General features: G+C 72.9%; 193 protein-coding genes, 6 tRNA genes and 4 pseudogenes (1 of these 203 only partly in view). 88 read left to right on the top strand and 115 right to left on the bottom strand.

Translation table 11 applies throughout. The features are described 5' to 3' along the window. Window positions 1-2,484: the 5' portion of a HEAT repeat domain-containing protein gene (locus JQX11_RS06930; protein ID WP_204924102.1), read on the bottom strand. It extends 1,722 nt beyond the left edge of the window; only the first 2,484 of its 4,206 coding nucleotides appear in the window; the start codon lies at window positions 2,482-2,484; the stop codon falls past the left edge of the window. A gap of 293 nt (window positions 2,485-2,777) precedes the next feature. Here JQX11_RS06930 and JQX11_RS06925 point away from each other — a divergent pair, with 293 nt between their 5' ends. Beyond that, the gene (locus JQX11_RS06925; protein WP_204924101.1) at window positions 2,778-3,749 is read left to right on the top strand and encodes an SCO2521 family protein; all 972 of its coding nucleotides are present in this window, start codon (window positions 2,778-2,780) and stop codon (window positions 3,747-3,749) included. Here JQX11_RS06925 and JQX11_RS06920 read toward each other — a convergent pair. The 7 genes from JQX11_RS06920 to JQX11_RS06890 all read right to left on the bottom strand — a co-directional run bounded on the left by JQX11_RS06920 (window position 3,728) and on the right by JQX11_RS06890 (window position 10,184). Further along, window positions 3,728-4,705 (bottom strand): SCO2522 family protein, encoded by a 978-nt coding sequence (locus tag JQX11_RS06920; RefSeq protein WP_307826090.1) that lies wholly within the window; start codon window positions 4,703-4,705, stop codon window positions 3,728-3,730. The two genes, JQX11_RS06925 and JQX11_RS06920, sit on opposite strands and share 22 nt — an antisense overlap. Beyond that, window positions 4,690-5,619, bottom strand: coding sequence for an SCO2523 family variant P-loop protein (locus JQX11_RS06915; RefSeq protein ID WP_204924100.1), 930 nt, complete (start codon window positions 5,617-5,619; stop codon window positions 4,690-4,692). The genes JQX11_RS06920 and JQX11_RS06915 overlap by 16 nt, the downstream gene beginning before the upstream one ends. Next, the gene (locus JQX11_RS06910) at window positions 5,619-7,460 is read right to left on the bottom strand and encodes an SCO2524 family protein (RefSeq protein ID WP_204924099.1); all 1,842 of its coding nucleotides are present in this window, start codon (window positions 7,458-7,460) and stop codon (window positions 5,619-5,621) included. Before JQX11_RS06910 ends, JQX11_RS06915 begins: the two co-directional genes overlap by 1 nt. Before the next feature lie 224 nt (window positions 7,461-7,684). Next, window positions 7,685-8,473 (bottom strand): SCO2525 family SAM-dependent methyltransferase, encoded by a 789-nt coding sequence (locus JQX11_RS06905; protein WP_204924098.1) that lies wholly within the window; start codon window positions 8,471-8,473, stop codon window positions 7,685-7,687. A 650-nt stretch (window positions 8,474-9,123) separates the two neighbouring features. Beyond that, a complete protein-coding gene (locus JQX11_RS06900) occupies window positions 9,124-9,318 on the bottom strand; it encodes a helix-hairpin-helix domain-containing protein (RefSeq protein ID WP_204924097.1) in 195 nt (64 codons plus the stop codon). Window positions 9,319-9,423: 105 nt separating this feature from the next. After that, window positions 9,424-9,495 (bottom strand) — tRNA-Val (locus JQX11_RS06895). A 56-nt stretch (window positions 9,496-9,551) separates the two neighbouring features. Then, window positions 9,552-10,184: a TIGR02611 family protein gene (locus tag JQX11_RS06890; RefSeq protein ID WP_232377269.1), complete on the bottom strand. Its 633-nt coding sequence runs from the start codon at window positions 10,182-10,184 to the stop codon at window positions 9,552-9,554. Between the two features lie 293 nt (window positions 10,185-10,477). On the opposite strand from JQX11_RS06890, the gene JQX11_RS06885 reads away from it, so the two are divergent. After that, on the top strand, window positions 10,478-10,909 hold the full coding sequence (locus tag JQX11_RS06885; protein WP_053653619.1) for an SsgA family sporulation/cell division regulator: 432 nt from the start codon (window positions 10,478-10,480) through the stop codon (window positions 10,907-10,909). A gap of 128 nt (window positions 10,910-11,037) precedes the next feature. On the opposite strand, the gene JQX11_RS06880 is transcribed toward JQX11_RS06885, so the two are convergent. Continuing rightward, window positions 11,038-11,814 carry a glucose 1-dehydrogenase gene (locus tag JQX11_RS06880; RefSeq protein WP_204924095.1) on the bottom strand — a complete coding sequence of 259 codons (777 nt, stop codon included), beginning with the start codon at window positions 11,812-11,814 and terminating at the stop codon, window positions 11,038-11,040. Window positions 11,815-11,969: 155 nt separating this feature from the next. On the opposite strand from JQX11_RS06880, the gene JQX11_RS06875 reads away from it, so the two are divergent. From JQX11_RS06875 to JQX11_RS06860, 4 genes are all read left to right on the top strand, one after another. After that, window positions 11,970-12,884, top strand: coding sequence for a helix-turn-helix transcriptional regulator (locus tag JQX11_RS06875; RefSeq protein WP_204924094.1), 915 nt, complete (start codon window positions 11,970-11,972; stop codon window positions 12,882-12,884). A 7-nt stretch (window positions 12,885-12,891) separates the two neighbouring features. Next, window positions 12,892-13,347, top strand: coding sequence for an RrF2 family transcriptional regulator (locus JQX11_RS06870; RefSeq protein ID WP_204924179.1), 456 nt, complete (start codon window positions 12,892-12,894; stop codon window positions 13,345-13,347). A gap of 150 nt (window positions 13,348-13,497) precedes the next feature. Beyond that, on the top strand, window positions 13,498-13,677 hold the full coding sequence (locus JQX11_RS06865) for a DUF4236 domain-containing protein (RefSeq protein ID WP_007075522.1): 180 nt from the start codon (window positions 13,498-13,500) through the stop codon (window positions 13,675-13,677). A gap of 127 nt (window positions 13,678-13,804) precedes the next feature. Further along, on the top strand, window positions 13,805-14,335 hold the full coding sequence (locus JQX11_RS06860) for a potassium channel family protein (RefSeq protein WP_204924093.1): 531 nt from the start codon (window positions 13,805-13,807) through the stop codon (window positions 14,333-14,335). Here the strand turns inward: JQX11_RS06860 and JQX11_RS06855 are convergent. After that, window positions 14,295-15,200 carry a MarR family transcriptional regulator gene (locus JQX11_RS06855; RefSeq protein ID WP_232377267.1) on the bottom strand — a complete coding sequence of 302 codons (906 nt, stop codon included), beginning with the start codon at window positions 15,198-15,200 and terminating at the stop codon, window positions 14,295-14,297. The two genes, JQX11_RS06860 and JQX11_RS06855, sit on opposite strands and share 41 nt — an antisense overlap. Before the next feature lie 24 nt (window positions 15,201-15,224). Further along, window positions 15,225-15,746 carry a VOC family protein gene (locus JQX11_RS06850; RefSeq protein ID WP_204924092.1) on the bottom strand — a complete coding sequence of 174 codons (522 nt, stop codon included), beginning with the start codon at window positions 15,744-15,746 and terminating at the stop codon, window positions 15,225-15,227. Between the two features lie 50 nt (window positions 15,747-15,796). Between JQX11_RS06850 and JQX11_RS06845 the strand changes: the two genes are divergently transcribed. Both JQX11_RS06845 and JQX11_RS06840 read left to right on the top strand, forming a co-directional pair. Then, entirely contained in the window at window positions 15,797-16,258 is a 462-nt protein-coding gene (locus JQX11_RS06845) for a MarR family winged helix-turn-helix transcriptional regulator (RefSeq protein WP_204924177.1), read from the top strand. Window positions 16,259-16,315: 57 nt separating this feature from the next. Beyond that, entirely contained in the window at window positions 16,316-18,283 is a 1,968-nt protein-coding gene (locus tag JQX11_RS06840) for a tetratricopeptide repeat protein (protein ID WP_204924091.1), read from the top strand. 398 nt (window positions 18,284-18,681) lie between these two features. Here JQX11_RS06840 and JQX11_RS06835 read toward each other — a convergent pair whose 3' ends face one another. Continuing rightward, window positions 18,682-20,076: a HAMP domain-containing sensor histidine kinase gene (locus JQX11_RS06835; RefSeq protein ID WP_204924176.1), complete on the bottom strand. Its 1,395-nt coding sequence runs from the start codon at window positions 20,074-20,076 to the stop codon at window positions 18,682-18,684. A gap of 41 nt (window positions 20,077-20,117) precedes the next feature. Further along, window positions 20,118-20,774, bottom strand: coding sequence for a response regulator transcription factor (locus JQX11_RS06830; protein ID WP_088642184.1), 657 nt, complete (start codon window positions 20,772-20,774; stop codon window positions 20,118-20,120). A 95-nt stretch (window positions 20,775-20,869) separates the two neighbouring features. Between JQX11_RS06830 and JQX11_RS06825 the strand changes: the two genes are divergently transcribed. Both JQX11_RS06825 and JQX11_RS06820 read left to right on the top strand, forming a co-directional pair. Then, on the top strand, window positions 20,870-22,009 hold the full coding sequence (locus JQX11_RS06825; RefSeq protein ID WP_204924090.1) for a LolA family protein: 1,140 nt from the start codon (window positions 20,870-20,872) through the stop codon (window positions 22,007-22,009). 173 nt (window positions 22,010-22,182) lie between these two features. Next, window positions 22,183-24,543 carry a HelD family protein gene (locus JQX11_RS06820; RefSeq protein WP_204924089.1) on the top strand — a complete coding sequence of 787 codons (2,361 nt, stop codon included), beginning with the start codon at window positions 22,183-22,185 and terminating at the stop codon, window positions 24,541-24,543. A gap of 69 nt (window positions 24,544-24,612) precedes the next feature. On the opposite strand, the gene JQX11_RS06815 is transcribed toward JQX11_RS06820, so the two are convergent. Continuing rightward, window positions 24,613-25,002, bottom strand: coding sequence for a hypothetical protein (locus tag JQX11_RS06815; protein WP_232377442.1), 390 nt, complete (start codon window positions 25,000-25,002; stop codon window positions 24,613-24,615). Window positions 25,003-25,415: 413 nt separating this feature from the next. Between JQX11_RS06815 and JQX11_RS06810 the strand changes: the two genes are divergently transcribed. Then, window positions 25,416-25,700, top strand: a complete 285-nt coding sequence (locus tag JQX11_RS06810) for a hypothetical protein (RefSeq protein ID WP_204924175.1) — start codon at window positions 25,416-25,418, stop codon at window positions 25,698-25,700. Window positions 25,701-25,825: 125 nt separating this feature from the next. Here the strand turns inward: JQX11_RS06810 and JQX11_RS06805 are convergent, their stop codons facing one another. From JQX11_RS06805 to JQX11_RS06790, 4 genes are all read right to left on the bottom strand, one after another. Continuing rightward, window positions 25,826-26,812, bottom strand: coding sequence for a sporulation protein (locus JQX11_RS06805; protein ID WP_204924087.1), 987 nt, complete (start codon window positions 26,810-26,812; stop codon window positions 25,826-25,828). A gap of 63 nt (window positions 26,813-26,875) precedes the next feature. Continuing rightward, window positions 26,876-28,141 (bottom strand): Bcr/CflA family efflux MFS transporter, encoded by a 1,266-nt coding sequence (locus JQX11_RS06800; protein WP_204924086.1) that lies wholly within the window; start codon window positions 28,139-28,141, stop codon window positions 26,876-26,878. A gap of 214 nt (window positions 28,142-28,355) precedes the next feature. Next, the gene (locus tag JQX11_RS06795; RefSeq protein WP_204924085.1) at window positions 28,356-28,952 is read right to left on the bottom strand and encodes an RICIN domain-containing protein; all 597 of its coding nucleotides are present in this window, start codon (window positions 28,950-28,952) and stop codon (window positions 28,356-28,358) included. 262 nt (window positions 28,953-29,214) lie between these two features. Further along, complete coding sequence (locus JQX11_RS06790; protein ID WP_307826089.1) at window positions 29,215-29,787, bottom strand: TetR/AcrR family transcriptional regulator; 573 nt, start codon at window positions 29,785-29,787, stop codon at window positions 29,215-29,217. A 152-nt stretch (window positions 29,788-29,939) separates the two neighbouring features. Between JQX11_RS06790 and JQX11_RS32190 the strand changes: the two are divergent. Next, window positions 29,940-30,281, top strand: a pseudogene (locus tag JQX11_RS32190) (alpha/beta fold hydrolase); the annotation flags it as partial. A 109-nt stretch (window positions 30,282-30,390) separates the two neighbouring features. Beyond that, complete coding sequence (locus JQX11_RS32185) at window positions 30,391-30,795, top strand: alpha/beta fold hydrolase (RefSeq protein WP_232377455.1); 405 nt, start codon at window positions 30,391-30,393, stop codon at window positions 30,793-30,795. Window positions 30,796-30,871: 76 nt separating this feature from the next. Here JQX11_RS32185 and JQX11_RS06780 read toward each other — a convergent pair whose 3' ends face one another. After that, complete coding sequence (locus JQX11_RS06780) at window positions 30,872-31,648, bottom strand: phosphotransferase (protein ID WP_204924083.1); 777 nt, start codon at window positions 31,646-31,648, stop codon at window positions 30,872-30,874. A 132-nt stretch (window positions 31,649-31,780) separates the two neighbouring features. On the opposite strand from JQX11_RS06780, the gene JQX11_RS06775 reads away from it, so the two are divergent. Then, a complete protein-coding gene (locus JQX11_RS06775) occupies window positions 31,781-32,182 on the top strand; it encodes an NUDIX domain-containing protein (protein ID WP_372444564.1) in 402 nt (133 codons plus the stop codon). Here JQX11_RS06775 and JQX11_RS06770 read toward each other — a convergent pair. Further along, window positions 32,156-32,590 (bottom strand): hypothetical protein, encoded by a 435-nt coding sequence (locus JQX11_RS06770; RefSeq protein ID WP_204924081.1) that lies wholly within the window; start codon window positions 32,588-32,590, stop codon window positions 32,156-32,158. The genes JQX11_RS06775 and JQX11_RS06770 overlap by 27 nt on opposite strands. Window positions 32,591-32,648: 58 nt before the next feature. Further along, window positions 32,649-33,014 carry a DoxX family protein gene (locus JQX11_RS06765; protein WP_204924080.1) on the bottom strand — a complete coding sequence of 122 codons (366 nt, stop codon included), beginning with the start codon at window positions 33,012-33,014 and terminating at the stop codon, window positions 32,649-32,651. A 115-nt stretch (window positions 33,015-33,129) separates the two neighbouring features. On the opposite strand from JQX11_RS06765, the gene JQX11_RS06760 reads away from it, so the two are divergent. Beyond that, window positions 33,130-33,507, top strand: coding sequence for a winged helix-turn-helix transcriptional regulator (locus tag JQX11_RS06760; RefSeq protein WP_232377266.1), 378 nt, complete (start codon window positions 33,130-33,132; stop codon window positions 33,505-33,507). Between the two features lie 123 nt (window positions 33,508-33,630). On the opposite strand, the gene JQX11_RS06755 is transcribed toward JQX11_RS06760, so the two are convergent. Further along, window positions 33,631-36,639: a hypothetical protein gene (locus JQX11_RS06755; protein WP_204924079.1), complete on the bottom strand. Its 3,009-nt coding sequence runs from the start codon at window positions 36,637-36,639 to the stop codon at window positions 33,631-33,633. A gap of 66 nt (window positions 36,640-36,705) precedes the next feature. Between JQX11_RS06755 and JQX11_RS06750 the strand changes: the two are divergent. Both JQX11_RS06750 and JQX11_RS06745 read left to right on the top strand, forming a co-directional pair. After that, window positions 36,706-37,522: pseudogene (locus tag JQX11_RS06750) on the top strand (inositol monophosphatase family protein). 67 nt (window positions 37,523-37,589) lie between these two features. After that, a complete protein-coding gene (locus JQX11_RS06745; RefSeq protein ID WP_204924078.1) occupies window positions 37,590-38,174 on the top strand; it encodes a CYTH domain-containing protein in 585 nt (194 codons plus the stop codon). 126 nt (window positions 38,175-38,300) lie between these two features. On the opposite strand, the gene JQX11_RS06740 is transcribed toward JQX11_RS06745, so the two are convergent. Together JQX11_RS06740 and JQX11_RS06735 are read right to left on the bottom strand one after the other, a co-directional pair. Continuing rightward, complete coding sequence (locus JQX11_RS06740) at window positions 38,301-38,522, bottom strand: DUF397 domain-containing protein (RefSeq protein WP_204924077.1); 222 nt, start codon at window positions 38,520-38,522, stop codon at window positions 38,301-38,303. Then, the gene (locus JQX11_RS06735) at window positions 38,519-39,376 is read right to left on the bottom strand and encodes a helix-turn-helix domain-containing protein (protein ID WP_204924076.1); all 858 of its coding nucleotides are present in this window, start codon (window positions 39,374-39,376) and stop codon (window positions 38,519-38,521) included. The genes JQX11_RS06740 and JQX11_RS06735 overlap by 4 nt, the downstream gene beginning before the upstream one ends. 304 nt (window positions 39,377-39,680) lie before the next feature. Between JQX11_RS06735 and JQX11_RS06730 the strand changes: the two genes are divergently transcribed. Further along, the gene (locus JQX11_RS06730; RefSeq protein WP_204924075.1) at window positions 39,681-39,929 is read left to right on the top strand and encodes a DivIVA domain-containing protein; all 249 of its coding nucleotides are present in this window, start codon (window positions 39,681-39,683) and stop codon (window positions 39,927-39,929) included. Continuing rightward, the gene (locus JQX11_RS06725) at window positions 39,923-40,201 is read left to right on the top strand and encodes a hypothetical protein (RefSeq protein WP_372444563.1); all 279 of its coding nucleotides are present in this window, start codon (window positions 39,923-39,925) and stop codon (window positions 40,199-40,201) included. The genes JQX11_RS06730 and JQX11_RS06725 overlap by 7 nt, the downstream gene beginning before the upstream one ends. Before the next feature lie 16 nt (window positions 40,202-40,217). Here the strand turns inward: JQX11_RS06725 and JQX11_RS06720 are convergent, their stop codons facing one another. Both JQX11_RS06720 and JQX11_RS06715 read right to left on the bottom strand, forming a co-directional pair. After that, window positions 40,218-40,994 (bottom strand): DeoR/GlpR family DNA-binding transcription regulator, encoded by a 777-nt coding sequence (locus tag JQX11_RS06720; RefSeq protein WP_204924074.1) that lies wholly within the window; start codon window positions 40,992-40,994, stop codon window positions 40,218-40,220. A 40-nt stretch (window positions 40,995-41,034) separates the two neighbouring features. Then, window positions 41,035-43,083 (bottom strand): beta-galactosidase, encoded by a 2,049-nt coding sequence (locus JQX11_RS06715; RefSeq protein WP_204924073.1) that lies wholly within the window; start codon window positions 43,081-43,083, stop codon window positions 41,035-41,037. A 279-nt stretch (window positions 43,084-43,362) separates the two neighbouring features. Between JQX11_RS06715 and JQX11_RS06710 the strand changes: the two genes are divergently transcribed. The 4 genes from JQX11_RS06710 (at window position 43,363) to JQX11_RS06695 (ending at window position 48,934) form a co-directional block, all read left to right on the top strand. Beyond that, window positions 43,363-44,688 carry an ABC transporter substrate-binding protein gene (locus JQX11_RS06710; protein WP_204924072.1) on the top strand — a complete coding sequence of 442 codons (1,326 nt, stop codon included), beginning with the start codon at window positions 43,363-43,365 and terminating at the stop codon, window positions 44,686-44,688. A 22-nt stretch (window positions 44,689-44,710) separates the two neighbouring features. Beyond that, complete coding sequence (locus tag JQX11_RS06705) at window positions 44,711-45,670, top strand: carbohydrate ABC transporter permease (protein WP_088642202.1); 960 nt, start codon at window positions 44,711-44,713, stop codon at window positions 45,668-45,670. Beyond that, window positions 45,667-46,587: a carbohydrate ABC transporter permease gene (locus JQX11_RS06700; RefSeq protein WP_204924071.1), complete on the top strand. Its 921-nt coding sequence runs from the start codon at window positions 45,667-45,669 to the stop codon at window positions 46,585-46,587. Before JQX11_RS06705 ends, JQX11_RS06700 begins: the two co-directional genes overlap by 4 nt. Window positions 46,588-46,738: 151 nt before the next feature. After that, window positions 46,739-48,934: an alpha-galactosidase gene (locus tag JQX11_RS06695; RefSeq protein WP_204924070.1), complete on the top strand. Its 2,196-nt coding sequence runs from the start codon at window positions 46,739-46,741 to the stop codon at window positions 48,932-48,934. Window positions 48,935-49,101: 167 nt separating this feature from the next. Here the strand turns inward: JQX11_RS06695 and JQX11_RS06690 are convergent, their stop codons facing one another. After that, a complete protein-coding gene (locus tag JQX11_RS06690; protein WP_204924069.1) occupies window positions 49,102-50,493 on the bottom strand; it encodes a cellulase family glycosylhydrolase in 1,392 nt (463 codons plus the stop codon). Between the two features lie 381 nt (window positions 50,494-50,874). Here JQX11_RS06690 and JQX11_RS06685 point away from each other — a divergent pair, with 381 nt between their 5' ends. Next, window positions 50,875-51,837, top strand: a complete 963-nt coding sequence (locus JQX11_RS06685) for a TIGR03557 family F420-dependent LLM class oxidoreductase (protein WP_204924068.1) — start codon at window positions 50,875-50,877, stop codon at window positions 51,835-51,837. 257 nt (window positions 51,838-52,094) lie between these two features. Continuing rightward, on the top strand, window positions 52,095-52,850 hold the full coding sequence (locus JQX11_RS06680; protein ID WP_232377265.1) for an alpha/beta fold hydrolase: 756 nt from the start codon (window positions 52,095-52,097) through the stop codon (window positions 52,848-52,850). A 166-nt stretch (window positions 52,851-53,016) separates the two neighbouring features. Here the strand turns inward: JQX11_RS06680 and JQX11_RS06675 are convergent, their stop codons facing one another. The 8 genes from JQX11_RS06675 to JQX11_RS06640 all read right to left on the bottom strand — a co-directional run bounded on the left by JQX11_RS06675 (window position 53,017) and on the right by JQX11_RS06640 (window position 60,069). Continuing rightward, window positions 53,017-54,129, bottom strand: coding sequence for a hypothetical protein (locus tag JQX11_RS06675; protein WP_204924067.1), 1,113 nt, complete (start codon window positions 54,127-54,129; stop codon window positions 53,017-53,019). Beyond that, complete coding sequence (locus JQX11_RS06670; RefSeq protein ID WP_204924066.1) at window positions 54,126-54,644, bottom strand: SigE family RNA polymerase sigma factor; 519 nt, start codon at window positions 54,642-54,644, stop codon at window positions 54,126-54,128. Before JQX11_RS06670 ends, JQX11_RS06675 begins: the two co-directional genes overlap by 4 nt. Window positions 54,645-54,735: 91 nt before the next feature. Beyond that, window positions 54,736-55,563, bottom strand: coding sequence for an endonuclease/exonuclease/phosphatase family protein (locus tag JQX11_RS06665; protein WP_204924065.1), 828 nt, complete (start codon window positions 55,561-55,563; stop codon window positions 54,736-54,738). Between the two features lie 10 nt (window positions 55,564-55,573). Then, window positions 55,574-57,067, bottom strand: a complete 1,494-nt coding sequence (locus JQX11_RS06660; protein WP_204924064.1) for a phosphatase PAP2 family protein — start codon at window positions 57,065-57,067, stop codon at window positions 55,574-55,576. Between the two features lie 83 nt (window positions 57,068-57,150). Beyond that, on the bottom strand, window positions 57,151-58,152 hold the full coding sequence (locus tag JQX11_RS06655) for a YihY/virulence factor BrkB family protein (RefSeq protein ID WP_204924063.1): 1,002 nt from the start codon (window positions 58,150-58,152) through the stop codon (window positions 57,151-57,153). After that, a complete protein-coding gene (locus JQX11_RS06650) occupies window positions 58,145-59,152 on the bottom strand; it encodes a diacylglycerol/lipid kinase family protein (protein WP_204924062.1) in 1,008 nt (335 codons plus the stop codon). The genes JQX11_RS06655 and JQX11_RS06650 overlap by 8 nt, the downstream gene beginning before the upstream one ends. 102 nt (window positions 59,153-59,254) lie before the next feature. Next, window positions 59,255-59,836, bottom strand: coding sequence for a Clp protease N-terminal domain-containing protein (locus JQX11_RS06645; RefSeq protein ID WP_232377264.1), 582 nt, complete (start codon window positions 59,834-59,836; stop codon window positions 59,255-59,257). After that, on the bottom strand, window positions 59,833-60,069 hold the full coding sequence (locus tag JQX11_RS06640) for an HTH domain-containing protein (RefSeq protein WP_204924061.1): 237 nt from the start codon (window positions 60,067-60,069) through the stop codon (window positions 59,833-59,835). Before JQX11_RS06640 ends, JQX11_RS06645 begins: the two co-directional genes overlap by 4 nt. Before the next feature lie 116 nt (window positions 60,070-60,185). Here JQX11_RS06640 and JQX11_RS06635 point away from each other — a divergent pair, with 116 nt between their 5' ends. From JQX11_RS06635 to JQX11_RS06620, 4 genes are all read left to right on the top strand, one after another. Further along, window positions 60,186-60,992, top strand: a complete 807-nt coding sequence (locus JQX11_RS06635; protein ID WP_204924060.1) for a PP2C family protein-serine/threonine phosphatase — start codon at window positions 60,186-60,188, stop codon at window positions 60,990-60,992. Window positions 60,993-61,076: 84 nt separating this feature from the next. Next, window positions 61,077-61,901, top strand: coding sequence for a universal stress protein (locus tag JQX11_RS06630; protein WP_204924059.1), 825 nt, complete (start codon window positions 61,077-61,079; stop codon window positions 61,899-61,901). A 125-nt stretch (window positions 61,902-62,026) separates the two neighbouring features. Beyond that, the gene (locus JQX11_RS06625; protein WP_204924058.1) at window positions 62,027-64,429 is read left to right on the top strand and encodes a phosphoketolase family protein; all 2,403 of its coding nucleotides are present in this window, start codon (window positions 62,027-62,029) and stop codon (window positions 64,427-64,429) included. A gap of 73 nt (window positions 64,430-64,502) precedes the next feature. Beyond that, window positions 64,503-65,369, top strand: a complete 867-nt coding sequence (locus JQX11_RS06620) for a universal stress protein (protein WP_204924057.1) — start codon at window positions 64,503-64,505, stop codon at window positions 65,367-65,369. 130 nt (window positions 65,370-65,499) lie between these two features. Here the strand turns inward: JQX11_RS06620 and JQX11_RS06615 are convergent, their stop codons facing one another. Next, window positions 65,500-67,833, bottom strand: coding sequence for a heavy metal translocating P-type ATPase (locus JQX11_RS06615; protein ID WP_204924056.1), 2,334 nt, complete (start codon window positions 67,831-67,833; stop codon window positions 65,500-65,502). 187 nt (window positions 67,834-68,020) lie between these two features. Here JQX11_RS06615 and JQX11_RS06610 point away from each other — a divergent pair, with 187 nt between their 5' ends. Both JQX11_RS06610 and JQX11_RS06605 read left to right on the top strand, forming a co-directional pair. Next, entirely contained in the window at window positions 68,021-69,031 is a 1,011-nt protein-coding gene (locus tag JQX11_RS06610; protein ID WP_435822437.1) for an Acg family FMN-binding oxidoreductase, read from the top strand. A 96-nt stretch (window positions 69,032-69,127) separates the two neighbouring features. Then, the gene (locus tag JQX11_RS06605) at window positions 69,128-70,798 is read left to right on the top strand and encodes a sensor histidine kinase (RefSeq protein WP_204924170.1); all 1,671 of its coding nucleotides are present in this window, start codon (window positions 69,128-69,130) and stop codon (window positions 70,796-70,798) included. 121 nt (window positions 70,799-70,919) lie between these two features. Here JQX11_RS06605 and JQX11_RS06600 read toward each other — a convergent pair whose 3' ends face one another. Beyond that, complete coding sequence (locus tag JQX11_RS06600) at window positions 70,920-71,558, bottom strand: response regulator (RefSeq protein WP_067310092.1); 639 nt, start codon at window positions 71,556-71,558, stop codon at window positions 70,920-70,922. 238 nt (window positions 71,559-71,796) lie between these two features. On the opposite strand from JQX11_RS06600, the gene JQX11_RS06595 reads away from it, so the two are divergent. Beyond that, entirely contained in the window at window positions 71,797-72,771 is a 975-nt protein-coding gene (locus tag JQX11_RS06595; protein WP_204924054.1) for an Acg family FMN-binding oxidoreductase, read from the top strand. A gap of 26 nt (window positions 72,772-72,797) precedes the next feature. On the opposite strand, the gene JQX11_RS06590 is transcribed toward JQX11_RS06595, so the two are convergent. The 5 genes from JQX11_RS06590 to JQX11_RS06570 all read right to left on the bottom strand — a co-directional run bounded on the left by JQX11_RS06590 (window position 72,798) and on the right by JQX11_RS06570 (window position 86,449). Further along, window positions 72,798-72,983, bottom strand: coding sequence for a MafI family immunity protein (locus JQX11_RS06590; RefSeq protein WP_307826097.1), 186 nt, complete (start codon window positions 72,981-72,983; stop codon window positions 72,798-72,800). Window positions 72,984-73,727: 744 nt separating this feature from the next. Next, window positions 73,728-74,222, bottom strand: a complete 495-nt coding sequence (locus JQX11_RS06585) for an SUKH-3 domain-containing protein (protein ID WP_204924052.1) — start codon at window positions 74,220-74,222, stop codon at window positions 73,728-73,730. Between the two features lie 5 nt (window positions 74,223-74,227). Further along, window positions 74,228-81,145 (bottom strand): polymorphic toxin-type HINT domain-containing protein, encoded by a 6,918-nt coding sequence (locus JQX11_RS06580; protein WP_204924051.1) that lies wholly within the window; start codon window positions 81,143-81,145, stop codon window positions 74,228-74,230. Between the two features lie 91 nt (window positions 81,146-81,236). After that, the gene (locus JQX11_RS06575) at window positions 81,237-84,899 is read right to left on the bottom strand and encodes a LamG domain-containing protein (protein WP_204924050.1); all 3,663 of its coding nucleotides are present in this window, start codon (window positions 84,897-84,899) and stop codon (window positions 81,237-81,239) included. A gap of 545 nt (window positions 84,900-85,444) precedes the next feature. Continuing rightward, on the bottom strand, window positions 85,445-86,449 hold the full coding sequence (locus JQX11_RS06570; RefSeq protein ID WP_204924049.1) for an NAD-dependent epimerase/dehydratase family protein: 1,005 nt from the start codon (window positions 86,447-86,449) through the stop codon (window positions 85,445-85,447). A 1,175-nt stretch (window positions 86,450-87,624) separates the two neighbouring features. Between JQX11_RS06570 and JQX11_RS06565 the strand changes: the two genes are divergently transcribed. Beyond that, on the top strand, window positions 87,625-88,215 hold the full coding sequence (locus JQX11_RS06565) for a hypothetical protein (RefSeq protein WP_204924169.1): 591 nt from the start codon (window positions 87,625-87,627) through the stop codon (window positions 88,213-88,215). A 70-nt stretch (window positions 88,216-88,285) separates the two neighbouring features. Here JQX11_RS06565 and JQX11_RS06560 read toward each other — a convergent pair. After that, window positions 88,286-88,360 (bottom strand) — tRNA-Val (locus JQX11_RS06560). 9 nt (window positions 88,361-88,369) lie between these two features. Further along, a tRNA-Gly gene (locus tag JQX11_RS06555) sits at window positions 88,370-88,442 on the bottom strand. 157 nt (window positions 88,443-88,599) lie between these two features. Between JQX11_RS06555 and JQX11_RS06550 the strand changes: the two genes are divergently transcribed. Continuing rightward, on the top strand, window positions 88,600-88,836 hold the full coding sequence (locus JQX11_RS06550; RefSeq protein WP_088646915.1) for a DUF6458 family protein: 237 nt from the start codon (window positions 88,600-88,602) through the stop codon (window positions 88,834-88,836). 36 nt (window positions 88,837-88,872) lie between these two features. Here JQX11_RS06550 and JQX11_RS06545 read toward each other — a convergent pair whose 3' ends face one another. The 4 genes from JQX11_RS06545 to JQX11_RS06530 all read right to left on the bottom strand — a co-directional run bounded on the left by JQX11_RS06545 (window position 88,873) and on the right by JQX11_RS06530 (window position 91,750). Further along, on the bottom strand, window positions 88,873-91,293 hold the full coding sequence (locus tag JQX11_RS06545) for an ATP-binding protein (protein ID WP_204924048.1): 2,421 nt from the start codon (window positions 91,291-91,293) through the stop codon (window positions 88,873-88,875). A 194-nt stretch (window positions 91,294-91,487) separates the two neighbouring features. After that, a tRNA-Val gene (locus JQX11_RS06540) sits at window positions 91,488-91,559 on the bottom strand. Window positions 91,560-91,572: 13 nt separating this feature from the next. Further along, window positions 91,573-91,643 (bottom strand) — tRNA-Cys (locus JQX11_RS06535). Between the two features lie 34 nt (window positions 91,644-91,677). Beyond that, a tRNA-Gly gene (locus JQX11_RS06530) sits at window positions 91,678-91,750 on the bottom strand. A 299-nt stretch (window positions 91,751-92,049) separates the two neighbouring features. On the opposite strand from JQX11_RS06530, the gene JQX11_RS06525 reads away from it, so the two are divergent. Continuing rightward, on the top strand, window positions 92,050-92,649 hold the full coding sequence (locus tag JQX11_RS06525; RefSeq protein ID WP_204924047.1) for a TetR/AcrR family transcriptional regulator: 600 nt from the start codon (window positions 92,050-92,052) through the stop codon (window positions 92,647-92,649). Between the two features lie 119 nt (window positions 92,650-92,768). Then, on the top strand, window positions 92,769-95,699 hold the full coding sequence (locus JQX11_RS06520) for a M36 family metallopeptidase (RefSeq protein WP_204924046.1): 2,931 nt from the start codon (window positions 92,769-92,771) through the stop codon (window positions 95,697-95,699). A gap of 49 nt (window positions 95,700-95,748) precedes the next feature. Here the strand turns inward: JQX11_RS06520 and JQX11_RS06515 are convergent, their stop codons facing one another. Further along, the gene (locus tag JQX11_RS06515) at window positions 95,749-96,618 is read right to left on the bottom strand and encodes a hypothetical protein (protein WP_307826088.1); all 870 of its coding nucleotides are present in this window, start codon (window positions 96,616-96,618) and stop codon (window positions 95,749-95,751) included. Window positions 96,619-96,821: 203 nt separating this feature from the next. Here JQX11_RS06515 and JQX11_RS06510 point away from each other — a divergent pair, with 203 nt between their 5' ends. From JQX11_RS06510 to JQX11_RS06500, 3 genes are all read left to right on the top strand, one after another. Beyond that, a complete protein-coding gene (locus tag JQX11_RS06510; RefSeq protein WP_204924045.1) occupies window positions 96,822-97,490 on the top strand; it encodes a class I SAM-dependent methyltransferase in 669 nt (222 codons plus the stop codon). Window positions 97,491-97,499: 9 nt separating this feature from the next. Then, a complete protein-coding gene (locus JQX11_RS06505) occupies window positions 97,500-98,672 on the top strand; it encodes a cytochrome P450 (protein WP_204924044.1) in 1,173 nt (390 codons plus the stop codon). Window positions 98,673-98,944: 272 nt separating this feature from the next. Beyond that, window positions 98,945-100,435 carry a SulP family inorganic anion transporter gene (locus JQX11_RS06500; RefSeq protein ID WP_204924043.1) on the top strand — a complete coding sequence of 497 codons (1,491 nt, stop codon included), beginning with the start codon at window positions 98,945-98,947 and terminating at the stop codon, window positions 100,433-100,435. A gap of 26 nt (window positions 100,436-100,461) precedes the next feature. Here JQX11_RS06500 and bioD read toward each other — a convergent pair whose 3' ends face one another. Beyond that, on the bottom strand, window positions 100,462-101,166 hold the full coding sequence (gene bioD, locus JQX11_RS06495) for a dethiobiotin synthase (RefSeq protein WP_204924168.1): 705 nt from the start codon (window positions 101,164-101,166) through the stop codon (window positions 100,462-100,464). Between the two features lie 79 nt (window positions 101,167-101,245). Continuing rightward, window positions 101,246-102,406, bottom strand: coding sequence for an 8-amino-7-oxononanoate synthase (locus JQX11_RS06490; RefSeq protein ID WP_204924042.1), 1,161 nt, complete (start codon window positions 102,404-102,406; stop codon window positions 101,246-101,248). A 249-nt stretch (window positions 102,407-102,655) separates the two neighbouring features. Between JQX11_RS06490 and bioB the strand changes: the two genes are divergently transcribed. From bioB to JQX11_RS06475, 3 genes are read left to right on the top strand one after another with little or no spacing between them, the layout of a single operon-like run. Next, window positions 102,656-103,651, top strand: a complete 996-nt coding sequence (bioB, locus tag JQX11_RS06485) for a biotin synthase BioB (RefSeq protein ID WP_088645442.1) — start codon at window positions 102,656-102,658, stop codon at window positions 103,649-103,651. Window positions 103,652-103,658: 7 nt separating this feature from the next. Then, on the top strand, window positions 103,659-103,904 hold the full coding sequence (gene bsaP / locus JQX11_RS06480; protein WP_204924167.1) for a biotin synthase auxiliary protein BsaP: 246 nt from the start codon (window positions 103,659-103,661) through the stop codon (window positions 103,902-103,904). Window positions 103,905-103,908: 4 nt separating this feature from the next. Beyond that, entirely contained in the window at window positions 103,909-104,415 is a 507-nt protein-coding gene (locus tag JQX11_RS06475; RefSeq protein ID WP_204924041.1) for a GNAT family N-acetyltransferase, read from the top strand. 71 nt (window positions 104,416-104,486) lie between these two features. Here the strand turns inward: JQX11_RS06475 and JQX11_RS06470 are convergent, their stop codons facing one another. Together JQX11_RS06470 and JQX11_RS06465 are read right to left on the bottom strand one after the other, a co-directional pair. Continuing rightward, window positions 104,487-106,961: a non-reducing end alpha-L-arabinofuranosidase family hydrolase gene (locus tag JQX11_RS06470; protein WP_204924040.1), complete on the bottom strand. Its 2,475-nt coding sequence runs from the start codon at window positions 106,959-106,961 to the stop codon at window positions 104,487-104,489. 210 nt (window positions 106,962-107,171) lie between these two features. Continuing rightward, the gene (locus JQX11_RS06465) at window positions 107,172-110,144 is read right to left on the bottom strand and encodes a glycoside hydrolase family 9 protein (protein ID WP_204924039.1); all 2,973 of its coding nucleotides are present in this window, start codon (window positions 110,142-110,144) and stop codon (window positions 107,172-107,174) included. Window positions 110,145-110,383: 239 nt separating this feature from the next. On the opposite strand from JQX11_RS06465, the gene JQX11_RS06460 reads away from it, so the two are divergent. Beyond that, the gene (locus tag JQX11_RS06460) at window positions 110,384-110,788 is read left to right on the top strand and encodes a VOC family protein (RefSeq protein WP_232377261.1); all 405 of its coding nucleotides are present in this window, start codon (window positions 110,384-110,386) and stop codon (window positions 110,786-110,788) included. A gap of 235 nt (window positions 110,789-111,023) precedes the next feature. Here the strand turns inward: JQX11_RS06460 and JQX11_RS06455 are convergent, their stop codons facing one another. Together JQX11_RS06455 and JQX11_RS06450 are read right to left on the bottom strand one after the other, a co-directional pair. Further along, entirely contained in the window at window positions 111,024-112,148 is a 1,125-nt protein-coding gene (locus JQX11_RS06455) for a GNAT family N-acetyltransferase (protein ID WP_204924038.1), read from the bottom strand. An 89-nt stretch (window positions 112,149-112,237) separates the two neighbouring features. Next, entirely contained in the window at window positions 112,238-112,939 is a 702-nt protein-coding gene (locus tag JQX11_RS06450; RefSeq protein ID WP_204924037.1) for an ACT domain-containing protein, read from the bottom strand. A 152-nt stretch (window positions 112,940-113,091) separates the two neighbouring features. On the opposite strand from JQX11_RS06450, the gene JQX11_RS06445 reads away from it, so the two are divergent. Then, window positions 113,092-114,180, top strand: coding sequence for a phosphotransferase family protein (locus JQX11_RS06445; protein WP_204924036.1), 1,089 nt, complete (start codon window positions 113,092-113,094; stop codon window positions 114,178-114,180). Beyond that, window positions 114,180-115,391: an acyl-CoA dehydrogenase family protein gene (locus JQX11_RS06440; protein WP_204924035.1), complete on the top strand. Its 1,212-nt coding sequence runs from the start codon at window positions 114,180-114,182 to the stop codon at window positions 115,389-115,391. The genes JQX11_RS06445 and JQX11_RS06440 overlap by 1 nt, the downstream gene beginning before the upstream one ends. Before the next feature lie 89 nt (window positions 115,392-115,480). On the opposite strand, the gene JQX11_RS06435 is transcribed toward JQX11_RS06440, so the two are convergent. The 6 genes from JQX11_RS06435 to JQX11_RS06410 form a co-directional block, all read right to left on the bottom strand. After that, entirely contained in the window at window positions 115,481-116,527 is a 1,047-nt protein-coding gene (locus tag JQX11_RS06435; protein ID WP_088645450.1) for a LacI family DNA-binding transcriptional regulator, read from the bottom strand. A 92-nt stretch (window positions 116,528-116,619) separates the two neighbouring features. Next, window positions 116,620-118,053 carry a GH1 family beta-glucosidase gene (locus tag JQX11_RS06430; RefSeq protein ID WP_204924034.1) on the bottom strand — a complete coding sequence of 478 codons (1,434 nt, stop codon included), beginning with the start codon at window positions 118,051-118,053 and terminating at the stop codon, window positions 116,620-116,622. Continuing rightward, on the bottom strand, window positions 118,050-118,892 hold the full coding sequence (locus tag JQX11_RS06425) for a carbohydrate ABC transporter permease (RefSeq protein ID WP_204924033.1): 843 nt from the start codon (window positions 118,890-118,892) through the stop codon (window positions 118,050-118,052). Before JQX11_RS06425 ends, JQX11_RS06430 begins: the two co-directional genes overlap by 4 nt. A gap of 10 nt (window positions 118,893-118,902) precedes the next feature. Next, the gene (locus JQX11_RS06420) at window positions 118,903-119,871 is read right to left on the bottom strand and encodes a carbohydrate ABC transporter permease (protein ID WP_204924032.1); all 969 of its coding nucleotides are present in this window, start codon (window positions 119,869-119,871) and stop codon (window positions 118,903-118,905) included. A gap of 118 nt (window positions 119,872-119,989) precedes the next feature. Then, window positions 119,990-121,282 (bottom strand): ABC transporter substrate-binding protein, encoded by a 1,293-nt coding sequence (locus tag JQX11_RS06415; protein ID WP_204924031.1) that lies wholly within the window; start codon window positions 121,280-121,282, stop codon window positions 119,990-119,992. Between the two features lie 252 nt (window positions 121,283-121,534). Then, window positions 121,535-122,080, bottom strand: a complete 546-nt coding sequence (locus JQX11_RS06410; RefSeq protein WP_204924030.1) for a plasmid pRiA4b ORF-3 family protein — start codon at window positions 122,078-122,080, stop codon at window positions 121,535-121,537. 150 nt (window positions 122,081-122,230) lie between these two features. Here JQX11_RS06410 and JQX11_RS06405 point away from each other — a divergent pair, with 150 nt between their 5' ends. Further along, a complete protein-coding gene (locus JQX11_RS06405) occupies window positions 122,231-123,016 on the top strand; it encodes a pyrimidine reductase family protein (protein WP_204924029.1) in 786 nt (261 codons plus the stop codon). Window positions 123,017-123,124: 108 nt separating this feature from the next. On the opposite strand, the gene JQX11_RS06400 is transcribed toward JQX11_RS06405, so the two are convergent. Next, on the bottom strand, window positions 123,125-124,669 hold the full coding sequence (locus tag JQX11_RS06400; RefSeq protein ID WP_204924028.1) for a M4 family metallopeptidase: 1,545 nt from the start codon (window positions 124,667-124,669) through the stop codon (window positions 123,125-123,127). A 442-nt stretch (window positions 124,670-125,111) separates the two neighbouring features. Between JQX11_RS06400 and JQX11_RS06395 the strand changes: the two genes are divergently transcribed. The 9 genes from JQX11_RS06395 to JQX11_RS06355 all read left to right on the top strand — a co-directional run bounded on the left by JQX11_RS06395 (window position 125,112) and on the right by JQX11_RS06355 (window position 136,257). Next, complete coding sequence (locus tag JQX11_RS06395) at window positions 125,112-126,872, top strand: ATP-binding protein (protein ID WP_204924027.1); 1,761 nt, start codon at window positions 125,112-125,114, stop codon at window positions 126,870-126,872. Window positions 126,873-126,885: 13 nt separating this feature from the next. After that, the gene (locus JQX11_RS06390; RefSeq protein WP_204924026.1) at window positions 126,886-128,034 is read left to right on the top strand and encodes an exonuclease SbcCD subunit D; all 1,149 of its coding nucleotides are present in this window, start codon (window positions 126,886-126,888) and stop codon (window positions 128,032-128,034) included. Next, entirely contained in the window at window positions 128,034-130,508 is a 2,475-nt protein-coding gene (locus JQX11_RS06385; protein WP_204924025.1) for an AAA family ATPase, read from the top strand. Before JQX11_RS06390 ends, JQX11_RS06385 begins: the two co-directional genes overlap by 1 nt. Before the next feature lie 131 nt (window positions 130,509-130,639). Next, window positions 130,640-131,605, top strand: coding sequence for a hypothetical protein (locus JQX11_RS06380; RefSeq protein ID WP_204924024.1), 966 nt, complete (start codon window positions 130,640-130,642; stop codon window positions 131,603-131,605). Between the two features lie 28 nt (window positions 131,606-131,633). Then, a complete protein-coding gene (locus tag JQX11_RS06375; protein ID WP_204924023.1) occupies window positions 131,634-132,491 on the top strand; it encodes a spermidine synthase in 858 nt (285 codons plus the stop codon). 82 nt (window positions 132,492-132,573) lie between these two features. Then, window positions 132,574-133,278, top strand: coding sequence for a sigma-70 family RNA polymerase sigma factor (locus tag JQX11_RS06370; RefSeq protein ID WP_088645463.1), 705 nt, complete (start codon window positions 132,574-132,576; stop codon window positions 133,276-133,278). Continuing rightward, on the top strand, window positions 133,275-134,057 hold the full coding sequence (locus JQX11_RS06365; protein WP_204924022.1) for an anti-sigma factor family protein: 783 nt from the start codon (window positions 133,275-133,277) through the stop codon (window positions 134,055-134,057). The genes JQX11_RS06370 and JQX11_RS06365 overlap by 4 nt, the downstream gene beginning before the upstream one ends. Window positions 134,058-134,264: 207 nt before the next feature. Next, window positions 134,265-134,933, top strand: coding sequence for a COG4315 family predicted lipoprotein (locus tag JQX11_RS06360; protein ID WP_204924021.1), 669 nt, complete (start codon window positions 134,265-134,267; stop codon window positions 134,931-134,933). A 403-nt stretch (window positions 134,934-135,336) separates the two neighbouring features. Beyond that, window positions 135,337-136,257, top strand: coding sequence for a DNA-3-methyladenine glycosylase family protein (locus tag JQX11_RS06355; RefSeq protein WP_204924020.1), 921 nt, complete (start codon window positions 135,337-135,339; stop codon window positions 136,255-136,257). Window positions 136,258-136,384: 127 nt separating this feature from the next. On the opposite strand, the gene JQX11_RS06350 is transcribed toward JQX11_RS06355, so the two are convergent. The 3 genes from JQX11_RS06350 to JQX11_RS06340 form a co-directional block, all read right to left on the bottom strand. Further along, on the bottom strand, window positions 136,385-136,882 hold the full coding sequence (locus JQX11_RS06350) for a DUF1990 domain-containing protein (RefSeq protein ID WP_307826087.1): 498 nt from the start codon (window positions 136,880-136,882) through the stop codon (window positions 136,385-136,387). A gap of 152 nt (window positions 136,883-137,034) precedes the next feature. Beyond that, window positions 137,035-137,457, bottom strand: coding sequence for an SRPBCC family protein (locus tag JQX11_RS06345; protein ID WP_204924019.1), 423 nt, complete (start codon window positions 137,455-137,457; stop codon window positions 137,035-137,037). Between the two features lie 247 nt (window positions 137,458-137,704). Then, window positions 137,705-137,914, bottom strand: a complete 210-nt coding sequence (locus JQX11_RS06340; RefSeq protein ID WP_204924018.1) for a hypothetical protein — start codon at window positions 137,912-137,914, stop codon at window positions 137,705-137,707. A 135-nt stretch (window positions 137,915-138,049) separates the two neighbouring features. Here JQX11_RS06340 and JQX11_RS06335 point away from each other — a divergent pair, with 135 nt between their 5' ends. Next, window positions 138,050-139,165 carry an ATP-dependent DNA ligase gene (locus JQX11_RS06335; RefSeq protein ID WP_204924017.1) on the top strand — a complete coding sequence of 372 codons (1,116 nt, stop codon included), beginning with the start codon at window positions 138,050-138,052 and terminating at the stop codon, window positions 139,163-139,165. A 32-nt stretch (window positions 139,166-139,197) separates the two neighbouring features. Further along, window positions 139,198-140,778: an alpha/beta hydrolase gene (locus JQX11_RS06330; protein WP_372444562.1), complete on the top strand. Its 1,581-nt coding sequence runs from the start codon at window positions 139,198-139,200 to the stop codon at window positions 140,776-140,778. 30 nt (window positions 140,779-140,808) lie between these two features. On the opposite strand, the gene JQX11_RS32950 is transcribed toward JQX11_RS06330, so the two are convergent. Next, window positions 140,809-141,306, bottom strand: coding sequence for a potassium channel family protein (locus JQX11_RS32950; protein WP_088645471.1), 498 nt, complete (start codon window positions 141,304-141,306; stop codon window positions 140,809-140,811). A 74-nt stretch (window positions 141,307-141,380) separates the two neighbouring features. Here JQX11_RS32950 and JQX11_RS06320 point away from each other — a divergent pair, with 74 nt between their 5' ends. Beyond that, entirely contained in the window at window positions 141,381-141,833 is a 453-nt protein-coding gene (locus JQX11_RS06320; protein WP_204924016.1) for a GNAT family N-acetyltransferase, read from the top strand. Window positions 141,834-141,861: 28 nt separating this feature from the next. On the opposite strand, the gene JQX11_RS06315 is transcribed toward JQX11_RS06320, so the two are convergent. Genes JQX11_RS06315 through JQX11_RS06300 form a run of 4 tightly spaced genes read right to left on the bottom strand, consistent with a single transcriptional unit; the run spans window position 141,862 to window position 149,494 of the window. Then, entirely contained in the window at window positions 141,862-142,578 is a 717-nt protein-coding gene (locus JQX11_RS06315) for an ABC transporter ATP-binding protein (RefSeq protein ID WP_204924015.1), read from the bottom strand. Further along, window positions 142,575-143,573 (bottom strand): ABC transporter ATP-binding protein, encoded by a 999-nt coding sequence (locus JQX11_RS06310; protein ID WP_204924014.1) that lies wholly within the window; start codon window positions 143,571-143,573, stop codon window positions 142,575-142,577. Before JQX11_RS06310 ends, JQX11_RS06315 begins: the two co-directional genes overlap by 4 nt. 1 nt (window position 143,574) lies before the next feature. Beyond that, the gene (locus JQX11_RS06305) at window positions 143,575-146,265 is read right to left on the bottom strand and encodes an FtsX-like permease family protein (RefSeq protein WP_204924013.1); all 2,691 of its coding nucleotides are present in this window, start codon (window positions 146,263-146,265) and stop codon (window positions 143,575-143,577) included. Between the two features lie 43 nt (window positions 146,266-146,308). Beyond that, window positions 146,309-149,494: an FtsX-like permease family protein gene (locus tag JQX11_RS06300; protein ID WP_204924012.1), complete on the bottom strand. Its 3,186-nt coding sequence runs from the start codon at window positions 149,492-149,494 to the stop codon at window positions 146,309-146,311. A 140-nt stretch (window positions 149,495-149,634) separates the two neighbouring features. Between JQX11_RS06300 and JQX11_RS06295 the strand changes: the two genes are divergently transcribed. Then, a complete protein-coding gene (locus tag JQX11_RS06295) occupies window positions 149,635-149,928 on the top strand; it encodes a hypothetical protein (protein WP_204924011.1) in 294 nt (97 codons plus the stop codon). A 441-nt stretch (window positions 149,929-150,369) separates the two neighbouring features. Here the strand turns inward: JQX11_RS06295 and JQX11_RS06290 are convergent, their stop codons facing one another. Together JQX11_RS06290 and JQX11_RS06285 are read right to left on the bottom strand one after the other, a co-directional pair. After that, complete coding sequence (locus JQX11_RS06290) at window positions 150,370-150,957, bottom strand: GNAT family N-acetyltransferase (RefSeq protein WP_204924010.1); 588 nt, start codon at window positions 150,955-150,957, stop codon at window positions 150,370-150,372. A 14-nt stretch (window positions 150,958-150,971) separates the two neighbouring features. Further along, a complete protein-coding gene (locus JQX11_RS06285) occupies window positions 150,972-151,160 on the bottom strand; it encodes a hypothetical protein (protein ID WP_088645478.1) in 189 nt (62 codons plus the stop codon). A 67-nt stretch (window positions 151,161-151,227) separates the two neighbouring features. Between JQX11_RS06285 and JQX11_RS06280 the strand changes: the two are divergent. Further along, window positions 151,228-151,521: pseudogene (locus JQX11_RS06280) on the top strand (hypothetical protein); the annotation flags it as partial. Between the two features lie 100 nt (window positions 151,522-151,621). On the opposite strand, the gene JQX11_RS06275 reads toward JQX11_RS06280, so the two are convergent. Both JQX11_RS06275 and ligD read right to left on the bottom strand, forming a co-directional pair. Next, window positions 151,622-151,777: a hypothetical protein gene (locus JQX11_RS06275; protein ID WP_158224222.1), complete on the bottom strand. Its 156-nt coding sequence runs from the start codon at window positions 151,775-151,777 to the stop codon at window positions 151,622-151,624. 343 nt (window positions 151,778-152,120) lie between these two features. After that, the gene (gene ligD / locus JQX11_RS06270; RefSeq protein WP_204924009.1) at window positions 152,121-153,161 is read right to left on the bottom strand and encodes a non-homologous end-joining DNA ligase; all 1,041 of its coding nucleotides are present in this window, start codon (window positions 153,159-153,161) and stop codon (window positions 152,121-152,123) included. A gap of 47 nt (window positions 153,162-153,208) precedes the next feature. On the opposite strand from ligD, the gene msrB reads away from it, so the two are divergent. After that, window positions 153,209-153,619, top strand: coding sequence for a peptide-methionine (R)-S-oxide reductase MsrB (msrB, locus tag JQX11_RS06265; protein WP_204924008.1), 411 nt, complete (start codon window positions 153,209-153,211; stop codon window positions 153,617-153,619). Window positions 153,620-153,650: 31 nt separating this feature from the next. Here msrB and JQX11_RS06260 read toward each other — a convergent pair whose 3' ends face one another. Then, a complete protein-coding gene (locus tag JQX11_RS06260) occupies window positions 153,651-153,926 on the bottom strand; it encodes an isoamylase early set domain-containing protein (RefSeq protein ID WP_204924007.1) in 276 nt (91 codons plus the stop codon). A 155-nt stretch (window positions 153,927-154,081) separates the two neighbouring features. On the opposite strand from JQX11_RS06260, the gene JQX11_RS06255 reads away from it, so the two are divergent. The 3 genes from JQX11_RS06255 (at window position 154,082) to JQX11_RS06245 (ending at window position 156,128) form a co-directional block, all read left to right on the top strand. Next, window positions 154,082-154,339, top strand: coding sequence for a metallothionein (locus tag JQX11_RS06255; RefSeq protein ID WP_204924006.1), 258 nt, complete (start codon window positions 154,082-154,084; stop codon window positions 154,337-154,339). Between the two features lie 82 nt (window positions 154,340-154,421). Then, window positions 154,422-154,886 carry a GNAT family N-acetyltransferase gene (locus JQX11_RS06250; RefSeq protein ID WP_204924005.1) on the top strand — a complete coding sequence of 155 codons (465 nt, stop codon included), beginning with the start codon at window positions 154,422-154,424 and terminating at the stop codon, window positions 154,884-154,886. A 126-nt stretch (window positions 154,887-155,012) separates the two neighbouring features. After that, window positions 155,013-156,128: a lytic polysaccharide monooxygenase auxiliary activity family 9 protein gene (locus JQX11_RS06245; RefSeq protein ID WP_204924004.1), complete on the top strand. Its 1,116-nt coding sequence runs from the start codon at window positions 155,013-155,015 to the stop codon at window positions 156,126-156,128. A 128-nt stretch (window positions 156,129-156,256) separates the two neighbouring features. Here the strand turns inward: JQX11_RS06245 and hemQ are convergent, their stop codons facing one another. From hemQ to hemE, 3 genes are read right to left on the bottom strand one after another with little or no spacing between them, the layout of a single operon-like run. Continuing rightward, entirely contained in the window at window positions 156,257-156,970 is a 714-nt protein-coding gene (hemQ, locus tag JQX11_RS06240) for a hydrogen peroxide-dependent heme synthase (protein WP_204924003.1), read from the bottom strand. Further along, window positions 156,967-158,379 carry a protoporphyrinogen oxidase gene (hemG, locus tag JQX11_RS06235; RefSeq protein ID WP_204924002.1) on the bottom strand — a complete coding sequence of 471 codons (1,413 nt, stop codon included), beginning with the start codon at window positions 158,377-158,379 and terminating at the stop codon, window positions 156,967-156,969. Before hemG ends, hemQ begins: the two co-directional genes overlap by 4 nt. 3 nt (window positions 158,380-158,382) lie before the next feature. Continuing rightward, window positions 158,383-159,480: a uroporphyrinogen decarboxylase gene (gene hemE, locus JQX11_RS06230; RefSeq protein WP_204924001.1), complete on the bottom strand. Its 1,098-nt coding sequence runs from the start codon at window positions 159,478-159,480 to the stop codon at window positions 158,383-158,385. 283 nt (window positions 159,481-159,763) lie between these two features. Here hemE and JQX11_RS06225 point away from each other — a divergent pair, with 283 nt between their 5' ends. The 6 genes from JQX11_RS06225 (at window position 159,764) to JQX11_RS06200 (ending at window position 167,692) form a co-directional block, all read left to right on the top strand. Further along, complete coding sequence (locus JQX11_RS06225) at window positions 159,764-160,336, top strand: DUF3000 domain-containing protein (protein ID WP_204924000.1); 573 nt, start codon at window positions 159,764-159,766, stop codon at window positions 160,334-160,336. 204 nt (window positions 160,337-160,540) lie between these two features. Next, window positions 160,541-161,857, top strand: coding sequence for a ribonuclease D (locus JQX11_RS06220; protein ID WP_204923999.1), 1,317 nt, complete (start codon window positions 160,541-160,543; stop codon window positions 161,855-161,857). 211 nt (window positions 161,858-162,068) lie between these two features. Beyond that, window positions 162,069-163,262: a thiolase family protein gene (locus tag JQX11_RS06215; RefSeq protein ID WP_204923998.1), complete on the top strand. Its 1,194-nt coding sequence runs from the start codon at window positions 162,069-162,071 to the stop codon at window positions 163,260-163,262. Further along, on the top strand, window positions 163,259-165,328 hold the full coding sequence (locus JQX11_RS06210) for a 3-hydroxyacyl-CoA dehydrogenase NAD-binding domain-containing protein (protein ID WP_204923997.1): 2,070 nt from the start codon (window positions 163,259-163,261) through the stop codon (window positions 165,326-165,328). Before JQX11_RS06215 ends, JQX11_RS06210 begins: the two co-directional genes overlap by 4 nt. Before the next feature lie 168 nt (window positions 165,329-165,496). Then, the gene (locus JQX11_RS06205; RefSeq protein ID WP_204923996.1) at window positions 165,497-166,771 is read left to right on the top strand and encodes a hypothetical protein; all 1,275 of its coding nucleotides are present in this window, start codon (window positions 165,497-165,499) and stop codon (window positions 166,769-166,771) included. A gap of 186 nt (window positions 166,772-166,957) precedes the next feature. Further along, window positions 166,958-167,692, top strand: a complete 735-nt coding sequence (locus JQX11_RS06200; RefSeq protein ID WP_204923995.1) for a hypothetical protein — start codon at window positions 166,958-166,960, stop codon at window positions 167,690-167,692. Between the two features lie 116 nt (window positions 167,693-167,808). On the opposite strand, the gene JQX11_RS06195 is transcribed toward JQX11_RS06200, so the two are convergent. The 5 genes from JQX11_RS06195 to JQX11_RS06175 all read right to left on the bottom strand — a co-directional run bounded on the left by JQX11_RS06195 (window position 167,809) and on the right by JQX11_RS06175 (window position 172,917). After that, complete coding sequence (locus JQX11_RS06195) at window positions 167,809-168,195, bottom strand: VOC family protein (protein WP_204923994.1); 387 nt, start codon at window positions 168,193-168,195, stop codon at window positions 167,809-167,811. A gap of 165 nt (window positions 168,196-168,360) precedes the next feature. After that, window positions 168,361-169,512: a sensor histidine kinase gene (locus JQX11_RS06190; protein WP_204923993.1), complete on the bottom strand. Its 1,152-nt coding sequence runs from the start codon at window positions 169,510-169,512 to the stop codon at window positions 168,361-168,363. A 105-nt stretch (window positions 169,513-169,617) separates the two neighbouring features. After that, entirely contained in the window at window positions 169,618-170,280 is a 663-nt protein-coding gene (locus JQX11_RS06185) for a response regulator transcription factor (protein WP_204923992.1), read from the bottom strand. A 79-nt stretch (window positions 170,281-170,359) separates the two neighbouring features. Beyond that, complete coding sequence (locus JQX11_RS06180) at window positions 170,360-171,634, bottom strand: outer membrane protein assembly factor BamB family protein (RefSeq protein WP_204923991.1); 1,275 nt, start codon at window positions 171,632-171,634, stop codon at window positions 170,360-170,362. Next, window positions 171,631-172,917: an outer membrane protein assembly factor BamB family protein gene (locus JQX11_RS06175; RefSeq protein WP_204923990.1), complete on the bottom strand. Its 1,287-nt coding sequence runs from the start codon at window positions 172,915-172,917 to the stop codon at window positions 171,631-171,633. Before JQX11_RS06175 ends, JQX11_RS06180 begins: the two co-directional genes overlap by 4 nt. 136 nt (window positions 172,918-173,053) lie before the next feature. Here JQX11_RS06175 and JQX11_RS06170 point away from each other — a divergent pair, with 136 nt between their 5' ends. Beyond that, on the top strand, window positions 173,054-174,913 hold the full coding sequence (locus JQX11_RS06170) for a hypothetical protein (protein WP_372444566.1): 1,860 nt from the start codon (window positions 173,054-173,056) through the stop codon (window positions 174,911-174,913). A 66-nt stretch (window positions 174,914-174,979) separates the two neighbouring features. Here JQX11_RS06170 and JQX11_RS06165 read toward each other — a convergent pair whose 3' ends face one another. Beyond that, window positions 174,980-176,899 carry a hypothetical protein gene (locus tag JQX11_RS06165; RefSeq protein WP_372444565.1) on the bottom strand — a complete coding sequence of 640 codons (1,920 nt, stop codon included), beginning with the start codon at window positions 176,897-176,899 and terminating at the stop codon, window positions 174,980-174,982. Window positions 176,900-177,198: 299 nt separating this feature from the next. Between JQX11_RS06165 and JQX11_RS06160 the strand changes: the two genes are divergently transcribed. Beyond that, window positions 177,199-178,395, top strand: a complete 1,197-nt coding sequence (locus JQX11_RS06160; protein WP_204923988.1) for a hypothetical protein — start codon at window positions 177,199-177,201, stop codon at window positions 178,393-178,395. A gap of 250 nt (window positions 178,396-178,645) precedes the next feature. Here JQX11_RS06160 and dxs read toward each other — a convergent pair whose 3' ends face one another. The 4 genes from dxs to JQX11_RS06140 all read right to left on the bottom strand — a co-directional run bounded on the left by dxs (window position 178,646) and on the right by JQX11_RS06140 (window position 185,381). Beyond that, the gene (dxs, locus tag JQX11_RS06155) at window positions 178,646-180,601 is read right to left on the bottom strand and encodes a 1-deoxy-D-xylulose-5-phosphate synthase (RefSeq protein ID WP_204923987.1); all 1,956 of its coding nucleotides are present in this window, start codon (window positions 180,599-180,601) and stop codon (window positions 178,646-178,648) included. A 121-nt stretch (window positions 180,602-180,722) separates the two neighbouring features. Next, window positions 180,723-181,913, bottom strand: a complete 1,191-nt coding sequence (locus JQX11_RS06150) for an anhydro-N-acetylmuramic acid kinase (RefSeq protein WP_204923986.1) — start codon at window positions 181,911-181,913, stop codon at window positions 180,723-180,725. A 13-nt stretch (window positions 181,914-181,926) separates the two neighbouring features. Then, window positions 181,927-183,210, bottom strand: a complete 1,284-nt coding sequence (locus JQX11_RS06145; RefSeq protein WP_204924163.1) for a class I SAM-dependent RNA methyltransferase — start codon at window positions 183,208-183,210, stop codon at window positions 181,927-181,929. Window positions 183,211-183,311: 101 nt separating this feature from the next. Beyond that, complete coding sequence (locus tag JQX11_RS06140; RefSeq protein WP_204923985.1) at window positions 183,312-185,381, bottom strand: APC family permease; 2,070 nt, start codon at window positions 185,379-185,381, stop codon at window positions 183,312-183,314. A gap of 161 nt (window positions 185,382-185,542) precedes the next feature. Here JQX11_RS06140 and JQX11_RS06135 point away from each other — a divergent pair, with 161 nt between their 5' ends. Both JQX11_RS06135 and JQX11_RS06130 read left to right on the top strand, forming a co-directional pair. Then, window positions 185,543-186,208, top strand: coding sequence for a potassium channel family protein (locus JQX11_RS06135; protein ID WP_204923984.1), 666 nt, complete (start codon window positions 185,543-185,545; stop codon window positions 186,206-186,208). A gap of 3 nt (window positions 186,209-186,211) precedes the next feature. Beyond that, window positions 186,212-186,901, top strand: a complete 690-nt coding sequence (locus tag JQX11_RS06130) for a potassium channel family protein (RefSeq protein ID WP_204923983.1) — start codon at window positions 186,212-186,214, stop codon at window positions 186,899-186,901. Between the two features lie 82 nt (window positions 186,902-186,983). Here JQX11_RS06130 and JQX11_RS06125 read toward each other — a convergent pair whose 3' ends face one another. The 4 genes from JQX11_RS06125 to dut all read right to left on the bottom strand — a co-directional run bounded on the left by JQX11_RS06125 (window position 186,984) and on the right by dut (window position 189,559). After that, on the bottom strand, window positions 186,984-187,667 hold the full coding sequence (locus JQX11_RS06125; protein WP_204923982.1) for a DUF3159 domain-containing protein: 684 nt from the start codon (window positions 187,665-187,667) through the stop codon (window positions 186,984-186,986). Further along, window positions 187,664-188,044, bottom strand: coding sequence for an OB-fold nucleic acid binding domain-containing protein (locus JQX11_RS06120; RefSeq protein ID WP_088646422.1), 381 nt, complete (start codon window positions 188,042-188,044; stop codon window positions 187,664-187,666). The genes JQX11_RS06125 and JQX11_RS06120 overlap by 4 nt, the downstream gene beginning before the upstream one ends. Window positions 188,045-188,307: 263 nt before the next feature. Then, a complete protein-coding gene (locus JQX11_RS06115; RefSeq protein WP_204923981.1) occupies window positions 188,308-188,961 on the bottom strand; it encodes a DUF3710 domain-containing protein in 654 nt (217 codons plus the stop codon). 25 nt (window positions 188,962-188,986) lie between these two features. Continuing rightward, window positions 188,987-189,559 carry a dUTP diphosphatase gene (gene dut, locus JQX11_RS06110; protein WP_372444558.1) on the bottom strand — a complete coding sequence of 191 codons (573 nt, stop codon included), beginning with the start codon at window positions 189,557-189,559 and terminating at the stop codon, window positions 188,987-188,989. Between the two features lie 42 nt (window positions 189,560-189,601). Between dut and JQX11_RS06105 the strand changes: the two genes are divergently transcribed. Next, window positions 189,602-190,102, top strand: a complete 501-nt coding sequence (locus tag JQX11_RS06105) for a DUF3093 domain-containing protein (protein ID WP_204923980.1) — start codon at window positions 189,602-189,604, stop codon at window positions 190,100-190,102. Window positions 190,103-190,186: 84 nt separating this feature from the next. Here JQX11_RS06105 and JQX11_RS06100 read toward each other — a convergent pair whose 3' ends face one another. After that, window positions 190,187-190,993, bottom strand: a complete 807-nt coding sequence (locus JQX11_RS06100) for a hypothetical protein (RefSeq protein WP_204924162.1) — start codon at window positions 190,991-190,993, stop codon at window positions 190,187-190,189. Between the two features lie 261 nt (window positions 190,994-191,254). Beyond that, on the bottom strand, window positions 191,255-191,551 hold the full coding sequence (locus tag JQX11_RS06095) for a DUF4193 domain-containing protein (RefSeq protein ID WP_067315205.1): 297 nt from the start codon (window positions 191,549-191,551) through the stop codon (window positions 191,255-191,257). Between the two features lie 433 nt (window positions 191,552-191,984). On the opposite strand from JQX11_RS06095, the gene JQX11_RS06090 reads away from it, so the two are divergent. Next, window positions 191,985-192,503 (top strand): LytR C-terminal domain-containing protein, encoded by a 519-nt coding sequence (locus JQX11_RS06090; RefSeq protein ID WP_204923979.1) that lies wholly within the window; start codon window positions 191,985-191,987, stop codon window positions 192,501-192,503. Window positions 192,504-192,612: 109 nt separating this feature from the next. Here the strand turns inward: JQX11_RS06090 and JQX11_RS06085 are convergent, their stop codons facing one another. Next, complete coding sequence (locus JQX11_RS06085) at window positions 192,613-193,425, bottom strand: inositol monophosphatase family protein (RefSeq protein ID WP_204923978.1); 813 nt, start codon at window positions 193,423-193,425, stop codon at window positions 192,613-192,615. Between the two features lie 450 nt (window positions 193,426-193,875). Here JQX11_RS06085 and JQX11_RS06080 point away from each other — a divergent pair, with 450 nt between their 5' ends. Both JQX11_RS06080 and JQX11_RS06075 read left to right on the top strand, forming a co-directional pair. Continuing rightward, window positions 193,876-195,483: an RNA polymerase sigma factor gene (locus JQX11_RS06080; RefSeq protein ID WP_204923977.1), complete on the top strand. Its 1,608-nt coding sequence runs from the start codon at window positions 193,876-193,878 to the stop codon at window positions 195,481-195,483. Between the two features lie 248 nt (window positions 195,484-195,731). Further along, window positions 195,732-195,965, top strand: coding sequence for a DUF7455 domain-containing protein (locus JQX11_RS06075; protein ID WP_088646450.1), 234 nt, complete (start codon window positions 195,732-195,734; stop codon window positions 195,963-195,965). A gap of 254 nt (window positions 195,966-196,219) precedes the next feature. Here JQX11_RS06075 and JQX11_RS06070 read toward each other — a convergent pair whose 3' ends face one another. The 3 genes from JQX11_RS06070 to JQX11_RS06060 form a co-directional block, all read right to left on the bottom strand. Beyond that, window positions 196,220-197,953 (bottom strand): DEAD/DEAH box helicase, encoded by a 1,734-nt coding sequence (locus JQX11_RS06070; RefSeq protein WP_204923976.1) that lies wholly within the window; start codon window positions 197,951-197,953, stop codon window positions 196,220-196,222. 164 nt (window positions 197,954-198,117) lie between these two features. Beyond that, the gene (locus JQX11_RS06065; RefSeq protein WP_204923975.1) at window positions 198,118-198,768 is read right to left on the bottom strand and encodes a trimeric intracellular cation channel family protein; all 651 of its coding nucleotides are present in this window, start codon (window positions 198,766-198,768) and stop codon (window positions 198,118-198,120) included. 41 nt (window positions 198,769-198,809) lie between these two features. Further along, window positions 198,810-199,034, bottom strand: coding sequence for a DUF3039 domain-containing protein (locus JQX11_RS06060; protein ID WP_176739083.1), 225 nt, complete (start codon window positions 199,032-199,034; stop codon window positions 198,810-198,812). Window positions 199,035-199,118: 84 nt separating this feature from the next. On the opposite strand from JQX11_RS06060, the gene JQX11_RS06055 reads away from it, so the two are divergent. Both JQX11_RS06055 and JQX11_RS06050 read left to right on the top strand, forming a co-directional pair. Then, a complete protein-coding gene (locus JQX11_RS06055) occupies window positions 199,119-200,045 on the top strand; it encodes a pseudouridine-5'-phosphate glycosidase (protein WP_204923974.1) in 927 nt (308 codons plus the stop codon). Beyond that, complete coding sequence (locus JQX11_RS06050; RefSeq protein ID WP_204923973.1) at window positions 200,042-200,950, top strand: carbohydrate kinase family protein; 909 nt, start codon at window positions 200,042-200,044, stop codon at window positions 200,948-200,950. Before JQX11_RS06055 ends, JQX11_RS06050 begins: the two co-directional genes overlap by 4 nt. A gap of 33 nt (window positions 200,951-200,983) precedes the next feature. On the opposite strand, the gene JQX11_RS06045 is transcribed toward JQX11_RS06050, so the two are convergent. Continuing rightward, complete coding sequence (locus JQX11_RS06045) at window positions 200,984-201,343, bottom strand: DUF3099 domain-containing protein (protein WP_204923972.1); 360 nt, start codon at window positions 201,341-201,343, stop codon at window positions 200,984-200,986. Window positions 201,344-201,446: 103 nt separating this feature from the next. Here JQX11_RS06045 and JQX11_RS06040 point away from each other — a divergent pair, with 103 nt between their 5' ends. Beyond that, on the top strand, window positions 201,447-201,734 hold the full coding sequence (locus JQX11_RS06040) for a hypothetical protein (RefSeq protein WP_281899565.1): 288 nt from the start codon (window positions 201,447-201,449) through the stop codon (window positions 201,732-201,734). Window positions 201,735-201,748: 14 nt separating this feature from the next. Then, a complete protein-coding gene (locus JQX11_RS06035; protein ID WP_204923970.1) occupies window positions 201,749-202,060 on the top strand; it encodes a YlcI/YnfO family protein in 312 nt (103 codons plus the stop codon). 10 nt (window positions 202,061-202,070) lie between these two features. Here JQX11_RS06035 and JQX11_RS06030 read toward each other — a convergent pair whose 3' ends face one another. The 3 genes from JQX11_RS06030 to JQX11_RS06020 all read right to left on the bottom strand — a co-directional run bounded on the left by JQX11_RS06030 (window position 202,071) and on the right by JQX11_RS06020 (window position 205,275). After that, window positions 202,071-203,270, bottom strand: a complete 1,200-nt coding sequence (locus tag JQX11_RS06030; RefSeq protein WP_204923969.1) for a low temperature requirement protein A — start codon at window positions 203,268-203,270, stop codon at window positions 202,071-202,073. A 56-nt stretch (window positions 203,271-203,326) separates the two neighbouring features. Continuing rightward, window positions 203,327-203,902 carry an HhH-GPD-type base excision DNA repair protein gene (locus JQX11_RS06025; protein WP_204923968.1) on the bottom strand — a complete coding sequence of 192 codons (576 nt, stop codon included), beginning with the start codon at window positions 203,900-203,902 and terminating at the stop codon, window positions 203,327-203,329. Between the two features lie 149 nt (window positions 203,903-204,051). Continuing rightward, window positions 204,052-205,275: a S8 family peptidase gene (locus tag JQX11_RS06020; protein ID WP_204923967.1), complete on the bottom strand. Its 1,224-nt coding sequence runs from the start codon at window positions 205,273-205,275 to the stop codon at window positions 204,052-204,054. Window positions 205,276-205,465: 190 nt separating this feature from the next. Between JQX11_RS06020 and JQX11_RS06015 the strand changes: the two genes are divergently transcribed. Together JQX11_RS06015 and dtd are read left to right on the top strand one after the other, a co-directional pair. Further along, window positions 205,466-206,950: a DUF7782 domain-containing protein gene (locus JQX11_RS06015; protein WP_204923966.1), complete on the top strand. Its 1,485-nt coding sequence runs from the start codon at window positions 205,466-205,468 to the stop codon at window positions 206,948-206,950. Next, window positions 206,950-207,372 (top strand): D-aminoacyl-tRNA deacylase, encoded by a 423-nt coding sequence (dtd, locus tag JQX11_RS06010; protein ID WP_204923965.1) that lies wholly within the window; start codon window positions 206,950-206,952, stop codon window positions 207,370-207,372. The genes JQX11_RS06015 and dtd overlap by 1 nt, the downstream gene beginning before the upstream one ends. 215 nt (window positions 207,373-207,587) lie before the next feature. On the opposite strand, the gene JQX11_RS06005 is transcribed toward dtd, so the two are convergent. Next, window positions 207,588-208,376 carry a sporulation protein gene (locus tag JQX11_RS06005; RefSeq protein ID WP_204924161.1) on the bottom strand — a complete coding sequence of 263 codons (789 nt, stop codon included), beginning with the start codon at window positions 208,374-208,376 and terminating at the stop codon, window positions 207,588-207,590. Window positions 208,377-208,598: 222 nt separating this feature from the next. Between JQX11_RS06005 and sigB the strand changes: the two genes are divergently transcribed. Next, window positions 208,599-209,615 (top strand): RNA polymerase sigma factor SigB, encoded by a 1,017-nt coding sequence (gene sigB / locus JQX11_RS06000; RefSeq protein WP_372444556.1) that lies wholly within the window; start codon window positions 208,599-208,601, stop codon window positions 209,613-209,615. A gap of 94 nt (window positions 209,616-209,709) precedes the next feature. Here sigB and JQX11_RS05995 read toward each other — a convergent pair whose 3' ends face one another. From JQX11_RS05995 to JQX11_RS05985, 3 genes are read right to left on the bottom strand one after another with little or no spacing between them, the layout of a single operon-like run. Continuing rightward, the gene (locus tag JQX11_RS05995; protein ID WP_204923964.1) at window positions 209,710-212,253 is read right to left on the bottom strand and encodes a bifunctional acetate--CoA ligase family protein/GNAT family N-acetyltransferase; all 2,544 of its coding nucleotides are present in this window, start codon (window positions 212,251-212,253) and stop codon (window positions 209,710-209,712) included. 23 nt (window positions 212,254-212,276) lie between these two features. Further along, a complete protein-coding gene (locus tag JQX11_RS05990) occupies window positions 212,277-213,458 on the bottom strand; it encodes an acetoin utilization protein AcuC (protein ID WP_204923963.1) in 1,182 nt (393 codons plus the stop codon). A gap of 48 nt (window positions 213,459-213,506) precedes the next feature. Next, window positions 213,507-214,364, bottom strand: a complete 858-nt coding sequence (locus JQX11_RS05985; protein ID WP_204923962.1) for a sulfurtransferase — start codon at window positions 214,362-214,364, stop codon at window positions 213,507-213,509. A 97-nt stretch (window positions 214,365-214,461) separates the two neighbouring features. On the opposite strand from JQX11_RS05985, the gene JQX11_RS05980 reads away from it, so the two are divergent. Further along, complete coding sequence (locus JQX11_RS05980; protein ID WP_088646456.1) at window positions 214,462-215,148, top strand: iron-dependent transcriptional repressor DtxR; 687 nt, start codon at window positions 214,462-214,464, stop codon at window positions 215,146-215,148. Between the two features lie 39 nt (window positions 215,149-215,187). Here the strand turns inward: JQX11_RS05980 and JQX11_RS05975 are convergent, their stop codons facing one another. The 7 genes from JQX11_RS05975 to nrdR all read right to left on the bottom strand — a co-directional run bounded on the left by JQX11_RS05975 (window position 215,188) and on the right by nrdR (window position 223,653). Then, complete coding sequence (locus JQX11_RS05975; RefSeq protein ID WP_204923961.1) at window positions 215,188-215,739, bottom strand: hypothetical protein; 552 nt, start codon at window positions 215,737-215,739, stop codon at window positions 215,188-215,190. A gap of 105 nt (window positions 215,740-215,844) precedes the next feature. Further along, window positions 215,845-217,101, bottom strand: a complete 1,257-nt coding sequence (locus tag JQX11_RS05970) for an MFS transporter (RefSeq protein ID WP_204923960.1) — start codon at window positions 217,099-217,101, stop codon at window positions 215,845-215,847. Window positions 217,102-217,157: 56 nt separating this feature from the next. Continuing rightward, window positions 217,158-217,400 carry a DUF5522 domain-containing protein gene (locus tag JQX11_RS05965; protein WP_204923959.1) on the bottom strand — a complete coding sequence of 81 codons (243 nt, stop codon included), beginning with the start codon at window positions 217,398-217,400 and terminating at the stop codon, window positions 217,158-217,160. A 27-nt stretch (window positions 217,401-217,427) separates the two neighbouring features. Beyond that, window positions 217,428-218,930, bottom strand: a complete 1,503-nt coding sequence (locus JQX11_RS05960; protein WP_204923958.1) for an alpha/beta fold hydrolase — start codon at window positions 218,928-218,930, stop codon at window positions 217,428-217,430. Window positions 218,931-219,055: 125 nt separating this feature from the next. Beyond that, a complete protein-coding gene (locus JQX11_RS05955; RefSeq protein WP_204923957.1) occupies window positions 219,056-219,997 on the bottom strand; it encodes a DUF2332 domain-containing protein in 942 nt (313 codons plus the stop codon). A gap of 198 nt (window positions 219,998-220,195) precedes the next feature. Continuing rightward, window positions 220,196-223,084 (bottom strand): vitamin B12-dependent ribonucleotide reductase, encoded by a 2,889-nt coding sequence (locus JQX11_RS05950; RefSeq protein WP_204923956.1) that lies wholly within the window; start codon window positions 223,082-223,084, stop codon window positions 220,196-220,198. An 80-nt stretch (window positions 223,085-223,164) separates the two neighbouring features. Beyond that, window positions 223,165-223,653, bottom strand: a complete 489-nt coding sequence (nrdR, locus tag JQX11_RS05945) for a transcriptional regulator NrdR (protein WP_204923955.1) — start codon at window positions 223,651-223,653, stop codon at window positions 223,165-223,167. A gap of 582 nt (window positions 223,654-224,235) precedes the next feature. Here nrdR and lexA point away from each other — a divergent pair. Continuing rightward, window positions 224,236-225,021, top strand: coding sequence for a transcriptional repressor LexA (lexA, locus tag JQX11_RS05940; RefSeq protein ID WP_088646445.1), 786 nt, complete (start codon window positions 224,236-224,238; stop codon window positions 225,019-225,021). Between the two features lie 385 nt (window positions 225,022-225,406). Here lexA and JQX11_RS05935 read toward each other — a convergent pair. Both JQX11_RS05935 and hflX read right to left on the bottom strand, forming a co-directional pair. Continuing rightward, window positions 225,407-227,287: pseudogene (locus tag JQX11_RS05935) on the bottom strand (hypothetical protein); the annotation flags it as partial. A gap of 48 nt (window positions 227,288-227,335) precedes the next feature. After that, window positions 227,336-228,787, bottom strand: a complete 1,452-nt coding sequence (gene hflX / locus JQX11_RS05930) for a GTPase HflX (RefSeq protein ID WP_204923954.1) — start codon at window positions 228,785-228,787, stop codon at window positions 227,336-227,338. 175 nt (window positions 228,788-228,962) lie between these two features. Between hflX and JQX11_RS05925 the strand changes: the two genes are divergently transcribed. Then, the gene (locus JQX11_RS05925) at window positions 228,963-230,435 is read left to right on the top strand and encodes an NAD-dependent malic enzyme (RefSeq protein ID WP_204923953.1); all 1,473 of its coding nucleotides are present in this window, start codon (window positions 228,963-228,965) and stop codon (window positions 230,433-230,435) included. Window positions 230,436-230,686: the final 251 nt, after the last annotated feature.

Below are 230,686 nucleotides of genomic sequence, written 5' to 3'. Positions count from 1 at the left end.
GTACCGTCGGCGACCGGTGGGGTCCATCCGGGCGGCGGCCTCAGCGAGCCCGGCGACCAGGGTGAGGTGGGCGTGCCGCTCGCTACCCTGCCCGAACTCCAGAAGCAGAAGGTCCTCAAGCCGTTCGTCGGCGGTGGAGAGCGCGGCGGCGATCCGGGTGGCGAACGCGGAGCCGGTGCGCCAACTGGTACGTATCCCACGGCGGCGGTACCAGTGCAGGAAGGTCGTCCGGCCGGGCCAGTCCGGCCCCAGCGCCCGGATCGAGGAGAGCAGCTCGTGCTCGGTGAGGTCGACCAGTTGGGGGTCGTCGGCGGAGATGCCGTGCTCGACCAGCAGCACGACCTGGCGCAACACGGTCTCGCCCGCCTCCGCCAGGTCCGCGGGTTGCGGGGCCTCCGCCACGCACTGCGCGGCGAGCACCAGGTTCCAGGGCGGACCGGTCAGGTTCAGCGGCGGCCAGGGCCGGGTTCCCTCGGTGGCGAGCCGGACGATCAGGTCGTTGGCGGTCGGGACGGGCAGTGCGCCGGCCACCAGCCGGAGCACCTCCCGCCAGGACGGATCGGCCCAGTGGTCGCGGAACAGCGAACGCAACCGGTCGGGGCCCCAGTAGCCCGGATCATGCTCGATTCCGTCCACGATCTCCTCGGCGCAGAAGAACTCCAGGAACGCCCGGTGCACGAACCCGAACAGCCGCAGGCCGTAGCGCTCCAGGATGAAACTCCGCTCGCGCAATTTGCCGATCATCGAGTAGGCCATGGCGAGTGCCCGCTCGTTGCCGAAACCGTAGAACGCGACGAGGTGATCCCGGAAGATGAGTGCCAGTTCGTCGGATTCGATGCAGTTCCCCGCCAGCCCGGACTCCCGGAACTGCATGCGGAATGCCAGCTGGCGCAGCAGCCGGTGCTTTGCCTTCAGATCCAGCACCGGCGCCTCGCCGTGGCTCTCCCGCAATTGTTTGGTGACGTCCCACTCGGAGATCAGGACGTCGGTGACGTGTGCGTACAGTCGTCGTCTGTTGCGGGGCAGCGGGTGGCCCCGGCCGACGATGGCCATGAGGATCAGCAGCAGTGGGTTGCCGGCGATCTCGTGCATCGCCCGGGAGTTGCGCACCACGTCGAGTAGCTGTCGCCGCTGCCGTTCCGCCTCCGCTTCGGTGGGCATCACGTAGCGGCACCAGTTGCCGAGGAAGCGGGCGATCTGCCCGTCGTCGAGATCCTCGATCGTGAAATGGTCGAACCCGGCGTTGGCGAAGGGCGGCCGCAGGTGTCCCGCCGACCGGGAGGTGACCACAGTCAGCACCCCCGGGTACTCGTTGGCGAAGGTGGCGATCTGCGCGGCCACCTCCTCCCGCTGCGCGGGGTCGACCACCTCGTCGAGGCCGTCGAACAGGAACAACGCCCGGCCGCCCCGGCGCAGATAGGTCTCCAGCACTCCCCGGTCGAGTCCGGGCAGGCCCATCTGCTGGCTGTGGCCCACGTAGTCCAGCAGGCCGTCGCACCGCCCGTCTCCCCGGTGCGTGGCGTACGACCGCAGTTCGATCAGCACGGGCAGGTGGCCGTCCAGCGCCGCCAGCCGGGGCTCGGCGCAGACCCCGGCCAGCACCAGCGCCAGGTAGCGGGCGACCGCGGACTTTCCGGATCCGGCGTCGCCCAGCAGCACGATCATCCGCCGGGCGGGATCGCACACCACGTCGAACAGCATCGACGCGTCCTTGGCCGCGTACTCCTCCCGCAGGCGCTCCACCTCCTCCGGGTCCACCACCCCGGGCAGCCCCGCGTCGTCACCGTCCGGCGTGGCCCCGGTCGTGCGCCACCAGGCCAGTGGCATCTCCGGGCGGGCTTCCTCGTGCACGCGGGGCTCCACGAACACCTTCGGCAGCCCGACGGTCAGGTAACCGATGGTGGGACGGGGTGAGACGGCGTTCACCGGGACCGCCTCGTACATCAGGGCCAGGTTCCGGTGGTAGCGGGCCCGCATCTCCTCCGGCAGATGGGTGCCCGGATCGGCCGGGCCGCGGACCGGGGACCGGCCGCTGAGCACGTCGGCCAGCGCCGCCGTCACCTTGGCGGTCAGGTCGTCCACGCTGGAGAAGAAGTCACACAGGTGGTGCTCCTGGAGTTCCCGGCGCAGATCGACGATCCGGTCACCGTCGTCGCCCCGGTCCATCATGCGACCCGGCCAGTGCGCGTCCTCGGCGAGCAGGAAGACCAGGCAGGGCTTTCCGGCCGCGAGCGCGGCACGGTATTCCAGCTCGGTGATGGACGACGTCTGGCCGGGCGGCCGGAATCCGTACCGCCAGGCGAAGAGCCCGAGGTAGAGGTCACAGTCCCGGACGTCACTCAGGCAGCGCTCCAGCGGTGGCTGGACGTCCGCGCCGTACGCCTCCATGGCGACGTCCTCGATCTTCAGCCGACGGGCCACGGCGTGTACGGCCAAGCGGTATTTCAGCAGGTCCTTTTGGGTGGCTGAGATGTATACCTTCATGAACGGCGAACTCCGGGGGGAGACTGGTGACCGTTGCTTTGAAAATACCAGCCGTCGTCACCTGCTCATGTTCGACAGAAACTCGATGCGCGTTGCTGCGCGTGGGATTCCCGCGGAGGGGCCTATGATGTCGACGCACGGATTCAGGTCCGAGCGGGCCGAATCTCACTTCCCCGAGGTTTCCTTTCGTCCGGCCCGCATCCGGGTCGGTACGGATCACGGCGGCGCACGTCAATCACCAGGGACGCATTCCGCGAGCCGGCGCGGACGGATGCGGTGATGCGGAGGAAGTCATGCTCACACTCGGTGAGGTGCACACCAACCTGCTGCAGCACAGCACCGCGCTGGCCCAGGAGCAGAGTTCCGAGGTGCTGCACCTGGTCGAGGGCGAGACGGTGCTGACCTCCCGCCGTCCATCGCTCTACGCGGTCTCCCCCGACGTCCGTACCGGGGTGGACTGCTGGCTGCCCAGTGCCCGACGCCGTCAGCTACGCGGGGTCGGTGCGGTGGTCAGCCGGGCGATCGTCACCGGCGGCCGGATCGTGCAGGCGTCATCGGTCATCCGGGTGACGGGCGGCCAACGACGCCGGCCGTGGTCGCACTACCTGGCCAACCCCGGCGTCCTGGAGACGGTCGGCAAACTGGACGCCGTGGATCTGACCGCGGGCTTCCTGCGCGGCGACGACGCCGACGTGCTGAACCTGGAGGCGATCACCGGCCGGGTCCTCGACGGTGTGCAGACGTCCGACCTGCTGGACCGGCGTCCGCCGCTGCGCGCGGCGCGTACCCGGCTGCGCTGGGCCGCGCAGGTGTCGCCGCGCCCGGAGCGGGAGGTCTCGGCGGTGGTCACGGTGGACTCCCCCACCCTGCGTACGGTCGAACTGGTGCTGGATCCCCAGGACATGCCGGACGCCGTGGTCGGCCTCTGCGAGGACCTCGCCCTGCACGACTGGCTGTTGACCACGCTGTCCTCCCTCGTGGAGGCCGCCGTCGCCCGCTCCGCCTCCGGTCAGGAACACGTCGAGCGGCTGCGGCCGGTGCTGGAGCACCTGCTGCACCTGTGGCTGCCCGGTGCCCGGGTCAGCCCCCGGCTGCGGCCGATCTGGGACCGGCTCGAACAGGTGCCGGGGTTCAGCCGGCAGTGGAACGCGTCGGTGACCTGGATCCGGGACCAGATCGCCGTGGCCAACCTGACCCTGCTGCGTGACCTGGCCGGCCAGCCGTGCGGCAGGGCCATGACCGCTCACCCGCCGATGAACACGTAACTCAACCGGTCGACAAGTTCGTCGGGCAACCGCAGGCCCTCGCCGCCCGCCCGGCTGGTGATCTGCTGCGCGACCGCCGGGGGCACCGCGACCTGGCCGAGAACCGTCCGCACCGCCAACTCCACCGGCAGGTACTGGGTGTCCATCAGCGTCAGCGTGCGGTACGCGCAGAACGGCGCGGCGGCCGGATTCAGCTGGACGACGGCGGGTAGCGCATCCCACGAGTCGGGCAGCTCGCCGGTGAGCCGGTGCGGCTGCATCAGCACCTCGCCGCGACGACGCAACACGCCCAGCCGGGCCATCTGCCAGACCGAGGCGAGCAGGGCACAGGCCCACACCCGGCGGCTCGGCTCACCGGACCACAGCTCGACGTCGACGAAGATGGAGTGCCGGGGGTCACCGGACTGCACCGGCGGGGACCACGGCCGGGGCAGCGTCATCGCCGGCGCGTCGACGTGACCGGGTGAGCGCATCCCGTTGGACAGCCAGCCCGACTCGCTCAGCGGGGGGCGGCTACCGGTGGTGTTCCGGGGTGGCTCCACCACCAGGGCGTCGACGACCATCTGGGCCAGCTCGACGCCGTCGTGGCGGGCGAAGCTGGACTCCCGTGCGACGTAGTCGAGCACCAGCCCCTGCGCCGCCGCCGCGCTCTGCACCTGCCCGATCACCTCGCGCGGGGTGCCGAACCGGTGGAAGTAGTCGTCCACCATGAAGCAGGTGCTGATCCGGGGCTGGCGGCCCCCCGTCAGCCCCCGGCTCGCCAGCCCCGGGATGATTGCCGACCACTCGGCGATCCGCGCGAACCTGTCCCGCAGCTCCTGACATCCCGCGCCGAAGTCCTCGGCGTAGAAGTGCCCCAACTCCACCGACAGGTGCGCGTACGCCACGCTCTCCGTACGGGCCACCGCAGCCGCCTCCTGGAATTTCACGTCCACGTCGATCACACGGCTTCCCACGCGGTCTCGTCGAACAGCTTCGCGGTCAGGTCCACGAAGGCGTCCACCGTCCTCATATTCGCGATCTTGGTCTGCACGTCGTGGTCCGAGATGAGCTGCTCGCGCCACTGCAACAGCGGGTCGAGCGGCACCGAGCCGAGCCGGGTGGTACGGCCGACCCCCTTACGTCGGGCCAGCTCCGACAGCTCGTCGTCGCACTTCCGCAGGAACGCCTGTTGGGCGAGGTCGAGATGGCCCACCTCGCTGCCCCGGGCGTCGATCACCGCGGTGCGGACGAACCGCAGGGACTCCCGCAGCCGTTCCGGCTCATGGCCGTACTCCCCGCCCACGGCCAGGATCCCGCCCGCCTCGAAGGCGAGGTCCGCCGCCGCCGTGACGTGTTGCGGGGTCCACCGGTGAAAGACCAGCCAGCGGGCGGCGACCTTGCACAGGGAGGGGGTGGCGGTCGCGGCCAGGGCGATGTGACTGGCGTACGACCGGCCGGCGCTGAGGTCCACCAGGGTCAGGTCGAACTCCTCCTCCAGGCGGAGGAAGAGGTCGACGCAGCGCTTGGCGATGTCGCTGGTGAAGCCGAACTCACTGCCGTTGCGCTGGCCGGGCAGGAGCACCAGGGCCCCCGATCCGACGGGCCGCTGGCGCAGGCTGGCGCGCTCGGAGGTGCCCCAGACGTCCAGCCGCTCGGGCGAGGGAATCTGCCCAAGTAGGTACCGGTGCAGACCGCCGCGGCTGGGCCCCGAGCCCTCCACCCCGTTGACGGCCTGCGGGATCTGGAACGTGATCCCCGCCGTCGGCGAGCCGAAGTCGTAGTCCAGGTAGCAGGTCGACTTGCCGGCCAGCGCGCTGCGGTAGGCGATGTTCGCCGCGGTCACCGACCGACCGGTGCCACCCTTGTGTGACGTGACGAAGACCAGCATCAGATCCCCTCGCCGGCCTTCTGCTGACCGGTGGTGACGTCGTTGATCTGCAGCAACACCGTGTTCGCCAGGGCGGCCGCCGTGCCCGGACGCTCGTCCACCAGCAGTTGGGCCCGACGCAGGCTGGACCGGATGCTGCGCATGTTGCGTTGCATCGCCACCCCGGAGAACGTGCCGCGCATCATCTCCCGGTCGAACAGGTACTCGGCCTCGTCGACGAGATCCTGGGCGTACGCCGCGAGCCCGCCGGCCCGGGGGAAGGGCCGTTCCGAGAGCAGCTGACTGGCGTTGACCATCGCGTGCACCGCCCGCTCGGTCAGGTACCAGGAGGGCGCCTCGGGCATCGGCGCCAGCCCCGGGAACGCGCCGCCGGCATGGTCCCACAGCCCCCGGTGCCGGCCGTCCGGGATACGCCGCTGCAGCAGGTGGTCCCACACCTCGTCCGCCAACTCGAGCAGTTCGCTGCGCCGCCGGGCGTTGTTGAGCAGGCCGGCGACGGTTATCGCCCGCTGGAGCAGCACCGTGGAGAACTCGTTGACGTTCCACGTCATGATCGGCTTCGACTCACGGTCGTTGAGGATCACCTGCTTGCCGGGCGCGTGCACCAGGAGAGCCTGCTCACCGGGGGACGCGCGGCGGGTGATCCGCGCCCGCTGCGCCAACTCCACCAGCACCGAGGCGATCCGGCCGAGTTCCTCGTCGCCGCCGCGCCCCACGGCGAGCAGGCCCTTGACCGCCAACGACGTCGTCTGCAGCGTGTAGTAGTCGGTCCGGTCGCCGTCGGTCGTCCGCCACGGGATGTCCTCGATCGGCCAGCGTCGCCGGTTGCCGAAGGTCGCCACCGTCGCCCAGTAGGTCCGGGTCAGCTCCCAGCGCAGTTGCAGCGCCCGGGACAGCCGCTGCTGTTCCTCGTTGAGCAGGCCGAGCAGGCGGGTGCGTTCGGAGTTCAGGTCCTCGATGGCGTCCATCGCGATGACCGTGAAGTAGAGGTAGGGGGCGTTCTCCGCGGACCCGGGGCGCTGCCGGCCGATCGGTTCGGTGGTCGGGACCTCCTCGGCTCCGGCGATGGTCCCCCAGGACCAGCCGCACTCGAAGAGCATCTCGCTGTTGTCGAGGTCTTCGGTCACCCGGCCCGACCCGAGGAGCACGCTGCGCAGGCTGGCCATCGTGTCCCGCAGCTGTTCGCGCAACGCGTCCACGACTTCCCGGCGCGGCAACTCGTCCTGGTTGACCATGTCGCACAGCCGACGGCCGTACGGGTCGGTGGGGGTGAAGACGGAGGTGCTGAAGCTGCGGAGCAGACCGACCATGGCCGCGGTCAGCCGCACGTTGGCCATCGCCTCCAACTCGTCCAACTGGGCGAGGAGATCACGCCGTTGGGTGGCCTTCCGGTAGACCTTGACGAAACCGATCGTCGCCAGCGTGAGCGTGACGGACACCGCGAAGGAGTCGACGATGTCCCGCGAGTACTGCTCCTCGGTGAGCGGCGGCCCGCCCTCCGTCGGGGTGAGGTAGCTGCCACCGGCGAAGATCGGCGTGCCGGCCTCGTCGGTGTAGCGGCGGAAATAGTCGATCATCACGCCGACCAGCTGACGAGGGATCCTGATCGCGTCGCCGAGCGAGCCGAGCGCCTCGACCACGTCGTCGTCGACCCGGTCCGGATCGTCGAGCGACAGCACGGAAACCTTGGCCGCGGGGAGCAGCAGGGTGAGCAACTGCTCCGCGTCACTGATCGAGTTGCTGCCGCTCCGGCCGCCCCAGCGCCATTCACCATTTTCCCAACAACTGCGCACCGTGGCCCGCCAGATGTCGAGGATCTCCTGGCGCGGCTGTATCCGCATGATCCACCGCCGTCTGTTGTTGTAGTCGCCGACTCGAAACCGCTGATGTTGCCGTACGCGCGAGGATCCACGGGGGCCGACAATGACGTGCACCGTCATGGTAGCGGGCCGGTCGACCACCGTCCGAATCGCTTTGTCGGCGGGGTGTCGGCAAGCCGACCATCGGGTGTGGACCAGGCCCGACTGCCGCCGTCGACGGCGCCGTTCAGGCTCCGGCGTCGACGCTATCCGCGGGTACGACCCGTGGTCAGCAACATACTCACGTAACCGTCGCGCAACGGCGGCCGGGGGCGTTCCTCGTGGACGTCAAGTTCGTACGCGCCCGCGGCGATACCGGCAACGACCTCGGCACGGGCCAGTGACACCGCCGGAAACGACCGTCGACCGACGTGGTAGCCGGCGGAGCCGAGCATGACCGCCAGGGCAAAGGGTGACCCGGGCCGCAACGCACGGAGGAACCGGGCGATCGCCCGTTCGGCCTCCGAGCGATGAGCCGAGATGGAACACGCCACGAAGAACATCGTTCCGGCGTCCCAGGCGTGCACCGGCAGGTTGAAGACACTGGTCCGCGATACCCGGGCCACCCGCGCCAGACGCCGCCGCGGATCGGTCAGGGCAGCGTACGCCGGGTGCTCAGCACACACCTGCCAGTACGGATCCCACATCGGGTCGTAGGAGTCGACCTGCTGACGCAGCCAACACACATTCGACGTCGACCATTCACATAGATCGATAGTTTGAGCGAACGGCAGGAGCGCCAGCGTCGGATAGAGATTCGCTCCCGACCCCACGTCGACGCAGCGCGCCCCGGAAAGTTCAACCCCGGCGAAGAAGTCCCTGGTCCGGCGGAGGAATTCCTGATCATCGGCCCGCAGGTCCGCGTAGTTGTGTCGGACATACGTCTGTGGGTCGAACCCGTCCCACTGGACCTCGGCATTGACCGGTCCCGGTGCCTGAATCGGCAGGGGCGACGTCGAGGAGTCGCCACCACCGGCCGCCGGGGTCAATGCCATGACCGCACCTCCATCGATGTCGGCGGACGACCTTCGGTGAGGTCTCGGACGCGCTCGGTGCACCGCCCTTTGTGTATCGGAAGTGCTGCCGGCCCGCAAGGGTCGCTCTTTCACCGCGCCCGACAACAACCACCCGACGCTGACCAATCCGTGAGTCACGGGCGACACGTAGCTGGTACGCACGTCGCGAATCCGCCACGCCCTCGACGGTGTGCCGCTGGGTAGCTGTCCGCCCAGACGCGGGGGTTCCCCCGGCAAGCAGGCGGGGCCGGGGCGGCGGGTGGATATACGCTCCCAGCGCTCTTTCGACCTGCCGGCGTTGACGAATCGCCGCCGATGCCTGTCTCCGGAAACGGCACGGACAGGGTTTTCCCCCACAGCCGTCGAGTCAGCCGGGGCCGGCCAAGCCCGATCGGGTCGGCCACCGATCGAAACGGCCGCGCCGGACCACTTGGACCTGAATCGCTGATGTCATCAGCTCGAAAGGATGCGCACCCACCATCCCGGCCTCCGTCCGGGCCGGAGGGCGTCCGTGCCGCACCCGGCCGGGGAGCGCAGGGGAAGCGGTGGTCAGGAGCAACATCGGCTAGCAGAAGTCCCCTGGTCGAGCACCGCCCGAGTCGCCCGGCGTAATCGCTGCTGAGGAGTTTCTATCCGAGACTGAGATCGTGCTGCTCCAGTGCGTGCTGAATGATTCCGAGCGCCTTCGGTCCCACCCCGTGCAGCACGGACAGCTCGGCGCGTGACACGCCCACGAGGTCACGCAGCGTCGGATAGCCCGCTTGGGTCAGGGCGCGCACAGCCGGCGCACCGATCTTCGGCAGAGCATCGAGATCGGTAATCACGCCGTCGACCCTACGCGACCACAGCCAACTACCTGTTCATCGCCCGACAGCAGAAAGACCACCTCCCGAACCCGGGAAGCGGCCTCTGACCTGCGGTACTGAGAGTGGGCGATGCTGGTATCGAACCAGCGACCTCTTCGGTGTGAACGAAGCGCTCTCCCACTGAGCTAATCGCCCTCAGCGCCGTTGACTCTACCCGATCGTGCGGCGGAGCCAAAAACCCGGGGTACCGGTCAGGTCGTGGCGAGGTGGTGCAGCAGTTGGGCGACCAGGTCGATGCCGAGGCTGTACTTGAGCGAGAGCCAGAGCACCACGGCGACGAAGACCAGGCCGACGGAGCCGAGCAGGAGCCGTACGGGCAGGGAGCGGGTGGTGGCCCACCGGGTCCAGGCGTGGACGTGGCGGCGGGTGAAGCCGAGCAGCCGGCGGGCCCAGTGGAACTCGACGGCCCAGATGGCGAGGCCGGCGATGACGATCAGCCAGCCGGGACCGGGCAGCGGGATCAGGGCGATGCCGACGGTCACCACGATCGCCCCGGCGACGGCGATGAATATCTTGAGGGCTACGCGGCCGGTGGGGTTGGCCCGGATCAGGTCGAGGGTGGTGCGCAGCCGCCACCGCCAGCCGGTGGGGCGGGCGGCGAGGGCGGTTCGACCGGATCGACCCCCGCCACCGCGGGCGCGTCCGTTGACCGGTCGGGCCCGGCCGCGGGAGTTGCGGGCGGCGCCAGCGACGCGACCGGCACGTCCGGCGTCGGAGGTCGCCCGACCGTCTCGGTCCGGTGGCTTGATCGGCACCCTGTCACCCCGCCTTTTGGCTGCCCGGGCCCCTACTTTCGGTGACTCGGCCCCACTCACCGCATCCATTGAGGAACGCTTCGCGGCCATTTCACCCCCCAGTGTCGTCCCGGCCCGTCACTTGCGCAGACCACTGGACGTTACCGGAGTAAGTCGACGACTGAACCACCCGACTTCGGACGGGCTCCCGACTGGGCAGAACCGGAAATCCTACAAGAATTCTCACATTCTCGCGGCGATTCGGACCCCCTTCCCACCACTGGGTGAAGTCAGCGTATGGCGGAGCGTAGCCAGCAGTAGCACCTGAGTATGGGAAAAGCGGGACACGCGCGTTCCGCAGCGGTGCCGGGGGGAGAACGTCCATGAGTGTCATCCGACCGACGACCGTAGAGGTCGAGACGTCGCTAAGGCTCGTCGCGCCTGACGCCACCGCCTTGCCGGTGCGTGCCAGCCTGCGTTACGACCCTGCTGACCCGTATGCGGTCCATGTCCTGTTCCATGCCGAATCGGCCGGCGGCGAGGCGGTGAGCTGGTCGTTCGCCCGCGAACTGCTGGTGACGGGCCTCGACGAGCCGGCGGGCATCGGCGACGTGCGGGTCTGGCCCTGGGCCACCCCGCGCGGCGACTTCGTCGCGCTGGCCCTGTCGTCGCCGGACGGCAACGCCCTGTTCGAGGTCCCGCGCAGCGTGCTGGTGCGCTTCCTGCGCCGGACCTACGTCGTCGTCCCGCGCGGCCGGGAGGCCGAGCACCTGGACGTCGACACGGCGGTGACCCGGCTGCTCGCCGGTCGCTGACCAGTCTGCCCCGGAGCCGCGCGGATCTGCCGAGTCCGCGCGGCTCCGGCCGTCCACCGCCCGGTTACGCGCCATGCCGCCCGGTCACGCCACCGCCCGGTCAGGCCGCCGCCCGTCGGGCCCGCCGGTCAGCCGTGCGTGGTGATGCCCCCGTCCACCGGGATCACCGCGCCGGTCAGGTACGCCCCGGCCCGCGACGCCAGGAAGATCGCTGCGCCGGCCATGTCGTCGGGGCGGCCGATCCGGCCGAGCGGCACCTGCTGCGTGATCGCCGCCCGGGTCGCGGGGTCGTCCAGGGCGAAGGCCATCATCTTGCTCTCGAACGGGCCGGGGGCGATCGCGTTGACCGTGATCCGCTCGGCGGCGAGCTGGTGGGCGAGGCTACGGGTGAGCATGTGCACGGCGGCCTTGGTGGCCGAGTAGGCGTACACCTCCATCGTCGGCACCCGGAGCCCGTCGATCGAACCGATGTTGATCACGCGGGCCGGGTCGTCGTCGCCGGCCGCCGCCCGTAGGGCCGGCAGCAGCGCGGTGGTGAGCCGGAACACCGCCTTCACGTTGACCGCCCAGAGCTTGTCGAACGCGCTGCCCGGGTACGACTCCAGCGGCGCGCCCCAGGTCGCCCCCGCGTTGTTGACCAGCACGTCGAGCCGGTCGCACCGCTCGCGGACGGCGGCGGCGAGAGCCTCGGCGCCCGCGTCGTCGCCGAGGTCGGCGGGGATCGCCTCGCACCGCCCCTCGGCCGACAACTCCTTGGCCACCGCCTCGCACACGTCGGCCTTGCGCGACGAGATGACGACCGTGGCCCCGGCCCGGACGAAGCCCCGGGCGATCATCAGCCCGATCCCCCGGGAGCCGCCGGTGACCAGAACCGTCTTGCCGTCGACCGAGAACAGATCCGTCATGAGCACCCCATCGCACGTCGCGGTCCTTACCGATCGGTAACGTAGCCCGGCCCCGGCAGCCGGACAACCCCGGCGGGACACCCCTCCACCGCAAGCGCGACAGAGTCCCGTCGCCGGGATGCGACCTCGGCCGTCCCCGGTTACGGTCGACGACGATGGTCCCTTCCGGTCAGCTCTCCCCGGCAACCCGTCCCGACCTGCCCCGCCCCGAGATCGACGTCCTGGAGCTGGGCGACCTCGTCCCCGGCACGGGCGCGCCCCGGCCGGTCCTGCTCGACCACGATCTGCTCGCCCTGGTCACCGGCGGGCACGGCTTCGTCGAGCTGGACTTCCGGGCGCTGCCCTGCCGCCCCGGCACCCTGCTGCGGGCCGTCCCCGGCCAGGTGCTGCGTTGCCCCGCGCGGCTCGACGCGGTCGTGCTCCGCTGGCACGCCGACGCGCTGCGCGGCCTGGACGTCGACCCCGCCGCCGTGCCGCAGCACCACCAGCTCACCGGCCCGGACGAGGACGCCGTCATCAACGAGGTCTCCCAGCTCGTGGTGGACCACCGCCGGCACCGCGCCGACCCGGCCGCGCACGCCCTGCTGCGGCACCAGCTCGCGGTGCTGCTGATCCGGCTCGCCCTGTTGCCCGGCGTCCGCAACTCCGGCGCGACGCCCGAGGACACCGACCCGCAGCGGACCGAGCGGGCCACGTTCCGCCGGTTCTGCCGGGAGGTGGAGGCGGGGTACCCGCACACCAGGCGGGTGGAGGACTATGCGGCCCGGCTGGGGTGCTCGGTGCGTACCCTGACCCGGGCCTGTCTGGCGGTGACCGGGCGCAGCGCCAAACAGGTGGTCGACGAGCGGGTCGCGCTCCAGGCCCGTCGGCTGCTCGCCGCCACCGACGAGCCGGTGGCCCGGATCGGTCGGCAGCTCGGCTTCCCCGAGCCGACGAACTTCGGCCGGTTCTTCACCCGCGAGGTGGGGGTGAGTCCGGGCGCGTTCCGGGCCGCCCGGGACCGCCCGTCGGCGCGGATAGTCCGACCACGGCGACCCGCTGACCCCGCTGACCCTGTCGGACGGGCATGATGGCATGGTGCAGATCTCCGCGCGCGGCGACTATGCGGTTCGAGCGGCCCTGAGCCTGGCCACCGCCTACCCCTCCCTGCTCTCCACCCAGGCGATCGCCAGCGAGCAGGACATGCCGCGCAAGTTTCTCGAAGCGGTCCTGGCTGACCTGCGTCGGGCCGGCGTGGTCCGCGCGCAGCGCGGCGCCGAGGGCGGTTACACCCTGGCCCGACCACCGCGCGAGGTCACCGTCGGGGCGATCCTGCGCGCCGTCGAGGGCCCGTTGGCCGGGGTACGCGGGCTACGTCCCGAGGAGACCCGGTACGAGGGCTCGGCGGAGAACCTCCCCCGGCTCTGGGTGGCGGTGCGTGCCGCCGTCCGGCAGGTACTCGACGAGGTGACTCTCGCCGAGGTGGTCAGCGGACGGCTCCCGACGCACGTCCGCAAGCTGACCACCCTGCCCGATGCGTGGGAGCCGCGCTGACGGTCGCGCCACCGGTTCGGCACGCCAGAATCGTCCCGCCGTGGTCGACACCGTCCAGCCTGGACCGGAGCAGGTTTCGGTTTTCGTGGATGCGGGCATCTAGCGGGCCGAGACGGTAACGATGACAGGGAACGCGAAGGGAGCGCCACGATGGGTCTGATGTTCCGTAAGCGCAAGAAGTACGGGCCGATCATCCTGAACTTCACCGAGAACGGCTTCTCGTCGTGGAGCATCAAGATCGGTCGCTGGTCGTGGAACTCCCGGGCCAAGGCGCACCGCGTCGACCTGCCGGGCCCGCTGTCCTGGAAGCAGGACAAGTCCCGGGCGTGACGCCCTTGTGTCGAACGGGGTGCCGGTGGTCCACCGGCACCCCGTTCGGCGTCCATGCCCCGGCCCGCCGCCGGCCGGGTTCGGCGTTCCCCGGATCGGGGCAGTCCCGACGGCGCAGAATCGCCGCATGGCGAGCGACGACGGAAACTGGGCGCGGGTGCGGCGGCACACCCTGGCGGCCTGCGTCCTGCTGGTGGTCAGCTACTTCCTGATCCCGTTGGAGCCCGATCCGAACGGACTGCGGCTGACCCTGCGCGCGGTCGGCACCCTGCTGCTGATCAGCGTGGTCACCGTCCTGGTCACCCGTCAGGTGGGCCGCCAGCTCGGGAGCCGCGCCCCGGTCGGCGGGGACGAGGTCCGCTCGTTGAGCCGGCTGGTGGTGGCGCTGGTCGCGGGGCTGCTCGCGTTCGCGGTCGCCGACTACGTGGTGGCCGGCAGCGGGCCGGGGCAGTTCTCCGGGCTGCACACCCGGTTGGACGCGCTCTACTTCGCCCTGACCACCCTCACCACGGTCGGCTACGGGGACGTGCACGCCCAGGGGCAGCTCGCCAAGGCGATCGTCTGCGTGCAGATGGTGTTCAGCATCGGGGTGATCGCCACCGGGGCGTCCATCGTGGTCAGGCAGTTGACCGGGCGGCCGGGGCGGGGCCCGCGCTGATCAGCACGTCCCCGCCGAGCCGCCCGTGCTCCGGGTCCCGGGTGACCAAGCCGGCGTCCAGCAGCTCGGCCAGCGCCCGCCCGGCGTCCCCGGCCCGGTAGGCGGTCGCGGTCAGCGCGTGCCGACGCAGCTCGGTCACCGTACGCGGGCCGTGGCGGGTCAGCTCGGCGAGCAGTTCATCGTGCAGCGGTCCGGTCACCGGGTCCGCCCCCACGTCGAGCAGGCCACCGGCCGGGTCCCGGTAGCGGACGGCGATGCCGTCGGCTCCGTCGGCGTCGGTGGCCCAGAGCGCGTCCTTGAACGCCTCCAGGCTCTTGTCCAGGCCGGTGCCGAAGGCGACCAGGCGGGCCGGCGTCCCGTCGGCGGGAACCAGCTCGACCTCGGCGACCAGGGGAAACCCGGCGGCGGTCAGGGCCGGCCGCAGGTCGGTGCCGGTGCCGGTGAGCAGCACCTCGGCCGGGCGGCCGGTGGTCGTGGCGGCCAGCAGCGCCGGTGTCGGTGCCGCGTCGTCGAGCAGGGTGAGCAGTGGTGCGCCGGCCGCTCCGGCCGCCTTGAGCACCACCGGCAGCCGGGCCGGGTCGCCGGGCACCACGTGCACGGCCACGTCGCCGGGCAGGCCGGCCTCGACGATGCCGAGCCGGGCGGGCAGCTCGGGGCCGCCGTCGGCGAGCACCAGCACGGTGAGCCGGCGGCCCCGGAGCCGGTCGGCGAAGCCGGCCACCACCCGCAGGGCCGCCTCGGCGCTGCCGGGATCACCGGCGTACGCCAGCGCGAGGGTGGCCCGCCGGGAGCGGTGCAGGGCCCCCGGCAGCCAGTGGTCGAGCTGACGGACGAGCAGTCCGTCCAGGACGGCGTCGATCGACATCCTGTCGTTCTACCGTACGGCCGTTCAGACCGGGACGGAGATCCCCACCCCGCCCCGGGTCTGCCCGCCGTAGCGGGCCCGTTCGCGGTCGAGGTCGAGCCGGCCGATCCGCTTGCGGGCGGCGAGGGTGTCCTCGTCGAGCTGGTCGGCCGGGACGATCCAGACGATCTCGAACTCCAGCCCGTCGGGGTCACGGCCGTAGAGGCTCTTGGTGGTGCCGTGGTCGGAGGTGCCGACCAGGGCGTCGGCGGCGGCCAGCCGCTGGGCGGTGGCGGCCAGCTCGTCGAGGGTGTCCAGCTCCCAGGCCAGGTGGTAGAGGCCGACGGTGGCCCGGCCGGCCTGCGATCGGCCGGCGTTCGTGCCGATCTCGAACAGGCCGAGGTCGTGGTCGTTGGTCGAGTCGGGGGCCTGGAGGAAGGCCGCGCCCCGGAACCCGTCCGGGGTCATCGGCACCGGGCGGAAGCCCAGCACGTCGCGGTAGAAGTCGATGCTGCGACGCAGGTCGGAGACGTAGAGCACGGCGTGGTTGAGGCGGTGGATTCCCATGTCCACCACGCTAGCGCGATTTTGTTGAGCGTTCAACTATTCCGGCTATGATGGTCGTCATGACCCGCTGGCTGGACCCCGACGAGCAGCAGACCTGGCGTGCCTTCCTGACCGCCACCCGGGCGCTGACCGACACCCTCGACCGCGAGCTGCAACACGACGCCGGGATGCCGCACGCCTACTACGAGATCCTGGTCCGGCTCTCCGAGGTGCCCGACCGGCGGCTGCGGATGAGCGAGCTGGCCGACCTCACCGGCTCCTCGCGCAGCCGGCTCTCGCACGCCGTCGCCCGGCTGGAGACCGCCGGCTGGGTACGCCGCGAGGACTGCCCCACCGACCGGCGCGGGCAGGTCGCCGTGCTCACCGACGCCGGTTTCGCGGCCCTCGCCGCCGCCGCCCCCGGCCACGTCGAGGGGGTACGCCGGCACCTGTTCGACGCGCTCAGCCCCGCCCAGGTCGACCAGTTGCGCCGGATCAGCGAGACGCTGGTCGCCCACCTGACCGGTTCTTGACCAAGTTGCCGACCGGCAAGGGTTGTACTAACCGTTGCCGGCCAAGCACGATGGGGCGTGTCTTCCGGCTTCGGTGAACTGACCCTCCAGGCGCAGCACCTGGTGTCCGCCGGCGACCTGGCCGGTGCCCAGCGACTGCTGGCCGACGCGCTGACCGACGCGGACCCCCGCCCCGACCACGCCTCCCCCGAGCTGGCCGAGGCCGCCGGGCTCCAGGCCCGGCTGCTGGTCACCCTCGGCGAACCGCACTCCGCGCGCGGCTGGGCCGCCTTCGCGTACGCGGCGTCGAGCCGCTTGTACGGCATCTCCGACCAGCGGACGATCTCGGCGGCGGCCACCCTGGCGGCGGTGCTGCACCGGGTCGGCAGCGACGCCCGCGCCGCGCGGCTCTACTCCGAGGTGATCCTGGAGCTGACCGCCCACGACGGCCCCGAGTCGCTGCGAGTGCTCGCCGCGCACGCCGACCTGGCCACCGTGGAGTATGCCCGGGGCCAGTGCTCCGAGGCCCGTGAACGCCTCCAGGACGCCTGGGAGCTGCACCGCGAGGTGTACGGCGACGGCCACGCCAGTGGCATCAAGATGCTCGCCCGACTCGGTGCCATGCAACGCGACTGCGGCCGATTCGACGAGGCGCACGACAACCTCGCCCTCGCCCGCGAGCTGGCCCGTGAGCACCTGGCCGCCGACGACCCGCTCGCCCGTCAGGTGGCCGCCCTGGCCCGCGCCGCCGCCGACCCCGACCACGTCTGCGACGACGAGCCCGCCCCCGAGCGCGGCACGCCCGTGGTGCCGGCCGCCCGCACCCCGCCGCCCGCCGAGGGTCCGCCCGACCTGCCCGCCTGGTCGGCCGGCCCGGTGCCACCCGACGATCCGTACCCGCCGACGGTGCCCGGCCAGCGGATGCCCGCCGACGACACCGGCTACCCACCGGACGCCGACCCCTACGGTGCCCCTGACCGGTTCGGCGCGCCTGACCGGTTCGACGCGCCCGGCCGGTTCGGCGCGGCCGGTACTGCGGCGGGTGGCGGGTATTCCGCCGGCACCGGCCATCCCACCGACAGCGGCTACGGCCCCTGGGACGGCCAGCCCGGCGGGGACGGCTACCGGGCCGGCGACGGTCCGGGCGACGTCGGCTACCGGGGCGACACCGGCTATCCGGGCGGCAGCGGCTACCCGACCTCCGGTCATCCGACCTCAGCTCGTCCGACCTCGGATCACCCGACGCCAGGCCGGCCGGTCGAGTCGGGCTATCCGGCGGGCGCGGGTCATCCGGCCGAGCCGGGTGATTTCGGCAGGCCCGGTCACTCCGGCGGGCCCGGTCACCCCAGCGGGCCGGGGTATCCGGCAGGGTCGGGCCGGATCGACGACGACGGACACTGGCCGCCCGAGCCGGCCACGGCCGGGACGACCGGTTCCACGGCCGGCGGGTGGCGGGACACCCCCTACGCCCCGCCGCTGTCGCAGAGCCGCCGGGACGAGGAGGCGGCCGGGGTACGCCGGGTCACGCCCACCGAGCCACCGGTGGACCCGTCACGGTTGCTGCCCGTGCTGGTGCCGCGCCGGCACGCCCCGCCCCGCCGCCGCCCGGGTGCCGTACCGCTGGTGGCCGCCGGGGTGGCCGTGGTGCTGTTGGGTGCGGTCGCGGTGATCGCCGGGGTGTCCCAGGTGGGCGGCTCCGACGCGCCACCGCCCGCCGCTCCGAGCGAAGCCGCCCCGACCGCCGCCACGCCGAACGCCGGCCCGCCCGCCTCGCCGGGCACCCCACCGGGGCGGGTGACGCTGCGGGACCGACCCGACGGCATCACCCTGACCTGGACGTACCCGGCCGGCAGCGAGGGCCCGGTGGTGCTCTCCGCCGCCCAGGCCGGGCAGGACCCACGTCCCTTCCAGACCCTCCCACCCGGCACCGACAACTTCGTCGTACACGGCCTGGACCGCACCACCAACTACTGCTTCACCGTCGCCGTCGTCTGGTCCACCGACGTGGTGGCCCGAGCCAAACGCGTCTGCACCACCCGCCGCTGACCCACCCCTGCCCACCCGCCCCGTCCCACCCCTCCCCGCCCCGCGCCGCTCACCATGTTGATCAAGAGGTTTGCGTCATCCCCGGCGAAATCCCTGACGCAAACCTCTTGATCACCGCCCCCTCCACCCCACCCGGTCGGGTGATCAAGAGGTTTGCGTCAGCCCGGGTGGGTGGGAGTGACGCGAACCTCTTGATCACCGCGGGCAGGCGGGGCACGCGGACGCACGGGGACAGGGCACGCGGACGCACGGGGGCAGGGCACGCGGGCGCGCGGGCACGTCAGGGTGCCGCGGGTAGGTGGACCGCCGAGGCGGGCGGGACCACCGGGGCGGGCTGCTGCGCTCGGGCGGGGGCCGTTTCGCGCGGGCGGGAGCGGGGCGGTTGGCAGGGGGGTGGGTCAGTCGGGGTCGGGTAGGAGCGGTAGGTGGAGTCGGACGGTCAGGCCGGGGCGCGCATCGTCGAGGGTGATGGTGCCGCCGCCCCGGCGTACCAGCTCGCGCACGATGGCCAGGCCGAGTCCGGCACCGCCCGCGTCCCGGGCCCGGCCCTCGTCCAGCCGGGCGAACCGGCGGAACACCCGCTCCCGGTCCGCGACCGGGATTCCCGGTCCGTCGTCGGTCACCGTCACCAGGTGGTACGCCCCGTCGGCCGCCGGTTCGACCGCCAGTACCACCCGGGTACGGGCGTGCCGGACGGCGTTGTCGACCAGGTTCCCCAGTACCCGCCGCAGTTCGTCGGGCACACCGACGGTCCACACCGCACCCGCCGCCGCGACGACGGTCACCTCCGGTGGCACCGCCGAACCCGCCCCGACCACCGCGGGACCCGTCCCGGCGGTCGGGCCGGGCCAGCGGGCGGCGACCTCGGTGAGCAGTGCGCCAAGCTCCACCGGCTCCGCCGCGCGGAGGTGGTCGACCTGGTGTGCCGGCTCCTCGTCGAGGCGGGCGAGCAGGAGCAGGTCGTCGACGAGCCGGCCCAGCCGTTCGGTGTCGGTGAGCAGGTCGGCGGCGACCGCCGGCCAGTCGGTACGGTCGCCGAGGCGCTGGGCCACCTCCAGTTCGGTACGCATGTTCGTCAACGGGCTGCGCAGTTCGTGTGCCGCGTCGGCGAGGAACGACCGTTGCCGGGCACGGGCCGCCGCCAACCGGTCCAGCATGTCGTTGAGGGTGACCGCCAGCCGGTGGATCTCGTCCTGGGAGGCGGGTACGGGCAGCCGGCCGGCCGCGTCCCGCCCGGTGATCTCGGCGGCCCCGCTGCGTAGCGCCTCGACCGGGCGCAGGGTGGCCCCGACCACCCGCCAGGCGACCACCGCGAGCAGCCCCACCAGCAGCGGGAAGGCGACCAGCAGCACTGTACGGGCGGCCTGGGTGGCGTGCCTGACGTCCACCGTGGAGCGGCCCACCAGCACGGTCACCGGCTCCCCCGCCGACCGGGCGGGTACCGCCACCACGCGTACCGGCCCCTCCCAGCCGAGCCGTTGGCCGGGCACGACGGTGCGCTGCCGGCCGGTGCCGGTGAGCTGGTCGGGGCGGAGCATCGGCACCAGCCGGTCGGCGTCGATGGAGGCGGCCCGGATCCGCCCGGCGGAGTCGACCACCTGGACCCGTAGCTGCCCACCGGCCACCGGCAGCGGATCGGGCAGCGCGTTCTCCCCGGCCAGCCGGGCGACCGCGTCGGCGGTGCGGAACGCCTCCTCGTCGACGGTGCGTTGCAGCGTCCAGCCGAGCGCCACCAGCAGCACCACCCCGCCGAGGGCCAGCCCGACCGACAGGCCGGCCACGCCGAGCACCATCAGCCGGGCCCGCAGCCCGAGCGCCGACCAGCGCAGCCGGCTCACGGGATCAGCCGGTAGCCGGCGCCCCGGACGGTCTCCAACCGGTCCCGGCCGATCTTGCGGCGTAGGTAGCCGACGTACACCTCGACGGCGTTCGGGGCGGTCCGCAGGCTGGCGTCCCAGACGTGGTCGAGCAGTTCGGTCTTGGAGATCACCTCGCCGGGGCGGCGGATCAGGTACTCCAGCAGCGCGAACTCCCGGGCGGTGAGCACCACCTCGGCGTCGGCCTTCGTGACCCGGCGGCGGGCCGGGTCCAGCCGCAGGTCCCCGACGGCGAGCACGGTCGGCCGTTCCGGTGCGCCGCGGCGCAGCAGCGCCCGCAGCCGGGCCACCAGCACCACGTACGAGAAGGGTTTGGTGAGGTAGTCGTCGGCCCCGCAGTCCAGCCCGTCGGCCTGGTCGTACTCGCCGTCCTTGGCGGAGAGCATCAGCACCGGCAGCCAGTGCTCGTCGGCGCGTAGCCGGCGGACCACCTCGTAGCCGGACAGGCCGGGGAGCATCACGTCGAGGATCATCGCGTCGTAGCCGCCGTGCCGGGCGGCGTCCAGCCCGGCCGGGCCGGTGCCGGCCGTGTCCACCACGAATCCCTCGGCTGTGAGCCCACGTTGCAACGCCGCCGCCAGCCGGGCCTCGTCCTCCACCACCAGCACCCGCATCGTCCCAGCGTGCCACCTCGACGCGACGGACCGGCACGCCGTCCTCAGCGGGCTCACAGCAGCGAACCGGCAGGATGGTCGCAGGAGGTGCGCTCATGTCCGTACTGAAGAACCGTTCCACCCTGCGGTGGCTGGTGCCGCTGGCCGCCGCGGTCACCGTCGTCGGTGGAGGTGCCGCGATCGGCACGTTCGCCGCGAACGCCGAGCCGGCCCTGCCGCCGCGCAGCGCCGCCCAGCTCCTCGTCGACCTGCAGACCGCCCGGCTGGACGGGTTGTCCGGCACGGTGGTGCAGCGGGCCGACCTCGGTCTGCCGCCGCTGGCCGGGCTGGCCGGCGGGGACGCCGCGCTGCTCACCGGCACGCACACCCTGCGGGTCTGGTACTCGGGGCCGGACCGGCAGCGGGTCGCGTTGCTCGACACCCTGGGCGAGCGGGACGTCATCCGTTCCGGTCGGGACGTGTGGACCTGGGACAGCAAGGCCAACACGGCGACGCACCGGACGCTGCCGGAGTCGACCGGGCGGGCGGCGGAGGGCGCGTTGCCGGTCACCCCGAAGGACGCCGCCGAGCAGGCGTTGGCCGCCGTCGACCCGAGCACGCTGGTGACCACCGGCCGGTCGGCCACGGTCGCCGGGCGGGACGCGTACGAACTGGTTCTCACCCCGCGTGACGAGGCGTCGCTGGTGCACCAGGTGCGGATCGCCATCGACGCGACGGAGCACGTGCCGCTGCGGTTCGAGGTGCTCGCCGACGGGGCCGACCGGCCGGCGTTCGAGGTGGCCTTCACCCAGGTCGACTACCGTCGCCCCGACGCCGACCAGTTCACGTTCAACCCGCCGCCCGGGGTGAAGGTGTCCGAGGAGACCACCGGCCGGCCGGGGTCGAAGGCCGGCCCCCACCGCAAGGACGGCAAGCCGGGCGCGCAGCGCCCGGGGGCCGAGGACGCGGGTCTGCGTACCGTGGGGACGGGCTGGACCACCGTGCTGGTGGCGCGGACCGGCGCGGCGGACGTGGCGCGGACGCCGGCCGGTGACGCGGCGAAGCCGGGCCCGGCCGACGGCCCCGGCGCGGCGCAGGCCCTCGACCTGCTCAACGGGTTGCCGAAGGTCAGCGGGGACTGGGGCAGCGGCCGGTTGTTCGCCGGGAAGCTGTTCAGCGTGCTGCTCACCGACGACGGGCGGGTGCTCGCCGGCCTGGTGACGCCGGAGCGGCTGTACGAGGCCGCGCGGGGCTGATCCCGCACGTCACGACCCTCGGGGGTCCGGGCCGGCTCGCGCCGGCGCGGGCCCCCGTCGCCGTGTCCGGCGTGGGTTCGGAGTCGTGTCCGGCAGGCTTGGTGGGGGGCCGCCGCAGGCGGTATCTTGAACAGTTCCCGAAATGCAAAAAGGAACGGCTGAAGAGCCATTCCATGCGTGATTCTAAGCGACGAGGAGACGGCTTGTCAACGCACCCGGACGAGCTGCGACAACACGACGACGAGATCGGCCGCGAGCAGGAGTACGTCTCGATGCTCTACGGCCGGCTGGACGCCATGCGTGAGCAGGCCGCCCGGCGGCTCACCGGCGAGCTGCGCGCCGGTGGCGGCGGCACCCAGCAGGACCGCTCCCAACGCGACAGCGCCGTCCAGATGTACGCCGACCAGGTCGAGCAGTTCTCGGCGGTCGAGCAGGGGCTGGCCTTCGGCCGGCTCGACGGGGCCGACGGCAGCCGGCACTACATCGGCCGGATCGGCATCTTCGACACCGACGGCGACTACGACCCGCTGCTGATGGACTGGCGTGCCCCCGCCGCCCGGCCGTTCTATCTCGCCACCGCCGCCAACCCGCAGGGCATCCGGATGCGGCGGCACCTGCGCACCCGCGAGCGGAAGGTCACCGGCCTCAACGACGAGGTGCTGGACATCGAGACCGCCTCCCCCACCGGCCACGAGGAACTGACCGGCGAGGCGTCGCTGCTCGCCGCGCTCAGCGCCGGCCGGACCGGCCGGATGCGGGACATCGTGGAGACCATCCAGGCCGAACAGGACCGGATCATCCGGGCCAACCTGCCCGGCGTGCTGGTCGTGCAGGGCGGCCCCGGCACCGGCAAGACGGCGGTCGCGCTGCACCGCGCCGCGTACCTGCTCTACACCCACCGGCAGCAGCTCTCCACCCGGGGCGTGCTGCTGGTCGGGCCGAACGCGACGTTCCTGCGCTACATCTCGCAGGTGCTGCCGACGCTGGCCGAGACGGGTGTGCTGCTCAGCACCCCCGGTGACCTGTTCCCCGGGGTCACCGCCCGGCGCGCCGAACCGGCCCGGACCGCCGCCCTCAAGGGCCGGGCGGTGCTGGCCGAGGTGCTCGCCGCCGCCGTCCGGGACCGGCAGTGGGTGCCGGACGAGCCGATCGAGATCGAACTGCCCCAGCGGGAGGTGCTGCGGCTGGACCCGGAGACGGTACGCCAGGCCCGCGACCGGGTCCGGCGTACCGACCGACCGCACAACCTGGCCCGCGCCCTGTTCGACATCGAGATCGTGCACGCCCTCGCCGACCAGGTCGCCGAACGGATCGGGGCGGACCCGCTCGGCGGGGACAACCTGCTGGAGGAGGCGGACCGGGCCGAGATCCGTCGGGAGCTGCGCGAGGAACCGGAGATCACCGCCGTCCTGGACGAGCTGTGGCCGGTGCTCACCCCGCAACGGCTGCTCGCCGACCTGTACGCCGCGCCCGAGCGGATCGCGGCTGCCGCGCCGATGCTCACCGACGACGAGCGTGCCCTGCTGCACCGCGCACCCGGCGGTGGCTGGACGCCGGCCGACGTGCCGCTGCTCGACGAGGCCGCCGAGCTGCTCGGCGAGGACGAGCGGGCCGCCGCCGCCCGCCGGGAACGCATCAGGTCTTTCCAACGCGAGTACGCCGAGGGCGTGCTGGAGATCGCCAGGGGTTCCCGTTCGATCGACGTCGAGGACGAGGCCGAAGGCGGTGAGATCCTCGGCGTCACCGACCTGATCGACGCCGACCGGCTGCTGGAACGGCAGGAGGAGACCGACCGGCTGACCACCGCGCAGCGGGCCGCCGCCGACCGGCGGTGGGCGTTCGGGCACGTGATCGTGGACGAGGCGCAGGAGTTGACCCCGATGGCCTGGCGGCTGCTGATGCGCCGCTGCCCGAGCCGGTCGATGACGATCGTCGGGGACGTGGCGCAGACCGGGGCGCTGGCCGGCACCCCGTCCTGGGGCGAGGCGTTGGAGCCGTACGTGGCGCGGCGCTGGCGGTTGGAGGAGCTGACCGTCAGCTACCGCACCCCGGCCGAGATCATGGCGGTGGCCGCCGAGGTGCTCGCCGGGATCGACCCGGAGCTGCGCCCGCCCCGCTCGGTACGCCACAGCGGCGTGAAGCCGTGGGACCGGACGGTCACGGCGGACCGGCTCGGCGCGGAGCTGGTCGCGGCGGCCCGTGCGGAGGCCGCCGACCTGGCCGGTGGCGACGGGGACGGCCACCCCGGCGACGGCGGGGGCCGGCTCGGGGTGATCGTGCCGGCCGGGCGGGCCGACGAGTTGGCGGGCGTCGTGCTGGCCGCGATGCCCGAGGTGGCCGTGGGCGAGCAGCCCGAGTTGGAGAGCCGGGTGGTGCTGCTCACCGTCGGCCAGGCCAAGGGGCTGGAGTTCGACTCGGTGCTGGTGGTGGACCCGGACGGGATCGTCGCCGAGTCGCCCCGGGGCCGCAGCGACCTCTACGTCGCGTTGACCCGCGCCACCCGACGCCTGGGCGTGCTGCGCCCGGCCGGCTGACCGCCGCGCGGCCGGGTCGGGGGGCGGGCCCCTCCGACCCGGCCGCCGGGGCGTCGGCGGCGGCCGGCGTCAGTCGTCGGAGAAGTCGCCGATCTCGACGGCGCTGGCGGACTGGTCGCTGACCGGGCCACCGGTCGGGGTGCTCAGGCCACCGGTGGTGGCGTCGCCGGTGGTGGTCGGGGCGACCGTGCCCGGATGCCGTTCGGGTTGCCGGGCCACCCGCCGGACGCTGGCCGGCCCGGCGGTGCCTCCGGTGGTGGTGACCGCGCCCTGACCCCGGGTGGGGCCGCCGTCGCGCAGCACCTCCGGGTCGACCGGCACGTCGGCCACGTCGTCCGGGTCGTCCTCCTGTAGTGCCCGGGTCACGTCGATCTGGGGCACGGTCACCTCGTCGAGGGCGCCGGGACCGTACGCCCCGGCGGTGAGCCGTTCCTCGGCCTGACGGGTGGACTCCCGCATCCTGTCGTCGCGCACGTTCCTCACCTCACAGGGTGTCGGTGGAACCCACTGCGTGCCCGGGGGCCCGACCACCAAACACCTCCGCCCTTTGCCGGTCGACACCACCGCTCTTTGCCGGCCGGGGCGGCGCGTACCACGGTCGGGGCACCGGGCTGCGGACCCGGCCGGCGGCGGATTTTCGGCCGGAGGCCGGTGTTACCTGCTCCGGGTCGGGGGGTAGACCCAGGGTGCCCCCGCCACAGCAGGTGAACCGTGCCGTGGCCGACCGCGGTAGCGGGGCGAGGGAGTGCAGGTACTCATCAAATCCTGAGGAGGACCAGATGAGCACGCAGGCTGCATCCACCAGGCCCATGAACCGGCCGATGCAGGACACCGCCCAGCGCAACGCCATGATGAACGACCAGACCCGGCAGATGCCGATGATGCACGACGGGCACCGGGAAGCGATGCCGTCTCCGGGTACGGAGACCAAGCAGTCGTTCCTGACCACCGAGTTCTGGGTCTACGCCGCCGCCGTCGCGGTCGTGGTGATCTCCGCCTTCTGGCGTGGCACCACCACGAACGGCCTGAACATCAACAACCCGACGCAGGCGTGGTGGTTCCTGACCGCCCTGACCGGCGCCTACCTGGTGAGCCGGGGCCTGGCGAAGGCGGGTTCGGCGCGGCGTTCCGGCGCGGAGCGCAAGGGTCGTCGCTGACACGGCTGACCCGAGCAGCGTGAGCTGCTGAGCACGATGGCCCCCCGGGACTACTCCCGGGGGGCCATCGCTGGTCCGCGTCGGCCGCCGCACGACGGCCCGCCGACGTCGGGCGCGGTCTCAGCTCACTCGTCGTCGCCGAAGTCGCCGCCGTCGTCGTCGCCCTCGAAGGCGTCGTCGAGCAGTTCACCGGCGACGAGTCCACCGGCGACACCGAGCGCCGCGCCGGCCACCACGCCGCCCATCCCCGGCCCCCGGCCGTGGTGACCGTGGCCGTGGCCGTGCATCGGGTAGCCGTGGGTGGGGGCGCCGAAGCCGGAGGAGGCGCGCAGGTTGCCGTACGTGGCGGTGGTCTCGCGCAGCCAGCTGTCGACGACCCGGACCCAGTCGACGCGGTCGACGTCGCCGTGGGACACGGTGTACCTGCCGAACACGTCGTGCCCGGAGCTGAGGAAACCGCCCCGCTTGTCGCACTCCAGCACCACCTCGACGCCGTGCGGGCTGGTCACGAAGGTCAGCTCCACCTCGGAGATGGCCTGCGCGTACTGGGGTGCGGCGAAGAACTCGATCTCCTGGTAGAACGGCAGCGTCTGCTGCGAACCCCGGATGTGGCCCCGCTCCAGGTCGGCGTGCTTGAACCGGAACCCGAGCTGCTGGAACGCGCCGAGGATGTGCTCGTGCACCGGCAGCGGGTGCACGTTGACCTGGTCGAGGTCGCTCTTGTCGACGGCGCGGGCGATCGCCAGCTCGGTCCGCAGCCCCATGGTCATGCCGTGCAGGCGCTGGCCGTAGACGTCGGTGATCGGGGTCTCCCACGGCACGGGGAACTGGAACGGGATGGCGAGCTGCTGCTTGGGAGCGAGCTGGAGCGGGCCGCTGACCACCATCCGGTGGAACTCCATGACGCCTGCGTACTCGCTGTCGCCGCCCTCGATCTCGACCCGGGTGACCAGGCCGATGCCGATCTGCTCGATGTTGGCGGGGGCGTCCCCGCCGACCAGGTTCACGTTGCCGTCGAGGGTCAGGCCGGGCCGGGTGTTCGGGTTGGCCAGGACGGTGTCGACGCTGGGCCCGCCGACCCCGAACGCGCTCAGCATCTTCTTGAAGACCATCGGAACTCCCGCTTCACGGTCGGCGCACTCCACCGTGGAGCACGCACGGTTACCCGGCGCACCCTAACCGCCAGGACTGTGAAGTGCCTGAAAGGACGCACCGGGGCGGGTCAGCAGCACCAGCACCACGCAGGCCGCCACGAAGAAGACCGCCATGGCCGAGGCCATGGGCAGCAGGGTGGCGTACCCGAGGAGACCGGTGAGTGGCGTGACCAGCGCGCCGGCGAGGAAACCCAGGCCACCCTGGAGCGCCGCGGTGGTGCCGGCGGAACGCCGGCCGGCCTCCTGGGCCAGCGCGGTGCTGGCCGGGAGGGTCAGGCCCATGCCGGCGACCACCACGGCGAGCAGCGTCCACGGCACGGCCAGCGGCCCCCCGGCCCGCCGGTCGACCAGGGCGACGACCAGCAGCACGAGGGTGGCCACCGTGGACGCGGCCAGCCCGGCGGCCCGGAGCCGGCCGGCGCCGAGCCGCCTGACCAGTACCCGGAACAGCAGCCCGGCGGCGGCCATGCCGGCGGCGTTGGTGGCGAAGATGAGGGTGTAGCGGGACTCGTCCACCCGGTAGGCGGTCTGGAAGACGAACGCCGAGCCGCCGATGTAGGTGAAGAAGCCGGCGATGGCCAGGCAGAGCACGATCAGGTTGGTGAGCACCGTCCGGTCCCGCAGCAGGCCGGCCATCCGGGCCAGCGCCGCACGCGGGCCGCCGTCGTGCCGGCGGTGCGTGGGCAGCGTCTCCGGCAGGCCGACCAGCGCGGCGACCGCCATCGCCGCCCCCAGCCCGGTGAGGGCGAGGAAGACGGTACGCCAGGTGCCGTGGTCGAGGATCACCCCGCCGACCGCCGGTGCCAGCACCGGGCCGAGAAACGTCACCGAGGCGATGCTGCCGAACCGGGCGGCGGCCTGGCCGCCCTGCCAGGCGTCGGTCACCATCGCCCGGCCGAGCGCCACCCCGGTGCCGGCCGCGATCCCCTGCCCGAGCCGGGCGAGCACCAGCACCCCGGCGGTCGGGGCGGCGGCGCAGAGCAGCGACAGCAGGGCGAAACTCACGGTGCTCACCAGGACGATGCCGCGCCGGCCCCGGCTGTCGCTGACCGGGCCGAGCAGGAGTTGACCGGCGGCCACACCGATGATGAACGCGGTCAGGGTCAGCTGCGCCATGGTGGCGCTGGTGTCCAGGGAGCGCCGCAGTTCGGGCAGGGCGGCGATGTACGCGTCGGTGGCGAACGGCCCCACCCCGGTCAGCAGCACCAGCGCGGCCATGGACGGCCTACCCGCCACCCGGCCTGGTCGGTGCGACCCGGACGGCGTCTTCACCTGCGCAGGGGTCACCCATGGACCGTAGACGAATCACGGGTGGAGTGCCGGCACCCGAGGACCTCGGCTGCCTGATTGACCACGTTCCGCCGATGTGACGCCATCCCCGCATCTGGGGTATCGCCACATCGGCGGAACGTCGCCAGGTCAGCTCCACGTCGTCCACGTCCACGGCCGGCCCGCCACCCGAGCCACCTGGCCCGGCACCGCGAGCGTTCATGTCACGGCACTAGCTGATAACCCACTTCGCGTAGTCGCCCGCCCCACTCGGAGACGGTGACGAAGAGGGCGAAGGGTGGGGGGAGACAGAAGGAGAGGGAGAGGCGCTTCCGCCCTCGTTCAGACACGACATCAGGACGACGATCGTCCCAGGTGCCGGGTTGTCCCCGTAGATGGACAGACACCACCCGCCCGACAGTCCGCTCAGCAGCCTGCCACCATTGGTGAGGGTCCACTGTTGGTTGGTGGAACCGCAGGTCCAGTCGAGCACGGAGGTTCCGTCGGCGGTCACGCCGTTCAGGACGTCGGCGCATCGACTCGGATCGGCCTGGGTGGAGAGATTGCCGGCGTTCCCAGCACTGAAAGCCCAGCTCATGGTCTTCCCACCCTGGGAGCATGGCATGACGACCAGCGGCGCCCCATCGAATGCGTTGCCATTGTAGAGGGTCAGACACAAACCGGAGTCTGGATTCTTGAGCTGATAGTAGTTGGCGTTGACTCCCATCTGCGTGTCGTTCCGGTCGGGAGTTTCCAGTTGCGCCGTTGCACCGGCGGCCGGCCACACCATAAGGCTCAGCGCGAGAAGGGTGGCTCCGAATCCCGCCACGAGGGCACGGTGATCAAGACGGAGACGACTCATACGTCAGTCCATTCATAGATGTGAATACCTTTCCTAAGTATCCAGATACGGGCGGGAGATTGCAATCATTTTCTCGTCCGGCCGGAGTCCACCGCCCATCGCCGTGCCACTACGGGAAAGGGATTCCCGAAGTTGGGATCTGCCGCACAACCAGTACCGAATTGGCTCGCCAGCACGCCGCTCGAATTGCGTTTCGAGAAAAAGGCTCAGATCACCTTGCGGAGGTGCCTCACCCGGCGTCGTCGACGAGCAGTCCGCGCAGGACGCCGCGTACTGTCGCTTCGAAGAGGTCGCGGGGCGCGGACGGTGACGGGTCGGTCATGGCGGCGACCAGGTTCGGGTAGGCCGCCAGGTCGGTGCCGGCGAAGCCGACCGGCGGCGCGGCGGTCTCCTGCCGGGCGAACAGCGACGTCACCCCGGTCATCATGGCGATCGCCTCGAACTTGGTGGTGGTCGCCGCCGGAACCGGATGCAGGACGGCCAGGCAGTGGTCGAACCAGGCCAGGCTCTGCGGGCCGGGGGCGGTCGGCCGGGGCAGGATCTCTACCAGCCAGGGGTGCCGGCGGTAGAGGTCGAGTTGCCGCCGGGCGAGGCGCAGCATGGTGTCGAGCCAGTCGTCGCCGGATTCCGGGTAGGGGCGCAGCTCCCCCGCGGCCCGGTCGACCATCAGGTCGAGCAGGTCGTCGCGGGAGGACAGGTAGCGGTAGAGCGAGCCGGCGCCGGTGTGCAGCGCGGCGGCGACCGCCCGCATGGAGACCGCGCCGATGCCGTCGGCGTCGGCCACCACGAGCGCGGCGGCCACGATCTCGTCCCGGGAGTGTGAGGGCGCGGGACCGCGCTGCCCCCTTGCGGGCCGGGACCAGATCGGCGGACGCGCTGGCTCGTCGGGTGAGGTCACCGCTACACTCTAAAACTGCAAACGCCGTTCGCGGTTTCGATGTCGGGGAGGACGAGATGGAACAGCACTGGACCGTGCAGCGGGTACCGGCGGCCGACGACGCCGAGATCGTGCTCCACTCCACCGGCAGCGGGCCGGGCATCATCGTGGTGCACGGCGGCGGCGTCACCATCGGCATCTACCGCCGGTTGGCCCTGCGGCTGGCCGACCGGTTCACCGTGCACCTCTACAACCGTCGCGGGCGGGACGATGCGGCGGCCCGCGCCGAGCCCTACGACGGCGAGCAGGACGTCGACGACCTCGCCGCGCTGCTGACCGCCACCGGGGTCGGCAACGTGCTCGGCCACAGCGGCGGCGGCTTCGTGGCCCTGCGCGCCGCCGCCCGGGGGTTGCCGATCGACCGCCTCGCCCTCTATGACCCGGCGGTGCAGGTGAACGGCCTGTTCCCCCTCGGCTGGGTGCCCGCCGCCCGCGCGGCGGCACACGCGGGCGACATCGCCCGCGCCCTTGCGCTCCACCGGGGCCGGCCTCAACACCCAGTCGGCCACGTCGCGTCTGCCACTGGCCGTCCAGGTGGCCATCTGCCGGCTGTTCCTGCGTACGCCGATCGGGCGCGGCATGGGCGAGCTGCTGCCGACCACCCTGGACGAGAGCGCGCTGATCCAGCACCACGACAGCCCGCCGCAGCGGTGGGCCGGGATCACCGCCGAGGTGCTGTTGGCCTGCGGCGGCAGCGGCCCGCCCTACTACCGGCCGATCACCGAGGCGCTGGCCGGTGCGCTGCCGCACGCCCGCACGCTGGTGGTGCCGCGCGCCGGTCACGACGCGCTCAACCGGGCCCCGCAGCACCTGGTCGACGCGCTCGCCGACTTCTTCACCACCCCGGTCACCTCGCAGCGGGCCCGTTCCTGACCAGCCGGCGGACGGGAGGCGGGTCGGCGTCAGCCGTGCGACGCGGCCGACGCCGACCCGCCTCCGAGGAAGCCCGTCAGGATGACGCCCAGAAGCTGGCCGGCAGGGCCTCGACGTCGGTCGCGGACCGTTCGAGGAGAGCCGCGACGGGCAGCAACGCGGTCGCCGCAGCATCCCCGGCGTCGGCCAGGTGACGGATCACGCCCGCCTGCCGCCGGGCCCGCTGCGGCACCGCGGCGGCGAACCCACCCCGGTCGCCCTCGTAGCCGTACGCGTCGAGCAGCAGGCGCAGCCGGCGGGCCCGCTCGCGCAGATCGTCGTCGCCCACCGGGCTGCCGTCGCGCGGTGAGGCGAGCGGCACCCAGGTCAGCGCGGAGAACGCCAGGTCCCAGTCCCGCGACGACGGGCCGGCGGTGTCCCAGTCGCAGAACCCGACCAGCCGGTCACCGTCCACCACCGCGTTGTAGGGGGAGGCGTCCTGGTGCCCGACGACCAGCCCGGCGCCCATCGTGCGGCCGACGAACCAGCACTCGTCCGGCGGCGGGGTGAAGTCGGCGGTCAGGTCGTGGACCCGGCGCAGCCACCGGCCGACCTGGACCAGCATCGCGTCGTCACTCGCCCAGTCGGGCCAGGGCTCCCGGCCGCCGATCGTCTCCCCCGGCAGATAGCTGAGCATCTCGCGGCCCCGGTCGTCGAAGCCGAGGGCGCGGGGAGCGGCGTCGAACCCGGCATCCTCCAGATGCCGCAGCACCGCGTGCACGGTGGTCGTCCACCGCGACGCCCGCTTGTGTACGACACCATCGATCAACACGGCACCCGTGGTGTTACCGCCGGGAAGCACCTCTTCACGCATCTGCCCGGTATACCGGGCGTCACGACGCCGACGACACCGAATTTTCGTACGGCCGGAGCCGACCAGGGCCCGACTGTCCCACCCCGGTGTTCGAATCCCCGCATGCACATAGTCGTCTGCGGAGCGCTCGTGGTGAATGACGCGGTCCTGCTGGTGCACCGCAGTCCGGCCCGCCTGGCGTACCCGAATCTGTGGGATCTGCCCGGGGGTCATGTCGAGGCGGGCGAGTCCGAACGTCAGGCCCTCGCCCGTGAGCTGCGCGAGGAGGTCGGCGTCGAGATCGTCGCGGAGTCCTGCTCCCGGCTGGGCGAGCTGCGGTCCGGCAGCGGCGAGGACGCCGTACGCGTGGGTGTGTGGCACGTCGGAGCCTGGCTCGGCTCCCCCACCAACCGTGCGCCCGACGAGCATGACGACCTCGCCTGGGTCGGGCTCAGCGAGCTGGGTGGGCTCCCCCTCGTGCACAGCGGCCTACCGGCGCTGCTCCGCGCCCTGGACCGGCCGCCCGCCTCACGCCTGATCGAGGAGGTGGCGTGACGGCAGGTAGTCGATCTTCGTGTCGGCGTAGACGCCGAGCGTGCCGTCGTCGAGGCATCGCAGGCCGACGCTAAGCCAGCGCACCTCGCCGTCGGCACCGAGCGCGTAGCCGACCGCGACGGCGAACTCCTCACCCCCGCAGGGGCAGGAGCAGGACTCGTGACCGGCCTCGTCCCAGTAGTCGGCGCTGTCGCCGATGAAGGCGACCGCGCCGCAGGCGAGGCAGGCCCGCCGGGTCGCCTCCTCCTCGTCGATGTCGACGCGGAAGGCACGGCCGTCGCACCCGGCACACCGGGACTCCACCACCGTGGCGACCGGGTAGCCGCCGGCCGCGAAGTAACGGAGGTAGTCGGCGAGGTCGTCGACGTTCTCCCCGCGCCACAGTTTTCCGGACCTGTCAATTGCCATCCCGGCATTCTGCCTGGTGCGGGCGGTGCGTCGGCGGGCCGGACGACCCTCGTACGGCTCAGACCCAGGTGGTGGCCAGCCAGATCGCGACGGCGGCGGTCACCAGCAGGACGATGTTGAGCCCGATCTGGCGGGTCTCACCCCGGGACAGGTGCACCGCGATGCCGCCGACCTGGATCAGGACGAACCCGACGGCCGCCGCGACCGCGAGCCAGGGTGCGATCCCGGTCAGCGGCGGCAGGACCAGGCCGGCCGCGCCGAGCACCTCCAGCACCCCGATGGTCCGGACCAACGGCATGGGTACGCGGTCGACCCAGCCCATCATCGGCCGGAGCTGCTCCCGGCTCTGGGCGACCTTCTTGCCCCCGGCGTAGAGGTAGAAGACGGCCAGCAGGGCGGCGAGGATCCAGTAGGCGAGTGTCATGACGGGCCTCCAACTGTGAACACGATGGTTACGAGAAGGAACTAGCCACATCATGTGTCAGTATCGGAGGGCTTACAAAAGGCACACGGGTGTGCGTAAGGCACAGGGGGTGGTCATGTCGCAGTACGAACACACCTGCATGATCCGAGGCGACGGCGGCCGGACGATCCGGGCGATCCTGGACCGGATCTGCAACAAATGGACGTTGCTGATCGTGGCGACCCTCGACGCGGGCGCACTGCGCTTCACCGAGCTCCACCAGCAGATCCCCGGCATCTCCCAGCGCATGTTGACGCTCACCCTGCGCCATCTGGAGCACGACGGCCTGGTGTCCCGCACGGCGTACGCGGAGGTCCCGCCCCGGGTGGAGTACGCGCTGACCCCCACCGGCAAGAGCCTCATCCCGCCCGCGCTGGCCCTCGCCGGCTGGGCCATCGAACACGTCCCCCACATCGAGGCCAGCCGAGCGCTTCACCAGACCGGGGCCGAATGACTTCGGAAGGCTGTTTCCATGGAGGTAGCGGGGCCCACCACCGTTGCGGCGGTGGGCCCCACGTCACCTGCGATTCAGAGGTTGCCGTTGCCTACACCTCCGAGATCCGTCCTCGTACCGGCGTCAGGTGCCGTTGGAGACGTAGATGCTGTAGCGGGTGACGTCGGTGTGCGTGCCGTCCGCCTTGTGGCCGGTCACCGACAGGGTGTGCGTCTCGAAGTTCTGCGCCGGCGTGTAAGTGATCGACGCCCTCCCTTGGCTGTCAGCCGGCACGTCGGTCGACGGGCCGTCGTCGATCTGCCACGAGAAGGACACGATTCCCGCAGTGCCGCCGCTGAACTCGAAGGTGCCGGGAACACCGGCACCGCCCGACCAGGTGCCGCTCGGATACTGGGCGCTCACGACGTAGGGCGCATCGCCGACCGTGAAGTCGTAGTCCGTCACGGGCGAGAGTTCACCGCCCGCCGTCAGGCTCTGCACGTGCAGCGTGTTCGTACCGTTGCGTTCGAACGGCACCGCGACCCGTGTCGCCGTACCGTCGGCGCTCGCCGGCAGGATCTGCTCCGGACCGTCGTTGACGCGATAGTGGTACTCGGTGACCTCGCCGAACAGTTGGGTGCTGAAATAGAAGTATCCGGTCCAGCCGATCCCCACACGTGACCAGTCGTAGGTGCTGTAAACGGCGACCTTGTTGTCCCGAACGCTGAACGGCGCGATCCGCAGGTCCGATTCGGTGCCGTCCGCGCCGACGCTCGTGACCCGCACGTCGTTGTAGCCCCACGAGCCCGGCGTGTACGTGACCGTCGCGGTGCCGTCGGGACCGGCCTGGATGGTCTCCTCGTCGGCGCTGTTGAACGAGTAGCGGTAGGAGGCGACGTCCGGCAGTCCCGGATGGAAGGTGAACGTCACGGTCCGACCGACGGTGCCGTCGCCCTCCGGCGTCTGCGTGACCACGGGACCGGACCAGATGCCGAACGTGTAGGTGGTGGCGGGCGAGCGCGAACCGTCCGACAGCAACGCCTGAACGACCACGGTGTTGTCGCCGGCGTGCGTCGGCGTGACCGTGATGAGAGCGTACGGATCGCCCCCGGTGGGCACGGTCTGCTCGGCGCCGCCGTCGAACCGGTAGACGAATCCGGTCAGGTTCGGCAGTCGACTCTGCAACTCGACGCTCAGCGGCACGCCGACGCCGTCCCGGCGCGGCCAGATGCTCAACTCGTTGGCGTAGGCGGTCGGGCGGTTGTCGATGATGTTGAACTGATAGTCCGCTTCCATCGACGTGGAACCGTCCGCCCGCACCGACCGGACGACCATCGAGTGCCAGCCCGGCGTCGCCGTCCACGGCAGTACGGCGGTGTCGTCGTCGGCTGCCGGAATAGTCTTCCACTCGTCGTCGAGGTTGTACTCGTAGGCGACGACATCGTTGCTGTGCGGGGTGAACCGGAACGAGCCGACCTTGCCCGCGACCTGATCGGTGTCCAGGTTGAACTCCGCCGACTCGATGCCGGGAGCGTCGGTGACCCAGACCTGCAGGGTCTCCTGCCCGATCAGCTTGTTGTTGGCGTAGCTCCGGACAGCCACCTCGATCATGCCGGTGGTGGTGAACGTGACAGGGCCGGTGGCCTTGCCGTCGACCGCCGGGAGACGGACCTCCGCGCCGTCCTTGAGCTGGTACCCGAACGCGGTGGTCTCGGGCTTCGACGCGATGAACGTGATCGTGCTCGGCAGGCCGACGCCCTGCACGACGACATCGACGCGCGGTGCCGTCTCGGCGACCCGGAACCGGTAGTTCTTCTCGGGCCCCCGGTTACCCGCCGCGTCGACGGACGCGACATAGAGGTCGGTGATCAACCGTAGCTTGGGGGTGTACTTCAGGGTCGCCCTGCCGCCCGGGTGCCGGGCCGGAACCTGGCCGGAATATCCCATGGAGTCACGCCAGGTGAACGCCACCACGTCGCGGTCGCCAGCCCCGTCGAACCGGAACGTTCCCTCGATGCCGGTGCCACCGCCCGGGGAGTCACCCTCGGGATAGGTCCGCGACGACACCTTCGGCGGATCGGCCGGTGCGGTCAGATCCATGACCAGGTAGCAGGTCCTGCTCCATGGGCCCTGGTCGTAGTAGTCGCTGGCCTGTGCCTGCCAGGCGAGGACCGTACCGTCGGCGTACTGGCTCAGGTCGGTGCCGTAGTAGTCGTGGAACTCACGACGCTGGTCGGGGTGGTCGACCGGCCAGATCGCGTACAGCACGGTCGGGTGGTCGCCCTCGTCCGCATCACTGGGGGTGGCTGAGAAGACCGTGTTCCGTGCTGCCGGCGACGGCTTGGCCAGCGTGCCGCACGGCCGGTCCGGGTACTTCAGTTTGAGGTCCGTGACCGTGGGCGGGTGGTTCACCGTCACACTGAGCACCGGCTTGTCGAAGGTACGACCGGTCCACCCGACGCCTTCCTGATCGGCGGCGACCCGGAACTCCAGGGTAATGCTCTTTTCACCCCGGCTGAGCGCCGCGTTGAGCGTGGCAACCATGTCGAAGCCCAGGTAGCCGGGGCAATAGGCAGCGCCGGCACCCCGCTTGGCGGTCAACAGCTTCTCGATCTCGGCCGGCGGACGCAGCCAGGTGGTGTTGCTCTTGACCGGGCGGGTCCGCCACACCTCGATGGTTGCCGGGGCGGAGCAGTCGACGACCGTCTTCTCGTTCGTCCACAGGTATGAGCTGTGGACGACCGTGCCCTTCAGCGTGGTCAGGTCGTAGGTGAAGTAGGAGCGGTAGATGTGCGTCCGGTCGGCCTCGTCGCGGGAGGTTCCGACCGGCGGCGCCACCGCCGCATCGACGACCTTCGCGTCCGGGTTCTGCGAGTCGAGATAGGCCCAACTCTTCAGCGTCACATCGAACGAGTCGGCGGCCGAGGCCGGAGAACCGGTGGTCACCATGGCTGCCACAACCGCAAGAATCGTCAGCGGTATGGCCGCTCTGAAGTGTCTCATGTGGACTTGTACCCTCCCCCGTGGCGGCGTCTCTATCGACGCCGAGGGCGTCATCGTAGCGAGGGGAGCGCAATCCGTAGGGGCGATTTTCGACGCCCTCTGAGGTGCGGGATCAGGCCGCTCGGAGGGTGACCACGGGGCAACCGACACTGTTCCTGACCGACCGTTACCGGCGCGCGGTGCGCGCCCGCAGCTCGGCGACACTACCCTTCAGCCATGTCGATCAGCGACCACGCCCTGGCCATCGAGGCGGCGCAGGCCGGTGCCGCGACCGTACGCTCCCACTACGGTTCGGCCCTGGCGCGTTTCGACAAGGTCGGTGGCGATTTCGCCACCATCGCCGACCTCGAGGCCGAGCGGGCCATCATCGATGTCCTACGCGCGGCGCGCCCGGACGACGTCGTGCTGGGCGAGGAGGGCGGACGCACCGGCCCGGCAGGCAACGACCGCACATGGCTGGTCGATCCCCTGTGCGGAACACTGAACTTCGCCGTACGCAACATGCTGGGTCTCGGTCAACGTGGCCCTGCAGATCGGGACCGCCACCATCGTGGCAGCCTCGGCGGACCCGTTCACCGGCGAGGTGTTCTGGACCGACGGTGATGCCGCGTACCTGCGCACCGGCGGGACGGACGCACAACTCGTCCCGTCGGCGGAGTCCCACCTGGTCGACGTCAATCTCGACCCGCCGTTCCCGAACAGGAACAGCTTCCTGGCAGCCCGGCTGCTGGCCGACGACGACTTCATCCACCGGTTCCGACCCCGGGTGGTATCCACCACCCTGGCGGTGGCCTGGGTCGCCGCCGGACGCCGTGCCGCGTACGTCACGGACGGCCACCTACGCGACAGCGTGCACTTCACCGCCGGAATCGCCCTGTGCCAGGCAGCCGGTTGCGTCGTCACCGGAATCGACGGCGAACCGCTACACACGGGTGCCGGAGGACTCGTCGCGGCTGCCGACAGCCAGACCCACATCGCCCTCCTGGCCCTCATCCGCAAACAACGTCTCCCATCCGAACCGGTATCCGCATGAACGGCGGCCCCGACAGGGCCGTGCGGTGGCAGGATGAGGCGAAGCAATCACCCAGGGAGACAGCGGCATGACGTCGCAGAAAGACGCGATGCCAGAGAAGCCCGCCTGCGGCGGGAAGTACGCACGGGTCGAGCGGGAGAGGCGGTTCCTGCTGGCCGGACCGCCGCCGCCGGCCACGGTTACCGCCGGCCGCCGCATCACCGACCGTTACCTGGATGGCACCCGGCTACGCCTACGGCGGGACGAGAGCCTTGCCAGCGGAGCCTGCGAGTTGAAGCTCACCCAGAAAGTACCCGCCCAGCGGCCGGGTCACGTCCAGGGACTGATCACGAACATGTACCTGTCCCCAGCCGAGTACGAACTGCTCGCCCGCCTGCCGGCCGCGACCCTGGGCAAGACACGCCTGAGCGTCCCACCGCTGGGCATCGACGTCTTCGACCCACCGCTGCACGGTCTGGTCCTCGCTGAGGCCGAATTCACCACCGACGAGGCGGCACACTCCTTCCTCCCACCCCCACAGGTCGTCGCCGAGGTGACCGACGACGTCCGGTTCACCGGCGGCTCGCTCGTCCACGCCCACCGTGACGATCTGCTCAGCTGGCTCGCCGACTACGGCATCAAGCCAGTCACCATCACCCGGCAGACCCGCTGAACTCCACGTCCTCACCTCGGCCTGCCGATCGGTGACGATGCTCTCCAGGAGACTCCGGTCTTGTGTCCACCCGGGATCTTTGGGTTGGTCGAACCCGCCGGCAAGGTCGCCCCACCTGCACCAGGCTCAGGCGTCGGTGAAGTCGAACTCGCCGTCCTTGACTCCGCCGACGAAGGCCGCCCACTCGTCAGCCGTGTAGACGATCGTCGCCGCGTCACGCGCCTTGCTGTGCCGCACGGCCACCCGACCCGAGCCGTCGAGCAACGGCCCCGCCTCCACACAACTCCCGCCATTGTCGTTGCTTTTCGTGCTGATATGCCAGGCCACCGCCGGCAGTCTCTCGCTCATGACAACCCCTCCACGACGCTTGCGATCAGCTGCCCCGACTCGCTGGTGTCCAGCGCAGCATCCCTCAGCCGATCGTATACGTGAACGAACTTCATTGATCTTGGCGCTTCCACGTAGAGTCGCCCGGCGAGGTTCTCCACATAGGCGACTGCGGGGTAGGGCTTCGGCAGGGTGAAGACCGTGAAGGCTCCGTCCATGCCCGCATGGAGAGCCTTTGCAGACGGCAACACCGAAATCTCCACGTTCCGTCGCGCGGCCAGTTCGAGAAGATGTTCGAGCTGTGCGCGCATGGTCGAAGGTCCACCAACCAGCCGGCGTAGGACGCTCTCATCCAGCACCGCACCGACCTTCGTCTTTCCGTCGAGCACCTTCTGTCGCTCGATGCGCAACTCCACCCACCGTGCAACCGTCGCGTCAGGAACACCGGGCTCCTCCGCGTTGCGGATCACCGCTTCGGCGTACTCGCGGGTCTGCATCAGACCGGGCAGCAAAATCGTGTTGTACGAGCCGATGTGCTCCGCGCGGCCCTCCAGCCACGGGTACTCGATGAAGGACGAGTCGACGACGTCGCCGTAGTCCTCGTCCCAGCGGTCGGTGCGCCACACGTCCTCGGCCAGCGCCAGCAGGCGGGCCCGCTCGGCGGCGTGGTGGAAACCGTAGAGGTCGAGCAGTGCGACGACGTCACCCTTGCGGATCGGCCAGTCCGCCCGCTCGTAACGGCCGAGCGCCGACATGTCGCGTTGCAGGTGCTCCGAGACGAGTTTCAAGGTCATTCCGCGTTCTTCCCGGAGGGCGCGGAGTTGTTGGCCGAGCCACTGCGCGCGCAGGGTCCGTATGAACGGCTTGTGCGGCATGATCCACCTCTCGAAAAAGTTGACGAGGCCCGCGAAGGAACCATTGCTCCAGTTCCAGCCCACTGGAAATGTGGCCTTCGGGTGAGGGTGATCACCGGCCCCCGGGGACGCCCGGTGCAAGCGCAGTAACCGCGGCTGTGCCAACAGCCGAGAAGGTGACGAGAGACGGCCTCGCGGATGGCAGCCGCATACCGGATCTCGTCGGGTCTCAACATGAAGCCGAATTCCGGCTCCGACCGACTTGCTGAATATCTATCACGGCGGCGTGGGCTCCCGCGACCCCGTACCCGTCAGGAGGCGACGAATGATCCGCGACGACGGCACCCTGCCGGCCCGGCTGCATCCGCTTCTAGTGCGCGACCACCAGTTCCCCACCGTCGGCTTCGGCCGGCGGGGCCTCGACCCCCGGGAGGTACGCCGGTTCCTGCTCCGGGTCGCCCTGGAGCTGGCCAGCCTGCATCAGGAGGTGTCCCGGCTGACCGGGGAGAACACCAGACTCAAGCGGCTGCTGCGGGACCGCCGCAGCGCCCAGGCCAACCGTCCCCCGTGCTGAGCGATGACCCGGCGTCCGGCCGGGACGACGGTCACCGCCACGTGCTGCACCTGCCCGTCGCGGCCACCGACCAGGATCAAGCGCTGCGTTTCGCGTACGCGCTGGCGCGGTCGTTGGTTTTGGTGCCGGGGCTCGAAGTGGCCGGGGCCACCGTGTCGGCCGAGGACGCCCAGCACGTACGACGGTGGGTGTTCTGTGACCGGATCATGGCTGACCGGCGGCGCTGCCTGGCGCGGGCCGACCACGACGGGCCGTGCGACCCGGACCGGTGAGCGGGACGGACGGCGGTCAGTCGACCTCGACGACGACCAGTTCGCCTACCTGTTCACCGATCTGCCGGCGGCCGTCCGCCGGCAGCCCGGCGTCGGTGATCAGCAGGTCGGCCTCGGCCAGTGGGGCGATGGTGGCGATGCCGATCGTCTCCCACTTGGTGTGGTCGGCCAGCACCACCAGGTGCCGGGCCGCCCCGATCAACCGCTTGTTGACCGCCGCCTCCAGCAGGTTGGGGGTGGTGAACCCGGTGCGCGGGCTCATCCCGTGCACGCCCAGAAATAGCAGATCCACGTTCAGGGTACGGATCGCCGCCTCGGCCACCGGCCCGGTCAGCGCGTCCGACGGGGTACGGATGCCGCCGGTCAGCACCACCGTCTGGTCGACGCGCGGGTTCTGGTAGAGCGCGTCGGCGACCGGGATCGAGTTGGTCACCACGGTCAGCCCGGGTACGTCGCCGAGCAGGGTGGCCAGCGCGGCGGTGGTGGTGCCGGCCGACAACGCGACGGCCATCCCGGGCTCGACCATCCGGGCGGCCCGGCCGGCGATGGCCCGCTTCTCGTCCTGCTGGCGGATCGACTTGGCGGCGAAGCCGGGTTCCTCGGCGGACCCGGGGCCGGCCAGGGTCGCCCCGCCGTGCACCTTGTCGACCAGCCCCCGTTCGGCCAGCACCTCCAGGTCGCGGCGGATCGTCATGTCGGAGACGCCGAACCGGCTGACCAGGTGACTGACCCGCACCCCGCCGCGCTGCCGGATCAGCTCCAGGATGGCGTTCTGCCGTTGCTGAGCGAGCATCGAACCTCCCAACCGCGCGGACGAGGGAACGGTACGCAGGTCAGGCCGCTGCGGCCGGGGACGGTTCACCCGCTGGGACCGCCCCGCTCACGGCCGGCTCCTCCCGCACCACGGCCACCTCGCCGGCGGGCACCCGCAGCGTGCCGCCGCAGGGCTGCCCGGTGAGCAGGTCGGTGCCGGTCACGTCGAGGGTCGCCTCGGCGTCGGTGTGGTTGACCACGAACAGCCAGGACCGGTCGTCGGCCCGGCGACGGACCACCTCGACGCCGGTCGGGGCGGTGGCCGGCGGGCGTACCCCGGCCTCGGTGAGCAGCCGGCCCACCAGGGCGTCGGTGGCCGCCTCGTCGAGCCGGGTGGCCAGGTACCAGGCGGTGCCGTCGCCTACCCGGTGCCGGGTCAGCGCGGGCACGCCCGGCAGCGGACCGTCCTCGTAGGACGCGACGACCTCCGCGCCGGCCGGGTGCAGCCACTCGGTCCACACGTCGGCGGTGGAACCGTCGTCGAGCGCCACCCGCTCGCCTGCCAACAGCGGGAAGAACTCTTCGGTACGCACCCCGAGCAGGTCCCGGAACGCCCCCGGGTAGCCGCCGAGCCGGATGTGGTCGTGCTCGTCGACGATTCCACTGAAGTAGGTCACCAGCGCCGTCCCGCCCCCGGCGACGTACCGGCTCAGCGCCTCGGCGTCGGCGTCGCGGACGAGGTAGAGGGTGGGGACGAGGACCAGCCGGTAGCCGGACAGGTCGGTCGACGGGTGCACCACGTCGGCGGTGACGCCGGCCCGCCACAGCGCGTCGTAGAGCGCCCGCATCCGGTCGGCGTAGGTGACGTCGACGCTGGGGTGGGAGTCGAGTTCGACGCCCCACCACGCCTCCCAGTCGAACAGGATCGCCACCTCGGCGTCGACCCGGCTGCCGCGTACCTCGGCCAGGGCGGTGAGGTCCGCGCCGAGCCGGCGGACCTCGTCGAAGACCTTGGTGTCCGGGCCGGCGTGCGGGACCAGGGCGGAGTGGAACTTCTCCGCACCGGCCCGGGAGGCCCGCCACTGGAAGAACAGCACCCCGTCGGCGCCGCGCGCCACGTGGGTGAGGCTGTTGCGGCGTAGCTGGCCGGGGGTCTTGGCGACGTTGCGCGGCTGCCAGTTGACCGCGCTGGTGGAGTGTTCCATGAGCAGCCACGGGTCGCCGCCGGCCACGCCCCGGGTGTGGTCTGCGGCGAACGCCAGGCCGAGGTGGGCGTTCGGGTCGGTGACGGTCAGGTAGTGGTCGTTGGCGACCATGTCCACGTCGGCGGCCCAGGAGTGGTAGTCCATGTGCTTGATGCCCATGCCGATCATGAAGTTGGTGGTGACCGGCTGGCCGACCCGCCGCTTGAGCACCTCCCGTTCGGCGCGGAGCTGGGCGCGCTGCGCGTCGGAGGAGAAGCGCAGGAAGTCGAGCTGCTGGGTGGGGTTGGCGAAGGTGGGCGCGGCGCGCGGCGGGTTGATCTCGGCCCAGTCGTGGTAGCGCTGGCTCCAGAAGGTGGTGCCCCAGGCGTCGTTGAGCCGGTCGAGGTCGCCGTAGCGCTCCCGCAGCCACTCCCGGAACGCCGCGGCGCTGACGTCGCAGTAGCAGTGCACGTTGTGGCAGCCCAGCTCGTTGGAGACGTGCCACATCACCACGGCGGGGTGCTCGGCGTAGCGGTCGGCGACCGTCTCGACCAGGGCCAGCGAACGCTCGCGGAAGACCGGCGAGCTGGGGCAGTAGCCCTGCCGGCCACCGGGCCACAGCACGGTGCCGTCGACGGTGCGCGGCAGCGTCTCGGGGTGCCGGTGGGCCAACCACGGGGGCGGGCTGGCGGTGGCGGTGGCCAGGTCGACCCGGATGCCTCCGGCGTGCAGCACGTCGAGGGCGCGGTCGAGCCAGCCGAACTCGTACCGGCCGGGGGACGGTTCGAGCAGGGCCCAGGAGAAGATCCCGACCGAGACGAGGTTGACGCCGGCCCGGCGCATGAGCGCGACGTCGTCGGCCCAGACCTGCTCGGGCCACTGCTCGGGGTTGTAGTCGGCGCCGAAGTAGATTCCGTCGCCCTGCCAGCTGCCGTGTTGCCGCATGAGAGCAGAGCGTGCCCCTAGCGGTCGATCAAGTCAACACTTTCCAACACGGACCCGCTTTCCAACGTTTACCACCAGGATCCCGTACGGCTTCGGCGATATCGATCCGGAGCTGCCCTCTTGACAGGCGCGCACGGACGGGTAGCTTCAAGCGCCACCGGGAGTTTGTGTTTGCCAATGTTCGTTCTCGGTGGATCTATGTTGGCATTCTCGAACAGCCGCTCCCCCACCACTGACGGCCCTCGGGCGCAGCGCACCTCTTCTTCCGCAGGAGGCACCATGTCCCGTCCCCGCACCGAAGCCGAGTATCTCGCCCGGCTCGTACCGTCCTCCGTCGCCGGCATCGGACGACGTTCCCTGATCACCGGGGTCGGCGCGGGCGCGCTGCTCGGCACCGGGCTGCTCGCCGGTTGCGGCTCCGACTCCGACTCGGGCAGCGACAGCAAGGAGGTGTCGGTCGGTTCCAACCAGTCCGACCCGCAGCCCAAGGGGGTCATCGCCAAGGTGATGGACGGGTTCAAGACCTCGTCCGGCATCACCGCCAAGATCAACACGGTGGACCACAACACCTACCAGGAGAACATCAACAACTACCTGCAGGGCAAGCCGGACGACGTGTTCATGTGGTTCGCCGGCTACCGGATGCGCTTCTTCGCCGCCAAGGGACTGGCCGGCGACATCAGCGACCTGTGGGGCAAGCTCTCCGGCTACTCCGACGCGTTCAAGAAGGCGTCCACCGGGGACGACGGCAAGCAGTACTTCGTGCCGTCGTCGTACTACCCGTGGGCGATGTTCTACCGCAAGTCGGTCTGGAAGCAGCACGGCTACCAGGTGCCGACCACCCTCGACCAGCTCACCACCCTCAGCGCGCAGATGAAGCGGGACGGCCTCACCCCGATCGCCTTCGCCGACAAGGACGGCTGGCCGGCGATGGGCACCTTCGACATCCTCAACCTGCGGATCAACGGCTACCAGTTCCACATCGACCTGATGGCCGGCAAGGAGGCGTGGACCTCCGACAAGGTGAAGAAGGTCTTCGACACCTGGGCCGGCCTGCTCCCCCTGCACCAGCCGGACAGCCTGGGCCGCACCTGGCAGGAGGCCGCCCAGTCGTTGCAGCAGAAGAAGAGCGGCATGTACCTGCTCGGTCTCTTCGTCGCCCAGCAGTTCGGCAACGACGAGCAGGACGACATCGACTTCTTCACCTTCCCCGAGATCGACCCGGCGATCGGGGCCAAGGCCCTTGACGCGCCGATCGACGGCTACATGCTGGCCCGCAAGCCGAAGGCCGAGGCCAGCGCCAAGAAGCTGCTGGAGTTCGTCGGCTCCAAGGAGGCCGCCGACATCACGGTGAAGAACGACCCGACCACGCTGGTCGCCAACAGCGGCGCGGACACCAGCGGCTACACGGCCCTGCAGAAGAAGGCCGCCGAGCTGGTCGGCTCGGCCACCGAGATCGCCCAGTTCCTCGACCGCGACACCCGGCCGGACTTCGCCTCCACCGTGATCATCCCGGCGCTGCAACAGTTCATCAAGAACCCCAAGGACATCGACGGGCTGGTCAACAGCATCGAGAACCAGAAGAAGTCGATTTTCACCAGCTGACGGCGAGAGGGGGAGGACCGTCGTGTCCGACCTGCCCCTGATCCAGGCGGATCACGCCGTGTCGTCGCCGGCCACGACCACCACCTCCCCGGGTGGTCGCGGCCGGCGGCTACGGCTCCTGTCCCGCACCGACCGCGTGGTGATCACGCTGATGGTGCTCGTACCGCTGCTGCTGGTGGTCGCCCTGGTCTGGCTGCCCGCACTGGCCACCGTGGCGCTCTCCGGCACCGACTGGGACGGCATCGGGCCGCTCAGCGAGATCGACTGGGTCGGCGGCCGGAACTACTCCGACGTGGTCAACATCTACCCGCCGTTCGTGCCCGCGATGCAGAACAACCTGCTCTGGCTGGCCGCGCTGTTCGTGGTGGCCACCCCGTTCGGGATGTTCCTCGCCGTGCTGCTCGACAAGGAGATCCGGGGCAGCCGGTTCTACCAGACCGCGCTCTACCTGCCCGTGGTGCTCTCGCTGGCGCTGATCGGCTTCGTCTGGCAGCTCATCTACTCCCGCGACCAGGGGTTGCTCAACGCCGTCCTGGGCGGCCAGACCGACTGGTACGGCGACCCGAACGTCAACATCTGGGCGGTGCTGGTGGCGGCCGGCTGGCGGCACGTCGGCTACATCATGCTGCTCTACCTGGCCGGGCTCAAGGGCGTCGACCCGTCGCTGCGGGAGGCCGCCTCGGTCGACGGCGCGTCGGAGACCAGCACCTTCTTCCGGGTGATCTTCCCGGTGCTGCGGCCCATCAACATCATCGTGCTGGTGGTGACCGTGATCGAGTCGCTGCGCGCGTTCGACCTGGTCTGGGTGATCAACAAGGGGCGCAACGGGTTGGAGCTGATCTCCGCCCTGGTGACCCAGAACGTCGTCGGCGAGGCCAGCCGGATCGGCTTCGGCTCCGCCCTGGCGACGATCATGCTCGCGGTCTCGCTGGTCTTCATCACCATCTACCTGGCCGTCGTCATGAGGGAGAACCGGCGATGAGCGCGTCGACCGTGACCCGACCGCCGGCATCGACGCCGACGGCCAAGCCGGCACCGCGCCGCCGGCCCCTGCGCCCCGCCCGGGTGGTGCTGCACCTGTTCCTCGGCGCGGTCGCCGTCGGTTGGCTCTTCCCGATCCTCTGGGCGGTGCTGACCTCGCTGCGCTCGTACGCCTACACCGCCGCCAACGGGTACGTCTCGTTCGGCGGGTGGACGTTCGACAACTACGTCACCGCCTGGCAGACCGCCGAGTTCGGCAAGCACTTCCTCAACTCGGTCTACATCACCGTCCCGGCGGTGCTGCTGACCCTGTTCCTCGCCTCGTGCGTGGCGTTCGTGATCGCCCGGTTCAGCTGGAAACTCAACATCGTCCTGCTCGGGCTGTTCACCGCCGCCAACCTGCTGCCCCAGCAGGCGCTGCTGATCCCGCTGTTCCGGATCTTCACCGAGGTGCCGCTGCCGGAGTTCATGAGCGACTCGGAGCTGCTCTACGACAGCTACTGGGGGCTGATCCTGGTCAACGTGGCCTTCCAGTGCGGCTTCTGCGTCTTCGTGCTGAGCAACTACATGAAGGCGCTGCCCCGCGACCTCTACGAGGCGGCAATGGTGGACGGGGCGAGCATCTGGCGGCAGTACTGGCAGGTGACCATGCCGCTGTGCCGGCCCGCGCTGGCGGCCCTGGCCACCCTGGAGGTGACCTGGATCTACAACGAGTTCTTCTGGGCCACCGTGCTCATGCGTACCGGCGACAAGTTCCCGGTCACCAGCTCGCTGAACAACCTGCGCGGCGAGTTCTTCACCGACAACAACCTGGTGTCGGCCGGCTCGGTGCTGGTCGCCATCCCCACCCTGGTGATCTTCTTCCTGTTGCAGAAGCAGTTCGTCAAGGGCCTGACCCTGGGGGCGTCCAAGGGCTGAGCCACCGCCCCACCCACCCATGTGCGCGAGAGCGGTATTCCTGGCAGGCATGAACATGACCCGCAGGCATACCGCTCTCGCGCGGCACTGACACCCCTCGACCTCACCCACCGTGACGAACGCCGGGGTGCCCGCACCGGAGATGAGCGCCATGACCGATCCGACCGTGATCCACCTGCGCCGGGGCCACACCAGCCTGGTGCTCGACGCACGCGGCCCGGGGCTGCCCCGGATCGTGCACTGGGGCACCGACCTCGGCCCGGTGCCCGCCGACGACCTGCCGGCCCTGCTCGACGTCACCGTGCCGCCGGTGGTGCCGAGCAGCTTCGACGCGCCGACCGTGCTGTCCCTGCTGCCCGAGGCGAGCGCCGGCTGGAGCGGCCGACCCGGACTCGCCGGCCACCGCCACGGACGGGACTGGTCCACCGCCTTCCGCCTCGACGCGATCGACGTCGATGATCCGCGTGGCGACGTGGGGGACGCGGTGCGCGTAGCCCATGAGGAGGATGACCGGGGTGGAGTCGGCGCGGCGCGGGTGAGCGTGCGGGCGACGGACCCGGGCGTCGGGTTGACCCTCACCGTCGAGATCGCCCTCGACCCGGTCGGGGTGCTGACCGTGCGGCACCGGCTGCGCAACGACGCCGACCAGCCCTACGAGGTACGCGAGCTGACACCGGTGCTGCCCGTGCCGGCGCTCGCCACCGAACTGCTCGACCTGACCGGCCGCTGGTGCCGCGAACGTGCGCCGCAGCGGCACCCGTGGCCGCACGGCGCCTGGGTGCGCGAGGGTCGGCACGGGCGGACCGGGCACGACGCCACCCTGCTGCTGGTCGCCGGCACCGCCGGATTCGGCTTCGGCCACGGCGAGCTGTGGGCGGTGCACACCGCGTGGAGCGGCGACCACGTGACCGTCGCCGAACGCCGCCCGACCGGTGAATCCACCCTGGGCGGCGGGGAACTGCTCGCCCCCGGCGAGATCGTCCTCGGCCCCGGTGAGGAGTACGCCACCCCGCTGCTCTACGCGGTGCACTCCACCGCCGGGCTGGACGGGCTCAGCGACCTGCTGCACACCCACCTGCGGGCCCGGCCGGAACATCCCCGCACGCCGCGTCCGGTCACCCTCAACGTGTGGGAGGCCGTCTACTTCGACCACGACCTGGACCGGCTGCGGACCCTCGCCGACCGGGCCGCCGAGGTGGGCGTGGAACGGTTCGTCCTCGACGACGGCTGGTTCACCGGCCGCCGGCACGACCGGGCCGGTCTGGGCGACTGGCAGGTCGACGCCGACGTCTGGCCGGCCGGCCTGGGACCACTCATCGAGCATGTTCGCGGGCACGGCATGCAGTTCGGGCTCTGGGTCGAACCGGAGATGGTCAACCCCGACTCCGACCTGTTCCGCGCCCACCCCGACTGGGTGCTCGCCACCCCCGACCGGCTACCCCTGCCGTGGCGGCACCAGCAGGTGCTGGACCTGGCCAACCCGGCGGCGTACGCCCACCTGCTCGACCGGCTCGACGCCCTGCTGACCGGGAACCCCGGGATCAGTTACCTCAAGTGGGACCACAACCGGGACCTCACCGAGGCCGGACACGCCGGCCGGCCCGGGGTGCACGCGCAGACCGTGGCGGCGTACCGGCTCCTCGACGAGCTGCGCGCCCGGCACCCGCACCTGGAGATCGAGAGCTGCTCGTCCGGCGGGGCCCGGGTCGACCTGGAGATCCTGCGGCGTACCGACCGGGTCTGGGCCAGCGACACCAACGACGCCCTGGAACGGCTGTCCATCCAACGCTGGACCGGGCTGCTGCTGCCCCCGGAACTGGTCGGCACGCACATCGGCCCGGGGCGCTCACACACCACCGGCCGGGTGCACACCCTGGGCTTCCGGGCGGTCACCGCGCTCTTCGGCCACCACGGCATCGAGTGGGACATCGTCGCGCTCGATCCCGCCGAGCGGGCCGAGCTGACCGCCTGGGTCGCCCTGCACAAGCGGCTCCGGCCGCTGCTGCACACCGGGCGGGTGGTGCGGTTCGACCACCCGGACCCCGCCGTGCAGGCGCACGGCGTGGTCGCCCACGACCGCTCCCGCGCCGTGTACGCGGTGTCCCGGGTGGCCACCTCCGTCACGCAGACCCCCGGCCCGGTGCGCCTGCCCGGCCTCGACCCGGCCCGCCGGTACGCCGTCCGTCCCGCGCAGGGGGTGCCGGAGCCGGACGTCATGCAGATCACCGGACCGGGCTGGCTGCCCGCCGTGACGCTGCCCGGCTCGGTGCTGGCGACGGTGGGCCTGCACCTGCCGGCCCTGAACCCGGAGCAGGCGCTGCTGCTGGAGGTCGACGCCGTCGACTGACTGTGAGCCCGCGTCCGGGTTCGGGTGGGCGGGCGCAGGGCGCTTGATCGACTCATCGGGGGCGAGGTAGCGGTGTCCCCGACGCTCGATACCGCTACCTCGCCCCCGATGAGGGGATCACGCACGGGTGGTGGCCGGGCCCCGGAGGACCCGGCCACCCGGGGTGGTCAGCTCGCGGTGCAGGTCACCGTGGGGGCCGGGTTGCTGCCGGTCCAGCTGCCGATGAAGCCGAAGGCGGTGCTGGCCCCGGCACCGAGCCGGCCGTTGTAGTCGACGTTGCGGGCGGTCACCGTGCTGCCGCTGCTGCTCAGCGACGCGTTCCAGGACTGGCTGACGGTCTGACCGTTGGCGTAGGTCCACTTCGTCGTCCAGCCGTTGATCGCCGCGCTGCCGGCGGTCACCTTCACCTCACCCTGGAAGCCGCCCTGCCACGACCCGATGACGGTGTACGTAGCGGTGCAGCCCCCGGTCGCCGGCGGGGTCGTCGTCGGCGGGGTGGTGGGGGGCGTGGTCGGCGGGGTGGTCGGCGGGGTCGTGGGCGGGGTGGTCGGCGGCGTCGTCGTCGGGGTGGTGCCGGAGTAGACCGACGCCTCCTTCGCGGTCGACTTGATGCCGTTGACGCCGTTGAAGATCCGCTGCCCCCAGGTGGTCAGGGCGGCCGGGTTGAAGTTGGTGGTCATGTCGAGGTACTCCACGCCACCGCCGTTGCCGCTCCACGACCAGCCGAGGTAGCCGATCCCGTTGGCCTGGGTGTACGACAGGATGGTGTCCTCGTCGGGGTTGCCGTCGGAGTGGTCGAAGCCGAACTCGCCCACCACGATGGGCAGCTTGGCGGTGCGGAACCGACCCAGGTAGTCGCTGATCTCGGCGGCGGTGTCGAAGACGCCGTACATGTGGATCGAGAAGACCGTGTTCTTCTGCGGATCGGCGGCGAACACCCCGGCCGCGTTGTCGCGCATGGTGAACGACCAGTCCTGACCCCAGTTGGGGGCGTCCACCATGATCGTGTGGGTGATGCCGCCGGCCCGCAGCCGCTTGATCGCGTTGGCGTTGTCGGTGGCCCAGGTGGCGTAGCCCTGGTTGCCGTACGGCTCGTTGCCGATGTTGACGATGACGTACCGCTCCTGGCCCTGCAGGGCGCTGGCGATGCTCAGCCAGTAGTCGACCGCCCGGTCCAGGGTGATCGCCCCGGCCTGCTCGCCGTAACCGGTGGTGTCGTGCACCTCCAGCACGCAGATCAGCTTGTTGGCCCGGCACAGCGAGATGACGTTGCTGACGTCGGCGGCGGTGTTCTTGGTCCAGCGGTCACCGCTGGCCAGCACCACCCGCACGGTGTTCGCGCCGAGCGCCTTGATGTTGGCGAAGGAGGTGGTCTGCTGCGGGTACCAGGTGTGGGCGTGGTTGACGCCCCGCATGATGAACTCGTTGCCGTTGGCGTCGTAGAGCTTGCCACCGGAGACCGTGAAACCGGCCGCGGCCTGGGCCGGCTGGCCGAAGGCGAACACGGCGGCGAGGACGGTGAGCAGGGCGACGCCGGCGACGGAAAGTCGCTTCTTCATGGGTTTCCTCAGGAAGGGTCGACCCCGTTGCCCTGGCGGGGTGGCGATGCTGGTGACGGTGGCGCTCGGCTGCAGCCCGACAGCCGCCGCCTGACTCCCTGGCCGCGTGCGGACCAGCGTAGGGCCACCGGGCCGGGAAGGCAACCGGTTAAGTTGGCTGCCTGCCTCCGCCGACCCTGCGGCGACCCACGCCGACCGTGAGCCGCCACAGGGGGCGGTCATCCCCACCACAGGATGTGACACCACCAGCCTGAACCGGTTAAGCCGGACATTAGACGGCCCTCCCGTCACCGTCAAGAGGGACCCGGCCGCACATCCGAGGTTGACCGGCACCGGCCAGGGGTATCCGGTGACGATCGTCGCCCGGAAGGAGAAACCAGTATGGTCCGCGTCGGCTACACCCTGATGTGCGAACAGACCGGCCCGAAGCAGTTGGTCGACCACGCGGTACGGGCGGAGGCGGCCGGCTTCGACCAGCTGGTCATGTCCGACCACTACTATCCGTGGCTCGACGCGCAGGGCCACTCCCCGTACGCCTGGTCGGTGCTGGGCGCGGTCGCCCACGCCACCAGCCGGGCCGAGCTGATGTCCTTCGTGACCTGCCCGATCCGCCGGTACCACCCGGCGGTGGTGGCGCAGAAGGCCAGCACCATCGGGGTGCTCTCCGACGGGCGGTTCACCCTCGGCCTCGGCGCCGGGGAGAACCTCAACGAACACGTGGTCGGCGGGTGGCCGCACGTGCAGCAGCGGCACGAGATGTTCTCCGAGGCGCTCCAGATCATCCGTCCGCTGCTCAACGGCGAGACGCTGACCTTCTCCGGCAACCACTTCGACGTCCCCGACGCCTACGTCTGGGACCGCCCGGATCACCCCGTACCGATGGCCGTCGCCGCGTCCGGGCCGTCGTCGGCCGCCCTCGCCGCCGAGTACGCCGACGGCATCGTCGCCACCGAACCCGACTCCCGGATCATCCAGCTCTACGACGACGCGGGCGGTGCCGGGCAACCCCGCTACGGCCAGGTGGCCATCTGCTACGGCCCCGACGAGGCCGAGTGCCGCAAGATCGTGCACGACCAGTTCCGCTGGTTCGGCAGCGGCTGGAAGGTCAACGCCGACCTGCCCGACCCGGAGGCCTTCGCCGCCGCCACCCAGTTCGTCCGGGAGGAGGACGTCGCCGACGGCATCCCCTGCGGGCCCGACGTCGACCGGCACGTCGAGGCGTTCCGCGCCTTCGTCGACGCCGGCTTCACGCACGTGGCGATCGTGCAGGTCGGCGGAGACAGCCAGCCGATGTTCCTGGACTGGGCGCAGGAGCAGCTACTGCCCCGACTGCGCGAACTGTGACCGCCGTGGCGGGTCGGGCCGGGTCGCGTGCCCGCCCCGGCCCGACCGGGACCGGCCTCGACGCGTTGCGGCGGGCACTGGCCGCACCGCACCCGACGGCCGGGTCCGATCGGCCGCCCGCCCACACTCCGGGCCCGGACCACCCGGTCACCGTGCCGGACCCGGACACCGCCTCCCGGGCCGCGCCGGCTCCGACCCGCACATCGCCGGCCACGCCGCCGGGTCCACAGGCCGTCGCGCGCCGGGTGCGGACGGCGTTGACCAGCGAGTTCCGGCTCGTCGACGGGCTGCGCACGCACACCCGGCGCTCCGCCGACCCGACCGTGCCCGGCGCACCCCCGGTGGTGCTGGTGCACGGGCTGGCCGTGTCGCACCGCTACCTCACCCCGCTGGCCGAGACGCTCGGCACCACCCACCCGGTGTACGTGCCGGACCTGCCCGGCTTCGGGCTGAGCGCCCACCCCGGCCACTCCTACGACCTGCGGCAGCACGTCGCCCACCTGCTGGCCTGGCTCGACGCGTACCGGATGCCCCCGGTCTGCCTGGTCGGGCACTCGTTCGGCGCGGAGGTGGCCGCCGCGCTCGCGGCGGACCACCCCGGGGCGGTCCGGGCGCTGGTGCTGGCCGGGCCGACCAGCGACCCGACCGCCCGGTCCCGGCGGGGGCTGGTCGGCCGGTGGCTGGTGGACAGCCTGCGGGAGACGCCCTGGCAGGCGCCGATCCTGGTCCGCGACGTCCTCGACGCGCGCCCCTGGCGGGTGGCGGCCACCATCGCGCACTCGGTCCACAACGCGGTGGAGGAGGATCTGGTCAGGATCGCCGCGCCCACCCTCGTGCTGGCCGGGGAACGCGACCCGATCGTGCCGCCCCGGTGGCGCGCCCAGGTGACCCGGCTGGTGCCCGACGCCCGGCTGGTCACCGTGCCCGGTGCCGCCCACAACGTGCTCACCACCGCCCCCGGGCCGGTGGCCGGAGCGATCCGTGACCTGCTCGTCCCGACCCTGGCCAGGTGAACCATGCGCTTCGGCAACACGCAGATCCGACCTCTAGGCGGCGGCTTCGGCTGCCTGCTGATGATCCTGTTCTCGGTGCTCGCCTCGATCGCCCTGACCGTCCTGGTCAACCTGCTCCTCTGACGACAGCGGGGAGCGCGGCGTGCACGCTCCCCGCCGGTCGACGTCACAGCGGTCGCCAGGTCGATTCGTCGTCGTGGTCGGCGACCGGCCGGATGGCGGCGGCCAGGTCCCGGGCCCCGTCCTCGCCACCGAGCGCGGCGCTGCCCGCCGGACTCCCCGTTCCCACCATTGCCCGGCAGCTGGCGCAGCCGGGCACGCCCCCGACCGACCAGGTGCCGGGCCCACCATGCTGGAGGAAGGTCCACGCCGGTCGACCGTGCACGACGCCCGTCGGCTCATCCGGCCGGTCGCCGCGCTCCAGGCCGACGCTCAGGTCCCCACGGGCGGCAGCGGAACCGGGGAGCCGGTAGTCGAGGACCACCGTGTCCCACCGGCCGTCCCGCCAGCGCATCCGGGCCTGGTGGAGCCGGGCGTCCGACGGCAGCGCCACCGGCTGGAGCGGCACCCGGACCGGTTGCCGCTCCCACACCATCCCCTCGGCCACCCGCCGCAGCACCTCCGCAGGCCGGTCGATGGTGACCGCGGTGATCGTGACCCAGGCGTCCGGGGCGTACTGCCAGGAGAACACCGTCTCCTTGCCGTTGGGGCTGGTGTGCAGGAACGCCGGGTGCCCCTGCACCGGCTCGACAGGTGAACCGGGCGGGGTGGCCCAGGGGGTCGGGCCGCTGCGCAGCCTGCCCGCGTCCCTGTTGTCCCGGGTCAACTGGTCGGCGAAGAAATCCACCCCCCGCGCGCCCACCGTCACCGCGACGCTGCCGACCAACCGGCGGACCCGGGTCGCCTCGACCGGTGTGAACCGGGACGCCCCGATCGTCTGCCGGTCCGCGGCGGTGGAGAGGTTCCGTTCGGACAGGTCGGCCGGTAGCCAGGTCAACCGGAAGAGCTGCCGGGTCGGATCGAAGGCGGTCGGCGCCACCGTCGGCGGCCAGGTGCGGTCGGCCGGGGTCGGCGACTGTCGTACCCCCAGCAGGGCGGTGACCCCGAGCAGCGCAACGGCGGTGACCACTGCCGTGGCCGCCACGGCCAGCCGGCGGCGACGCCGCACCGCGCGCTCCCCTGCCGTCACCAACGCCGGGGTGTCCGGGCCTCCGGTCGGTAGGTCGTCGGCGGCCCGGGTCAGCATCTCCCGGACCAGGGTCTCGTCGTCATGGATCATCGGGTCACCTCCGTCGGGTCCGCCAGCGGCAACCGCCGGCGCAGCGCGGCCAGCCCTCGCGCGGTCTGGCTCTTGACGTTGCCGGGTGAGCAGCCCAGCACCTCGGCGGTCTGCTCGACGCTGAGGTCGGCGTAGAAGCGCAACACCAGCACCACCCGCTGGCCGGGTGGCACCGCCGCCAACGCGGCCCGCACCGCGACCGTGTCCACCACGGCGTCGGTCGGCCGAACTCCCCCGGGCTCCGGCTCCGGCGGGCGGTCGAGCAGGCGTACCCCGAACCAGCGGGACCGGCGCTCCTGCCGGAACGCGTTGACCAGCATCCGGTGCACGTACGCCCCGATGTCGTCGGCGGACCGTGCCCGGCCCCACTTCACGTAGAGCCGGGTCAGCGTCTGCTGCACGACGTCGTCGGCACGGTGGGCATCTCCCCCGGTAAGCAGGTACGCCGTCCGGCGCAGCTTCGGTGTCGCCGCCGTCACGAAGTCGACGTACTCCTGCCGTTGCATCGCGTGCATCGACCACTCCCCGTCCCGGACGCTGGCACTGTCACCCGTAGCGATGGCGGCGGGAGCGCAAAGGGTTGCACGGGTTTCTGCGGAGGGGCGGTCAGGCCGGGTCGAGGTCCAGCTCGGCGACGACCGGGTAGTGGTCGGAGGCGTACTCGGTGTCGCCGCCGCGTACCACGTGGACGTCGCGCAGCCGGGCGGCGAGCGCCGGGGTGCCGAGCAGGTAGTCCAGCCGCATGCCGGAGAACTCGACGCCACCGCCGTGCCGGGTCGGCGCGGTCAGCCCGGCCTCGACCGACCCGGCCGGATCGACCGACCCGGCGGCGGCGTGGGTCCAGAGGTCGACCAGGCCGGCGGCGAGCAGCCGGGCCACCGCCCGGGTGTCCACCGTCCGCCCGTCGCGGCGCAGGTGCCGCCGCCGGTACGCCACCGGCAGCCGGGCCACCCGCCCGGTGTGATCGGTGCCCGGGTCGAGGGTGTTGAGGTCACCGGCGAGCAGCGCCAGCTCCCCCGGTGCGCGGCGCACGGCTGCGGCGAGCCAGCCGGCCTCGATGCGTCGCCGCAACCCGGTGTACGGGTCGAGGTGGGCGCTGAGCACGGTGAGCGGCCCGGCGGTGGTGGCCAGCTCGACCCGCTGCGCCGCGTGGTGCAACGGCCGACGGACCGGCCCGGCCGAGCGGGTCCGCCACGGCGGGCGGACCAGCACCGCCACCGGCTGACCGAAGCAGGTGCGGGCCAGGTGGGGGTGCATCCCCACCCGGTCGGCGAACCCGGCCAGCACCCCCGGGCGGTCGAAGCCGCGCAGCTCCTGCACGGCCAGCACGTCGGGGGTCTGCGCGGTGACGACCCGGCACACCAGGTCCCGCCGGTCCGGGCCGGTACGGTCCCGGCCGCCGGTCCTGATGTTCCAGGTCATCACCCGCAGCACGGTCGGCGGCTCACCCGGGGCGGCCGGCCTTGGCCAGCTCGTCGTCCAGCTCGTCGACCTGCTCCGACTCGATCTCGGGGCGGTTGCCCTCGTAGACGTCGGCGTTGGGGCGGATAACCCAGTAGAGCAGGCCGATCCACAGGCCGCTGAGGATCAGCGCGCCCATGAAGTCGGTCGGGTGGTGCATGCCCCGGTACATCCGGGAGACCGCCACCCCGATCGGCATGATCACGGCCAGCGCCACGAAGAGCCACCGCCACCAGCGGTCGGTGCGGACGAACACGATGATCGCGATGACCAGCCAGAGGCAGGTGGTCGCGGCGATGTGCCCGGACGGGAAGGACGAGGTGGGCATCTGCCCGTCGAGGTTCTCCACCGCCGGGCGGGGCCGGTCCACCACCCGGGCGGAGGCGAGGAACAGGCTCAGCTCGCCGAAGAGGGCCAGCACCACGAAGAGCACCGGCCGCCACCGCTTCCAGATGGCCAGCACCAGCGGGCAGAAGACCAGCGAGACGATCAGGATGGCGTGGGTGTCGCCGAACTTGCTCCACCACCAGCTCAGCTCGGTGAGGAAGTCGGTGTGCCGGTCGGCGAACCAGCGCGGCACGTCGGTGTCCAGGGTCTCGAAGACGGTGCCCTTGGCGTGGTAGCTGACGTACGTGCCGAAGGCGTACAGGGCGCCGAAGACGATCACCCAGCCGACCAGCAGTTCGGCCACGGCGGACCGGGGGTGCTCCAGCACGTGCTCCTCGGCCGGGGCGGGGGTGATCTTGTCGCCGGCCTCCGGTTCCAGCCCCTCGGTCAGCGGCGGCACCGGTCGGCCCCGCTCGCGTCGCCACAGCCGGAAGGCGTACGCGGTGACGCCGAGCCAGGCCGCGCCGAGCAGCCAGCCGCCGATCACGTCGGAGACGAAGTGCACGCCGAGCGCGATCCGGGTCAGCCCGATCAGTGCCACCAGCACTGCGGCGACGGCGATCGCCGGCTTGCGCCAACGGGGCGACATGGCCGGCAGGAAGACCAGCAGCAGCGCCCCGTACGCGACGAACGAGCCGAGCGCGTGCCCGCTGGGGAAGCTGTTGCCGGGGGCGCTGGCGACCGGCACGTCGACCACCGGGCGGAGCCGGCCGACCAGGGCCTTGAGCGACGGGTCGAGGATCAGCCCGCCCACCCCGGTGACGATCAGGTAGACCGCCAGCCGGGACTGGCGACGGATCAGCAGGGTGACCACGGCGATGGTGACCAGCCAGATCAGCACCGGCCGCCCGCCCAGGTCGGTGACCGCCTGGAGCACGGTGACCAGCGCGTGGTGCGGGGCGACGAGCCCGTTGAACCACTCGGCCGCCTCGTGGTCGGCGTGGTACATGGGGCTCCACCTGAACCGGACGAGCATCAGCAGCAGCCCGAAGGCCACGCCCGCGCCGGCCACGGCCAGCAGGCCGACGACGCTCCGTTCGGCGAAATGGCCGAGCGGCCGTCGGGCCGTTGACTCCTTGACCGCGGTCACCCCGCACCTCCCTTGCGTCGACGTGGCGAGGCGCGCTGTACCCGATTCCGCCGCCGCGTACACGCCCGTCCGGTGTGGCGGGCTCAAAGTGCGGTCATGTCACCGGTGTCGAGCAGTTCGTCCCGCTCGACGTCGGGCTCCCACAGGTCGGGTTGGGCAGGCTCCGGGGCCCCGATCCGCATCGCCTCCAACTGGGCGGCGAAGGACAGCCCGCCGAACAGCGCCATGCCGGTGAGGTTGGCCCACAGCAGCAGCGCCATCATGCCGGTCAACGCCCCGTACGTCTGGCCGAACCCGCCGCCGAACCTGACGTACGCGGCGAGCAGCAGGCTGGCCAGCCACCACAGGACGGTGGCGATGCCGGCGCCGAAGAAGAGCCAGGACAGGCCGGGCTGCTTGCGCCGGGGCGCGTGCCGGAAGATCACCGCCACCGCGACCACGGTCAGCACGAGGCTCAGCGGCCAGCGCACCACCTCCCACACCCCGGCGGCGAAATCCCCCCACCGGTAGTGCCGCTGCACCGACTCGCCCATCGCCCCGCCGCCGACCAGGATCAGGAACCCGGCCAGCGCGGGCAGGCCGGCGACAACGGCCAGCACCGCCGCCCGCAGGTACTTCCACAGCGCGGGACGGTCCCGTTCCACGCCGTAGATCCGGTTGGCGCCGCGTTCGATCTGCGCCATCGTGGTGGTCAACGCGACCAGGCCGGTGATCAGGCCGAGGGTCAACGCCAACTCGCCGGCGCTCTCGGTGCGGTCGCCCTCGCCGAGCAGGTCCTGCACCACCTGTTCGCTCTGCCCCGGGGTCAGCGCCAGCACGGTGTCGGCGACCACCCGGCCACCCTCCTCGACACCGAGGTCGCTGATCAGGCCGGTGAGGGCGATCAGGAACGGCACGACGGCGAGGCAGAGTTGCAGGGCGAAGGCCCGGGAGTGGCTGAACCCGTCGCCGTAGCGGAACCGGATGAACGCGTCCCGCATGAGGTGCCAGCCGCCGTGGCGGCGCAGCGTACGCCAGGCGTCGTCGGCGGCGAGTTCGTCCGACGCCATCAACCGGGTCTCGGGGACGAGCCGGGTGCTACTCACGGCGCGCTTCCCCGACCAGCTTCTCCCCGCGCCGCGCGGCCGCGTCGGCGTCGTGGGCCAGGTCGGGGTCGCCGGCCGGACGTGGCACGCAGAGCCAGAGCGACTCGGGTTTGATCTCGGCGGTCAGGGTCCGCCCCGGCGCGATCAGGTCGCCGTCGAGTTGCCGGGGCTGGGCCCGGTTGCTGGTGATGACGACCTTCCGGGCCCGGTACACCTCCATCCGGGGGACGCTGTCCCGGCGGCGGACCAGGGCCCAGCCCATGGCGAGCCAGTGCCGGACCCGGTTGGGGGTGAGCACGGCGACGTCGAGCCACCCGTCGTCCGGCTCGGCCTCGGTGAGCAGGCGCACCCCGCCCTGCAGCCGCCCGACGTTGGCGACCAGCACGGTGCGGGCCCGGCGACGCATCGGCGGCCGGTCGTCGATGCGGATGCTGAGCCGCATCGGGCGGTCCCGCAGGTGCTTCGCGGCCCCCACCACGTACGCGGGCCAGCCGATGCGGGCCTTGGTGGTCTCGGAGGTGTCCGCCAGCATCTGCGCGTCGAAGCCCATTCCGGCCATCACCGCGAAGCACCGGTCGTCGACGACGCCGACGTCGAGCCGGCGGCGGCCCCGTTCGACGGCCACCTGCAGGCCGGCGGCGAGGTCGTTGGAGAGCCCCAGGTTGGCGGCGAGCAGGTTGCCGGTGCCCTGGGGCAGCACGGCGAGTTCCACGTCGGTGCCGGCCAGCGCGGTGACGCAGGCCATCACCGTGCCGTCGCCGCCGCAGGCGAACACGAGTTCGGCGCCGGCGGCGACGGCCTGCTCGGTCTGCCCCCGGCCCGGGTCCTCGGCGCTGGTCTCGTACCAGGTGGGGGCGGGCCAGCCGGCGGCGGCGAGCGCCTCGTCCACGGTCGCGCGGAACTCGTCGAGATCGGCCACCTTCGTCGGGTTGACCACCACCGCCGAACGCGGGGGGCGGTCGCCGCCGGTCACCGTACGCTTCTGCTCTGCACCGTCCACGGCGTCAGTGTGCAGCACCCCGGCGCGGTCAGCGACCCGGCGACGACCGACGTTGCGTTGACCGCAAACAGGTTTGAGCCGGGCCGGACCCGTGGTGGCTGGTCAGGCCGCCGTACGCAGCGCCGACTCGACCCGGCGGCGCAGGTCGTCGAGGTCCGCGCCGGCCTCGGTGAGCACGGTCGCGCCCAGGCCGCCGCCCTCGCGGAGCACGCCGAGCAGCAGGTGTTCGGTGCCGATGTGCCGGTGGCGCAGCCGCAGGGCCTCGCGTAGCGCCAACTCCAGTGCCGTGCGGGAGCGCGGGGAGAGCGGCCCGCCGAGCGGCCGGCGCAGCCGCCACCGGCGGCGGGGGGCCGGGACCGCCTCGCGCAGGGCGTCGGGGCCGAAGGTGTCCTCGATCCGGGCGACGATGGCCGCGAGGTCGATGCCGATCTCGCGCAGCGCGGCGGCGTCGGCCTCGCCGAGCCCCGTGCCGCCGTCACCGGTGTGCCGCCTGATCCGGGCGCGCAGGTCGTCGGCGTCGAGGCCGGCGGCGGTGAGCACCCGGCGGGCGAGTCCGTCGCCGTCGGCCAGGACGGCGAGCAGCAGGTGCTCGGTGCCGACGGGTCGTCCCCCGTCGGCCTCGGCCTGCTCGACCGCGCAGCGGACGACCGCGCGGGCGCGGTCGGTGAACCGTTCGAACATCATGCCTCCCCGGTGCCGTGGACCGCCGGTCGCCCGGCGTGCTTCTTGTGGACCGCCTGCCGGCTGACCTCGAGCGAGTCGGCGATCTCCTGCCAGGACCAGCCCTGTCGTCGGGCGTTGTCCACCTGGACCACCTCCAGCCGTTCGAGGAGCCGGCGCAGGGCGCGCACGGCGCGCAGACCGACCCGGGGGTCGGTGCTGCCGGCGGCCGCCGCGAGTTCCGTCGCCTGACTCATGCTGTCAATGTACGTTGACAGCTCCCGGGCGTCAACCTGAGTTGACGATGGCGTCGGGTACCCGACACGACGCCGGACGACCCGGTCCGGGCCGACGGCGGTGCTACGGTCCGCTGGTGTTCCGTCGCCGCAGTACCGCTGACCAGCCCGTCGAGGCGGCCCGCCGGCTGCCCGTCGGCCGGGTGGAGTGGGAGATCGCCGGCGGCACCGTGGCCGGCCACCGGTACTCGGCCAACTTCGACGCCCTGCACGTCGACCCGGAACTGCCGTTCGCGGTGGTCGTCGACGGCATGGGCGAGGGCGAGGGCAGCCGCGTCGCCGGCGACACCGCCCGGGACACCCTGCACGAACTGGTCCGCGCCGGCTGGCCCGCCGTCGGCCCGCGCGAGCTGCGCGCCGCGATCACCGAGGCCCAGATCCGGGTACGCCGGGCCGGCGCCGCCATCGACGAGCTGGCCGGCTGCACCCTGACCGCCATGCTCGCCCAGCCCGACGGCGAGCTGGCCTGGATCGTCCAGCTCGGCGACTCCCGGGCCTACCGGCTGCGCGACGGCCTGCTGGAGCTGGTCACCGTGGACCACACGATGGCCTGGCTCGGGGTGCTGCACGGCTGGTGGCCGGCGAACTCCCGGGAGGCCGCCCGCGCCCGCTACCAGCTCCTGCGCTACCTCGGCCACCCCGACCGGCCGGACCCGGACCTGCTCGGGGTGCCGCTGCGCCCCGGCGACACCTGGCTGTTGTGCACCGACGGGGTCAGCGACCAGCTCGACTACCACCGGCTGCGGGACCTGCTCGCCGAGCCGGACCCGACCCGGGCGGTACGCGGCCTGCTCGCCGCCAGCCTGGCCGAGGGCGGCAGCGACAACGCCACCGCCGTCGTGCTGCGCGTCCACCCGGCGACCGGCGGGCACCCGTCCGACTGATCCGGCTCCACCGCCCGCCCGGCGCGACTAGCGTCGGTGGGGACGGCGTGGCCGTGCCGTGCGGACGCCCGGGAGGTGAACCGGATGACCGGGTCCACGGACGGGCCGGTGGTGGTCGGGGTCGGGCCGGCACCGGCCGACCTCGCGGTGGTCCGGCTGGCCGCCCGCGAGGCCGCCGCCCACGGCCGGGGGCTGACCCTGCTGCACGCCTTCAACTGGGAGGCCGCCCTCGCCGGCCCGGCGGTGGCCGGCAGCCGGGACGTCGCCGAGGAACTGGTCGCCCGGGCCGCCACGGCCGCCAACGAGGTCGAACCGGCGGTGCCGGTCAGTGGGGAGATCGTCGAGGGGGCACCCGTCGAGGCCCTGATCCGCCGCTCCGGGACGGCGTTCCTGGCGGCCATCGGGGACGGTGGGATGGCCGGCTGCGGCGGCTGCGTACCGGCCGACGCGCCCGCCGTGCAGCTCGCTGCCCGCGCCGGCTGCCCGGTGCTGGTGGTCCGCCGCGACCCTCCGCCCCCGGGCCCGGTGCTGGTCGGGGTGGACGGTTCACCCAGCTCCCGGGCCGCGCTCGACTTCGCCTTCGACTGCGCCGCCCGCAGGCGGGCCCGGGTCATCGCGGTCCGGGCGGTCGAGCCGGGGCACCCCGACGACGACGTGCTCGGCGCGCTGGTCGCCGAGGCCGGCCGGCAGCATCCACAGGTGCCGGCGGAGTGCCACACCGTACGCGGCGACCCCGGCACCGTCCTGGTGGAGCAGTCCCGCTCGGCGCAGGTGGCGCTGGTCGGGGCGCGGGGCGACCAGCCGGGGCGGGGCCTGCTGGGCGAGGTGAGCCAGACCCTGCTATATCACGCGCCGGCTCCGGTCATCGTCGTCCGTGGACTGGTTTCCGCCGGAGCGGGCGGGGCATGACGTCCCCAACGGCCGGGACCAACGGCCCTGACCGGTGACCGCTCGAACGCGAAGACTGGGTCTGCCCGGGGCGAATCGGCGCTTCCGGGTGCAGAACCCCCCGACCCGCGAGAGGCTTTGGCAGCATGGACACCGCTCTCGACCTGCACAGCCCCCTGACCGACGACGAGCTGCGCCGGCTGGACGCCTACTGGCGGGCGGCGAACTACCTGACCGTCGGGCAGATCTACCTGCTCGACAACCCGCTGCTGCGCGAGCCGCTCGCCCCGGAGCACGTGAAGCCCCGGCTGCTCGGCCACTGGGGCACCAGCCCCGGCCTCAACCTGCTCTACGCCCACCTCAACCGGGTCATCGTCAACCGTGACCTGTCGGCCATCTTCGTCACCGGCCCCGGCCACGGCGGCCCGGCCCTGGTGGCGAACACCTGGCTGGAGGGCACCTACAGCGAGCTGTACCACTCGGTGAGCCGCGACGAGACCGGCATGCAGCGGCTGTTCCGCCAGTTCTCCTTCCCCGGCGGCATCCCGAGCCACGTGGCACCGGAGGTGCCGGGCTCGATCCACGAGGGTGGCGAGCTGGGGTACGCCCTGAGCCACGCCTACGGCGCCGCCTTCGACAACCCGGACCTGCTGGTCGCCTGTGTCATCGGCGACGGGGAGGCGGAGACCGGGCCGCTGGCGGGCAGCTGGCAGTCAAGCGTCTTCCTCAACCCGGCCCGCGACGGCGCGGTGCTGCCGATCCTGCACCTCAACGGCTACAAGATCGCCAACCCGACGGTCATGGACCGGATCCCCACCGAGGACCTGCTCAACCAGATGCGCGGCCACGGCTACCAGCCGTACCTGGTCGCCGGGGACGACCCGGAGCAGGTGCACCAGCTCCTCGCCGCCACCCTGGACCGGGCCTGCGACGAGATCGCCGAGATCCAGCGGGTGGCCCGCTCCGGCGGCCACGTCGAGCGTCCCCGCTGGCCGATGATCATCCTGCGGACCCCGAAGGGCTGGACCGGCCCGGCCCAGGTCGACGGCAAGCAGGTCGAGGGGACCTTCCGCGCCCACCAGGTGCCCATCGCCGAGGTACGCGACAACCCGGCACACCGGGCCGAGCTGGAGCGCTGGCTGCGCAGCTACCGGCCGGAGGAGCTGTTCGACGCCACCGGTGCCCCGGTCCCCGAACTGACCGCGCTGCCGCCGAAGGGCGAGCACCGGATGAGCGCCAACCCGGTCACCAACGGCGGTCGGGTGCTGCGCGACCTGACCCTGCCGGACTTCCGCGACTACGCCGTCGACGTCAAGCGGCCGGGTGAGCCGGTGGTCGGCGCGGCCGGGGTGCTCGGCACCTGGGTCCGCGACGTGATCACCGCCAACCCGCAGACGTTCCGGTTGTTCGGCCCGGACGAGGTCGCCTCCAACCGGCTCGGTGCCGCGTTCGAGGTCACCGACCGGTCCTTCGACGGCCGGATCGAGACCACCGACGACCACCTCTCCCCCGACGGCCGGGTGATGGAGGTGCTCTCCGAACACCTCTGCGAGGGCTGGCTGGAGGGCTACCTGCTGACCGGCCGGCACGGCATCTTCACCAGCTACGAGGCGTTCATCCACATCGTCGACTCGATGGTCAACCAGCACGCCAAGTGGCTGAAGGTGACCCGGGGCATCCCCTGGCGGGAGCCGATCGCCTCGCTGAACTACCTGCTGTCCAGCCACGTGTGGCGGCAGGACCACAACGGCTTCTCGCACCAGGACCCGGGCTTCATCGACCACGTGGTCAACAAGAAGGCCGAGGTGGTCCGGGTCTATCTGCCGCCGGACGGCAACACCCTGCTCTCCACCATGGACCACTGCCTGCGCAGCCGGCACTACATCAACGTGGTGGTCGCCGGCAAGCAGCCCGCCCCGAACTGGCTGACCATGGACGAGGCGGTCCAGCACTGCCGGCGCGGCCTGGGCATCTGGGACTGGGCCAGCACCGACGACGGCCGGGAACCCGACGTGGTGCTCGCCTGCGCCGGTGACGTGCCGACCCTGGAAACCCTCGCCGCCGCCGACCTGCTGCACCAGCACCTGCCCGAGCTGAAGGTGCGGGTCGTCAACGTGGTCGACCTGATGCGGCTGCAGCCGTCGTCGGAGCACCCGCACGGCCTGCCGGACAACGAGTTCGACACCATCTTCACCCGCGACAAGCCGATCATCTTCGCCTACCACGGCTACCCGTGGCTGATCCACCGGCTCACCTACCGGCGGGCCAACCACGACAACCTGCACGTGCGCGGCTACAAGGAGGAGGGCACCACCACCACCCCGTTCGACATGGTCATGCTCAACGACCTGGACCGCTTCCACCTGGTCATCGACGTCATCGACCGGGTGCCCGGCCTGGCCGCCCGCGCCGCCCACCTGCGGCAGGAGATGGTCGACACCCGGCAGGCCTGCCGCGACTACACCCGCCGCCACGGTGAGGACGACCCCCGGGTCGCCGAGTGGCGCTGGATCCGGGAGACCCACCCGCAGCAGCTCGACGGGCAGTGACACCCCCGGGGCCCGTGGTGGGCCGGTCACCGGCCGGCCCACCACCGGCCACCCGCCAGGAAAGGACGAGACGATGAACCCCGACGAGATCCTGGTCGGCTACGACGGTTCCGCCGACGCGAGCGTCGCCGTGGACTGGGCACTGGCCGAGGCGCAGCGCAGCGGACGCCCGGTCCGGCTGGCGTACGTCTTCGAGTGGATGACCGTCGCCGGCTGGGTCGGCCCGGGGGTGGCCCCCGGCGTCTGGCCGGACGACAACGCCCGGCGGCAGGTCGAGGAGCTGGTGCACCAGGCCGCCTCGGACGCCACCGCCGCCTGGCCCGGCGTCACCGTGCACGGTGAGGTCTTCGACGGCCCGCCCGCGCTGGTGCTGGAGGAACGCTCCGCCGAGGCCGGGCTGCTGGTGCTCGGCAGCCGGGGCCACGGCGGCTTCACCGGCCTGCTCGCCGGCTCCACGGCGGTCTCGGTGGCCGCCCACGCGCACTGCCCCGTCGTCGTGGTACGCGAGGCGCAGGCGAAGGTCACCGGCCCGGTGGTGGTCGGCTACGACGGTTCCGAGCAGGCCGGCACGGCACTCGGGTTCGCCGTGGAACGGGCCGCCCAGCGCGCCGCCCCGCTGCGGGTGCTGCGGGCCTTCGAACCGCCGGACGACCGCTGGCGGCCCTCCGACCCGGATGCCGAGGCCCGGCTCGCGGCGGACCGGGCCGAGATCGACCAGGCCCTCGCCGGATGGCGGGAGACCTTCCCCGAGGTCCCGGTGACGGTGGAGATCGCCCCGGCCCGGCCGGCTGCCGCGCTCGTCGAGGCGAGCCGGGAGGCGCAGCTCGTGGTGGTCGGCAGCCGGGGCCGGGGCGGGCTGCGCGGGATGCTCCTCGGCTCGGTCGGCCAGCAGCTCATCCAGCACGCGCACTGCCCGGTCGCCGTCGTCCGGGAACGCTGACCGGGCGGGGCGGGCGGCGCGGGCGAGGCGGGCCCGCAGCTCGGGCGGCTGTTGGGCCGATGTTGCGGTGATCCGACGACCTGACACCGCAACATCGGCCCCAACGCGTGGATCAACACGGGCGGGTGGATCAACGCGGGGCGGGCGGGTCGGGGTCCAGGGCGAGGTAGGTCTCCTCCTCCTGGGCCAGATGCAGACGCAGCACCGCGTCCAGTCCGTACAGGCTGGCGAGCAGGTCGGGCACCTGGTCGGGGCGCAACCGCCCGTCCGCCCGGGCCAGGTGACCGCCGATCGCGTCCACCAGCCGGTGGATCTCCACGTGTTCCCGGCTCATCGTGGACGTCGCCTCCCCGCCGAGCGGTCCGGTCAACGCCGGATAGAGCTGCCGTTCCTCGGCGCTGTCGTGCGGCAGCACCTCGTCGGTGAGCCGGCGGTGCGTGTCGCGCAACGCCGGCAGGCACCCCTCGGCCGTCGGCCGGGTCGCCACCAGGTCGGCGGTGTCCCGTACCCGGGCGAGCACGTCCCGTACGCCGGCGTGCTGGCCCGCGTACCGGTCGAGCAGGGCGCGGGCGGCCGGCGGGACGTCCGGGCGGCGCAGCCCGCCGCGCAGCGCCCGCAACGCGTTGAGGATCACCAGCACGTCGATGCCCTCCTGGAGGAACGCGCCCGCCACCGGCGGTAGCCGGCCGGCGGCGGCGACCAGCATCGCGGCCACCGCCAACCCCATCCCGACGGCGGCGCTCTGCACCGCGATCCGGCGGGCGCGCCGGGCGATCTCGACCGCGTCGGCGAGCCGGTCCAACCGGTCCACGGTGATCACCGCGTCGGCGACGTCCGCCGAGGCGGTCGCCCCGGTCGCCCCCATCGCCACCCCGACGTGCGCCGCCGCCAGCGCCGGCGCGTCGTTCACCCCATCGCCGACCATCACGGTGACGGCCCGCCGCGCCTCCTGCCGGACCCGGTCCACCTTCTCCTCCGGGGAACACCGGGCCAGCGCCTCGTCCACCCCCACCAGCCGGGCCACCTGTTCGGCGGTGCGCGGACGGTCCCCGCTGAGCAGCAGCAGCCGGGACAGCCCGGCGTCCCGCAGCCGCCGTACCGTCCGCCGGGCGTCCGGGCGGACCGGGTCCTCCAGCAGGACCGCCCCGAGCGGGCCGTGGTCGTCGCTCACCCACACCGTCGACCAGCCGGCCAGCTCGGCCCGCTGGCGGGCCTGCTCCGCCCAGTCCGGCAGGTCGCCGGTGAGCTGCCCGACCCGCACCGGCCGGCCGTCGACCCGGCCGCTGACCCCGCGCCCCGGCTCCTCGGTCACCTCCGTCGGCGTGGTCAGCCGCAGCCGCCGCTCGCGGGCCTGCCGCACCAGCGCCACCGCCAGCACGTGCGGGGAGAGCTGCTCCACCGACGCGGCCAGCCGCAGCACCTCGTCCCGGTCGCCGCCGGGGCCGGCCACCGTCTCCGCCGCCCGGGGCCGCCCGGCGGTCAACGTGCCGGTCTTGTCGACCAGCAGGGTCCGGGCCCGGCCGAGCAGCTCCAGCGCACCGCCGTCACGCACCAGGACGCCCCGGCGGGCCGCCCGGGACAGCCCGGAGACGATCGCGATCGGGGTGGCCAGCAGCAGCGGGCACGGCGTCGCCACCACCAGCACGGCGACCGCCCGGACGACCTCCCCCGACCACCACCACGCCACCCCGGCCAGCAGCAGGGTGAACGGCACGAACGCCGCCGCGTACCGGTCGGCGAGCCGGACCGTCGGCGCCCGGTGGGCGGTCGCCTCCCGCGCCAGCCGGACGATCCCCGCGTAGGTGCTGCCCGCCGCGTCCCGGGTGGCCTTCAGGCCCACGGCGGCGCCCGCGTTGACCACCCCGCTGGACACCTGCTCCCCGGCGGCCCGGCCCACCAGCTGCGACTCGCCGGTCACCACCGACTCGTCGAGCGTCGCCGGGGCCGCGAGCACCCCGTCCACGGGCACCACGTCCCCCGGCCCGACCAGCAGGTCGTCCCCCACCGAGACCCGGTCCAGCGAGATCACCTCGATGCCCCCGTCCGGGGTGCGCCGCCGCGCCTGCCGGGGTGCCCGCGCCAACAGCGCCCGCAGGTCGCGGGTCGCCCGCCCCCGGGCGTACGCCTCCAGCGCCCGGCCGGTCGCGACCATCACCGCGATCACCGCCCCGGCCAGGTACTCCCCGACCAGCAGCGCACCGGCCAACGCCAGCACGGCGATGACGTCCACCCCGAACCGCCGCCGCCACCACTGACGCAGCACCGCCCCGACCGCCGGCACCAGCGCCCCCAGGGTCGCCGCCGCCCACACCGCGTCGGCGGGGCCACGCCGCCCGGTCAGCCACAGCGCCGCCCCGACCAGCAACGCCCCGCCGAGCAGGGTCAGGGGCGTCCACTCGCGCCAGCGCACCGGACGCCTGTCGACCGGCCGCTGCGGAACACACTCCTGCGGTGCCGCGTCCACCTGCGGATCGTCCCAGCAGGGGGCCGGCGGGGGCCGGGAACCGGGAAACCGTCGGGCCGAAATGCCCCCGAGGAGGGACCTGCGGGCCGTGCGCAGGGCCGGGTCGGCAGGCCAGGATGGAACGGTATCCCCACCCCGGGGCCGACGGGGTGGGGCACGATGGGAAAGAAACGGAAAGGTCGTGCCGATGAGCCACCAGACACCCGCGACGGACCGCCCGCTGACCACCGCGCTCGCGGAGGCCGCGGCGACGGCAGGTCACGCCCCCTCGGTGCACAACACGCAGCCGTGGCGCTGGCGGGTCCTGCCGGACGCCCTGGAGCTGCGGGTGGTCCGGGAACGGCAGCTCTCCGCCACCGACCCGGAGGGCCGGCTGGTGGCGGTGAGCTGCGGCGCGGCCCTGCACCACGCCCGGGTGGCGTTGGCGGCCGAGGGCTGGACGGCGGTGGTCGAGCGGCTGCCCGACCCGCAGCAGCCGGACCTGCTGGCCCGGTTGACCGGCCTGACCCGGTCCGGGGCCAACCCGGAGGCGATGCGCCTGGTGCAGTGCATGCAGGTGCGGCACACCGACCGTCGTCCGGTCAGCGACGAGCCGGTGCCCGCCGGGGTGCTCGACGACATCGTCCGTGCGGCCGACGCCGAGGGTTCCCGGTTGCAGATCCTCGACGCCGACCAGGTGATGGAGCTGGCCGCCACCGCCTCCCACGCGGGCACGGTCGAGGCGGAGGACCCGCAGACCCGCGAGGAGTTGCAGTACTGGACGCACCGGGCCGGGACCGGCACCGGCCTCCCGCCGGAGGTGCTGCCGCAGGACCAGCCGCAGACCACCGTCCCGGCCCGGGACTTCGGCAGCCCCGGCGACCTGCCGGTCGGCCCGGGGCACGACAAGGCCGCCGTGTACGGGCTGCTCTACGGTGACGAGGACGAACCGGACAGCTGGCTGCGGGCAGGTGAGGCGCTCTCCGCGCTGTGGCTGACCGCCACCCGGCACGGGGCGTCGGTGGTGCCGCTGTCCGGCGTGGTCGAGGTGGCCGGCACCCGGCAGACGCTGCGGCAGCTGCTCAGCGGGCTCGGCTACCCGTACCTGGTGCTGCGGATCGGGATCGCGGACCCGGCGCACGCCGGCCCGCCGCACACCCCGCGACTGCCGGCCGCGCAGGTGGTCGACACCTCCGCCGTACGCGACCAGCGGCCCTGACGATCTCGTGCCCGGCGGTCACCGGACGGTAACATCGCCCGCGTGGCCGCCAGCACCCCTGCTTCCCGCAACGAACACCAGGTCCCCTCGCTCGGGCTGAGCCCGCTGTCCCGGGTCCGCCTCGACGAGCTGCTCCAGGAGATGCTCGACCGGGTCGGCGACGTGGTGACCAGCCGGGAGCGGCTGCGGGCACTGCTCGACGCGGTGGTCGGCATCGGCACCGACCTCGACCTGCGCAGCACCCTGCAACGGATCGTGCAGGCGGCCTGCGAGCTGGTCGGTGCGCGTTACGGCGCGCTCGGCGTGATCGGTCCAGACCGGCTGCTGCACGACTTCATCACCCACGGCATCGACGCCGAACTGCACGCGAAGATCGGTGACCTGCCGCACGGGCGGGGGGTGCTCGGCCTGCTGATCGACGAGCCCCGCCCGGTCCGCATGCCCGACATCACCCAACACCCCCAGTCGTACGGCTTCCCGCCGAACCACCCGCCGATGCACAGCTTCCTCGGCGTGCCGGTCCGCATCCGCGAGCAGGTCTTCGGCAACCTCTACCTGGCCGAGAAGCAGGGCGCCCCGGAGTTCACCGAGGACGACGAGGAGATCGTCGTGGCGCTGGCCGCGGCTGCCGGTGTGGCCATCGAGAACGCCCGGCTCTACGCGCTGGCCCACCGCCGGGAACGCTGGCTGGCCGCCACCGCCGAGATCACCTCGGTGCTGCTCGGCGAGGTACGCCGGACCGACGCGCTGACCCTGGTGGCCCGGCGGGCCCGGGAGGTCGCCGAGGCGGAACTGGCACTGGTGCTGCTCTACGACGAGGACGCCGGCCACTTCACCGTCGAGGTGGTCGACTCCGCCGACGGTGCCGCCGACGGGCTGGTCGGCGCGCTGCTGCCGGCCAGCGAGACCAGCTTCGCCGGCCCGGTCACCGAACGTCGCCGGGAACTGCTCGACAACCTGGCCGAGGCGGCACCCTGGCCGGTGCCGGTGGTCGCCGGCCCGGCCGTGGTCTCCCCGCTCGCCGCCGCCGACACCCTGCACGGGGTGCTGGTGGTGGCCCACCGGCCCGACGCCGGCCGGGCCGCCGACGCCGACGTCACCCTGCTGGCCAGCTTCGCCGGTCAGGCGGCCCTGGCCATGGAGCGGGCCCGGGGGCAGGAGGAACGGGAGCTGCTGGTGGTCCTGGAGGACCGCGAACGCATCGCCCGGGACCTGCACGACGTGGTGATCCAGCGACTGTTCGCCACCGGCCTGCAGCTGCAGAGCGGCGCGATGCACGCCCGCCCCGACGTCGCCAAGCGGATCAACGCGGCCGTCGACGACCTCGACGCCACCATCCGGGACATCCGCCGCACCATCTTCGAGCTGCGTACCCCGATGAGCGCGGCGCTGCGTACCGAGATCCGGGAGGCGGTCGACGTGGCCGCCGGGTCGCTCGGTTTCCGGCCCGCCGTCGAGCTGGACGGCCCGATCGACAGCGCCGTGCCGGAACCGGTCCGCCCCGACCTCACCGCAGTGCTCCGCGAGGCGCTGTCCAACGCAGTACGCCACGCCGAGGCCAGCCGGGTCGCCGTCGCCGTGCGGGTCGACGCCGGCCGGGTCACCGTGACGGTCACCGACGACGGGGTGGGCTGTGATCCGGCCGCCGCCCGGGGCGGCCTGGTGAACCTGCGCGAACGCGCCGAGCGGCACGGCGGCGAGTTCCAGGTACGCCGGGTCGAGCCGCACGGCACCGAAATCTGCTGGTCGGTCCCGCTGCGCGACTGATCCGGGCCGCCTGCCGGTTCGTGCTCAGCCGGCCGATTCCTGCTCGGCCGGCCGGCCAGCGCGGCCGGGCGGTTCCTGCTCGGCCAGCCGGTGGTCCCCGCTCGGTCGGCGGGGCGGTGGGTCAGTGGCGTTGGCCGAGCAGACGGGTGGCGAGCACGGCGGCCTGGGTGCGCCGCTCCAGGCCCAGCTTGGCCAGCACGCTGGAGACGTAGTTCTTCACCGTCTTCTCGGCGAGGAACATCTTGCCGGCGATCTCCCGGTTGGTCAGCCCCTCGGCCACGTACTCCAGGATGCGGCGTTCCTGCTCGGTGAGGGTCTTCAACTCGCGGGGCTGCTCGACGCCGCTGCGGATGCGTTCCAGCACCCGGGTGGTGATGGCCGGGTCGAGCAGCGACTGACCGGCCGCGACCCGACGGACGGCGTCGACCAGGTCCGTGCCCCGGATCTGCTTGAGCACGTACCCCGCCGCACCCGCCATGATCGCGGCGAACAGCGCCTCGTCGTCCTCGTACGAGGTGAGGATCAACCCCTTGATCGACGAGTCGACCGCCCGGACGTCCCGGCACACGTCGATGCCGTTGCCGTCGGGCAGCCGGGCGTCGAGGATCGCCACGTCGGGGCGGAGGGCGGGAATCCGCCGGGCCGCCTCCTGCGCGGAGCCGGACTCGCCGACCACTTCGATGTCGCCGCTGCTCTGCAACAGGTCGGCCAGGCCACGGCGGACGACTTCGTGGTCGTCGAGGAGGAACACCCGGATCATCCCTCGTTTCTACCCGCCCGGACCGGCCCGTGCACGGGCCGAAGGTCCCTAACCTGGCGCGTCACTCCGGGGAGGGCGGCCCGGTGGGTCGGGACGTCCGGCCCTGCCCGGCCTGCCTGCCGGTGGCGGACCGTGGAGGGGAACCACCACCGGGAACCGGGTCGGCGTCGGCCGGCCGGGGCGACGCGTTCCCCGCTCGGGGTGGAGCGGCACCAACCGCCACGGAAGGAGCACGACCATGGGCACCGGATACAGCGAGGCGCAACTACGGGCCGCCGTCACGGACGCCGTCCGGGCGCCCTCCCTGCACAACACCCAGCCGTGGCGGTTCCGCCTGCGCGACGGCGGGATCGAGGTGTCGGTCGACCCGACCCGCCGGCTGCCGGCCACCGACCCGAGCGGCTGGGGCACCCGGATCTCCGGTGGGGCGGCCCTGTTCAACCTGCGGCTGTCCCTGGCGGTGGCGGGTACCCCGGCCACCGTACGGCTGCGACCGTACCCGGCCGACCCGGACGTGCTGGCCCGGTTGGTCCCGGACCTGCCGCGCCGCCCCACCCCCACCGAGCAGAGCCTGTACGCGGCAATCGCGCGCCGGTTCAGCAACCGGGCGCCGTTCTGGCCCGACCCGGTGCCCGCCGACGCCCGCTGGCGGCTCGGTGAGGCGGCCCGCGCCGAACAGTGCTGGTTGGAGCTGGTGATCGGGGTGAGTGCCGTCAACGCCTTCGCCGAGGTCGCCCGCAGCGCCCACCGGGTGCTCGAACGCGACCCCGCCTACCGGGCCGAACGTGCCGACTGGGTGCGTACCGAACCCGCCCCCGACGGGGTGCCGGCCCGCGCCGGTGGCCCGCAGACCGAGCCGCAGGACCTGCTGCCGTCGCGCGGCTTCGGCGGCCTGGACCGCGCCCCCGGCCGCGACTTCGAACCGGAACCGCTGGTGGCGGTGCTCGGCGCGGCCGGCAACACGGTCGTCGACCAGGTGCTCGCCGGGCAGGCGTTGCAGCGGGTCCTGCTGACCGCCACCGATTCGGGGCTCGCGGTGTCGATGCTGTCGCAGCCAATCGAGGTGTCGGGGGCACGGGAGGCGTTGCGGCTGTCGCTGGGACGTTTCGGCACGCCGCAGATGGTGATGCGCATCGGGTACGGCCAGCCGGGGGTGGCCACCCCGAGGCGGAGCGTGGACGAGGTGCTGGACGTGGCGGTGGCACCCGGCTGATCATCGTCGCCCACTCCAAACCGAAGCTAGTCCACGACGAGTTCATCAAGTTTGTCTATAGAGCGCGGATTTCCTAACTCTTGAGCAGCGGACACAAGGCGCTCGAAGTAAGCCAAATCAATAGGAAGGATTTCCTCGTAGATCCACGAACACATCGTGTCGAATGCCAGCCCTTCTTCGCCCGCACTCATCAGGTGGCGCACGTCGGCGATGACCTCCTCCGAAGTCAGGGAGAATCTTCAAGTAAATCCGAGACAAGGTTCCTCAGAGAGAGGTATTGCTCCATATTCTAGATGCCTCCTCTCGGGTGAGCCGCGAGAATACGATCAGTCAATGGGACGGATCGGAATTTAACAGTCACTCCACGCACTTCTCCCGCGACCACTCGAACCGCCGGGTCACCTTTTCTTGAACGGAGAACCTTCCTGGCAAATTTCGCAGATCCAATTCTGCAAGTTCGCGTACTGGCCAGGTGCGTAAGCACATCGGCGACGCCATCAAGAATCTCGTCATGACTCCAGCCTTGGACCCAACCAGAATACCTCCGACACCCCACCACGACGAGCAGGCCGAGCCGCCAGCCAAGCACCAGCGCAGCAATCGCACTGGACACCGAAGCAGCAAAGCCAGCCAAACCAAGGCGCTCGACCAAGATCCGACTGACTTAGAACTGCTCTGCAGAATCAAAAAACGTCCCAGCGAAGCCGGGCCCGACCCATGCGCCGCAGACCTAAAACCTCGCGCACGCCCACCACACCGAGCCGCCCAGCTCAGATGGGCGGCCTTCAGCATCGAAGCCGCACCACCGAACCCCGGGTCACGCACAGCCACAGCGAAACAAATCGGCATTCTTGCATGTCATGATGACCCTGATGGCACCTCAGGAAAACGGTAGCGACTCCCAAAAACTGTGCGTCACGCAATCGCAAGCCTGACCATATCAGTAAACGCAGAGATCACGCGGCCGGCCAAGGGGCTACACCCGGATCAGAGTGCAGACAGACCAAGGGACGGTTTGCGCATACCGCAAACTCCAAAGACTCCTCGAAGCTCGATCCCATCTCCCAGAACCATCCCATGCCAGCAGCGACCACCCTCCCTCCAGATTCCAGGAATACGCTTGAGTAGCTGAGCCATTCGCCGATAGGGAAGTAATGTCCACCGAGAACAGACTCGACCTCCAAAGCCAGTGCGCGCTGACCCGATCCAGCCGCGAGCGGATCGAAATTGTAAGGTTCATCATTAGCGAAATTCGGACCCACCGTATTGATTGGCTCAACCGAAAGCCCCCCCAACGTCGACAGGACAGCCATAGCCAATGGGTGAGCCCGGTAACCTTCACCCTCCAGGGTTTCCACCCATTTCCCAGCATCGACAGCTCGGTTCAGGCTCCATCCAGAGGCGTCAAGAGCTCTAACCACTTCCTGGTCAAGTGAGTCAATTCGAATCATAAGTGTCACCTAATTCCAAGATCTTCCAGAAGTCGACCACAGCGGCCGCAAGGGCGCGCTGGCTCGCCATGTCCAGTCACATTTGACGTCGGCATAGAATTGTTTCTTGTCTGCACCGTGCGCATACTTCCACCCCTAATAGCATCGGGGCCTTCCTCCGCCTGGGCCAGGATCAGACAGTGCACTTCTGCACATCCTCCATGGTGCCCTGCCCGCTCAAGCGCATCCGCTAGTGGCCCCTCCGCCTGCTGTCCGTGCCTATTACGGCCAAGATACTTTGCGCCGGAAGGCGACGTGTACTCCGAAGCGAATTTCACTCCAGGCTCATTGCGCACGCTGTCGGCATAGTTTGCAAGGCCACAGTTGTGCACGAGCACCGGTGTTGTGTCAGCCAACACATAGTACGTGTGGATGTCGGCGACGGTCAGGTCGTGCATGACCTTGGTGGCGGTGTACGAGCGCGAGGCCCGCAGCGTCACCCGCGTGCCGTCGAGCGATCGGAGCCGCTCCCCCACCCGCAGGTCCTTGGCGTCGATCCAGTCGTGACGGGTCTCGCTCCAGAACGGGTGGTGCTGGGTGGTCTCGACGGTGGTCTGTTTGCCGCCCGCCGCGACCCGCAGGTCGGTCAGCTCGGTGTCCTCGTGGCGGTGGGTCCGGGTAACCTCCCGGTCCTCCGTCCGACCCGTCTCGGGGTCCGTGGCGACGACCTCGTCGCCTTCCTTCAGTTCACCGATGGCCTTGGTGCCGCCGGCGGCCATCACCACCTTGGTTGAGGGAGCAAAGCTGTGTCGACCGCCGGGCAGGAGGCAACTCTCGGCCTGCTTGATGACGTCGTCGGCCCACTTCGTCTCATCGGACCACTTGATGAGGGCCTTGGCGGCCCGGCCGATCAGCTTGACCGCCGAACCGGCCTTGCGGGCCAGTTGAATGGCTTTACCGATGGGCAGCATGCCGACGAGTGACCAGGCGCATGCCGCCAGGTCACCCTGGATACAGTTCAGGATGTCGGTGATGCCGAAGAAATCGAGCAGTAGCTTGCCGCCGGCCTGAACGATGATCGAGACCGCGTTCTGCTTCTTGATCTCCTTGGCCCGTTTGATCTGCTCGTCGGTGGGGCCGCCGTGCTTGCCGCCGCCCTTACCACCACCGCCGCCGTTGCCCCCGCCGGCATCGTTGGCAGCCTGAGCCTCGGCCCAGTCGTCGTCGCCGCACTTGCCGTTGCAACCGTCGTTGTCGCCGGGAACATCGTGGTAGTTGCCCCACATGTCCACGTAGTCGGCACCGGGTCCGCAGGCATCGTCGGAGCAGGCCTTGAGGCCGGTCGGGTCGGAGAACGTGATCGGGCTGTTGTTGCTGTAGGCGTAGGCGTTCCACTGTTGCGGGTCGGCCAGGTCCTGCACCGGGTCGACGGAGACGAACCGACCGAGGCCGGCGTCGTACTGCCGGGCGCCGATGTGGGTCAGGCCGGTGGGGTCCTTGTCGCCGCCGACGAAGCCCTTGCTGTTGGTCCAGAGCGGCGGGTTGCCCCGGGGATCGCCGTACGGAGTCTGCCGGCGGATCGTCACCGCCTGGGTGGCGGCGTCGACCGCCGTCTGCTGGGTGCCCTGGTGGTCGGAGAAGAGCCAGGTCAACGCGGTAGGCGTACGGTTGCCGACCAGTTTGCCGGCGAAGCTGTAGTAGCGGGTGCCGGTGACGATGGAGCTGTTGTCCCGCCGGAGCTCCTGGCCGGGCAGGTAGAGGGTGGTGCCGGTGGTGTCCCGCCGGATCAGTCGGGCACCGTCGGCGTCGTAGATGTTGGTCTCGACGGTCTGCCCGCCGACGCTCACCGAGGCGAGCCTGCCCTCGGCGTTCCAGTTCAACGTCTGGGAGTTGGTGCCCGTCGTGCAGTTGTTCGCGGCGCCGCTGACGGGCCGGCAGCGCATGTTGCCGACGTTGTCGTAGCTGTAGTTGGTGGTGACGTCAGCCTGGCCGGGCACCGTGGTCAGGACCGAGGTGACGGCGTGCGGCCGGACGACGTTCGCGCCGCCGGTGGGCGTGGTGTACGTGCGGACGGTGTCCCCGGCCGCCGTGTGCACCTTCTCGGTGCTGCGGTTGCCGACCTCGTCGAGCGCCCACTCGTGCCAGTACTGAGCCGGACCACCGAGATCGGCGACCTTCGGGTCGGCGGCGCAGGCGACGCCGGCCTTCGGGGTCCAGGCGTGCCGCATCCGGCGAAGTTCGTCGTAGCGGAAGCACTGGGTGTCGGCGGCACCGACCTGGGGGGTGTCGGCGATGGACGTGATGTTGCCCGCCGCGTCGTAGCTGTAGCTGGTGTCGTTGACGGTGCCGGTGGCGGTCTCCGGCTTGACCTTCGTACGGGTCACCCGCCGGGTGACGGAGTCGTAGTAGGTGTCGTCCTGGACGTAGACCCCGCCGTCGGTCTTGCGGGTGGTCAGCGTCGGCTCGCCGTACCGGGTGTAGTCCTGCCCGATCACGTAACGGCCGACGTTGGTCAGGGTCGAGGACAGCTGGGTCGGCAGGCCGGTCGTCGCGTCGTATCCGGTCTGTACGGTTTCGGCGGTCAGGCCCCCGGCCGCCGGGTAGCTGATGCTGGTGGGGCTGCCGTCGTACGACGAGTAGCCGTAGCTGTACATCCAGGTGCCCGACAGACCGCTGCCCTCGTTGGCGGGGATGACGTAGTTCGCGCCGGTGGGCTGGTAGCGGGTGTTGAAGGTGCGCGCCTGCCACTTGTAGGCGTTGGTGGAGCCGGCCGACTCGTATCGGATGCTCTCGGTGAGCTGACCACGTAACGTCTGCCCGGTGTAGAGCTTGTCGTACTTCCACTCGGCGAGCTTGTTCGTCGCGGCGATGCTGCCGGAGTAGAGCGCCTTGCGTCGGCCCATCCCGTCGTACTCGTTGACCAGCACGGTGTTGGTGGCGTCGGTGGTCGTCTCCACCTCGTCGTACACCGTGTAGGTCGTCTGGGTGGTGCCCTTGTCCGGGTCCTTCGCGGTGATCTGCCGGCCCTTGACGTCGTAGGTGTTCACCCACTCGTTGCCGTCGGTGTCGGTGACCTTGCCCAGCTGCCCCTTGCGGTTGTAGGCGTAGGTGGTGACGAGGTCGGGGGTGGCCTGGGCGTCGTCGGTCCGCTGGCGCAGCTCGACGGTCCGCCCCTCGATGTCGGTCTTGGTGGTGGTCACCGTGCCGCCCTCCGGCGGGGTCACCGTGACCGTGTCACCCAGGTACGTCGTCGTGGTGCGCCACTTCTCCACCAGGTTGGTGACGCCGTCGGTGCCGAAGAGGATCTGGTCGGTGGCCCGGGAGGCGTTGTCGTACAGCGTCCTGGTGACCGCCGGCACGGACCACTCCGGCTCCCACCAGAGCGCGCCTGCGGGCGTGCCCGGCTCGGCGTGCGCCTGGTAGGTGGTGACCGCGCGGCCGGTCGCGTCGTAGAGGGTGTCGGTGACCACCCGGTCACCGCCCACCCCGGCGGTCTGCGTCTGCCGGGGCCGCAGGAAGGCGTCCTTGATCTCGTACGTAGTCAGGTAGCCGCCACCGGCGTGCAGCTTGCGGGTCGTCGTGTAGGGGTAGGCGTCCCGGTTCGGCGCGTACCAGTAGGTGTGTTCGACCGACGGCGTCGTCGGATGGTCCGCCTTCGCCCAGCCGACCTCCCAGCCCTTGGCGAGTCGACCCATCGGGTCGTACTCCATGTCGGCGAGACGGCCGTTGTAGTCGGTCGTGCGGACGGGTTGCCCCCAGTAGGGGCGGGTGTCGACGGTGTTGACCCAGTCGGTGGTGCCGCCGTTCGGGTCCGGAGTCCTGGTGGTCACCTTGGTCACCGGGCCACCGGTGGCCGGGGTGTACTCGGTGGTCACCGTTCGACCGCGGTTGTCGGTGGCGGTCTTCGGCCGGCCGTACGCGTCGAAGGTGGCCTGGCTGGTGGTCTGCCAGACGGTGCCACCCGCCAACGACCAGTCCTTGAGCTTGTCGACCCGGGTGGCCTCACCCCGGGTGGGCGCGGTGTCCACGCTGGTCGCGCCGTCGTAGAACTTGCGCTCGTCGGCGACGATGTCGGCCTCGGTGGCCGGTGTGGTCGCGCAGGGCACCGCCTTGACGGTGATCTGCTTGACGGTCTGCACGATGTTGGCGGCGACGTTCCGGTTGTAGAGGTAGGTGGTGCACTTCTCGTCGCCGGTGCTGGCGATGTCCCCGTCAGCCTGGATGGTGTCGGTGGTGCCGTAGGTGTCGTTGAAGGTCGACACGGTCCGCGCGGTCCGCCAGCCCCCGGCCCCGTTGACGCCCAGCGCGGTGGCGTTGTAGGCGACCCGGGTGTTGGTGTAGCGGGCGGTCACCTCGTCGTCGTTGATGGTGCGGCTCGCGGTGGCCGGTGAACGCCACGGCACGTTGACAGTCTTGGAGACCGGCTTGGTGTCGACACCGTTGTAGACGACCTGTTCCCGGACCATGCCCGCGAACTGGTCCTCGTCGTACACCGTCTCGGTGCCCAGGGAGGCGGCCACGGTGACGGTGCGCTTGGCGGTGCTCGACTTGCTCACCCGGTCGCCGTGCATGCCGCGCAGGAACGTGGTCCGGGTCAGGGTCTGCGCCGGGGCGTCGCCCTTGCGGACCTCGACCTGGCCGTAGCCACGGAACTGGTTCCAGGTCTTGCGCTTCGGCTTGACCAGGCCGTTGTCGTCGGCGAAGTGCCAGGCCGGGGTGCCGAGGTAGCTGTAGTAGGTGTTCTGCACCGGCTGGCCGTGGTCGGTGCTGCCCACCATGACCTTGATGTCGGATTCGGACACCTGGGTGACGACGTACTTGTGCCAGTACTCGGTGATCTCGAGGTCGGCGTCGTACGGGTCCGGGCCGACCACCGGGTAGCAGCGCCGGGTGTTGGTCTCCGGTGCGGACGGCAGACTGGTGGAGGTGCAGTCGCGCTGGCTGTAGCTGACCTGGATCTTGCCACCGGTCTCGGTGAGGATGTTGCCGATCCGCATCCGGTTGTTGCTGGTGTTGTTCCTGGTGAGCACCCGGTTGGGCATCGACACCGGCTCGAACGTCACCGGTGGCATGGTCACGGTGCCGCCGACCAGGCCCTGCTGCACGAGCGAGGTCAGCCACATGCCGGCGTGGTCGCTGCCGTCACCGACCGCCGGATAGGTGTGTCCCAGCGTCCACGAGTCGACCTGCTGCCACGCGGGAGTGGTCTTCGTGGTGTCCCAGACCTGGGTGGTGATCTTCGACAGCCGTTTCGTGCTCCAGAACGTCGGGCCGTAGTTGTCCCCGCAGTCCGGCGCCCCCGAGGCGCAGTCCTGGTCCCACGGAACGTCCTTCCAGTGCGCGGCGTCGTGGGTCTGGCAGCCCGCCTCGCACCGGTCCTGGGTTTCCAGCACCACCTGTGCCAGCGCGGTCACCGACCGGTCGCCGGAGCCACGGTCCCAGGTGCCGTAGTCGATCCGCTTGAGCGTGCCGCCGCGCACGTATTCGGCCTTGTTGGTGGAGGTCGCGTTCTTGGCGTACCGGTTGAGTTCCTTGTCGTACCAGTACGACACGGTGTTGCCGCGTGGGTCGACGACGTAGTCGAGGTTCCACCGCCACGCCTGGTTGCAGAACGACGACGCGAACGACGACACGTTGCACGGCTCGTTGGCGTGGTTGCCGGCGACCGGCACGGTCCAGGTGGAGTTCGTCGCGCTGCTCTGCCCCGGAAGGTTGTTGCGGCCGAAGAAGTACTGCACGCCGTCCGGCGTGGTCACCTTCCAGTACTCACCGTCGTTGTCGTCGTTGGTGGCGTTCGTGAGCTTCTCGATCTTGGAGCCGTCCTCGCTGCGGCTGTGCCAGCCCTTGCCCGCCTCGTAGACCAGCTCGCCGCCGCGTCCGTTGAGCGACATGGTGGCGTTGTCGGACCGCCAGCACTGGTCACCGGTGCGGTTGGCGCTGTTGTTGCCGCCGGACATGTCGTCGGCACACGGCACGTAGCTGCGCTCGATGTAACCCGACCACAGGTCGAAGCCCTCACCGACCCAGGACGGCTGGCTGTTGGACGCATCCGACTGCCCGTCCACCTTGTCGGAGGTGTAGGAGAGCCCCAGGCTTGGCGCGGGGCCGCCGATCGTCGGCGGCATCCGCATCGGGTACGACCAGGAGAAGCCACCGGTCGAGGTGCCGGCGGACCAGGTCGCGCTCGCCGACATCGGGGTGGCCGCGAAGTCGCCCTCGGGACCGGACGCACCTGCGGCCAGCGCGACCAGCGACGGAGCCGCGGTCCCGGCCCGGCCGGCAACGGCCGCACCCAGGGTCACCTCGGCGCTCACCGACGATCCGTCGTTGCGTGAGGGCAACGGCTGCGCCGCGCATCCGGCCCGGTCCGGAGTCCGCAGGGCGCAGTCCGGCACCTGCCACAACCGCAGACGGGAGGACCAGTTGCCGCCGAAGGCGTTGCGGAAGGCCCGGTAGTCGACCGAGACGGTCACCGCGCCCGGCCGCTTCGCGGTGGTCGCGCCGACGGCACCGCCACCCTCGGCGGTCCCGTCGAGCCGCAGCAGCAGACCGTTGCGCCAGCGTTGCGGTGCGGCGGCCCGGTCCAGTACCTCCACCGAGACCGCTGACGTGTCGGCTCCTGCCGCGCCGGATGCCCGACCCACCGTGACCGGCAGCTTTCCTGCCTTCACCCGGGCCGGTGCCGCCCGGCGCCCGTCGTCGACGGCCGGCAGGGTCACCGACGCCCGGCCCGGAGCGGGCCACACCGGCGGGCTCAGCTTCGCGCTGGTGGCCGGGCTGGCGGCGTTGGCCCTCCCCTGGGCGGTCTGCCCGTCCCGGTCGAGCTTCTCCCGCTGCCGGCTGAGGCTGACCGACCCCGGGGAAGCCTGGGCGGGCACCGTCATGCCGGAGACGACCAGTACGGAGGTGAGCACCGCCGCGACCACCTGGGTGAAGCGGCGCACGGGGGCAGGACGTCCTACGGAGGTTTTCACCAGACTCCCAGCGGAGATCGCGTTCGCGGCTGACGGGGTGTGCGTAGTGCGCGGCAAGCCGTCAGCCCGTGACATCGGCTTCCCTGACAGCTTCGGTCTCGTTGATCCCGCGGACGTCGTTGTCACTCAACGCACCCTGGTAGAGACTCACGTCGTCGATGTCGCCGTCCCAACGGTCGACCAACTGGGTGGCGGCACCGAACGGGGTGAAACGGGCAGCGCCCACGTACAGCGGGCCGGTCGCGTCGAACGCCCCGGTGAAGGAGCCGGTGCCGAACGGGGTCGTCGCCGCGAGTTTGCCGTCCACGTAGAGCCGGACCTCACGGCCGGCAACGTCATGGACGCCGACCAGATGGGTCCAGTGGGACAGATCCGCCTCCTCGGTCATGTTCCGGGACGTCATGAACGCGTCGGCGAACCGACTGCCCAGGGCATCGCTGTCGATGCCGAAGACACTGAACGACCACCAGTTGACGGGGTTCCCGCTGACGATCTTGGTGCGTTGGCCGAGATAGAACGAGGACTGCTTGGTGCCGATCTGGGAGACGGCGGTCTGGATGCCGAGCGACCTCGGCTGGACCCAGGCGGACACCGAGAAGGACTGGTCGGTGCGGAGCACGCGTCCGTCCTGCCAGTTCGGGTTCTGCGGATCGCCGGCCACGTTGTCCTGGCTGCGGCCGTACTCGACTGTCGGTTGGGTGGGGTCGTCGATGGCCTGCGAGTCGAAGGAGAGGAAGCTCGCGCGGCTGCCGTCGCCGACGTCGACGCCCTTGGTGAAGGCGATCCGCCGCCCGAAGGAGGTGTTCTCCGGACTCATGCACAGCGTCCAGTCGGAGGGATTGTCCTCATAGCAGCCGGTGGCCCCGTCGAAGGTCCACTGGCCCACCCGGACGGGCTTCAGCATGCCCGGTTCGTCGAAACCGCCGGAGCCTTCCTCGTCCCGGCGCTGTCCGGTGAAGTCGTGCGGCACCAGGGCCCGGTTGTACACCTGCATCTGGGCGACGGAGCCCTGGAAGAAGTTGTTCGTGAGACCACCGGCGGCGTTGCGTCCCACCTGGAACCCGTTGGTGGCGTTCCAGGCGGTGGTCCACGGTGCAGTGGCGACGGACGCCCCGTTGACGAACAACGTGATCAGCTTCGCGTCCTCGTCGTAGGAGAAGGCCACGTGCTGCCATCGGCCGACGTCCGCATTCGTGATCGTGGCGTTCTGCGGCTGCACGTTGGTGTAGGTGGCCGTCGCCGCGCAGTCGTTGCTTCGGGTGGTGACGTCCCACTTCGGTACGCCCGCTGCGACGTAGACCCCGAAGAAGAAGCCGTACATGCAGTCGCCAGCCTGCGTGGCGATGGCCATGTTCTCGGTGGGAAGGGAGGACAGGCGTACCCATGCCGCGACGCCGTACGACTTCGTGGTGTCGACCACCGGTCCCGTCGTGTGCAGACTCGACGAGGTGCCGTTGAAGGTACTGGTCGCACCCTTGATGATCCGCATGTCCGGGGTCCACCCGACGTTGCTGGCCGTCAGCGGGGTGTTGCCGCCCAGGGCGGGCTGGCCGTCCGCCAGCGCCGCACTCGTGGTGACGCCGGGCAGGGTCTCCAGGCCCCACCGGGCGATCGCCGGCGACGGTCGACCCGCGATGAACTCGGCGGAGGCGTCACCGGGGTTACCCGCGCCGTCGTACGCCCGGACGTGCAGCGTGTTCTGGCCGTACTTCGGCACGGACAGCGACACCGAGCCGATCCGGTAGCAGACGTTGGTGCCCGCCGGCACGCTGGCGCTACAGGCGGTGGTCGCCGGTACCTCGATGGTGCCGGGGAAGGTCCAGCCGTACCGGAACTTCGTCACGCTGGTGTCCGTGGAGGAGAAACCGAAGGTGACCTTCTCGCCGGGCAGCGGCTCGTCGGTGCCGTTACGGGTCACCACCACAGGGGGGATGGTCGTGTCGACCCGGAACTCGCACCAGGCCGACCAGGCACTGGTCTTGCTGTACGGCGCCGGATCGGTGGCCCGGGCCCGGAACGCGTACACCTGCCCCTCGGTCAGCTGGGGTAACGGTGCCGTCGTGGAACGGCCACCGGCCGGAACGGACGCGCCCGAAGGCGCGGGCTTGCGTGGAGTAGCGTCTCCGTAGGTGCCGGAACTGGGCACCTGCAGCCACTCGTAGGCAGTCGTCAACGCCTGGGTGGTGTCGGCGTCGGGGAAGATGCCCGAGAAGGTGGGGGTGAGCGTGCCGATGCTGATCCGCTGGCCCGGAGCGCATGCCACGCCGGAGGTCTGGAGGCTGTACGGCGCGCCGGGTACCGAGTCGTAGTCGACGACCAGCTTCGCGCTGTTGGGCCAGAACTTCTTCCACCTGTCGGTGGTGGATTCGCCCGAGCCGTCGGTGCCGCTACAGGCGCAGAACCCCAGGGTCACGTTCGAGTAGTTGTTCGTGGCATGGGTCTGGATGAGGGACGTCACGGACGACCCGGTGAAGTTGACAGTCATGTCCGGCTGCGGGGAGTCCGAGCAGCCGTAACCCTCGTTGGCGTGGGACTGCGCGGTCGCCTTCTGGCTGTGCAGCTTCGGTGCCCACGCGGTGCGGGGCGTCGAGGCGATGCCGCTGGAGTGGTACATGTACGTCGGGGTGTCCGTGCAGGACCAGGAATGATCCAGCTTCATCTGCACGTACGCGGACTCGATGTGCTTGCCCCTGATGGCCGACAGCGGGAAGTCGAAGTACGAACGGTAGATCTTTCCCGAGTCCGGGTCCTTGCCGACGCGGGCGATGGTGGTGTCGGTGTTGTTCGTGTTGTTCTGCGTGGCGTAGGCCCAGCGGGACCTGGCGGTGGACCACGCCGGGTCGATGAACACCGGGAAGGTGACGTCCCGCCCGGCGAGCAGCCGCGCATCCGGGCGGAGAACCAGGTGTCCGTCGGCCACGGCGGCACCGACGGGCGCTGTCCTGGCCCGGTCGCCGGGTCCGGCCGCCGAGGAACGTACGACGGATGCGGTCCCTGATGCGCCCGACCGCCGGCCGGTCGGGTCGGCATCGCCCGACTGCGTGGACGAGTCCCACATCAACGCGGGCTCGGCGGTGGCGATCTCCTGGCCGTTCACCACAGCGGACAGACGTCCGTCCCCGGTCTTCGTGACCCGCGCACCGCCACCGAACGCGAAGCGCAGTTCCCGCAGGCGGGGGTCGGCCGCAGCCTGCGGCGTCCGCACCACGAGGACATGGGTGAATCCGGTACGCGTCGCGCGCAGCACCAGGTCGGTTCCCGGCAACACGTTCGGGTAGGTGGCCGCGTCACCGGACACGGTCGGCCTGGGCAACCCGCCCGGCCACGACAACGACAACGACCTGCCGCCGCGCGAGAGGACCACCGCCGGACCGCGTCCCCCGGCTGAGAACCGCACCTGCGCCACGGATGCCGCCGGTGCCCAACCGTCCGCCGACCGGCGCAACGACAGATCGATGTCCGCCCAGGAGCCGTTGCTGCGCTTGACGCGTTGTGGCATCACCGCGGTCTCGGCGGTGAAGCCGCCTGACGGGTTGGCGAACACCTGGGTCAACTCCGTACGGGCGGACTCCACCTCGACCCGGCGACCCGACCGCTGCGCTGCGGACACGGCGGATGCCGCGTCCGGTGCCACCGCGACATCGACCGACGGCGGTGCGGGTGGCGGGGCCGCCTGCACCCGCCCCGGTCCGGTCAGCACCGAGCCGGCCAGTACGCAGGTCAACGCGAGAATTGCGGTCGTCCGTGGCCGTTCCGTTGGTCGCTGAGCGCGCCCGTCGGTCGGTCGGTGAGCGGCTGTCACAGTGCCTCCACAGGCAGGAGTCTCGGGGGGCTTGAATGGGGGCGGGCGGCGCACCAACTCCCGAGATCTCCCGGCGGAGACCTCGTGGGCTTTAGTCGAAGGCAACCGATAGATGGTTGGCGGGGGATCAGCCGACGGGAACGCGGGCCACTCCCGTCACGGGTGGCCGCCTCCCGGGCGTCACGACATTGCCCACTAGGCGAGCAGACAGCGAAATGCCCGCGAGACAGCGGTTCCAGAAATGTGGACAGGCAGCAACCAGCCACCAGCCGTCATGGCGATCCCCCGTGAAGATGATTGGCAGTGGCCGAACTCTAAGGGCGCTGACGATAGTTGTCTACGTCGATTACTTTCCGTAAAGGACAAAGAGCTTCAGATATCATTAAAAGGTGCACCCAATGGCCCTGATCGGTCCCATGCACAGGATTTCCGGCGCACCGGCCACCCATCCCCGGACCGGTCGGTGGCTATCGGGGATGCTGCGCGGTGAGCAGGGCGGCTTCCCGGGTCGGGTCGAGGCCGACGGTCGCCCGCGCCGGCCGCCCCGCACGGGGCGGGACCGTGCCCACCCGCTCCAGCCAGCGCCAGGTGTCACCGACCGTCTCGGTCACCGGGCGACAGGTCAGCCCTGCCGCGTACGCCTTCTCGACGCCACACTGCTGCAACCACCGGTACTCGTGGCCCGGCGGAATCCAGATCGGCAGGTCGTTCCACGGTTCGATCCCGGCGGCGAGGATCACCTCGGGGTCGGTCCACCGCAGCCGGGCATCCGCTCCGGTCGCCGCCACCGCCTCGGCCAGCAGTTCACCCATCGTGGTGTGCCCCGGCCGGCTGATCACGTTGAACGCCCCGCCGACCCCCTCGGCGGCCCGGTCGAGCGTGAAGGCCGCCAGGTCCCGGACGTCGACGTACTGCACCGGCAGGTCGGCCGGCCCCGGAGCGAGCACGTCACCACCCCGGGCCACCCGGCGCAGCCACCACGGCAACCGCCCGATGTCCTCCCCCGGCCCGAGGATCAGCCCCGCCCGCACCAGCAGCGCGCGGTCCCCGAACACCCCGGTCGCGGCCAGTTCACCGCCGGCCTTGCACCGGGCGTAGTCGTCGTCGCCGGTGTCGTCGGCCGCCGACGACACCACCGCCGACTCCTCGCCGCCCCCGGGGAGCACGGGCGGGGCGTAGACCGAGCAGCTGGAGACGTAGGCGTAGTGCCCGGCGGAGCGCAGCAGCGTGGCCGCGTCACGTACCGCGCGGGGCGCGCCGTCCCAGGTGTCGACCACGACGTCCCACGCGCCGCCGGCCAGTTCGGCCAACCCGCCCGGCGCGGTCCGATCACCCCGCAACCGGTGTACGCCCGGCGGGGTCGGTCCGTGTATCCCCCGGTTGAACATGGTCACCGTCCAGCCCCGGCGTACGCCCTCGGCCACGATGGCGGAGCCGACGAAACCCGTGCCGCCCAGCATCAGCAGTCTCATACGTCCCACCCTGCCTGCTCGGGACATCAGCGGGGCATCCTGTTCACCGGCAGCGGATCTGCCATCGGCAGAACCCGCTCCCCCGCCACCCCGCCCGGGTCCTGAGGGTGCGGGGCGGCCGCGCCCGAACGGGCCCCCGACCAGATGTGGTTATCGCGCATACTCGCGATACAGCGGTATCCGCTCGGCCTAAAGCCGCTGTTTCGGCCCCGAGGATGGGCAGATGCCGTAGCCGGGAGAGGATGCCCGGGCCTATCGTCGCGGCAAAGGACGGACCGAACATTCGGCGCACATTCCTATCCGTCCACCGATGCGCCAAAATGAGCTCCGAGGGCGGGCAACTTCGCGGGCACTCGTATGCCTGTCAGGCATATTTATGACTCACAGGAATGAAGCTCCGCGCAAGACCAACCACACCGGCCACCACAGGTAACAGGTAGCGGCATGCGCTGACGGCGGCCAGCTGCGCCCGCTGCGGCGGGCGAATCGGGCCGGCACCACCTCGAGGCGCAGGAGCAGAGAGCGCCAGTGGGAACGGCCAGGGGTGACGGCCGGACCCCGCGCACCGTCACCCACCCCGGCCCAGCCCAGCCCAGACCAGCCAGCCCAGCCGGCCCGGACGAGAGCAGACCCAAACCGGACCGGCCAGACCGGCCCAGACGGGACTGGACCGGACAACGGTGACGGCCGAGGCCCATGCGCCGGAATCCAGGCCGACCCGCAGGTGCCGCACCCCGCTGCGGGCCCGGCGGCAGCCCCGCTACCAGGCTCGATGCAGCATCCGCCGACGGAATGACCAGGCACCGTCCGGCGTTACACCCTCTGTACGACCGCAGCAGCACCCCCGGGCCGTCCGATGCCCCGGCCGCCGGCGGAATGACCCGGCACCGACGGTCGTTACACCCTCTGTACGACCGCAGCAGCACCCCGGCCGACCCCGCACCCCCTGCGGGAATGACCCCGGACCCCCGGTCGTTACACCTGACCCCGGCACGAGCGGCCACCGCCCCACGCGGCAGGCCCCGGCCGGAACCCCCACAGACTTCCCCCGTATGAGCGCCCCCGACGTGGTGCCCACGCCCCTACGCTGCCCGACCCCCACGGGCACACCCAGCCCTCCACGGGCCGGACGGGGCGTCTACCCCCGAAGGAGCTTCCCCATGAACACCACCATCATGAACACCACCATCCTGCGTAAGAGCATCCTCGGCATCGCCGGTCTCGCCGTCGCCGGTGGCCTGGCCGCCGGCCCGCTCAACCACGACACCCCCACCATCGACACCCGCCCCGTCGCCACCGTCCAGGCCGACAAGCCCGCCGTGGACACCGACAAGCTGATCCCGCACGGCGTGCAGGGCACCCAGTCCCGCATCGACCTCAACGACGAGCAGACCGGCAACGCCAAGGCGATCATCGCCGCCACCAAGAAGGCCGGCATGGACGAACGCGCCGCGGTGGTGTCGATCGCGACCAGCCTGCAGGAGTCGAAGCTGGAGAACCTCGGCCACCTCGGCGACCGCAACGACCACGACTCGCAGGGCCTGTTCCAGCAGCGCCCGTCGTCCGGCTGGGGCACCGTCGAGCAGATCACCGACCCCGAATACGCCACCCTGGCGTTCCTCAAGGGCCTCAAGCAGGTCGACGGCTGGCAGGACATGCCCCTGACCAAGGCCGCCCAGACCGTCCAGGTCTCCGCCTACCCCGACCACTACGCCCAGTGGGAGACCCAGGCCGCCGACCTCGTCGCCCAGCACTGGAACAGCTGACCCCCCGTACGACACCACGACGAATGCGAAGGCCCCCGGCTCAGCTGAGCCGGGGGCCTTCGTGATGCTCTGGTGGGCGATACTGGGTTTGAACCAGTGACCTCTTCCGTGTCAAGGAAGCGCGCTCCCACTGCGCCAATCGCCCGTGGTCGAGAGCGGACGACGGGATTCGAACCCGCGACCCTCACCTTGGCAAGGTGATGCGCTACCAGCTGCGCTACGTCCGCGTGCCGCCCGGTCTCCCCGGCGACGGGGTAAACTCTACCCCATTCCAAGATCGCCTGCCCGGCCGACCCCACCACGTGGTCCCCTCCCGGCGATTGCCCTGCTCATCGACGGGGTACTGCACCACGACAGCACACCCCCGTCCCCCAAGGAGCTGTCATGGGAATCGGAACGAGCATTTTCCTGCTCGCCGTCGGCGCGATCCTCACCTTCGCAGTGAACGCGAGCGTCGGCGGTGTCGATCTCGACGTCGTCGGCTGGATCCTGATGGCCGCCGGTGTCCTCGGCCTCGTCATGGTCCTGCTGATGCGCGGTCGCCGCCGTACGGTCACCACCGCCGAGCCGGTGGCGTACCAGCGGGTCGAGGAGCGTCGGGACGTCGCCCCGCCACTGTGAGGCGACCCGCCCGGCACCCAGCGACGCGGGTGTGGACTACCGCCCGGACGGCAGCGCGTCGAGCCGGTCGCGCACCAGCGCGGCGTCCGGGTGGCCGAGCTGGTCGAGCACGTCGAGTGCCTGCCCCCAGGCGGCACGGGCCGCGTCGGGTTCGGCGGCGGCCAGGTGGCTGTCACCGACGTGCATCAGCGTGACGGACTCGTAGTAGCGTTCGCCGGTCTCCCGCCACAGCGCGAGCGCCTGCCGAAAGCAGTCGAGAGCGTCGCGGTGCCGGCCGAGGTGGTGGTGGGCGAAGCCCAGGCTGTCCCACGCGTGCGCCTCCCAGTAGCGGTTGCCGGTCTGTTGCTGCCGCACCAGGGCCTGGCCGCAGTAGTCCAGCGCACGGAGGTGGTCGCCGAGCTGGATGTGGTACCAGCCGATGTTGTTGAGGGCGTTGGCCTGCCCCTGCGCGTGCCCGGCTGCCTCGAACAGGCGGTGCGCCCGTTGCGCGTGGTGCAGCGCCCGTCGGTGGTCGTCCTGCCGCTCCGCGAGGATGCCGAGGTTGAGCTCGGTCCGCCCACCACCGACCCGGTCGCCGAGTTCGGCGTACAACTGCCGGGAGCGTTCCAGATGCTCGTGGGCTTCGTCGTACGCGCCGAGGCGCAGGCAGGCGACGGCCCGGTTGCGGTGTGCGCGGGCCTGCCCGTCGCGGTCCCCGGCCGCCGTGGCGGCCCGCAGCGCCAACTCCTGGGCGCGGGACTGGTCCGTCCAGGCGCCCACCCGGTCGAGGTAGGTGTTGACGCTCCACGCCAGCTGCCAGGCGTGGGTGGGCAACCCGTGTTCGACGGCCAGGCCGATCGCGGCGAGCAGCGCCCGGTGCTCGGCGGCCAGCCACGCCCACGCCTCGTCCCGGTCGGCCGGCGTGGGCACCGCCGTCCCGGGGTGCGCCGCCGGCAGGTCGATGTCGTCGCGGTGCTTGTGCAGCAGCAGAGCGGCGGCGTATGCGGTGTGCAGGTAGTGGTCGAGCAGCCGGCACAGCGCCGCCCGCCGCCGGCCGGCGGAGTCGGTGGCGACGGCCAACTCGACGGCGTACGCCCGGAGCAGGTCGTGCAGGACGTACCGGCCGGGGGCGTGCTCGGTGAGCAGGTTCGCCCGGGTCAGCACCGCCAGCGGCCGGCGCACCTCGGCCGGGGCCAGGGCGGCGAGGCTGGCGGCCGCCGCCATGGACACGTCGGGCCCGGGGTGCGTGCCGAGCGCCCGGAACAGGTCGGCCGCCGCCGGATCGAGACCCCGGTACGACCAGGACAGCACCGCCCGGACGTCGACGCCGGCCTCGCCGCCGCTGAACGCGTCGAGGGCGCCCCGGCTGGCGGTCAGCTCGGCGGCGAGGCGGGCCAGCCGGAAATCGGGGTAGGTGGCGGCCCGCGCGGCCACGATCGCCAACGCCAGGGGCAGTCCGGCCGCCGCGCCGACGATCCGGTCCACCGCCTCCGGCTCCGCCGCGACCCGCTCCGCGCCCAGCCGGCGGGACAGCAGCTCGCGCGCCTCCGCCGGGGAGAGCAGACCCAACGGCAGCGGGCGGGCCCCCTCGGCGGTGACCAGCCCCGGAAGCTGGTTACGGCTGGTGACCAGGACCAGGCATCCCGGCGAGCTGGGCAGCAGCGGGCGTACCTGGTCGGCGTCGCGGGCGTTGTCCAGCAGCACCAGCACCCGCCGGTCGGCGAGCAGGCTACGGTAGAGGGCGGCCTGTGCCGCCAGCCCCACCGGGATGCGCTCCGGCGGCACCGCGAGCGCCTCCAGGAACCCGGCCACCGCCTCGGCGGGACTCAGCGCGGGCGACTCGGCGTCGAAGCCGCGCAGGTCGACGTAGAGCTGACCGTCCGGGAAGCGGTCGGCGACCTGGTGCGCCCAGTGCACGGCCAGGGCCGTCTTGCCCACGCCGGCCGTACCGCCGATGGTCGAGACGGGGACGGTGCCCGGCGGGCCGGCCGGCTCGGTGAGCAGGGCGGTCAGGGCGGTCAGCGGTGCGGACCGGCCGGCGAAGTGCCGTACCGCCGCCGGTAGCTGCCGTGGCACGAACGGTGCCGGGGCCGACGGCGCGGTGCCGGCGTGGGCCTGCCGGTCCGGTTCGACACGGGCGGCGGTGGCGAGCCGGTCGTCGGCCCGCGCCGCGTCCGCCGCCGCCAGCAGCCGCCAGTACGCCGCCTCCCAGCGGGCCTGGTCGGTCAGCTCGGCGGGCAACCGGATGCCGGCCTGTCCGGCGTACGCGACGCAGGCGCCCAGGTAACCGGTGACGAAGTCCCAGTCGGGCAGCGACTTGGCGTTGAGCTTGTCGCTGAGGGTGGAGCGGGCCAGCGGCCTGCCCCGGGCGGCGGCGACCGCCACCAGGGAGTTCAACGACGGCCCGCCCGCCTGCTGGCGTAGTCGCCGCAGTTCGTCGGCGAACGCGAGCAGCGCCTCCCGACCCGTCTCCCCCACCCCACACCCACCCGGCGTCGCGATGTTCCCCTGGAAGAACCGGAGCCAGGATAGCCTGACATCGATGTGCGGTGATGCCCCGGAACGGGGGCGGGGACCGGGCCGACGACCGGACAGCAGCAGGGACGGACAGCAGCGGGGGCGGACAGCACTAGGGCCACCTTCCGTGTCGGAAGGTGGCCCTAGTGACCGCGTGGGCGATACTGGGTTTGAACCAGTGACCTCTTCCGTGTCAAGGAAGCGCGCTCCCACTGCGCCAATCGCCCGTGCTTGTTACCGAGGTGGGGACGGGATTTGAACCCGCGTACACGGCTTTGCAGGCCGTTGCCTCGCCTCTCGGCCACCCCACCGAGGTTGCCCCCGTCATGCGTGGCGGCAGCTCCGAGCGGACGACGGGATTCGAACCCGCGACCCTCACCTTGGCAAGGTGATGCGCTACCAGCTGCGCTACGTCCGCTTGCCTCCGGGATGACACCCGGTGACGGATGGAAACTCTAGCCGAGCGGCCTCACCGATGCCAAATCGGGGCCACCGACGGCGCGTCCGGTCTCTGCGGTGGTGACCGGCACCACCGCCCGCAGAGCTTCCTAGGAGAGTTGGTCGGCGCGGATGGGACACGTCGTCCGCACCCCTACCGAACAGGTCGGCAAGGTAGCCGACCCGCCGGTGCGATGCTGTCCGGCTTCCGACTACCGGCAGTCGGATCGGGCGGGTCGGTAACTCCCCGTGGTCGGTTCGATAGGTTACCGTAGCGGCGTGACGAGACGTGCCGCCGCCGATGTCCGCCTGGATTCCCTGCTGCGCACGGCCTGCGACGTGATCGTCGAGCGTGGACTCGCCAACACCCGCACCGCCGACGTGGCCGCCGCCGCCGGGGTCAGCCAGGCGCTGGTCTTCTACCACTTCGCCACCAAGGAGCGGCTGCTCGCCCAGGCGTTCGCGTACGCCGTCGAGCAGGAGCTGTCCCGGCTGGACGCGGTGCTGCGCTCCGCCACCCCGCCGCTGACCAAGCTGCGGCGCATCCTGCGCCTCTACACCCCCACCGGCCGCCCCTGGGCGATGTGGATCGACGGCTGGGCGGAGTCGCTGCGCACCCCGGAACTGGAGAAGGTCTGCCGGCGGCTGGACCTGCGCTGGCGGCAGGACCTGGCGGCGGTGATCTCGGCCGGGGTGGCCGACGGGACCTTCGACTGCGCCGACCCCGCCGGTGCCGCCTGGCGGATCAACGCGGTGATGGACGGGCTCGCCGTCCAGCTCGCCGTGCACGAGCGGGTGATCTCCCGGCGACAGTTCGGCGAGTGGATCCGGCTGGTCACGGCCCGGGAACTGGGGCTCGACCCCGCCCAGCTCGTCTGATCCGCGCACCGCACGCCATTGCCCCCGCCCGATCCGCCTGGTATCCACGTATGCGCATGCGTTACCCCGCCTGCGCCGGGCCGGCGGTGCGCCGGTCCCCGCTCCCACGAGGAGGATCCGTGCCCAGACCGGAGTGGACACCCCGAACGAGCCGGCATCGACGCCGGCTCGTTCCCGTACTGGCGACCGCCGCCGTGGTCGCCGCCCTGCTGCCCGGCGGAGGCACCGCCACGGCCGCGCCGGGCGACACCGCGGCCCCGGCCCCGGGCCGCTCCGGCTCGTTCGCCGACGACCGCCACCAGGCCGCCGACGTCGACAACCGCACCGGTACGGCCGCACCCGACGCCCGCCAACGCAGCCTGGCCCGCGCCACCGGCGCCCCGGTGCGCTGGAACCGGCTCGGCACCCCGCACGCCCTCGGCCCGGCCCGGCTCGCCACCGGCCTGCCCACCGACCCGGAGGCCGCCGCCCGGCGTTACCTCACCACCCAACGGGACCTGTTCGGGCTGGACGCCGACGCGGTGACCGCGCTCGACCGGGTGCTGGTCCGGCGGATCGGCGACGGCGCGGTGGTCACCCTGCGGCAGCGCTTCGGCGACCTGCCCGCCGGCCACGACGGGCTGGTCACCGTGGCGGTCGCCGACGGCACCGTGCTCTCGGTCAGCTCCTCGCTGACCCGGGACGCCTCGGCTCCCACCCCGGCCACCCGCACCGCCGGGCAGGCGTACGCCGACGCGCTCGCCGACGCCGGCCTGGCCGCCGACGCGGTGGCCAGCCACCGGGTGCGCCCGGTCGCCGTGCCCACCCCGGCCGACGGCAACCGGGCCGCCTACGAGGTGACCCTGATCGGGCGGGACAGCGACCACCCGGCCGCGTTCACCACCTACGTCGACGGGATCACCGGGAAGGTGCTGGTCCGCGAGGATCTTGTCGACTTCGACTCCGACAACCCGAGCTGGGCGGTCTACCCGGCCACCCCGCCGCAGGACCTCGCCCCCGGGCAGGACCCCCGGGTCCGCTGGTGCGCCAGCCCCGCACCCGACTGCGCCGCCGCCTTCCGCGACCCGGCGGGCGGGCAACCCTGGGACGTCGACCTCGCCACCGGGGCACCCACCGGCACCACCCGGGGCAACTCCGCCAACACCGTGGTCTCCTGGGGTGCCGGCAGCCCGATGGTCAACGCCCCCGACCGCCCGGACCGGCGCTACGAGTACCCGTTCACCGACCAGTGGCACCAGGCCCGCTGCAACCCGGCGGCGTTCACCTCCGCCCAACGCAACGACGCCGACGCCGCCACCGCCAACCTGTTCGCCATGCACAACCGGATGCACGACTGGGCCTGGCACCTGGGCTTCACCGAGGCCACCTGGAACCTCCAGGCGGTCAACGTCAGCGGCGCCGGGCTGGGCGGCGACGCCGAGCAGGGGCGGGCCCAGCAGGGCGCGCTGAGCGGCAACCGGAACAACGCCAACCAGTCCACCCCGCGCGACGGGCTGCCGCCGAGCACCAACATGTACCTGTGGCAGCCGCAGGCCGGTGGGCCGTACCCGCCGTGTGTCGACGGCGACTACGACATGACGGTGATCGGCCACGAGTACACCCACGCCATCACCAACCGGATGATCGCCGGCCCGGACAGCGGGGTCGGCGGCCACCAGGGCGGGGCGATGGGCGAGTCGTGGAGCGACCTGCTCGCCGCCGAGTACCTCTACGAGCACGGCCTGCGCGCCCCCGGCGAGACGCCCTTCGTCACCGGCGGCTACGTCACCGGCAACCTGGTCAGCGGCATCCGCAACTACGACCTGAGCCGCAGCCCGCTCAACTACTCCGACGTCGGCTACAACACCGGCGGGCCGGCGGTGCACGCCGACGGGGAGATCTGGGGCGCGACCAACTTCCGCATCCGCGCCGCCCTGGTCAAGAAGTACGGCCTGGGCACCCCGGCGCGGCAGCTCGACTGCGCCCAGGGCCGGGTGGCCGCCGAGAACTGCCCCGGCAACCGGCGCTGGGTGCAGCTGGTCTTCGACTCGTTCCTGCTCCAGGCGGCCAGCCAGGTCAGCATGCTCGACATGCGGGACAACCTGCTCACCGCCGACCGGCTGCGCTTCGGCGGGGCCAACCAGGAGCTGATCTGGGCCGAGTTCGCCCGCTCCGGGATGGGTCGGGACGCCGCCACCGTCGGCGCCGCCGACACCGACCCGACGCCGAGCTTCGCCAGCCCGGCCGGCGGTAACGCCACGCTGACCCTGCGCCCCCGGGGCGACAGCGTCAACGCGCCGATCCGGCTCTACGTCGGTGACTACGAGGCGCGGGCCACCCCCGTCGCCGACACCGACCCGGCCACCGCGCTGCCGGCCACCTTCGAGGCCGTCGCCGGGACGTACCAGCTGCTGGCGGTCGCCCCCGGCTTCGGCCACCAGCGCCTGGAGGTGGTCGCGAAGGCCGGCCAGCAGGGGTACGTCGACCTGCGGCTGAGCCAGAACCTGGCGTCCACCAGGTCGGGGGCGAGCATCGCCGGAGACGGGGTGAACCTGGACCGGATCGCCGACGACACCGAGGCCACCAACTGGGCGTCGTTGACCGGGGTGGCCGGCAAGCAGGTCACCGTGACACTGCCCTTCGGCACGCCGCAGCCGGTGCAGCGGGTCACCGTCAGCGCCATGCTCCGCCCGGCGATCACCGGCGACGCCGACCCCGGTGCGCAGAACGCGCTGAGCGCGCTGCGGTCGTTCGCGGTGTCGACCTGCGACGCGACCACCACCGACTGCGCCGACCCGGCCCGCTGGACCCGGGTCTACACCAGCGCCGACGACGCGTTCCCCGGTGGGAAGTACCGGGCCTACAGCCGGGACCTGATCGCCCGGTCGTTCCGGGTGCCGGCCACCGTCGCCACCCACGTCCGGCTGGAGGTGCTGGCCAGTCAGTGCACCGGCGGCCCGGCGTACGCCGGTGAGCAGGACGACGACCCGGCGACCCGGACCGACTGCGCGACCGCCAGCCCGGCACGCGACCAGGTGCGGATCGCCGAGTTCCAGGTGTTCGCGAAGTGAAACCCGCCGGGGCCGGGTGGTGGCGCCACCCGGCCCCGGCGGCCCCCGATCACCGTCGGACGGTGGTCCAGCGGACCGGGCGACGGACCGGGCGGGCATCCTCGCCCGCCACACCGTCGGACGTGGTCCGGGTGAGCTGCCGCAGCCGCATCAGCAGGCCGACACCGAGGAAGAGCAGCAGGCCGCCGAGCAGGAACGCCGCCTGCACCAGCCCGAAGCCCCCGCTCTGGTCGGCCGAACGGTTCGCCGCGGCCGGTGGCGGCACCTCGGCCAGCGCCTCCTCGGTCGGTTCGGTCTCCTCCTCGCTCGGCTCCAGCACCTCCTCGGTCGGCTCCGGCGACGCGGTGGTCGGCTCGGGTGCGGCCGTGGTGGGCGCAGGGCCCGTACCGACGACCTGCCGGGTGGCGGTGCGTCGGGCGAGCAGCCGCAGGTTCGGGTCGTACGCCTCGGCGGCCATGGTGATCCGGCCCCGGGTGACGTCCTCGGCGAAGGCCACCCGGTAGGTGGCGGTGACCGTACGGTCCGGGCAGAGGGTGCCCGGGTCGAGCTGCCGGTCGGTCAACCGGGCCACGTCCCCCTGTGCCCGGATGTCCAGCGGGAACGAGCCGGTCTCCTCGACCCGGTCCATCTTGACCTGGTCCAGTCGCAGCCCCTGCACCGAGAGCACCATCGACCAGCGGACCTTCACACAGCCGCCGTTGCCCTGGCGGGACACCACCGCCGAGACCGTCCGCACCTGGTCCCCGGCGGTGAACTGGGCGGGCAGGCCACTCAGCTCGGTGGAGAAGCGGTCCGCCGCCGACGCCGGTGTCGGCCCGACGAGCCCTGTCCCCGACAGGCAGGCCAGCACCGCCCCGACCCGTAGCGCGTTCCGCCACACCATCACCACCGCCTCGCTCCTCCCGTCGGTCTTGTCCACTCGCCACGCTATGAGCAGGATGGGGAAGCCGGTAGACGGGCGTGTTCGCGCCGATCGGCAAGTACGGTGCGGGTTAACACCGACAGTGGTGAACCGGTCACCCGTCCTCGCCGACACGCCGGGTGACGGTGTGGGCTAGGCCGCTTCGTCGGGCCGGTGAGGGTCGACCGCGCCGGGGTTCGCCCGGCTGACATCCTGGGCGGGTGTCCGATCTCTCCGCGGCCTTCGTCCGGCTGCACGCCCGACTCGCCCCGGTCGCCTTCGTGCCCGAGGTGCGGTTGCACCAGGCCGACGAGCCGATCGGCCTGTGGGAGCTGACCGAGGGCGAGTTCCGCAGCTCCCAGCCGCCGCCGTTCTGGGCCTTCGCCTGGGCCGGTGGGCAGGGCCTGGCCCGGTACGTCACCGACCACCCGGAGACGGTCGCCGGTCGCCGGGTGCTCGACCTCGCCTCCGGCTCCGGCCTGGTCGCCATCGCCGCCGCACGGGCCGGCGCGGCGGCCGTGCGGGCGGTGGAGATCGACGAGCGGGCCGTCGCCGCCGTCGCCCTCAACGCCCACGCCAACGGGGTACGCGTCGACGCCGAGCTGGCCGACGTGCTCGACGGCGACGCCGGGGACGCCGAGGTGCTGCTCGCCGGGGACGTCTTCTACAGCGAGGCGATGGCCCGCCGGGTGCTGCGCTTCCTGCTGCGGGCCGCCCGCTCCGGTGCCCGGGTGCTGGTCGGCGATCCGGGCCGGGCGTTCCTGCCCCGGGAACGGTTCCGCGAGCTGGCCGGCTACGACGTGCCGGTGCCGGAGGCGTTGGAGAGCGTCCGGGTGAAGCACACCACGGTGTGGGAACTGGACCCCGCCCCGCCGGGGGCCGCCCGCTAGCGTGACCGGGTGCTGTTCCGGGGGTGGGAGGCTTCCGTCGACGGGCCCTGGCCGGACGTGGCGACGGTCGTCGACCGGGTCGGCGGCGTGCACCTGGTGGTGACGCGGCACGCGCTGGTCCGGCAGGTGCTCGCCGACGCGGCGACCTGGCGGCCCGACAACGCCCTGGACGCGGTGACCCCGATCCCGGTGGCCGCGCTGCGGGTGCTCACCGCGCACCGGTTCCGGCTGCCGCCGACGCTGGCGAACAACGCCGGCCCCAGCCACCCGGCGATCCGGGCGATCGTCGCCGAGGCGCTGCACCCCGACCGGGTGGCCGCCCAGCGACCGTGGCTGACCGCCCTGGTCCGGGCCCGGGTCGCCGACATCGCGGCCGACCTGGCCGCCGGTCGGCCGGTCGACCTGCACGCCCGGCTCGCCGCCGACCTGCCGTTGCTGGCGCTGGCCCGGCTGGTCGAGCTGCCGGACGCCCCGGTGGGTGCGGTGAAGGACTTCGCGCGGGCGGCACTGGAACTGTTCTGGGCCCCGCTGGACGCCGACCGGCAGCAGACCCTCGCCGTCGAGGTGGGCCGGTTCCACGCCGTACTGCGGGAGTTCGCCGGCACCGGCGGCGGCCTGGCCGGTCGGCTGCGCGCCGCCGGGCACCCCCCGGACGTGGTGGTCGGGGCGCTGTTCTTCCTGCTGGTCGCCGGCCAGGAGACCACCAGTCAGTTCCTCACCCTGCTGCTGCACCGGCTCACCGGCGAACCGGGGGTGCGCGCCGGGCTGCGGGCCGGCACGGTCGCCGTCGCCGACGTGGTCGAGGAGGGCCTGCGCCGGGAGCCACCGATCGTCACCTGGCGGCGGGTGGCGGCGTTCGACACGACCCTGGGCGGTACGCCGGTGCCGGCGGGCAGCTCGATGCTGCTGTGGCTGGCCCGCGCCGGCTGCGACCCGGAGGTGGTGGCCGACCCGGCCGGGTTCCGCCCGGGGCAGCGCGGGTCCCGCCGGCACCTGGCCTTCGGGGCGGGGGCGCACCGCTGCGTCGGCGCGCACCTGGCCCGACTGGAGGCGGCGGTGGTGGTCGCCGAGGCGGCGCCGCTGCTGGACGCGGTGACGGTGGTCCGTCCGCCGTGGTGCCCGGACAACCTCACCTTCCGGATGCCCGACGCGTTCGTGGTCCGCCGCACCACCACGCCGTAGCCTGCCCGAACGCCGCTCACCTGCGGAAACAGGCGTAACTCCCACTCCCCACCAAGGGTTGAACCCGGCGTGACGCCCAGCGCCACACCGAGCCGGGAGGTCCACATGCACCCCACCCCCTCCCCACTCCCCCCGCCCGTCCAGGTTGATCAAGAGGTTCGAGTCAGTTCGGAGATCAACGTTGACGCGAACCTCTTGATCACCGGAGCGGGTGGGGTGGCACGGGACAGGGTGGCGTGCACGGGTGGGGTGGCGTTGGGTGGTGGGGGGCGGTGAGGTGGGGAGAGTGGCGGCGGGACGTGCCGGCGTCGCTCGTGGTGTTCCTGGTGGCGTTGCCGCTGTGCGTCGGGATCGCGGTCGCCTCCGGGGTGCCCGTCGAACTCGGGCTGGTGACCGGGGTGGTCGGTGGGCTGGTGGTGGGGGTGATGCCGGGCAGCAGCCTCCAGGTGAGCGGGCCCGCCGCCGGACTGACCGTGCTCGTCGCCGAGGCCGTGGAACGGTACGGCCTGGCCGGCCTCGGCACCATCGTGCTGGTCGCCGGCCTGCTCCAGATCGGACTGGGACTGTTGCGGCTCGGCCGGTGGTTCCGGGCCATCTCGGTGGCCGTGGTGCACGGCATGCTCACCGGGATCGGCCTGCTGCTGGTCGCCGGACAGCTCCACGTGCTGGCCGGGGCGGACACGCCACCGACCGGGCTCGCCGGGTTCACCGGGCTACCCGCCCTGGCCGGCGAGCTGACCGGCTCCGGCACGGCGCGGGTGTCACTCGCCCTCGGCCTCGCCACGCTCGCGGTCATGCTGCTGTGGGACCGGCTGCCCGGCCGGCCGGGCCTGGTCCCCGGCGCGCTGGTCGCCGTGGTCGCCGCGGCGGCGGCGAGCGCCGCCCTGCGGCTGCCCGTGGACACGATCACGGTGGAGGGGATACTCGCCGCGCTCACCCCGTCACTCGGGCACTGGACGGCCCTCACCGACCCGGGGATGCTCGCCACCATCGTCACGTTCGCCCTGGTCGCCTCGGCGGAGAGTCTGTTCAGCGCGGCGGCCGTCGACCGGATGCACCAGGGCCCCCGGACCGACTTCGACCGGGAACTCGTCGCCCAGGGCACCGGCAACACGGTCTGCGGGCTGCTCGGCGCGCTGCCGATGACCGCCGTCATCGTGCGCAGCTCCGCCAACGTACGGGCCGGCGCGCGGACGAAGGCGTCCCGGGTGCTGCACGGCGGGTGGCTGCTGCTCTTCGTCGCCGCCGTACCCGGGCTGGTCGGGTTGATCCCGATGCCCGCGCTGGCCGCCGTGCTGGTGCACGCGGGGTGCAAGCTGCTGCCGTGGCGGGCCCTGCCCGAGCTGTGGCGGCAGCACCGGGGCGAGGCGGTGGTGCTGGTGGTGACCGCTGCGGCGATCCTCGGCACCGACCTGTTCACCGGTGTGCTCCTCGGCCTCGGGCTGGCCGTGGTCAAGACCGCCTGGGAGACCTCCCACGTGCGGGTCGTCGTGCACGACGACGTCGACCCGGTGCAGGTGGCGATCACCGGCAACGCCACGTTCCTGCGGCTGCCCACCATCCTCGCCACGCTCGACGCCCTGCCCGACGACCGGCGGGTACGGCTGGACCTCGGCGGCCTGCGGCACGTCGACCACGCCTGCCGGACCGCCCTGGACACCTGGATCGAGGCGCAGAACCGCGACGCCGACGTCGGCGTGCAGGTCGTCGCCCCACGGCCGGCGCAGGACGACCGACCCAGGCCGGTCCCGGCCGCCGAGTGAGAGCACCGGCAGCGCCGGTCAGGTGTTCAGCCGGCGTCCTCGGCCCAGGTGCGCCAGTCGTCGAGCACCCCGTACAGGTCGGGGGTGAGCCAGCCCGGGGCGGACCGGCGGAACACCCCCGGGTCCATCGCCCCGGCCCCCGCCGGCAGCGCGCCGAGCAGGTTCGGCACCAGCTCCGTCAGGTTCGCCCAGTGCACCAGCTGCGGCTCCGCCGGCCACGCACCGATCACCACCCCGGCGGGCACGGCCCGGCGCTCCAGGGCCTCCAGGGTGAGCGCGGTGTGGTTGAGGGTGCCCAACCCGGCCCGGGCCACCACCACCGCCGGGGCGCCCAGCGACACCGCCAGGTCGGCGACGGTCCACGCCTCACCCGACGGACGCAGCCCCATCGGCACCAGCAGTCCCCCGGCCCCCTCGACGAGCACCAGGTCGTGCTTGTCGACCTCCGCGCGGATCGCGTCGACGGCCGTGTACAGCTCCAACGGCTCCAGCTCGGCCACCCGGGCGGCGGCCAGCGGGGCCAACGGGTCGGGGTAGCTGGCCAGGGTACGACCGGTCAGCGGGGCGGCCAGCCGGGTCACCGCGTCCACGTCGCCGGGCTCGCCGGTGGCCGTCCCCGACTGGCCCGGCTTGACCACCGCGACCCGCAGGCCGGCGGCCTGCGCGGCGGCCGTGATCGCCGCTGTCACCACCGTCTTGCCGACCTCGGTGTCGGTCCCGGTGACCAGCACCGCACCCTTCCATCCACTCAAGGCAGGACCACCTCGGTTCGCGACTGCGGGGCTCGCAAACCCGGCTCACTCCTCACGCTCACAGAACCACCTCGGTTCGCGACTGCGGGGCGCACTCCACGATGGTCTCCAGGGCGTGTTCGAAATCCGCCCGGGTGACCCCGGTGGAGAGGGTCAGCCGAAGGCGGGAGCGGTGGTCCGGGGTGGACGGTGGGCGGAAACAGCCGACCGCGACGCCCCGGGCCCGGCAGTCGGCCGCCCAGGCGGTGGCGGCCTCCGGGCCGGGTGCGGTCACCGACACCACGGCGGCGTCGGGGGTGGACACCGGCAGCCCGGCCGCGCCGAGGCGGCGTACCGCGTAGCCGGCCCGGTCGGTCAGCTCGGCGCGCAGGTCGTCGGCGGCGCGGGCCAGCGCCACGGCGGCGCGTACCCCGGCGGCGACGGCCGGCGGCGGCGCGGTGTCGAAGATGAAGGTCCGCCCGGTCTCCACCAGGTGCCTGACGAACTCGGCCGGGCCGGCGACCACCCCACCGGCACCGCCGAGCGCCTTGGACAGGGTCGCGGTGACCACCACGTCCGGCGCGCCGGCGAGCCCGGCGGCGGCCACCGCGCCGGCACCGGCCGGGCCGGTGACGCCGAGCCCGTGCGCGTCGTCGATCAGCAGCAGCGCGCCGTGCCGCCGGGCCACCGCGTGCAGCGCGGCCAGCGGCGCGAGGTCGCCGTCGACGGAGAACACCGACTCGGTGACCACCACCGCCGGGCGGCCCGGCGCAGCGGCGAGCGCGGCGGCCACCGCGTCGACGTCGGCGTGCGCGGTGACCACCGTCTCCGCGCCGGAGATCCGGCAGCCGTCGATCAGCGAGGCGTGGTTGTGGGCGTCGGAGACGAGCAGGGTACGCGGCTGCACCAGGCCCCGGACGGCCGCCAGGTTGGCCAGGTAGCCGGAGGAGAAGACGAGTGCCCGGTCGACGCCGAGCCAGTCGGCCAGGTCGTCCTCGAGCGCGTGGTGGACGTCGGTTGAGCCCCGGACCAGGCGGGAGCCGGTGGCGCCCAGCCCGTACCCGGACAGGGCCCGGCCGGCGGCGGCCACCACCTCGGGGTGGGTGGAAAGGCCCAGGTAGTCGTTGCCGGCCAGATCGACGTCCGGGTCACCGGCGGCGCGGGGGCGTAGGGTACGGGTGAGCCCCGCCTTCGCCCGCAGCGCGGCGCGACGGTCCAGGGCCGCCAGCCAGTCCGCCACCGGTCACCGCCTCCGTCCGTCGTCCGACCTGCCTCCCGCCCGTCCGCCGGGCGTCTGCCGCCCGGGGACGACCGGCCCGTGCCGGTGGGTGACGGCGTTGCCGCCGCCGGGCGAAATTACCATCCGCCGGGCCGGCACCGGCGTGGCGGCGGGCCCGCCGCACCGCCACGCGGAAGGGGCTGCCGGGGTGGCCGGGGGCCGTCGGCTCGGGCGTTTCCCGGCCCGCACCGGCCTTGTAGGGTACGAGCCATGCCAGAGATCCTCGACCAGGCCCGGACCCAGGTGCTGGGCGACGGCGTCGGCCTCGACCAGGCCGGTGTCCTCGCGGTGCTGACCCTGCCCGACGAGCACCTCACCGCCGCCCTCCAGCTCGCCCACGAGGTGCGGATGCGCTGGTGCGGTCCGGAGGTCGAGGTCGAGGGGATCGTCTCGCTGAAGACCGGCGGCTGCCCGGAGGACTGCCACTTCTGCTCGCAGTCCGGCCTGTTCACCTCGCCGGTCCGGTCGGTGTGGCTGGACATTCCGTCGCTGGTGGAGGCGGCGAAGCAGACGGCGGCGACCGGGGCGAGCGAGTTCTGCATCGTGGCCGCCGTGCGCGGCCCCGACGACCGGCTGATGAAGCAGATGCGCGAGGGGGTCGCCGCGATCCGCGCGGAGGTCGACATCCAGGTCGCCGCGTCGCTGGGGATGCTCAGCCAGGAGCAGGTCGACGACCTGGTCGAGATGGGTGTGCACCGCTACAACCACAACCTGGAGACCTGCCGCTCGTACTTCCCGAACGTGGTCACCACGCACTCGTGGGAGGAGCGCTGGGAGACCCTGCGGATGGTCCGCGAATCGGGCATGGAGGTCTGCTGCGGCGGCATCCTCGGCCTCGGCGAGACCGTGGAGCAGCGCGCCGAGTTCGCCGCGCAGCTCGCCGAGCTGGACCCGCACGAGGTGCCGCTGAACTTCCTCAACCCGCGTCCGGGCACGCCGCTGGGCGACCGGCCGGTGGTGGAGGGTAAGGACGCGCTGCGGGCCATCGCCGCGTTCCGGCTGGCCATGCCGCGCACCATCCTGCGGTACGCGGGCGGCCGGGAGATCACCCTCGGTGACCTGGGCACCCGCGACGGCCTGCTCGGCGGGATCAACGCGGTGATCGTCGGCAACTACCTGACCACGCTGGGGCGGCCGGCGACCGACGACCTGAAGCTGCTCGACGAGCTGAAGATGCCGGTCAAGGCGCTCTCCGCCACCCTGTGAGGTGATGATGACCGACGCGGGTGACCCGATCATCGACGGTCGTACGGCGGGCTCCGCCGTGCTGACGTCGGCCGCGACCTGGTGCGACCGCTGTGGTGCGGACGCCACGGCGGGCCCGCACCCGGGCTGCGCGGCGGCCCGCGTGCTGGAGCCCCCGCGCTACTGCGGGCACTGCCGACGGCGGATGAAGGTGCAGGTACTACCGGTCGGCTGGGCGGCGGTCTGCGTCGAGCACGGCGAGATCCGGGGCTGACGGCGTGCTGCGGGGGCGGACGGTCACGCTGCGGCCGATGGCGGAGGCGGACGTGCCCGCCCTGGCCGCGATCCGGGCCACCCCGGAGGTGCGCCGCTGGTGGCGCGGCGACGACGACCTGGCCGCGTCGGTGCGGGCCGACCTGGCCGACGACACGCTGGCGGTCTACGCCATCGAGGACGCCGGCCGGCTGGTCGGGGCGATCCAGTGGTACGCCGAGACCGACCCGGACTACCGCCACGTCAGCCTGGACGTCTTCCTCGACCCGGCGGTACGCGGCACCGGGCTGGGCGGGGACGCGATCCGCACCCTGGTCCGGCACCTGGTCGACGAGTACGGCCACCACCGGTTCACCGTCGATCCGGCGGCGGCGAACACGGCGGCTATCCGGGCGTACGCGAAGGTGGGGTTCCGTCCGGTGGGCGTCATGCGGCGGTACGAGCGGGGCGCGGACGGGCGCTGGCACGACGCGCTGCTGATGGACCTGCTCGCGGAGGAGCTGGCCGGCTGAAACGGGCGGGGCGTGCCCGGCACCCTCAGGTGCCGGGCACGCCCCGGTTGTGCAGCGTGCGAAGGTGTGCCTCAGCGCTGGAGGGTGAGGACACCCGGCCGCCACGGCAGCAGGTTGTAGTCGGTGTTCGCGTTCGGGTCCTTGCCCTGGTAGAGCAACTGCAGGTTGCAGGCGTCGACGGTCTTGGTCTGGTCGGGGTTGGTGCGGACCAGGTCACCGTGGCTGATGTCGTTGGTCCACGTGGCACCGCTGTTGGCCTTGCCGGCGAAGGGGTTGCTCTCGCTGGTGGCCTGCGGGGTCCACGAGCCGCCCAGGCTGCTGGACGTGAACGACCGGAAGTAGCGTTGCCCCTGACTTCCGATCGCCTCGACGATCATCAGGTACTGGTTCTGGCCCTGCACCTTGTAGACCTCGACGCCCTCGAACAGGTTGTTCGTCGAGTCGGTCATGATCGTCGTGTAGCTCGACCCGAAGCTGCCCGGGAAGTTCCCCAGCGGCATGCTCGACCGGTAGATCTTGCCGTTGTCCCCGGCGAAGAACAGGTACATGTTCTGGTCGTCACCGATGAGGGTCTGGTCGATCACACCGTACGGGGCGTCCGGGAGGGTGGCGGTGGACAGCGTCTGCGCCGAGGACCAGCCGTTGGCGTTGGTCGGGTCGCTCGACGTCTTGTAGCTGAACGAGGTCGGCCCCCACTGGTACGCCAGCACCCAGATGTTCTTCGGGGCGAAGTAGAACAGGGTGGGCGCGACGGTGCCCTGGCTCATGCCGTTCTGGCTGGCCGAGGCCATGTCCGACCAGTTGGTGAACGTGCCGAAGTTCATCGAGCTGTACTGGCCGCTGCTGTTGACGTACGAGCCGTAGACCAGGTGCTTGCCGTTGTAGACGACGTTGGTGAAGTCCTTGAGCGAGACCCAGCCGTTCTTCGGGCTGGTCAGCGCGCCGGTCGACGACCACCGGTAGGTCGACGGGAGCGCGCAGCCACCACCCGGGGGCGGCGTGGTCGTCGGCGGCGGGGTGGTCGGCGGCGCGGTGGTGGGCGGGTTGCTGCCACCGAAGTCGGTGCGCCACTGCTGGTTGGTCTGCCCGTGGCAGTCGTACAGCTGGACCTGCTGGCCGTTGCCGGTGCCCCAGACGTCCAGGCAGCGGCCGGACTGCACGCCGGTGATGGTGCCGTTGGCGTTGATGTTCCACTGCTGGTTGGCCCCGCTGTTGCAGTCCCAGATGATGATTCCGGTGCCGTTGGCGGTGCCTGCGCCGTTCGCGTCCAGGCACTTGGTGCCGTAGACCCGCAACTGCTTGTTACTGGTGTACGTCCACTGCTGGTTGGACTGGCCGTTGCAGTCGTAGAGCTGCACCCGGGTGCCGTTGGTCTGGGTGGAGTTCGGCACGTCGATGCACCGGTTCGACGCCACGCCGACGATCCGGCCGGCGCCGCCGCTCGGCGGCGGAGTCGTGGTGGGCGGGGGCGTGGTGGGCGGGCCCGTGGTCGGCCCGGAGGTCGGCGGGGCCGCGTTGAGCGCGTTGAGGACCGAGTTGTACGCGGCCTTCTTGTTGCCGCCGCCGTCGAACAGCAGCGGGTTCTCGTTGGAGCGCCAGGAGTCGCTGTCGCGCACGCCCCACACGGTGATGCCGATGCAGCGCGGCACGTTCAGGCACGCCTGGGTCAGCCCGGCGTACTGGGTGGTGGAGGAGTTCGTGACGTCGACCTCGGTCAGCGCCACGTCCACGCCGAGGGCGGCGAAGCTGGACAGCGTGGTCTGGAAGTTGCTCGGCAGCGAGCTGCCCCCGGTGAAGTGGGTCTGCAGGCCGACGCAGTCGATCGGCACGCCCCGGGACTTGAAGTCCTGGATCATGCGGTAGACGCCCTGCGTCTTGCCGTACGACCAGTTCTCGATGTTGTAGTCGTTGTAGCAGAGCTTCACCGACGGGTCGGCGGCCCGCGCGGTGCGGAACGCCACCTCGATCCAGTCGTTGCCGGTGCCCTGCAGGTTCGACGACCGGCGGCTGCCGTCCTCGTTGAACGCCTCGTTGACCACGTCCCACGCGGCGAGCTTGCCCTTGTAGTGGCCCATCACGCCGTTGATGTGGTCGATCATCGCCTGGCGCAGGTTGCTGCCGCTCAGGCTCTGCATCCACGGCGGCTGCTGCGCGTGCCAGGCCAGGGTGTGCCCCCGGACCTTCAGGCCGCGCTGGGTCGCCCAGTTGTAGATCTGGTCACCGGAGCTGAAGTTGAACTGGCCCCGCTGGGGCTGCGTCGCTTCCGGCTTCATCTCGTTCTCGGCCGTGATCATGTTGAACTCGCGGCCGGCAATCGTGCTGTACGTCGAGTCGCCGAGCCGGCCGGCTGCGATCGCCGTGCCGAAGTACCGGCCCGACTGCGCGGCGGCCGCGCCCAGCGTGCTCGCGGCGGCGTTCGCCGACGGCATCATCACCGCGGCGGATACCACCGTCACGACGCCGACCGCGCCAGCGAGCAGCGCCCGGACGGCGGGCGATCGCCGTCGCCGGCCGCCGTCGTGGTGGACGGATGGACCTGTTGCCATCGTGGCCTCCTTGCTGGCCAACACCCGGGCCGTCGGGGCGGGACGGCCGGGCGTCTTCGGTTGTTAAATCTAGTAGCGTCGATGTTTCCATCCTGCACCGGCCGGAACAAAGGTGTTTCGGAAAAGTTTCGGAACATTTTTGACCCGGCCTGGTCCGACGCGACGTGGCCGGTCACCGCAGGTGCGGTGCCGGCCACGTCACGTCGATGCTCAGGAGACCGTGCAGGTGGCCCCGTTGAGCGTGAAGCTCGTCGGCTTCGGGTTGCTGCCGGTGTGGGTGCCGTTGAACCCGATGCTGGTGGACGCACCGGGGGCCAACGCCCCGTTGTAGGTCATGCTGGTCGCGGTCACCGCCGCCCCCGTCTGGGCGAACGTCGCCGACCAGCCCTGGCTGACCTTCTGACCGCTGGTCGGGAAGGTGAAGGCCAGGCTCCAACCGTTGAGCGCGGTCGTACCGGTGTTGGTGATGCTGACGCTGGCGGTGAAGCCGTTGGTCCAGTCGGTGGTGGTGTAACCGACCTTGCACGACGAGGCGGGCGTGGTCGGGGTCGGGGTGGGCGTCGGGGTGGAGGTCGGCGTCGGGGTCGGTGTCGAGGTGCCCGGCAGGGTCTGCACGGTGAGCGTCTTCGACGGGGTGGACGGGTTGCCGGCCGCGTCCACCGCCACCACGTAGAGCCCGTACGAGGTGTCCGGCGTCAGCCCGGTCACCTGGGCGGTGGTGCCGGTGCTCGTGGCGACGACGAGATGGGCGGGCCAGGACGTCTTGTAGACCCGGTAACCGGTGACCCCGACGTTGTCGGTGGACGGCGTCCAGCTCAGGGTGAGCCCGGTCGCGCCGATGTTCGACGCGGTCGGGGTGCCGGGCGGGGTCGGCCCGCTGGTGTCCGAACCGGTGCCCGCCGGCGTGGCCACCGCGAGCGCCGACGACCACAACGAGCTGTTGCCGGCGCCGTCGCGGGCCAGGACCGAGAACCGGTAGTTGCTGGCGGGCGAGAGCGTGGTCAGGGTCAGACTGTTGGTGGTGGTGCGGAAGGTGGAGCGCACGTCGCTGCCGACCGGCTCCATGGCGACGTCGTAGCCGGCCAGGCCGCTGCCACCGGTGTCGGTGGACGCGGGCCAGGTCAGCGTCATGCCGGTGGGCGTGATCGCCGAGGCGACGGGGGTGCCGGGGACGGTGGGCGGGGTGGTGTCGCTCGGCGTCGAGGTCGGCTCGTCACCCCAGACCCGGGTGGTCCCGGCGTACAGCGGCACCTTCGGGTTCGGGCCGGCGGTGGCCTGGTACGACGGATCGTTGGTCGGGTCCCAGGTGCCGCCCTCCGGTACGCCGATCTTGAACTGCACCTCCATCCGGTGCTGCGACTGCCCGGCCGGGGCGATCGTCTGACCGGTGCAGTCCACCTCGACGTACCAGATGTCGCCGGAGAGCTGCTTGGCGGTCGACGGCGACGGGCAACCCTGGGTGTAGCCGGGGGTGACCTGCACGGCGGTGCTGCCCTCGGGGCGGAAGTAGTAGCGGAACTTCCCGTTGGTCAGCGCCCGCGCCGGGAACGCCGACTTGTTGTAGATGATCGCCTTGAGCCCGGTGGCCCGGGGCTCGGCCTGCATCACCGTGGTCTCCACGGTCAGCTCGGGGATGTCCGGCTGCTCGGCGGTGGGGAAATTGGCGAGCGGGGTGCCGCCGTACTCCTGGGAGAGCCGGGCCAGGGCGGAGGTGAAACCGGCGTTGTAGTCGGTGGCGACCTCGTTCATCACGTAGTCCGACCGGCTGTCGGTGTAGGCGTCGTTGGCCGAGGACGGGCCGCCGACCAGCGCGCCGTAGAGCACGTGCCGGGTCTCGACGGGCACGGTCTGGCTGTCCCACCAGGAACCGTGGGCGGTGCGGTGGTGCGGGTTCTTCGGCGCGTTGGCGCCGAACCCGATCATGTAGCTGGACTTGCGCGGGTTGTCACCGAGCGCGTAGTTGACCTGCCGGACGGCGAAGTCGTGGAACCGGGCCTTGCGGGTGGCGTCGGTGGTCTTGTCGCTGTAGACCAGCGCCGCGAAGCTGGTGTTGGCGGCGTACCGCAGCGCGCCCCAGGAGTCGAGGACGGCCATCCCGCCCGGAGAGTAGGGCACCTTCTGGCCGTTGACGCCGACCGTCCAGTAGTCGAGCCACCGGTTGGCGTCGTCGACGTACTTCTGCTTGCCGGTCAGGTTGGCCAGCAGCACGTACGCCCCGAACTGCTTGTTGTCCCAGGCGATCGTCCACTTGTAGGACCGGGTGGTGGACTGCGGCTCGGTGCCGAGCTTGTCGTACTCGCTCTCGGCCTTGGCCAGGTAGGCGGCGTCACCGGTGGCCCGGTGCAGCCAGATCGCACCCCAGACGAGTTCGTCCTGGTAGCCGCTCCACGACTTGTAGAAGCTCGTCGCGTCGGTGATGCACTCGTGGTAGCTCTTGCGCACCGTGTCGGCGAACGTGTAGAGCTGCTTGGCGTGGGTGAGCAGCTTGTCGGCGTAGGCGGCGTCGGTGGGCCGGAACACCATCGACGACGCGGCCATCGCCGCCGCCGTCTCCCCCGCCAGGTCCGCGCCGCCACAGCTCAAATCGATCTTGTACGCGGGCCGCGCCATGGGCAGCACCTCGGCCGGGCCCCACCACTTGTGGTCGTCGTCGCCCTTGCCGACCTGCCCGTAGAGCACGTTGGCCGAGGGGTGCGCCTTGATGAAGTAGTCGTTGACGAAGCGCAGGTTGTTCAGCAGCGGGGTGAGCTGGCCTGCGGCGACGTACCCGTCGCGGTACTCGACCGCGCCCCAGGCGAGCATGGTGGCGCTGAACGCCATCGGGAAGCCGAACTTCACGTGGTCGCCGGCGTCGTACCAGCCGCCGGTGAGGTCCACGCCGACGTCCGCCCCGTCGGTGAGCGCGGAGTCGCCCCGCCAGGAGACCCGGTTCCAGGACGGCTTCTTGCCGGACTGCTGCGCCTCGTAGAACAGCAGCGACTTCTGCAGCGCCTCGGGGTAGTTGAACATGCCGGTGCCGGCGGCCTCGGCGCGCCCGGCAGCGGTGGGAGCGGCCCCGGCGGTGAGCGGGACCGCGCTGATGGCGAGAGTCAGACCGCTGGCCAGGGCGGCACCGGCGGCGAGCAGGCGGCGGAGCCGGGGCCGGCCCGCGCCCGACCGGCCGGGCCGGTTCGGGTGCTGCATGCGGAACTCCTGTCGATGGTGCCTCCGGCGACGCCCACCGGACGCGGGGACGGGGGCGTCGCGGGTGGTGGGCGTCGCCGGAGGCGGGTGGTGGTGAGAGGACCGAGGGAGTCGCGGGAGCGCTCCCATGGATGTGCGCCAATGTAATCGTTCGGTCATCGGTTTGTGAAGGGGCCAACCCCGACGACACCGGAAGAAGCTCCCCGGACACCGCCGCCCGACCGGACTAGCCTGGATCGATGTCGATGATCGAACAGGTGTCACTGGGGGTGAGCGACGACCGTCGCGCCGGCCGGTTCTGGGCCGAGGCCCTCGGCTACGTCCGCCGGCCACCCCGCTACCCGGGGGACGGGTGGATCGTGCTCGAACCGCCGTCCGGCGTCGCCGGGGTGCCGCTGGCGATGGACGTCAGCGTCAGCCCGGTGTCGGACCTCCCCCGCATCCACCTCGACCTGCACGCGGGCGACCGGGACCTCGACGACGAGGTCGACCGGCTGTGCGGTCTGGGTGCCGAACGGGTCGACTGGCCGCACTACCCCGCCGAGCCGGAGCCGGGCCAACTGCCGTACGTCGTCCTCGCCGACACCGAGGGCAACCGGTTCTGCGTCTCGGGGCACCGTCGGGCCGGCGTCCTCTTCGGCTGACCGCCACCCCGCCGGCCGAAACACCCACCGACCGTGCGCCCACCGACCGCCAGGCGGCGGCCCCGGGGCGCGGCAGGCCCCGACTGGCGACCCGGAACCGGCCCGGACATGGGCAGGGCCCCCGCACCGGGGGCCCTGCCTGTACACCGTTCTCCGCATCGGAGTTCGGCCACGCACCGGAAGGAAGCCCCCGCCCGGTGCCACACGGGTCGTCTCGATGAGCGGTGCCCGGCGGTCAGCAGACCCCGCCGGTCGTGCTCGTCCGCCGGGGTCCGATCACGGCCGCACCGGGCCGACCGGTCCCGTCGGCGACCGGGCCGTCGCCCACCCGGGCGGACAGCGCGACGGTCACGGTGAGCAGGCTGCCGTCCCGCTCGATCGGCGCGAACCGGCCCAGCCGGGCCACCGTACGCACCATCGGCGTGTTCTCCGCCTGCGTGTGCAGGACCAGCGCCGCGAACCCGGCCCGCTCGGCGTGGGCGAGCAGCCGGCGCAGCAGCCCGGTGCCCAGCCCCCGCCGCTGCCAGTCGTCCCGGACCAGCAGTGCCGCCTCCGCCTCGTCGCCCTCGCCGAGCAGGTTGGCCAGTGCGACGACCGACTCCGCCGCCCCGCCGGAGCCGGTCGTCGTGGCCACCAGGGTCAGCCCCCGGGCGGGTTCCAGCAACCGGCGCAGCCGGGCCGGCGGGGGCAGCGCAGCCCCGCTCAGGTAGCGCCGCTGTCGACTCTGCGCCGAGCAGCGCTCGTGCAGGTCGACCACGCCCGCCAGGTCGTCGGCGGTCGCCGGCCGGACGGTCAGCTCCGCCCCGTCGGGCAGCACCAGGACCACCCGGTCGGCCTCCCGCCGGGCCACCGCCGCCGCCAACTCGACGAGCGCCTGCGCCCGCGCGTACTCGGCCGGGGTGAAGCTGGGCGCCTGCCGGCGCAGTTCGTACGAGCCGCCGGTCGGGTCGGTCAGCAGCATGGTCGTGGTGCCGACCGCGTCGTGCCCCCCGGCAGCCGTCGGACGCCAGGTCACCTCGTCCGCGCCGAGCGTGGCCCGCAGCACCTCACCTGCCAGTTCCGGGTCACCGACCAGCCGGGTGGCCAGCCCGAGCACCCGGGTCGGCTGGTCGGCCAGGCCCCGCGCCTCGCTGCGGGCGACCCAGCAGTCCCGGCCCCGGCCCCGCTCGACGGCGGCGATCAGATCCGCCTCGTCGAGGGTGTCCGGCGCGTCGACGAGGAAGTCGTCCACCGCGCCGACCTCGGTGGTGTGCACCTGCACGGTGAGGATGTTGACCCCCCGCAACGCGAGACTCGCGGTGAGGACCGACAGGTATCCCGGCCGGTCGTCCACGGTCGCGCGAACCCGCCACAGCGCCATGTCCACTCCCTTCCCCACCACGAAGCCTGCCCGCGGCCTGTTGCCGTGGCGTTGCCCGGCGGTGTCGCACCGGCAACCGTTCGCCCAGGTCAGGTGACGGTGGTCACCGACTGCGGGCCGACCATGTCGAGCCGGTCGCCGAGGATCACCGCGCTGGCCCGGACGAGCTGGGCGAGCCGGTCCACCTCGGTGGCGTGGAACCCGGCGGCGGTCAGCGGCTCGGTGTGGTCCCGGGCGACCACCAGCACCAGCCCGGCCCGGCCGAACGGCGCGATCGCGTAGTGCGTGCCGTCGGCCATGGTCAACGTGCGGGCCCGCAGCGGGGTCACCTCGGGCAGCCGGGGCGGCTCGGGCGCGCGCCAGCTGGCGTGCCCGACGGTCGCCGTCCCCGCGCCGGCCCGCGAGGCCCAGTCCACCGGCACGACGGCCGCCACCGCCCAGTCCGCCGCGAGCAACCCGGGCACCGCGTCGACCAGGGTGGCCACCCCGTCGGTGGGGTTCGCCGCCACCTGGGCGAGCAGCTCGGCGTCCTGACCGGTGGTGGTCGGCGCGCCGATCGCCCGCCACACCCCGTCGACGCGTACCCCCGGGATGGCGGCCAGCCCCGCGAGCAGCCCCTCGACCCGGGCGGCGCCGGGCCAGACCACGGTGAAGTCGTCCACCGCCCGGCCGCCGAGCCGCTCCAGCACCACGACCTGGACGATGTCCGCCCCGGAGACGCCGAGCGTGCGGGCCACCTGGCCGAGTGTCCCGGGTCGGTCCGGCAGGGTCACCCGAACTCTCAGCAACATGTCTGTCCCTCCGCTCGGCGGGCCGACCGCACACGGCCGGCAGGCTGGTCCCCAGCCTGCCGGTTGACCATTTCGCCCCTGTTGCCGTGGCATGTCCCGGGCGGAAAATCGCTGACCTTGACAACCCGGCTGACCTGCCATCAACTATGCGGATGACCGAGCCGGCCGTCGACGCGTCCCACGACGGCGGAGCCCCCGGCGACCGGCCGCCACCCGGGCTGGATCTCGACCGGTTGGCCGGGTGGCTGGCCGCACACCGGCCGGAGCTGGTGGCCGACGGGCCGCTGCGGGCCAGCCTGATCACCGGCGGCAAGTCCAACCTGACCTACCTGCTGCACGGTGCCGGGCGCGAGCTGGTGCTGCGCCGCCCGCCGCTGGGCCACGTGCTGGCCACCGCGCACGACATGGCCCGCGAGCACCGGGTGATCGCCGCGCTCGCGCCGACCGCCGTGCCGGTGCCCGGGGTGGTGCTGCTCTGCGTCGACCCGGCGGTGATCGGGGCACCCTTCTACCTGATGCACCGGGTGCCGGGCGAGGTGCTGCGCACCCGGGCCCAGACCGACCCGCTCACCGACGGGCAACGCCGCGACCTGGCCTGGGCGATGATGGACACCCTCGCCGCCCTGCACACCGTCGACCCGGCCGAGGTGGGGCTGGCCGACTTCGGCCGTCCGGAGGGCTACCTCGGCCGGCAGGTACGACGCTGGGCCGGCCAGCTCGACCGGTCCCGCAGCCGGGAGCTGCCCGGGGTGGACGAGCTACGCGACGCGCTGGCCACCTCGATGCCCGAGGGGGTCAACGCCGGCCGGATCGTGCACGGCGACTACCGGCTCGACAACCTGCTCACCACGGTCGACCCGGTGTCGGTCCGGGCGGTGCTGGACTGGGAGATGGCCACCCTGGGCGATCCGCTGGCCGACCTCGGGCTGCTGCTGACGTACTGGGACGTGCTCGGCGACAGCGACCTCGCCGAGGGCAACCCGGTCGCCGACGGGCTCGGCCCGCGCGCCGGCTTCCCCACCGGCGGCGAGCTGATCGCCCGGTACGCCGGCCGCAGCGGCGTCGATGTGGGGCCGCTGCACTGGCACCTGGCCCTCGGCTGTTTCAAGCTCGCGGTGATCTGCGAGGGCATCCACTACCGGCACACCCTGGGGCAGACCCTCGGCGGTGGGTTCGACCGGATCGGCGACATGGTGACGCCCCTGGTGGAGCACGGTCTGCGCGCGGTCAGGGGGAACTGATGGACTTCGGTTACGACGCCCGTACCGTCGAGCTACGGGAGCGGCTCGGCGCGTTCCTGGATGAGTGCGTCCTGCCGGCCGAGGCGGTGCACGCCGCGCAGGTCGTCGCGGCGGGTGACCCGTGGTCGCGGTCCCCGGTGCTCGACGAGCTGAAGGTCGAGGCGCGACGGCGCGGCCTGTGGAACCTCTTCCTGCCCGATCCGCGCTACGGCGCCGGGCTGACCAACCTCCAGTACGCCCCGCTCGCCGAGCTGACCGGGCGCAGCCCGCACCTGGCCCCCGAGGCGGTCAACTGCGCCGCCCCGGACACCGGCAACATGGAGCTGCTCGCCGAGTTCGGCAGCGGGGCGCAGCGCGACAGGTGGCTCGCCCCGCTGCTGGCCGGTGAGATCCGCTCGGCGTTCTGCATGACCGAGCCCGAGGTGGCCTCCTCCGACGCCACCAACATCGCCACCCGGATCGTCCGCGACGGCGACCACTACGTGGTCAACGGACGCAAGTGGTGGTCGTCCGGGGCGATGGACCCCCGGTGCGAGCTGTTCATCGTGATGGGTAAGACCGACCCGGACGCCGACCGGCACCGCCAGCAGAGCATGGTGCTGGTGCCCCGGGACACCCCGGGCGTGCACGTCCGCCGGGGCATGACGGTCTTCGGCTACACCGACGCCCCGCACGGCGGGCACGCCGAGATCGACTTCGTCGACGTCCGGGTGCCGGTGGAGAACCTGGTCGGCGCCGAGGGGGGCGGGTTCGCCATCGCCCAGGCCCGGCTCGGGCCGGGCCGCATCCACCACTGCATGCGCCTGGTCGGGATGGCCGAGCGGGCCCTGGAGCTGCTCTGCCGCCGGGCCAACGAGCGGATCGCGTTCGGTCGGCCGCTCGCCGAGCAGGGCGTGGTCCGGGAGTGGATCGCCGAATCCCGGGTACGGATCGAGCAGGCCCGGCTGCTGGTGCTCAAGACCGCCTGGCTGATGGACACCGTCGGCAACAAGGGTGCGCACACCGAGATCCAGGCCATCAAGATCGCTACTCCGGCGATGGCCGAGTGGGTGATCGACAAGGCGATCCAGGGGTACGGCGGCGCCGGGGTCAGTCAGGACACCCCGCTCGCCGGGCTCTGGGCCCAGGCCCGCACCCTGCGGCTCGCCGACGGCCCGGACGAGGTGCACCGCGCGTCCCTGGCCAAGCGGGAACTGCGCCGCTGGTCCTGAGCCTGAGCCACTGGCCTGAACCGACGCCACCGGCGCGTCAGGTCACCCGGCTGAGGGCCGGAGGTGGAGGTCGGAGGTGTCGAAGCGCTTCAGGTGGAGGCACGCTGGATGAGTTCGGTGTCCAGCAGGATGTGCGGGGTGGGGATCTCGTCGCCCCGGATGCGGGCCACCAGCAGCCGGGCCATCTGCCGGCCCATCTCCTCCACCGGCTGGAAGACCGTGGTCAACGGCGGGTCGGCCTGCTGGGCGACAGGCGAGTCGTCGAACCCGATGATCGCCACGTCCTCGGGCACCCGTCGGCCCGACTCGCGCAGCGTCCGTAGCGCGCCGAACGCCATCAGGTCGGAGGCGACGAAGACCGCGTCCAGCTCGGGGCAGGCCTCCAGCAGCCGGCGCATGCACGCCGCGCCGCTACCCTCGCTGAAGTCCCCGTAGGCGATCATGCGGGGGTCGAGCATCCCGACGGTGGACTCCACCGCCTCCCGGTAGCCGACCAGCCGGGCGAGGCCGGCGCCCATGTCCTGCGGGCCGGCGATGGTGGCGATCCGACGGCGTCCCTGCCGGGCCAGGTGCTGCACCGCGTTGCGGGCGCCACCGACGTTGTCGACGTCGACGAACCAGGACGGCCGCGCGCCCGGGCGCAGCATCCGGGCCGGCCGACCGCCGAGCACGGTGGGCAGGTCGCGCTCCTCCAGCAGGGTGGGCAACGGGTCGGAGTCGTGCAGCGACAGCAGCAGGACCCCGTCGACGTGCTGGTTGGTCAGGTGGTTCTCGACCCGTTCCCGTTCGATCGGGGACTGCACCATGGCGAGCCAGAGTTGCAGCGGCGTCTCCAGCAGGCCGGAGCTGACACCCCGGACGATGCCGGCGAAGAACGGCTCGGTGAAGACCCGCTCCCCCGACTCGGAGACCACCAGGGCCACCGAGTCGGTCCGCTGGGTGACCAGTGCCCGTGCCGCCCGGTTCGGGACGTACCCCAGTTCGGCGATGGCCTGTTGGACGGCGGCCCGGGCCTCCGGGCTGACCTGGGGTGAGCCGTTGACCACCCGGGAGACCGTGCCCCGCCCGACACCCGCGCGGGCGGCGACCGCGTCGAGGGTCGGGCGCCCGAGTGACCGGGTGCGTTGCGTTGTCATCGTCTGCTCCTCCGACGTCGGACGGTCCCCGCCGGCCGCCCCCGGGGGCGGGCGGCGCGGCGGGGCCGTCCGGAATGCTGGCTGGCCTCTGCCTATTGTGCGGCCAGACCGTTGCGTCGGATCACCTCGGCGTACCACCTGGCGCTGGACTTGGGGATACGGGCCTGGGTGTCGTAGTCGATCCAGATCATCCCGAAGCGCTTGGTGTAACCCCAGGCCCACTCGAAATTATCCATCAGCGACCACGCGAAGTAGCCCCGCAGGGGCACCCCGGCCTCGATCGCCTCGTGCGAGGCCCGCAGGTGGGCGTCGAAGTAGGCCAACCGGTCGACGTCGTCGACCCGACCGTCCTGCACGGTGTCGACGAACGCCGAGCCGTTCTCGGTGACGTAGAGCGGCAGGTCGGTGTACTCCTCGTGGACCCGCCGCAGCGTCTCCACCAGGCCCGGGGCGTCGATCTCCCAGTCCATGTCGGTGACCGGGACACCCCGGGTGACGAACCGCACGTCCTCGCTGCCCGGCCAGCAGGACGGCGCCCGCCAGTACTTCTCCGGCTCCTCGCCGGTGACCGGCGCGGCCACCACGTGCCGGCTGTAGTAGTTGATCCCGACCAGGTCCAGCGGAGTGGAGATGATCTCCAGGTCGCCGTCGCGGACGTGTCCGAAATCGGTCACCTCGGCCAGGTCGGCGGTCAGGTCCGCCGGGTACGACCCACGCAGCAGCGGGTCGAGGAAGAACCGGTTGGCCAACCCGTCGATCCGGCGGGCGGCGTCGACGTCGCCCGGGGCGTCGCTGGCCGGGGTCACCGGGTAGAGGTTGACCGTGACGCCGAGCTGGGCCTGCGGCAGCTTCGCCCGCAGGGCCTGCACGGCGAGCCCGTGACCGAGCATGAGGTGGTGCCCGGCCCGGACCGAGTCCGCCCCGTCGGACCGCCCGGGGGCGTGCGCCCCGGAGCCGTAGCCGAGGAACGCCGAGCACCACGGCTCGTTGAGCGTGGTCCAGTACTTCACCCGGTCGCCGACGGCGTCCGCGAGCAGGGACGCGTAGTCGGCGAACCGACCGGCGGTGTCCCGGGCCGGCCAGCCGCCCGCGTCCTCCAACGGCTGGGGCAGGTCCCAGTGGTAGAGGGTGAGCCACGGCTCGATGCCGTTGGCCAGCAGCTCGTCGACCAGCCGCCGGTAGAAGTCCAGGCCCTCCTGGTTGGCGCCGCCGGTGCCGCCGGGCTGCACCCGCGGCCAGGAGACCGAGAACCGGTACGACTTCAGGCCCAGCTCGGCCATCAACCGGACGTCGTCGGGCATCCGGTGGTAGTGGTCGCAGGCCACGTCCCCGGTGTGCCCGGAGACCACCCGCCCTTCGGTGTGACTGAACGTGTCCCAGATCGACGGGGTCCGGCCGCCCTCGGCGGCGGCCCCCTCGATCTGGTACGCGGCGGTCGCCGCGCCCCACAGGAAGCCGGGCGGGAAGGTCAGTTCCGGCCCCTGGTCGAGTACGCCGACAGCGGGCGGGTGGGTCGGGTTGCTCACGACTTGACGGCGCCTTCCATGATGCCGCCGATGATCTGGCGGCCGAACACGATGAACACGATCACCAGGGGCACGGTGCCGATGGCGGTCGCGGCGAACACCTGCGAGTAGTCGGTGTAGTAGGCGTAGGACAGGAACGCCAACGACACCTGCAGGGTCGGGTTCTCCGGGGTGAGCACGGCGTACGGCCAGAGGTAGGAGTTCCAGGTCTCCATGAAGGTGAGCAGGCCGAGCACGGCGGCGGCGGGGCGCAACGCCGGCAGCACGATGTTCCAGAAGATCCGGAAGGTGCTGGCGCCGTCGACCCGACCCGCCTCGATCAGCTCGTCGGAGATGGCCTGGATGGCGTACTGCCGCATCATGAACACGCCGAAGGCGCTGACCAGGAAGGGCACGGTCACCGCGTAGAGGGTGTCGTACCAGCCGAGGTCCTGGATCATGCCCCAGAGCGGGATCAGGCCGAGCTGGGTCGGGATCATCATGGTCACGATGATCGTCAGCAGCAGGGCGTTGCGGCCCCGGAACCGCAGCTTGGCGAAGGCGAAGCCGGCCAGCGACCCGGTGATCACCACCGAGACGGTCACCACCGCGGAGACGATCACCGAGTTGAGCAGGCCGGTGAGGAAGTTCGCCGCGTCGTTGTCGAGCACCCGGCCGAAGTTCGCGCCGAACTCGCCGGCCGGGGTGAACGGCGGCGGTACGTCGTTGATCTGGTCGAGGCTACGGGTGGCGATGACCACCATGTAGTAGAACGGGTAGACCGAGAAGAGCACCGCGACGACGAGCGCGATGTAGAGCAGCGGACTGGTGCGCCAGAGGCGCTGGGATGCCTTGTTCACGGCGCGGTCCTCACTTCACCGAACGGCGGACGAGCAGGAAGTTCACCAGCGAGACCAGGGCGATCATGACGAACATGGCCCAGGCCACCGCTGCGCCGTAGCCGGCGGAGCTGAGGTTCTCGATACCGAGCTCGTACATGTACATCGCCAGGGTCTGGAACTCGCGCTGGTCGCCACCGATGATGTTGCCGTTGCCGAAGACCAGCGGCTCGGTGAAGAGCTGGAGCCCACCGATGGTGGACAGGGTGACCACGAAGACGAAGGTGGGGGTCAGCATCGGCAGGGTGATCCGCCAGAACTGCTTCCACTGGTTCGCGCCGTCGATCGCGGCGGCCTCGTAGAGGTCCTTCGGGATGGCCTGCATGCCGGCCAGCAGGATCAGCGTGTTGTAGCCGGTCCACCGCCAGTTGACCATGGAGGCGATGGCCGTCCAGGAGCTCCACTTCTGGGCGTCCCAGTCGACCGCGTCGACGCCGACCAGGCTGAGCACCCAGTTGATCAGACCGAAGTCGCGCTGGAAGAGCATCCCGAAGACGATCGCCACCGCGGCGACGGAGACCACGTTGGGCATGAAGATGGCCATCCGGAACAGCGTCCGGGCCCGCAGGAAGGTGCGGTTGAGCATGGTGGCCAGGAACAGCGCCAGGAGCAACTGGGGGATCGTCGACAGGATGAAGATGCCGAACGTGTTGATCGTGGCGTTCCAGAAGTACTCGTCGGTGAACAGCCGGGTGTAGTTGTCGAACCCGATGAAGCTGTGGTCGCCGATGAGGTCCCAGTCGTGCAGCGACATCCACGCGGTACGCAGCATCGGGTAGAACCCGAAGATGCCGAAGATCACGAAGAACGGCGCGATGTAGAGGTAGGGCGAGAGCTTCAGGTCGAGGCGGTTCAGGGTGATCGCCCGGCTGCGCCGCCGGGGAGGTGTGGGGGGTGGTGCGCTGGGCGACGGCGGCGCCGTCGTGGCCGAGAGGCTCATGCGGGGTCCTTTCCCGGCTCCGGCGGGGCCGGTGAGGCGGGCGGTACGTGGAACGGGGGGACGCCATTGGTGGCGCCCGGGACATGCCCGGACGCCACCGCCGGTGGTGGTGCAGTGATCAGAAGGCGCCCTGGGTCTTGGCGTCCTTGAGGAACTGCTCCCAGGCCTTGTCCTTGGGGGACTGCCCGTTCTCGTACGAGCGCAGGGCCGGCTCGAACGCGTTCTCCTTGATCGCCTGGTGCTTCGGGCCGAGGTGCAGCGGCTGGATCTTCTCGACGCTCTCACCGAAGATCTTGCCGGTCGGCGCACCGCTGAAGTACTCGTTGGTGTAGCTGGTGAACTCCGGGTTCTTCAGCGCCTCGAGGTTGGTCGGCAGCGGGCCCTTGAGCTTGAACGCCTCGACCTGGCTCTTCGCGTTGGTCAGGTACTCGGCGAGCTTGGCCGCCTCCTTGGGGTACTTGCTCTGAGCCGGCACGGCCAGCCAGGAGCCGCCCCAGTTGCCCGCGCCGCCGGGAACCGGCGCCAGGTCCCACTTGCCCTTGTTCTCCGGGCCGGAGTTGTCGGCGACGATACCGAGCATCCACGACGGGCAGAAGGTGGCCGCGAAGGTGCCCTGCTTGAAGCCGGCCGACCACTCGGGCGACCAGGTGGCGCTCTTCGCGGAAATCTTCGCGTCGGACATCGCGACGGCGGTGTCCCACGCCGTCCTCACCGCGGCGCTCTTGTCGGCGATGACGTTGTCCTCCTTGTCGTAGAACAGGTCACCGCCCTGCTGCACCATGACCGCGCTGGCCGCGGTGGTGGCCGAGTCGATCAGGCCCTTGTTGGTGGCCGCCCGGTACTTCTTGCCGGTCTCGATGAAGGCGTTCCAGTCCGGCCAGAGCGCCGCCACCTGGTCCCGCTCGGTCGGCAGCCCGGCCGCGGCGAACAGGTCCTTGCGGTAGCAGACGCCGAGGCTGCCGACGTCGGTGGGCAGGCCGATCAGCCGCCCGTCCGCCGCCTTGCCCAGCTCCCACTTCCACGGCAGGTATTCCTTGCTGTGGTCGGCGATCAGCGGCGCCAGGTCGGCCCAGTTCGCGGGGTTGGTCTTGAACTCGTTGAGGATGCCCTCTTCGAGCGCGGTCACGTCCGCGGCGCCCTTGCCGGTGGCCAGCGCGCGGACCACCTTCGGCCGGTACTCGTTGAGCTGCGCGGTCTTGCGCAGCTCGACCTTGATGCCGGTGTCCTTCTCGTACTGCTTGACGATCTCGTCGTATCCGAACTCACCGAAGGTGTCGACGACCAGCTTGCTGGGCTTGCCGCCGGCCTCCTTCGGCTCGTCGTCCTTGCCGCAGGCCGCGAGACCGCCGATGGCGGTTACTGCGGCCAGGGCGGCGACCGCGAACCGGTTACGCCGCGTGGTGACGCTCATCCTGACCCCTTTTCGATGGTGAGGCTGGGTGGTGTGTGGTGGGGGGTGCTGTCGCACGTCCCGGCCGGTCCGGCGGTGATCGCCGGTCGGTCTGGGATGGTCGCGGGTGATCCGCGCCACGCCCTTGGGAACGCTCCCATGAGATTGCCGGGAGGTGTCGGGGGTGTCAATAGACCGTTGGGAGCGTTCCCAGATCGTTACCAGCTATCGCGTTTACCCCGCCTCATGTGATGGACCCGGCGGAGACGCAGATCAACAGAAGCGGCGCAGCAGGGTGGTCGCCCGCCCGGCGTCGAACGCCGTCGGGTCGTGCCCGGGGCCCGCCCAGTCCCGCATCGTGACATGCTCCGGGTGGTGCGGATCGGCCAGCGCCGCCAGCAACAGGAGCTGCCCGGCCGGGCCGCCGACCCCCTCCGGCGGGCAGGCCCGCGCCCCCTGCGGGCAGCTCGGGTAACGCTCGTCCGGGTCGGCGGCGAGGACGTCCTCCACCACCAGCTCGTGCTCCCACCAGTCACCGAAGTCGTAGACGTAGCCGAACCGGCTGCCCTTGCCGGCCACCGCGTCCAGCCGGGTGTCCAGCTCGTCGTGCACCACCGGCTCGGCGTCCGGGTCCGGTTCGCCGTACTGCACCCCGTCGATCTCGAACGCGTGCAGGTGGCAGTCCCGCCAGCCCATCGCATGCTGCACCACCCGGTGCAGCCGATCGAGGGTGTAGCCGCCGGGGACCAGCACCCGCCGCCAGACCGACGGGCGCACCCCGGTGAGGGACACCTTCAGCTGGAAGATCTGACGTGACATGCTGCCCCCTCCACCCACCGCATAGGCTGCCGGCATGATCTGCCGAGCGTGCCGACAGCGGCGGCACGACGACTGCCCCGGCCGGAAGTGGTGCGACTGCCAGCACCGTACCCCCGCACCCACCCCTCCGGTCACCGGTCCGGCCGGCGAATGAGCGTCGGAATCCCGATCCGGCGGATCTGGCCCACGCCCGCCGACGGCCCGTTGGACGACGCGGCACTGACCGCGCTCTACGCCCGCGCCGACACCCCCCGGCTGCGGGTCAACTTCGTGGCCAGCGCGGACGGCGCGGTCACCCTGGACGGCTACTCCGCCGGCCTGTCCGGCGAGCCGGACAAGCGGGTCTTCGGCCTGCTGCGGATGCTGTGCGACGGGCTGCTGGTGGCCGCCGGCACGCTGCGCCACGAGGGCTACAAGGCGGTGCGGCTCAGCCCGGAACGCCGGGCCTGGCGACGCGCGCACGGCCTGGCCGAGTACCCGACGCTGGCGGTCGTCTCCCGGTCGCTGCGGCTCGACCCGGCCCAGGCCGCGTTCGCCGACGCGCCGGTGCGCCCGGTCGTGCTGACCACCGGGACGGCCGTCGCTCCCCCGGGCCTCACCGACGTCGTCGACCTGGTCCGGGTCGGTCGGGACGACGTCGACCTCGCCGCCGGCCTGACCGCGCTGCGCGAGCGGGGGCTGGGGCAACTGCTCTGCGAGGGCGGCCCACACCTGTTCGGCGCGCTCACCGCCGCCGACCTCGTCGACGAACTCTGCGTCACCGTCGCCCCGCTGCTGGCCGGGGCCGGCCCGGGGCGGATCACGGCCGGCCCGGCGAGCCCGCCCCGCCCGCTGCCGCTGCGGCACACGCTGGCCGCCGCCGACGGCGTACTCATGCTGCGGTACGCCCGCGACACGCCCGGCGTCGGCACCGCCGGGGCCGCGCCCGTCGGCTGACGTCACCCTCCCGTCGGACACGGCGCGGGGCGTGGGCCACCCGGTCGGTGTGCCCACGCCCCGCGGTCGAGGACGTCGGGGCCGGCGTGTCGACGCCGGCCCCGGGGGTCAGCTGACGCTCACGCCCGCCCAGGCGGCGGCGACGGCCTTGTACTCGGCGCTGGTCGCGCCGTACAGGTCGGTCGCGGCCGACAGGCTCGCCGTCCGGGCGCCCTTGTAGTTGGTGGTGGAGGTCATGTAGCGGGTCAGCGCCCGGTACCAGATCGCCCCGGCCTTGGTGTTGCCGATGCCGGCGACAGTGGTGCCGTTGCAGGTCGTGCTGGTGCCGTACGACGAGGTGCCGCTACCCACCGCGAGCAGGTAGAAGAAGTGGTTCGCCACGCCCGAGGAGTAGTGCACGTCCAGGCCGCCGACCGAGCTGCTCCAGCAGTCCGCCGACTTACCGTCCTTGGAGGGCTTGTCCATGTAGCGCAGCGGGGCGCCGGTGCTGCGCAGCTTCTCGCCGATCAGGTAGTCGCCCGGGTCCTTGGCGCTGGCCGCGTAGAACTCGACCAGGGTGCCGAAGATGTCGCTGGTGGCCTCGTTGAGGCCGCCCGACTCGCCGCTGTACCGCAGCCCGGCGGTGTTGCTGGTGACGCCGTGGGTCATCTCGTGCCCGGCCACGTCCAGCGAGGTCAGCGGGTACCAGCCGGAGCCGCCGTCGCCGTAGGTCATGCAGAAGCAGGAGTCCTGCCAGAAGGCGTTGGCGTAGTTGCTGCTGTAGTGCACCCGGCTGTACGCGCCGACACCGTCGTTGCGGATGCCGTTGCGGCCGTGCGCGCTCTTGTAGTAGTCCCAGGTCTTCTGCGCGCCGAAGGCGGCGTCGGCGGCGGCGGTCTGCCGGTTGTTCAGGGTGCCGTCGCCGAAGACGTTGGTGGCGCTGGCGACCAGGGTGCCGGTGCCGATGGTCCGGCCGTTGAGGTCGTAGGTGCGGTGGTTGCCCCGGGCCGGGTCGGCGAGCTGGTAGGTGCTGCCGGACTGGGTGCTGCCGACCGAGACCGAGCCGGAGTGGAAGGTGTTGCCGGTGCCCTCCCGCTGCACGCCCTCCCACGAGTCGCGGACCGCGCCGGTGGTGGCGTCCACCAGTACGTGCAGCTCGCTCGGGGTGCCGTCGGCGTGGGTGCCGGCCACCACCACCTCGTAGGCGAGGGCGGTCGCGGTCGCACCGGCGTCGAAGACCAGCTGCGCGCCCGCGACCGAGCGGCCGGTTGCGGTCGACGCGGCGAAGGCGATCTTGCCGGCGGCGGCCTCGCTGACCTTGGCCTTCGGGGAACGCTGCGGGGCGTTGGCGAGGCCGTGGGTGGCACCGCGCCAGGAGTCGCCCTTGCCGAGGTGGACGACCACCTCGCCGCCGAGGACGGGCAGGCCGTCGGAGTAGCGGTTGAGCCGGACGTGCTCGGTGCCGTCGGCGTCGGTCACCACGTTGCGCGGGGTGAACGTCTGCCCGTCGGCGGCGAGGCCCGCACCGGAGTGGGCCTTGAGCTGGGCGACCGCGCGGGTGAACGGGTCGGCTGCGGGGCCGGCGGGCGCGGCGGTGGCCGCGGTGGGCACCGTGACGGCGGTGGCCAGGAGAGCGGCCGTGGCGAGGCCGCTCAGCAGGGGGGTTCGACGCATGGGGGTTCTGCCTCCACAGGGACAGTCGGGGGGGTGCCGACTGACGGCGGCCCGCCGGTGGTTCACCGTGGACCGGTCACGTGTCCGCAGGTTACGGACGTGACGACCGGCACCGGAGGAAGAAGATCCTCGATGTCGGCTGTGGCTATTCTCAGCCCAACCGGCCGGTTTCTGTCACGCCCTCGGCGGGGATTTTTTTCCCCGGATTTTCGCCGGGCCCGCCACCTGCGCAAACACCACCACCGCGCGGGAAAAAGTCGACCGACGGTGACCGCACCACCCCCTGCGGTCACCGAACCGGGCGCGACGACGGTGGTCGGCCCGACGTCGCGGCCGGCCCGCCGGTGGCGTCCGCCGCGTCGCGTGGCAACCTGTCGCACTCCTCGGGCAGGATGCAGGGCGTGCGCCCTGACCGAGACGACCAGCTGACCGGAGCCCGCGGATGACCGACGACCGGACCGACGGCCGGATCGACAGCCCCGGCGAGCCCGTCGGCCGGGTGCTCGGCACCGCCGACGCCACCCCGTTGCAGTTCTGGACGGCCGTCTCCCCCGGCAGCTACCTCCAGCTCGACGACGTCGTGGTCACCCGGCGCGACCTGCCCGACCGGGAGCCGGTCACCATCGCCGGGGTGGTCACCCAGGTCCGCGCCCGGCACGAGGGCGCCCAGTTCGAGTCGGACGTCTTCGCCATCGCCGACGGCACCCTTCCGGCCCAGGTGCAGGAGGCCGCCGAGATCACCACCACCCGGGTCGACCCCGAGCTGTACGTGCCGCCCGCTCCGGGCGCCACCGTGCACCGTGCCGAGGGCGACGCCCGCGCCCGCGCGCTGCACTTCGACCGGATGGAACGGCGCATCCCGATGGGCATGGGCCGCGACGGCGTGCCGGTCTACCTCAACGCCGACTTCCTCGACGGCAGCCGGGGCGCACACGTGTCGATCTCCGGCATCTCCGGGGTCGCCACCAAGACCAGCTTCGCCACCTTCCTGCTCTACTCGGTGTTCCGCTCCGGGGTGCTCGGCGGCGACGCGGTCAACGCCAAGGCGCTGATCTTCAACGTCAAGGGCGAGGACCTGCTCTTCCTCGACCACCCCAACGCCCGCCTCGACGACACCACCCGGGCCGCGTACGCCAGGCTGGGGCTGGCCGCCGGCGCGTTCCCCGACGTCCGGGTGTACGCCCCGCCCCGGGTCGGCGACGCCTCCGGCACCCCCGACGTCAGTAGCCGGCTCACCGGCGTCGACGCCTTCTACTGGACGCTGAGCGAGTTCTGCGCCGACCGCCTCCTGCCGTACGTCTTCGCCGACGCCGACGACGAACGCCAGCAGTACACGATGGTGGTCCACTCGGTCACCGCCCACCTGGCCCGCTACGCCCAGCCCGCCGACGGTGGGGTCAGCGTCGACGGGGTGCGCCTCGGCTCCTACGCCGACCTGGTCGACCACATCGTCGAGCAACTCAACGACGACGAGACCCGGGGCGACTGGGCCGGCAGCGCGGTCGGCCTGGGCACGGTCAACGCGTTCGCCCGCCGGCTGATCGGCAGCAAGAAGGACCTCGGCCGGCTGATCCGCGGCGACCTGGCGACCCGCCGCCCGCACTCCATCAACACCGCCGAGAGCGCCCAGGTCACCGTGGTCGACCTGCACAACCTGCCGGACCGCGCGCAGCGTTTCGTGGTCGGCGTGACGCTGCGCGGCGAGTTCGAACGCAAGGAGAAGGCCGGCACCGCCAAGCCGCTGCTCTTCGTCGTCCTCGACGAGCTGAACAAGTACGCCCCCCGCGAGGGCTCCTCCCCCATCAAGGAGGTGCTGCTCGACATCGCCGAGCGGGGCCGCTCGCTCGGGGTGATCCTGGTCGGCGCGCAGCAGACGGCCAGCGAAGTGGAGCGCCGGATCGTCACCAACTCGGCGATCCGGGTGGTCGGCCGGCTCGACCCGGCCGAGGCGTCCCGCCCGGAGTACGGCTTCCTCCCGCCGGCCCAGCGGCAACGCGCCCTGCTGGCCAAGCCGGGCACCATGTTCGTCAACCAGCCCGACATCCCGGTCCCGTTGTGCCTGGAGTTCCCCTTCCCGGCCTGGGCGACCCGGGTGTCCGAGGCCGGCCGGGCCCCGTCGGAGACGCTGCGCTCGATCACCGGCTCGGTCGACCCGTTCGCGGTGGTCGGCTCGGGCGGCGTCGACGACGACATTCCGTTCTAGGGGGCCGGCCGCCATGAAGATCCTGCACACCTCCGACTGGCACGTCGGCAAGGTGCTCAAGGGACAGTCCCGGGCCGAGGAGCACAAGCAGGTGCTCGCCGGGGTGATCGAGATCGCCCACGCCGAACGCCCCGACCTGGTCATCGTCGCCGGTGACCTCTACGACACGGCCGCCCCCAGCCCGGAGGCGACCCGGCTGGTCACCCGGGCGTTGACCGCGCTGCGGCGGACCGGGGCCGACGTGGTGGCGATCGGCGGCAACCACGACAACGGCAACGCCCTCGACGCGCTGCGCCCCTGGGCCGAGGCGGCCGGCATCACCCTGCGCGGCGGGGTCCGGGACAACCCGGCCGAGCACGTCGTCGACGGGGTCACCGCCGCGGGCGAACGCTGGCAGCTCGCCGCGCTGCCCTTCCTGTCCCAGCGGTACGCCGTCCGCGCGGTGGAGATGTACGAGCTGACCGCAGCCGAGGCCACCCAGACCTACGCCGACCACCTCGGCCGGGTGCTGGAGAAGCTGACCGAGGGGTTCACCGAGCCGGACCGGGTGCACCTGGTCACCGCCCACCTCACCGTCGTGGGGGCGAGCACCGGCGGCGGCGAACGCGACGCACACACCGTCCTCGGGTACGCGGTGCCCGCGTCGGTCTTCCCCGGCACCGCGCACTACGTGGCGCTGGGGCACCTGCACCGCTCGCAGCGGGTGATCGGGCCGTGCCCGATCCGCTACAGCGGCAGCCCGATCGCCGTCGACTTCGGCGAGCAGGAGAACGTCTGCTCGGTGACGCTGGTCGAGGTGGGCGCGACCTCGGCCGCCCGGATCCGGGAGGTGCCGGTGGCGGCGGCGGTGCCGCTGCACACGGTCCGCGGCACCCTCGCCCAGCTCGCCGAGGCCGACCCGCCGCAGGGCTGGCTGCGGGTGTTCGTCCGGGAACAGCCCCGGGCCGGGCTGCGGGAGGAGGTGCAGGAGCTGTTCCCCCGCGCGCTGGAGATCCGGATCGACCCCGAGCTGCTGCCCACGCCGGGCAGCGGCACCCGGGTCGCCCAGCGGGCCGGCCGCTCGCCCCGGGAGTTGTTCGCCGACTACCTGGGCAGCCGGGGCCACGAGGACGACGGGGTCCGGGACCTCTTCGACGAGCTGCTGGAGGAGGTGGAGCGCTGATGCGACCGATGCGGCTGGACCTGGCCGGCTTCACCGTCTTCCGCGACGAGACCACCGTCGACTTCACCGACGCCGACTTCTTCGCCCTGGTCGGGCCGACCGGTTCGGGCAAGTCGACGGTGCTGGACGCGATCTGCTTCGTCCTCTACGGCGCGGTGCCCCGCTGGGGTGGGGCGCGGGGGCTGGCCAACGCGCTCGCCCCCTCGGCGGTGGAGGCCCGGGTCCGGCTGGTCTTCGAGTCGGCCGGAGACAGGTACGTGGCGACCCGGGTGGTCCGCCGCGACGGCCGGGGCGCGGTCAAGACCGCCAACGCCGGGCTGCAACTGATGCCCCCCGGGTTCGACGTGACCAAGCTCGACACCGGGCTCAGCCCGGAGGACCTGGGCGAGGTGCTGGCCGGCACCCCGGCCGAGATGGAACCGGCCGTGCTGGACGCGGTCGGGCTGCCCTACGAGCAGTTCACCTCCTGCGTGGTGCTGCCGCAGGGGCAGTTCGCCGACTTCCTGCACGCCAAGCCGGCCACCCGGCAGCAGATCCTGGTCAACCTGCTCGGCCTCGGCGTCTACGAGAACGTGCAGAAGCGGGCCACCGAACGGGCCGGGCAGGCCGAGGCGAAGCTGGAGGCGGTCGCCCGGATGCTCGCCGGGTTGACCGACGTCGACGACGAGACGTTCGCCGCCGCGTCCGACCGGGTCGACCGGGTGCGGGAGCTGGCGACGGCGGTCGCGGCGGCCGTACCGGAGCGGGAGCGGGCCCGGACGGCGGCGCGCGAGGCGACGGCGGCGCTGGCCGCGCTCGACGCCGACCTGGCCGGGCTGGCCGGGGTGCGCGCCCCGGCCGGGGTGACCGAGGTGGCCCGCGCGGTGAGCACGGCGCGGGAGGCGGTCGACGCGGCGACCCGCACCGTGGCGCTGGCCGAGGAGCAGGAGGAGAAGCTCCGCGGCGAGCTGGCCGGCGCGGGCGACGAGAGCGCCCTGCGGCTGCTGCTGCGGGCGCACGCCGACGCGGAACGGCTGACCGGCGAGGCGGACACGGTCCGGGCGGCCCTCGACGCGGCGCAGGCCAGGCACGACGCGGCGGCGACGGCGCTCGGCGCGGCCCGGGAGGCGGCGGCGCGGGCCGAGGCCGAGCTGGAGGCGGCGTTCCGGGCACACGAGGAGGCCAAGACCGTCGACCAGGCGGTCGCGTTGCGGGCGCACCTGGCCGACGGCGGGACCTGCCCGGTCTGCGAGCAGCAGGTGCCCCGGGTGCCGGCGGTGCCGGCCGGCTCGGCGGTGGCCGCGGCGACCGCCGCCGGCAAGGCGGCGCGGGCGGCCAGCAAGGCCGCGCTGGCGCTGGTGGACGAGCGGGACGCGGCGGCCCGGGAGCAGGAGCGGGCGCTCGTGCGGCTGCGGGCCCAGCACGACCAGTTGCACGGCCGGCTGACCGAGCTGGCCGGGCAGCTCGCCGGGGCGGCCACCCCGACGGCGCTGCGCGACCAGCTCGCCGAGCACGCCCGGCTGCGGCAGGCCCTCGACGAGGCTGCGGTGGCGGTGCGCACCGGCCGCGACGCCGCCCGCCGGGCCCGGGGCGCGGCGGACACCGCCGAGGAGCGGCTGCGGGCCGCCTGGCGGGACTTCGACACCACCCGCGACGGGCTGGCCCGGTTCGGCCCGCCGGCCACCGACCGCGACGACGTGGCCGCCGCCTGGACCGCCCTGGTGGGGTGGGCCGGCGCGCAGGCCCAGCAGCGACGGGTCGACCGGGACGGGCTGGTCGCCGCGGTGACCGAGGCCCAGTCGGCCGCCGAGGCGGTGGAGGACCGCATCGGTGGCCTGCTCACCGCCGCCGGGCTGCCCCCCGCCGACGACCCGGCGCAGGCGGTGGCGGTGGCCGCCGAGCGGGCCGGAGCCGACCTGCGGCGGATCACCGAACGCCGGACGCAGGCAGTCGAGCTGCGGGAACAGCGCGCCGAGCACGAGCGGCAGGCACGCACGGCGCGGGCGCTGGCCGGGCACCTGCGGGCCAACAACTTCGAACGGTGGCTGCTGGCCGAGGCGCTGGACCTGCTGGTCGACGGGGCCTCCCGGATCCTGCGGGAGCTGTCCCAGGGGCAGTACGACCTGGTCCACGACAAGGGCGAGTTCTTCGTGGTCGACCACCACGACGCGGGACTGCGCCGGGGCGTGCGGACACTGTCCGGCGGGGAGACGTTCCAGGCGTCGCTGGCCCTGGCGCTGGCGCTGTCCGAGCAGCTCGCCGGGATGTCCACCACGGCGGCCAGCCTGGAGTCGATCGTGTTGGACGAGGGGTTCGGCACCCTCGACGCGGCCACCCTGGACATCGTCGCCGCCACCCTGGAGAGCCTGGCCGCCCGGGGCGACCGGATGGTCGGCGTGGTCACCCACGTGCCGGCCCTGGCCGAGCGCATCCCGGTGCGCTTCGAGGTCCGCAAGGACGCCCGCACGGCCCACGTCGAACGGACCGGCCGGTGAGCGCGAGGAGCGCAGCGCAGCGGAGCCCCGCAGCCGCGAACGAAAGGCGGGCCCCATGAGCGCGAGGAGCGCAGCGCAGCGGAGCCCCGCAGCCGCGAACGAAGAGTCCGACCGGTGAGCGGGGCGGTGACGTGACCGGGCCGCAGCTGTTCGTGGACGCCTGGGACCCGTCCTACGGGGCGTCGTTCGAGGCGACCCCGGGTGGGCCGGTCGCACCGAGCAGCACCCAGGTCGACACCGATGTGGAGCTGCCGGCGGTGGACTGGCGGGCGATCGGCCCCCGCTCCGGGGTGGCCGCCCCGGACGTGGTGCTGCTCGTCGACGGGGTACGCCGGATCGACGCCAGCGTGTGGACGGCCGAGGAGGACGGTGCCTCGTACCCGGGGATCGCCGCCTCGTACGCGGCCGGGGTGGTCCGCTGCGACCTGGAGCGCGGCGCGGCGGAGCTGGCCGGCGCGCGGGTGGGGCGGGGGCTGTTCACGGCGAGCCCGTCGGCGCAGGAGGTGACCTGCGGGCAGGTGCGTTACCCGGTGCACCGGGTCGGTGGCACCGGTGAGCTGAGCAAGCTGCCGGCGGCGGTGCAGGCCCCGCTGACCGCCCTGGAGGTGGCCGTGTCCGACGCGGCCCGCACCGACGGGGACCTGCTGGTGGTGGACGGTCCGCTGCGGGCCCGCCGGCAGTTGCCGCGCACCCTGGGCTACATCAAGACGCAGCACAGCCAGTATCTCGACGCCCGGCTCACCGCCGTGGTCACCGGGCTGGGTTCCGGCCAACGGTCCCCGGTGTTCCGGCTGGGCACCGCCTGGGGCGGCTGGTCGTGGTACCTGCGGCTGCCGGTGGCGGTGGGCGCGCCCTGGGCCGGGATCGTCCGGTTGGAGTGCTCACCGGACCTCGAACCGCAGGACGCGGTCGCGCTGGCCGACCTGTCGCTGGTCACCCTGCCCCGGTTCGCGTCCTCGCCGTACAAGGACCCGCGCGCGCCGCAGAACCTGGTGCCGATCGCCGGGTTGGAGCGGCGGCTGCGCGGGATGCTGGGCGACGCGCGGCTGCTGCACCGGGCACTGACCATGGCCAGCCGTAGCGGCGGGACCCGCTGATGGCCAGCCGCAGCGGCGGGACCCGCTGATGGGCCGCCGTCGGGGTGACGACCGGATCGTGGTGGACGTGGCCACCGGCCGGGCGGAGCTGGTGCCGGACCCGGACCGGCCGCGCTCGTGGACGCTGCTGCTCGACGACGCGCCCCAGTCGCATGTGGACCTGGCCGACCCGACCCACCTGGAGTTCGAGTACGTCAGGCGGCTCGGCGCGGCACTGGACCTGATCGCCCCGCCCGGTGCCCCGCTGCGGGTGCTGCACCTCGGCGGCGGCGCGCTGACCCTGCCCCGGTACGTCCAGGCGACCCGGCCCGGGTCGACGCAGCGGGTGGCCGAGGTGGACGGCGCGCTGGTGGAGCTGGTCCGGCGGGAGCTGCCCTGGCCGGCCGACCCGAGGCTGAAGGTACGCGTCGCCGACGCCCGCGCCACCCTGGAGTCCAGCCGCGACGCGTCGTACGACGTGGTGGTCGCCGACGTCTTCGCCGGTGCGCGCACCCCGGCCCACCTGACCAGCGCGGAGTACGCGGCACAGGTGGCCCGGGTACTCGCGCCGGCCGGCTGGTACCTGGCCAACCTGGCCGACGGCCCGCCGTTACGGCACACCCGTGCCCAGGTGGCCACGGTCCGTCAGGTGCTGCCCCGGGCCGTCCTGGTCGGCGACGCCGCGGTGCTGCGCGGGCGGCGGCACGGCAACCTGGTGCTGGTGGCCGGGCGGGTCGAGCCGCCGGTGCCGGCGCTGACCCGGCGCGCGGCCGGGGACTGGTTCCCGGGGCGGGTGCTGGCCGGCGCCGAGCTGGACCGGTTCGTCGCCGGTGCCGCCGTGGTCACCGACGCGGACGCCACCGACTCGCTGCCGCCGCCGCCCGGAATTTTTTCGGTCCGCCGTTGATCCGCTGGGAAGAGCGGTCCGTATCAACGGTCGGCGCCCTCCCCGTGGGCCCGCTGATGTCGGTGGACAGCAGGAGGTCTGGATGAGTGCGGTCGCGGCCGGCTTGCACGGTGAACTGGCCAGGCCAGGGTGGATGTTCGCCCGGGCCCAGCCGCAGTCGCGTGCGTCGAGGTCCAGCCGGGGGGTCGACGCCGGTCCCACCGATCGCCAGAATGGCCCGGTGACCCCGCGATCGACGCCCGGGCGGCACCAGGCCCCGGCGACGACGCCCGAGGCGAGCCACTCCGACCAACTGGTCCGGCTGCTCTACGCCGAGCACGCCGGCCCGCTGCTGATGTTCGTGATGCGGTTGACCGGTGGTGACCGGCAACGCGCCGAGGACATCGTGCAGGAGACGCTGCTGCGGGCCTGGCGCAACGCGCACCGGCTGGGCGTGCAGGGCCAGGGTTCGCTGCGGCCCTGGCTGGTCACGGTGGCCCGGCGGATCGCCATCGACGAGCACCGCAGCGAGCAGGCCCGCCCACCCGAGACGTACGACCGGGATCTGACGGCGTTCGCCGAGGCGGACAGCACCGACCGGGTGCTGCGCACCATGACGGTGGCGGATGCACTGCGTACGCTGAGTCAGTCGCACCGGGAGATCCTGGTGGCGACGTACTTCCGCGGGCGGACGGTGCCGGAGGCGGCCGAGGAGTTGGGCCTGCCGCTGGGCACCGCCAAGTCGCGGGTCTACTACGCCCTGCGCGCGCTGCGCACGGCCCTACAGGAGAGGGGGGTGACGGAATGAGCCGGGCAGACCACATGGATGTCGCCGCGTACGCGCTCGGCGTCCTGGACGTGCAGGACACCGAACGGTTCGAGGAACACCTCGCCACCTGCTGGGCCTGCGCCGCCGAGTTGGAGACGATGGTCCCGGTGGTGGGGCTGCTCTCCGACATCGACGGCGAGACGATGATGGCGATGGAGCAGACCGCGACGGATCCACGGCTGCTGGACCGTACCCTGGTCGCGGTCCGGACCCACCGGCGCAAGGCGCGGTTCCGGCAGGTGCTGACCATGGCCGCCGCGGTGGTGGCGGTCGGCGCGCTCAGCGGCATCGGCGTCGCCACCTTCGGCGGTACGGTCGGCGGTGACGGCCAGGTGGTCGCCGAGCCGAGCCGGTCCGCCCCGGTGGACGGGCCGGCGAGCCCGCAGCCGACCCGGTCGGGGCCGGCGGTGGGTGGCACCGAGATCGAGGGCGACCAGTTCGACGCCACCGACGGCAGCACCGGTGTGAAAACCACGATGTGGCTGGACAGCAAGGAGTACGGCACCTGGATCGGGTTCAACCTGACCCGGTTGCCCGGCCCGCGCACCTGCCGGCTGGTGGTGGTCCGCAAGAACGACACCACCGAGGTGATCTCCACCTGGGCGGTGCCGGGGACGGGTTACGGCACCACGGCCAACCCGCAGGATCTCCAGTTGGAGGCGTCCACCTCGGCGCCGCGCGGCGAGATCGCGAAGTTGCAGGTGCAGTCGGTGGACGCCAACGGCGTGGCGAGCCCGCTGGTCACCGTCGTGCCCTGAGCCACCCTCCGTCGGAAACGGCGTCGGCCCGCTGCGGGCCGACGCCGTTTCGGCTTTCCGGGCGCAGGGGTGCCTCTGCTCGCGCACACGTACGGCCGGCCGGAACGGTTCAACGACGACGACGTGAAATGGCCCACTGTCGATCGTTCAACCTTGACAGTGGACGCTCCGTACTACTCGGTGAACCGCCAAGAATGAGGAGGGCACGTGGCAAAGATCAAGCGGACGACCGTCATCGTCGCGAGCGCGGTGGTCGCACTTACGGCCTGCGCGCCCGCAGGCTACGACGGAGCGAACTCCAGCGTCGCCGAGCCGGTCGCCGTCGCCGCGGCCGAACCCACCGCGTCGGTCGAGCCGGACACCTCGGCCTCTCCCGGCGCCTCCGGCGCCCCCGCCGCCGACCAGGCGCCGCCGCCGGCCAACGTCCAACTGACCGACGAACTCGTCGGCAAGAAGATCGCCCGGATGGGCCGGGTCGTGGTGGACCAGGAGGGCTTCATCCTCTACCGCTTCGACAAGGACTCCGACGACCCGCCGTCGTCGAACTGCGTCGACAAGTGCGCGCAGGTCTGGCCGCCCGCGCTGACCGACGGCAACCCGCAGTTGCAGGGCGTCTCCGACGACAAGGTCGGCACCGTCACCCGCCAGGACGGCACCCGGCAGATCACCATCGGCGGCTGGCCGGTCTACCGCTACATCGGTGACAAGAAGCCGGGCCAGTGGAAGGGCCAGGGCGTCGGTGGCACCTGGTTCGTGGTCGACCCGAACGGCAAGAAGAACCTGACCTGCCTGCCGACCGGCACCCCGAAGGCGGTCGCCCCGCCGGCAGCCGGCGACTCGGGCGGCTCGAACAGCGGCGGGGACTACACCTACTGATCCTGCGTCAGCCGGGACACGGTGGCCGGTCGCAGCCGGGGAGGGCGCGACCGGCCACCGTCACGGATCAGGACCGTCGACGAACCGGCAGCGTCGGACGGTCCGGGCCGCGACGCCGGCCCCCTGGTCGGGCCGGCGTCGCGGTAACCACCCGCCGGACCCTCCCCCACCAGACCCCCGGAACGGACCAGGGCGGTGGACGCGCCACACGCCAGCGGGCGCGCGCCACCGAAGGTCCCCCCAACCCCGCACCCACGGCCGCTCGGGCGGCCGGTCCGCTCCGGGATGGAGACACCGCCGACGCGCAGGGCGTCGGCGGTGTCGTCCATTTCCGCCCCGGTCACCCTCCCCGGCGGTACGGGGCGGGGCCGTCCGTCCCCCGCGACCATGGCACAGTGGCGGGGTGACCTGGGACGAGCCGGCGGCACGCCGGGTGCTGCGACCGCCGGCCGACTACCGGCTGACCGCCTCGGTCCGGGCCCTCACCTTCAGCCCGTACGACCCGTGCGCGCGGATCGTCGCCGGCACCTTCTGGTGGGCCACCCGCACCCCGGCCGGTCCGGCCACCCTGACCCTGCGCCCGGAGGCGGGCGAGCTGCTGGCCGAGGGGCACGGGCCGGGCGCCGACTGGGTGGTCGAGCAGGCCGACGCCGTCGCCGGCCTGCGTGACGACCTGACCGGGTTCGCCGAGCTGGCCGCCGCCCACCCGCTGGTGGCCGAGCTGGCCGCCCGGCACCGGGGGCTGCGGATGCCCGCCACCGGGCAGGTCTTCCCCCGGGTGCTGCGCGCCGTCTTCGAACAGAAGGTCACCGGCACGGAGGCGTACCGGGCGTACGCGGCGACCGTGCGGCACTTCGCCGAGCCGGCCCCGGGGCCGTTCCAGCCGCTGCTGCTGCCGCCCGACGCGGCGAGGGTGGCGGCGGCCCCGTACTGGGTGTTCCACCCGTTCGGCGTGGAGCAGCGCCGGGCCGAGACGCTGCGCCGGGCCGCCGCCCTGGCCGACCGGCTGGAACGCTGCGTCGACAGCGCCGAGGCGACCCGGCGGCTCACCGCCGTCCCCGGCATCGGCCCGTGGACCGCCGCCGAGGTGGTCCGGGTCGCCTACGGCGATGCGGACGCGGTGAGCGTCGGCGACTACCACGTGCCGAACACGGTGGCCTGGGCGCTGGCCGGTGAAGCGCGCGGCGACGACGCCCGGATGCTCGACCTGCTCGCCCCGTTCCGCGGCCACCGGGGGCGGGTCTGCCTGCTGCTGGCCGCCGCCGGTATCCAGGCACCCCGGTTCGGCCCCCGGATGCCGATCCGTTCCTTCGCCCGCTTCTGACGCCCGGGGTGGGGCGGGGGCTGTGTCGCCGAGATTGCGGTATCGCAGCGGGCGGATGCCGCTGTTTCGGCCCCGTCGCGTTGGCCACGAGTCCGGCGACCGGAGCGGCCGCGCCGGGTGGGGCCGGTCAGCGGACGAGGCGGCGCAGGGTGTGGGCCAGCCAGCGGGCGTACCCGTGCTGGACGGCGCGACCGGCGGGCCCGGCGGCGGTCATGAACCAACGGTCCGGCCGGCTGAACGCGGTGACCTCGAAGCTGACCGCGCCGTCGGCGTCACGGCGGACCAGGAACGCCTCCTCCCCGCGTTCCGGATGGCCGGGCAGCGTGCCGTAGCCGAAGCCGGCCTCCCGCTCGTCGTCGACCACCCAGACCACCTCGCACGGCCCCCACACCCGCAGCGGACCCACCCCGGGTCCCGGGGTGACCCGTACGCCGGGTGCGGCCCGGACCGCGTCGGTACGCATCCGCACCCCGGCTGCCCGGTGCAACCGCCAGCTCAACACGGCCTCGGCGGCGACCGGGAAGCTGCCGGGCGGCAGCGCGCACCGGTGCCGCAGGTGGTGGTAGCCCGCCGGCAGCGACCCGCCCCGGGTCGCCCCCACCTCGGGGTACGTCAACTCGGACACCGCGCCTCCCAGGGTCACTGTCAGCCTAGGGCCGGTCCCGTCGACCGGCGACCCGACCGGTGGTGCGGGCGCGGCGGGTGGCGGTCGGCCGGTGCCGTCCCGCGCGGTGGTGGAGAGGGACGCCGACGGGTCGCACGTACCCCGGCCGGGGCTCAGCCGGCTTCGCAGCGCCGCCGCAGGCCGTCGGCCTCCAACCGCAGGTAGCGGCGCACCAGCCGGCCGCCGAGCCAACCCACCGGCCCGGCGAGCGGGCCGGTGAGTTCCAGGGCCAGCTCCACCCGGACCCGGCCGGCGGGCAGCGCGACGATCCGGTGCTCGCCCCGGCTGCGTACCCCCGGGGTGGTCGATTCCCAGACGAAGCAGCGGGGCGGGTCGATCTCGGTGACCCGCCAGGACGTCGGGCGGAGCCGGGGCTGTTCCAGCCGGGCGGTGGACCCGAGGACCAGCGGCCCGGCCTCGCCCCGGCGGGCGGTCCGGACCGAGGCGGTCCACTCCGGCCACCGTTCGATGTCGGTCTGCACCGCCCACACCGTGTCGATGTCCGCGTCGATCTCGGTCGCCGTCTCGAACCGCATGCCGCCTCCGTGGTTGCACCGCCGGCACCCGCGTGCCGCCCGGTTCCCCGACGAGCCTGCCGCAGCGATCGTGCCCCGGCCACCCTCCGGTCGCCCTCCCGACCGTGCGTCCTCCCGACCGTGCGCCCACCGGGACGCGGCCCCGGCCGGCTGCGGGGACCGGACGCAGCTTCGGCCCGGTGCGGGGCCGGGCGCGGCCTCGGGCGGGCGCGGGTTCGGGCAGGCGCGGGTTCGGGCGGTGCGCGGCTCAGCCGGCCTCGCGCAGGTCGGCCAGGTCGAGCGGGGTGTGCCGGTGGAGCAGGTCGGTCAGCTCGGCGACCGTGCCCACCTCGCCGAGCACGTTCTTGCCGCCGCCGAACCGGTCCGGGTAGCGGTGCACCAGCCGGTAACGGTGCCGGCCCCGGACCAGCTCGACGGTGACCCGCCAGCGCCCACAGCAACCACACCGCCACTCCACCCGGCGAGGCTAGCTCCGAGCGGGGCGCACGGGATCCGTATCCGCGGGGACGGACGGTACGGGCGGGGACACGCCGGACCGGCACCGACGGTGATCTGCCTCACCACTGTCGGTGGCGTCTGGTTGACTGTCGCCGTGGACCTGCCGATCAACCCCCCGGTCGAGCCGATGCTGGCCAAGAGCGTGGCCCGCCTGCCCACCGACCCCGGCCTGACCTACGAGCCCAAGTGGGACGGCTTCCGCTGCATCGTCTTCCGCGACGGCGACGAGGTCGAGCTGGCCAGCCGGGGCGGCAAGTCGATGACCCGTTACTTTCCCGAGGTGGTGGCGCAGGTCCGGGCGCAGTTGCCGACCCGGTGCGCGGTCGACGGCGAGCTGATCGTGATCCGGCGCGACGGTCCGGGCGGTCAGCCCCGGCTCGACTTCGAGCAGCTCGCCCAGCGGATCCATCCGGCCGCCTCCCGGGTGGCCCTGCTCGCCGAGACGACCCCGGCCGACTTCGTCGCCTTCGACCTGCTCGCCCTCGACGACGAGCTGCTGGTCGACGAGCCCTACCCGGCCCGGCGGGAACGCCTGGTGCGGGCGCTGGCCGGGGTCCGGCCGCCGGTGCACGTCACCCAGGTCACCACCGACCCGGAGACCGCTCGGCGCTGGTTCGAGGTGTTCGAGGGCGCCGGCCTGGACGGGTTGATCGTCAAGCCGGCCGACCTGCCCTACCAGCCCGGCAAGCGGCTGATGGCCAAGGTCAAGCACGCCCGGACGGCCGACGTGGTGGTGGCCGGGTTCCGCTGGCACAAGTCGGGCCCGGTGGTCGGCTCGCTGCTGCTCGGTCTCTACGACGACGCCGGGGTGCTGCACCACGTCGGGGTGAGCGCCTCGTTCACGATGGCCCGCCGGCAGGAGCTGCTCGACGAGCTGGCCCCCTACCGGGAGGATGTCGACGCCCACCCGTGGGTGCACGGCGACCACGAGCGCGGCCAGCGCATCCCGGGCGGGGTCAGCCGGTGGACGGGCGACAAGAACCTCGACTGGGTCCCGCTGCGACCCGAGCTGGTGATGGAGGTCGGCTACGACGCGATGGAGGGCGACCGGTTCCGGCACACCGCCCGGTTCGTCCGCTGGCGGCCGGACCGCGATCCCCGGTCCTGCCGCTACGACCAGCTCGACCGTCCGGTGCGCTTCGACGTCGACCAGGTGCTCCGGGGCGATCCGACGGCGACCGTGCCGCCGGCCGCCGACACCCCGGCGTAGCCTGACTGCTACCCGATCATGGAGGTCCGCCGGTGACCAGCACCGCCCGCCGCAACCGCCGGTTCCGGCTCGCCCTGGCCGGGTTCGTCGCGGGCGCGTTGCTCGTCACCGGGTGCACCATGCCGGCGTTCGCCCCGCGCACCGAGGACTCGTCGGCGGCGCAAACCGGCACCGGGCCCACCTGGCGGGCCTGCCCCGAGGTCGCGCAGGACCTGGTCGGCCGGGGCGCACCGGGCATGCGTTACGAGTGCGCCCGGATCGCCGTGCCGCGCAACTGGGGCACCGGCACGGGGGCGACCGCCGGGCCGGGCAGCGGCGAGACCTTCGAGATCGCGCTGCTGCGGGCCCGTTCCAGCAAGCAGCGGGACCGGATCGGCTCCCTGGTGATCAACCCGGGCGGGCCGGGTGGGTCCGGCGTGGACACCGCCGTCTACCTGTCGTTCGGGCCGTCGTTCGGAGGGCTGCCCACGGCGGTGACCGACCGGTTCGACATCGTCGGCTTCGACCCGCGCGGGGTGTCCCGGTCCAGCCCGGTGAAGTGCATCTCCGACGCCGACCTCGACGCCAGCTTCGGCTACGACCCCGATCCGCGCAGCCAGCAGTCGTTCGACGCCTACCAGGCGCTCAACCGGCGGATCGGCCGGGGCTGCGGCGACCGGTACGGCGACCAGCTCCCGCTCTACGGCACCGAGCAGGCCGCCCGGGACATGGACGCGGTCCGGGCCGCCGTCGGCGACGACAAGCTCACCTACCTCGGCTACTCCTACGGCACCCTGCTCGGCGCGACCTACGCGCAGCTCTACCCGCAGCGGGTCCGGGCGCTGGTGCTCGACGGCGCGGTCGACCCCCGGCAGCAGCTGGTGGCCGGTTCGGAGAGCCAGGCCCGGGGCTTCGAGCGGGCGTTCGACAACTTCGACAGGTGGTGCGCGGCGAACGCCGGACGCTGCCCGATCGCCCCGGACGCCCGGGGCGCGGTCACCTCGGCGATCGACAAGGCGAAGGTCTCCCCGGTACGCGGCGCCGACGGCCGGGAGGCCACCTCCGGGTGGGTCTTCTACGCGGTGATCTCCTCGCTCTACACCGAGTCGGGCTGGGAGGAGCTGGCCCGCGCGATCGACCGCCTCGACGAGGGTGACCCGACCGACGTGTTCAAGCTCGCCGACTCGTACGCCGGGCGGGGCGAGGACGGGCACTACTCCAACCTCTTCGACGCCAACCTGGCGGTGAACTGCGCCGACGAGACCGAGAAGCCCAGCGTCGACCAGATCCGCCAGTTGCAGTCCGAGTGGCGGCAGAAGTATCCGCTGTTCGGGCCGGCCCTGGCGGTGGGCATGTTCGGGTGTGTCGAGTGGCCGGGCGGGCGGGACCCGTATCCGACCGGCCGGGCCGACGGCGCGCCGCCGATCGTGGTGGTGGGCACCACCGGTGACCCGGCCACCCCGTACGAGCAGACCGCCCGGCTGGCCGACATGCTGGGGGTCGGGCGGGTGCTCACCTGGGAGGGCGAGGGGCACACCGCCTACCCGCAGACCTCCTGCATCACCGAGGCGGTGGACGCCTACCTGATCTCGCTCACCGTGCCCCGGGAGGGGCTGCGCTGCCCCGCCCGCTGACCGGCGACGGGCCACACAGCGGGCGACGGGTCAGCGGCGGTTGCGACGTCCGCGCAGCCGTTGCCGGACGAGGGTGGCGTGGTCCGGTGGGGCCGGCGGCGGTGGCAGTTCCGGCAGTGCGATGCCCTGCCGGGCGGCCAGTTCCTCCAGCAGCGCCCGCATCCGCCGCACGTCGTTCTTCAACTCCTCCTGCTCGACGTGCTCGAACGCGTCGTCGTCGACGATGAGCCGACTGGCGAAGTGTGCGGTGATCAGAGGGATGACCAGCAGCACCATGGTGGAGATCAGCAACGCGGCGAGGGCCCGCCCCGGCCAGGTGGTCGGCGAGATGTCGCCGTACCCGACGGTGGAGGCGGTGACCACCGCCCACCAGACGGCATCGGCGGCGCTGCGGTGCTCCACCTGCCCGTAGATCACCCCGGCCACCACGATCATCAGCAGGTACGACGTGATCAGCGTCCGGGGCGAGTTGGCGAAGTACACCAGGCCCCGGTAGACCCACCGGAACGGCAGCAGCAACGGCTCCATGTCGCACCATGCTGCACCCCGTCCGCCACCTCCGCCCGTCGATCGACCAGGGTCGCTGTGGCAGGCTGCCCGGCGTGACCGAGGTGACCCTGCGCGAGGCGGTCCGGGCCGACCTGCCCGCCATCCTGACCCTGCTCGCCGACGACGCGCTCGGCCGCACGCGCGAGCACGCCGCGGTAGACGAGGCGTACGAGCGGGCCTTCGCCGACATCACCGCCGACCCGCGCAACCAGCAGCTGGTGGCCGAACGCGACGGGGAGGTGGTCGGCTGCTTCCAGCTCACCTACATCCCGGGGCTGGGCCGGCACGGCGCACAACGGGCGCTGGTCGAGGCGGTCCGGGTCCGCGCCGACCTGCGCGGGCAGGGGGTCGGCGAGGCGATGATGACCTGGGCGATCGACCAGGCCCGGCGGCGGGGCTGCGGGTTGGTGCAGCTCACCACCGACAAGTCCCGCGCCGACGCGCACCGCTTCTACCGACGCCTCGGCTTCGTCGCCAGCCACGAGGGCATGAAACTCCCCCTCTGACGGGACGGGCACGGGGCGGGCGGGCGCGTCAGTCGTCGGCCAGGCGGCCGTCGCGCAGGGTCAGCGTCCGGTCGGCCACCTCGATCAGCGCCGGATCGTGGGTGGCGACCAGCGCGGTCATCCCCCGGGCGTGCACCACCGCGCGGAGCAGGTCCATGATCGCCCGGCCGGTCTCGGAGTCGAGCTGGCCGGTCGGCTCGTCGGCGATCAGCAGGTCGGGTTCGTTGGCCAGGGCGCGGGCCACCGCGACCCGCTGCTGCTGCCCGCCGGACAGCTCGTAGGGGCGCTGTCGGGCGTGCGCGCCCAGACCCACCAGTTCCAGCAGCACCGCCACCCGTTCCTCGCGCTCGGCCGCCGGAACCCGGGCCAGCCGCAGCGGCACCCCGACGTTCTCCGCCGCCGACAGGATCGGCACCAGTCCGAAGGTCTGGAACACGAAACCGACGGTGCCCCGGCGCAGCCGCAGCAGCTCGGCCTCACCGGCGGCGGTGACGTCGTGCCCGGCCACCCGCACCCGGCCGGCGTCCGGTCGGTCCAGCCCGCCGACCAGGTTGAGCAGGGTGGTCTTGCCAGCGCCGGAACGTCCCCGCACCGCCACCAGTTCGCCCCGGGCGGCGGTGAAGGAGACCTCGCGGACGGCGTGCACGGCGTGCCGTCCCCGGCCGAACGTCCGACTCACCTGCTCGACCCGGACCACCTCGTCGGTGACCGGGTCGGCGGCCCGGACGGAAACCTGCTCGCTCATGCGTCACTCCCGTTCGGTTGCGGCGTCCGGTCACCGGGGCGGACCTGCACGTGGTCCGGGGCGAGGTCGAGGCGGACCCGGTCGCGCAGGGCCAGCGCCTCCACGAAGGGCGCCGGTAGCTGCATCCGGCCGGTCCGGTCCAGCACCGCGTACTCCTCGCTGACCAGTTCGGTGCTGCCGTCGACGCCGACGCGGGCGGTGCGGCGTACCTCGGAGGCGGTCCGGCCGTCGCGGATCGCGACGGTGCGGCGGACCTGGTCGGCGACGGCGTGGTCGTGGGTGACCACCACCACGGTCACCCCCAGTTCGGCGTTGATGGTGCGCAGCGCCGCGAAGACCTCCGCGCCGGTAGCCTCGTCCAGTTCACCGGTCGGCTCGTCGGCGAAGAGCACCTCCGGGTCGTTGGCGACCGCCACCGCCACCGCGCAGCGCTGCTGTTCACCGCCGCTGAGCTGGCCGGGTCGCCGGTCCGCGCAGTACCCCACCCCGACCAGTTCCAGCAGTTCGTCGGCGCGCTGCCGGCGGGCCCGTGCGCCACCGCCGCGCCGGGCCAGCCGCATCGGCAGTTCCACGTTCTCCCGCGCGGTCAGGTACGGCAGCAGGTTCCGGCCGGTCTGCTGCCAGACGAACCCGACGGTGCGTCGCCGGTAGGCCAGCCGGCGGCGGGCCGACATCGACAGCAGGTCGTACTCGGCGACCCGGGCGATGCCGGCGGTCGGGGTGTCCAGCCCGGAGAGGATGTTGAGCAGGGTCGACTTGCCCGAGCCGGAGGCCCCGACGATCGCCACCAGCTCACCCCGGTCGATCACCAGGTCGAGCCCCTGGAGGGCGACCACCTCGACCCCCTCGGTCTTGAAGATCCGCACCAGCCCGTCGCAGACGATGTGCCCGCGCAGCCGGTCCTGCCCGCCGGCCCGTTCGGCCGCCCGCTGCGCCGCCCGGCGTTGCAGGTCGGCCAGGTCCGGGACGACGGGGTTCGGGGCGGTCGTGGTCATCTCAGCTCTCCTCTCCGAGCCGGAGCACCTCGCCGAGGCGCATCCGACGGTTGTTCAGGGCCTCCACCGCCAGGGCGAAGCCCAGCGCGACCGCGCCGAGCCCGACCGTGGCGGCGACCGGACCGGGGGCGAACCCCACCCGCACCGGCGTGCCGTTGGTGAAGGCGGCAAGGCCGAGCAGCGGGGTGAGCAGCAGCGGCAGCAGCACCCCGACCAGTGCGCCGGTCAGCACCGCCACCCCGACCAGCGGAGCCAGCTCCACCAGCAGCAGCCCCCGCCACTGCCGGCGGGACAGCCCGAGGGTGCGCAGCCGGGACAGCACCTCGCCCCGGGCGCGGGCCCCGGCCAGCACGGTGAAGGCGACCGCGAGCAGCGCCAGCACCCCACCGGCCACCGCACCGGCGGTGAACCCGAACGCCAGCAGCCCGTTGGCGCCCCCGCCACCCAACCGCAGCCGGGTCTGCGACCAGGTCTGCACCGCCACCCCCCGGGGCCGTTCCCGGCCGGTCACCGCGCCGCCGGTCTGGTAGCGCTGTTGACCCTCGTCCCCGGCCTGGCGCAGCGCCCCGGCGTCGAGCCGGTCGCCGGCCACCAGGAATGCGGTGGGCACCGGCGGACTGTCCCGCCGGGGCAGCGCCTGCCAGGGCAGCACCACGTACCGGCTGGTGTTCGGCCGGGCCAGCGGGAAGTCGGCGACGGTGTCGGCGGGGATGAACTCGTACCGCTGGCCCTGCACGGTGACGAAGGCGGACCGCAGGCCGGCGTCGGCGAGGTCGGCGGCGACCGCCGGAGAGACCACCGCCGGCAGCGGGCCGTCGCCCGGCCGGGCGTCGCGCAGCGGGCCGGGCACCGGGACGTCCCGGTCGGCGGCCCGCGCCGTGCGGGCCAGGCCGGGGCCGTCGACCAGCAGCACGCTGGTGTCGCGCAGCCGGGCGTCGGTGCCGGCGGCGTCGGTGGCCAGCCGCTGCGCCGACTCGTCGACCAGTCCGGTGGCGGCCCGCACCCCGGGCAGCCGCTCCAGGGCCGGCCCGGTGTCGGGGGCGAGCCGGTCGCCCCGGATCAGCGCGTCCGCCGGCACCGCCCGGGTGGCGACGTCGTCGCGGGTGTCCTCGATGCCGGTGGCGACCACCGCGCAGAACGCGGCGGTGGCGACCGCGAGCACCACCACGACCAGTGGGGTGGCCGCCGCCGCCCGGCCGGCGCGGGCCGTGCCCAGGAAGGCGACACTTCCCCGGGTACGCGCGGCGAGCCGCCCGGCCAGCCGTACGGGCCACGGGTACAGCCGCAGCGCCAGCACCGACGCGGCGACCGCGACCAGCGCCGGCACCGACACCAGCAGCGGGTCCACCGTGCCGGGGGTGAGGCCGCGCCGCCGCAGCAGCACCACCGCCAGCCCGGCCAGCAGCACCAGCGCGGCCTCGGTGGTGGCCCGCCGGGCGGACGGCCGCAGCCGACCCAGGTCCCGCCGCCCGACCACCCCGGACGGTACGGCCAGCGTCGCCACCGGCAGCGCCAGGGTGACCAGGACTGTCGCGCCGACGGCGAGCGGCCCGGTGCCGCCGGGCGCACCGGGCAGCAGGCCACCGAGCAGCCAGCCGAGCCCGGCGGCGGGCGGGACGACCAGCAGCGACTCGGCGAGGCTGCGCCGCAGTCCGGTGGTGGCCCCGCCGCCCCGGGCACGGATCAGCACGAACTCGACGCGGCGGCGGCGTACGGCCAGCGCGGCGGCCAGCACGACCAGCCCGGCCAGCGTCGCCAGCACCCCGGCGGCGATGACGGCGAGCAGGGTACGCGCCGAGGTGACCGCCCGGCTGAACTCGCGCAGCGGGACGTCGACGCCCTGGGTCAGCTCGGTGTCGGTGGCGGTGCTGGCCCGCGCCAGCCGTTGCACCCCGTCGACGAGCTGGTCGACGCGCCGCACGTCGATGCCGTCCGCGCCGAGCCGGTAGCGCCAGGTGAAGGAGATCGGCCGCCCCTGCCCGGCCAGCCGGTCCAGGGCGGCGACGGCGACCGCCCCGACCAGGATGAACGGTTGACCGTCGCCCTCCGGCTCACCGACCTGAAGCAGCGACGGCAGGGCGTCCCAGCTTCCGTCGGCGGGGTCGACGGGGCGGAACGTCCCGACCACGGTCAGCGGGGTCGACGGGTGTTGCGGGTCGGGGGCGGCGAGCCGGAGCCGGCTGCCGACGCGCAGCCCGAACCGGCCGGCGACGTCGGCGGCCAGGGCGACCTGCACCGGGGCGTCGTCGTCGGGCGGGACGGCCGGCCAGCGTCCCTGCACCAGGGTGCCGGTCGTCTCGATGCCGGGGGCGGCCCGCAGGCCCAGCTCCACCAGGTAGTTGCCCCGGGCCAGGTCGGGGCCGGTGACCAGGTCACCGGGGGTCTGCGCGGCGTACCAGCGGTGCGCCACGGCGGCGCGCACGTCGGCGGGCATCCGCTGCTGGAACGTGTCGAGGTCGGCGGCCCGGCTGCTGGCCGGTGGCGCGCCGACGACGGGTCGGGTGGTGTAGGTCAGGTCGCGGCGGGCACCGGGCTCGGCGGCGAGGTGTTCCCGCAGCCCCTGGTCGGCCAGCCGGTTGGCCACCCTCGGCACCCCGCCGACCAGCAGAGCGATCACCAGGGTCAACGCGGCCAGCAGCAGGAACTGCCCGCTGTGGGCGCGTACCCGCCGGATCACGACGCCGATGTTCATCGCTGGTCCTCCCCGTGGTGCAGCGGTCCGGTCGTCGTGGTCCTCACCGGTCTCCCCCGGTGCGCAGCCGGGCGGCGGCGACCCGCTGCCGCAGCCCGGCGGCCATCGCCGCGCTGCCGGCCAGCGCGGCCAGCAGCAGCCCCGCCACGGTCCACCCGATCGGCGCCCAGGCCAGGGCGAACGTCGGCGCGGGCACGGGTCGCCCGGCGGCCGGGGTGAGGATCACCAGGGGTGCCATGGTGGCCCCGACGACCGCGCCGAGCAGCAGGCCGACGCCGACGCCGATCCCGGCCAGGAAGGTCTGTTCGGCGAGCAGCGCGCGGGCCAGCAGCCGGGGGGACGCGCCGAGGGTGTGCAGCACCGAGAACTCGCCGAGCCGGTGCCGGGCGGTGGCCCACACGTCGACCACCAGGCCGACCAGGGCGAGCAGCACCGAGCCGAGGGCGGCGGCCAGCAGCCCGGTCCGGGCTCCCTGCCAGTACGGGTCGTCGGCGGCCACCGCGGCGGCCTGCCGGCGGTCCAGCAGGGTCGTCCCGGGTAGCGCGGTGGCGGCCCGGGTGGCCTCGGCGTGGGCGGCGGGGTCGGTCCGCAGCCACCATTCGGGTACCGGCCGGACGGTGCCCGAGTTGCGGATCAGCCAGTCGGTGGCGGCGGGCAGGTCGAGCAGCACCCCGTCCCCGGCGGTGGCGGGCAGCGCGGTCACCTCCCCGAGCAGGCGCACCGGCAGGGAGACCCCGGACAGGGTGAGCTGCACGGTTTCCCCGGGCCGGACGTTGAGCGCGGCCCGCACGGCCGGGGTCATCACGGCCGGTACGGCGGTGTCCGGGCCGTCCGGCACCACCGCGAAGCGGGACGCCGGCTGGTAGGCGTACCGGCCGCCGTCGAGGAACCCGACGGGGTGGGTGGCGGTCAGTCCGGCGTCGTCGGCGGTGGCGGTGCTGTTCGCGGCGGACTCGGCGGCGGCCACCCGCCACCGGCCGGTGGGGGTGAGCGTGGTGGACCGGGCGTCCGGGCCGACGGTGCGCAGGTCCCGCACCCGCAGCGCGTACGCGGTGCCGGCGACGTCCCCGCCGTCGGCCTCGAACCCGGCCAGCCGCAGTCCCGCGACGGCGGGCAGGTCGACCCGGAACCCGGTGGCCCGTCCGTCGCTGCCGGTGCTCGCCACGGGCAGCCGGTAGGCCAGCCCGTCGGCCCGGGTGAGCAGCACCGACACGGCGATCCGGTGCGGGGCGACGGCCTGGTCGACGGGGGTGCTCACGGTGCCGGTGAGGCTGCGGGCGTCGGCCGGCAGCGGCTGCCCGAGGGCCGGTCCCCGGGCGGCGGTGAGCTGCGCGAACAGTTCCCGCGCGGACCGGTCGGCGAGCCGGTCGCTGAACTTGGCCACCTCGGCTGCCTGTGCGGTGTCCAGGCCGAGCACAGTGGCCTGCCGGTCGTCGCGGCCGACCCGGATGTCGTCGCGCCAGGCCGGCAGCGCCCGGTCGACGCCGGGTAGCGCGGCGAGCGCGGCGGCCCGGTCGACGGGGGCGACGCCGGTGCGTTCGACCAGCCGCAGGTCCGCGCCGACGCGGTGGTCGGCCTGGTCGACCTGGGACCGTTCCCCGGTGGCGACGAGCGACCAGGCCAGCGTGCTGCCGCCGACGGCGAGGGCGAGCAGCAGCACCGGCCCGGCGTGTGGCCGCCGGCCGGCCTGCCACATCCCGAAGATGGTCGCGGTCCACGGTCGCCTGTCGACGAACCGTTCGGCGAACCGGGTGGCCGGCGGGAGCAGCCGTAACGCCACCACCGCCCCGGCCAGCACCCCCAGGGTCGGCGCGGCCACCAGCAGCGGGTCGACGCCGAGGTCGTTGCCGGCGCCGGCCAGCGGTGAGGAGTAACGGCGCAGTTGCACCCAGGCGAGGACGGCGAAGGCGACCAGGGCCAGGTCGAGTCCGGCCCGGCTGACGGTGGTGACCCGGTCGGGGCGGGACCGGGCGGCCAGGTCGGCCACGTAGGTGCCCGCGCCGCGCAGGGTGGGGGCGACCATCGCGACGAGGCAGCCGGCGGCGGTGGCCAGGGCCGCCGCCCAGACCCACGGACCGCCACCGACGGCACCGCCGAGGTCGACCGGCCCGTCGGCGGCGACCCGGCGCAGCGCCCCGCCGGCGAGCAGGGGTCCGAGCAGGGCAGCGGGGACGACCACCAGGGTCGCCTCCCGGGCGGCCAGGCCGGCGAGTTGCCGGCGGGCCGCACCCCGGGCTCGCAGCAGGGCGGTCTGGGCGCGCCGGTCCTCGTGCAGCAGGGCGGCGATCAGCACCAGCGCGTACCCGCCGAGGACCACGATCAGCAGCAGCGGGGTGGCCAGGGCCGAGCGACCGGCCAGGTCGGCCCGGCTGATCCGGTCGATGAGCCGGTCGAGGGTGGTCACCGCCTGGGCCGACGAGCCGAGCCCGGCCGTCTCGGGCACCCCGGTCGCGGCGGTGGCGACGGCCCGGCGCAGCGCCGGTAGCCGGTCCGCCCCGACGGCGGTCAGGTCGGGCGCGACCACCCAGGCGGCGGAGACCGAGCCGGGGAAGGTGGCCGCGAAGTCGGCCGGGTCGAGCACGAACGGCCCGTGCGTGGCGTCGCCGTCCGCGTCGGTGCCCAGTCCGGGGGCGAGCCGCCAGTACGGGTCGGCCGGGTCGCGGGGCCGCCAGGTGCCGGCGAGCACCACCTCGGTACGCCGGTCGGCGCTGCGGTCGCGCATCGGCACCCGGTCGCCGGTGCGCAGGCCCAACGCACCGGCGACCTTCTCGGGCAGGGTGGCCTGGAGCGGGCCGGCCCCGGCGGTCGGCCAGGCGCCGTCGACGAGGTCGGCGTGCTCGGCCAGGTCGTCCAGGGTGGCCAGGGTAGCGAAGACCGGCTCCTTTCCGGTCCGGATGCCCGGCCCGAGGGTGCCGGTGAGTTCCCTGCCGGTGCCGTAGCGGGCGGCGGAGACCCGGATCGGGGTGCCCTTGAGGGCGGTGGCGAAGCCGTCCCGGACGGCCCGGTCGCGGGTGGCGTACTCGGTGCGGTCGCGGCCACCGGAGCCGCTGACCAGCAGGCTGCGTTCCTCGACGGGCGCGGCGGTGATCAGGGCGCGCTGCCCGGCGTCGACGGCCCGCCGGTTGTAGTCGGCCAGCCCGGTGACCAGTGCGATCGCGACCACCGCGGCGGCGACCGCCGCGAGCAGCAGTCCCCGCGCCTCGCGGGCCCGCCTCCACACCAGCTTCATCCGTTGCCTCCCCCGGGCCCGGGGTCGGGCCGACGGAGAGCAAGAGCGGTGACCCGGCGGGAAAGGTTCGCACCCGTTACTTGATCGTTATCCTGGCCCGCCGGTTGGCCCGCAGGCGTGGATCTGGTGTGATCGGCGGCATGGAAACCGCGCTGATGCTGTCGACCGTCGCCCTCGTGCTGGCGTTGGTGATGCAGTTCCCGCTGCGCAACCGCCGCGACGACGTGTCGTTCCGGCTGGTGGAGATCGAACGCCGCCAGCGGCTGATCATGGAGCACCTGGGCGTCGTGGACCGGGGCCCGGCCCTGCCCGGGGTGCGGGAGCACCTGGCCCGGGGCGACAAGATCAGGGCGATCAAGGCGTACCGGGAGGCGACCGGGACGGACCTGCGCACCGCCAAGGAGGCGGTCGAGGCGATCGCCGCCGGACGCTGACCCCATGATCGACGCAGGTGGGCCGAGGTTGCGCGGTCACAGTGGCCACTGACCCCATGATCGACTCAAGTGGGCCGAGGTTGCGCGGTCACACCGACCACTGAACCCACGATCAGCTCAAGTGGGCCGATGTTGCGCGATCACACGGCTTACATGCCGCAACATCAGCGACATTGAGTTGATCACCCAGGCGATCGCAGCGCGATCACACCGGCCACTGAACCCACGATCGACTCAAGTGGGCCGACATTGCGCGGTCACACCGACCACTGACCCAAGATCGACTCAAGTGGGCCGATGGTGCGCGATCACACGGCTTACATACCGCAACATCAGCCACATTGAGTTGATCACCCCGGCGATCGCAGCGTGCGCCGGCCCGGCGTCGATCATGGGGTCGGCGTCCAGGCCCGACCGGGCAGTCTTGCGGCCCGGCCAGGGTCAGCCCGGGACCGACGTCCGGCGGGCCGGCCGGTACATGGAGCAGACCAGCGGGCCGCCCTCGATCGTGGTGCGCGCCGTGACCGTGAAGCCGAGGCGTTCGTAGAGGCGGACGTTGCGCTCGTCGGAGGTTTCCAGCGCGATGCCGTCCGGGTCGCCGGAGGCCTCGACGAGGGTCACCCCCGCGGCGGTGACGGCGGAGCCGAGACCGACGCCGCGCCGGTCCGGGTGGACGCCCAACGTCGCGAGTTCCCACGCGCCGGGTGGCCGCGCCGGCAGCTCGACGGCCATGAGCGCCGCCAGCCGGTCACCGTGCAGCTCCGCGATCCGCGCCTGGAGGTCCTCCCCCGGCGCGGGCGCGTCACCCGGCAGGAACGCGGCGACCGCCCGAGCGTCGTCAGCGACGAGGACGAGGCCGTGCGCGAGGGCGTGCCCCAGGTAGAGGGCCTGTAGCTCTTCGAGTCGACGCGGGTAGTCGTCGGCCGGGATCGACCACCGCGTCCACGGGTAGTCGTGGAAGGCGACGGCGAGCGTACGCGCGGCGCGGGGCAGGTCGGGGGCGGTGGCCCGGCGGATCTGGCTGGTCATCGGCCCGACCCTAGTCAGCCCGTGGTCAGCTCCGGCCGGTGCTCGCGGATCCACGCCTCGACGTCGGCCTTCCGCCACACCTTGCCCTGCATCAGGTCGGCCACCGGATCAGGGAAGTTCCGGTGACTGGTGATCACGTAGACCCGCTGCTTGCTGATGCCGCCCAGCATCACGCGGATCTCGTGCGCACCTACCAGCTCCATACGGCGGACGCTAAACAGTTGCCCCGGACTCTTGACCCGGGTCAACATACCGGTCACTGTATCGGGTATGCCAAAGAACGTCTCGCCTGTTCATGATCGGCAGCGGCGGCCCGTGGGTGGGCATCCACCGATGCGTCCGCTGTGGCGCTGCCGGACGTGTGCCGCACCCTGGCCGTGCCAGCCCGCCCGCCTGCTCCTGACCAGGGAGTACCGCCGGGACCGGGTGGCTTTGTCGATCTACATGTCCAGCCAGTTGTTCGAGGCCACCGCCGACCTGGTGCGACTCAATCCGCACCCGGCCCCGTCCCCGGCGGAACTGTTCGACCGTTTCCTCGCCTGGACCGCCCGGCCATCCACCCGGGCCACTGACGCGTCCGGGCCGGACGACGGGCATCGGCCCGGGGCGGCGACCCCGGAACCGGCTGCGGCCGCGGACCGTCCGGCCGACCGACTGCCGGAAACTATCTGACGAGCAGGGTCAGCAGTCCGGTGAGGGCGACGAGGACCGCGGCCACCCCGGTGAGCACGGCCGGCAGGATCTTGAGGTATTCGAGGATCACGGAATGCCGGCCCGGCACCCCGCCGATCCGCTGCGTTCGTCTCGTCGTGGCCGCCATGGTGATTCCCCTGTCCGGTGCCCGCGTCCGGTCGGATGAATCGGAGCCGCTGACCGGCGAATCGACTGTCGCCGCCGGGAAGCAGCCGACCGGACACTCCACAGCGAGGGCATAAGCCCTGTTCACACGAGTGCAGCCGACTTCCGCGCATCCTACCTTTCATATTCGACCGTAGGCGTGACGACCAGTCGAGCGCAATCATCAGTACCGGAAAGAGTACGGAGGAATGCCATTTTCACGCGTGGGAGTGGCATGCCGAGCAACTGATTACGGATTACCGGCGGGCACCCCGTACCAGCACCACCGCCGGCATTCCGATTTCCGCCGGTGGCGTGGTCGGTTGTCAGGCGGTGGGGTCGTCGGCCGGGCGCTTCGCCCGGCTCGGCTGCACCCGTTTCGGTTCACCGGGCATCTTCGGATGGTCGGGTGGATAGGGCAGGTCACCCAGGCCCTGCCCGGCGTCCCGCTCGGCCCAGTCGAGCAGGGGGGTGATGTCGACCGGGTCGTCGTCGATGCCCGCGTGCGGGTCACCCCGCTCGGCCAACCGGACCGGCACCGTCCGCAGGTCGAAATCGTCGGGATCGACGTCGGGCAGCTCGTCCCAGGTGACCGGGGTGGAGACGGTGGCCCGCGCGTTGGCGCGCAGCGAGTACGCGCAGGCGATGGTGCGGTCCCGGGCCATCTGGTTGTAGTCGACGAAGACCCGCTGCCCGCGTTCCTCCTTCCACCAGGCGGTGGTGACCAGGTCGGGCCGACGCCGTTCCAGCTCCCGGGCCAGCGCGATGGTGGCCCGGCGCACCTCGGTGAACGTCCAGCGCGGGGCGATGCGCAGGTAGACGTGCAGCCCCCGGCCGCCGGAGGTCTTCGGCCAGCCGGTGACGCCCAGCTCGGTGAGGATGCCCCGCAGCTCGGCGGCGGCCGTCGCCGCGTCGGTGAAGTCGGTGCCGGGCTGCGGATCGAGATCCACCCGCAGCTCGTCGGGATGGTCGACGGCGGCGGCCCGGACCGGCCACGGGTGGAACACCACCGTGCCCATCTGCGCGGCCCAGGCGACGTGGGCGAGGTCGGTCGGGCGCAGCTCGTCGGCACCCCGGCCGCTGGGGAAGGTGATGCCGACCGTCTGCACCCACGGCGGCACGCCCCGGGTGGGCACCCGCTTGGAGAAGAAAGCCTCCCCCGCGATGCCGTCGGGGAAGCGTTGCAGGGTGGTCGGCCGGTCGGCCAGCGCGCGCATGATGCCCTCGCCCACCGCGACGTAGTAGTGGAAGACGTCGGCCTTGGTGAACCCGCGCTCCGGGAAGATCACCCGATCCGGGCTGCTCAGCCGGACGCTGCGCCCGGCCACCTCGACCTCGGTCGCCGTCGTCTTCCCGCTGGCCGCCATGGCGCGACCATATGCGATGCCCCCGACATCCGACGTACGGTTGACAGGTGAGTCTTGACGAGAGCGAACTGCCCCGCACCGAGGACGAGTGGCGGGTCCGGCTGACCCCGGAGGAGTTCCGGGTGCTGCGCGAGGCCGGCACCGAACGCCCCTTCACCGGCGAGTACGTCGACACGAAGACCCCCGGCGTCTACCACTGCCGGGCCTGTGGGCTCGAACTGTTCTCCAGCGACACCAAGTTCGACTCGCACTGCGGCTGGCCGAGCTTCGACGACGCCATCCCGGGCCGGGTGCGGGAGATCCAGGACACCAGCCTAGGCATGGTGCGGACCGAGATCCGCTGCGCCCGCTGCGACAGCCACCTCGGGCACGTCTTCCACGGCGAGGGCTTCACCCCCAGGGACACCCGGCACTGCGTGAACTCGGTGTCGATCCGGCTGGAACCGAAGCAGGGCTGAACCGGAGCAGGGCTGAACCGGAGCAGGGCGGTCAGAGCAGGAGCAGGCTGCCCTCGTCGTCCACCCGGTCGGCGGCGGAGTCGTCGAGCCAGACACCCCCGGTGGCGAGGTAGCGGAACCGGTGCTCGCCGGGACCGAGCCGGACGGTCACCGTCCGCGTGCCGTCCCGGCGTGGCACCAGCTCGTGCCGGCCCGGCTGCCAGTCGTTGAAGCAGCCGACGACGCTGACCGTGCCGGGCGGGGTGTCCCGGGGCAGGCAGAAGGTGACCCGGGTCTGGGTGCCGAAGAGTCTGCTGCGCTTGATCACGTGATCCTCCCGGGGTCGAGGCGTCCTACCGGGTCCAACGCCCGACACGCCGGGGCGAAACGCCGTCCGACCCCACCGATAGGGGCATTTCGCCCTGCGCGACCGCCGCCCTGTCGCACCCTGGGGGCAGATGTCCGATTCGGGGGGTGTGACAGGTGGCTACCTGCGAGGTCTGCGGTAACGACTACTGGATGGCGTTCGAGGTGCGTACGGTCAGCGGTGACGTACACACCTTCGACTCCTTCGAGTGCGCGGCGCACAAGCTCGCGCCGATCTGCGAGCACTGCCAGGTGAAGATCATCGGGCACGGGGTGGAGGTCGGCGGCCGGTTCTTCTGCTGTGCGCACTGCGCCCGCGCCGTGGAGTCCCTGGGCGCGGAGATCCGCGACGCGGTCGGCGCCCGCCCGGCCTGACCCGCCCGACCTGACCCATCCGGCCAGCCCCGACGCCACGGGGCGTGCCGGGTCGGCGGGCGGGGCCGCCTACCATCGCCTGATGGCACCGCAGACCGTCGACGTCCACGTCGCCAGCTTCACCGAGCTGGACGTACGCACCTTCCACGACCTGCTGCGGTTGCGCATCGACGTGTTCGTGGTGGAGCAGCACTGCCCGTACCCGGAGCTGGACGGGCGGGACGTCGAACCCGGCACCCGGCACCTCTGGCTGGCCCACGACGGCGTCGTGCGGGCCTACCTGCGGCTGCTCGCCGACCCCGGCGGGGTGGTGCGGATCGGCCGGGTGGTGGTGGCCCCGGCGGCCCGCGGCGGCGGGCTCGCCGGCCGGCTGATGACCGAGGCGTTGCGGCTGGTCGGCGACCGGCCCTGCGTGCTGGAGGCGCAGGCCCACCTGGCCGGCTTCTACGCCGGGCACGGCTTCACGGTGACCGGCCCGGAGTACGTCGAGGACGGCATCCCCCACCTGCCGATGCGCCGCGGTGGGGCAGACGACCTGAAACATTGACGGATACCGCTTTCCTATGCAAGCCTGCGGGGGCAGAGCCGTCGTGGGAGCCGACAGCAGGCATGGGAGGGGCAACTCCCGGCCGTCCGGGCGTCGTTCGACCGACCCCTTCCTCTCGGAGGCTCCATGTCCACCGTCCTACGCAGACGACCCACCGCGCTCGCGGGGTCGCTGCTCACCATCGGCGCGATCATCGCGCTGCTGCTCACCACCGCCCTGGCCAACTCGGCCTCCGCGCACGGCGCGGTGGTGAACCCGGGGTTCCGCGCCTACAGCTGCTGGGAGCGCTGGGGTGCCGAGTTCCAGAACCCGCGCATGGCCACCGAGGACCCGATGTGCTGGCAGGCCTGGCAGGCCGACCCGCAGGCCATGTGGAACTGGAACGGCCTGTTCCGCGAGGGTGTCGCCGGCAACCACCAGGGTGCCATCCCGGACGGCCAGCTGTGCAGCGGCGGACGCACCCAGAACGGCCGCTACAACGCCCTGGACACCGTGGGCGCGTGGAAGACCACGTCGGTCGCGAACAGCTTCCGGCTGAAGTTCTTCGACCAGGCCAGCCACGGGGCCGACTACATCCGGGTGTACGTCACCAAGCAGGGCTTCAATTCGGCGACCACACCGCTGGGCTGGGGCAACCTGGAACTGGCCGGGCAGATCGGCAACACGCCGGCCTCCCAGTGGGACAAGGACACCGGTGGCGTGTCGATCCAGATCCCGGTGAACGCGCCGGGCCGTACCGGTCGGCACATCGTCTACACCGTGTGGCAGGCCAGCCACCTGGACCAGTCGTACTACCTGTGCAGTGACGTGGACTTCGGTGGCGGCACCAACCCGACCACGCCGCCGCCCACCACGGCCCCGCCGACCACGCCGCCGCCCACCACGGCCCCGCCGACCACCCCGCCGCCCACCACCGCCCCGCCGACCACCCCGCCGGCGACCGGTGGCTGCACCGCGACCTACCGGGTGACCTCCACCTGGAACGGCGGGTTCCAGGGTGAGGTGGACGTGACCGCCGGGTCCTCGGCGATCAAGGGCTGGACGGTGAACTGGACGTACTCCGGGGGCCAGCAGATCAGCCAGGCGTGGAACGCTACGCTGACCAGCAGCGGGTCTGCGGTGACCGTCCGCAACGTCAACTACAACGGCGCGTTGGCCGCCGGCGGGAAGACCACCCTCGGCTTCCTCGCCTCGGGCAGCAGCGGCACCAGCCCGACCCCGGTCTGCACCGCGACCGTCTGACCGGTCGGCACGGCACAGCAGACGCGACACCACGGAAGTAGCGGCCTCCCGCGCGGCGGGAGGCCGCTACTTCCGTGATCGGGCACGATCCTGACCGCCGGGGCACCACGACCCGGGGCGGGCGGGTGTCAGACCAGGCAGTTGACGATGTCGGCGACCGAGCGACGCCGGCCGGTGTAGAACGGGACCTCCTCGCGGACGTGCCGCCGGGCCCCGGAGGCCCGCAGGTCCCGCATCAGGTCGACGATCCGGTGCAGCTCGTCGGCCTCGAAGGCGAGCATCCACTCGTAGTCGCCGAGGGCGAACGAGGCGACCGTGTTGGCCCGGACGTCCGGGTAGCCGCGCGCCATCTTCCCGTGCTCGGCCAGCAGCTCCCGCCGCTCGGCGTCCGGCAGCAGGTACCACTCGTAGGACCTGACGAACGGGTAGACGCACAGGTACGGCCGGGGCGCCTCGTCGGCGAGGAAGGCCGGGATGTGGCTCTTGTTGAACTCCGCCGGCCGGTGCAGCGCCAGCTGCGACCACACCGGGGTCAACGCCCGCCCCAGGGTGGTCCGGCGCAACCGCAGGTAGGCGTCCTGGAGGGCGTCACTGGACGACGAGTGCCACCAGATCATCACGTCCGCGTCGGCGCGCAGCCCGGCCACGTCGTACATGCCCCGGACCACGACGTCCTTGCCGGCCAGCTCCTCGAAGAGCGACTCCACCTCGCCGGTGACGTTCTCCCGCAGCGCCGGCAGGGTGCCGGTGGCCCGGTAGACCGACCACATGGTGTAACGCACGGTGGCGTTCAGCTCCCTGAGCCGGGCCGCGTTGGACTGCTCGGTGCTCTGCTCGGTCATGGACCCGATCCTCCCAGTGCTTCGATGATCTCGTCGGCCGCGCTCTCGCCGGAGCGGACGCAGACCGGGATGCCGACCCCGTCGAAACCCGCGCCGGCCACCGCCAGGGTGGGGTGCGACGCGCGCAGCGCCGCCCGGACGGCCGCCACCCGCCCGGTGTGACCGGGGGCGTACTGCGGCAGCGCGCCGCCCCAGCGCTGCACGTGACCGGCGACCGGCGTGGGCAGCGCCACCCCGAGCACCCGGGTCAGCTCCCGGTGCACGGTGGCGAGCAGGTCGTCGTCGGTGACCTGGAGGGAGGTCTCCTCGCCGTACCGGCCGACGGAGGCGCGGACCAGGGCCAGCCCGTCCGGCGCGGCCAGGTGGCCCCACTTGGTGGTGAAGAAGGTGGACGCCTTGATCAGCAGCCCCTCGGTCGCCGGCACGAGGAAACCGGACAGCCGGGGCAGCGCCGGCGCGGGCAGCGCCAGGGTGACCAGCGCGACGCTGGCGTAGTCCAACCCGCCGACGGTCGCCGCCGGCGACGCGGCGAACCCGGCGAGCAGCCGGGCGGTGGGGCGGGCCGGCACGGTGAGCAGCACCGCGTCCGCCTCGACCGACTCCGGGTCGCGGGTCGGGCCGACGGTCAGCCGCCAGCCGCCGCCGACCGGGGTCAGCTCGCGGACCGCCGCGTTGCGGCGGATCGTCGCGCCGCTGGCCGTGGCCGCCGCCTCGACCAGGGTGCTCAGCCCGCCGTCCAGGGTGCCGAAGACCGGTGCGCCGGGGGCGCGGGGCGCGGCGGCCTGCGCGGCCCGGACCGCCCCGACCAGGGTGTGTTCCACCCGCGCCGCGCGGGCCAACGCCGGCATGGTGGTGACCAGGGACAGGTCGTCGGCCCGCCCGGCGTAGACGCCGCCGAGCATCGGGTCGACCAGCCGCTGCACCACCTGCTCGCCGAACCGGGCCCGGACCAGCGCGCCGACCGAGACGTCCTGGTTCGCGTCGAGCAGCGGCCGGCCGCCGTCGCGGTCGGCGTCCGCCGTGGGCTCGGCGACCGCCGCCACCGCCGCCAGATCCCCGGGTACGCCGACCAGGGTGCCGCCGGGGATCGGGCGCAGCCCGCCGTCGACGACGAGCGCCGCCTGCCCGACGGTGGGGTGCACGATCCGCCCGGCCAGGCCGAGCCGGCGGGCCAGGGCCACCGCGGCGGACTCGCCCCCGGCCGGGTCCCGCATCAGGAACGACTCCGCGCCGAACTCCACCGGCCGGCCGGCCAGCTCACCGGTGCGCAGCTTGCCACCGAGCGCGCCGGACTGCTCGTACACGGTGATCTCGGTGTCGGCGGGGGCGCGGTCGCGCAGCCGGAGCGCGGCGGCCAGGCCGGTGATCCCGCCACCGACCACCGCCACCCGCCACGGCCGCGCCCGCACCGCTCAGCCCTGCTCGTTCCGGCGCGCGGACACCTCGTGCACCAGCGCGACCACCCGGGTCAGCACCTCGGGGTCGGTCTCCGGCAGCACGCCGTGACCGAGGTTGAACACGTGTCCGGGGGCGGCGCGGCCCTGCTCGACGATCCGCCGCACCTCGGCCTCGATCACCGGCCAGGGGGCGAACAGCACGGTCGGGTCGAGGTTGCCCTGCACGGCCCGGTCCGGACCGATCCGGCGGGTCGCCACGTCCAGCGGGGTACGCCAGTCGACGCCGACCACGTCGGCCCCGGCCTCCCCCATCGCGCCGAGCAGTTCGGCGGTGCCCACCCCGAAGTGGATCCGGGGCACCCCCGCGTCGGCCAGGCCGGACAGCACGGCGGTGGAGTGCGGCAGGACGAAGCGGCGGTAGTCGGCCTCCGACAGGGCCCCGGCCCAGGAGTCGAAGAGCTGCACGGCGGAGACCCCGGCGTCGACCTGCACCCGCAGGAACGCCAGGGTGACCTCGGCGAGCCGGGCGCAGAGCGCGTGCCACAGCTCGGGCTGGCCGTACATCATCGCCTTGGTCCTGGCGTGGGTCCGCGAGGGCCCGCCCTCGACCAGGTAGCTGGCCAGGGTGAACGGCGCGCCCGCGAAGCCGATCAGCGGGGTGTCGCCCAGCTCGGCGACGAGCAGCCGGACCGCTTCGTCCACGTAGGACACGTCGGTGCGGTCGATGCGGCGGACCCGCTCGACGTCGGCGACGGTGCGCACCGGCTCGGCCACCACCGGCCCGGTGCCGGCGACGATGTCCAGGTCGACGCCGGCCGCGGCGACCGGGACGACGATGTCGCTGAACAGGATCGCCGCGTCGACGCCGTGCCGGCGGACCGGTTGGAGGGTGATCTCGGCGACCAGGTCCGGCCGGCGGCAGGAGTCGAGCATCCCCACGTTGGCCCGGATCTCCCGGTATTCCGGCAGGGACCGGCCGGCCTGGCGCATGAACCAGACCGGGGTGTGCGGGACGGACTCCCGGCGGCAGGCCCGGACGAAGGGCGAGTGGGCCGGCCCGCTGCGGCGGGATTCTCCGTCTCGGGCGGCGGTGCCCGTGGTGTCGGTGGTCATCGCGGCAATCGTGCCACGCACCCGCGCGGGCCCGACGGGCAGCGCCGCCATTTGTGACCCGCGCCCCCGGCGCGCGCCGGTCGGCGACGGGCCCGGGTGCACGGCCCGCGCCGGTCGACGGTGGCCGGGTGCCCGTCCCGGCCGGCCGACGTGGCCCGGGTGCACCGGCCCGCCCGGCCGACGCTGCCGCGCGGACCACCGGAACGTCCCGGTCGGCGGCGGGACGCGGCACTTCGGCGTGCCGTCCCGGCGGGCGACGGCGTGTCGGCATAGGCTGCCGGTCATGGCCCCCCCGATCGCGCTCCCGGAGACGTTCGCCCGCGCGGTCGCCGGCCTGCGGTCGGTCACCCCCCGGGCGGAGATCGTCCTGGAGGAGGTCGGCGCGCCCCAGCGGCTCGCCCCCTACGCGTTCGCCCTCTCCGCCACCGTGCTGCGCGACGACGACGAGGTGGCCGACGGGCGGCTGATCCTGCTGCACGACCCGGCCGGGCACGACGCCTGGCAGGGCACCCTGCGGCTGGTCACCTACGTGACCGCCGACCTGGAGGTCGACCTGGCCGCCGATCCGCTGCTGCCCGGGGTGGGCTGGACCTGGCTCACCGACGCGTTGGAGGCGCACCGGGCGTGCTACCGGGCGGCCGGTGGCACGGTCACCCAGACCGTGTCGACCCGGTTCGGCGACCTGGCCGGCCCGCCCGCCGCCGGGGACGTCGAGATCCGGGCGTCCTGGACGCCGCTCGGCGAGGACCTGGGTGCGCACCTGTCGGCCTGGTGCGCGCTGCTCGCCTCCACCGCGGGGCTGCCGCCGCCCGGCGTCACCGCGCTCACCGACCGCCGGCCGGCCGGCGCGGCCTGACCACCGGCCGCCCCGCCGGTAGCGGCGCGACACGCCCGGAGCACAAGCGGATGTCCCCGACGCCCCGGGGACGTCCGGCCCGACGCGGAATGTCTCACCCGCGAGGTGGCCGTCCTCACCGCCCGGACCCCTGCCGGACACCGGGACGACACACACCGGACCGCCTGCGCACACCATGTCGCCCGGGCGCACTAGGGTTGCCAGGTGACCGACGAACCACCCCTGCGCCGTCGGGCCGCCGAAAGCCGTACGGCAGACGTTCCGCCCCCGGCCGTCGCGGAGCCGGCGGACGCGGGCACCGAGCAGCCCTCCGGCGGGCCCGTACCGCTGACCGCGCCCCGCGACGGCACCCCCCAGCCGGTGGCCACCCCCGCCGAGCTGGACGAGGTCGTGGCCCGCTTCGCGGCGGGCACCGGCCCGGTGGCCCTGGACGCCGAGCGGGCCTCCGGATACCGCTACAGCCAGCGGGCCTACCTGGTGCAGCTGCGCCGGGAGGGGGCCGGCACCACGCTGATCGACCCGCTGCCACTGCCCGACCTGACCGCCCTCGACGAGGCGATCGGCGACGCCGAATGGGTGCTGCACGCCGCCAGCCAGGATCTGGCCTGCCTGGCCGAGCTGGGGTTGCGTCCGCGCCGGTTGTTCGACACCGAGCTGGCCGCGCGGCTCGCCGGCTTCGAGCGGGTCGGTCTGGCCGCGCTGACCGAGCAGTTGCTCGGCTACACCCTGGAGAAGCACCACTCGGCGGCCGACTGGTCCAGCCGTCCGCTGCCCGAGTCCTGGCTGACCTACGCGGCGCTGGACGTGGAGATGCTCGTCGACCTGCGCGACGCGCTGGACGCGGAGCTCCAGGCGCAGGGCAAGTCGGCGTGGGCGGCGGAGGAGTTCGCCGCGCTGATCACCTGGGCCACCCGGCCGCCCCGGGTGCGGGCGGAGCCGTGGCGGCGGACCTCCGGCATCCACCGGGTGCGGGGGGCGCGGGCGCAGGCCCGGGTCCGGGCCCTGTGGTACGCCCGGGACCAGATCGCCGTGCGCCGTGACGCCGCTCCGGGCCGGGTGCTGCCCGACTCGGCGATCATCGCCGCCGCCGAGCTGGACCCGAAGGACGAGAAGACGCTGCTGACCCTGCCCGGGTTCGGCGGCCGGTCGGTGCGCCGGCTGGCCCGGTCCTGGCTGACGGCGCTCGACGAGGCCCGCCAGTTGGCCGACGACGCGTTGCCGGTCACCCCGACGGTGGAGGGGCCGCCCCCGCCGCACCGGTGGGCGGAGCGCGACCCGGTGGCCGCCGGGCGGCTGGCCCGCTGCCGGGAGGTGGTGGTCCGCGTCGCCGGTGAGCACCGGCTCCCGCCGGAGAACCTGATCACCCCGGACTCGGTCCGTCGGCTCGCCTGGCAGCCGCCCGACGAGATCACCGTGGACACCGTCACCGAGGTGCTGCGCGGCTACGGCGCGCGCCAGTGGCAGCTCTCGCTCCTGCTGCCCGCGCTCGCCGAGGCACTGCTGCCCGTGCCCCGGGCCTGAGCCACCGCCCCGCCCGCCGGGGACCCGGGTGCGCCGCCACCACCGGCGCACCCGGTCCGCGAGTGTGGGGTGGGCCACACCGGGGGTGGTGACGGCTATGGTTACTGGCGAGTAGCATTCCTCGGGAAACGCCAGTGCCGGCCGACCCTCACCCGACCCGTGCCGCCCCCGCGGCGCGTCGGCCGGGTCGTGGTCGATAAGGAGGCTCCAAGTGCCCCGAGAAGTTCGGGATGTCGTCTTCGTCGACGGTGTCCGCACCCCGTTCGGCAAGGCGGGTGGCATGTACGCCAACACCCGCGCCGACGACCTGGTCATCCGCTGCATCCGTGAGCTGCTGCGCCGCAATCCGCAGCTGCCCCCGGAGCGGGTCGAGGAGGTGGCAGTCGCCGCCACCACCCAGATCGGCGATCAGGGCCTCACCATCGGCCGCACCGCCGCCCTGCTGTCCGGACTGCCCAAGACCGTCCCCGGCTTCGCCGTCGACCGGATGTGCGCCGGGGCGATGACCGCCGTCACCGCCGTCGCCGGTGGCATCGCGATGGGCGCGTACGACATCGCCATCGCCGGTGGTGTCGAGCACATGGGCCGGCACCCGATGGGCGAGGGCGTCGACCCCAACCCGCGGATCATCGCCGAGAAGCTGGTCGACCCGTCCGCCCTGGTGATGGGGGCCACCGCCGAGAACCTGCACGACCGGGTCCCGCACATCACCAAGGAGCGCACCGACGCGTTCGCGCTCGCCTCGCAGCTCAAGACCGCCAAGGCGTACGCCGACGGCAAGCTCCAGGCCGACCTGGTGCCGGTCGCGATCCGCGACGACGAGGGCGGCTGGGGCCTGGCCACCGCCGACGAGGCGCCCCGGGAGACCTCGCTTGAGAAGCTGGCCACCCTGAAGACCCCGTTCCGCCCGCACGGCAAGGTCACCGCCGGCAACGCGGCCGGCCTCAACGACGGTGCCACCGCCAGCCTGCTCGCCGACGAGGCCACCGCCCGTGAGCTGGGCCTGCCGGTCGCGATGCGGCTGGTGTCGTACGGCTACGTCGGCGTCGAGCCCGAGGTGATGGGCGTCGGCCCGATCCCGTCGACCGAGAAGGCGCTGCGCATCGCCGGCCTGAGCATCGACGACATCGGCCTGTTCGAGCTGAACGAGGCGTTCGCCGTGCAGGTGCTCGCCTTCCTCGACCACTTCGGCATCGCCGACGACGACCCCCGGGTCAACCCGTGGGGCGGCGCGATCGCCATCGGTCACCCGCTCGCCTCCTCCGGCGTACGGCTGATGACGCAGCTCGCCCGGCAGTTCGCCGAGCACCCCGAGGTGCGCTACGGCCTCACCGCCATGTGCATCGGCATCGGCATGGGCGGCACGGTCATCTGGGAGAACCCGAACTGGGAGGGCGTCAAGTGAGCGCGTTGGTCGCACCGAACGAGGTCGTCACCCGGGCGCTGCTGCGGCAGGTGACCGTGCCGGGGCTGGACCGGCCCGCCGCCCTGATCACCCTGGACAACGGTCTCGACCACACCAAGCCGAACACCTTCGGCCCGGCCGGACTGGCCAGCCTCGACGAGGCGATCAGCGCCGCCCTGGCCGCGGAGCCGGCGTTCGTCGCGGTCACCGGCAAGCCGTACATCTTCTGCGTGGGCGCGGACATCACCAGCCTGCCCGCGCTGGCCGACCGGGAGCAGGCGCTGGAGATCGGCCGGCTCGGCCACCGGGTCTTCGCCCGGCTCAGGGACAGCGCCGTACCCACCTTCGCCTTCGTCAACGGCGCGGCGATGGGCGGCGGACTGGAACTGGCCCTGCACTGCCACTACCGGACGCTGTCCGGCGGCGCGGCGGCGTTGGCCCTGCCCGAGGTGTCGCTCGGGCTGGTGCCCGGCTGGGGCGGCACCCAACTGCTGCCGAACCTGATCGGCATCCCCGCCGCCACCCAGGTGATCCTGCAGAACCCGCTGATGCAGAACAAGATGCTCAAGCCGAAGCAGGCCGCCGAGATGGGCATCGCGGACGTGCTGCTGGAGCCGGCCGACTTCCTGGAGCGGTCGCTGCAGTGGGCCGCCGGGGTGGTGCAGGGCGAGGTCACCGTCACCCGGCCCGAGGTCGACAGGGACATGTGGGCGGGCGTGCTCTACTTCGCCCGGCAGACCCTCGATGCGCGGCTGCACGGCGCGGTGCCGGCCGCGTACAAGGCGCTGGACCTGCTGGAGACGGCGAAGGACGCCGACTTCGCCACCGGCACCGCCGCCGAGGACGAGGCGCTGGCCGACCTGATCTTCTCGGAGGAGCTGCGCAGCGGTCTGTACGCCTTCGACCTGGTGCAACGGCGGGCCAAGCGGCCGGCCGGCGCGCCGGACAAGGGCCTGGCCCGCCCGGTCACCAAGGTCGGCATCGTCGGCGCCGGCCTGATGGCCAGCCAGCTCGCCCTGCTGTTCGCCCGCCGCCTCCAGGTGCCGGTCGTGCTGACCGACCTCGACCAGTCCCGGGTCGACAAGGGTGTCGGCTACGTGCACACCCAGATCGAGAAGGCCGTCAGCAAGGGCCGGATGGACAAGGGCACCGCCGCCAAGCTGTACGGCCTGGTCTCGGGCTCGGTCGACAAGTCCGTCTTCGCCGACGCCGACTTCGTCATCGAGGCCGTCTTCGAGGACCTGGACGTCAAGAAGCAGGTCTGGGCCGAGCTGGAGAAGATCGTCGCGCCGGAGGCGGTGCTCGCCACCAACACCTCCTCGCTGTCGATCACGGCGATGGCCGCCGAGCTGGAGCACCCGCAGCGGCTGGTCGGCTTCCACTTCTTCAACCCGGTGGCGGTGCTGCCGCTGCTGGAGATCGTCCGGGGCGAACGGACCGACGACGCCACCCTGGCCACCGCGTTCGCCGTGGGCAAGCAGTTGAAGAAGTCCTCGGTGCTGGTCTCCGACGCGCCGGCGTTCGTGGTCAACCGGCTGCTCACCCGCTTCCTGGGCACCGTGTTCGCCGCCGTCGACGCGGGCACCCCGCTCGACGTGGCGGACAGCGCGCTGGACCCGCTGGGGCTGCCGATGCGCCCGCTCGCCCTGCTCCAGCTGGTCGGGCCGGCGGTGGCGTGCCACGTGGGCGGCACCCTGCACGCGGCGTACCCGGACCGGTTCGACGTCAGCGAGAATCTCCGTCGGATCGCCGACTCGGGTCAGCCGATCGTCGTCGAGGACCGGATCAACGACGAGGTGGCCAAGCTGCTCGTCGTCGGGGACCAGCCACTCACCGCCGAGCAGGTCCGGCAGAACGCCCTCGACGCGCTGGCGCAGGAGATCCGGCTGATGCTCGACGAGGGCGTCGTCGCCGAGGCGCAGGACATCGACCTGTGCATGATCCTCGGTGCCGGTTGGCCGTTCCACCTGGGCGGGATCACCCCGTACCTGGACCGGACCGGCACCTCCGAGCGGGTCACCGGACGGCGTTTCCTGCCGCCTGGGGCCGCCAGCCTGCGCGCCTGAACCATCCCCGCTCCCCCGCCGATCGCGGTGGCCGCCGATGTCCTCCCCCCGGGATATCGTGGCCACCGCGATCGTCGTTTGCGTACCCTCGTCAGACTCGGGGGGCTGCGCGGCCGGGCTCCGTCTGGCTACCATCACGCGTTCTCACCCTCGCCTGGAGCTGATCTGATGACCTCACCGCCGGTCGATCCCTGGTCCGGGCAGCCGGAGCACGGCTCGCCCACCGGTCACTACTCCGACGGCCCTCCGGTGCCGCCCGAGGGCCCGCACACCCCGCCGCAGGGTGGCGGCTGGCCCACCACGCCGTACCCGTCGGGATCGCAGCCCGGCGGATGGCCCGCCGATCCGCAGTCGGGCCCGCCGGCCGACGCCTACCCCGGCCCGCAGTACGGCGGCTGGCCGCAGTCCGACCCGGCGCAGGGCGGCTACCCCGGTGCCCCGCACTCCGGGCCGCCCGCCACCCCGCCGTCGGGCTACCCCGGCGCCCCCCACTCCGGGCCGCCCGCCACCCCACCGTCCGGCTATCCGGGTGCCCCGCAGCCCGGCTATCAGGCGCCCCCGCAGCCCGGCTACCCGGGCGCGGCCCCGTCCGGCTATCCCGGCTCCCCGCAGCCCGGTTATCCCGGCCCGCAACCGGGCTACCCGGGTGCCGCCGGGTCGGGCGGCTACCCCGACCCGGCCGCGCAGCGGTACGCCGGCTTCGGCGGCGCGCCGTTCAGCTCCCCGCCGGGCCCCCCGCACGCCCCCGCACCCCAGCGGTCGAAGCTGCCGCTGCTGCTGTCGCTGGGGCTCGCCGGGCTCCTGGTGCTCTGCCTCGGCGGCGGCGGCCTCACCTGGGTCGCCCTGAGCGACGACGACGACCCGAAGACGCCGACCCCGTCGCCGACGCCCACCGCGGTCACGTCGCCCACCCCGAGCCCCACCCCCGTCGAGACCGACAGCCCGACCCCCGAGCCGACCCCCACCGAGAGCGCCGACGACCCGGGCCCGATCCGGCTGGTGACCCCGTCGACCCTCGGTGGCCGGTCCAAGAGCACCGACCCGGAGCTGCGCCGGATCGCCGACCAGATGGTCCGCGACATGAAGTCCGAGGTCCGCAACGAGACGGGCGCGGTGAGCGCGTTCTACGGCAGCGCGTCCAGCAGGAACATGGTGATGATGGCCGGTGCGTCCGGCCCGGTCATCCTGCCCGAGCAGGAGCTGGACGACGCGGTCAAGGGGCTGGGCAGCTCGCTCTCGGTCACCAAGATGTCCACCATCGACCCGGGTCCGCTGGGCGGGGTCGCGAAGTGCGGTGACGGCAAGGCGTCCGGCATCGCGCTCGGCGTCTGCGTCTGGGCCGACCACGGCAGCGTCGGCATGATCGTCATGTACTTCTCCTCGGCGGCCAAGGCGAAGTCCGAGTTCGTCGCCATCCGGGGTCAGATCGAGAAGCGGGACTGATCCGCCACGGGGCGGTCACGGGTCCACCGGACCTCGTGGCCGCCCCTGCGGCTGTCCGCGCCCACCGGCTGGTGACCCGGGATGGTCCGGGGCGACGACCCCGGGCGGACCGGTCGGCGGCGAGGGATGTCGGTCGGGCTGGCTAAGATCACCCGGCCTCAACAAACGATCTCTGGAGCCGATCTGATGTCCCAGCCCCCGACCACCCCTCCCGCCCACCAGCCGGACGGCGACGCGCCGCAGGGCGGCTACCCGCCGCCGCCGGCACCGCAGGGCGGCTTCCCACAGCAGCCGGACGGCGTCGGGGCGACCCCGTACGCCGCCGGGCCCGCGCCGGCGAAGAAGCGGTCCGTCGGCAAGATCGTGCTGATCGTGCTGGCCGTGCTGCTGGTGCTCTGCCTCGGCGGCGCGGCGATCGCCGCCTTCGCCCTCAAGGACGACGTCAAGGAGGCGGTGGACGCCGCCAACACGACCGTGTCCGCCCCCGCCACCCTGGCCGGCCGCCCGCAGGTCACCGAGCCGGGCCTGAAGGCGGTCGCCGACAGCCTGGTCACCGAGATGAAGAAGTCCGTGCAGAACGAGACGAGCACCGCAGGTGCCTTCTACGGTGACCCGGCCAAGCGGGACCTGCTGATGATCGCCGCCGCGTCCGGTGTGATGGTCGACCCCAAGAAGGAACTCGACGACGCCGTCAACGGCATCTCCAGCCAGCTCAACGTCACCAACATGGCGGCCGTCGACGCCGGCCCGCTCGGTGGCGACGCCAAGTGCGGCGACGGCAAGAGCGAGGGCGTCCCGCTGGGCGTCTGCATCTGGGCCGACCGGGGCAGCGTGGGCCTGATCGTCCAGTACTACAAGTCGGCCGCCGAGCTGAAGTCCGAGTTCGTCACCATGCGCGGGCAGATCGAGAAGAAGGGCTGACCCACCGGGGTCGCCCCGACGGGCCCCGTCCACCACACGGTGGACGGGGCCCGTCGGCGTCCAGGCCACGGCCCGCCGGCAGCTCAGCCGCGCCGACGGTCAGCCGGAGGTGGCGGTCAGCCGGAGGTGGCGGCCCGCTCGGCGGCGCTGCGCAGCACGCAGAACTCGTTGCCCTCCGGGTCGGCCAGCACCACCCAGCCGGTGCCGTCGGGCCGACGCTGGTCGTCGACCTGGACGGCACCGACGGCCAGCAGCCGCGCGACCTCCTCGTCCCGGGTCCGGTCGACCGGCTCCAGGTCGAGGTGCAGGCGGTTCTTCACCGACTTGCCCTCCGGCACGGCCAGGAAGAGCACCTCCGGCCCGCCCGGCGGCAACAGCATCGCCTCCGGGTCACCGGGGTGGTCGTCGGGCTGGCGGGGGCACTCGAAGACCTGCGCCCAGAAACCGGCCAGGGCGTAGGTGTCGTGACAGTCGATACCGAGGTTGTGGATCCGTGCGCTCACGGGTCTGCCTTTCGCAGCAGTGGAACGCGCCCCGTGACGTGCGGTGTCAGCGGTGGGCAGGGCGGGGCGCGGGACAGGTCATGATGGACATCTACCGCACCCCCTCTCCTCGGACCGGGCCGACGGTGTGATCATTGCAGGCGTCCCGCCGGCCGGCAAGCCGGTTCAACCCGGAGTCTGGTCGGCCGAGGGCAGCGTGACGGTCACCTCCAGGCCCCCGCCCTTCTGCGCGGTGACCTGAACCGTGCCGCCGTGCGCGTCGCAGACCGCCCGGACGATCGACAGGCCCAGCCCGGAACCCCGGGCCCCGGTGCGTTCCCGCCCGCCCCGGCGGAACGGCTCGAACAGCCCCGGCACGTCGGCCTGGTCCACCTCGAACCCGGTGTTGCGCACCACCAGCCAGGACGAGCGCCCGTCGGTGCCGGTACGCACCCAGAGCCGGCCGTGCAGGTGGTTGTAGCGCACCGCGTTCTCGATCAGGTTCCCGGCCAGCCGGTCCAGCAGGCCCGGGTCGCCGGTCACCGGGGCCGGCCGCAGTGAGGACTGCACCCGCAACCCGATCCGCTCCACCTCGCGGGACATGGCGGACAACGCGTTGGCGGTGCCGGTGGCCAGGTCACACTCCGTACGCCGGGACAGCCGTCGACCCGTCTGGGCCTCGCTGCGGGCCAACACCAGCAGCGCGTCCACCAGACCGTTGGCGCGTTCCGAGGCGTCCCGGACCACGGTGGCCATCCGGCGGTACTCGGCGGCGTCCGCCTCGTCGTCGCTGAGCGTCACGTCGATCTCGGTACGCATCACCGCCAGCGGGGTGCGCAGCTCGTGCGAGGCGTTGGCGACGAAACGTTTCTGCGCCTCGAAGGCGGCGGTGATCCGGTCCAGCATCGCGTCGAAGGTCCGGGCCAGCTCGGCCACCTCGTCGTCCGCCCCGGACCAGCCGATCCGCTGGTCGAGCGTGGTCTCGCCGAGTCGGCGCGCGGTCGCGGTGACCTGGTGCAGCGGGCGCAGCGTCCGGCCGGCCACCCAGTACGCCCCGGCCACCCCGACCACGCTGATCGCCAGCAGCGCCAGCAGGCCCTTGACCAGCAGCTCGTCAGAGGCGGCGTCGACCAGTTGCCGCTGCCACACCGCCGCGTCCAGCGACCGCCCGTCGGCCAGCAGCACGGTGGTGCCCGGCCGCAGCTCGTCGGTGGGCCGCAGCGCGTCACGCACCAGCAGCCAGGCCAACGTCACCAGGATCGCCCCGGCCCCGACCAGCAGCACCCCGTTGAGCAGCGTCAACCGTAACCGCAGGGTAGGCCGCGGCCGCCGGGTCACGACCGCACCCCGGGCCCCGGGCAGCCGCCCCGCCGTACCCGCCCGCTCATGTGCCGGCCTCGCTTCGCGACTGCGGGGCTCGCAACACCGGCTCGCTCCCCGCGCTCATGCGCCGACCGTCCGGTAGCCGGCACCGTGCACCGTCTCGATCAACGGTGGGTCGCCGAGCTTCTTGCGCAGGGTCCGCACGGTCACCCGGACGATGGTGGTGAACGGGTCGGTGTTGGCGTCCCAGACCCGCTCCAGCAGCTCCTCGCTGGAGACCACCGCGCCGCGCGCCTTGACCAGCTCGCTGAGCACCCCGAACTCCTTGTTCGTCAGGTCGACCGGGGCACCCGCCCGGGTGACCACCCGGCGGGCCGGGTCGAGCACCACGTCGCCCACCTGGAGCACCGGCGGGGCGGGCGGGGTGGCCCGCCGGCCCAGCGCCTGCACCCGGGCCACCAACTCGTCGAAGGCGAACGGCTTGGGCAGGTAGTCGTCCGCGCCGAGACCCAACCCCTGCACCCGGTCGGCGACGCTGTCGCTGGCGGTCAGCATCAGCACCCGGGTGAGGGTGCCGGACGCGGCCAGCTCGGCGCAGATCTGGTCGCCGTGCATGCCGGGCAGGTCGCGGTCGAGGACCACCACGTCGTACCGGGTGACGAAGGCGGCCTCGTGGCCGGCGTCCCCGTCGTACGCCACGTCGACCGCCATGCCCCGCTTGCGCAGCCCCCGCACGATCGCGTCGGCGAGGTTCCGTTCGTCCTCGACCACCAGCACCCGCATTCCGACCTCCTCGCCGACCTGTCCGACAACCTAGCGCCGCCGGCCAAACGCCCGGCCGCAGGTGGGCCACCCGACACCGTCAGTCCGGCATCCGCCACACACCGATGCTGTTGCGTTGCCGCCAGCAGACCAGCACCCCCTGGGTCCGTGAACAGGCCTCCCACCGGCCGGGCAGCACGTCCCGGACCCGCAGCGTGCCGTCGGTCGGGTCCAGCTCGGCCACCATCTGCCGGCCGCCGCCGACCGGCCGGACGACCAGCAGCGCGTCGGTGGGCGGCCACTGGTGGACCAACTCCCACCGGCCCAGCTCGGCCACGGACCGACCGGTCGCCGCGTCGAGCAGGGCCAGCCCCTGCTGCCCGTCGGCGCTGACCCCGACCATCCGGCCGGCGACCGACGCGACCGGGGCCCACCAGTCGGAGGTCCAGCGCACCCGGCCGGTCACCGGATCGAGCACCCGGGTCCCGAACGGCTCCCCCAGGCAGACGGCGTCGCCGCAGGACCGGACGGACCAGCCGTCCGGCGTCGGCACCGGCGTGTCCCACCGTCGCTGGCCGGACGCCAGGTCGTAGCCGGCCAGCCGGCCCGGTTCCCCGTCGACCAGCAGCAGGTCACCGGTCGGTTGGGCCACGTGGTGATGGTCGCTGCGGGCGGGCGGCACCGGGAACGCGAGCCGAAGAACGCCGGTGTCGACGTCGTACGCCTCGGCCCGGCCGGCGCTGGTCACCACGACGAGTTCCGCGACACCGCGCTCCCCCGGCCGGTAGCCGACGGTGGCCGCCCCGGCGGTGACCGTCCAGCGGGCCGCGCCGGTCGCCGGCTCGACCCCGCGTACCGCCACCCGGTCGACGTGCAGGTCCTCCAGCAGCAGCCCGCCGTCGGCGGTCGGCACCGCCACCCCGGGCTGGCGCCACCGGGCCCGCCCGTCGACGTGGTCGAGCACCATGGAGACCGGTTCGCCGCCGGGGTCGGTGGTGACCACCACGTCGTCGCCGACCCCCTCCAGCACCACCAGTTGGTGCCGGGGCGACAGCGACGTCTCCCAGCGGACCCGCCCGTCGGCCAGGTCGATCGCGGTGAGCTGCCGGCTGCCGGCCGGGGACAGCGCCGACGGGTAGGCGAGCACCAGCAGGCCCCCGACGATCAGGTGGCTGGGCTCCGGCACGTCCGGCACGGGCACCGGGGTCAACCGGGTCGGCCCGGGTGCCGCGCCGGCCAGGGTGAGCAACAGGAGCAGCGCGGTCAGGGCGACGGTCGCCGGGTGGCCGGCCGACCGCCGGCCCCGGGGTCGGCGTGCCGGCGGGGGCGTCGGCTCGTCGTGGTGACCGACCTCACCCAGGTCGATCACCGTCACCGGGGCACCCGCCAGACCCCGAACCTGCCGTCCATCAGCCGGCACAGCAGCAGCTGCGCGTCGCTCTGACAGTCGCCGGAGATCGCCGGCAGCACGTCGCGCACCCGGGCCCGCGCGGCGGCCACGTCCAGCTCGGCGACCAGCATCCGGCCGTCGCCGGCCGGGCGCACCCCGAACACCGGCCCGTCGGGGCTGTTCGACGCGGCGACGTTCCAGACGTCCAGTTCGGCGGTGACCCGCCCGGAGGCTATGTCGAGCACCACCAGCGGGTGCCAGACGCCCCGGCCCAGGCCGCTCGCCAGCATCCGACCGCCGCGTTCGGTCCCGGACAGCTGCCACCGGTTGTCGCGCCACACCGTCCGGCCGGTCGCCGGGTCCAGCGCCCGCACCCCGCCGGCCTCGCCCTGCGCGCAGAGCAACGGTCCACACGCGACGAAGAACACCGGCGTCGTCAACGGCACCTCCCATCGGCGGTCCAGCCCGTCGAGGCCGAACCCGGTGAGTCGGCCGGAGTTCCCCGCGAAGGCGAGCAGCAGGTCACCGACGACGTCGAACCCGGTGTTCGACGGCGTTCCCTCGTGGTCGAGCGGTGTGGTGTGCAGGCGTACCCCGCGTCGGGCGTCCCAGACCTCGGCCGGGCCGTCCGGGCGCACCGTCACGATCCGGTCCACCCCGTCTGCCGCAGGACTGAACAGGACCATCCCGGACGGAACCGGCACTGACCAACGGTCCCGCCCGCTGCTCGGATCGACGGAGTTAATCGTCATGCGCCCGTCCGCGCCGTCCTCGAAGAGCAGGTCGGGGCCGGCGGACCGGCCCGACCCGGTCCGCTGCCACCGCACCCGGCCGGTGTCCCGATCGTGGGCGAACGTCCGGTACTCCCCGTCCAGCCGGCCGGAGGAGCCGGTGAGCAGCAGCAGGTCGGCGTGCCGGCGCAACTGCGCGGACCCGCTGACCACCGGCACCGGCATCCGCCACCGGCGTACCGGCCGTGCCCCGGCGGAGGTGGGGACGGTCCAGGCACTCAACCAGCCGGGGGCGGCGGCGGTGCCGCTGGGTTCGAGCAGGAAGACCTCCCCGTCGTAGAGCAGCGCCACCGTGCCGAGCGGGGCGGGGACCACGGCCGCCACCCGCTCCGCCACCGGCGCGGCGGCGGTCGACGCCAGCAGGGTGAGCGCCAGCACCACCGCCAGCCGCAGTGGCCGGCCGACGGCCCGGGGCGCGGGACCGGACGGCGGTGGCAGCGGATCGTCGCGGAGTTCACCCAGATCGATGACCGTCACGCGCACCCTCTTTCGACCGCCATGCCCCGCCGACCGCCCGCCGGTGCACGCGCAGCGCCACGCACCGGGTCACCGGAGCGACCGGTCGTCGCCTGTACGATGGCCCGTCGTGGCCGTGCCGGTGGTAGATCCCTCGTTGAACCCGACGTCCGCGCGCGACGCGGTCGAGCCCGACGCGACCGACCCACCGGGGCGGCCCCGCCGACGGCCGGGCCGGGCCGACGTGCTCGCCATCGGAGCCTATGCGCTGATCGGCGTTCTCGTGTGCCTGAACTACTGGGTGGACGTGCAGCACCGGGTGTCGTCCCACCTGCCGACCGACCACAGCTGGTTCGAGTGGCTGTTCACCCATGGCGCGTACTCGGTGCGGCACCTGGAGAACCCGCTGTTCAGCGCCCGGCAGAACGCCCCGGACGGGGTGAACATGATGGCGAACACCTCGCTGCTGGGCATGACCATCCCGCTGGCCCCGGTCACGTGGCTGTTCGGCCCGCAGGTGACGTACGCGCTCTACCTGGGTGGGGCGCTCGCCGCGACGGCGGCCACCTCGTACTGGATGCTCTCCCGGCACCTGGTGCGCTCGCGGGCCGGCGCGTTCGTCGGCGGCGCGTTCCTCGGTTTCGCCCCGGGCATCGTGCACCACGCCAACGGGCAGCCCAACTTCGTCTCCAACTTCCTGCTGCCGGTGATCGTGACCCGGGTGCTGCTGCTGGGCCGGCCCGGCCGGTGGCGGCGCGACGGGCTGGTGCTGGGGCTGCTGGTGGCATACCAGGTCTTCATCAACGAGGAGATGCTGCTGCTGACCGCGCTGGCCTGCCTGGTGGCGGTGGCGGCGTACGTGGTGCAGCGGCCCCGCGAGGCCCGCGCGCGGGCCGGCGGCTTCCTGGCCGCGCTCGGGGTCGGCGGCGGGCTGGCGCTGCTGCTCACCGCGTACCCGATCTGGTACCAGTTCAACGGGCCGCAGTCCTACCGGGGCCTGCAGGGCGGGGTGTTCCACAACTGGGGCGAGGACCTGATGGCCTTCGTCACCTTCGCCCGGGACACGGTGGCCGGGGACGAGGCGGTCGAGAAGACCATCGGTCTGACCGAGCAGAACACCTGGTTCGGCTGGCCGCTGGTGCTGGTCGCGCTGGCCGCGCTGGTGCTGCTCTGGCGGCGGTCGCTGGCCGCCCGGATCGCCGGGGTGCTGGTGGTGGTCTTCACCGTCGCGGCGATCGGCCCCAAGGTCCGGTTCAACGGGGTGGAGACCACCGTGGACGGCCCGTGGGCGTACATCCCGGACGACCTGCCGCTGGTCGAGATGATGATGCCGACCCGGCTGACCCTGGTGGTGACCGGCGCGGTCGGCGTCCTGCTCGCGCTGGCCTGGGACGCGGTCGGCGGCCACGGCCGGTCCCGGGTGCCGACGCCGCGCGCCGCCGCCGACGACAGCGCCGCCGACAGCGCCGGGAAGGCCACGCCGGCCCGTCGCCGGTGGGTCCGGCCGGTCGGGTACGCGGCGATCGCGCTGGCGGTGCTGCCGCTGTTCCCCCGTCCGCTGCCCGCGCAGCACATCGACCTGCCGCCGCACTTCATCACCGCCGGCGGCTGGCGGCCGTACGTGCCGCAGGGGCGCACCCTGGTCCCGGTGCCGATCCCGAGCAACGTGCACGGCCTGTCCACCCTGCGTTGGAGCGCGCTGACCGGGCACGAGTTCCCGGTGCCGGGTGGTTACTTCATCGGCCCCAACGAGCTGGGCGAGGGCGTCTTCGGCGCGCCGAACCGACCCACCAGCACCCTGATCTACGCCACCATCGACGCCGGCACGGTGCCCGCGCTGACCGGGGAGAACCGCCGGCAGGCGGTGGAGGACCTGCGGTTCTGGCGGGCGTCGGTGGTGGTGCTGGGGGCCCATCCGCGCGAGGCGGTGCTGCGGGACCTGATGACCGGCCTGCTCGGCCCGGCGCAGCGGGTCGACGACGTCTGGCTCTGGGACGTCCGCCCCCTAATCGACTGACCCGCCCGACCCGACGCGCAGCCCGGCCCGGCCGGACCGTGGTCCGGTCGGGCCGGACCGCAACGGTCAGGCGGTGCGGGCGGACAGCGGCCGGACGTCCCACACCCACACGTCGAGTTCCCGGCGGGCGGGGCCGACGAGCTGCTCGACGGTGCGGCGCAGCGGCTCCGCGTTGTGCTGGCGCAGCGGCAGCACCAGCACGGCGGCGTTCCAGTGCCGCAGCTCGTCCAGGCTGCGGCGGCGCTGCCGGTCGTCCAGCTTGGTCGTCCGCCCGGTGGTGGCGACCTCGTCGAGGAGCTGCCCGATGCCGCTGGGCCGCCCACCGAACCGGCCCGGGTCGCCGGTGTTGCCGTTACGCGGGGCGAGGAAGTAGCCCCCCGGGATCTTGAAGTCCAGGTTGGTGGCCGCCGCCCAGCGCATCCCGTGGGTGTTGCCCATGCTGGGCACGGGCACCGGCACCAGGGTCTGCCCGGGGCCCACGTACTCCCGCCAGCGGTCGGCGGTGATGAAGTCCGGCACCGGCGGGCGGGAGGTCACCTTCAGTGGCATCGGCACGATCGGCAGCAGCGCCAGCACCAGGGCGGCCACCGTGACGGTCTTGGCGTGCTGCCACTGCGCGCCGCGCAGCGTCCAGGCCCGCTGCACGGCCAGCGCCAGCAGCATGCCGATCACCACGGAGGTGATCAGGGCGAACCGGGTGGGCACCACCGCGTCCAGCAGGGGCAGCCGCACCAGCAGCTCCCACGGCCCGGTGACCAGGTCCCGCCCCCACCAGGAGATCCGCTCGCCGAGGGAGAGCAGCGCGAAGAACGCGCCGGTGACGGCGAGCGCCCGGACGAGGCGTTCGCGGCGCAGCCAGAGCACGATGCCGACGGCGATCAGCGACAGGCTCCAGCCGAAGAAGGCGTTCTCCTCGGAGTAGTTCGGCGCCAGGTTGACGTTGGCCCGTTCGTTGCCGCCGAAGGTGGGCGAGCCGGGGGCGAAGAAGGCGGCGATGTCGTTGCCGTAGTCCTGCACCGCGTCGCTGAGCCCGTGGTACGCCATCGGCCCCGCGAACTGGATGTAGAGCGGGTACGCCAGCAGCGCCCCGGCCAGCACCGCGCAGGCGGCCAGCCCCTTGGCCAGGGGCCGCCACGCCGCCGACCAGAGCGCCGGGCGCTGGGCCACCATGGCGATCAGGAAGATGCCGCAGGCCAGAGCGGTGAAGAGCAGGATCTCCTCGTTGATGAACGCCTGTCCGGTGACCAGCACGGCGAGCAGCAGCCCGTCGCGTACCGGCCGGGTGGAACGGGTCAGCACCATCACCCGCCACACGATGAACGGCAGCAGGAACTGGCTGATGATGTTGGGGTGCCAGTTGGCGTGCGAGAGCATCGCCGGGGAGAACCCGCAGAACCAGCCGCCGACCGCCGCGGCGAACCGCCGCCGCACCAGGTGCCGGGACAGCACGTGGTACCAGGCGGCGGCGGTGCCGGCGAGGCCGAGGGTGACCAGCACCACGAAGGACACCGCCGGCCCGAACAGCAGGGTGACCGGCACCATCGGGATGCCCAGCGCCAGCACCGCCGTGTTGGCCATCAGGTTGACGCCGTCGGGGAAGTTGAACTGGTCGGTGTAGAACGGGAACTCCCCGTGCAGCACCACCCGCACCGAGTGGGCGAGGAAGAACTGCACCTGCGCCGGGTCGCTGCTGTAGAGCGAGGCCACCCGGCCGGCCGGGTCGGCCCAGATCCGGCTGGTCACCCAGAGCGCGACGAGCAGGAAGATGCCGTACACCACCAGGTCCTTGCGGCGGGCGGTCCAGCGCCAGCGCCGCCACCACGCGGCCGGCGTCGTGCCGTCACCGTCCGTGTCCGCAGCCCCCCGCTCCGGTACGACCACTGCCGCCGCACCGTCGCCGTCGCCGTCCGGTGCCGTGGCCGCCCCGTCGGGTGCCGCTCCCACCGGCGGCGCGTCGACCGGCGTCGCCTCGACCGTCCGGTCCACGGGTGCCGGCACGTCGGTGAGGCGCAGGTCGGCAGGGGTGGGACGGGTCACGGGTGGGGGCGCGGTCGCGGTGGCCGTCGTGCCGCGGGCGGAGCCCCCGGAGTCGTCGGGGGCCGGTGCGGAGGCGCCACGGGGCTCGGCAGACGTCACAGTCGGCGGAGTCTACCGGAGCCGGGAAAAAGCCCGAAATTCACTGTGGTGTCCCTTGTGGCCATCGGGACACGGCTGCGGGGCGTCACCGGGCGTTGCGTACCATGTGGGCTTCCGACAACGACGGTGACGCGATCGGGGGCGTAGGGATGGCTTCGGTTCGCCGTCGCGGCACGACGGTCGCCGCGCTGCTCGCCCTGCTGCTGGTGGCCCCGGCGTGCGGCCCGGTCACCTCGCGTCAGGTCCACGAGCTGCGGGTCGGCTACGACAGCCTGGACGGCACCCGTGCGGTGTGGCCGCCGCGCGGAGCGCTCGCCGGGGACGCCGCGGCGACGGCGGCGGTGACCGAGGCGGTCCGCGCCTGGCGCTCCCCGATCGACGACCGGGTCCACCTGCCGTCGTCGGGGATCCTCTGGTCGGGTGCGGTCGACGGTGTGCCGCTGGCCCTGGTCGCCGCCGACGTGCCCGGGGAGAGCGCCTCCTGGTTGCTCCAGCTCACCGGCCGTGACGGCCGGTACGAGGTGACCCGCGCGAGCGAGTACACCGACCCGGGTTACCTGGTCTACGCCGACGTCCTCCCACTGCGCCTGCCGGACGGCCGGCGCTACCTGACCTCCGGCCGGGTGGAGCGGCTGCTCGGCCCGGACGGCCGGGCGCTGATGCTGACCGACGGGCTGACCGGCACGGTGAAGGTGCCCGACTGCCGGGCGGTGCCGGTGACGGCCACCCTGCGGGCCACCGAGTCGCTGCCCCGGGGGCGGGCCGCCGACCGTCTGCTCGACCTGGGCGCAGCCACCGTCGACCCGAGGTATCCCCTGGTCCGCGACGACACCGGCTCCGGCCGGCGGGCCCTCGACGGGTTGGACACCTGCGTGCTGGCCGACGAGCAGGGGCCGTTCGGCAGCATTCCGCGCCGCATCGGCGACCGGGACGCTCCCCGGTCGGTGCCCGAGTCGTGGCCGATGGAGAAGGTGGCCGTCCGGGCCATCGGCGAGATGACGCTGGGTGGCGGGAACGACCCCGGCGACCTGGAGCAGCTCACCTGGGAGACCGACGCGGGGACGATGACCGCGGTGGTCTACCGTCCGGCCGGCGACGGCACCCCGGTGGTCTCCCCCGCCGACCGGTCCAACCCGTTGCAGACGTACGTGCTGCCGGTGCCGGGGCAGCCGCTGGTGGTGCTGACCTGGCGGGGCAACCGGGACGCCTCCCTGTCGGTGCCCCCGGGCACCCCCCGCCTGGTGGAACGTCCCGGCCTGGTGGTCGTCCCGATGCCCGCCTCCCGGCAGACCTTCAGCCTGGCCACCGCCGAGAAGACCTACTACCGCTCCGCCGGCGGCCGCTGACCCTCCGCCCACCCCACCTCGCCCTCCCCGACTCCCCGGATCGCCCCGATCGCTCCGTCTCCCCGGATCGCCCCGGTGATCAAGAGGTTTGCGTCACCGGCAGCGGCCACAGTGACGCAAACCTCTTGATCACCGGGGTCAGCGGCGGCGGGTCGAGGGCGCGCGGCGGGCCGAGGGCCGAGGGCGCGCGGGAGACGGGGCATGGGCGGTCACGGCAGTGCCGTGACCGCCCATGCGGGGTCGGGGTGGGTCAGTTGGGGGTGGTGTCGGAGGCCGGTAGGCGGACCGTCTCCACCGAGGGGGCGTCGCCGTCCAGGCCGGAGATCCAGCCGGTGACGTCGCGGGCCACGTCCTGCGCGGTCAGCCGCAGGTCGGCCAGGATCTGCGCCCGGGTGCCGTGCGGGTGCCAGTCGGCCGGTACGCCCAGGTCGCGCAGCGGCACCCGGACGTCGGCGTCGCGCATCGCCTGGCCCAGCGCGTCACCGACACCGCCGATGCGGACGCCGTCCTCGACGCTGACCACGAGGCGGTGCCCGGCGGCCAGCTCGACCAGCTCGGCCGGCACCGGACGCACCCAACGCGGGTCGACCACGGTGACGCCGTAGCCCTGCTCGGCCAGCCGGGACGCCACCTCCATCCCGAGCAGCCCGAAGGAGCCCACCGCCACCAGCAGCACGTCGGTACGGGCCGACTCGGCCAGCACGTCGACCGGGCCGACCCGGCGGATGGCCGGCAGGTCGGCGGCGACGGTGCCGGTGGGGAACCGGACGATGGTGGGACCGTCGTCGACGGCGATCGCCTCGCGCAGCTCCTCGCGGAGGCTGGCGGAGTCGCGGGGGGCGGCGATCCGCAGCCCCGGCACCACCCCGAAGACCGACATGTCCCAGATGCCGTAGTGGCTCGGCCCGTCCGGCCCGGTGATGCCGGCGCGGTCCAGCACGAACGTCACCGGCAGCTTGTGCATCGCCACGTCCAGCAGGACCTGGTCGAAGGCGCGGTTGAGGAAGGTCGCGTAGACGGCCACCACCGGGTGCAGGCCGCCCATCGCCAGGCCGGCCGCGGAGGTGGCCGCGTGCTGCTCGGCGATGCCCACGTCGTACACCCGGTGGGGGTGCTTGCGGGCCAGGGTGGCGATGCCGGTGGGCTCGGCCATCGCGGCGGTGATGCCCACGACGTCGGGCCGCTCGTCGGCGATGGCGACCAGCTCGTCGGCGAAGACCTGGGTCCACTTCACCGACGGGGCGGCGAGCAGCTTGCCGGTCTCGACGTCGAACGCGCCCGGACCGTGCAGGCAGTCCGCCTCGTCCTCCTCGGCCGGGCGGTAGCCGTAGCCCTTGCGGGTCACCGCGTGCACGATCACCGGGCCGCCGAAGTTCTTGGCCGCGCGCAGCGCCGACTCGACGGCGGCGATGTCGTGCCCGTCGACCGGGCCCACGTACTTGATGCCGAGGTCCTCGAACATGGCCTGCGGGGCGACCGCGTCCTTGATGCCCTTCTTGACCGCGTGCAGCACCTCGTACATCGGCTTGCCGACGAACGGGGTGTTGCCCAGGGCGTCCTTGACCGTGTCGAGGACCTTCTCGTAGCCGGGGTTGAGCCGCAGCGACGACAGGTGGTCGGCCAGACCGCCGATGGTGGGCGAGTAGGAACGGCCGTTGTCGTTGACCACGATCACCAGCCGGTTGCCGGCGGTGGCGATGTTGTTCAGCGCCTCCCAGCACATGCCGCCGGTGAGCGCCCCGTCGCCGACCACGGCGACCACGCTGCGCTGCTCGCCGCGCAGGGCGTACGCCTTGGCCAGCCCGTCGGCGTAGGACAGGGCGGTGGAGGCGTGCGAGTTCTCGATCAGGTCGTGCTCGCTCTCGGCCTGACTGGGGTAGCCGGAGAGGCCACCGCGCTGGCGGAGCTTGTCGAAGCCGTCCTGCCGGCCGGTGATGATCTTGTGCACGTACGACTGGTGGCCGGTGTCGAACAGGAGCCGGTCGCGCGGGGAGTCGAAGACCCGGTGCATGGCCAGGGTCAGCTCCACCACGCCCAGGTTGGGGCCGACGTGTCCACCGGTGCGGGACACCTTGGCGATCAGGAAGTCACGGATCTCGGCGGCGAGGATGTCCAGCTGTTCGCCGGTCATCCGCTTCACGTCCTGCGGACCACGGACGGTGCCCAGTAGCCGACCGTGGTTGGCCGTGTCCTCGTCAACACTCATGACGAGAGAGTCTATCGGCCGCCGCACACTCCGCAGCCCTGCCGTGGATCACCGCAGGTGGGAGCCCTGATCGGCGGCGCGACGGCCACCGGTGCCGGTGCGCCCGCCGGGGCGGCCCGGGTCAGCGGAGCACGGCCAGCCGGCGGGGCGGTCGCGGCGCGGCCACCCCGTACGGCGGGCCGGACGGGGTCCAGGACCCCAGCACGGCGGCCCGCCGGGCGCCGGTCACCGAGGGCACCGTGCCCGGCAGACCGTGCCAGGACAGCCACCCGAGCAGGGCGAACGCGTACGCCTCCCGGGCCTGGGCGGGTACCCCCAGCTCGTCGGTGGTGCGCAGCGTCCACCGGCCGTCGCCGAGGGCGGACAGCCGACCCCACAGGGTCGGGTTACGGACCCCGCCACCGGCGGCCACCAGCTCGGTCACCAGGTGCCGCCGGCAGGCGTCGGCGACGGTCCGGGCGGTCAGCTCGGTCAGCGTGGCGAACACGTCGTCGCGGGCGACCGGTTCCCCGAGCGCCGCCAACCGGTCGTCGAGGTAGCCGGCGTGGAACAGCTCCTTGCCGGTGGACTTCGGCGGCGTCGCCGCGTAGTAGGGCTCGGCGAGCAGCAGCGCCAGCAGCCCGGGGTGCACCCGGCCGGCCGCCGCGCGTGCCCCGTCGACGTCGCAGGGCCGGTCGAGGAACCGGCGGGCCGCCGCGTCGAGCAGGGCGTTGGCCGGGCCCACGTCGTAGCCGAGCACGGGGGCGTCCGGCGCGACCACGGTGAGGTTGGCGATACCGCCCAGGTTGAGCGCCGCCCGTACCCCGCCGCCGGGCCGCCCGCCCGGGGCGGCCTCGGCGGCCGGGGCGAGCAGCAGGGCGTCGAAGGCGGGGACCAGCGGCGCGCCCTGCCCGCCGGCGGCGACGTCCGCCGACCGCAGGTCCGACAGCACGGGTACGCCCACCCGGGCGGCGACCCGGGCCGGCGCGCCGAGTTGGAGGGTGCCCCGCACGGTGCCGCCGTCGACCCAGTGGAAGACGGTCTGCCCGGGTGAGACGACCAGGTCGGCCGACCCGCCGGCCAGCTCGACGCCGAGCGCGGCGGCGTCGGCGAACACCGTGCCGAGGGCGTTGTCGAGCCGGCAGACCGCCTCGACCGTGGTCGGCCCCGGCGGCAGCACCGCCTCGATCCGTTCCCGCAGTTCCGCGTCGTAGCCGCACTCCCGGTGCCCGAGCGGGCGCATCCGCAGGGTGTCCCCGGCGGTGGTGAACTCGGCGGCGACCACGTCCACCCCGTCGTACGAGGTGCCCGACATCAGCCCGACGATCTTCATCGGGCCAGGCTAGTCAGCGGGCCGGGGGCAGGAACAGGCCGACGAGTTCGACGTGCCGGGTCATCGGGAACAGGTCGTAGCCGCGCAGGGCGGCGAGCCGCCAACCGGCCCGGCCGAAGGTGCGTACGTCCCGGGCGAAGGCGGCCGGGTCGCAGGCCACGTAGGCGATCGCCCGGGGGGTGGCGGCGATCATGTCCCGCACCACCGCCGCGCCCGCACCGGTGCGGGGCGGGTCGAGCACCACCAGGTCGACCGGGCCGGTGATCCGGCGGCGGGCCAGCGCGGTCTCCACCCGGGCGGCGACCACCTCGACCCGGGACAGGTCGGCCAGGTTACGCCGGGCGGCGGCGACCCCCTCGGCGGCGGACTCGACCACGGTGACCCGGGCGTCCGGGCCGACCCGGGCGGCGAGCGCGGCGGCGAACAGGCCGGCCCCGCCGTAGAGGTCCCAGACGGATTCGCCGGGCCGCGGGTCGAGCAGGTCGAGGACCGCGTCGACCAGGGTGTCGGCGGCGGCCGGGTGCACCTGCCAGAACCCGCCGGCCGGCACCGTCCAGTCCCTGCCGGCGGCGACCTCCCGTACCGTCGCCGGGGCGTCGCCGGCCGTGGGCCCGCCGGGGGCGACGGCCGGGGCCCCGGGAAGGTCGGTCGTCGCCGGCCCGCCGGGGAGGTCGACCGGGGTGGGCGTCCCGTCGGCGAGGGCGGTGACCACGACGTCCCCGCCGGTGGAGGCGACCGTCGCCACCGCGTCGGCCGCCGGCCAGTTCTGCCCGAGTACCGGCAGCGCCTGGATCGCCGGGTGGGCGATCAGGCAGCGGTCGATCGGCACCACCTCGTGCGAGCGGTGCTTGAGCAGCCCGGCCCGGCCGGTGGCGTCGACCGCGTAACGGACCCGGGACCGCCAGCCCAGCGGGCCGCCGGGCAGCGGCGCGACGGTGACCCGCAGCGCGTCGATCTCGGCGTCGGTGAGCCCGCCGAGCCGGCTGAGCTGCTCGCGCACCACGGCCGTCTTCCAGTCGAGCTGGGCGGCCGGGGCCACGTGTTGCAGGTCGCAGCCGCCGCAGCCGCCCGGCCGGGCGTACGGGCAGGGCGGGGCGACCCGGTCCGGTGACGCCTCGACGATCTCGACGGCGTCGGCGCGGGCGAACCCCCGGTGCAGCTCGGTCACCTCGGCGACCACCCGTTCCCCGGGCAGCGCGTGCCGGACGAAGACCACCTGGCCGTCGACCCGGGCCACGCAGTGCCCGCCGGGGGCGACCGCGTCGACTGTCAACTCGACCCGCTCGGCCTCCTCCAACCCGGGCCGCTGGTCCTCGCCGACCGGCCGGTCCGGCCGGGCGGTGCCGGCCGGCGCGGTGCGGTCGGTGGTCGCGGAACGGGCGGGGCCGGGGTACGCGGTCACGGGCGGTCTCCGGTCGACGGGCCGGGCTCGCCGGACGGGGCGGTCACCGGCGGGACGGGCGGCGGCAGGGTGCTGCGCGGCGCGACCCGGGGCCCCCGGGCGGGGGTACGGCTCAGCGTCTCGTCCAGCCGGTCGAGGTTCTTGGTCGCGGTGGACGCCAACTGCCAGGGCACACTTGTCACCATCACACCGGGCTCGAAGAGCAGCCGGCCCTTGAGCCGCAGCGCGCTCTGGTTGTGCAGCAGGTTCTCCCACCAGTGGCCCACGACGTACTCGGGGATGAAGACGGTGACCACGTCGCGGGGGGACTCCCGGCGGGTGTTCGCCACGAAGTTCAGGATCGGCCTGGTGATCTCCCGGTACGGCGAGTCGACCACGGTCAGCGGCACCGGCAGTTCCCGCCGCTCCCACTCCTGCTGGAGCTGGCGGGTGTCCTTCTCGTCCACGTTGACGGTCACGGCGGTCAGCGTGTCCGGCCGGGTGGCGCGGGCGTACGCGATGGCCCGCAGGGTCGGCTGGTGCAGCTTGCTGACCAGCACGATGGCGTGGTTGCGGGCGGGCAGCACCCCGCGCACCTCGGTCGGTTCCAGCTCGGCGGCGATCCGGTCGTAGTGCCGGCGGATGGCCAGCATCAGCACGTAGATCACCGCCATCGCGGCGATGGCGATCCACGCGCCGAGCAGGAACTTGGTGATCAGCACGATGACCAGGACGGTGCCGGTCATCGCCATGCCGAACGCGTTGATCGCCCGGGAGCGGAACATCCGCCGGCGGGCCTGCGGGTCACGCTCGGTGCGCAGGTGCCGGTTCCAGTGCCGGATCATGCCGGCCTGGGAGAGCGTGAACGAGACGAAGACGCCGACGATGTATAGCTGGATCAGCCGGGTCACCTCGGCCTGGAAACCGACGATCAGCACGATCGCGAAGACGGCGAGGAAGACGATGCCGTTGGAGAACGCCAGCCGGTCGCCCCGGGTGTGCAACTGCCGGGGCAGGTAGCGGTCCTGGGCGAGGATCGAACCGAGCACCGGGAAGCCGTTGAACGCGGTGTTCGCGGCCAGGAACAGGATCAGCGCGGTCATCCCGGCGACCACGTAGAGCAGCACCGACCCGCCGCCGAAGACGGTCTCGCCGAGCTGGGTGGTGACGGTCTTCTGCACGTACCCGTCGGGGCCGGAGAGGATCTGGGTGTTCGGGTCCTCGACGAACTGCAGGCCGGTCAGCCTGGCCAGCCAGATGATGCCGACCAGCATGGACACCGAGATCGTGCCGAGCAGCAGCAGGGTGGTGGCCGCGTTGCGGCTCTTCGGGGCCTTGAACGCCGGCACCCCGTTGGAGATCGCCTCGACCCCGGTCAACGCGGCGCAGCCGGAGGAGAAGGTCCGCAGCAGCAGGAAGATCAGCGCGAAGCCGGTCACGCTGTGCTCGGCCTGGATCTCCAGCCCGGCGCTGGGGGCGCGCAGGTCGTCGCCGAGGATGAAGTACCGGACCAGCCCGGTGAGGATCATCCCGCCGATGACGATCACGAAGCCGTACGTGGGGATGGCGAACGCGGTGCCGGACTCGCGCAGCCCGCGCAGGTTCATCGCGGTCAGCAGCACCACCGCGCTCACCGCGATCAGCACCTTGTGGCTGGCCACGAAGGGCACCACCGACCCGAGGTTGGCCACTCCGGAGGAGACCGACACGGCGACGGTCAGCACGTAGTCGACCAGCAGTGCGCTGCCCACCGCCAGCCCCGCCCGGGGACCCAGGTTGACGGTGGCCACCTCGTAGTCGCCGCCGCCCGAGGGGTACGCGTGCACGTTCTGCCGGTAGCTGGCCACCACGGTCAGCATGACCACGACCACCGCGAGGGCGATCCAGGGGGAGAACAGGAACGCCGACGCCCCGGCGATGGAGAGGGTCAGCAGGATCTCGTCCGGGGCGTACGCGACGCTGGACAGCGCGTCGGAGGCGAAGACCGGCAGGGCGATGCGCTTGGGCAGGAGGGTGTGCTGGAGCCGGTCCGACCGGAACGGTCGACCGACGAGGAGTCGCTTCAGCAGCGAGGTGGGACTGGCCACAAGCGCTAAGGGTACGACCACCGGATCGTGGTCGCCGGGGGGTGCCTGATCCCCTTCCCAGGTCCCGGCGCGGTACCGTTCGGTCCCCCGTGGTCGGGGTGGACGTGGCAGGCTCGCAGACGACAGTCGCCGGGAGGCGGGCACACCTTGGGAGGGACACCGTGCACGTCGTGATCATGGGCTGTGGGCGGGTCGGCTCGACGCTGGCCCAGAGCCTGGAGTCCCGGGGGCACTCGGTGGCCGTGATCGACCAGGACGCCGACGCGTTCCGCCGCCTCGGCCCCGACTTCGCCGGGATCACCGTCACCGGTGCCGGCTTCGACGGCGAGGTGCTGCGCCAGGCGGGCATCGAACGGGCGGACGCCTTCGCCGCCGTCTCCAGCGGCGACAACTCCAACATCATTTCGGCCCGCTTGGCCCGCGAGACGTTCGGCGTCTCCCGGGTCGCCGCCCGGATCTACGACCAGCGCCGGGCGCAGGTCTACGAGCGGCTCGGCATCCCCACCGTCGCCACCGTCCGCTGGACGGCCGACCGGATGCTGCGCCACCTGGTCCCCGAGGGCAACGTGGAGATCTTCCGGGACCCGACCAGCACCGTGTCGATCATCGAGGTGCCGGTGCACAAGGACTGGATCGGCCGGCCGCTGCGCCAGTTGGAGGAGGCGGCCGGGACCCGGGTGGCGTACCTGACCCGCTTCGGCATCGGCATGCTGCCCACCGCGTCCAGCGTCGTGCAGGAGGGTGACCAGCTCTACCTGATGGTCACCGACGACATCGCCGCCCAGGTCACCGCGGTGGCCGCCACGCCGCCCGAAGGAGGGCACTGAGCCATGCGGATCGCCATCGCGGGCGCCGGCAACGTGGGCCGGTCGATCGCCCAGGAGCTGATCGACAACGGCCACCAGGTGATGCTGATCGAGCGGCAGCCCCGGATGCTGCGCCCGGACCGGGTGCCGACCGCCGACTGGGTGCTGGCCGACGCCTGCGAGCTGGCCAGCCTGGAAGAGGCGAACGTCGCGGGCTGCGACGTGGTGGTCGCCGCCACCGGCGACGACAAGGTCAACCTGGTGGTGTCCCTGCTGGCCAAGACCGAGTTCGCGGTGCCCCGGGTGGTGGCCCGGGTCAACCGGGCCGAGAACGAGTGGCTGTTCACCGAGCAGTGGGGCGTCGACGTGGCGGTCAGCAAGCCCCGGGTGATGGCCGCGCTGGTCGAGGAGGCGGTCACCGTCGGCGACCTGGTCCGGTTGATGACCTTCCGGCAGGGTGAGGCGAACCTGGTGGAGATCACCCTGCCGCCGACCGCGCCCTACGTCGGCCAGCCGATCCACGCCGTGCCGCTCCCCCGGGACGCCGCGCTGGTGGCGATCCTGCGCGGCAAACGGGTGCTGGTGCCCAGCCCCGACGACCCCATCGAGGCCGGCGACGAACTGATCTTCGTGTGCACCGCCCAGGTGGAGGACGAGGTACGTGGGGTGATCCTCGGACCGGACAGCGTGGAACGGACGCGCGGCGCGGGCTGACCGTCCCACCCGGCGGGTGCCGGACGGTTGCCTGCCGGCCCTGGAGGCCGGCCCTGGAGGCCCTGGGTGCTGGCCCTGGAGGTCAGCCGCCGGGCAGCGGCTGTGGTGCCGACTCCCGGGTCACCCGGCGTACCACCCACACCGTGATCAGCAGCAGCAGCGCGTAGGGCGGGTAGCCGAGGGCGAGCCGGGCCACCCCCAGCGCGGTGTCCTGGTGGGCCAGGTAGAGCCCGGCCTGCACCCCGACCTTGGCCAGCCAGACCACCCCCCAGAGCACGGTGAGCTGGGTGAAGGTACGCACCAGCCGGGGGTCGTCGCGCCACTCGGAGCGCCCCTTGGCCACCAGCACCGACCAGATCCACCCGACCAGGGGCTGCCGGATCACCGCGGAGAGCAGCAGGGCGATGCCGTAGCCGATGCCGTAGAGGATGCCCGGGAGGTAGAAGTCCCGCTCGTCCCCGGTACGCCAGGCGATGGCCGCGCCGACCGCGATGCCGAACAGCCCGTTGACGGCGTGCCGGACCGGACGGCGCTGGACCAGCCGGACGATCGCGATCAGCACCGCCACCCCGACCGAGGCGATCACCGCCGGCCGTAGCTCGCCGACCACGTTGGCCAGCACGAAGACCACCACGGGGATGCTGGACTCGACCAGCCCGCGCCAGCCGCCGAGCTGGTCGGCCATCTGCTCGGCGAGGCTGGGCAGCCGTTCGTCGTCCGGCGGGGTGGTCTGCGGCTCGGTGGCCGGGGGCTGTCCCGTCGTCACTTCGGCGACTCCAGCTCGTAGTACGGGTTGTAGATGACCTTGCGGTCGTCCCGGACGGCCACCCGGCCCCGGGCGGTCAGGTGCCGGCCCGGCTCGATGCCGGCGATGTGCCGTCGACCCAGCCAGACCAGGGTGACCACGTCACTGCCGTCGTAGAGGTCCGCCTCCAGGGTGGGCAGGTTGGTCCGGGGGGTGTAGACCACCGTGCGGAGCCGCCCGGCGACCGAGACCACCTGCCCCCGCATGCACTGCCGGGCCAGCACGCCACCGGACTCGGCGCTCTCCCGGCGCAGCTCCTGCGCCTCGATCTCGGCCTCGCTGGCGGTGAACCGGCGCAGGATGCCCCGTAGCGACATCCGGCTCTCGTCGGTCGACATGACCTCCGCGTCACCCTCTCCACGCTGACCGGTCGGCACCGGCGTCACCCGGCCCCGGGTGGGACCGTGCCGCCAGCGTACGCCGATCCGGCCCCGCTGCGTCGTTCCGGTGCGGCCGCCCCCGGTCGGCACCCCACCGGAACGCCGCCGCCGGCTCGTGGCCGGGACGCGCCGCCGACCTCGGCCGGGTCGCCGGGGGGCGGACAGCGGTCCGGGCCGGACCCGGCCACCTCAGGCGGCGGGGTCCGGCCCGGACGGGTCGGTCAGGCCTGGTTCGGGGCGGGCGTCGCGGCGTCGCCGCCCTCGGCCTGGTCGGCCATCTCCCGGGGCAGCCGCAGCGGCAGCGGCTCGCGCACCGGCTTCGCCTCCTGCCCCCGGTCGACCACCAGGCCGTCCAGGCAGGTGGCGAGCGGGCCGGCCGCGGCCGGGTCGGTGGCGGCGGCACCCTGGTAGACGCCCCGGACCATCCAGCGCGGGCCGTCGATGCCGACGAAGCGCAGGTCGGTCGGGCCGTCCGGGGTACGCACCCGGGCGTGCAGCTCGACGCCGTACTCGCCCCGGGCCTCCTGGGCGGTGGCGCCGTCGGCGATCAGCGACTGCCGGATCTCGTCGCGCACCTCGTCCCAGATGCCCTCGGAGCGGGGGGCGGCGAAGACACCGAGCTGGAGGGCGTTGTCCCCGTGGACGAGCACCACCTGCTGGATGACGCCCTGCGGGTCGGCCTGCACCCGCACCTCGACCCCGGGCACCGCCGGGATGTGCAGGCTGCCCAGGTCGAGGCGCTGCACGTCGTCCGGTGCCTCGGCGACGTCGTACGGGCCACGGGCCGGGCCCGCCGTCTCGTACGCGTCGGGGCCGCCGGCCCGCTCGTCACGGGCGTGCCGCCCGTTGTCGGCCCGCTTTCGGGAGAAGATCACTGCGCCCACCCTCCGCTGTTCGCACTCACCCTGCCACCTCTTCCGTCCGTTCGCCGACCCGGTCGGTGTCCGCCGCCCGGGTCGGGCCACCGGGCGGGGGCACGAGCCCGGCGTGGCCACCGGTCGACCCGTGTCCGCCGGTCCCCCGTCGGGACCCGGGCAGCACCGCCGCCGGCTGGAAATCGGCCCGCTCCACCCGCTGGACAACGAGTTGCGCGATGCGATCGCCACGGGAGATCTTCGCCGGTGCGTCCCGATCGTGGTTGATCAGGTTGACCAGGATCTCACCCCGGTAGCCGGCGTCGACCGTACCGGGCGCGTTGAGCACCGTCACGCCGAGCCTGGCGGCCAACCCGGAGCGTGGGTGGACCAGGCCGACGTAGCCCTCCGGCAGGGCCAGCGCCACGCCGGTGGGGACCAGGGCCCGGCCGCCGGGGGGCAACTCGACGTCCGCGGCGGCCACCAGGTCGGCACCGGCGTCGCCCGGATGGGCGTACGCGGGCAGCGGCAGCTCCGGATCGAGCTGCCGGACGGGCACGGGTACGGCGTGGGTCACGGGTCTGCCTCTTCCGTCGACGTTCACGGGGTGCCCTGCCATCCTGCCGGGTCGACCGCCCGTCGTGTTCCGTACCCTCGAGGTGTGAGCCTGTCGCCTTCCCCGTCGTCGCCGACCCCGCACGTCGCGGCCGTCCCGGCGTACTCCGAGCGGCTGGGCCTGCCCTGGTGGTGCTGGGCGGCCGGGGTGGCCCTGGCCGGGTTCGCCGCGGTCGAGCTGTGGATGGGCGCCGGCGGGGTACGCGCCTGGCTGCCCTTCGCGCTGCTGCTGCCGGCCACCCTGGCCGGGTTGTGGTGGCTGGGCCGGGTCCGGGTCGCGGTCGCCGACGGTGAGCTGTGGGTCGACGACGCCCACCTGCCCGTCCGGTACGTCGCCGACGCCGTCCCGCTCGACGCCGGTGGCCGGCGCGAGGTGCTCGGGGTGGGCGCGGACCCGCTGGCCTTCGTGGTGCAGCGGCCCTGGATCGGCGGCGCGGTGCAGGTGGTGCTCGACGATCCGGACGACCCCACCCCGTTCTGGGTGGTGAGTTCCCGCCGACCGACCGAGCTGGCCGCCGCCCTGCTGGCCGCCCGCGACACGGCCTGAGCGACACGGCCCGGGCGAGGCCCGACGCGCCGCCCGGACCGGTCGGGGTCGGTTCGGGGCGGTTCGAGGTCAGGGCCGGCCGGGTCAGGGCCGGCCGGGGCCAGGCAGGGCAGGTGGCCCGCCGGGCAGCTCCCGACGCTGTTTGCGCAGGTCGCGGCGGAGCTGGTCGGCCAGGGACCGGGTGGCCCGACGGTTGAGGTAGCTGGCCACGGCCGCCCCGGTGAGGAACGGGCCCAGCGTGGTCAGGTTGCGGCCGAATCGCTTGAGCAGCGTGTCCCGCAGCTCCTTGCGGGCGGCGGTGCCGAGCACCGCGCTCACCCCGACGCCCGGCATCATCGGGTTGATCCCCCGCTGGCTGGCCCAGGACTGGACCAGGGCGATGGTCCGGGGGGTGCCGCCGGTGGGCAGCGGTGCGCCGTAGATCTCGTGCAGCTCGCCGATCAGCTTGAGTTCGATCGACACCACGGCCACCGTCTCGGCGGCGAGCAGCACCGGCGCGGACAGCAGGGTCGGGGCGACCGCCCACTCCACCGCGGCGACGCCACCTCCGGCCGCGCCCACCCCGGCGGTGGCCCGGGTGGCGTTGCGGACCAGCCGGTCGGCGAGCGCCTCGTCGTCCAGGCCGGGGAAGTGCCGCCGCAGCGTCGCCAGGTCCCGGACGGGGATGTGCGGCGCGACGTCGGCGACCGTGTCGGTCATCCAGCGCAGCGCCGCCCGTGGCTTGAACAGGTCGGCGATCCCCCGGCCCCGGGCCTGCCCGACCAGCCGGGCGAGCAGTTGCCGACGGCGGGCGGGCGCGATGTCGTCGGCGGTCAGCGCCGCCACCGTGGCACCCAGCTCGTCGCCGGCGGCGGTGACCGCCCCGGCGTCGGCCGGGGTGTCCCCGACCATCAGCGTCGGATCGGTGCCGGGCGGGGCGGCCGGATCGGTGCCGGCCCGCCCGTCTCCGGGAACGACGACGGGCGGGCCGACGTCGGACTTCGGACCGTCCGGATCGGACCCGCCGTGCTCGTTCATCCGTCTGCCCCTCCCGTGGTGTCCACCGGTCCGGTGGACGCGCCTACCACGAGTCAAGCAGTAACCCGTCGTACCCGCACGGCGGCTCGGGCAGCGGCGGCCCCGCAAGGAGGCCGCCGCTGGTGTGGTGGGTGCTCAGACGCACTCGCGGCAGATCAGGTCGCCGTTGCGCTCGACCGCCAACTGGCTGCGGTGGTGCACCAGGAAGCAGCGTCCGCACCGGAACTCGTCCTGCTGCATCGGGAGGACCTTCACGGTCAGCTCCTCGTCGGCCAGGTCAGCGCCGGGCAGCTCGAAGCTCTCGGCCACCTCGGCCTCGTCGACGTCCACGGCGCCCGACTGTGAGTCGACCCGCCGGGCCTTGAGCTCTTCCAGGCTGTCCTCGCCGAGGTCGACCTCGTCGCGACGCGGGGCGTCGTAGTCGGTGGCCATCGGTTTCACTCTCCCATATCGATGTTGTCGCTTCCGGTTGTAACGCCGGGCGACGCTGTTTCGGTTCCCACTGGCCGGCCACCAATGTGTGTCGGTCGCCCGACCCGACGGCCTCTGGATCAAGGTCGCCGGGGGCAGGACCCGACGAGCGCGGTACCTTACCCCCTACCGGGCGAGGCATGTATACCGCCCTCGCGGCAGACATGTACGCCCCAGCGGCCCAAGATGTTCCCAATGTGACTCAGGCGACACGAAGATAGGGGTAGTAGTACCCCGTTCCCGGTTGGCGCGCCGGCATGTCGGACTGTTTCCACGCGTCCGCCGGACAACCGTTAACCTCAGCGGCGTACTCGACGGCCGACGGCGCCGGCCGACGCCGACGTTCGCCGCCACCACCCACTGTCCGGGGAGCACCCAGATGAGCTTTGCGCGAGTGCGAGCACTCGTTGTCGTCGGCCTGCTGGCGGTCGTCGCCCTGGTCATCGTCATCGTCGCCGTGGTCCGCGACACCCAGGGCAGCGGTGCCAACGCCAAGGGCTGCCCCGAGGGCTGGCCGCTGGCCGACCTGTCCCTGCGTACGTACAAGGATGTCAAGATCAACATCCTGAACGGCACCGGCGAGCCGGGCCTGGCCAGCAGCGTGGGCGACGACTTCCGCAACCGGAAGTTCCAGGTCAAGAAGGAGGGCAACGCCCCCAAGCACTTCGACGGCGTCGCGCTGCTGCGGTTCGGTCCCAAGGGGGTCGGCTCGGCGCACCTGCTGCGCGCCTTCTTCCTCAACAACGCCGAACGCGACTACGACCCCAAGCGCCAGGACGACACGGTCGACGTGGTGCTGGGCGACAGCTTCCAGCAGCTGGCCACCACCACCGAGGTCAACCAGTCCCTCGGCGACCTGGGCGCGCCGGTCGCACCGGAGGGCTCCTGCCCGATGCCGGTGGAGGACAAGTAACCGGTCCCGCCACCCCCGGCGACCGCCCGGCCCCACCGCCGTTCCCCGGCTGCCACCCGGCTGTCGCGCCGTGCTCCGGCCGCCGGGGTGGCGGCCGGCCGGGGAGCGTTCAGGGGCCGCCGGAGGCGTCCAGCGCGGCCAGCCGGGTGTGCAGCGGCGCGAAGAGCGCCGGTGGGGCCGCGATGACCAGGTCGGGGCCGGCCGGACGACCGTTCAGACCGGTCACCCGCAGCCCGGCCTCCTCGGCGACCAGCCCGCCCGCGGCCAGGTCCCAGGCGGCCAGCCCCTTCTCGTAGTAGGCGTCCAACCGCCCCTCGGCGGCCAGGCACAGGTCCAGCGCCGCCGCTCCCATCCGCCGGATGTCCCGCACGTCCCCGATCAGCTCGGCGACCACCCTGGCCTGGTGCCGGCGGCGGCCGGCGTCGTAGCCGAACCCGGTGGCGACCAACGCCTGCCCCAGCTCCGTCTCCGTGGAACAGCGCAGCCGCTGGCCGTCCCGCCAGGCCCCACCACCGGCGGTGGCGGTCCACTCCTCGCCGGTCGCGACGTTGCGCACCACCCCGGCGACCACCCGGCCGTCCACCTCGGCGGCGAGCGAGACCGCGCAGTACGGCAGCCCGTACAGGTAGTTCACCGTGCCGTCGATCGGGTCGACGATCCAGCGCACGCCGTCCGCGCCGGCCTCGGCGCCGCCGTACTCCTCGCCGTACACCACGTCGCCCGGTCGGGCCGCGCGCAGGGCTGCCACCACCTGCCGCTCCACCGCCCGGTCGGCGGCGGTGACGACGTCGGTGGCGGTGCTCTTGGTCGCCGCGACCGAGACCCCCTCGGCCCGCATCCGGGCCGCCGTGTCGGCCGCCTCCCGGGCCACCTCGACGGCGATCCCGAGCAGTTCCCGCGCGGTGGGCGTCGAACCCGTCATCGAACCCTGCCCCCTTCGCGGCCGCCGGGCGCGCACCGGGCGTACCGGTCGGGAGCCGACCGCGTCCCGCCCCCGCCGTCCGGCGCGGCGCGTGCGCCGCCGCGCGTCGTCGATCTCGTCCGGACAGCATAGGCAGGCGCCGTCGCGGCCGGACGCACCCGGTGCGACAGGCGGTTTCCGGCGTCGACCGACCGACCGGCGGGCCGGGTCGATAAGCTGGCCGCAAAGTCGACATCCGTGCCGAACCGGTGGTACAGACGGCCGGTTGCCGTGCGCCGCAGGATGATCGCGCCAACCGGGGTTACAATTCACCCTGCCCACGCGCCACGGACCACCGCCGCACAGCCGGCCCGGGACACGGGGGCCACTCAACGACGTCGACGGCACGGCATGCCACGCTGCGCCGGACGACTCCGGCCGTGCTCGCTCTTCGCCTCCGGAAGGTCATTCGTGACAGAACCCCGCCAGCCCGGCGCCGACGTTCGCTCGCTCACCGACACCCTGATCGCCCACGCCCAGAGCGCCGGTGGTCAGTTGACGTCGGCCCAGCTCGCGCGCACCGTCGAATCCGCCGAGGTGACCCCGGCCCAGGCCAAGAAGATCCTGCGGGCGCTCTCCGAGGCGGGCGTCACCGTGGTGGTCGACGGCTCCGCCAGCACCCGCCCCCGCCGGGTGGCCGCCGCCCGGTCGGCCACACCGGCCTCGCGGGCCACCACCGCCAAGACCACCAAGAAGGCGGTCGCGCCGGCCCCGAAGCAGGCACCCGCCGCCGAGGAGGCCACCGCGCCCGCCCCGCGCAAGGCGGCCCCGCGTAAGGCGGCCACCGCCGCCGGGGTGGCCGCGAAGGCCGCCATGCCGGCCGCCAAGGCGACGAAGTCGACCCGTGCCACCAAGGCGACGGTGGCCGCCGCCGGGGCCGGCAAGGCCGCCACGAAGGCCAAGGGCGAGGGCGCCGAGGGCGAGATCGATCCCGAGCAGCTGGCTGCGGAGATCGAGGACGTGGTGGTGGAGGAGCCGGCCGAGCTGACCCGGGCCGCCGAGACCGACGCCGCCGCCTCCGCCACCGACAACGACTTCGAGTGGGACGACGAGGAGTCCGAGGCGCTCAAGCAGGCCCGTCGGGACGCCGAACTCACCGCCTCCGCCGACTCGGTCCGGGCCTACCTCAAGCAGATCGGCAAGGTTCCGCTGCTCAACGCCGAGCAGGAGGTCGAGCTGGCCAAGCGGATCGAGGCCGGGCTCTACGCCGCCGAGCGGCTGCGTGCCGCCGACGACGGCGAGGAGAAGCTGACCCGCGACATGCAGCGCGACCTGCTCTGGATCTCCCGGGACGGCGAGCGCGCCAAGAACCACCTGCTGGAGGCGAACCTCCGGCTGGTCGTCTCGCTGGCCAAGCGGTACACCGGGCGGGGGATGGCCTTCCTCGACCTGATCCAGGAGGGCAACCTCGGCCTGATCCGCGCCGTCGAGAAGTTCGACTACACCAAGGGCTACAAGTTCTCCACGTACGCCACCTGGTGGATCCGGCAGGCGATCACCCGGGCGATGGCCGACCAGGCCCGCACCATCCGCATCCCGGTGCACATGGTCGAGGTGATCAACAAGCTCGGCCGCATCCAGCGCGAGCTGCTCCAGGACCTGGGCCGTGAGCCCACCCCGGAGGAGCTGGCCAAGGAGATGGACATCACACCCGAGAAGGTGCTGGAGATCCAGCAGTACGCTCGGGAGCCGATCTCGCTCGACCAGACCATCGGTGACGAGGGTGACAGCCAGCTCGGCGACTTCATCGAGGACTCGGAGGCCGTGGTCGCGGTCGACGCCGTCTCGTTCTCCCTGCTGCAGGACCAGCTCCAGCAGGTCCTGCAGACGCTCTCCGAGCGGGAGGCGGGGGTGGTCCGGCTGCGTTTCGGCCTGACCGACGGCCAGCCGCGTACCCTCGACGAGATCGGTCAGGTCTACGGGGTGACCCGGGAGCGGATCCGGCAGATCGAGTCCAAGACGATGTCCAAGCTCCGGCACCCGTCGCGCTCCCAGGTCCTCCGGGACTACCTGGACTGAGCCGGTCGCGTCAACCCGTCGTGTCGGTTTGATCACCAGGCGTAGAACATGCGATGGTGACCCGTCCAATACGTGTTTGTGATCGTTGACGTGGCACCCTGGGTGCACGGCACACTGTCCTTCCCGCCAGGTGTGACCTCGGTCCCCCGCGGGCACACTGGGAAGGCGGGGCCCGGTAAGGGTGTTGCACGATGAGTGAGCAACGACCGAAGAGAGTGTTCATCGGTGACGACCAGAGGAGGAAGGCGATGACCCCGACCCTCACGCCGCCGCCCGAAACGGTGGCTCCCCCAGCCGCCGATGAACGGTGCGACCGCTGCAATGCTGCCGGCAAGCTCCGTATCACTCTGGCGGGTGGGAGCGAGTTGGTGTTCTGTGGGCACCACGCGAACAAGTACGCCGAGGATCTCGTGAAGATCACGGTGAAGTTTGCGACGGACCCGGAGTTCAGCTGGCGAGGCGCCGATCTGATGGCGAACTGACCCGAAACCCCTACGACGACGCAGCCGGGCGGAGGCACCCACAGGGTGCCTCCGCCCGGCCGTTCCCGGCTACACCCACTCCCCCACCCCCGGCCCACCCTCCCCGCCCCCGGATTCCCCCGCCACCGGACCGGTGATCAAGAGGTTCGCGTCACCATCCCACCGATTTCTGACCCGAACCTCTTGATCACCGACAAAAGCCGGGGGATCCGGGAGCGGGGAGAACGGGACGGGAGGGCGGGGAACGGGGACCGTCAGAGGGTCTGGACGGTGGCTATGCGTTCTTCGAGCTGTTCGATGGTCGCCTGGGCGCTGGGCGGGCCACCGCAGAGTCGGCGCAGCTCGGCGTGGATCTTGCCGTGGGGCAGGCCCGTACGGTGGTGCCGGGCGGCCACCAGAGCGTTCAGTTGACGCCGTAGCGCCACCCGACGCTGGGCGGCACTCAGAGGTACGGCGGGCGCCGCCGGGGCCGCAGCGGCCGGCTCAGCGGCCTGGACGGCCGCCCGACGCCGCTGCGCGGCGAGCTGGTCGGCCTGCCGTTTGGTCAACAGCAGCGACACCTGGTCGGCGGTGAGCAGACCGGGCAGCCCCAGGTACTCCTCCTCCTCCGGGGTGCCGGCCTGGGCGGCGGTGCCGAAGGACGCCCCGTCGAAGATCACCTGGTCCAGTTCGGCGGTCGCGGACAGCGCGGTGAACCGCTTCTCCAGCTCGCCGCTGGCCTGCTCGTCGCGCTGGGCGCGCTCCAGCAGGTCGTCGTCGAAGCCCTCGCGGTCCTTGGGCTTGCCGAGCACGTGGTCCCGCTCGGCCTCCATCTCGCTGGCCAGGCCGAGCAGGTGCGGCACGCTCGGCACGAACACCGAGGCGGTCTCGCCGGGGCGGCGGGCCCGGACGAACCGGCCGATGGCCTGCGCGAAGTACAGCGGGGTGCTGGCGCTGGTGGCGTACACCCCGACCGCCAGCCGGGGAATGTCGACGCCCTCGGAGACCATCCGGACCGCCACCAGCCACCGCTGCTCGGACGCCGCGAACGTCGCGATCCGGGCGGACGCGCCCTGGTCGTCGGAAAGGACCACGGTGGCCTTCTCCCCGGTGACCTGTTCGATCAGCTTCGCGTACGAGCGGGCGTTCTGCTGGTCGCTGGCGATGATCAGGCCACCGGCGTCGGCCATCCCGGCGTTGCGCAGCACGGTCAGCCGGGCGTCGGCCGCCCGCAGCACCTGCGGCATCCAGTCCCCGGCCGGGTCGAGTGCGGTCCGCCAGGCCTGGGCGATCAGGTCCTGGGTCATCGGCTCGCCGAGCCGCGCCGCCAACTCGTCCCCGGCGTTGGTACGCCAGCGGGTCTCCCCCGAGTACGCCAGGAACAGCACCGGGCGTACGACGCCGTCGCGCAGCGCGTCGGAGTAGCCGTAGACCGAGTCGGCGCGGGACCGCAGCAGCCCGTCGCCGCCGCGCTCGTAGGTGACGAACGGGATCGGGTTGTCGTCGGAGCGGAACGGCGTACCGGTGAGCATCAGCCGGCGTACCGCGGGTTCGAAGGCGTTCTTGACCCCGTCGCCCCAGGAGCGGGAGTCCCCGGCGTGGTGGATCTCGTCGAGGATGACCAGGGTGCGGCGGGTCATGGTGCGCCGCCGGTGCACCTGGGGGGCCATCCCGACCTGGGCGTAGGTGACGACCGCGCCGTGGAAGTCGGCGGCGGAGTGCAGGTCGGCGTTGCGGAACGCGGAGTCGAGCTGGATGCCGACCCGGGCGGCGGCCTGCGCCCACTGGGTCTTCAGGTGCTCGGTCGGGGCGACCACGGTGACCGCCTCGATGGTGCCGTCGACCAGCAGCTCGGCGGCGATCCGCAGGGCGAAGGTGGTCTTGCCGGCACCGGGGGTGGCGACCGCGGTGAAGTCTTCGGTACGACGGCGCAGGTACTCCACCATCGCCTTGCGCTGCCAGGCGCGCAGGGGCGGGAACGTCTCCAACGCCGGCAACCGGGGTGCCACCCGAGGCTCCTCTCCGACCGCACGAGGCGGATCCGGGCCGAGGGCCACGGTACCGCCGCCCATGAAAACGCCTCCGCGCAGAGCATGCCGCGAAGGCCGGCCCAGCATAACCAGCCGGGCCCGGCAACCCCAGCCGACACCACGCCGACCGGTCCCGCCGCCGGTCAGCGGGGTGGACGACCGAGGCCGGTCTCCGGCGGACGCATCGTCGCCACCGGCGCCGACCACCGTCGCCGCAGCGCCACCAGGCGCAGCACGAAGACCAGCACCGCCGCCGCGGTCAGCCCGCCCGCTCCGGCGTATCCCAGCGCCGACAGCAGCACCACCATGATCGAGCCGGCGAGTGCGGCGACGGCGTAGATCTCCCGGCGCAGCACCACCGGGATCTCGGCGGTGAGCAGGTCCCGGCCCAGCCCGCCGCCGATCGCGGTGAGCATGCCGATCACCACCGCGCCGACCGCCGGCACCCGGGCGTCGAGCGCCTTGAGCGTGCCGGTGACGGTGAACAGGCCGAGCCCGGCGGCGTCGAGCACCAGCACGGTGGTGCGCAGCCGGGCGAGCTGCGGGTGCAGCCAGAACACGGCGCTGGCGGTGACCGCGGCGGTGGCGGCGTAGCGCCAGTCGGCGAAGGCGAGCGGCGGGACCTCGTCGATGACCAGGTCGCGGAAGATCCCACCACCCAGCGCGGCGACGAACCCGACGAAGACGACGCCGAACAGGTCGAGCCGCTTCGCCACCGCCGCCGAGGCGCCGGAGGCGGCGAAGACGGCCACCCCGGTCAGGTCGGCCAGGAGCAGGGCGGTGGAGGTGGTCACACCGCCGAAGGTTACGGGGGCGGTCCGGCGGACCGCCCGGATCACTCGCGGTACGAGTCGTAGATCTCCTTGCACTTCGGGCAGACCGGCGAGCCGGGCTTGGCGGCCTTGGTCACCGGGAAGGTCTCGCCGCAGAGCGCCACCACGTAGGTGCCCATCACGGCACTCTCGGCGATCTTCTCTTTGCGTACGTAATGGAACATCTCGGGACCCGTGTCGGCGTCCTTCAACTCGGGACGCTCAAGAACCTCGGTACTCACAGTCACACCTCCAACTGCACAAGTTTGGCAGGTCGGCCGGGTCCGGTCCACCGCAGCCCACCCCGACGGCGGCCAGTTACGGTAGCTGACGTGACCACCTTTCACATCCGGCCCGGTACCGAGGTCGACGAAGCCCTGCGTGACGGCCGTCCCGTCGTCGCCCTGGAGAGCACGATCGTCTCGCACGGTCTGCCCCGACCGGACAACCTGCGGGTCGCCCGGCAGATCGAGCAGACGGTACGCGACGCCGGGGCCGTCCCGGCCACCATCGGCATGATCGCCGGCGAACTCGTCGTCGGCCTCGACGACGCCGAGCTGACCCGGCTCGCCACCGTCGATCCGGTGGCGAAGCTCTCCGTCCGCGACCTCGCCGTGGCCGCCGCCACCGGTGCCGACGGGGCCACCACCGTGGCCGCCACCAGCGCGGTGGCCGCCGCGGTGGGGATCGGCGTCTTCGCCACCGGTGGCCTGGGCGGGGTGCACCGGGAGGCGGCACAGACCTTCGACGAGTCGGCCGACCTGGTCACCCTGGCGCGTACCCCGATCACGGTGGTCTGCGCCGGGGTCAAGTCGATCCTCGACGTCGGGGCGACCCTGGAGCGGCTGGAGACCCTCGGCGTCGGGGTGGTCGGCTACCGTACCCGGCGTTTCCCCGGCTTCTACCTGACCGAGTCCGGGTTCGACCTGGACTGGTCGGTGGACTCCCCCGAGCAGGTCGCCGCGGTGCTCGCCGCCCGCGAGCAGCACGGGGTGCACGGCGGCGGCCTGATCGTGGCCAACCCGCTCCCGGTCGACGAGCAGCTCGACCCGGCGCTGCACGACCGCACCCTCGCCGAGGGTCTGGCCCGGTTGGGGCGCGAGGGCGTCACCGGCAAGGCGGTCACCCCCTTCCTGCTGGCCTACTTCCACTCGGCCACCGAGGGCGCCAGCCTGGCGGTCAACGTCCGGATCATCCTGCGCAACGCCGACCTGGCCGCCCGGATCGCGGTCGCGGCGGCCGGACGCGCCGCCGCATGACCGCTCCCGGTCGGATCGTGGTGGTCGGCGACCTGATCACCGACGTGGTCGCCGTGCTGGCCGGAGCGCTGGCCACCGGCTCGGACACCCCGGCGACCATCAAGGTCACCGGCGGCGGGCAGGCGGCCAACACCGCCGCCTGGATCGCCGCCCAGCACGCGCCGGTGACGCTGGTCGGGGCGGTCGGCGACGACAGCGCCGGCCGGGACCGGGTGGCCGAGCTGCAACGGGCGGGGGTGGACTGCGCGGTCGAGGTGCACCCGCAGGCCACCACGGGAACGGTGATCGTGCTGGCCACCGCCGACGAGCGGACCATGGTCACCGAGCGGGGGGCGAACCTGCGGCTGACCGCCGACCACGTGGACCGGGCCCTGGCGGCGCTGCCCGACGCCACCCATCTGCACCTGTCCGCGTACTGCCTGCTGGATGCCGGGTCGCGACCGGCCGGGCTGCGCGCGTTGGCCGCCGCCCGCGAGCACGGGCTGACCACCAGCGTCGACGCCGCCTCCGCCGCGCCGCTGCGGCGGATCGGCGCGGCGGCCTTCCTGTCCTGGGTACGCGACGTCGACCTGCTGTTGGTCAACGCGGACGAGGCGGGGGTGCTGGCCGGCGGGCTGGATCCGGCGGCCCAGGCGCGGGCGTTGTCGGCGGCGGCCCGTCGGGTGGTGGTCAAACGCGGCGGCGCGGGGGCGATCTGGGTGGACCGGCGGGCCACCGTCGGGGTGACGCCGTCGTTGCGGGTCGCCGTGGTGGACGTCACCGGGGCCGGGGACGCCTTCGCGGCCGGCCTGCTCACCGCCTGGACCACCGGCGCGACCCCGAGGGCCGCGTTGACCCGGGCCGCCGACCTGGGCGCCCTGGCGGTCTCGATGGTGGGTGCCCGGCCGGAGGCGACCGGCGGGTAACGGTGCCGGCCACGCCCGCACCGGCCGGCCCCGTCAGGGTTCGGCGTCGATGATCCGGTGCGGGCGTTCCTCGGCGGTGAGGCTCATCGGCGGGGTCTCGTCGCGGTGGCGGGGCTGGAACCTGGTGGCGAGGCGGTGTTGCTCCTTGGGCGGGCGGTCGTTGGCGAGCAGCACCGCCAGCCAGGGGATGAGGATCATGCCCAGCGCCACCAGGGGCAGCCAGAGCCAGAGCAGCGGGGCCTTGGTACCGACCAGGACCGCTCCGGCGATCACGCAGGCCACCCGGATGCCCATCATCAGCACGTACCGCTTCTGTCGGCTGGTGAGTTGGTCGTCCTGGCTGCGCGAGGCGTCGGTGATCAGAATCGGCTGGTACGCCTGACGCTTCACCATGGACCTCCTGAGGGGATTACCCACCATCCTGTCACCGCATCACCTTGATCAGCGAAAATCGACGCATACCGGAATCGTGTTACGCCCGTGGTACGCTCCGGCGGTGGGCAGCCGGTTCAGCTTCACCGAGGAGGCGTTGGCCAACCTGCGGGTCTACGACGTCACCCCCGGGGAAGTCTGGGAGGCGCTGCACAGCACCCGCCGGGTGATCCGGCACCTCGGCGAGGACCTGACGGTCGTCTACGCGGCGAGCGGTCGCGGCCGGCGGCTGGCCGTCCTGCTCGCCGAGGCCGACGGCACCGACCACGACTGGGACGTCCTCTCCGCCCGCGACCTGAGCGACGTCGAGGCCAAGCGCTACGACGAGACCGTGCGGAGAACGCGCCGATAGAGGAGGCGACGGCGATGAACCGTGACGAGGCCATCAAGCGATTCCACGGCGGCGACGACACGTTCGCCGAGCTGATCGACGACAGTCAGCCGGTGGAACTGCCCGCCCCCGACACCGACGTGCCGATGGTCAGCCGTTCGGTACGCCTGCCGATGGACACCTACGACCGGGTCCGGGCGGCGGCCGAGGCGCGCGGCATCGGCGTCACCACCCTGATGCGGCAGTGGATCGAGGCCGGCCTGGCCGACCTGGACGACTCGGCCACCGTCTCGCTCGCCGACGTACGCCGGGCGCTCGCCTCGCTGTCCCGCCCCACCGCCGCCTGACCGGCCCGGCTCACAGGGCCGGGTGGGGCCGCTCCGGTGGCCGCCCGTACGCCCGGCGGTAGTCCGCGACCGTGACCGCCGCCAGCACGGTCGCGGTCGCGGCGAGCGCCACCACGCTGACCGTCAGGGTCGCCAGGGGCATCAGCACGGCCAGGACGAGCACCCCGATGATCCGGGAGCGGGACACCCGCCCGAACACCTCGTGCTCGAACCGGGCGCGGGCGAGCAGGAAGACCGCCGGCCCACCCGTCAGGAAGACCGCCCAGGACAGCTTGGTCCGCGCGTACGGGTGCACGATCGCCAGCTCGTAGCCGACCGCCGTGGTCAGCACCCCGGCGACGATCACCAGATGGGTCCAGCTCATCGACTCCCCCAGCCGGCCGGGGGCACGGGCCACCCGGATCGCCTCGGTGAGCAGGTGACCCGCCCGGTGGAAGTAGATCCGCCAGAGCAGCACGGTGGTCACGAAGGAGAGCAGGAAGGCCCCGGAGCTGGCACCCGAGAAGCTGTGCCCGCTGAACGCCAACCCGATGATGAGGATGTTCTCGCCGAGGGCGATCAGGAAGAACTGCTGGTGCCGCTCGGCCAGGTGCTCCCCCAGCACCGCCCAGGTGGACGTGCGGGTCGCCCCGAGGCGGGGCACCGGCCAGCCGAACATCAGCCCGGCGTAGTCGATGACGACGGCCACCGACCAGCAGACCAGCCGCCACGTCCCGGGCAGCACCGCCCCGAGCACCCAGGGCACGGCACTGACCACCGCCCAGGACGCGACCCGCACCGTGACCAGCCGGCGGGGGTGACCGCGCAACGCCAGGGTGAGGAAGAGCGGCCGGCCCACCTGCACCGCCACGAACGCGAAGGCGAAGGCCACCGCGCGGGTGTCGAAGGCGCGCGGGGTGGCGACCGCCATCACCATGCAGCCCAGCATCGCGTAGACCACCACGAACTGGATCTGCGGCTGTTCCGGCTCGTAGCGGCTGGTGACCCAGGCGGTGAACGTCCAGACCGCCCAGAAGGCCAGGAAGATCACCAGGGTCTGGGTGATCTCGACGGGCAGGTCCCGCTGGGGGGTGTTCAGATCGTCGATCACCCGCTGGGAGACCCGGGTCAGGGCGAAGACGAAGACCAGGTCGAAGAAGAGTTCCAGGAAAGTGGCCCGGGGCGAGCTGACCCCGCCGCGCAGCAGCGCCGCCCCCCGCTCGTCCGCCATCGTCCACCCGTCGCCGCTGTCGCGGATCTCAACGAACCGACCCAGCTCCGGTTGCGTCAGCCCCTGTCCGCCTTCGCCGCCGCCTTCACCTGCTGCTTGTACTCGCGCACCCGGCGCAGCGACTCCGCGTCGGTGACGTCGGCGACCGAGCGGAAGGTGTCCGGGTCGCCGTACCCGCCGGCGGCCTCCCGCCAGCCGTCGGGGCGCACGTCGTACCGCTTGCCGAGCAGGGCGACGAAGATCTGCGCCTTCTGGGTGCCGAAGCCGGGCAGGTCGGCGATGCGGCGCAGCAGTTCCCGCCCGTCGCCGACGTCCGCCCAGAGCCGGCCGGCGTCGCCGGCGTACCGGTCGACCAGCACCCGGCACAGCTCCTGCACCCGGCCGGCCATCGCCTTAGGGAACCGGTGCAGCGCAGGTGGCCGCGCGAAGACCTCGACCAGTTCCGCCGGGTCGTAGTCGGCCAACTCCCGGGCCTCCGGGTCGTGCCCCAGCCGCTGGGCGAGCACGTACGGCGAGGAGAACGCCTTTTCCATCGGCACCTGTTGGTCGAGCAGCATCCCGGTCAGCAGGGCCAGTGGGCTGCGCTCCAGCAGCCGGTTGGCCTCGCCGTCGATGGGCAACGAGAGCGTCATGCCCCCATCCTGCCCGTCCCGGCCGTCCGCCCGGCCGACATCCGCCTCCGGCCCGCCGGGCGGGAGGCGTCCGGACGCAAAGCGGCCCGGTGGACACAGCGCGGCCCGGTGGACACGGGTGTCCACCGGGCCGTCGGTGCCCGAAGGCGTCAGTTCACGACGTAGAGCAGCCGGTTCGGCGAGCCCGAGCCGGGGCTGGTCACCACGTTGGGGGTGGCGCTGCTGGTCAGGGAGCTGGCGACCTGCGCCGGGGTGTACGAGGGGTTGGCCGACAGGACCAGGGCGGCGGCACCGGCGACGTGCGGGGACGCCATCGAGGTGCCGTCGATCGTGTTGGTGGCGCTGTCGTTGGTGTTCCAGGCCGAGGTGATGCGCGAACCCGGGGCGAACAGGTCGACGCAGGTGCCGTAGTTGGAGTAGGAGGCCCGCGCGTCGGTGTTGGTGGTGGCGCCGACGGTGATCGCCGAGGCGACCCGTGCCGGGGAGGAGCTGCAGGCGTCGGCGCTGGAGTTGCCGGCCGCCAGCGCGTACGTGATGCCCGAGCTGATCGAGCTGGCCACCGCGTTGTCGATGGCGGTGCTGGCCCCGCCGCCGAGGCTCATGTTGGCCACCGCCGGCTTGACCGCGTTGGCGGTCACCCAGTTGATGCCGTTGACCACGGCGGTGGTGCTGCCGCGACCCCGGCAGTTGAGCACCTTCACCGCGACCAGCTGCACGCCCTTGGCCACCCCGTACTTGGTGCCGCCGACGGTGCCCGCGACGTGGGTGCCGTGGCCGTTGCAGTCGGTGTTGTTGGAGTCGACCGCGTTGGTGCCCCAGGTGGCCCGGCCGCCGAAGTCGGTGTGGGTGGTCCGGATGCCGGTGTCGATGATGTACGCCCGCACGTTGGTGGCCGTGGTCGGGTAGGTGTAGCTGGAGTTCAGCGGCAGGTTGCGCTGGTCGATGCGGTCCAGGCCCCAGGACGGCGGGTTGGTCTGGGTCGCCTGGACGGTCATCACCCGGTCCTGCTCGACGTAGGCCACCGACGGGTCGGCGGCGAGCCGGCGGGCCTGGCTGGCGCTCATCTTGGCGCTGAACCCGGTGAGCGCGGCGCTGTAGACGTCGGCGACGTTGCCGCCGTACCGCTTGGTGAGGCTGGCGGCGCGGTCCGGCACGGCGGTCCGGGCGGTGCGGCTGTTGGCGGCGCCGACGGCCTCGCCCTTCAGCACGACCAGGTAGCTGCCGCTGATCGCGTCCGGGGCGGAGGCGTAGCGGATCTGGCCGGTGGGGGCGGCGAGGGCGGGGGTGCCCGCGGCGACGGAGAGGGCCGCGGCGGCGGCCGCGACGGCGACCGCGCGGATCGCGCGACGCCGGGGGACGGACACGTCGGACATCGTCTGAACTCCCTACCGGGTCCGTCCGGGCAGGCAGGGGCCGTCCGAACGTCCCATCGACGGATGTTGGAGGGAATGTTAACGAGACATCGACGTACGTAACAGAGATAACGGCCGGGGGATTGAGCTGGTGTTATGGAAGTCAACGGGTGCCCGCCACCACCGACCCCCGGCCAGGCAGGATGACGAGGTGGACCGTTACGACATGCTGCTCTCCCCCGCCGGCGTCGATGCGCTGCGCACCGCGCTCACCAGCGCCGACTTCACCGCCAACGGCATCGCCGGCCGGCTCGGGCCGCAGGCCACCGGCGGGGTCGCCCGCAACGACTTCCGGGCCGCGCTGCGCGCCACCGAGGAGCGGGACCCGCTGGCCACCCTGATCCGGGTGTTCGTCTGCGACCAGACCGAGCCCGAGCCGGCGGTCGCCGCCGCGCTCGCCCCGCTCGACCTCGCAGAGGCCGTCGCCGCCGGCCTGGTCGAGCCGTCCGGCGACGGGCTACGCGCCGGGGTCGACCTGGAGCCGTACGGGGACCACTGGTGGGTGCTCGCCGACGTGCCGGCCAGCGCCCGCCCGGGCCGGCCGCTGCCCAGCGAACACGTGCTCGGCATCGGCGGGGCCACCCAGACCCTGATCGGGGCGACCGTCCGCCGCCCGGTGGACACCGCGCTGGACCTCGGCACCGGCTCCGGTGTGCAGGCCCTGCACCTGGCGACCCGGGCCCGGCGGGTCACCGCCACCGACGTGTCGCAGCGGGCGCTGCGCTTCGCCGCCACCACCGCCGCCCTCAACGGGCAGGACTGGGAACTGCTCCGCGGCGACATGGTCGCCCCGGTGGCCGGCCGCCGGTTCGACCTGGTGGTCAGCAACCCCCCGTTCGTGGTCGGGCCGGGCACCACCACCCACGTCTACCGGGACTCCGGCCGGGTCGGCGACGCGATCGGCGCGGAACTGGCCGCCGCCGCCCCGGGCCTGCTCACCGAGGGCGGCACCATGCAGTACCTGGCCAACTGGGTGCACGTCGCCGGGGAGGACTGGGCGGAACGGGTGACCGGCTGGTTCGCCGGCACCGGCCTGGACGCCTGGGTGATCCAACGCGAGGTCGCCGACCCGATGGCGTACGTCAACCTGTGGCTGACCGACGTCGGCGAGGCGGCCGACCCGCACCGGGCGGCGGCCTGGCTGGACTGGTTCGACGCGCACAAGATCGAGGCGGTCGGGTTCGGCATCGTGTCGCTGCGCCGGGGCGGGCACACCGATCCCGCCGTCCGGGTGGAGGATCTGCGCCAGCGGGTCGAGGCCCCCCTCGGCGACCAGGTGGCCGCCTGGTTCGACCGGCAGGACTTCCTGCGCGCCCGGGGCACCGACGGGGTGCTCGACGCCCGCTACCGGGCCGCCCCGGGGCTGCAACTGCGGCAGGAGGCGACCATCGGCGACGAGGGCTGGTCGGTGGACCGGCAGGTCCTGACGATGCCGCACGGGCTGCGCTGGAGCGAGGAGATCGACCCGCTGGTGCTGGCCCTGGTCGGCGGCTGCGACGGGCGGTTGCCGCTGCGCGACCAGCTCGCCCTGCTCGCCGCCGCGCACGACGTCACCACCGACGAGCTGGCCGAGGCGGCCGGCCCGATCGTGGCGCACCTGGTCGAACGGGGCATCGTCGAGCCGGTGACCGACTGATGCGGGCGGTGGTGCAGACCGTCGGCCGGGCCAGCGTCACCGTCGACGGCGAGGTGGTCGGCGCGATCACCGACGGCCTGCTGGTGCTGCTCGGGGTCACCCACACCGACACCCCCGAGCTGGCCCGCACGATGGCCCGCAAGATGCACGAGCTGCGCATCCTCGACGACGACCGCAGTGCCGCCGACACCGGCGCCCCGATCCTGCTGGTCAGCCAGTTCACCCTCTACGGCGACACCCGCCGGGGCCGTAGGCCGAGCTGGACCGCCGCCGCCCCCGCCGAAGTGGCCGAACCACTTGTCACCGCCGTGGTCGAGGCGCTGCGCGCCCGGGGCGCGACGGTCGAGACGGGCCGCTTCCGCGCCCACATGCTCGTCGAGAGCGTCAACATCGGCCCCCGCACCCTCCTCCTGGACCTCTGACCCGCCCCTCCCACCCCCGCCACCCGCCCCAGCCCCGCCTCCCGCCCTCGCCCCCTCCGCCCGCCCCGCCCCGCGCCCGCCTCGGTGATCAAGAGGTTCGCGTCATTCTGAAGATCAAACTTGACGCAAACCTCTTGATCACCGGGGCGAGGCGAGGCAGGGCAGGGCAGAGGAGGGGGCGAGGGCGGGAGGCGGGACGGGCGGGGCGGGGTGGGTCAGGAGAAGAGGCCCCGGCGTTGGAGGGACTGGCGGAGCCAGCCGTCGAGCTGGGCGGCCCAGTCGGTGCGGTCGGCGTTGGCGTGGTCGACGGTGAACCGGCCGAAGGTGTCCCGGCCCTCGGTGAACAGGCCGCCGCGCTTGTCCAGCTCCAGCACCACCTGCATCTGGTGCGGGTCGGTGACGAAGGTGACCTCGAGCTGGTTGATCGCCCCGGCGTACTGCGGGGCGGGGTAGAACTCGATCTCCTGGTAGAACGGCAGGCTCTGCCGTACGCCATAGATGTGGCCGCGCTCGACGTCGGCGCGGGCGAACCGGAAGCCCAGCCGCAGCAGCGCCTCCAGCAGCCGCTCCTGGGCCGGCAGCGGATGCACCGACACCGCGTCCAGGTCACCCTTGTCGACCGCGCGGGCCACCTCCAGCTCGGTACGCAGCCCCATCGTCATCCCGTGCAGCCGGTGGCCGTACAGGTCGGTCAGCGGGGTCTCCCACGGCACGGCGAACCGGAACGGGATGTCGTACCGCTGGCCCGCCTCCAGCCGGAACGGGCCGGTGACCTGCTGCCGGGCGAACTCCTGGGTGGTCTCGTACTCGGAGTCGGCGCCCTCCACCTCGACCCGGGTGACCAGACCGAGCGCCACGTACTCGATGTCGGTGGCGTGGTCGCCGCCGGCCACGTGCACCCGCCCCTCCAGCACCCCGCCCGGACGGCAGTTCGGGTTGGCGAGGACGGTCTCCACCGACGGACCGCCCACCCCCATCGACTGCATGAGCCGCTTGAAGACCACCACGTCCTCCATTGCCTGTTCGCGTGCCGACCACCATGGTCGACCGCTGGCACGGTAACCGGACCTGGCAAGACCCACCACGGCCAGCCCCACACCTGACCGAATTGGTGTCGGTTCCCCGATCACCTCACCCCCGTTTCACGTCCCGGTTGGAAAGCTGTTCGTCACCGGGGCCGATGGCGTCGGTACGCGACACGAAAGCGGACACGGGGAGACACAGAGATGGCCCTGCAGATGATCGATAACAAGACGCGCCCGGCCACCACCATCGACGCCGAGCACGGCACCGAAGCCCTCACCGACCTCGACGCCACCGACGAGCGCGGGGTCTCCACCGACCTGGTCCGGGCCTACCTCAACGGCATCGGCCGGACGAAGCTGCTCACCGCGGCCCAGGAGGTGGAGCTGGCCAAGCGGATCGAGGCCGGGCTCTTCGCCGAGGAGAAGCTGTCGACGTGCACCCCCGTCTCCGGCGACCTGCACGCCGACCTCGCGCTGATCGCCCGGGAGGGACGCGCCGCCAAGGACCACCTGCTGGAGGCGAACCTGCGGCTGGTGGTCAGCATCGCCAAGCGCTACACCGGGCGGGGGATGGCCTTCCTCGACCTGATCCAGGAGGGCAACCTGGGCCTGATCCGCGCGGTCGAGAAGTTCGACTACGCGAAGGGTTACAAGTTCTCCACGTACGCCACTTGGTGGATCCGGCAGGCGATCACCCGGGCGATGGCCGACCAGGCCCGCACCATCCGCATCCCGGTGCACATGGTCGAGCAGGTCAACCGGATGGTCCGGGTCCGCCGGGAGCTGTCGGTCACGCTGGGCCGCGAACCGATCGTCTCCGAGGTGGCGCGGGCGATGGAGATCCCCGAGTTCCAGGTCATCGAGCTGATCTCGTACGACCGGGAGCCGGTCAGCCTCGACCAGGCCGTCGGCGAGGACGGCGAGAGCGCCCTGGGTGACTTCGTCGCCTCGGTGGACCCGCGCACCGAGCCGGGAGACGCCGCCGCCAACGGCGAACTGCGCAACGAGGTACGCATCGTGCTCGCCACCCTCTCCCAGCGGGAGCAGGCGGTGATCCGGCTCCGGTTCGGCCTCGACGACGGCCGGCAGCGCACCCTCGACGAGGTGGGCAAGGAGTTCGGCCTGTCCCGGGAGCGCATCCGGCAGATCGAGAAGGTCACCCTGCTCAAGCTGCGTGACCCGGAGCGGGCGCAGCGGCTGGAGGCGTACGCCTGCTGAGCGGGACGGTTCGCGGTCAGGCCCCCGGCGGTTCGCCGGGGGCCTGACCTTCTCTGCGGTGACCGCCCGCCGGGTGTCCGGCCGGCGGCGCCGGTCAGAGGCGACGCGGGCCGGTGTCGGGGCGGGCCCCGGCCGTGCCGACCCCCACCGCCGCGTGCAGCACCGAGATGCCGTCCGGGCGGGCCAGCACCGGGTTGAGGGTGAGCGCCCGCACCCGGGGCTGCTCGTCGGCGAGCCGTCCCACCCGCAGCAGCAGGTCGGCCAGGGCCGCCCGGTCCACCGGGGCGGCACCCCGGTGCCCGCGCAGCAGCGGCGACGCCCGGGGCTCGTCGACCAGTTCGGCCGCGTCCCGGTCGGTCAACGGCACGGCCCGCCAGGCCCGGTCGCCGAGCAGTTCGGTGGCGACACCCCCCAGCCCGAAACCGACCACCGGCCCGAACGCCGGGTCCTCCCGCAGCTCCACCACGCAGGCCACCCCGGGCGGCACCATCGGCTGCACCAGCACCTGCGCGCCGAAACCCGCCGCCAGGTCCGCGTACGCCCGGCGCAGGGCGACCGGGTCGGCCAGGTCGAGGCGGACCGCACCCAGGTCGAGGCGGTGCCGCAGGCCGGGCGCGGCGGCCTTCAACGCCACCGGCCACCCGCAGCGGTCGGCGGCGGCGAGGGCCTCGTCGACGCTGCCGGCGGGCGCCGACCCGACCACCTCGACGCCGTACGCGGCGAGCAGCGCCACCGGGTCGGCGGTGTCACCGCGCAACGCGGCCCGCCCGGCGGCCCGGTCCACCCCGGTCAGCTCCGGCACCGTGCCCGGGTCCCGCCGCAGCCACCCGGCGTACCGGCCGACCCGGCCCAGCGCCCGCACCGCCTCCTCCACGCTCGGGTACGCGGGCAGCCCCGCCGGCACCCGCCCGGCGAGGAACGTCACCACGGTCGGCTTGCCGGCGGCCAGCGTCGCCGGCAGGGCGGCGGTGACGTCCGCCTCCTCGACGGTGAGCTGCCCCGGCAGCGGCGGGGCGAAGACCGCCACCAGCGCGTCCACCCGGTCGTCGGCGGCGGCCCCGGCCAGCGCGGCGGTGAACTCGGCGACCCCGGCGTGCGGGCCGACGTCGCGGGGGTAGCCGTCGGCGACGGTGAGGCCCTGCCCGACGCAGGCGGCGGCGGCCAGCCCGGTCAGCGCCGACGAGTTGCCCACCACCGCGACCCGGTCCCCGGCGGGCAGCGGCTGGTGGGCCAGCAGCACCCCGACGTCGAGCAGTTCGGCGACGGTGTCCACCCGGATCACCCCGGACTGGGCGAACAGCGCGCTGACGGCCGCCTCGTCCAGCGCCGGGCCGGCCGGACGGGCCAGCGACGCCAGCGCCACCACCGGCTTGGCCCGGCCGATCCGGCGGGCCAGCCGGGCGAACTTGCGCGGATTACCGAAGGTCTCCAGGTAGAGCAGGATCACGTCGGTGCCCGGGTCGTCCTGCCAGTACTGGAGCAGGTCGTTGCCGGACACGTCGGCCCGGTTACCGGCCGACACGAAACTCGACAGGCCCAGCCCGCGCCGCCGCGCCTCGGCCAGCAGCGCCACCCCGAACGCGCCGGACTGGCTGAAGAAACCCACCCGGCCGGGGGCCGGCAGCACCGGGGCCAGGGTGGCGTTGAGGCGTACCCGCTCGTCGGTGTTCGCCACCCCCAGACAGTTCGGGCCGACGACCCGCATGCCGGCGGCGTGCGCCGCCCGGACCAGGGACCGCTGGGCCGCCGCGCCGGCCGGGCCGGCCTCGGCGAAGCCGGCGGAGATGACCACCAGGCCGTGCGCGCCGGCCGCGGCGGCGTCGGCCACCACCCCGGCCGCCGCGTCGGGGGGCACCGCGACGACCGCGAGGTCCACCGCCACCCCCGCGTCGGCCGCCGACGGGTACGCGGGCAGCCCCGCCACCGTCCGCGCGCCCGGATGCACCGGCACGACCGCCCCCGGGTAGCCGCCGTCACGCAGGTGCCCGAGCAGCGCCGCGCCGACGCCCTGACCGGTGGCGCTGGCCCCGTAGACGGCCACCCCGCGCGGGGCGAGCAGCCGGGCGATGGACCGGGCCTCGGTGCGGTGTTCCCGGCCACGCTGCACCGCCAGGGTCGCCTCGGTCGGCGCGATCGGGAAGGTCAGGTGCACCACCCCGTCGGCGAACTGGCGCTGCACCTGGTAGCCGAAGTCGGCGAAGACCCGCAGCATCACCCCGTTGGTGGGCAGCACCTCGGCGACGAAGTGCCCGATGCCGGCCCGCCGGGCGGCGTCGGCCAGGTGCTCCAGCAGCACCGAACCGATCCCCCGGCCCTGGTAGGCGTCCTCCACCACGAACGCCACCTCGGCTTCGGGGGCCGCCGGCCCGAGCCGCTCGTACCGGCCGACGGCGACGATCCGGTCGCCGGCCAGCACCACGAACGCCTCCCGGTCCCGGTGGTCGACGGTGACGAAGCGGTGCAGGTCCCGTTCCGGGATGCGCGGGTACGGCGAGAAGTAGCGCAGGTAGCGGGTGCGTTCCGAGAACCGCCCGTGCATGGCGACGATCTCCGGGGCGTCCTGCGGCCGGATCGGTCGCAGTCCGACGGTGCTGCCGTCGCTGAGCAGCACGTCCACCGGTTGGTCGACAGTGGTCACCGGTCCCTCCCCAGGTCCCCGGCTCAGTCGCGCGGGTCGTACGGGTCCAGCCCGAGCAGCGGGAACACCGCCTTGCGGGTGGCCGCCACGGCCCGGTCCACCGAGTTCGGTTCCCCGGTCGGCTGCCACGGCCGGTGTTCCGGATCGACGTCGTCGGTCATCCGCAGCGGCACGTCATGGCCGGGTCGCCGGTGGGCGGCCAGCGTGCGCCAGCCGGGCGGGGTGAGGGTGGCCGGGTCGAGCGGGTCGCCGGTGGCCACCGCCAGCAGATGGGTCCAGGCCCGGGGCACCACCTCCACCAGGGCGTACCCGCCGCCGCCGGTGGCCACCCAGCGGCCGTCGCACAACTCGTCGGCGAGCGCCCGCAACGCCAGGTAGGTGGCGCGCTGCCCGTCCACCGACAGGTGCAGGTCGGCCAGCGGGTCCATCCGGTGCCCGTCGGCCCCGCACTGGGTGACCAGGATCTGCGGCCGGAACGCGCGCAGCACCGACGGCACGATCGCGTGGAAGGCCCGCTGCCAGCCGGCGTCGTCGGTGCCCGGCGGCAGCGGCACGTTGACCGCGCTGCCCTGCGCCCCCGGCCCACCGGTCTCGTCGGGGAACCCGGTGCCGGGGAAGAGCGCGAGCGGGGTCTCGTGCAGGCTCACCGTGAGCACCCGGGGGTCCCGGTAGAAGATCTCCTGCACGCCGTCGCCGTGGTGCACGTCCACGTCGACGTAGGCGACCCGTTCGGCACCGAGGTCGAGCAGGCGGGCGATGGCCACCGCTGGGTCGTTGTAGACGCAGAACCCGGCGGCCCGGTCGGGCATCGCGTGGTGCAGCCCGCCGGCCACGTTGACCGCGCGGCGGGCCTCGCCCCGCCAGACCGCCTCGGCGGCGGCCACGCTCGCCCCCGCGATCAGCGCGCTGGACTCGTGCATCCCGTCGAAGACCGGATTGTCCGAGGTGCCCAGTCCGTACCCGGCGAAGAGCGGATCGCGCGGCGCGGCCCGGACCGCCTCCAGGTAGTCGGGCCGGTGCACCCGGGTCAGCGTCGCGTCGTCGGCGGGCTCGGGTTCGACCAGCCGCACCCCGGGCCGGTCCAGGACGCCCAGCTCCCGGGCCAGCGCCACGGTCAGCTCGACCCGGACCGGGTCCAGCGGATGCTCCCCCATGTCGTAGTCGAGCAGGGACTCGTCCCACACCACCAGCGTGTCGTCCGACATGGGGTCATCGTCGCACGACGGTCACCGCCCGCCCACCACACGTGCAGGTCAGCCGCCGGGTGTCGGGCCGGTCGCGACCGGCCGGGACCCGTCGGCGACCCACCCGCTCCACGATCCGACGTAGAGCGCGGCGTCCGGCCGGCCCGCCAGGTGCAGGGCCAGCACCGCCTGCGCGGCGGTCACCCCCGACCCGCAGTACGCCCCCACCGGCGCGTCGGCGCGCACCCCGACCGCGGCGAACCGGTCCCGCAGCACGTCGGCCGCCGGGTAGCGCCCCTCGGTGACGTACCCGGGGGCGGGCAGGTTGACCGCGCCCGGCACGTGCCCGGCGACCGGGTCGATCGGCTCGGTCTCGCCCCGATAGCGGGGCGCGGCCCGGACGTCGATCAGCACCCCGTCGTCGGCCGCCGCGAGGGCCGCCGCCGCGTCGGCGTCCAGCACCGGCAGCGCGCCCGGCCGGACGGTCACGTCACCGGGCGTGACGGTGGGCACCTCGACGGTCTGCGGCAGCCCGGCGGCACACCAGGCCGGCCAGCCACCGGCCAGCACCCGGACCGGCCGGTGCCCCGCCCAGCGCAGCGTCCACCAGGCGCGGGCGGCGGCCAGGCCGTCGCCGCCGTCGTACACCACCACGGGGTGGCCGGTACGCACGCCGGCGGCCCGCAGCGCGGCCTGGAGGACGGCCGGGTCGGGCAGCGGGTGCCGACCCGCCGCGCCGGGCGGACCGCACAGGTCGGTGTCCAGGTCGACGAAGACCGCGCCGGGCAGGTGCCCGGCGACGTAGTCGTCGCGGCCCGGCGGGCCGGCCAGCCGCCAGCGGACGTCCAGCAGGGTCGGTGCGTCGGGCCGGGCCAGCTCGGCGGCGAGCCGATCCGGCTCGATCAGGGGGTCATCGGTACCGGACATGACGTCCAGTCAACACCATCGGCGCAGCGACCTCGCGTTTCGGCGCAGGTCGATCTTCGCGCGCCGGGGTAGCATCGACCACCGGGAGGCCGCTGACGTGAAGCATGACCTGGTCGACACGACCGAGATGTACCTGCGCACCATCCTCGAACTCGAAGAGGAGGGCGTGCCACCGTTGCGTGCCCGGATCGCCGAGCGGTTACGGCAGAGCGGGCCGACCGTCAGCCAGACCGTGGCCCGGATGGAACGCGACGGGCTGCTCACCGTCGAGGGCGACCGGCACCTGGCGCTCACCGAGCTGGGCCGGGGCAGCGCCGTGTCGGTGATGCGCAAGCACCGGCTCGCCGAGCTGCTGCTGGTCAACGTGATCGGGATGCCCTACGAGGAGGCCCACGAAGAGGCCTGCCGGTGGGAGCACGTGATGAGCGACGCGGTGGAGAAGCGGGTGTACGACCTGCTCAACCGCCCCACCCGCTCGCCGTACGGCAACCCGATCCCGGGGCTTGAGGAGCTGGGTCCGCCGCAGGCCGGGGCCAGCGAGCCGGTCGAGGGTGAACGCAACCTCGCCTTCCCCGGGCTGACCGGGCAGGTGGTGGTCCGGCGGATCTGCGAGAGCGTACAGACCGACGCCGACGTGCTGCGGCAACTGCACGCCGCCGGGGTCGACCCGGGCGCCACGGTCACCGTCGCCCAGGAACGTGACGGGGTGTTCATCGACCGCTCCGGCGAACGGGTCCGGCTGCCCCGCGAGGTCGCCTCGCGGGTCTTCGTCGCCGCCCACTGACCGCCCCGGCGGCGGCCCGGCCGGCACCGCGACCGGCCGTCACAACGACCGGGTGTCGAGCGTCCTGGCCAGGTCGACGAGGTGGTCGGCCACCTCGTCGGCGGTCGCCCGGTCGTCGTCCGGCCGGCAGGTCCAGCGGAGCGTGGCCAGCCGGTCCTCGGTGGCGAGCCAGCCCACCTCGGCCGTCGGGCCGCGCTTCGCGGTCTTCGCGCCGGTCCGGCGGTAGGCGGCCTGGCCCAGTTTCGACACCTTCTTCGCCCCGGCGGGCAGCACGTCGGCGGTGAAGGTCGGCACGTCGATCGAGGTGTCGGTGACCGTCAGGGTCAGCTCCGGCCAGGTGGCGTCGGTGGCCCGTACCACGCAGGTGCGGGTGTCGTCGCGCTCGGTGGCGGCGGCCACGTCGAAGCGGGCCCCGGTGTGTTCCTCGATCACCGCGAAGTCGAACAGCCGGCACGCCCCACCGGACGAGGCGGCCCCCACCTGCACGGTGGCCGGTTCCCCGGTCGGCAGCGGCACCGGCTCGACCTCCGACGCGCCACAGCCCGTGGTCAGCAGCACGCCCATGCCGGCCAGCCAGATCCGCCCGTGCACGGGCACACCTCCGTGATCGTCGGCGGGGAACCCGCCGGTGTCCGTCGGAAACCGTACGGGTTGGGGTTGCCGGACGGAAGACCCGGGTGGTCCGCCCCTGCGGCGTCAGCCCGGCGGCAGGTCGCGCAGGCTCCGCAGTGGAGACAGCACCACGAACAGGGCGGCGCTCCAGGTGCCGAGCGCGCAGACCACCAACGCCGGCCGCAGTCCCCAGTGGCTGCCGAGCAGGCCGCCGGTCAGCGCCCCCAGCGGAACCGCCCCGAAGCAGACCCACAGGAACGCGGCGTTCACCCGGCCGAGCAGCTCCGGCGGGGTGATCCGCTGCCGGTACGACAGGATCGACACGTTGAACAGCACCGCGTTGGCGGAGAACGCGGCCAGCCCGACGACGTAGAGCGCCAGCCCCCACCCGGGTCGGGCCAACGGCACCAGCAGGTAGAGCGGTCCCGGCACCGCCATCGCCACCCAGATCACCCGGGCCGTGCCGATCCGGCGGGACAGCGGGGCGGCGAACGCGCCGGTGACCAGACCGCCGGCCGCCCCCAGGGAGAAGACCAGCCCGACCGTGGCCGGGCCGGCCCGCAGCTCCCGGACCAGGAAGCTGACCTCCAGCGCGGTGGTGCCGATGGCGAAGAAGTTCGAGGTGGCGGTGCAGGCCAGGATGCTACGCAGGATCGGACGCTGGCCGACGAAGCGCAGCCCCTCGGTGAGGGCGACCCGCACCGGCACCCGGTCGGTGAGCCCGCGGTCCCGGAGCACCGGGCGGACCGCCGCCAGCGTCGCCGCGCTGAGCAGGAACGCCAGCGCGGTGCCGAGAAACGTCCGGGCGGCACCGACCAGCCCGGCCAACACCCCGCCGACGGTCGGCCCGACCAGCGCGGCGGTGTCGGCGGTGACGGTCAGCCGGGCGTTCGCCTCGACCAGCCGGTCCGCCGGGGCCAGCGCCGGCACGATGCTCTTGTAGGCCACGGTGAAGAGCACGGTGAGCACTCCGCACAGCCCGACGACGACGTACAGGAAGGCCAGGGTGAGCCGGCCGACCAGGGCGACCGCCGGCAGCGACGACAGCAGCGCGGCCCGGCCCAGGTCGCAGCCGATCATCAGCCGGCGCAGGTCGACCCGGTCGGCGAGCAGCCCCGCCGGCAGCGCGAAGACCAGGTACGGCAGCCAGGCCAGCACGGTCAGCAGGGAGACCTGGAACACGCTGGCCCGCATCGGGCCGGCGGCCAGCAGCGGCACCGCCACCCCGGACATCCGGGTGCCCAGCTCACCGACCGTCTGGCCGGCCCAGAACAGGGCGAAGCTCCGGTCCCGCCACAGCGGTGGGCGTACCGCCCGACCGTCGATCAGTTGCACCGTCATCGATCCCCCGTCGGTCCGCCCCAATCTAGGTGGGCGGGGCAGCCGGGGCCGCCGAATTAGTCGTCGACGTACGGGCAGTGCCGACAGCCCCGCCCGCAGCAGGTGCCACGCCGGGCCAGAAAGCCGGCGGTGAGGACGAACAGGCCGGTGGCCGGGTCGGGATAGCCGGCGTCCCCGGCGGCGAGCGCAGCGGCGTGTGCGGCCAGGATCCGTGCCCGGTCGGGGTGCTCCGGCGGCAGCCGGGACGGGTGCGGCTCGGTCAGCGGCCGGTCCGCCAGCGGACGTCGTTCGCCACTCACCACGAGGAGTCTACGGACCCGGCGGGCTCACTGCCCCGGGCCGGCGGTCTCGGCGCGGACCCGGGTCAGCAGGTCGACGAAGGGGCCGGGCCGTTGGTAGAGCGACCGGTGTCCGGCGTCGTCGAGCACCACGTGCTCCTTGTGCGGGGCATCGAGTTGGGCGTACCACTGGCGGGTCAGGGTCAACCGGCCCGGCACCTCGTGCGCGCCGTCGACCAGGTAGACGGGCACCGCGAGCCGCCTCACCCGGACACGCAGGTCGACCTGCTGGACCTTCGGGTAGAGCACGTCCCAGCCATCCAGACCGCCGCCGAGCACGTGCGCCTTCTCCAGCAGGGTGTACTCGGCGACGCCGAGGTTCTCTCCCGTCCCGCCCCGGCCCTCGTGGTTGCCGGTGCGGTCGAAGTCGAAGGCGGCGGCCTCGTTGGCCAGCAGCGGCTCGTAGTGGTACATGTCCGGATACGGCGGCGGCCCCAGCCCGGTCAACTGCCGCACCAGATCGGCCCGGCCGGTACGGCCTGCCCAGGCGACGGTGTCGGTGTACTGACTGCGGTCGGCGTCCCGCAGGTCGACCGCCTGCCCGACCCCGACGTACGCCCGGAACAGCTCCGGCCGGCGCTGCACGGCGACGGCGGCGACCAGCGTCCCCCCGGAGTGCGCCACCAGGTAGACGTCCGGTCGGCCGAAGCGCTGCCGCAGCCGGTCGGCGACGGCGAGCAGATCGGCGACCTCGCTGTCGAGGGTCAACGACGAGGAGGGCGGGAACGCCGCCCACGACCGTGCCGCGCCCCGCCGGTCCACGGTAGCCACCACGAACTGCCGTTCCAGCCCGGCGAGGTGCCGGCGGACCGCCCCCACCTCGGAGCTGCCCGGCCCACCGGGCAGGAAGAGCAGCACCGGGGCCCGCCGGTCGGCGCCCCGCAGCAGCACCCCCAGCTCCCGGTCGCCGCCGCCGCGCACCGTGGTCAGCTCGGCGATCCCACCCGGTACGGCGGCCGTTGCGGCCGGCAGCGCCACTGCGACCGTCACCAGGGCGACCAACGCGGTGAGCAGGCCCACCCCGGCCCGCCCCAGCCAGGTCCACACCGGACGGCGGCCCGCCGTCGGGGCGGCCCGTCGCGCCAGGCCCGCGCCGTACGCCGCGCCGACCAGCAACGGCAGCAGGGACAGCAATCCGTGTACGCCCCGGCCCAGCAGCAGCGCTCCGACACCGAAACCGCTCAGGTGCGGGGCGTCCACGGTCGGCCCCCGTAGCGGCCAGCGGACCAGCTCGACGGCGAGCGCGAAGAGCACCGGAGCCGCGAACATCGCCCCACGGGACCGGCCCGCCCAGCCGGCGAGCCCACCTACCGCGAGACTGACCAGGATCGACGTCACGGCCTCGGTATTGGTGCCGGGACCACGCGGGGTCCACCAGCCGACCAGCAGACCCCAGCCGAGCGGGGCGACGCCGGCGGCGAGCCACCGGACCGTCGGGGTCGACCGGGCACGGCTGAGCAGGGCCGGACGGGGCAGCGACGGCTTCGCCATGACACCTCACCGGAGTCGTCGGCACCCCAGCCTAGTGATGATCGATGTCATCCGCAGTCCCGTGACACTCACGGAACGTCATGGCCCGCCTCACGTCCCCACCGGACCGAGCCGGTCACCCGGGGTCAGCCGAACCAGTGCGCCTCCTGGCCGTGCGAGCGCATCCAGGCCAACGGCGTCCCGTCGAGGGCGAGCACGTTGTGCAGCGTCCCGTCGGGCGGGGCCGGCAGCGCGTCCACGTCCCAGCCGAGCACGTCGGCCGCCTCGGCGGACACCCAGTGACCGGGCAGGGCGCGGACCAGCGCGACGAAGGCCTCCCGGCGCGGCGGCGGCACCTGGTAGAGCACGGAGGTGTGCAGGACCACCAGCGTCGCACCGGCCGGTGCCCGCGCGGCCAGCGCCGGCAGGTCGTCCACCAGGTCGCCCCGGACCAGTTCCGGTGGGTCGGCGGCGGCCACCGCCGCTGCCGCCCGCAGCCGGGCCCTTCGATGGGTGTGCTCCGGCCAGATCAGCGCGTCGAGCCAGCCCACGTCGGCCGGGTCGGTGACGTCGAGCGGGTTCAGGTCGAGGCCGGCCCGCCACACCACCTCGGGGCGGGTGGTCGGCGGCCCGGTCCCGGTCAGCGTGCAGTCGAGGACCGCCTCCCCTGCCCCGAGCAGGTGGTCGCCGTAGCGGTAGGCGTACCGGTCGGGGTAGAGGCAGAGGCCGGCGGACGCCCCGACCTCCAGCAGCGCCAGCGGCTGCGGCAGGGCGGCCAGCACCGGCAGCAGCGCCGCGCAGCGGCCGGCCTCGTTGGTCTGCACCGCCCGGGTGAGCATCGCGGCCCGGACGACCGCCCAGTGCGCCTTGGTGTGGGCGCGGAAGGCGGCCGGCTCGTCGACCGGCCCACCGAGCCAGCGGACCACGCCGAGGAGCAGTTGCGGCTGCCGCTTGGCCGGCGGCAGGCCGTCCAGCAGGGCGAGCAGTTCGTCGTCGCGGGCGACCGCGTGGGCCAGCCGTTCGTAGGCCGGGGAGACGCCGTGGGCCTCCCGGGTGGCGAACTCGACGTACCGGTCGGCGGTGGTCATGCCCCGATCATCCCCGCCGCGCCCCTGCGGCGTGGCCCCCGGTGCGCTGCCGTCGGCGTGATCCGCGCAACGGGAGCGAGGTGGCGGTGTCCGGGTAGGACCGATGCCGCTACCTCGCCCCACCGGGGTCGGTCACGGGGACGGGACGCGGGAGGGCCGGCACCCTGTCGGATGCCGGCCCTCCGTGTGACGCGTACGTCAGCTGCAACCGCTGGTGGAGCCGCAGCCCTCGCAGACGTAGCAGCTACCTGCCGGGCGCATCTTCGTACCGCAGGTGAAGCAGAGCGGCGCGTCGGCGGCCTTGCCGATCACGGCCTCCAGCAGCTCGGTGGAGGAGCCCACGGCGGGCGCCGGCTTGACCGCGGCCACCCCGGCCAGCTCCTGGGCCGGCTGGGCCACCGGTCCGGTCTTCGGCTCGGTCGCCTCGACCGGGGCGGAGGATGCCATCGCCGTCAGGTCCGTGCCGGCGGCCTCCGCGTCGGCCTCGGCCCGCAACTGCGCGGCCCGCTCCTTGGCGGTGAAGATGCCCAGCTCGGCACGGCGCTCGTAGGGCAGGAAGTCCAGCGCCAGGCGACGGAAGATGTAGTCCATCACCGAGGCGGCCATCCGCACGTCCGGGTCGTCGGTCATGCCCGCCGGCTCGAAGCGCATGTTGGTGAACTTGCTGACGTACGTCTCCAGCGGGACGCCGTACTGCAGGCCGATGGAGATCGCCACCGAGAAGGCGTCCATCACCCCGGCCAGGGTGGAGCCCTGCTTGGACATCTTGAGGAAGACCTCGCCGAGGCCGTCGTCCGGGTAGGACGAGGCGGTGAGGTAGCCCTCCGCGCCGCCGACCGAGAAGGAGACCGTCTGCGAGGGGCGCTTCTTCGGCAGCCGCTTGCGCACCGGGCGGTACTCGACGACCTTCTCCACGGCCTTCTCGACCTCGGCGGCCGGAGCCGCCGTCTCGGCCGCGCCCTTGTTGGGCTTGGCCACCGACAGCGGCTGGCCCACCTTGCAGTTGTCCCGGTAGATCGCCAGCGCCTTGAGGCCGAGCTTCCAGCCCTCGAAGTAGATCTTCTCGACGTCGGCGACGGTGGCCTGCTCCGGCATGTTGACCGTCTTAGAGATGGCCCCGGAGATGAACGGCTGGACGGCCGCCATCATCCGCACGTGCCCCATCGGGGCGATCGACCGCTCGCCCATCGCGCAGTCGAAGACCGGGTAGTGCTCCGGCTTGAGGCCGGGGGCGTCCACCACGTGTCCGTGGTCGGCGATGTGCTCGACGATCGCCTCGACCTGCTCCTCGGGGTAGCCGAGGCTGCGCAGGGCGCGCGGCACGGTCTGGTTGACGATCTGCATCGAGCCGCCGCCGACCAGCTTCTTGAACTTCACCAGCGCCAGGTCGGGCTCGACGCCCGTGGTGTCGCAGTCCATCATCAGGCCGATGGTGCCGGTCGGGGCGAGCACGCTGGCCTGCGCGTTGCGCCAGCCGTTGCGGTCGCCGACCTTGTTGCCCTCGGTCCACTGCCGGGTGGCCTCGCGCTGGATCGCGGTGGCCACGGTGCCGGCCGGCTTGATGGCGTCGTTGGCGGCCGCGTGCTTGCGCATGACCCGCTTGTGCGGCTCGGCGTTACGGGCGTAGCCGTCGTACGCGCCGACGATGCCGGCCAGCTCGGCCGAACGGCGGTACGCGGTACCGGTCATCAGCGAGGTGATCGCCGCCGCCACCGACCGGCCCTGCTCCGAGTCGTACGGCAGGCCGGAGGCCATCAGCAGCGCGCCGAGGTTGGCGTAGCCGATGCCGAGCTGCCGGTAGGCACGGGTGGTCTCACCGATCTTCTCGGTGGGGAAGTCGGCGAAGCAGATCGAGATGTCCATCGCGGTGATGACGAACTCGACCGACCTGACGAACTTCTCCACCTCGAAGCCGCCGTCGGCGCGGAGGAACTTCATCAGGTTGAGCGAGGCCAGGTTGCACGAGGAGTTGTCCAGGTGCAGGTACTCCGAGCACGGGTTCGACGCGGTGATCCGGCCGGTCTCCGGGCAGGTGTGCCAGTCGTTGATGGTGTCGTCGTACTGCAGGCCCGGGTCGGCGCACTCCCAGGCGGCCTGGGCGATGGTGCGGAACAGCTTCTGCGCGTCGATGGTCTCGATGGTCTGCCCGTCGAGGCGGCCCCGCAGGTCGAAGCCGCCACCGTTCTCCACCGCCGTCATGAACTCGTCGGAGACCCGGACGGAGTTGTTGGCGTTCTGGTACTGGACGCTGACGATGTCGTTGCCGCCGAGGTCCATGTCGAAACCGGCGTCCCGCAGCGCGCGGATCTTGTCCTCCTCGCGCGCCTTGGTGGTGACGAACTCCTCGATGTCCGGGTGGTCGACGTCGAGGATGACCATCTTGGCCGCGCGCCGGGTGGCCCCGCCGGACTTGATCGTCCCGGCGCTGGCGTCCGCGCCGCGCATGAAGCTGACCGGGCCGGAGGCGGTGCCGCCGGAGGAGAGCAGTTCCCGGGAGGACCGGATACGGGACAGGTTGACCCCGGAGCCGGAGCCACCCTTGAAGATCAGCCCCTCCTCCTTGTACCAGTCCAGGATGGAGTCCATCGAGTCGTCGACGGCGAGGATGAAGCACGCGCTCACCTGGGCCGGCGACGGGGTGCCGACGTTGAACCAGACCGGCGAGTTGAAGCTGAACACCTGGTGCAGCAGCATCCAGGTCAGCTCGTGCGCGAAGACCTCCGCGTCGGCCGGGTTGGCGAAGTAGCCGTGCTGCTCACCGGCGGCCCGGTAGGTCTGGACGACCCGGTCGATGAGCTGCCGCAGCGACCACTCCCGCTCCGGGGTGCCCACCGCGCCCCGGAAGTACTTGGTGGTGACGATGTTCGCCGCGTTGACGCTCCACGACTCGGGGAACTCCACCCCGCGCTGCTCGAAGTTGATCGAGCCGTCCCGCCAGTTGGTCATGACGACGTCGCGGCGCTCCCACGCCACCTCGTCGTACGGGTGCACGCCCTCGGTCGTCCAGACCCGCTGCACCTTGAGGCCCGTCACCGCGCCGTTCTTCGCCGCCCGCGACCGGCTTGTTGTCACGCCGTCCCCCGCCATCTCATCGGCCCCCTCGTCTGCGCGGCCACCCGCCACGCGTCGTCACTGTCAGAATCCAGGTCGTTGCTGTCGGAAAAGAGTCAGTCGGTACGGTCGGCGGCCCCGGCCGCGTCGGCGCGGGCCTGTGCGGCGGCCCGCAGCGTCTCGATCTCGCGTTCGAAGTCGGCAAGCGAGTCGAACGAGCGGTAGACGCTGGCGAAGCGCAGGTAGGCCACCTCGTCCAGGTCGCGCAGCGGGCCCAGGATCGCCAGTCCCACGTCGTGGCTCGGCAACTCGGCTGCGCCCTTGGCCCGGACGGTCTCCTCGACCTTCTGGGCCAGCAGGGCGATGGAGTCCTCGTCGACCGGCCGCCCCTGGCACGCCTTGCGCACCCCACCGATGATCTTGGTCCGGCTGAACGGCTCGGTCACGCCGCTGCGCTTGACCACCGCGAGCACGGCCTCCTCGACGGTGGTGAACCGCTTGCCGCACTCCGGGCAGGAACGCCGCCGCCGGATGAGCTGACCGTCGTCGGCCTCACGCGAGTCGACCACCCGGGAGTCGGCGTGCCGGCAGTACGGACACCGCATCGCCTGACCTCCTTGATCGACCGGGGCCCGCCCGCCCGCCTCCGGGCACGCGTCGGCCCGGCGGAGCCGGCTTCGCCGGCCGTCGCCGTGGTCGACGATACGGGAGTGCGGTGGGTAGTCGAACCCAACCTGTGGGCAACTTACGCCCATGTGACTACTACATCTAGGGGTCGACCGTAGGCCGCCGAGGGGGTCGGGTCAAGTTGCCGGCGTGTCCGGCGCGTCACCTCCGACCACCGGCGGCGACCCGTCGCCCCGGGGACACGCTGGGTGCAACCGACGGGGCCCACGGGAGGTTACCGGCCGCCCGGACAGGCCCCCCGGACGGAGGACGCGACCCGGCCGACAACCCGCCGGACGCCGACCCGACGGGGACGTACCATCTACCAGAACAGGCGTACGAAAGGCCAGGATTTCCACCCGACACGCCGAGTTGCGTCGTACAGATGTTTGAAAATGACCGATCTCACCTATACGGTCATGAACGACCGGGCACGGCGCACCACGTCGGTCCGGCACCGCGACACCCCCGCACGCACCACGAGCCGCCAAGGCACCCAGCGCCGACCAGGGAGGACGGACGTGACCGAGGACCGGGCCAGCCGGCAGAAGAACCCGCAGCCGATCGCCGAGGCGGGTTCCCCGGCCAGTCGGCGTCCCCGCGCCGCCCGCAGCCGCACCGGGCAACCGGCCGTCCGCCCGGTCACGCCGGTGGTCAGCGGCTTCCCCGACCCGACCGCCGTCGACCTGACCGCCCGGCAGCGCCGCATCCTGGAGTTCATCCGCAGCTGGGTGGAGCGGCACGGCTACCCGCCGAGCGTCCGCGAGATCGGTGAGGCCGTCGGCCTGGTCTCCCCGTCGAGCGTCGCCTACCAGCTCAAGGAGCTGGAGAAGAAGGGCTTCCTGCGGCGCGACCCCAACCGGCCCCGCGCGGTGGACGTGCGCGCCCCCGGCGGGGACGCCGACGACGAGCTGAGCCGCGCCCAGCGCCCCACCCCGGCGTACGTGCCGATGCTGGGCCGGATCGCCGCCGGCGGGCCGATCCTCGCCGAGCAGGCGGTGGAGGACGTCTTCCCGCTCCCCCGCGAGTTGGTGGGTGAGGGCGAGGTCTTCATGCTCCAGGTCAAGGGCGACTCGATGCTCGACGCTGCGATCTGCGACGGCGACTGGGTCGTCGTCCGGCAGCAGCCGATCGCCGAGGCCGGTGACATCGTGGCCGCCATGCTCGACGGCGAGGCGACCGTCAAGACCTACCGGCGGCGCGACGGCCACGTCTGGCTGATGCCGCAGAACCCGGCCTTCGATCCGATCCCGGGTGACGACGCCACCATCATGGGTCGGGTCGTCGCCGTGCTCCGCCGGATCTGACCCGTACCCTGACTGGCCGTCCTTCCCCGGGGAGGGCGGCCGGTCAGGTGTCGGCGGGAGGTCCGCCGCAGCGTCAGTAGCGCTCGCCGCTGCGGCCGGGCGGTGGGCCGTACTGGCCGCCGCGCCGGTCGTCGTGACCGTCGCGGTGCGGGCCGGAGCGCGGCTCCCGGGCGCCGGCAGCATCCCGGCGCGGCGGCTCTGCCCGCCCACCGCCGTAGACACCGCCACCACGACCGCCAGCGGGCGCGCCACCCCGGCCACCGGCCGGGGCACCACCACGCCCACCCGCCGGATCGGCACCACGGCCACCAGCGGGCGGACCGCCCCGAGCACCGTCACGTCCACCGGCGGGCGGACCGCCACGACCACCGGCCGGGGCAGCGCCACGGCCACCAGCGGGCGGACCACCTCGACCATCGGCCGGGGCACCACCGCGCCCACCGGCCGGGACGCCGCCACGGCCACCGGCCGGGGCAGCGCCGCGTCCATCCGGCGGCGTGCCACCACGACCACCAGGCGGCGTGCCGCGCCCGTCCACCGGGGCACCGCCACGTGCTCCCGGAGGAGCACCACGGCCGCCGGCGGGAGCACCGCCGCGCCCACCGGCCGGGACGCCCCCGCGCCCACCGGCGGGAGCACCGCCGCGCGGGTCCGCGGCGGGCGGGCCGCCCCGGGACGCGCCGCCGGCCGGGGCACCGTGGGGCGCACCGCCGCGCGGACCCGCGCCGTTGCCCGCCGGACCGCCCGCCGGGGCGGCACCGTAGACCCCACCACCGGCGGGACGACCGCCGCCGTACACACCGCCACCCGCCGGACGGCCGCCGGACGGTGGCGGACCACCGCCCGGACTGCCGGCGGGAACCGCACCGGCCCCGGCCGGGGGCCGGCCACCGCCGTAGACCGCGCCGCCGGCCGGGCGGGCAGCCGCGCCGCCGGCCGCCGCCGGAGCACCGTAGACACCGCCGCCGCGCGGCCGGTTCGCGACCGGCTCGGCAGCAGGGGGACCATCGCCGGCCGAGGGCCCCTCGGCCCGGGAGACCGAGCCGGAGGTGAACACGTCGTCGTCGGGGTCGTCGGGGTCGTCGCCGGCCGCGGCGGCCCGCCGCCGGGACCGGACGATCCCGACGATGCCGGCCCCGACCAGGAGCGCGCCGATCACGCCGACCGCACCGATCAGATAGGTGATCTGGTCCAGGCTGAGATCGTCGTACCAGGACCTCTCGGCCGCCGGCTTGGCCCCCGCCGCGCCCTCGATCGTCTCGGCGCCCTTGGTCGACGGCGTGTAGCCGAGGATGTCGATCGGGTCCTCCGCGGCGAGTTCCCCGCCGTCGGAGACGGTGACGAACCCGGTGCCGTCGGGGGTGTACGAGATGGCCTCGCCGAACGGGTCGGCCAGCGGGGTGACCCGGGGCTTGCCGGTGGTCAGGGCGGCGACGATGTCGTCACCGCTGACGTCGTACTCGAAGGCGTCGGCGTAGGTGCGCAACACCACCCGGCTGCCGTCGGGCGATCGGGCCGCCCCGGTGATCGCCACCCGGCCGATGATGTTCAGCGGGTTGTCGGTGGTGGTCTTGGGCAGGGTGATCTCGCCGACCTTCTTCATCGGCACCGGCTCGGTGTTGCCGTCGGGGTCGAGCTTGGCCTCCGGGGTGAAGATCTCCGCCTTGCCGCTGGGCACCTTGGTGATCACCAGGGGCAGGCCGTCCGCGCCGATCAGCAGCGCCTCGGCGTCGTGCGGCTTGCGTTCCGGGTACGACAGCCGGTGCAGCACCGGCTGCTTCGACCCGCTGACCGGCATCGTCCAGACCGCGACCCGGGTACGCCGTTCCCTGCTGGTGACGTTGTCGCCGGTGTCGGCGATCCAGAGGGTCTTGCCGTCGGGCGAGAGGGCCAGGTCCTCGGTGTCGAAGGGGCCGTCACCGGAGTACTTCACCGGCTCCTTGGCGATCTTGCACTTGGTGTCCAGGAAGAAGACCCGCTTGCGGCTCTCCTGGAGGGTGCCGTCGTTGATCACGATGTAGCCGGTCTTCGTGGCGACCAGACCGGACAGCTCACGCAGCCGCTCGTCGGTGATCGTGCACTTCTTCTTGCCTGCCGCCGCCGCGAGCGGACCCGCCCCGACGGCCAGCGGCCCCGCGCCGGTGACGGGCGGGGCCACCCCGGCGGGGACGGAGGAGACCGGTGCCGCCCCGGCGGCAGCAGCGGGTGCCACGGCCGCGCCGAACAGGGCGAGGGCAACCGTGACCGAGGAGACAGCGCGGCGCATGGCGTCAGTGTCGCATGCCGCGATGAACCTCAGGTCACACCGGAGCGCTCACCGACTGCCGGCCACCGCCGGGTCACCCGCCGCCACGAACGGCATCAGCTCGGCGGCCAGCGCCTCGCCCACCCGGACGTGCAGGAGCGTGCCCTCGGGCAGGTGGGAGGTGCTGAGCACCTCGCCCTGCCGGTGCAGCCGGGCCACCAGGTCACCCCGGTCGTACGGCAGCACCGCGCGGACCTCCACGGCCGGGCGGGGCAGCCGCTGCTCGATCACCTCACGCAGCCCGTCGATGCCACGCCCGTTGTGCGCGGAGACGAAGACCGCGTCCGGCCAGAGCCGCTTGAGCCGCAGCAGGGTCTCCTCGTCGGCGGCGTCGGTCTTGTTGACCACCAGCAGCTCGGGCAGCCGGTCGGCACCGACCTCGGAGAGCACCTCGCGCACGGCGCGGACCTGCTCCTCGGGGTCGGGGTGGGTGCCGTCGACCACGTGCACCACCAGATCGGCCTCGGCGACCTCCTCCAGCGTCGAGCGGAACGCCTCGACGATCTGGTGCGGCAGGTGCCGAACGAAGCCCACCGTGTCGGAGAGCGTGTAGACCCGCCCGTCCGAGGTGGTGGCCCGCCGGGTGGTCGGGTCCAGGGTGGCGAAGAGCGCGTTCTCCACCAGCACGCCCGCACCGGTGAGCCGGTTGAGCAGGCTCGACTTGCCGGCGTTGGTGTAACCGGCGATGGCCACGGCCGGCACCGCGTTACGGGAACGGCGGGCGCGCTTGGTCTGGCGTACCGTGCGCATGGCCTTGATCTCGCGGCGCAGCCGGGCGATGCGGTGCCGGATGCGCCGCCGGTCGGTCTCCAGCTTGGTCTCACCCGGGCCACGCAGGCCCACGCCGCCGCCGGCGCCGCCACCCCGCCCGGAACCACCGGTCTGCCGGGAGAGCGTCTCGCCCCAACCACGCAGCCGGGGCAGCAGGTATTCGAGCTGGGCCAGCTCGACCTGCGCCTTGCCCTCCTTGCTCTTGGCGTGCTGGGCGAAGATGTCGAGGATCAGCGCGGTGCGGTCGACGACCTTGACCTTGGTGCGCTGTTCCAGGTTACGCAGCTGGGACGGGGACAGCTCACCGTCGCAGATCACCGTGTCGGCCCCGGTGGAGAGCACCGCCGCGCTGAGATCGTCGACCTTGCCCCGGCCGACGTAGGTGGCCGGGTCGGGGCGGCTGCGGCGCTGGATGAGCCCTTCGAGCACCTGTGAACCGGCGGTCTCGGCCAAGGCGGCCAGCTCGGTCAGCGAATTGTCGGCGTCGCGCTGGGTGCCCTCGGTCCAGACGCCGACGAGGACGACCCGCTCCAGCCGGAGCTGGCGGTACTCGACCTCGGTGATGTCGGTCAGCTCGGTGGAGAGGCCGGGGACCCGCCGCAACGCCTGCCGCTCCGACAGCTCGTACTCACCGGTCGTGGCGTCGAGGTCGTCGTCCGAGTAGGGGGTGTGGGTCTCCTGGTCTCGCAAGCTGCGACTCCTGTCCGTTCTGTGCATGTACCAAGTAATCCTGACATGGGTCAACGCCGAGCGCGACTGCTATATGCCCGTGGTGGAGGTCGCCGAACGCGGGGGCGGCTGCCGCCGTGGCCCGGTGGGCGAGTAGAAATGCTGACGAGCCGCCAGCGACGACGGAGGTATTTCCGTGGCCATCACCCGACTGCCGAGTGCCGGATTCTCGATCACGATCCGGATCGCGGTCCCCGCGGACGCCTCCTCGATCGGCCGGCTGACCACGTCGGTCGGCGAGGCCGGTGCGATCGTCACCGCGCTGGACGTGGTCGACTCCGACCCGACCAACGTGATCGTGGACCTCACCTGCGACACCGCCGACGCCGGCCACGCCGACCAGGTCGTCGAGGCGCTCACCGCGCTCGACGGGGTGGACGTGCGCAAGGTCTCCGACCGGACGTTCCTGCTGCACCTCGGCGGCAAGATCGAGGTGCACTCCAAGGTCGGGCTGCGGACCCGTGACGAGCTGTCCCGGGCGTACACCCCGGGGGTGGCCCGGGTCTGCCAGGCGATCGCCGACAACCCGGCCGACGCCCGCCGGCTCACCATCAAGCGCAACACGGTCGCCGTGGTCAGCGACGGCTCGGCCGTGCTCGGCCTGGGCAACCTCGGCCCGGCGGCGTCGCTGCCGGTGATGGAGGGCAAGGCGGCGCTGTTCAAGCGGTTCGGCGGGGTGGACGCCTGGCCGGTGGTCCTCGACACCCAGGACACCGACGAGATCGTGGCGATCGTCAAGGCCATCGCCCCCGCGTACGGCGGGATCAACCTGGAGGACATCGCCGCGCCGCGCTGCTTCGAGATCGAGGCCCGGCTGCGCGAGGCCCTCGACATCCCGGTCTTCCACGACGACCAGCACGGCACCGCGATCTGCGTGCTGGCCGCGCTGACCAACGCGCTGCGCGTCGTCGGCAAGCAGCTCGCCGACGTCCGGGTGGTCGTCTCCGGGGCCGGCGCGGCCGGCACCGCGATCATGAAGCTGCTGCTGCGCCAGGGCGTCGGCGACATCATCGCGTACGACCGGCAGGGCGCCCTGCACCGCGACCTGCCCGACCTCAACCCGGCCTGGCAGTGGCTGGCCGAGAACACCAACCGGGACAACTACTCCGGCGACCTGGCCGGCGCGGTCCGGGACGCCGACGTCTTCATCGGGGTGAGCGCCCCCAACCTGCTCACCGGTGACGACATCGCCACCATGGCCAAGGACGCGATCGTCTTCGCGCTGGCCAACCCCGACCCGGAGGTCGACCCCCGGGAGGCCCGCAAGCACGCCGCGATCGTCGCCACCGGTCGCTCGGACCAGCCGAACCAGATCAACAACGTGCTCGCCTTCCCGGGGGTGTTCCGCGGCATGCTCGACGCGCACGCCGAGGAGTTCACCGAGGAGATGGCGATCGCGGCGGCCCGCGCCATCGCCGACGTGGTCGGCGAGGACAAGATCAACCCGACGGTCATCGTGCCGAGCGTCTTCGACTCCCGGGTCGCCCCGGCGGTCGCCGCCGCCGTCCGGGCCGCCGCCCAGAACCCGGCCGTCACCCCGCCGCCGGCCGCCGACCCGGGCCCTGCCGACCTCCCCGAGATCGCCGCCACCGCCAGCGCCACCCCCTGACCCCTTCCCCCTCAAAGCCCCGCCTCCCGCCAGCCGACCCAGCCCCGGCCGGGCTCGCCCCGGCTTCGGCGGGCCCCGGCCTGGCTAGCCCCGGCCCCGCTGACCCCGGCCTGCCTGGCCCCGGCCCCGCTGGCCCCGGCCCCGCTGGCCCCGGTGATCAAGAAGTTTGCGTCACCCCGACCGGCACTCGATGACGCAAACCTCTTGGTCACCGCGCGCCACCCCGTCAGGGCCTGGTGATCAAGAGGTTT

Origin of the sequence: Micromonospora humida (assembly GCF_016901255.1) — a bacterium.
Taxonomy (GTDB): domain Bacteria; phylum Actinomycetota; class Actinomycetes; order Mycobacteriales; family Micromonosporaceae; genus Micromonospora; species Micromonospora wenchangensis.
Note: the sequence above shows the minus strand (reverse complement) of the source record. Positions and strands in the feature narration are given on the sequence as shown.

What these genes read in the sequence shown, in the direction of transcription:
- JQX11_RS06460 (WP_232377261.1), top strand. Translation starts at nt 110,384, where the DNA reads ATGTCGATGATCGAACAGGTGTCACTGGGGGTGAGCGACGACCGTCGC.
- JQX11_RS06275 (WP_158224222.1), bottom strand. Translation starts at nt 151,777, where the DNA reads ATGGCGGCCACGACGAGACGAACGCAGCGGATCGGCGGGGTGCCGGGC.
- JQX11_RS06200 (WP_204923995.1), top strand. Translation starts at nt 166,958, where the DNA reads ATGTCCCAGCCCCCGACCACCCCTCCCGCCCACCAGCCGGACGGCGAC.
- JQX11_RS06675 (WP_204924067.1), bottom strand. Translation starts at nt 54,129, where the DNA reads ATGATCCATGACGACGAGACCCTGGTCCGGGAGATGCTGACCCGGGCC.
- JQX11_RS06585 (WP_204924052.1), bottom strand. Translation starts at nt 74,222, where the DNA reads ATGATTCGAATTGACTCACTTGACCAGGAAGTGGTTAGAGCTCTTGAC.
- JQX11_RS06780 (WP_204924083.1), bottom strand. Translation starts at nt 31,648, where the DNA reads ATGCGTGAAGAGGTGCTTCCCGGCGGTAACACCACGGGTGCCGTGTTG.
- JQX11_RS06400 (WP_204924028.1), bottom strand. Translation starts at nt 124,669, where the DNA reads ATGCGTCGAACCCCCCTGCTGAGCGGCCTCGCCACGGCCGCTCTCCTG.
- ligD (WP_204924009.1), bottom strand. Translation starts at nt 153,161, where the DNA reads ATGGCGGCCAGCGGGAAGACGACGGCGACCGAGGTCGAGGTGGCCGGG.
- JQX11_RS06315 (WP_204924015.1), bottom strand. Translation starts at nt 142,578, where the DNA reads ATGAGCGAGCAGGTTTCCGTCCGGGCCGCCGACCCGGTCACCGACGAG.
- JQX11_RS06910 (WP_204924099.1), bottom strand. Translation starts at nt 7,460, where the DNA reads ATGCGGATACAGCCGCGCCAGGAGATCCTCGACATCTGGCGGGCCACG.
- JQX11_RS06915 (WP_204924100.1), bottom strand. Translation starts at nt 5,619, where the DNA reads ATGCTGGTCTTCGTCACGTCACACAAGGGTGGCACCGGTCGGTCGGTG.
- JQX11_RS06760 (WP_232377266.1), top strand. Translation starts at nt 33,130, where the DNA reads ATGTCGCAGTACGAACACACCTGCATGATCCGAGGCGACGGCGGCCGG.
- JQX11_RS06045 (WP_204923972.1), bottom strand. Translation starts at nt 201,343, where the DNA reads ATGGTGAAGCGTCAGGCGTACCAGCCGATTCTGATCACCGACGCCTCG.
- hemE (WP_204924001.1), bottom strand. Translation starts at nt 159,480, where the DNA reads ATGACCACCGACACCACGGGCACCGCCGCCCGAGACGGAGAATCCCGC.
- JQX11_RS32950 (WP_088645471.1), bottom strand. Translation starts at nt 141,306, where the DNA reads ATGGAGCCGTTGCTGCTGCCGTTCCGGTGGGTCTACCGGGGCCTGGTG.
- JQX11_RS06610 (WP_435822437.1), top strand. Translation starts at nt 68,021, where the DNA reads ATGAGCCACCAGACACCCGCGACGGACCGCCCGCTGACCACCGCGCTC.
- JQX11_RS06450 (WP_204924037.1), bottom strand. Translation starts at nt 112,939, where the DNA reads ATGTTGCTGAGAGTTCGGGTGACCCTGCCGGACCGACCCGGGACACTC.
- JQX11_RS06020 (WP_204923967.1), bottom strand. Translation starts at nt 205,275, where the DNA reads ATGTCCGACGTGTCCGTCCCCCGGCGTCGCGCGATCCGCGCGGTCGCC.
- JQX11_RS06620 (WP_204924057.1), top strand. Translation starts at nt 64,503, where the DNA reads ATGAACCCCGACGAGATCCTGGTCGGCTACGACGGTTCCGCCGACGCG.
- dtd (WP_204923965.1), top strand. Translation starts at nt 206,950, where the DNA reads ATGCGGGCGGTGGTGCAGACCGTCGGCCGGGCCAGCGTCACCGTCGAC.
- JQX11_RS06820 (WP_204924089.1), top strand. Translation starts at nt 22,183, where the DNA reads ATGCGTGATTCTAAGCGACGAGGAGACGGCTTGTCAACGCACCCGGAC.
- JQX11_RS06925 (WP_204924101.1), top strand. Translation starts at nt 2,778, where the DNA reads ATGCTCACACTCGGTGAGGTGCACACCAACCTGCTGCAGCACAGCACC.
- JQX11_RS06855 (WP_232377267.1), bottom strand. Translation starts at nt 15,200, where the DNA reads ATGTCGATCGACGCCGTCCTGGACGGACTGCTCGTCCGTCAGCTCGAC.
- JQX11_RS05955 (WP_204923957.1), bottom strand. Translation starts at nt 219,997, where the DNA reads ATGACCACCGCCGACCGGTACGTCGAGTTCGCCACCCGGGAGGCCCAC.
- JQX11_RS06875 (WP_204924094.1), top strand. Translation starts at nt 11,970, where the DNA reads ATGGTCCCTTCCGGTCAGCTCTCCCCGGCAACCCGTCCCGACCTGCCC.
- JQX11_RS06470 (WP_204924040.1), bottom strand. Translation starts at nt 106,961, where the DNA reads ATGGCAACAGGTCCATCCGTCCACCACGACGGCGGCCGGCGACGGCGA.
- JQX11_RS06225 (WP_204924000.1), top strand. Translation starts at nt 159,764, where the DNA reads ATGGCCCCCCCGATCGCGCTCCCGGAGACGTTCGCCCGCGCGGTCGCC.
- JQX11_RS06345 (WP_204924019.1), bottom strand. Translation starts at nt 137,457, where the DNA reads ATGCGGTTCGAGACGGCGACCGAGATCGACGCGGACATCGACACGGTG.
- JQX11_RS06815 (WP_232377442.1), bottom strand. Translation starts at nt 25,002, where the DNA reads ATGCGGGAGTCCACCCGTCAGGCCGAGGAACGGCTCACCGCCGGGGCG.
- JQX11_RS06825 (WP_204924090.1), top strand. Translation starts at nt 20,870, where the DNA reads ATGTCCGTACTGAAGAACCGTTCCACCCTGCGGTGGCTGGTGCCGCTG.
- JQX11_RS06735 (WP_204924076.1), bottom strand. Translation starts at nt 39,376, where the DNA reads ATGCCGCACAAGCCGTTCATACGGACCCTGCGCGCGCAGTGGCTCGGC.
- JQX11_RS06770 (WP_204924081.1), bottom strand. Translation starts at nt 32,590, where the DNA reads ATGGCAATTGACAGGTCCGGAAAACTGTGGCGCGGGGAGAACGTCGAC.
- JQX11_RS05950 (WP_204923956.1), bottom strand. Translation starts at nt 223,084, where the DNA reads ATGGCGGGGGACGGCGTGACAACAAGCCGGTCGCGGGCGGCGAAGAAC.
- JQX11_RS06805 (WP_204924087.1), bottom strand. Translation starts at nt 26,812, where the DNA reads ATGGTCTTCAAGAAGATGCTGAGCGCGTTCGGGGTCGGCGGGCCCAGC.
- JQX11_RS06250 (WP_204924005.1), top strand. Translation starts at nt 154,422, where the DNA reads ATGGCACCGCAGACCGTCGACGTCCACGTCGCCAGCTTCACCGAGCTG.
- JQX11_RS06850 (WP_204924092.1), bottom strand. Translation starts at nt 15,746, where the DNA reads ATGGGAATCCACCGCCTCAACCACGCCGTGCTCTACGTCTCCGACCTG.
- dxs (WP_204923987.1), bottom strand. Translation starts at nt 180,601, where the DNA reads ATGAGTGTTGACGAGGACACGGCCAACCACGGTCGGCTACTGGGCACC.
- JQX11_RS06765 (WP_204924080.1), bottom strand. Translation starts at nt 33,014, where the DNA reads ATGACACTCGCCTACTGGATCCTCGCCGCCCTGCTGGCCGTCTTCTAC.
- JQX11_RS06885 (WP_053653619.1), top strand. Translation starts at nt 10,478, where the DNA reads ATGAGTGTCATCCGACCGACGACCGTAGAGGTCGAGACGTCGCTAAGG.
- JQX11_RS06690 (WP_204924069.1), bottom strand. Translation starts at nt 50,493, where the DNA reads ATGAAGAAGCGACTTTCCGTCGCCGGCGTCGCCCTGCTCACCGTCCTC.
- JQX11_RS06700 (WP_204924071.1), top strand. Translation starts at nt 45,667, where the DNA reads ATGAGCGCGTCGACCGTGACCCGACCGCCGGCATCGACGCCGACGGCC.
- JQX11_RS06030 (WP_204923969.1), bottom strand. Translation starts at nt 203,270, where the DNA reads ATGGCGGACGAGCGGGGGGCGGCGCTGCTGCGCGGCGGGGTCAGCTCG.
- JQX11_RS06695 (WP_204924070.1), top strand. Translation starts at nt 46,739, where the DNA reads ATGACCGATCCGACCGTGATCCACCTGCGCCGGGGCCACACCAGCCTG.
- JQX11_RS06390 (WP_204924026.1), top strand. Translation starts at nt 126,886, where the DNA reads ATGAAGATCCTGCACACCTCCGACTGGCACGTCGGCAAGGTGCTCAAG.
- nrdR (WP_204923955.1), bottom strand. Translation starts at nt 223,653, where the DNA reads ATGCGGTGTCCGTACTGCCGGCACGCCGACTCCCGGGTGGTCGACTCG.
- JQX11_RS06410 (WP_204924030.1), bottom strand. Translation starts at nt 122,080, where the DNA reads ATGTCACGTCAGATCTTCCAGCTGAAGGTGTCCCTCACCGGGGTGCGC.
- JQX11_RS06295 (WP_204924011.1), top strand. Translation starts at nt 149,635, where the DNA reads ATGGAAACCGCGCTGATGCTGTCGACCGTCGCCCTCGTGCTGGCGTTG.
- JQX11_RS06685 (WP_204924068.1), top strand. Translation starts at nt 50,875, where the DNA reads ATGGTCCGCGTCGGCTACACCCTGATGTGCGAACAGACCGGCCCGAAG.
- JQX11_RS06625 (WP_204924058.1), top strand. Translation starts at nt 62,027, where the DNA reads ATGGACACCGCTCTCGACCTGCACAGCCCCCTGACCGACGACGAGCTG.
- JQX11_RS06290 (WP_204924010.1), bottom strand. Translation starts at nt 150,957, where the DNA reads ATGACCAGCCAGATCCGCCGGGCCACCGCCCCCGACCTGCCCCGCGCC.
- JQX11_RS06085 (WP_204923978.1), bottom strand. Translation starts at nt 193,425, where the DNA reads ATGACGGGTTCGACGCCCACCGCGCGGGAACTGCTCGGGATCGCCGTC.
- JQX11_RS06385 (WP_204924025.1), top strand. Translation starts at nt 128,034, where the DNA reads ATGCGACCGATGCGGCTGGACCTGGCCGGCTTCACCGTCTTCCGCGAC.
- JQX11_RS06405 (WP_204924029.1), top strand. Translation starts at nt 122,231, where the DNA reads ATGAGCGTCGGAATCCCGATCCGGCGGATCTGGCCCACGCCCGCCGAC.
- JQX11_RS05960 (WP_204923958.1), bottom strand. Translation starts at nt 218,930, where the DNA reads ATGGCGAAGCCGTCGCTGCCCCGTCCGGCCCTGCTCAGCCGTGCCCGG.
- JQX11_RS06205 (WP_204923996.1), top strand. Translation starts at nt 165,497, where the DNA reads ATGACCTCACCGCCGGTCGATCCCTGGTCCGGGCAGCCGGAGCACGGC.
- sigB (WP_372444556.1), top strand. Translation starts at nt 208,599, where the DNA reads ATGGCCCTGCAGATGATCGATAACAAGACGCGCCCGGCCACCACCATC.
- JQX11_RS06435 (WP_088645450.1), bottom strand. Translation starts at nt 116,527, where the DNA reads ATGACAACGCAACGCACCCGGTCACTCGGGCGCCCGACCCTCGACGCG.
- JQX11_RS06645 (WP_232377264.1), bottom strand. Translation starts at nt 59,836, where the DNA reads ATGATGTTCGAACGGTTCACCGACCGCGCCCGCGCGGTCGTCCGCTGC.
- JQX11_RS06640 (WP_204924061.1), bottom strand. Translation starts at nt 60,069, where the DNA reads ATGAGTCAGGCGACGGAACTCGCGGCGGCCGCCGGCAGCACCGACCCC.
- JQX11_RS06185 (WP_204923992.1), bottom strand. Translation starts at nt 170,280, where the DNA reads ATGCGGGTGCTGGTGGTCGAGGACGAACGGAACCTCGCCGACGCGATC.
- JQX11_RS06465 (WP_204924039.1), bottom strand. Translation starts at nt 110,144, where the DNA reads ATGCAGCACCCGAACCGGCCCGGCCGGTCGGGCGCGGGCCGGCCCCGG.
- JQX11_RS06370 (WP_088645463.1), top strand. Translation starts at nt 132,574, where the DNA reads ATGAGTGCGGTCGCGGCCGGCTTGCACGGTGAACTGGCCAGGCCAGGG.
- hemQ (WP_204924003.1), bottom strand. Translation starts at nt 156,970, where the DNA reads ATGACCGAGCAGAGCACCGAGCAGTCCAACGCGGCCCGGCTCAGGGAG.
- JQX11_RS06100 (WP_204924162.1), bottom strand. Translation starts at nt 190,993, where the DNA reads ATGGTCGGGGACACCCCGGCCGACGCCGGGGCGGTCACCGCCGCCGGC.
- JQX11_RS06845 (WP_204924177.1), top strand. Translation starts at nt 15,797, where the DNA reads ATGGTCGTCATGACCCGCTGGCTGGACCCCGACGAGCAGCAGACCTGG.
- JQX11_RS06595 (WP_204924054.1), top strand. Translation starts at nt 71,797, where the DNA reads ATGGGCACCGGATACAGCGAGGCGCAACTACGGGCCGCCGTCACGGAC.
- JQX11_RS06600 (WP_067310092.1), bottom strand. Translation starts at nt 71,558, where the DNA reads ATGATCCGGGTGTTCCTCCTCGACGACCACGAAGTCGTCCGCCGTGGC.
- JQX11_RS06440 (WP_204924035.1), top strand. Translation starts at nt 114,180, where the DNA reads ATGGACTTCGGTTACGACGCCCGTACCGTCGAGCTACGGGAGCGGCTC.
- JQX11_RS06305 (WP_204924013.1), bottom strand. Translation starts at nt 146,265, where the DNA reads ATGAACATCGGCGTCGTGATCCGGCGGGTACGCGCCCACAGCGGGCAG.
- JQX11_RS06720 (WP_204924074.1), bottom strand. Translation starts at nt 40,994, where the DNA reads ATGCTCGCTCAGCAACGGCAGAACGCCATCCTGGAGCTGATCCGGCAG.
- JQX11_RS06890 (WP_232377269.1), bottom strand. Translation starts at nt 10,184, where the DNA reads ATGGATGCGGTGAGTGGGGCCGAGTCACCGAAAGTAGGGGCCCGGGCA.
- JQX11_RS06095 (WP_067315205.1), bottom strand. Translation starts at nt 191,551, where the DNA reads ATGGCCACCGACTACGACGCCCCGCGTCGCGACGAGGTCGACCTCGGC.
- JQX11_RS05990 (WP_204923963.1), bottom strand. Translation starts at nt 213,458, where the DNA reads ATGTCGGACGACACGCTGGTGGTGTGGGACGAGTCCCTGCTCGACTAC.
- JQX11_RS06120 (WP_088646422.1), bottom strand. Translation starts at nt 188,044, where the DNA reads ATGTCGACCGACGAGAGCCGGATGTCGCTACGGGGCATCCTGCGCCGG.
- JQX11_RS05970 (WP_204923960.1), bottom strand. Translation starts at nt 217,101, where the DNA reads ATGACGGTGCAACTGATCGACGGTCGGGCGGTACGCCCACCGCTGTGG.
- JQX11_RS06745 (WP_204924078.1), top strand. Translation starts at nt 37,590, where the DNA reads ATGACGTCGCAGAAAGACGCGATGCCAGAGAAGCCCGCCTGCGGCGGG.
- JQX11_RS06420 (WP_204924032.1), bottom strand. Translation starts at nt 119,871, where the DNA reads ATGAGCCTCTCGGCCACGACGGCGCCGCCGTCGCCCAGCGCACCACCC.
- JQX11_RS06810 (WP_204924175.1), top strand. Translation starts at nt 25,416, where the DNA reads ATGCCGATGATGCACGACGGGCACCGGGAAGCGATGCCGTCTCCGGGT.
- JQX11_RS06880 (WP_204924095.1), bottom strand. Translation starts at nt 11,814, where the DNA reads ATGACGGATCTGTTCTCGGTCGACGGCAAGACGGTTCTGGTCACCGGC.
- JQX11_RS06285 (WP_088645478.1), bottom strand. Translation starts at nt 151,160, where the DNA reads ATGGAGCTGGTAGGTGCGCACGAGATCCGCGTGATGCTGGGCGGCATC.
- JQX11_RS06630 (WP_204924059.1), top strand. Translation starts at nt 61,077, where the DNA reads ATGACCGGGTCCACGGACGGGCCGGTGGTGGTCGGGGTCGGGCCGGCA.
- JQX11_RS06035 (WP_204923970.1), top strand. Translation starts at nt 201,749, where the DNA reads ATGAACCGTGACGAGGCCATCAAGCGATTCCACGGCGGCGACGACACG.
- JQX11_RS06365 (WP_204924022.1), top strand. Translation starts at nt 133,275, where the DNA reads ATGAGCCGGGCAGACCACATGGATGTCGCCGCGTACGCGCTCGGCGTC.
- JQX11_RS06375 (WP_204924023.1), top strand. Translation starts at nt 131,634, where the DNA reads ATGGGCCGCCGTCGGGGTGACGACCGGATCGTGGTGGACGTGGCCACC.
- JQX11_RS06570 (WP_204924049.1), bottom strand. Translation starts at nt 86,449, where the DNA reads ATGAGACTGCTGATGCTGGGCGGCACGGGTTTCGTCGGCTCCGCCATC.
- JQX11_RS06455 (WP_204924038.1), bottom strand. Translation starts at nt 112,148, where the DNA reads ATGGCGCTGTGGCGGGTTCGCGCGACCGTGGACGACCGGCCGGGATAC.
- JQX11_RS06740 (WP_204924077.1), bottom strand. Translation starts at nt 38,522, where the DNA reads ATGAGCGAGAGACTGCCGGCGGTGGCCTGGCATATCAGCACGAAAAGC.
- JQX11_RS06905 (WP_204924098.1), bottom strand. Translation starts at nt 8,473, where the DNA reads ATGGCATTGACCCCGGCGGCCGGTGGTGGCGACTCCTCGACGTCGCCC.
- JQX11_RS06715 (WP_204924073.1), bottom strand. Translation starts at nt 43,083, where the DNA reads ATGCGGCAACACGGCAGCTGGCAGGGCGACGGAATCTACTTCGGCGCC.
- JQX11_RS06395 (WP_204924027.1), top strand. Translation starts at nt 125,112, where the DNA reads ATGACCGACGACCGGACCGACGGCCGGATCGACAGCCCCGGCGAGCCC.
- JQX11_RS06830 (WP_088642184.1), bottom strand. Translation starts at nt 20,774, where the DNA reads ATGCGGGTGCTGGTGGTGGAGGACGAGGCCCGGCTGGCGGCGGCGTTG.
- JQX11_RS06860 (WP_204924093.1), top strand. Translation starts at nt 13,805, where the DNA reads ATGGCGAGCGACGACGGAAACTGGGCGCGGGTGCGGCGGCACACCCTG.
- JQX11_RS06075 (WP_088646450.1), top strand. Translation starts at nt 195,732, where the DNA reads ATGACCCCGACCCTCACGCCGCCGCCCGAAACGGTGGCTCCCCCAGCC.
- JQX11_RS06835 (WP_204924176.1), bottom strand. Translation starts at nt 20,076, where the DNA reads ATGGTGCTCGGCGTGGCCGGCCTGTCGGTCGGGCTGGCCCTCGGCGGG.
- JQX11_RS06150 (WP_204923986.1), bottom strand. Translation starts at nt 181,913, where the DNA reads ATGAAGATCGTCGGGCTGATGTCGGGCACCTCGTACGACGGGGTGGAC.
- JQX11_RS05985 (WP_204923962.1), bottom strand. Translation starts at nt 214,364, where the DNA reads ATGTCCGGTACCGATGACCCCCTGATCGAGCCGGATCGGCTCGCCGCC.
- JQX11_RS06130 (WP_204923983.1), top strand. Translation starts at nt 186,212, where the DNA reads ATGCGGATCGCCATCGCGGGCGCCGGCAACGTGGGCCGGTCGATCGCC.
- JQX11_RS06415 (WP_204924031.1), bottom strand. Translation starts at nt 121,282, where the DNA reads ATGAGCGTCACCACGCGGCGTAACCGGTTCGCGGTCGCCGCCCTGGCC.
- JQX11_RS06025 (WP_204923968.1), bottom strand. Translation starts at nt 203,902, where the DNA reads ATGACGCTCTCGTTGCCCATCGACGGCGAGGCCAACCGGCTGCTGGAG.
- JQX11_RS06710 (WP_204924072.1), top strand. Translation starts at nt 43,363, where the DNA reads ATGTCCCGTCCCCGCACCGAAGCCGAGTATCTCGCCCGGCTCGTACCG.
- JQX11_RS06550 (WP_088646915.1), top strand. Translation starts at nt 88,600, where the DNA reads ATGGGAATCGGAACGAGCATTTTCCTGCTCGCCGTCGGCGCGATCCTC.
- JQX11_RS06050 (WP_204923973.1), top strand. Translation starts at nt 200,042, where the DNA reads ATGACCGCTCCCGGTCGGATCGTGGTGGTCGGCGACCTGATCACCGAC.
- JQX11_RS06445 (WP_204924036.1), top strand. Translation starts at nt 113,092, where the DNA reads ATGACCGAGCCGGCCGTCGACGCGTCCCACGACGGCGGAGCCCCCGGC.
- JQX11_RS06245 (WP_204924004.1), top strand. Translation starts at nt 155,013, where the DNA reads ATGTCCACCGTCCTACGCAGACGACCCACCGCGCTCGCGGGGTCGCTG.
- JQX11_RS06310 (WP_204924014.1), bottom strand. Translation starts at nt 143,573, where the DNA reads ATGACCACGACCGCCCCGAACCCCGTCGTCCCGGACCTGGCCGACCTG.
- bsaP (WP_204924167.1), top strand. Translation starts at nt 103,659, where the DNA reads ATGACCGACGCGGGTGACCCGATCATCGACGGTCGTACGGCGGGCTCC.
- JQX11_RS06160 (WP_204923988.1), top strand. Translation starts at nt 177,199, where the DNA reads ATGGCTTCGGTTCGCCGTCGCGGCACGACGGTCGCCGCGCTGCTCGCC.
- dut (WP_372444558.1), bottom strand. Translation starts at nt 189,559, where the DNA reads ATGGCAGGGCACCCCGTGAACGTCGACGGAAGAGGCAGACCCGTGACC.
- JQX11_RS06565 (WP_204924169.1), top strand. Translation starts at nt 87,625, where the DNA reads ATGAACACCACCATCCTGCGTAAGAGCATCCTCGGCATCGCCGGTCTC.
- JQX11_RS06670 (WP_204924066.1), bottom strand. Translation starts at nt 54,644, where the DNA reads ATGCACGCGATGCAACGGCAGGAGTACGTCGACTTCGTGACGGCGGCG.
- JQX11_RS06300 (WP_204924012.1), bottom strand. Translation starts at nt 149,494, where the DNA reads ATGAAGCTGGTGTGGAGGCGGGCCCGCGAGGCGCGGGGACTGCTGCTC.
- JQX11_RS06865 (WP_007075522.1), top strand. Translation starts at nt 13,498, where the DNA reads ATGGGTCTGATGTTCCGTAAGCGCAAGAAGTACGGGCCGATCATCCTG.
- JQX11_RS06730 (WP_204924075.1), top strand. Translation starts at nt 39,681, where the DNA reads ATGATCCGCGACGACGGCACCCTGCCGGCCCGGCTGCATCCGCTTCTA.
- bioB (WP_088645442.1), top strand. Translation starts at nt 102,656, where the DNA reads ATGCCAGAGATCCTCGACCAGGCCCGGACCCAGGTGCTGGGCGACGGC.